At 60.8% G+C, this 230,686-nt stretch carries 193 protein-coding genes, 1 tRNA gene and 10 pseudogenes (2 of these 204 only partly in view); 114 read left to right on the plus strand and 90 right to left on the minus strand.

Annotated features, from left to right (window positions below; translation table 11 throughout):
- The 4 genes from PSCI_RS26245 to PSCI_RS26260 all read right to left on the minus strand — a co-directional run.
- On the minus strand, positions 1–720 hold the 5' portion of the coding sequence (locus PSCI_RS26245) for an OprD family porin (protein WP_045492701.1). It extends 534 nt beyond the left edge of the window; 720 of the gene's 1,254 nt are visible here — the first part of the coding sequence; its start codon is at positions 718–720; the stop codon falls past the left edge of the window.
- Positions 721–812: 92 nt separating this feature from the next.
- Positions 813–2,117, minus strand: coding sequence for a CitMHS family transporter (locus PSCI_RS26250; RefSeq protein ID WP_045492706.1), 1,305 nt, complete (start codon positions 2,115–2,117; stop codon positions 813–815).
- A gap of 120 nt (positions 2,118–2,237) precedes the next feature.
- Positions 2,238–3,545, minus strand: a complete 1,308-nt coding sequence (gene dctA / locus PSCI_RS26255) for a C4-dicarboxylate transporter DctA (protein WP_045492708.1) — start codon at positions 3,543–3,545, stop codon at positions 2,238–2,240.
- 59 nt (positions 3,546–3,604) lie between these two features.
- Positions 3,605–4,681 carry a 4-oxalomesaconate tautomerase gene (locus PSCI_RS26260; RefSeq protein ID WP_045492711.1) on the minus strand — a complete coding sequence of 359 codons (1,077 nt, stop codon included), beginning with the start codon at positions 4,679–4,681 and terminating at the stop codon, positions 3,605–3,607.
- Between PSCI_RS26260 and PSCI_RS29505 the strand changes: the two genes are divergently transcribed.
- The gene (locus tag PSCI_RS29505) at positions 4,680–4,865 is read left to right on the plus strand and encodes a hypothetical protein (RefSeq protein WP_144403344.1); all 186 of its coding nucleotides are present in this window, start codon (positions 4,680–4,682) and stop codon (positions 4,863–4,865) included. The genes PSCI_RS26260 and PSCI_RS29505 overlap by 2 nt on opposite strands.
- Positions 4,829–5,719, plus strand: coding sequence for a LysR family transcriptional regulator (locus tag PSCI_RS26265; protein ID WP_045492714.1), 891 nt, complete (start codon positions 4,829–4,831; stop codon positions 5,717–5,719). The genes PSCI_RS29505 and PSCI_RS26265 overlap by 37 nt, the downstream gene beginning before the upstream one ends.
- Before the next feature lie 4 nt (positions 5,720–5,723).
- Here the strand turns inward: PSCI_RS26265 and PSCI_RS26270 are convergent, their stop codons facing one another.
- The gene (locus PSCI_RS26270) at positions 5,724–6,635 is read right to left on the minus strand and encodes a LysR family transcriptional regulator (protein WP_045492717.1); all 912 of its coding nucleotides are present in this window, start codon (positions 6,633–6,635) and stop codon (positions 5,724–5,726) included.
- 115 nt (positions 6,636–6,750) lie between these two features.
- Here PSCI_RS26270 and PSCI_RS26275 point away from each other — a divergent pair, with 115 nt between their 5' ends.
- The 5 genes from PSCI_RS26275 (at position 6,751) to PSCI_RS26295 (ending at position 10,774) form a co-directional block, all read left to right on the plus strand.
- Complete coding sequence (locus tag PSCI_RS26275) at positions 6,751–7,671, plus strand: carbon-nitrogen hydrolase family protein (protein ID WP_045495021.1); 921 nt, start codon at positions 6,751–6,753, stop codon at positions 7,669–7,671.
- A gap of 115 nt (positions 7,672–7,786) precedes the next feature.
- A complete protein-coding gene (locus PSCI_RS26280; protein ID WP_045492720.1) occupies positions 7,787–8,368 on the plus strand; it encodes a hypothetical protein in 582 nt (193 codons plus the stop codon).
- 283 nt (positions 8,369–8,651) lie between these two features.
- Positions 8,652–9,305, plus strand: a complete 654-nt coding sequence (locus PSCI_RS26285; RefSeq protein WP_045492723.1) for a DUF1345 domain-containing protein — start codon at positions 8,652–8,654, stop codon at positions 9,303–9,305.
- A gap of 67 nt (positions 9,306–9,372) precedes the next feature.
- On the plus strand, positions 9,373–9,738 hold the full coding sequence (locus PSCI_RS26290) for a hypothetical protein (protein WP_045492726.1): 366 nt from the start codon (positions 9,373–9,375) through the stop codon (positions 9,736–9,738).
- Positions 9,739–9,814: 76 nt separating this feature from the next.
- Positions 9,815–10,774, plus strand: a complete 960-nt coding sequence (locus PSCI_RS26295; protein ID WP_045492729.1) for a D-2-hydroxyacid dehydrogenase family protein — start codon at positions 9,815–9,817, stop codon at positions 10,772–10,774.
- An 83-nt stretch (positions 10,775–10,857) separates the two neighbouring features.
- Here PSCI_RS26295 and PSCI_RS26300 read toward each other — a convergent pair whose 3' ends face one another.
- On the minus strand, positions 10,858–12,990 hold the full coding sequence (locus PSCI_RS26300) for a TonB-dependent siderophore receptor (protein WP_045492732.1): 2,133 nt from the start codon (positions 12,988–12,990) through the stop codon (positions 10,858–10,860).
- 244 nt (positions 12,991–13,234) lie between these two features.
- On the opposite strand from PSCI_RS26300, the gene pncA reads away from it, so the two are divergent.
- The 5 genes from pncA to PSCI_RS26325 all read left to right on the plus strand — a co-directional run bounded on the left by pncA (position 13,235) and on the right by PSCI_RS26325 (position 18,338).
- On the plus strand, positions 13,235–13,882 hold the full coding sequence (gene pncA, locus PSCI_RS26305) for a bifunctional nicotinamidase/pyrazinamidase (RefSeq protein ID WP_045492735.1): 648 nt from the start codon (positions 13,235–13,237) through the stop codon (positions 13,880–13,882).
- A gap of 91 nt (positions 13,883–13,973) precedes the next feature.
- Complete coding sequence (locus PSCI_RS26310; RefSeq protein WP_045492738.1) at positions 13,974–14,870, plus strand: formate/nitrite transporter family protein; 897 nt, start codon at positions 13,974–13,976, stop codon at positions 14,868–14,870.
- A 105-nt stretch (positions 14,871–14,975) separates the two neighbouring features.
- Positions 14,976–15,659, plus strand: a complete 684-nt coding sequence (locus PSCI_RS26315) for a response regulator transcription factor (protein ID WP_045492740.1) — start codon at positions 14,976–14,978, stop codon at positions 15,657–15,659.
- On the plus strand, positions 15,637–17,022 hold the full coding sequence (locus tag PSCI_RS26320) for a sensor histidine kinase (RefSeq protein WP_045492743.1): 1,386 nt from the start codon (positions 15,637–15,639) through the stop codon (positions 17,020–17,022). Before PSCI_RS26315 ends, PSCI_RS26320 begins: the two co-directional genes overlap by 23 nt.
- A gap of 113 nt (positions 17,023–17,135) precedes the next feature.
- Positions 17,136–18,338, plus strand: coding sequence for an MFS transporter (locus tag PSCI_RS26325; RefSeq protein ID WP_045492746.1), 1,203 nt, complete (start codon positions 17,136–17,138; stop codon positions 18,336–18,338).
- A 15-nt stretch (positions 18,339–18,353) separates the two neighbouring features.
- On the opposite strand, the gene PSCI_RS26330 is transcribed toward PSCI_RS26325, so the two are convergent.
- Genes PSCI_RS26330 through hpxX form a run of 4 tightly spaced genes read right to left on the minus strand, consistent with a single transcriptional unit; the run spans position 18,354 to position 21,968 of the window.
- Positions 18,354–19,955 (minus strand): gamma-glutamyltransferase family protein, encoded by a 1,602-nt coding sequence (locus tag PSCI_RS26330; RefSeq protein WP_045492748.1) that lies wholly within the window; start codon positions 19,953–19,955, stop codon positions 18,354–18,356.
- A gap of 50 nt (positions 19,956–20,005) precedes the next feature.
- On the minus strand, positions 20,006–20,389 hold the full coding sequence (gene hpxZ, locus PSCI_RS26335; protein WP_045492751.1) for an oxalurate catabolism protein HpxZ: 384 nt from the start codon (positions 20,387–20,389) through the stop codon (positions 20,006–20,008).
- Positions 20,386–21,783 (minus strand): AtzE family amidohydrolase, encoded by a 1,398-nt coding sequence (locus PSCI_RS26340; RefSeq protein WP_045492754.1) that lies wholly within the window; start codon positions 21,781–21,783, stop codon positions 20,386–20,388. Before PSCI_RS26340 ends, hpxZ begins: the two co-directional genes overlap by 4 nt.
- The gene (gene hpxX, locus PSCI_RS26345) at positions 21,780–21,968 is read right to left on the minus strand and encodes an oxalurate catabolism protein HpxX (protein WP_045492757.1); all 189 of its coding nucleotides are present in this window, start codon (positions 21,966–21,968) and stop codon (positions 21,780–21,782) included. The genes PSCI_RS26340 and hpxX overlap by 4 nt, the downstream gene beginning before the upstream one ends.
- A gap of 95 nt (positions 21,969–22,063) precedes the next feature.
- Here hpxX and PSCI_RS26350 point away from each other — a divergent pair, with 95 nt between their 5' ends.
- The 7 genes from PSCI_RS26350 (at position 22,064) to hpxK (ending at position 28,481) form a co-directional block, all read left to right on the plus strand.
- Positions 22,064–22,903 (plus strand): MurR/RpiR family transcriptional regulator, encoded by an 840-nt coding sequence (locus tag PSCI_RS26350; RefSeq protein WP_045492760.1) that lies wholly within the window; start codon positions 22,064–22,066, stop codon positions 22,901–22,903.
- A 217-nt stretch (positions 22,904–23,120) separates the two neighbouring features.
- Complete coding sequence (locus PSCI_RS26355; protein WP_373568417.1) at positions 23,121–23,915, plus strand: transporter substrate-binding domain-containing protein; 795 nt, start codon at positions 23,121–23,123, stop codon at positions 23,913–23,915.
- Between the two features lie 10 nt (positions 23,916–23,925).
- On the plus strand, positions 23,926–24,591 hold the full coding sequence (locus PSCI_RS26360; protein ID WP_045492766.1) for an amino acid ABC transporter permease: 666 nt from the start codon (positions 23,926–23,928) through the stop codon (positions 24,589–24,591).
- On the plus strand, positions 24,591–25,247 hold the full coding sequence (locus tag PSCI_RS26365; RefSeq protein ID WP_045495024.1) for an amino acid ABC transporter permease: 657 nt from the start codon (positions 24,591–24,593) through the stop codon (positions 25,245–25,247). The genes PSCI_RS26360 and PSCI_RS26365 overlap by 1 nt, the downstream gene beginning before the upstream one ends.
- Entirely contained in the window at positions 25,228–25,965 is a 738-nt protein-coding gene (locus PSCI_RS26370; RefSeq protein WP_045492769.1) for an amino acid ABC transporter ATP-binding protein, read from the plus strand. Before PSCI_RS26365 ends, PSCI_RS26370 begins: the two co-directional genes overlap by 20 nt.
- A gap of 33 nt (positions 25,966–25,998) precedes the next feature.
- A complete protein-coding gene (locus PSCI_RS26375) occupies positions 25,999–27,237 on the plus strand; it encodes a pyridoxal-phosphate-dependent aminotransferase family protein (protein WP_045492772.1) in 1,239 nt (412 codons plus the stop codon).
- Entirely contained in the window at positions 27,234–28,481 is a 1,248-nt protein-coding gene (gene hpxK, locus PSCI_RS26380; protein WP_045492774.1) for an allantoate amidohydrolase, read from the plus strand. Before PSCI_RS26375 ends, hpxK begins: the two co-directional genes overlap by 4 nt.
- A 180-nt stretch (positions 28,482–28,661) precedes the next feature.
- Here the strand turns inward: hpxK and PSCI_RS26385 are convergent, their stop codons facing one another.
- The 8 genes from PSCI_RS26385 to PSCI_RS26425 all read right to left on the minus strand — a co-directional run bounded on the left by PSCI_RS26385 (position 28,662) and on the right by PSCI_RS26425 (position 42,742).
- Complete coding sequence (locus PSCI_RS26385) at positions 28,662–29,885, minus strand: RNA-guided endonuclease InsQ/TnpB family protein (protein WP_045492777.1); 1,224 nt, start codon at positions 29,883–29,885, stop codon at positions 28,662–28,664.
- A 506-nt stretch (positions 29,886–30,391) separates the two neighbouring features.
- Complete coding sequence (locus tag PSCI_RS26390) at positions 30,392–31,168, minus strand: ABC transporter permease (RefSeq protein WP_045492780.1); 777 nt, start codon at positions 31,166–31,168, stop codon at positions 30,392–30,394.
- 140 nt (positions 31,169–31,308) lie between these two features.
- Positions 31,309–33,210, minus strand: a complete 1,902-nt coding sequence (locus PSCI_RS28330) for a DUF4214 domain-containing protein (RefSeq protein ID WP_144403347.1) — start codon at positions 33,208–33,210, stop codon at positions 31,309–31,311.
- 283 nt (positions 33,211–33,493) lie between these two features.
- Positions 33,494–36,850, minus strand: a complete 3,357-nt coding sequence (locus tag PSCI_RS26405) for a glycosyltransferase (RefSeq protein ID WP_045492783.1) — start codon at positions 36,848–36,850, stop codon at positions 33,494–33,496.
- A 370-nt stretch (positions 36,851–37,220) separates the two neighbouring features.
- Positions 37,221–38,267 carry a GDP-mannose 4,6-dehydratase gene (gmd, locus tag PSCI_RS26410; RefSeq protein ID WP_045492786.1) on the minus strand — a complete coding sequence of 349 codons (1,047 nt, stop codon included), beginning with the start codon at positions 38,265–38,267 and terminating at the stop codon, positions 37,221–37,223.
- Positions 38,264–39,676, minus strand: coding sequence for a TolC family outer membrane protein (locus PSCI_RS26415; protein ID WP_045492788.1), 1,413 nt, complete (start codon positions 39,674–39,676; stop codon positions 38,264–38,266). Before PSCI_RS26415 ends, gmd begins: the two co-directional genes overlap by 4 nt.
- The gene (locus PSCI_RS26420) at positions 39,673–40,995 is read right to left on the minus strand and encodes an HlyD family type I secretion periplasmic adaptor subunit (RefSeq protein ID WP_173426704.1); all 1,323 of its coding nucleotides are present in this window, start codon (positions 40,993–40,995) and stop codon (positions 39,673–39,675) included. The genes PSCI_RS26415 and PSCI_RS26420 overlap by 4 nt, the downstream gene beginning before the upstream one ends.
- A gap of 13 nt (positions 40,996–41,008) precedes the next feature.
- Complete coding sequence (locus PSCI_RS26425; RefSeq protein ID WP_045492791.1) at positions 41,009–42,742, minus strand: type I secretion system permease/ATPase; 1,734 nt, start codon at positions 42,740–42,742, stop codon at positions 41,009–41,011.
- Between the two features lie 281 nt (positions 42,743–43,023).
- On the opposite strand from PSCI_RS26425, the gene PSCI_RS26430 reads away from it, so the two are divergent.
- On the plus strand, positions 43,024–44,133 hold the full coding sequence (locus PSCI_RS26430) for a glycosyltransferase family 4 protein (RefSeq protein ID WP_045492794.1): 1,110 nt from the start codon (positions 43,024–43,026) through the stop codon (positions 44,131–44,133).
- Between the two features lie 132 nt (positions 44,134–44,265).
- On the opposite strand, the gene PSCI_RS26435 is transcribed toward PSCI_RS26430, so the two are convergent.
- Positions 44,266–44,868, minus strand: a complete 603-nt coding sequence (locus PSCI_RS26435; protein WP_045495035.1) for a class I SAM-dependent methyltransferase — start codon at positions 44,866–44,868, stop codon at positions 44,266–44,268.
- Positions 44,869–45,299: 431 nt separating this feature from the next.
- On the opposite strand from PSCI_RS26435, the gene PSCI_RS29650 reads away from it, so the two are divergent.
- Together PSCI_RS29650 and PSCI_RS26445 are read left to right on the plus strand one after the other, a co-directional pair.
- Complete coding sequence (locus tag PSCI_RS29650) at positions 45,300–52,673, plus strand: beta strand repeat-containing protein (protein WP_197540963.1); 7,374 nt, start codon at positions 45,300–45,302, stop codon at positions 52,671–52,673.
- Positions 52,674–52,751: 78 nt separating this feature from the next.
- Positions 52,752–54,587 carry an O-linked N-acetylglucosamine transferase, SPINDLY family protein gene (locus PSCI_RS26445; protein ID WP_045492797.1) on the plus strand — a complete coding sequence of 612 codons (1,836 nt, stop codon included), beginning with the start codon at positions 52,752–52,754 and terminating at the stop codon, positions 54,585–54,587.
- A gap of 93 nt (positions 54,588–54,680) precedes the next feature.
- Here the strand turns inward: PSCI_RS26445 and PSCI_RS26450 are convergent, their stop codons facing one another.
- From PSCI_RS26450 to PSCI_RS26465, 4 genes are all read right to left on the minus strand, one after another.
- Positions 54,681–56,000 (minus strand): TolC family outer membrane protein, encoded by a 1,320-nt coding sequence (locus tag PSCI_RS26450; RefSeq protein ID WP_231906515.1) that lies wholly within the window; start codon positions 55,998–56,000, stop codon positions 54,681–54,683.
- A gap of 2 nt (positions 56,001–56,002) precedes the next feature.
- Positions 56,003–57,337: an HlyD family type I secretion periplasmic adaptor subunit gene (locus PSCI_RS26455; RefSeq protein WP_045492802.1), complete on the minus strand. Its 1,335-nt coding sequence runs from the start codon at positions 57,335–57,337 to the stop codon at positions 56,003–56,005.
- 7 nt (positions 57,338–57,344) lie between these two features.
- Positions 57,345–59,096, minus strand: coding sequence for a type I secretion system permease/ATPase (locus tag PSCI_RS26460; protein WP_045492805.1), 1,752 nt, complete (start codon positions 59,094–59,096; stop codon positions 57,345–57,347).
- A 622-nt stretch (positions 59,097–59,718) separates the two neighbouring features.
- The gene (locus PSCI_RS26465; RefSeq protein ID WP_045492808.1) at positions 59,719–60,465 is read right to left on the minus strand and encodes a replication initiation protein; all 747 of its coding nucleotides are present in this window, start codon (positions 60,463–60,465) and stop codon (positions 59,719–59,721) included.
- 1,231 nt (positions 60,466–61,696) lie between these two features.
- On the opposite strand from PSCI_RS26465, the gene PSCI_RS26470 reads away from it, so the two are divergent.
- The 3 genes from PSCI_RS26470 to PSCI_RS26480 all read left to right on the plus strand — a co-directional run bounded on the left by PSCI_RS26470 (position 61,697) and on the right by PSCI_RS26480 (position 63,961).
- The gene (locus PSCI_RS26470) at positions 61,697–62,329 is read left to right on the plus strand and encodes a ParA family protein (RefSeq protein WP_045492811.1); all 633 of its coding nucleotides are present in this window, start codon (positions 61,697–61,699) and stop codon (positions 62,327–62,329) included.
- Positions 62,326–62,631 (plus strand): hypothetical protein, encoded by a 306-nt coding sequence (locus PSCI_RS26475; protein ID WP_045492814.1) that lies wholly within the window; start codon positions 62,326–62,328, stop codon positions 62,629–62,631. The genes PSCI_RS26470 and PSCI_RS26475 overlap by 4 nt, the downstream gene beginning before the upstream one ends.
- Positions 62,632–62,935: 304 nt before the next feature.
- Positions 62,936–63,961 carry a DNA replication terminus site-binding protein gene (locus tag PSCI_RS26480; RefSeq protein ID WP_045492816.1) on the plus strand — a complete coding sequence of 342 codons (1,026 nt, stop codon included), beginning with the start codon at positions 62,936–62,938 and terminating at the stop codon, positions 63,959–63,961.
- Here PSCI_RS26480 and PSCI_RS26485 read toward each other — a convergent pair.
- From PSCI_RS26485 to PSCI_RS30365, 3 genes and pseudogenes are all read right to left on the minus strand, one after another.
- Positions 63,936–65,141: a tyrosine-type recombinase/integrase gene (locus PSCI_RS26485; protein WP_045492819.1), complete on the minus strand. Its 1,206-nt coding sequence runs from the start codon at positions 65,139–65,141 to the stop codon at positions 63,936–63,938. The two genes, PSCI_RS26480 and PSCI_RS26485, sit on opposite strands and share 26 nt — an antisense overlap.
- Before the next feature lie 233 nt (positions 65,142–65,374).
- Positions 65,375–66,226, minus strand: coding sequence for a methyl-accepting chemotaxis protein (locus PSCI_RS30360; RefSeq protein WP_373568482.1), 852 nt, complete (start codon positions 66,224–66,226; stop codon positions 65,375–65,377).
- Between the two features lie 54 nt (positions 66,227–66,280).
- Positions 66,281–67,324, minus strand: a pseudogene (locus tag PSCI_RS30365) (cache domain-containing protein); the annotation flags it as partial.
- Between the two features lie 352 nt (positions 67,325–67,676).
- On the opposite strand from PSCI_RS30365, the pseudogene PSCI_RS30370 reads away from it, so the two are divergent.
- From PSCI_RS30370 to PSCI_RS29920, 3 pseudogenes are all read left to right on the plus strand, one after another.
- Positions 67,677–68,651, plus strand: a pseudogene (locus tag PSCI_RS30370) (methyl-accepting chemotaxis protein); the annotation flags it as partial.
- Positions 68,652–68,954: 303 nt separating this feature from the next.
- Positions 68,955–69,554 (plus strand): annotated as a pseudogene (locus PSCI_RS30375) (methyl-accepting chemotaxis protein); the annotation flags it as partial.
- 66 nt (positions 69,555–69,620) lie between these two features.
- Positions 69,621–69,821, plus strand: a pseudogene (locus tag PSCI_RS29920) (zinc ribbon domain-containing protein); the annotation flags it as partial.
- A 33-nt stretch (positions 69,822–69,854) separates the two neighbouring features.
- On the opposite strand, the gene PSCI_RS26500 reads toward PSCI_RS29920, so the two are convergent.
- The 3 genes from PSCI_RS26500 to PSCI_RS26515 are packed head-to-tail and all read right to left on the minus strand — an operon-like array spanning position 69,855 to position 71,433.
- Entirely contained in the window at positions 69,855–70,238 is a 384-nt protein-coding gene (locus PSCI_RS26500; RefSeq protein WP_084710277.1) for a methyl-accepting chemotaxis protein, read from the minus strand.
- A 50-nt stretch (positions 70,239–70,288) separates the two neighbouring features.
- The gene (locus PSCI_RS26505; protein WP_084710147.1) at positions 70,289–71,206 is read right to left on the minus strand and encodes a type II toxin-antitoxin system RelE/ParE family toxin; all 918 of its coding nucleotides are present in this window, start codon (positions 71,204–71,206) and stop codon (positions 70,289–70,291) included.
- Entirely contained in the window at positions 71,200–71,433 is a 234-nt protein-coding gene (locus PSCI_RS26515; RefSeq protein ID WP_045492828.1) for a CopG family ribbon-helix-helix protein, read from the minus strand. Before PSCI_RS26515 ends, PSCI_RS26505 begins: the two co-directional genes overlap by 7 nt.
- Before the next feature lie 45 nt (positions 71,434–71,478).
- On the opposite strand from PSCI_RS26515, the gene PSCI_RS29360 reads away from it, so the two are divergent.
- Positions 71,479–71,715 carry a hypothetical protein gene (locus tag PSCI_RS29360; protein WP_144403348.1) on the plus strand — a complete coding sequence of 79 codons (237 nt, stop codon included), beginning with the start codon at positions 71,479–71,481 and terminating at the stop codon, positions 71,713–71,715.
- A gap of 143 nt (positions 71,716–71,858) precedes the next feature.
- On the opposite strand, the gene PSCI_RS26520 is transcribed toward PSCI_RS29360, so the two are convergent.
- Complete coding sequence (locus PSCI_RS26520) at positions 71,859–72,491, minus strand: hypothetical protein (RefSeq protein WP_045495050.1); 633 nt, start codon at positions 72,489–72,491, stop codon at positions 71,859–71,861.
- 275 nt (positions 72,492–72,766) lie between these two features.
- On the opposite strand from PSCI_RS26520, the gene PSCI_RS26525 reads away from it, so the two are divergent.
- The gene (locus PSCI_RS26525) at positions 72,767–73,555 is read left to right on the plus strand and encodes a substrate-binding domain-containing protein (protein ID WP_045492831.1); all 789 of its coding nucleotides are present in this window, start codon (positions 72,767–72,769) and stop codon (positions 73,553–73,555) included.
- 137 nt (positions 73,556–73,692) lie between these two features.
- On the opposite strand, the gene PSCI_RS26530 is transcribed toward PSCI_RS26525, so the two are convergent.
- On the minus strand, positions 73,693–76,890 hold the full coding sequence (locus PSCI_RS26530) for a glycogen debranching N-terminal domain-containing protein (RefSeq protein ID WP_084710149.1): 3,198 nt from the start codon (positions 76,888–76,890) through the stop codon (positions 73,693–73,695).
- Positions 76,891–77,313: 423 nt separating this feature from the next.
- On the opposite strand from PSCI_RS26530, the gene PSCI_RS26535 reads away from it, so the two are divergent.
- The 7 genes and pseudogenes from PSCI_RS26535 to PSCI_RS26565 form a co-directional block, all read left to right on the plus strand.
- The gene (locus tag PSCI_RS26535; protein ID WP_045492834.1) at positions 77,314–77,556 is read left to right on the plus strand and encodes an antitoxin; all 243 of its coding nucleotides are present in this window, start codon (positions 77,314–77,316) and stop codon (positions 77,554–77,556) included.
- Positions 77,557–77,567: 11 nt separating this feature from the next.
- Complete coding sequence (locus PSCI_RS26540; protein WP_045492837.1) at positions 77,568–77,975, plus strand: type II toxin-antitoxin system VapC family toxin; 408 nt, start codon at positions 77,568–77,570, stop codon at positions 77,973–77,975.
- A gap of 174 nt (positions 77,976–78,149) precedes the next feature.
- Entirely contained in the window at positions 78,150–78,971 is an 822-nt protein-coding gene (locus PSCI_RS26545) for an NAD-dependent epimerase/dehydratase family protein (protein WP_045492840.1), read from the plus strand.
- Between the two features lies 1 nt (position 78,972).
- Positions 78,973–79,863 (plus strand): glucurono-1,5-lactonase, encoded by an 891-nt coding sequence (locus PSCI_RS26550; protein ID WP_045492843.1) that lies wholly within the window; start codon positions 78,973–78,975, stop codon positions 79,861–79,863.
- 161 nt (positions 79,864–80,024) lie between these two features.
- Positions 80,025–80,537 carry a sigma-70 family RNA polymerase sigma factor gene (locus tag PSCI_RS26555; protein ID WP_045495056.1) on the plus strand — a complete coding sequence of 171 codons (513 nt, stop codon included), beginning with the start codon at positions 80,025–80,027 and terminating at the stop codon, positions 80,535–80,537.
- Positions 80,537–81,190, plus strand: coding sequence for a ChrR family anti-sigma-E factor (locus tag PSCI_RS26560; RefSeq protein WP_045492846.1), 654 nt, complete (start codon positions 80,537–80,539; stop codon positions 81,188–81,190). The genes PSCI_RS26555 and PSCI_RS26560 overlap by 1 nt, the downstream gene beginning before the upstream one ends.
- Before the next feature lie 486 nt (positions 81,191–81,676).
- Positions 81,677–82,189, plus strand: a pseudogene (locus tag PSCI_RS26565) (RNA-guided endonuclease InsQ/TnpB family protein); the annotation flags it as partial.
- A 346-nt stretch (positions 82,190–82,535) separates the two neighbouring features.
- Here the strand turns inward: PSCI_RS26565 and aroA are convergent.
- On the minus strand, positions 82,536–83,798 hold the full coding sequence (gene aroA, locus PSCI_RS26570) for a 3-phosphoshikimate 1-carboxyvinyltransferase (RefSeq protein ID WP_045492849.1): 1,263 nt from the start codon (positions 83,796–83,798) through the stop codon (positions 82,536–82,538).
- A gap of 200 nt (positions 83,799–83,998) precedes the next feature.
- Between aroA and PSCI_RS26575 the strand changes: the two genes are divergently transcribed.
- Positions 83,999–85,060: an RNA-guided endonuclease InsQ/TnpB family protein gene (locus PSCI_RS26575; protein WP_045492851.1), complete on the plus strand. Its 1,062-nt coding sequence runs from the start codon at positions 83,999–84,001 to the stop codon at positions 85,058–85,060.
- A 13-nt stretch (positions 85,061–85,073) separates the two neighbouring features.
- Here PSCI_RS26575 and PSCI_RS26580 read toward each other — a convergent pair whose 3' ends face one another.
- Complete coding sequence (locus PSCI_RS26580) at positions 85,074–86,027, minus strand: sensor domain-containing diguanylate cyclase (RefSeq protein ID WP_045492854.1); 954 nt, start codon at positions 86,025–86,027, stop codon at positions 85,074–85,076.
- Between the two features lie 3 nt (positions 86,028–86,030).
- A complete protein-coding gene (locus PSCI_RS26585) occupies positions 86,031–87,029 on the minus strand; it encodes a response regulator (protein ID WP_045492857.1) in 999 nt (332 codons plus the stop codon).
- 914 nt (positions 87,030–87,943) lie between these two features.
- Between PSCI_RS26585 and wecB the strand changes: the two genes are divergently transcribed.
- The 15 genes from wecB to PSCI_RS29365 all read left to right on the plus strand — a co-directional run bounded on the left by wecB (position 87,944) and on the right by PSCI_RS29365 (position 102,004).
- Positions 87,944–89,191: a non-hydrolyzing UDP-N-acetylglucosamine 2-epimerase gene (wecB, locus tag PSCI_RS26590; protein ID WP_045495059.1), complete on the plus strand. Its 1,248-nt coding sequence runs from the start codon at positions 87,944–87,946 to the stop codon at positions 89,189–89,191.
- 48 nt (positions 89,192–89,239) lie between these two features.
- Positions 89,240–91,444: a cellulose biosynthesis cyclic di-GMP-binding regulatory protein BcsB gene (locus PSCI_RS26595; protein ID WP_045492859.1), complete on the plus strand. Its 2,205-nt coding sequence runs from the start codon at positions 89,240–89,242 to the stop codon at positions 91,442–91,444.
- A 12-nt stretch (positions 91,445–91,456) separates the two neighbouring features.
- A complete protein-coding gene (locus PSCI_RS26600; protein ID WP_045492862.1) occupies positions 91,457–93,565 on the plus strand; it encodes a glycosyl transferase family protein in 2,109 nt (702 codons plus the stop codon).
- Positions 93,562–95,517 carry an NfrA family protein gene (locus PSCI_RS26605; RefSeq protein WP_045492863.1) on the plus strand — a complete coding sequence of 652 codons (1,956 nt, stop codon included), beginning with the start codon at positions 93,562–93,564 and terminating at the stop codon, positions 95,515–95,517. The genes PSCI_RS26600 and PSCI_RS26605 overlap by 4 nt, the downstream gene beginning before the upstream one ends.
- A gap of 2 nt (positions 95,518–95,519) precedes the next feature.
- Positions 95,520–96,392, plus strand: coding sequence for a hypothetical protein (locus tag PSCI_RS26610; RefSeq protein ID WP_045492865.1), 873 nt, complete (start codon positions 95,520–95,522; stop codon positions 96,390–96,392).
- A gap of 443 nt (positions 96,393–96,835) precedes the next feature.
- Positions 96,836–97,276 carry a CsgE family curli-type amyloid fiber assembly protein gene (locus PSCI_RS26615; protein WP_045492867.1) on the plus strand — a complete coding sequence of 147 codons (441 nt, stop codon included), beginning with the start codon at positions 96,836–96,838 and terminating at the stop codon, positions 97,274–97,276.
- A 10-nt stretch (positions 97,277–97,286) separates the two neighbouring features.
- Complete coding sequence (locus tag PSCI_RS26620; protein ID WP_045492869.1) at positions 97,287–97,706, plus strand: curli assembly protein CsgF; 420 nt, start codon at positions 97,287–97,289, stop codon at positions 97,704–97,706.
- A gap of 70 nt (positions 97,707–97,776) precedes the next feature.
- Positions 97,777–98,913, plus strand: a complete 1,137-nt coding sequence (locus tag PSCI_RS26625; RefSeq protein ID WP_045492871.1) for a hypothetical protein — start codon at positions 97,777–97,779, stop codon at positions 98,911–98,913.
- A gap of 90 nt (positions 98,914–99,003) precedes the next feature.
- Entirely contained in the window at positions 99,004–99,828 is an 825-nt protein-coding gene (locus PSCI_RS26630; protein WP_231906518.1) for a CsgG/HfaB family protein, read from the plus strand.
- Positions 99,829–99,846: 18 nt separating this feature from the next.
- Positions 99,847–100,353 carry a curlin-associated protein gene (locus PSCI_RS26635; RefSeq protein ID WP_045492876.1) on the plus strand — a complete coding sequence of 169 codons (507 nt, stop codon included), beginning with the start codon at positions 99,847–99,849 and terminating at the stop codon, positions 100,351–100,353.
- Between the two features lie 5 nt (positions 100,354–100,358).
- Positions 100,359–100,652: a curli-like amyloid fiber formation chaperone CsgH gene (gene csgH / locus PSCI_RS26640; protein WP_045495061.1), complete on the plus strand. Its 294-nt coding sequence runs from the start codon at positions 100,359–100,361 to the stop codon at positions 100,650–100,652.
- Between the two features lie 61 nt (positions 100,653–100,713).
- Positions 100,714–101,109 carry a lysozyme inhibitor LprI family protein gene (locus tag PSCI_RS26645; protein WP_045492879.1) on the plus strand — a complete coding sequence of 132 codons (396 nt, stop codon included), beginning with the start codon at positions 100,714–100,716 and terminating at the stop codon, positions 101,107–101,109.
- Between the two features lie 5 nt (positions 101,110–101,114).
- Positions 101,115–101,258 carry a hypothetical protein gene (locus PSCI_RS29480; protein WP_158497600.1) on the plus strand — a complete coding sequence of 48 codons (144 nt, stop codon included), beginning with the start codon at positions 101,115–101,117 and terminating at the stop codon, positions 101,256–101,258.
- A 5-nt stretch (positions 101,259–101,263) separates the two neighbouring features.
- Positions 101,264–101,620, plus strand: coding sequence for a GFA family protein (locus tag PSCI_RS26650; RefSeq protein WP_045492882.1), 357 nt, complete (start codon positions 101,264–101,266; stop codon positions 101,618–101,620).
- A 162-nt stretch (positions 101,621–101,782) separates the two neighbouring features.
- Entirely contained in the window at positions 101,783–102,004 is a 222-nt protein-coding gene (locus tag PSCI_RS29365) for a hypothetical protein (RefSeq protein ID WP_144403349.1), read from the plus strand.
- 74 nt (positions 102,005–102,078) lie between these two features.
- On the opposite strand, the gene PSCI_RS26655 is transcribed toward PSCI_RS29365, so the two are convergent.
- The 17 genes from PSCI_RS26655 to PSCI_RS26735 all read right to left on the minus strand — a co-directional run bounded on the left by PSCI_RS26655 (position 102,079) and on the right by PSCI_RS26735 (position 124,535).
- Positions 102,079–102,633: a hypothetical protein gene (locus PSCI_RS26655; RefSeq protein ID WP_144403350.1), complete on the minus strand. Its 555-nt coding sequence runs from the start codon at positions 102,631–102,633 to the stop codon at positions 102,079–102,081.
- A gap of 287 nt (positions 102,634–102,920) precedes the next feature.
- Complete coding sequence (locus PSCI_RS26660) at positions 102,921–103,211, minus strand: type II toxin-antitoxin system RelE family toxin (protein WP_045492887.1); 291 nt, start codon at positions 103,209–103,211, stop codon at positions 102,921–102,923.
- The gene (locus tag PSCI_RS26665; RefSeq protein ID WP_045492890.1) at positions 103,201–103,440 is read right to left on the minus strand and encodes a type II toxin-antitoxin system RelB/DinJ family antitoxin; all 240 of its coding nucleotides are present in this window, start codon (positions 103,438–103,440) and stop codon (positions 103,201–103,203) included. The genes PSCI_RS26660 and PSCI_RS26665 overlap by 11 nt, the downstream gene beginning before the upstream one ends.
- Positions 103,441–103,762: 322 nt before the next feature.
- Positions 103,763–104,875: an SGNH/GDSL hydrolase family protein gene (locus PSCI_RS26670; RefSeq protein ID WP_231906520.1), complete on the minus strand. Its 1,113-nt coding sequence runs from the start codon at positions 104,873–104,875 to the stop codon at positions 103,763–103,765.
- Between the two features lie 151 nt (positions 104,876–105,026).
- Positions 105,027–106,085, minus strand: coding sequence for an SGNH/GDSL hydrolase family protein (locus PSCI_RS26675; protein ID WP_231906522.1), 1,059 nt, complete (start codon positions 106,083–106,085; stop codon positions 105,027–105,029).
- Positions 106,086–106,134: 49 nt separating this feature from the next.
- Positions 106,135–107,538: an MBOAT family O-acyltransferase gene (locus PSCI_RS26680; protein ID WP_045492897.1), complete on the minus strand. Its 1,404-nt coding sequence runs from the start codon at positions 107,536–107,538 to the stop codon at positions 106,135–106,137.
- Between the two features lie 329 nt (positions 107,539–107,867).
- Complete coding sequence (locus tag PSCI_RS26685) at positions 107,868–109,001, minus strand: alginate O-acetyltransferase AlgX-related protein (protein WP_045492900.1); 1,134 nt, start codon at positions 108,999–109,001, stop codon at positions 107,868–107,870.
- Positions 109,002–109,011: 10 nt separating this feature from the next.
- Positions 109,012–110,427 carry an MBOAT family O-acyltransferase gene (locus PSCI_RS26690; protein ID WP_045492903.1) on the minus strand — a complete coding sequence of 472 codons (1,416 nt, stop codon included), beginning with the start codon at positions 110,425–110,427 and terminating at the stop codon, positions 109,012–109,014.
- Between the two features lie 21 nt (positions 110,428–110,448).
- Positions 110,449–111,114 (minus strand): alginate O-acetyltransferase AlgF, encoded by a 666-nt coding sequence (locus PSCI_RS26695; protein WP_045492906.1) that lies wholly within the window; start codon positions 111,112–111,114, stop codon positions 110,449–110,451.
- On the minus strand, positions 111,111–111,773 hold the full coding sequence (locus tag PSCI_RS26700; protein ID WP_045492909.1) for an SGNH/GDSL hydrolase family protein: 663 nt from the start codon (positions 111,771–111,773) through the stop codon (positions 111,111–111,113). Before PSCI_RS26700 ends, PSCI_RS26695 begins: the two co-directional genes overlap by 4 nt.
- 18 nt (positions 111,774–111,791) lie before the next feature.
- On the minus strand, positions 111,792–115,862 hold the full coding sequence (locus tag PSCI_RS26705; protein WP_045492912.1) for a cellulose synthase subunit BcsC-related outer membrane protein: 4,071 nt from the start codon (positions 115,860–115,862) through the stop codon (positions 111,792–111,794).
- The gene (gene bcsZ / locus PSCI_RS26710) at positions 115,841–117,043 is read right to left on the minus strand and encodes a cellulose synthase complex periplasmic endoglucanase BcsZ (RefSeq protein ID WP_045492915.1); all 1,203 of its coding nucleotides are present in this window, start codon (positions 117,041–117,043) and stop codon (positions 115,841–115,843) included. The genes PSCI_RS26705 and bcsZ overlap by 22 nt, the downstream gene beginning before the upstream one ends.
- Positions 117,040–119,295 carry a cellulose biosynthesis cyclic di-GMP-binding regulatory protein BcsB gene (bcsB, locus tag PSCI_RS26715; RefSeq protein WP_045495067.1) on the minus strand — a complete coding sequence of 752 codons (2,256 nt, stop codon included), beginning with the start codon at positions 119,293–119,295 and terminating at the stop codon, positions 117,040–117,042. Before bcsB ends, bcsZ begins: the two co-directional genes overlap by 4 nt.
- Positions 119,296–119,306: 11 nt before the next feature.
- Complete coding sequence (gene bcsA, locus PSCI_RS26720) at positions 119,307–121,526, minus strand: UDP-forming cellulose synthase catalytic subunit (RefSeq protein ID WP_084710153.1); 2,220 nt, start codon at positions 121,524–121,526, stop codon at positions 119,307–119,309.
- Positions 121,523–122,638, minus strand: a complete 1,116-nt coding sequence (gene bcsQ / locus PSCI_RS26725) for a cellulose biosynthesis protein BcsQ (protein ID WP_045492918.1) — start codon at positions 122,636–122,638, stop codon at positions 121,523–121,525. Before bcsQ ends, bcsA begins: the two co-directional genes overlap by 4 nt.
- 223 nt (positions 122,639–122,861) lie before the next feature.
- Positions 122,862–124,019, minus strand: coding sequence for a murein transglycosylase A (mltA, locus tag PSCI_RS26730; protein ID WP_045492921.1), 1,158 nt, complete (start codon positions 124,017–124,019; stop codon positions 122,862–122,864).
- Positions 124,020–124,163: 144 nt separating this feature from the next.
- The gene (locus tag PSCI_RS26735; protein ID WP_162484330.1) at positions 124,164–124,535 is read right to left on the minus strand and encodes a hypothetical protein; all 372 of its coding nucleotides are present in this window, start codon (positions 124,533–124,535) and stop codon (positions 124,164–124,166) included.
- 3 nt (positions 124,536–124,538) lie between these two features.
- Here PSCI_RS26735 and PSCI_RS26740 point away from each other — a divergent pair, with 3 nt between their 5' ends.
- Entirely contained in the window at positions 124,539–124,904 is a 366-nt protein-coding gene (locus PSCI_RS26740) for a hypothetical protein (protein ID WP_045492927.1), read from the plus strand.
- On the opposite strand, the gene PSCI_RS26745 is transcribed toward PSCI_RS26740, so the two are convergent.
- Positions 124,878–125,948 carry an RNA-guided endonuclease InsQ/TnpB family protein gene (locus PSCI_RS26745; protein ID WP_084710157.1) on the minus strand — a complete coding sequence of 357 codons (1,071 nt, stop codon included), beginning with the start codon at positions 125,946–125,948 and terminating at the stop codon, positions 124,878–124,880. The two genes, PSCI_RS26740 and PSCI_RS26745, sit on opposite strands and share 27 nt — an antisense overlap.
- A 34-nt stretch (positions 125,949–125,982) precedes the next feature.
- On the opposite strand from PSCI_RS26745, the pseudogene PSCI_RS29930 reads away from it, so the two are divergent.
- A pseudogene (locus PSCI_RS29930) lies at positions 125,983–126,164 on the plus strand (transposase); the annotation flags it as partial.
- Positions 126,165–126,386: 222 nt separating this feature from the next.
- On the opposite strand, the gene PSCI_RS30380 reads toward PSCI_RS29930, so the two are convergent.
- The 4 genes and pseudogenes from PSCI_RS30380 to PSCI_RS26760 form a co-directional block, all read right to left on the minus strand.
- Positions 126,387–126,989, minus strand: a complete 603-nt coding sequence (locus PSCI_RS30380; RefSeq protein WP_373568481.1) for a methyl-accepting chemotaxis protein — start codon at positions 126,987–126,989, stop codon at positions 126,387–126,389.
- A pseudogene (locus PSCI_RS30385) lies at positions 126,972–127,697 on the minus strand (PAS domain-containing protein); the annotation flags it as partial. The gene PSCI_RS30380 and the pseudogene PSCI_RS30385, both read right to left, overlap by 18 nt.
- A 126-nt stretch (positions 127,698–127,823) precedes the next feature.
- Positions 127,824–128,210: a hypothetical protein gene (locus PSCI_RS26755; protein WP_231906526.1), complete on the minus strand. Its 387-nt coding sequence runs from the start codon at positions 128,208–128,210 to the stop codon at positions 127,824–127,826.
- 39 nt (positions 128,211–128,249) lie between these two features.
- A complete protein-coding gene (locus PSCI_RS26760) occupies positions 128,250–129,458 on the minus strand; it encodes a Calx-beta domain-containing protein (RefSeq protein WP_084710159.1) in 1,209 nt (402 codons plus the stop codon).
- A gap of 317 nt (positions 129,459–129,775) precedes the next feature.
- On the opposite strand from PSCI_RS26760, the gene PSCI_RS26765 reads away from it, so the two are divergent.
- Complete coding sequence (locus tag PSCI_RS26765; protein WP_045492958.1) at positions 129,776–130,915, plus strand: glycosyltransferase family 4 protein; 1,140 nt, start codon at positions 129,776–129,778, stop codon at positions 130,913–130,915.
- 48 nt (positions 130,916–130,963) lie between these two features.
- Here the strand turns inward: PSCI_RS26765 and PSCI_RS26770 are convergent, their stop codons facing one another.
- Positions 130,964–133,816, minus strand: coding sequence for a DUF4214 domain-containing protein (locus PSCI_RS26770; RefSeq protein ID WP_045492961.1), 2,853 nt, complete (start codon positions 133,814–133,816; stop codon positions 130,964–130,966).
- 670 nt (positions 133,817–134,486) lie between these two features.
- Complete coding sequence (locus tag PSCI_RS26775; protein WP_045492964.1) at positions 134,487–135,905, minus strand: mannose-1-phosphate guanylyltransferase/mannose-6-phosphate isomerase; 1,419 nt, start codon at positions 135,903–135,905, stop codon at positions 134,487–134,489.
- Positions 135,906–136,354: 449 nt separating this feature from the next.
- Here PSCI_RS26775 and PSCI_RS26780 point away from each other — a divergent pair, with 449 nt between their 5' ends.
- The 11 genes from PSCI_RS26780 to PSCI_RS26830 all read left to right on the plus strand — a co-directional run bounded on the left by PSCI_RS26780 (position 136,355) and on the right by PSCI_RS26830 (position 149,058).
- Complete coding sequence (locus PSCI_RS26780; protein WP_052483547.1) at positions 136,355–137,260, plus strand: DUF4214 domain-containing protein; 906 nt, start codon at positions 136,355–136,357, stop codon at positions 137,258–137,260.
- 40 nt (positions 137,261–137,300) lie between these two features.
- A complete protein-coding gene (locus PSCI_RS26785; protein WP_045492966.1) occupies positions 137,301–138,158 on the plus strand; it encodes a DUF4214 domain-containing protein in 858 nt (285 codons plus the stop codon).
- A 48-nt stretch (positions 138,159–138,206) separates the two neighbouring features.
- On the plus strand, positions 138,207–139,100 hold the full coding sequence (locus tag PSCI_RS26790; protein ID WP_052483550.1) for a DUF4214 domain-containing protein: 894 nt from the start codon (positions 138,207–138,209) through the stop codon (positions 139,098–139,100).
- A 257-nt stretch (positions 139,101–139,357) separates the two neighbouring features.
- The gene (locus tag PSCI_RS26795) at positions 139,358–140,224 is read left to right on the plus strand and encodes a class I SAM-dependent methyltransferase (RefSeq protein ID WP_045492969.1); all 867 of its coding nucleotides are present in this window, start codon (positions 139,358–139,360) and stop codon (positions 140,222–140,224) included.
- A gap of 240 nt (positions 140,225–140,464) precedes the next feature.
- Positions 140,465–141,448, plus strand: coding sequence for a glycosyltransferase family 2 protein (locus tag PSCI_RS26800; protein WP_045492972.1), 984 nt, complete (start codon positions 140,465–140,467; stop codon positions 141,446–141,448).
- Positions 141,449–141,799, plus strand: a complete 351-nt coding sequence (locus PSCI_RS26805; protein ID WP_045492974.1) for an EamA family transporter — start codon at positions 141,449–141,451, stop codon at positions 141,797–141,799.
- Between the two features lie 104 nt (positions 141,800–141,903).
- Positions 141,904–143,952, plus strand: coding sequence for a DUF7024 domain-containing protein (locus PSCI_RS26810; protein ID WP_045492977.1), 2,049 nt, complete (start codon positions 141,904–141,906; stop codon positions 143,950–143,952).
- A gap of 350 nt (positions 143,953–144,302) precedes the next feature.
- Positions 144,303–145,541 (plus strand): ABC transporter ATP-binding protein, encoded by a 1,239-nt coding sequence (locus PSCI_RS26815; RefSeq protein WP_045492980.1) that lies wholly within the window; start codon positions 144,303–144,305, stop codon positions 145,539–145,541.
- The gene (locus tag PSCI_RS28335; RefSeq protein WP_052483552.1) at positions 145,525–147,003 is read left to right on the plus strand and encodes a methyltransferase domain-containing protein; all 1,479 of its coding nucleotides are present in this window, start codon (positions 145,525–145,527) and stop codon (positions 147,001–147,003) included. Before PSCI_RS26815 ends, PSCI_RS28335 begins: the two co-directional genes overlap by 17 nt.
- On the plus strand, positions 147,000–148,139 hold the full coding sequence (locus PSCI_RS26825) for a glycosyltransferase (protein ID WP_045492989.1): 1,140 nt from the start codon (positions 147,000–147,002) through the stop codon (positions 148,137–148,139). The genes PSCI_RS28335 and PSCI_RS26825 overlap by 4 nt, the downstream gene beginning before the upstream one ends.
- The gene (locus tag PSCI_RS26830; protein ID WP_045492993.1) at positions 148,111–149,058 is read left to right on the plus strand and encodes a GDP-mannose 4,6-dehydratase; all 948 of its coding nucleotides are present in this window, start codon (positions 148,111–148,113) and stop codon (positions 149,056–149,058) included. The genes PSCI_RS26825 and PSCI_RS26830 overlap by 29 nt, the downstream gene beginning before the upstream one ends.
- 726 nt (positions 149,059–149,784) lie before the next feature.
- Here PSCI_RS26830 and PSCI_RS26835 read toward each other — a convergent pair.
- Positions 149,785–151,833 carry an acyltransferase family protein gene (locus PSCI_RS26835; protein ID WP_045492999.1) on the minus strand — a complete coding sequence of 683 codons (2,049 nt, stop codon included), beginning with the start codon at positions 151,831–151,833 and terminating at the stop codon, positions 149,785–149,787.
- A 209-nt stretch (positions 151,834–152,042) separates the two neighbouring features.
- Positions 152,043–152,233: pseudogene (locus tag PSCI_RS28860) on the minus strand (IS200/IS605 family transposase); the annotation flags it as partial.
- Between the two features lie 34 nt (positions 152,234–152,267).
- Here PSCI_RS28860 and PSCI_RS26845 point away from each other — a divergent pair.
- A complete protein-coding gene (locus PSCI_RS26845; RefSeq protein WP_084710161.1) occupies positions 152,268–153,338 on the plus strand; it encodes an RNA-guided endonuclease InsQ/TnpB family protein in 1,071 nt (356 codons plus the stop codon).
- A 93-nt stretch (positions 153,339–153,431) separates the two neighbouring features.
- Positions 153,432–153,860 carry a hypothetical protein gene (locus PSCI_RS26850; protein WP_045493002.1) on the plus strand — a complete coding sequence of 143 codons (429 nt, stop codon included), beginning with the start codon at positions 153,432–153,434 and terminating at the stop codon, positions 153,858–153,860.
- 108 nt (positions 153,861–153,968) lie between these two features.
- Here the strand turns inward: PSCI_RS26850 and PSCI_RS30060 are convergent.
- Both PSCI_RS30060 and PSCI_RS26860 read right to left on the minus strand, forming a co-directional pair.
- Positions 153,969–155,193: pseudogene (locus PSCI_RS30060) on the minus strand (RNA-guided endonuclease InsQ/TnpB family protein).
- Between the two features lie 769 nt (positions 155,194–155,962).
- Complete coding sequence (locus PSCI_RS26860; RefSeq protein ID WP_045493005.1) at positions 155,963–156,694, minus strand: glycine-rich domain-containing protein; 732 nt, start codon at positions 156,692–156,694, stop codon at positions 155,963–155,965.
- Between the two features lie 187 nt (positions 156,695–156,881).
- Between PSCI_RS26860 and PSCI_RS26865 the strand changes: the two genes are divergently transcribed.
- On the plus strand, positions 156,882–158,465 hold the full coding sequence (locus PSCI_RS26865; RefSeq protein ID WP_045493008.1) for an aldehyde dehydrogenase (NADP(+)): 1,584 nt from the start codon (positions 156,882–156,884) through the stop codon (positions 158,463–158,465).
- 277 nt (positions 158,466–158,742) lie between these two features.
- Here the strand turns inward: PSCI_RS26865 and PSCI_RS29380 are convergent.
- The 3 genes and pseudogenes from PSCI_RS29380 to PSCI_RS26875 all read right to left on the minus strand — a co-directional run.
- Positions 158,743–158,838 (minus strand): annotated as a pseudogene (locus PSCI_RS29380) (GntR family transcriptional regulator); the annotation flags it as partial.
- 142 nt (positions 158,839–158,980) lie between these two features.
- Complete coding sequence (locus PSCI_RS26870; RefSeq protein WP_045493011.1) at positions 158,981–159,544, minus strand: GNAT family N-acetyltransferase; 564 nt, start codon at positions 159,542–159,544, stop codon at positions 158,981–158,983.
- The gene (locus PSCI_RS26875) at positions 159,544–160,098 is read right to left on the minus strand and encodes an RNA polymerase sigma factor (RefSeq protein WP_231906532.1); all 555 of its coding nucleotides are present in this window, start codon (positions 160,096–160,098) and stop codon (positions 159,544–159,546) included. The genes PSCI_RS26870 and PSCI_RS26875 overlap by 1 nt, the downstream gene beginning before the upstream one ends.
- Positions 160,099–160,358: 260 nt before the next feature.
- On the opposite strand from PSCI_RS26875, the gene sctW reads away from it, so the two are divergent.
- From sctW to PSCI_RS26945, 13 genes are all read left to right on the plus strand, one after another.
- The gene (sctW, locus tag PSCI_RS26880) at positions 160,359–161,468 is read left to right on the plus strand and encodes a type III secretion system gatekeeper subunit SctW (protein ID WP_045493014.1); all 1,110 of its coding nucleotides are present in this window, start codon (positions 160,359–160,361) and stop codon (positions 161,466–161,468) included.
- Positions 161,465–163,558, plus strand: a complete 2,094-nt coding sequence (gene sctV / locus PSCI_RS26885; protein WP_045493017.1) for a type III secretion system export apparatus subunit SctV — start codon at positions 161,465–161,467, stop codon at positions 163,556–163,558. The genes sctW and sctV overlap by 4 nt, the downstream gene beginning before the upstream one ends.
- A 13-nt stretch (positions 163,559–163,571) precedes the next feature.
- Positions 163,572–164,501 (plus strand): FHA domain-containing protein, encoded by a 930-nt coding sequence (locus tag PSCI_RS26890; RefSeq protein WP_045493020.1) that lies wholly within the window; start codon positions 163,572–163,574, stop codon positions 164,499–164,501.
- Entirely contained in the window at positions 164,498–165,856 is a 1,359-nt protein-coding gene (locus tag PSCI_RS26895; RefSeq protein WP_144403351.1) for a FliI/YscN family ATPase, read from the plus strand. The genes PSCI_RS26890 and PSCI_RS26895 overlap by 4 nt, the downstream gene beginning before the upstream one ends.
- On the plus strand, positions 165,843–166,307 hold the full coding sequence (locus PSCI_RS26900; RefSeq protein ID WP_045493024.1) for a type III secretion protein: 465 nt from the start codon (positions 165,843–165,845) through the stop codon (positions 166,305–166,307). The genes PSCI_RS26895 and PSCI_RS26900 overlap by 14 nt, the downstream gene beginning before the upstream one ends.
- The gene (locus PSCI_RS26905; RefSeq protein ID WP_045493027.1) at positions 166,304–166,861 is read left to right on the plus strand and encodes a type III secretion system HrpP C-terminal domain-containing protein; all 558 of its coding nucleotides are present in this window, start codon (positions 166,304–166,306) and stop codon (positions 166,859–166,861) included. Before PSCI_RS26900 ends, PSCI_RS26905 begins: the two co-directional genes overlap by 4 nt.
- 1 nt (position 166,862) lies before the next feature.
- On the plus strand, positions 166,863–167,921 hold the full coding sequence (locus tag PSCI_RS26910) for a FliM/FliN family flagellar motor switch protein (protein ID WP_045493030.1): 1,059 nt from the start codon (positions 166,863–166,865) through the stop codon (positions 167,919–167,921).
- 26 nt (positions 167,922–167,947) lie between these two features.
- A complete protein-coding gene (gene sctR, locus PSCI_RS26915) occupies positions 167,948–168,571 on the plus strand; it encodes a type III secretion system export apparatus subunit SctR (protein WP_373568421.1) in 624 nt (207 codons plus the stop codon).
- Between the two features lie 12 nt (positions 168,572–168,583).
- Positions 168,584–168,844, plus strand: a complete 261-nt coding sequence (gene sctS / locus PSCI_RS26920; protein ID WP_045493033.1) for a type III secretion system export apparatus subunit SctS — start codon at positions 168,584–168,586, stop codon at positions 168,842–168,844.
- Between the two features lies 1 nt (position 168,845).
- Complete coding sequence (gene sctT, locus PSCI_RS26925) at positions 168,846–169,643, plus strand: type III secretion system export apparatus subunit SctT (protein ID WP_045493034.1); 798 nt, start codon at positions 168,846–168,848, stop codon at positions 169,641–169,643.
- Positions 169,644–169,661: 18 nt separating this feature from the next.
- Positions 169,662–170,756, plus strand: a complete 1,095-nt coding sequence (gene sctU / locus PSCI_RS26930; RefSeq protein WP_045493035.1) for a type III secretion system export apparatus subunit SctU — start codon at positions 169,662–169,664, stop codon at positions 170,754–170,756.
- Positions 170,757–171,169: 413 nt separating this feature from the next.
- Positions 171,170–176,212 carry an AvrE-family type 3 secretion system effector gene (locus PSCI_RS26940; protein ID WP_052483556.1) on the plus strand — a complete coding sequence of 1,681 codons (5,043 nt, stop codon included), beginning with the start codon at positions 171,170–171,172 and terminating at the stop codon, positions 176,210–176,212.
- 77 nt (positions 176,213–176,289) lie between these two features.
- Positions 176,290–176,895, plus strand: coding sequence for an aspartyl/asparaginyl beta-hydroxylase domain-containing protein (locus tag PSCI_RS26945; protein WP_045493037.1), 606 nt, complete (start codon positions 176,290–176,292; stop codon positions 176,893–176,895).
- Positions 176,896–176,986: 91 nt separating this feature from the next.
- Here PSCI_RS26945 and PSCI_RS26950 read toward each other — a convergent pair whose 3' ends face one another.
- The 14 genes from PSCI_RS26950 to PSCI_RS27015 form a co-directional block, all read right to left on the minus strand.
- Complete coding sequence (locus PSCI_RS26950; protein WP_045493038.1) at positions 176,987–177,316, minus strand: hypothetical protein; 330 nt, start codon at positions 177,314–177,316, stop codon at positions 176,987–176,989.
- A gap of 1 nt (position 177,317) precedes the next feature.
- Positions 177,318–178,976, minus strand: coding sequence for a pectate lyase (locus PSCI_RS26955; RefSeq protein WP_045493040.1), 1,659 nt, complete (start codon positions 178,974–178,976; stop codon positions 177,318–177,320).
- A 262-nt stretch (positions 178,977–179,238) separates the two neighbouring features.
- Complete coding sequence (locus tag PSCI_RS26960) at positions 179,239–179,637, minus strand: type III secretion system chaperone (protein WP_045493042.1); 399 nt, start codon at positions 179,635–179,637, stop codon at positions 179,239–179,241.
- 95 nt (positions 179,638–179,732) lie between these two features.
- The gene (locus tag PSCI_RS26965) at positions 179,733–180,086 is read right to left on the minus strand and encodes a hypothetical protein (RefSeq protein WP_045493044.1); all 354 of its coding nucleotides are present in this window, start codon (positions 180,084–180,086) and stop codon (positions 179,733–179,735) included.
- 450 nt (positions 180,087–180,536) lie between these two features.
- Positions 180,537–182,558 (minus strand): type III secretion system outer membrane ring subunit SctC, encoded by a 2,022-nt coding sequence (sctC, locus tag PSCI_RS26970; protein WP_231906534.1) that lies wholly within the window; start codon positions 182,556–182,558, stop codon positions 180,537–180,539.
- Positions 182,540–182,974 (minus strand): type III secretion system chaperone, encoded by a 435-nt coding sequence (locus PSCI_RS26975; protein ID WP_045493046.1) that lies wholly within the window; start codon positions 182,972–182,974, stop codon positions 182,540–182,542. The genes sctC and PSCI_RS26975 overlap by 19 nt, the downstream gene beginning before the upstream one ends.
- Positions 182,961–183,182, minus strand: a complete 222-nt coding sequence (locus PSCI_RS26980; RefSeq protein WP_045493049.1) for a serine kinase — start codon at positions 183,180–183,182, stop codon at positions 182,961–182,963. The genes PSCI_RS26975 and PSCI_RS26980 overlap by 14 nt, the downstream gene beginning before the upstream one ends.
- Positions 183,183–183,285: 103 nt before the next feature.
- Positions 183,286–183,864, minus strand: coding sequence for a type III secretion system stator protein SctL (gene sctL, locus PSCI_RS26985; RefSeq protein WP_045493051.1), 579 nt, complete (start codon positions 183,862–183,864; stop codon positions 183,286–183,288).
- A gap of 14 nt (positions 183,865–183,878) precedes the next feature.
- Complete coding sequence (locus PSCI_RS26990; protein ID WP_045493053.1) at positions 183,879–184,457, minus strand: hypothetical protein; 579 nt, start codon at positions 184,455–184,457, stop codon at positions 183,879–183,881.
- Positions 184,454–185,248, minus strand: coding sequence for a type III secretion system inner membrane ring lipoprotein SctJ (gene sctJ, locus PSCI_RS26995; protein WP_045493056.1), 795 nt, complete (start codon positions 185,246–185,248; stop codon positions 184,454–184,456). Before sctJ ends, PSCI_RS26990 begins: the two co-directional genes overlap by 4 nt.
- A gap of 9 nt (positions 185,249–185,257) precedes the next feature.
- Entirely contained in the window at positions 185,258–185,617 is a 360-nt protein-coding gene (gene sctI / locus PSCI_RS27000; protein ID WP_045493059.1) for a type III secretion system inner rod subunit SctI, read from the minus strand.
- A 48-nt stretch (positions 185,618–185,665) separates the two neighbouring features.
- Positions 185,666–186,700: a DNA-binding protein gene (locus PSCI_RS27005; RefSeq protein WP_084710168.1), complete on the minus strand. Its 1,035-nt coding sequence runs from the start codon at positions 186,698–186,700 to the stop codon at positions 185,666–185,668.
- 64 nt (positions 186,701–186,764) lie between these two features.
- On the minus strand, positions 186,765–186,971 hold the full coding sequence (locus PSCI_RS27010; RefSeq protein WP_045493062.1) for a hypothetical protein: 207 nt from the start codon (positions 186,969–186,971) through the stop codon (positions 186,765–186,767).
- A gap of 97 nt (positions 186,972–187,068) precedes the next feature.
- Positions 187,069–187,995 (minus strand): sigma 54-interacting transcriptional regulator, encoded by a 927-nt coding sequence (locus tag PSCI_RS27015; protein WP_045493065.1) that lies wholly within the window; start codon positions 187,993–187,995, stop codon positions 187,069–187,071.
- A gap of 1,188 nt (positions 187,996–189,183) precedes the next feature.
- On the opposite strand from PSCI_RS27015, the gene solA reads away from it, so the two are divergent.
- The gene (gene solA / locus PSCI_RS27020) at positions 189,184–190,353 is read left to right on the plus strand and encodes an N-methyl-L-tryptophan oxidase (RefSeq protein WP_045493067.1); all 1,170 of its coding nucleotides are present in this window, start codon (positions 189,184–189,186) and stop codon (positions 190,351–190,353) included.
- A 51-nt stretch (positions 190,354–190,404) separates the two neighbouring features.
- On the opposite strand, the gene PSCI_RS27025 is transcribed toward solA, so the two are convergent.
- Positions 190,405–191,079: a Bax inhibitor-1/YccA family protein gene (locus PSCI_RS27025; protein ID WP_045493070.1), complete on the minus strand. Its 675-nt coding sequence runs from the start codon at positions 191,077–191,079 to the stop codon at positions 190,405–190,407.
- Positions 191,080–191,212: 133 nt separating this feature from the next.
- Between PSCI_RS27025 and PSCI_RS27030 the strand changes: the two genes are divergently transcribed.
- From PSCI_RS27030 to PSCI_RS27040, 3 genes are all read left to right on the plus strand, one after another.
- Positions 191,213–191,300: transfer RNA gene (locus tag PSCI_RS27030), tRNA-Ser, on the plus strand.
- Between the two features lie 215 nt (positions 191,301–191,515).
- Complete coding sequence (locus PSCI_RS27035) at positions 191,516–192,085, plus strand: GAF domain-containing protein (RefSeq protein WP_052483558.1); 570 nt, start codon at positions 191,516–191,518, stop codon at positions 192,083–192,085.
- A 170-nt stretch (positions 192,086–192,255) separates the two neighbouring features.
- Positions 192,256–192,555 carry a diguanylate cyclase domain-containing protein gene (locus PSCI_RS27040; RefSeq protein WP_045493073.1) on the plus strand — a complete coding sequence of 100 codons (300 nt, stop codon included), beginning with the start codon at positions 192,256–192,258 and terminating at the stop codon, positions 192,553–192,555.
- 105 nt (positions 192,556–192,660) lie between these two features.
- On the opposite strand, the gene PSCI_RS27045 is transcribed toward PSCI_RS27040, so the two are convergent.
- Positions 192,661–193,278: a LysE family transporter gene (locus tag PSCI_RS27045; RefSeq protein ID WP_045493076.1), complete on the minus strand. Its 618-nt coding sequence runs from the start codon at positions 193,276–193,278 to the stop codon at positions 192,661–192,663.
- 173 nt (positions 193,279–193,451) lie between these two features.
- On the opposite strand from PSCI_RS27045, the gene PSCI_RS27050 reads away from it, so the two are divergent.
- The 8 genes from PSCI_RS27050 to PSCI_RS27085 all read left to right on the plus strand — a co-directional run bounded on the left by PSCI_RS27050 (position 193,452) and on the right by PSCI_RS27085 (position 199,028).
- On the plus strand, positions 193,452–194,165 hold the full coding sequence (locus PSCI_RS27050) for a response regulator transcription factor (RefSeq protein ID WP_045493079.1): 714 nt from the start codon (positions 193,452–193,454) through the stop codon (positions 194,163–194,165).
- Positions 194,162–195,499 carry a HAMP domain-containing sensor histidine kinase gene (locus tag PSCI_RS27055; RefSeq protein ID WP_045493082.1) on the plus strand — a complete coding sequence of 446 codons (1,338 nt, stop codon included), beginning with the start codon at positions 194,162–194,164 and terminating at the stop codon, positions 195,497–195,499. The genes PSCI_RS27050 and PSCI_RS27055 overlap by 4 nt, the downstream gene beginning before the upstream one ends.
- A 67-nt stretch (positions 195,500–195,566) precedes the next feature.
- Complete coding sequence (gene tusD / locus PSCI_RS27060; RefSeq protein WP_045493083.1) at positions 195,567–195,959, plus strand: sulfurtransferase complex subunit TusD; 393 nt, start codon at positions 195,567–195,569, stop codon at positions 195,957–195,959.
- Between the two features lies 1 nt (position 195,960).
- A complete protein-coding gene (tusC, locus tag PSCI_RS27065) occupies positions 195,961–196,317 on the plus strand; it encodes a sulfurtransferase complex subunit TusC (protein WP_045493085.1) in 357 nt (118 codons plus the stop codon).
- Positions 196,317–196,601 (plus strand): sulfurtransferase complex subunit TusB, encoded by a 285-nt coding sequence (gene tusB, locus PSCI_RS27070; protein ID WP_045493088.1) that lies wholly within the window; start codon positions 196,317–196,319, stop codon positions 196,599–196,601. The genes tusC and tusB overlap by 1 nt, the downstream gene beginning before the upstream one ends.
- Complete coding sequence (locus PSCI_RS27075) at positions 196,598–196,933, plus strand: TusE/DsrC/DsvC family sulfur relay protein (protein WP_045493091.1); 336 nt, start codon at positions 196,598–196,600, stop codon at positions 196,931–196,933. The genes tusB and PSCI_RS27075 overlap by 4 nt, the downstream gene beginning before the upstream one ends.
- The gene (locus PSCI_RS27080; RefSeq protein ID WP_045493093.1) at positions 196,930–197,931 is read left to right on the plus strand and encodes a glycosyl transferase family protein; all 1,002 of its coding nucleotides are present in this window, start codon (positions 196,930–196,932) and stop codon (positions 197,929–197,931) included. Before PSCI_RS27075 ends, PSCI_RS27080 begins: the two co-directional genes overlap by 4 nt.
- Positions 197,932–198,035: 104 nt before the next feature.
- Entirely contained in the window at positions 198,036–199,028 is a 993-nt protein-coding gene (locus PSCI_RS27085; protein WP_045493095.1) for a glutathione S-transferase family protein, read from the plus strand.
- 119 nt (positions 199,029–199,147) lie between these two features.
- On the opposite strand, the gene cysG is transcribed toward PSCI_RS27085, so the two are convergent.
- The 6 genes from cysG to PSCI_RS27115 all read right to left on the minus strand — a co-directional run bounded on the left by cysG (position 199,148) and on the right by PSCI_RS27115 (position 206,742).
- Positions 199,148–200,542, minus strand: coding sequence for a siroheme synthase CysG (gene cysG, locus PSCI_RS27090; protein ID WP_045493098.1), 1,395 nt, complete (start codon positions 200,540–200,542; stop codon positions 199,148–199,150).
- Positions 200,543–201,823, minus strand: a complete 1,281-nt coding sequence (gene serS, locus PSCI_RS27095; RefSeq protein WP_045493100.1) for a serine--tRNA ligase — start codon at positions 201,821–201,823, stop codon at positions 200,543–200,545.
- 16 nt (positions 201,824–201,839) lie between these two features.
- The gene (crcB, locus tag PSCI_RS27100; protein ID WP_045493103.1) at positions 201,840–202,214 is read right to left on the minus strand and encodes a fluoride efflux transporter CrcB; all 375 of its coding nucleotides are present in this window, start codon (positions 202,212–202,214) and stop codon (positions 201,840–201,842) included.
- Positions 202,211–203,536: a replication-associated recombination protein A gene (locus PSCI_RS27105; protein ID WP_045493106.1), complete on the minus strand. Its 1,326-nt coding sequence runs from the start codon at positions 203,534–203,536 to the stop codon at positions 202,211–202,213. The genes crcB and PSCI_RS27105 overlap by 4 nt, the downstream gene beginning before the upstream one ends.
- Before the next feature lie 25 nt (positions 203,537–203,561).
- Complete coding sequence (gene lolA / locus PSCI_RS27110) at positions 203,562–204,185, minus strand: outer membrane lipoprotein chaperone LolA (protein ID WP_045493109.1); 624 nt, start codon at positions 204,183–204,185, stop codon at positions 203,562–203,564.
- Positions 204,186–204,258: 73 nt separating this feature from the next.
- Positions 204,259–206,742, minus strand: a complete 2,484-nt coding sequence (locus tag PSCI_RS27115; protein ID WP_045493112.1) for a DNA translocase FtsK — start codon at positions 206,740–206,742, stop codon at positions 204,259–204,261.
- Between the two features lie 410 nt (positions 206,743–207,152).
- Between PSCI_RS27115 and aat the strand changes: the two genes are divergently transcribed.
- The 3 genes from aat (at position 207,153) to infA (ending at position 208,920) form a co-directional block, all read left to right on the plus strand.
- On the plus strand, positions 207,153–207,842 hold the full coding sequence (gene aat / locus PSCI_RS27120; protein WP_045493114.1) for a leucyl/phenylalanyl-tRNA--protein transferase: 690 nt from the start codon (positions 207,153–207,155) through the stop codon (positions 207,840–207,842).
- Between the two features lie 50 nt (positions 207,843–207,892).
- Positions 207,893–208,600 (plus strand): arginyltransferase, encoded by a 708-nt coding sequence (locus PSCI_RS27125; protein ID WP_045493118.1) that lies wholly within the window; start codon positions 207,893–207,895, stop codon positions 208,598–208,600.
- 101 nt (positions 208,601–208,701) lie between these two features.
- Positions 208,702–208,920 carry a translation initiation factor IF-1 gene (gene infA, locus PSCI_RS27130; RefSeq protein ID WP_002553999.1) on the plus strand — a complete coding sequence of 73 codons (219 nt, stop codon included), beginning with the start codon at positions 208,702–208,704 and terminating at the stop codon, positions 208,918–208,920.
- 131 nt (positions 208,921–209,051) lie between these two features.
- Here infA and clpA read toward each other — a convergent pair whose 3' ends face one another.
- Both clpA and clpS read right to left on the minus strand, forming a co-directional pair.
- Positions 209,052–211,325, minus strand: coding sequence for an ATP-dependent Clp protease ATP-binding subunit ClpA (gene clpA / locus PSCI_RS27135; RefSeq protein ID WP_045493120.1), 2,274 nt, complete (start codon positions 211,323–211,325; stop codon positions 209,052–209,054).
- A gap of 30 nt (positions 211,326–211,355) precedes the next feature.
- Positions 211,356–211,718, minus strand: coding sequence for an ATP-dependent Clp protease adapter ClpS (gene clpS / locus PSCI_RS27140; RefSeq protein ID WP_045493123.1), 363 nt, complete (start codon positions 211,716–211,718; stop codon positions 211,356–211,358).
- A 240-nt stretch (positions 211,719–211,958) separates the two neighbouring features.
- On the opposite strand from clpS, the gene cspD reads away from it, so the two are divergent.
- The gene (gene cspD / locus PSCI_RS27145; RefSeq protein WP_045493125.1) at positions 211,959–212,237 is read left to right on the plus strand and encodes a cold shock domain-containing protein CspD; all 279 of its coding nucleotides are present in this window, start codon (positions 211,959–211,961) and stop codon (positions 212,235–212,237) included.
- Between the two features lie 83 nt (positions 212,238–212,320).
- On the opposite strand, the gene icd is transcribed toward cspD, so the two are convergent.
- Positions 212,321–213,583: an NADP-dependent isocitrate dehydrogenase gene (gene icd / locus PSCI_RS27150; RefSeq protein WP_045493127.1), complete on the minus strand. Its 1,263-nt coding sequence runs from the start codon at positions 213,581–213,583 to the stop codon at positions 212,321–212,323.
- Between the two features lie 602 nt (positions 213,584–214,185).
- On the opposite strand from icd, the gene PSCI_RS27155 reads away from it, so the two are divergent.
- The 15 genes from PSCI_RS27155 to nuoG form a co-directional block, all read left to right on the plus strand.
- Positions 214,186–216,411, plus strand: a complete 2,226-nt coding sequence (locus tag PSCI_RS27155; protein WP_045493129.1) for an NADP-dependent isocitrate dehydrogenase — start codon at positions 214,186–214,188, stop codon at positions 216,409–216,411.
- 241 nt (positions 216,412–216,652) lie between these two features.
- Positions 216,653–217,099 carry an NUDIX hydrolase gene (locus tag PSCI_RS27160; protein ID WP_045493131.1) on the plus strand — a complete coding sequence of 149 codons (447 nt, stop codon included), beginning with the start codon at positions 216,653–216,655 and terminating at the stop codon, positions 217,097–217,099.
- A gap of 60 nt (positions 217,100–217,159) precedes the next feature.
- The gene (mnmA, locus tag PSCI_RS27165; protein WP_045493133.1) at positions 217,160–218,290 is read left to right on the plus strand and encodes a tRNA 2-thiouridine(34) synthase MnmA; all 1,131 of its coding nucleotides are present in this window, start codon (positions 217,160–217,162) and stop codon (positions 218,288–218,290) included.
- Positions 218,290–218,910 carry a high frequency lysogenization protein HflD gene (gene hflD, locus PSCI_RS27170; RefSeq protein ID WP_045493135.1) on the plus strand — a complete coding sequence of 207 codons (621 nt, stop codon included), beginning with the start codon at positions 218,290–218,292 and terminating at the stop codon, positions 218,908–218,910. Before mnmA ends, hflD begins: the two co-directional genes overlap by 1 nt.
- A 117-nt stretch (positions 218,911–219,027) precedes the next feature.
- Positions 219,028–220,398, plus strand: coding sequence for an adenylosuccinate lyase (purB, locus tag PSCI_RS27175; RefSeq protein WP_045493138.1), 1,371 nt, complete (start codon positions 219,028–219,030; stop codon positions 220,396–220,398).
- A gap of 81 nt (positions 220,399–220,479) precedes the next feature.
- Positions 220,480–221,646 carry a ribosomal protein uL16 3-hydroxylase gene (locus PSCI_RS27180; RefSeq protein WP_045493141.1) on the plus strand — a complete coding sequence of 389 codons (1,167 nt, stop codon included), beginning with the start codon at positions 220,480–220,482 and terminating at the stop codon, positions 221,644–221,646.
- Entirely contained in the window at positions 221,639–222,064 is a 426-nt protein-coding gene (locus tag PSCI_RS27185; protein WP_045493144.1) for a GNAT family N-acetyltransferase, read from the plus strand. The genes PSCI_RS27180 and PSCI_RS27185 overlap by 8 nt, the downstream gene beginning before the upstream one ends.
- Positions 222,065–222,324: 260 nt before the next feature.
- A complete protein-coding gene (locus tag PSCI_RS27190) occupies positions 222,325–223,065 on the plus strand; it encodes a secretin N-terminal domain-containing protein (protein WP_045493148.1) in 741 nt (246 codons plus the stop codon).
- 573 nt (positions 223,066–223,638) lie between these two features.
- Complete coding sequence (aceA, locus tag PSCI_RS27195; RefSeq protein WP_045493151.1) at positions 223,639–224,964, plus strand: isocitrate lyase; 1,326 nt, start codon at positions 223,639–223,641, stop codon at positions 224,962–224,964.
- A gap of 463 nt (positions 224,965–225,427) precedes the next feature.
- Positions 225,428–225,841, plus strand: a complete 414-nt coding sequence (locus tag PSCI_RS27200; RefSeq protein WP_045493154.1) for an NADH-quinone oxidoreductase subunit A — start codon at positions 225,428–225,430, stop codon at positions 225,839–225,841.
- Positions 225,842–225,851: 10 nt separating this feature from the next.
- Positions 225,852–226,526, plus strand: coding sequence for a NuoB/complex I 20 kDa subunit family protein (locus tag PSCI_RS27205; protein ID WP_045493157.1), 675 nt, complete (start codon positions 225,852–225,854; stop codon positions 226,524–226,526).
- Between the two features lie 73 nt (positions 226,527–226,599).
- Positions 226,600–228,381, plus strand: coding sequence for an NADH-quinone oxidoreductase subunit C/D (nuoC, locus tag PSCI_RS27210; RefSeq protein ID WP_045493160.1), 1,782 nt, complete (start codon positions 226,600–226,602; stop codon positions 228,379–228,381).
- A gap of 2 nt (positions 228,382–228,383) precedes the next feature.
- Entirely contained in the window at positions 228,384–228,881 is a 498-nt protein-coding gene (gene nuoE / locus PSCI_RS27215) for an NADH-quinone oxidoreductase subunit NuoE (protein WP_045493163.1), read from the plus strand.
- A complete protein-coding gene (gene nuoF / locus PSCI_RS27220) occupies positions 228,878–230,236 on the plus strand; it encodes an NADH-quinone oxidoreductase subunit NuoF (RefSeq protein WP_045493166.1) in 1,359 nt (452 codons plus the stop codon). The genes nuoE and nuoF overlap by 4 nt, the downstream gene beginning before the upstream one ends.
- A gap of 146 nt (positions 230,237–230,382) precedes the next feature.
- A protein-coding gene (gene nuoG / locus PSCI_RS27225) for an NADH-quinone oxidoreductase subunit NuoG (protein ID WP_045493169.1) crosses the window boundary here: on the plus strand, positions 230,383–230,686 show its 5' portion. 2,420 nt of this gene lie beyond the right edge of the window; 304 of the gene's 2,724 nt are visible here — the first part of the coding sequence; the start codon lies at positions 230,383–230,385; its stop codon lies beyond the right edge, outside the window.

The following is a 230,686-nucleotide window of genomic DNA, read 5'->3' on the forward strand; positions in this document are numbered from 1 at the left end:
GCCGAAGAAATGCTGCTGGTAGAAATTCTCCAGCTCACCATGGAAGTAACTCAGCCGCCAGGCCTTGTCAGGGCTGTACTCGGCGCCCATGTAGCGAAACGCATCGGACTCAGCGCCGCTGTAGCCATCGGGTGTCAGCCCGTCACTGTTGGAGGAGTCGCGCAGTTTCTGGCGGTCGAGGTAACCGGCGGTCAGCGTCAGGTTGTCGATATCACTGCTGACCACCTGCGCGCCTTGGTAGGTCTGTGGCAACAGCCGCGCATCGTTGTAGACCAGCACCGGGTTCTTGGGCAGCAAGGTGCCGTACTTGAGGGTGGTTTTCGCCAGCCGCGCCTTGGCCGTGGCACCGAAGCTGGAAAACTCGTCGGCCGCGCGGCCATCGTCATGCACCGGCAGCAGGCCGGTGCCGCTGCGCCCGCGTCCGGAATCGAGCTTCATGCCCAGCAGGCCGATGGCATCCAGGCCGAAACCGACAGGGCCCTGGGTGAAACCGGATTGGTAATCGAGCAAAAAGCCCTGCGCCCATTCGGTTCGTTCGCTTTTGGCGGTGGCCGCAGCGCGGGCACTGAGGCCCTGTTCATCCCGAAAGTTTTCGTTGAAGTAGACGTTGCGCAGTTGCAACTTGAGTTTGCTGTCATCGACAAAGCCGGCGGCGCCGGCCTGTGGCAAACCGGCAAACAGCAGGCCGCAAGCGGCCGCACGACTGATGAATCGGGTCATGATCAAGATTCTCTTTTGTTGTTTTGGATGATCGAAAGCAAGTAGCCGGGCGCAGCGCAGTGCGCCCGGTTGGCCGGCTCGCTAGCCGGCGCTCAGACGAATAACGAGATCGCGCCGGTGAGCAACGCCAGCACGGTAATCACCAGCGAGGTGAGCACTGCCCACTTGACCGTGGCTTTCTGAAAGTCGCCGATATCGCGGTCGACCATGCCCACCAGCAGCAGGGTCGAGGCCACCAGCGGGCTCATCAGATGCACCGGCTGGCCCAGCACCGAAGCGCGGGCGATTTCCAGCGGCGAGATGCCATAGGCGGCTGCAGCGTTGGCCAGGATCGGCACCACGCCGAAGTAGTAGGCATCGTTGGACAGTACGAAGGTCAGCGGCATGCTGGTCAGCGCCACCACCAGCGGGAACCAATGGCCCCAGGACGGCGGGATCCAGCTCACCAGGGTCTGGGCCATGGCATCGACCATCTTGGTGCCGGAGAAGATGCCGGCGAAGATACCGGCGGCGAACACCAGCAGCACCACGGTCATGGCATTGCCGGAGTGGGCCAGGATGCGCTCTTTTTGCTGGTCCAGTTTCGGGTAGTTGATCATCAATGCCGCGACAAAACCGACCATGAACAGGATCGCGGCATGCACCACGCCCATCACCAGGGCGACCATGACTGCAATCACCAGCACCAGATTGACGTAGGCCAGGCGCGGACGCTTGTGCGGGGTGTGTTCCAGGATGGCTTCGATGTAGCAGTTACCACCGCCGGACTCCAGGCGGATATTACCGATGCGTTTGCGTTCGGCGCGGCCCAGCAGGAATGCGGTGAACACCACCCACATGGCACCGCCGATCATGGTCGGCAACATCGGGATGAAGTACTCGGTGGCATCCAGACCCAGCGCCGCAATGGCACGGGTCGCCGGCCCGCCCCAAGGGCTCATGCCGCTCATGATGCTCAGCGACAGCATCGAGATGGTGGCAAGAATCATCGGGTTCATGCCGATGCGCTTGTACAACGGCAGCATGGCTGCGCAGGTAATCATGTAGGTGGTGGTGCCATCGCCGTCCAGCGCGACCAGCAGCGACAGCAAGGCGGTGCCGATGGCGATTTTCTGCGGGTCACCATTGACGCGCTTGAGAATCTTGCGGATCAGCGGGTCGAACAATCCGGCATCGATCATCAGACCGAAAAACAGAATGGCGAACAACAGCAAGGCGGCCGAAGGGGCAACCATTTTCAGGCCGTCGAGCATCATCTTGCCGGTGGTCGGGGCAAAGCCACCGATGACGGCAAAGACAATGGGTACCAGGGTCAGGGCGACGATGGGCGAAAGCCGTTTACTCATGATCAGGTAGGTAAAAACCACGACCATGGCCAAGCCAAGTAATGCGAGCATGTTGTGTTCTCTTGTTGTTATATCGGCGCGGCCAATACGCAGACGCACGGCCTCCCTGCCCGCCTGGCGCTATCATGCGCCAGGCGGGGTGCTACGTTAAAGTCACTGGAAAACTGACGATCAGTTGCGGTGCGGCGGGGTGTCTTGGGTCCATTGCGCGGCGGGCTCGGGAGCCGGCGCCGGTGTGCCATTCAAGGCTCGCTGCAGGGTCTGCCGGTCACAGGCACCTTCAGACAGGGAAATCACCACCGTGGCCACCGCGTTACTGGCCAGGCTGGTCAGCGCACGGGCTTCGGACATGAAGCGGTCGATGCCGATCAGCAATGCCAGGCCCGCCAGCGGGATGTCGTGGATCACGGTCAGGGTCGAGGCCAGGGCGACAAAGCCGCTGCCTGTCACACCGGCCGCGCCTTTGGACGACAGCAGCATGATCGCCAGCATGGTCAGGGTCTGGCCGACAGTCAGGTCGATATTGCAGGCCTGGGCAATGAACACCGCCGCCAGTGACAGGTAGATGGCCGTGCCGTCGAGGTTGAACGAGTAACCGGTGGGCAGCACCAGCCCTACCACGCCCTTCTTGCAGCCCAGCGCCTGGAGTTTTTCCAGCATGCGCGGCAGCACCGGCTCCGTGGACGAGGTGCCCAATACCACCAGAAACTCTTCGCGGAAGTAGCGCAGCAGTTTCCACAGGCTGAAACCATGCAGGCGGCACAGGCTGCCGAGCACCACCAGCACAAAGAAGGCGCAGGCGATGTACAGGGTCATGATCAGTTTGGCCAGTGACCCCAGCGAGGTGATGCCGTACTGGCCAACCGTAAAGGCCAGCGCGCCGAAGGCACCGACCGGGGCGAAGCGCATCAGGTAACCGAAGATCTTGAACACCATCTGCGACGCTGACTCCAGCACATCCAGCACCGGGCGGCCTTTATCACCCAGCGCCGACAGGGCAAAGCCACTGAGCACTGCGATGAACAGCACCGGCAGTACCTCTCCCTTGCTGAACGCGCCAATGAACGTGTCCGGGATGATGTGCATGAAAAAGTCGACAACACTGAGTTTGGCCGCCGAAGCCGTGTACTGGCTGAGGCCTTCAGTGCTCAAGGTCGAAGGGTCGATGTTCATGCCGACACCCGGCTTGAACAGGTAAACCGCTACCAGACCGATGACCAGGCTGATCACGGTCAGGACCAGAAACAGCAGCAGGGTCTTGCTCATCAGCCGGCCGAGCGAGCGCTTGTCGGTCATTCCGGCGATGCCGGTGACGATGGTGCAGAACACCACCGGCGCGATCATCATCTTGATCAGCTTGATGAAGGCATCACCCAACGGCTTGAGGGCCACGGCCTGTTGCGCCCAGAGGTGGCCGACCAGTACGCCGAGGATGACGGCGCAGATGATCTGGAAGTACAGCGATTTGATGAGTCTCATGAGGCATCACCCATTGTTGAAATTGTGCGGATGCGCTTGGGCTAAACAGGCTGGCAGGATCAACCGGCCAGTCGTTGGGCGTTTGCAACGTAAACGAAACCGGAAAACAGCCGGCGTGCGGTGCGCACCACCGAAGCCTGCAACGTACCGTCAGGACCACTGCGGCTCAGCGCCACGTCGATAGCCCCGCTTGGGTGCTCCAGACGAACCTCGGTCAGTTGCAGCACCGATTCACCCAGCAACCTGGCCGCTACGCTGTCAGGGCTGACGCAGGCAGTCGCCAGGCCGATGGAACCGGTGATGGCCAGCGCACGATGGCAGTTGTGCGGCATGAAGTAGCGCACCTGCAGGGTGCCGCCGTGTTGCGGGCGGGAGATCAGCACCGGCTTGGGAATCACCTTGTCGCTGACATCGCCCAGCCCCATCGCCAGCCCAGCCTGGCGACGCAGGCTTTCCAGGCGTTGCAGCAGCTCACTGTCGGCGTCCAGTTGTGCAGGGGTCTCGGCACCGGTCTTGCCCAGGCTGGCCGCCTCGACCAGCATCATTGGCATGGCCATGTCGATGCAGGTCACCTCAATGCCGTCAAACACATCGCGCACCTGACCGGTGGGGAACAACTGGCCGGTCTTGCTGCCCACCGCATCGAGAAAGGTCACGTGGATGGGCGCGGCACTGCCGGGCACGCCGTCGATGGTCGCATCGCCCTCGTAGTTGACGACGCCGTCGGGCGTATCCACCAGCGAAGTGACCAGGGTGTCGGTGTTGAGGTTGCGAATACGCACCAGGGTTTTGCCCTGCTGCGCCTTGACCAGCCCCTGCTCGATGGCGAACGGGCCGACGGCGCAGAGCATGTTGCCGCAGTTGGGCGCGGTGTCGACCCGGCGCTGGGCGACCATCACCTGAACGAACAGGTAGTCGACGTCGGCGTCAGGGTGCAGCGACGGGCTGACGATCGCCACCTTGCTGGTCTGCGGGCTGCCGCCGCCGATGCCGTCGATTTCCAGCTCATGGCCGGACCCCATCAGGTTGATCAACATTTCGTCGCGCTCTTCGACCTTCGCGGGCAGGTCCCAGGCATGAAAAACCGGTCCTTTGGAAGTACCGCCGCGCATGAGCACACAGGGAATTCGTTGCATGACTACTGACTCTTGTGGATCAATCGGTGTTATTGATGTTCTGGAAACAAGAGTGACAGGCCGGGAAAAATCAATCCAATGCAAAGATCGTAGCTATTATTGCGTCAGCGTTATCAATAAAAATAACTCGCCCAGCGGAGCATTGCCGTGGAATATGAGCTTCAAGACATTAGATCTTTCGTGAAAATCGCCGAACTTGGCAGTTTCCATGAGGCTGCCGACGCCTTGCACGTCTCGCAGCCGGCCTTGACCCGACGCATCAAGAAACTTGAGGAAGGCTTGGGCACGCCGTTGCTGGAGCGCACCACCCGACGCGTGAGCCTGACCACCGTGGGGCGTGATTTCCTGCCCAAGGCGCGGCGCTTGCTCGATGATCTGGAAGACTCGATCCTGAGCATCCGCGAGCTGGCTGAACGGCAGACCGGCCAGGTGACGCTGGCCTGTATTCCGACAGCGGCGTTTTACTTTTTGCCTTCGGTCATCCGCCTGTACAACGAGCAATACCCGAAGATTCGCATCCGCCTGCTCGACCTGAGCGCCAACGACGGCCTGGAGGCGGTGCTGCGCGGCGAGGCGGATTTCGGCATCAACATGATGAGCGGCCAGCACCCGGATATCGACTTCACCGCGCTGGTCAACGAGCCATTCGTGTTGGCCTGCCGCCGCGACCACGAACTGGCCCAGCGCCGCTCAGTGAGGTGGTCGGAGCTGAGCGATTACCGGCTGATTGGCGTCGGACGTCTCAGCGGTAACCGGATGATTCTCGACCATGCCCTGGCCGGGTTGAGCTGGCGGCCCAAGTGGTTTTACGAAGTGCAGCATTTATCGACGTCGCTTGGGCTTGTAGAAGCAGGCCTGGGCGTCTCGGTGATGCCCAGCCTGGCGATGCCGGCGGCCGATCACCCGACCTTGGTCAGCGTGCCGCTCGAAGAGCCGGTGGTGAACCGCTCGCTGGGGCTGGTCTACCGGCGTGGTGCGTCACTGTCGCCAGCGGCCGAGAAGTTCGTCGCCATGCTGCTGGAGAAATGGCCGCAGTAAGGTATCAATCCGGCGGCGCAAAACAATCGGTGATGGCTTGCCGGACCCGCTGCACCGCCAGGTCTGGCTGGGTCACGCTGCGCCAGCCCAGTTCGATCGGGTAACGCGGCAGCGCCAGCGGGCATGGCAACGCCAGCAGCCCGGTCATGTCGGCAATGCTTTGGGCGGCGTGGGCGGGAATGGTCGCCACCGCCTGCGTGCCGCGCAGCAGCCACGCCAGCGCCGCAAAATGAGTGGTCGAAACCCGCACCCGGCGCTGCAGGTTGTCAGCCGCCAGCGCTTCGTCGACGATGCCGATAAAGCCGCCGGACGACACCAGAATGTGCTCGCGCCGGACGAACTCATCCAGGCTCAGCCCATCGTTTTTAAGGCTGGCCCCGTCCACCAGGCAGCTATAGCCGCCCTCGCCGAGAATCTGCCGGCCCAGCAACCGGGCATTGAAACCGCCCGCAGTGATCGCCAGATCGATGCGCCGCTCAAGCAGGTCACTGGCGACGATCTGGCTATGGGTCTGACGAAAGATCAGCCGCAGTCCCGCTGCACGCTGCGCCACGGCGGCGATCAAGCGCTGGCCGTAAGCGATCTCGAAATCATCCGACAAACCCAGGGTCACGCTGCGGCCCTGCAAGTCACTGGCCTTCGGATCAAGCAGGGTCAGGCTTTGCCGACACTTGGCGAGTGCTTCGCCAATCAGCGCACGCAATTGATTGGCGCGCAAGGTCGGCGCCAGACCGCGCCCGGTGCGCACGAACAACGGATCGCCGTAGACGTCACGCAGACGCCGCAAGGCCGCGCTCACCGCCGATTGAGTCACGCCCAGGCGTAGCGCAGCGCGACTGGCGCTGCTTTCCTCGAACAGCGCTTCGAAAACTTTCAGCAGGTTCAGGTCAATCTGCTCGATATTCATCTGACTCATATCACATAGAAATGAACCGCTATTTATTCATAACTCGATTTGCAATGAAAATGGCCGCATGCCCTGGCAAGACCGGCTTGAGCCGGCAAAACCAACCACCAACGGAACCCACGCCATGCCCAGATCCATCATCGCGGCGCTGCAAATCGGCTCGTTGCCTGACGGCAAAGCCGCCACCCTGGAACAGATCCTGTCCTATGAAACCGCCATCAGCGAATCCGGCGCCAGCCTGGTGGTGATGCCCGAAGCGCTGCTGGGTGGTTATCCCAAAGGTGAACGGTTCGGCACCCAGCTCGGCTACCGCCTGCCGGAGGGCCGTGAAGCTTTTGCCCGTTATCATGCCAACGCCATCGACGTGCCCGGCACCGAAACCGAAGCCCTGGCGGCCCTGTCAGCACGCACCGGTGCCGATCTGGTGATTGGTGTGATCGAGCGCAGCGGCCACAGCCTGTACTGCACTGCCCTGTTCTTCACCCCGCAGGCCGGGCTGGCCGGCAAGCACCGCAAGCTGATGCCCACAGGCACCGAGCGGCTGATCTGGGCACAAGGCGACGGCTCGACGCTGCCGGTCATCGAGGGCCGTGCCGGGCGGCTGGGCACTGCAATTTGCTGGGAGAACTACATGCCGTTGCTGCGCACCGCGATGTACGCCAAGGGCGTGGACATCTGGTGTGCGCCAACCGTGGACGAGCGAGATATGTGGCAAGCAACCATGCGCCATGTGGCCTGTGAAGGCCGCTGCTTTGTGGTCAGCGCCTGCCAGGTCCAGGACTCACCGGCACAACTGGGCACCCAGGTGGAAAACTGGCCGCAAGACCGGCCGTTGATCAATGGCGGCAGCGTGATCGTCAGCCCGCTGGGCGAAGTGCTGGCCGGACCGTTACTGGGCGAGCGCGGCCTGCTGAGCGCCGAAATCGACACCGCCGAACTGGCCCGGGCGCGTTATGACTTTGACGTGACCGGGCATTACTCGCGCCCGGACGTGTTTGAACTGACGGTCGATGAACGTGAAAAGGCCGGGGTGCGGTTTATCTGAACTCCGGTGACGCCAGGCTTGGCTGAGGGCGGGCCACTGGTCAGGAAGTGTGAACAGACGCACGTTTCGGGTTTCAAGTCCTTCACAGGCACCGGCAATGTGAAGGAGATATGCCATGGCCACTCCCGGCCCAACCCGTAGCGCCAACACGATCCGGTTCTTCGAGTTGCTGCTCGGTCAGTTTCGTGGGGTCGAGGGCGAGTTGCCTTCAGCCATTCTCTACTTGCTCAACGCCACCGGCGAACCCGAACCAGACCGCAAGGCAATCCTCAGCCGGATTGCCAACGACAAGGTCGAGAACGCCGGGGTGCTGGCGGCGATGCTGGTGCATATCGCCAAGGGGCGTAAGGGACGCTTTTCAAGAAACCCGCCATTTGATGAATTGAATGCGCTGCTGACCCGCCAGCCCATCAAGACCAACAGCGGCAGACTGGCCAGGGCCTACACCGACAAGGTGCGTGCGATAGAAGCCGACCAGCACTACCAGGAGCCCTACTGCGAAGCTCCCGTCGCGTATCTGCGCCAATATGTCGGGCTCGAAGATCGCCAGATTGCCATGTACACGCAGTTGCTCGCACTGACCTCGACCCGATCATTCACTGATGCGCTGGTGTTAGCCCAGCGCAGGCAACTGGAACACCGCGACACCCTGGCAGGCCTGTTGCAAAAGGCTCTGGATGCGCAGGGGGTGCCGTAAGCGCGGCCGGCCGGCGTTCCGGTTGCTGTGGTCAGGCATCCCGGCGAAGGCTGCGGCACATTCGCAGCAGATGCTGTGACTTTACCGGCCTCTTCACGAGCAAGCTCGTTGCCACAGAGATTTGCGGCGCCCATATGAGCAGTATTGGCTTTAGCCGGCAAGGCGAATCTTCGCCGCTAAAGCGGCTCCTACGAGGTGCCGTGTTTGTCAGGACAGCGCGGCGCCCAGCCATGCTCACCGAGCTGCTATCGTTGTGCCAACCCTGCCCTTGCTGAGCACCGCCATGCCCCATGTCGTTCATACCCACCCGCGTCTGGCCGTGAGCGCTGCGCTGGGTTTGCTGGCCGGTATCGGCTCGGTGTTTATCGCCCCGCAACTAAGCATCATCCAGCACGGGCTGGTGGGCTGGAATCTTGCCGTATGGGTGTTCCTGGCACTGATCCTTAGCCACACGCTGCGCAGCAGCGCTGATGATGTGAAGAAGGTCGCGATGATGGAGGACGAAAATGCTGGGGTGGTATTACTGGTGGTGTGCATCGGCGCGCTGGCCAGCCTCGCGGCGCTCATTGTCGAACTGGCCAACGGCAAAGCGGCGCCGGGCACCGGCGAGGTGCTGCGGCACAGTTTTACCGCCCTGACGATTGTCGGCTCCTGGTTGTTGACCGGGGTGATCTTCAGCCTGCACTACGCCAGGCTGTTCTACACCACTGGCGGCAAGCAACCGGCATTGAATTTTCCTGACGGTGAAAGGCATCCCGACTATTGGGACTTCCTGTACTTCTCCTTCACCCTGAACGTGGCGGTGCAAACTTCAGACGTGGGCGTGATGACCCGTGCAATGCGCAAGGTCGTGCTTGCTCACTGCTTGCTGGGGTTCGTGTTTAATACGGCGATTCTGGGCTTGACCATCAATCTGGCGGCGGGGCTGTTTGGCTGACAAATCTTTGTCGGCTCGTCAGTACCGGTTTAAAGTCTGCGTCTCTCGGCCTACGTCACGGACGCACATGAAATACCTGATCTTGCTGCTGCTCGCCGCCGGCGGCTACTACGCCTATTCGAGCTACACAAAAAGTGCCCGGCAGGACATTCCGGTAGCCAGCTATCAGGCGCTATTGAGGAAGGCCGAGAAGACACCGGTGACCCAGCAAGAGGTTCGCTTGGGCGCCAAGTGGATGGCTGCCTATGTGTGCAAAGACCCGGACTTCCAGGCTTCCGGCGGGTCGAGTATCAGTAACTGCCACAGAAAGCTGGAGATCTATCGGGACATCTGTGAGTCACGCATCTTCGACGATGCGCCCGCCATCTTCGAACACATATCGCAAGTAAAGACCATCACCAAACGTTACCTGGCCTGCACCGGCAGCATGTAGGCCGCTCGCAGGCTGTCCGACCGGACCATTACGGCGTAAGGTGCGGACACATCCACAGACATGGAGACCCCCGACGATGGCGCTGCTCAACATTGCCGTACTGGACGACTGGCAGAACGTGGCCAGCGATGTAGTGGACTGGTCGGTGCTCGGCAGCATTGCCAGGGTCAGCTTCCTGCACGACTACCCCGCCGACACCGCGACCCTGGCCGAACGCTTGCAGGGCTTCGAGGTGATCTGCGTGATGCGCGAGCGCACCCTGTTCGATCAGGCGCTGCTAAGCCGCCTGCCAAACCTCAGGCTGCTGGTCACCGGTGGCATGCGCAACGCCGCACTGGACGTCAAAGCCGCCCGTGAGCTGGGCATCGAGGTGTGTGGCACCGACAGCTACAAGCATGCCGCCCCGGAACTGACCTGGGCGCTGGTCATGGGCCTTACCCGCAACCTGGTGCAGGAAGCCAATTCGTTGCGTGGCGGGGGCTGGCAGGTGGGGATTGGCGGCGACCTGTACGGCAAGACTCTGGGCCTGTTGGGCCTGGGCAGCATCGGCCAGAAAGTGGCCCGCTATGGGCAGGCGTTCGGCATGCGGGTGATTGCCTGGAGCCAGAACCTGACCCCCGAGGCCGCGGCCGAAGTCGGCGTCAGCTGGGTCAGCAAGCAGGCGCTGTTCGAGCAGGCTGATGTGCTGTCGGTGCATCTGGTGCTCAGTGAGCGCAGTCGGGGGCTGGTGGATGCCCAGGCACTGGGCTGGATGAAGCGTCAGGCGTATCTGATCAACACCGCACGCGGGCCGATCATTGACGAAGCAGCGCTGATCGAGGCACTGCGCGAGCGGCGTATTGCCGGGGCGGCGCTGGATGTCTTCGATCAGGAACCACTGGTCCAGGAACACCCGTTTCGCAATCTGGACAACGTCCTGGCCACGCCGCACATTGGCTACGTGACCGGCAACAACTACCAGACTTTCTACGGCCAGATGATCGAAGACATTCAGGCCTGGCATGCCGGCCAGCCGATCAGGGTATTTGCCGGATAGAGAGGCAATATCCCCGTCGGCTTAAGTCATGCACATGTGGGAGCTCGCTCACGAAGAAGCTGGCAAGCCCCCCTGGCGAAAGGTTACAACTTGTACGAGAAGCCCACCTGCACGGTGCGCGGTGCGCCCGGATAGGCGTAGATGTTGCCGAACGCGCCCTCTTCATATTCCTTGTCGAACAGGTTCTTCACGTCCAGGTTCAGGCGCAGGTTGTCGTTGACCTTGTAGTAGCTCAGCAGGTCGTAGACGGTGTAGCTGGCCATGCTGAAGTTCGGCACGTTGGCGGTCTGTCCGGCACGCTCGTCAACATAACGGGCGCCGCCACCCAGGCCCAGACCGCGCAATGCGCCGTCCTGGAACTCATACATGCTCAGCAGGCTGGCGCTCTGCTTGGGGATGTTGAGCAGGCGAGTGCCGTTACGCAGGGTGTTGTCCTTGGTCACTTCGGCGTCGGTGTAGGCGTAGCTGCCCATCACTTTCCAGGCCGGGGTGATGTTGCCCACCACGTTGAGGTCGAAACCACGGCTGCGCACTTCGCCGGCCGCGATGCTGAAGGTCGAGTCGACCGGGTCAGTGGTCAGCACGTTCTTCTTGTCGATCTGGTAGATCGCCGCTTCCACACTCAGCTGCTTGTCCAGCGTCTGCCATTTGGCGCCCAGCTCGTAAGCCTTGCCTTCTTCAGGATCGAACCCGCCGCCCAGCCGCGCAGCACCGGAGTTGGGCTTGAATGAACGCGAGGCGCTGGCGTACAGGGCCAGGTCTTCGGTCAGGTCGAAGGTCAGCCCCAGCCGCGGCGTCACCGCATTGTCGCTGTTGGTCCAGCTGCGGGTGCCGGCCAGGTAGGTGTCGTAGTCATGCTCGAAGCGTTCGAAGCGCGCGCCCACCAGCAACTTCAGGCGCTCGGTGAGGGTCACCTGATCCTGCAGGAACGCCGCCCAGGTCTTGAGGTTTTCCTTGTCATGGGTGGTGGTGCGGGTCAGCGCCGGACGGGCCTGGCCATACACCGGGTTGTAGATGTCGATGGCGTAGCTGCCCGCAGCACCGCTGGAGCGCATGATGATCGACTTGTAGTCGTAATCTTCATACTCGACGCCGGCCAGCAGCAGGTGCTCAAGGCTGCCGGTGTTGAAGCGGCCGGTGACGTTCAGTTGCACGTCGATATCGGTCCAGTCCAGTTTGCGCCAGTTGAAGTTGCGGCTCAGGGTGCGAGCATCGGCACCCAGGCTGTTGGCTTCGACACCGTTGCCCTTCATGGTGCCGTCCAGCGACTGCACGCCGCCGCCCAGGGTCCAGTTGTCGTTCAAATCATGCTCGAACCGCAACTGGGCCATGTTGGTGTCAGTGTGCAGCTTGCCGATGTCCTTCTCGCCCCAGAAGGTGTCTGGCGAGGCGGTGCGGGTTTGCGCCGGGTAACGGGTCAGGCCGCGATCCAGCGGTGCATTGTTGCGCATGAACTCACCTTCGAAGGTGATGCGCGTGGCATCGTTGAGCTGCCAGCTGAGCACCGGCGCCACCGAATAGCGCTCGGTCTCGACGTGGTCGCGGAAGGTTTCGCCGCCCTCGCCCAGAACATTCAGGCGATAGGCCAGACGGCCCTCTTCGTCGAGTGGGCCGGTGGCATCGAGGGTGCCACGGTACATGCCCTGATCGTTGATCTGGCTGCCCAGTGTCACCGAGCGGTCGCTGGACGGCTGTTTGGTCACCACGTTGAAGGTGCCGCCCGGGTCGCCGCGGCCGTACAGGGTGGTCGACGGGCCGCGCAGCACTTCAAGACGCTCGATGGTGTTGGCATCGGGCATGCTCGGGTAGCCGCGGTTGATCGGGAAACCGTTGCGGTAGAACTCACCAGTGGTGAAGCCGCGCACAGTAAACGTCGTCAGGCCCTGACCGCCGAAGTTGTTGGCCCGGCCAACGCCGCCCGCGTAGTCGAGTGCCTCTTGCAAGCGGGTAGCGCCCAGATCTTCTACCGCTTCGCGGGACACGACACTGACCGACTGCGGGGTTTCGTGGATCGAGGTATCGGTGCGGGTGGCGCTGGCAGACCGGGTGGCTTTATAGCCTTGTACGGGACCGGTGGCCTGCTCGCTGTCAGCAGCGGCGTTGATGTCGGTCACTTGCAGCTCGATGGAGGGCTTGCCGGCCGGGGCCTGCTCAGCCCAGGCCAGTGGGCTCAGCGCGGCTTGCACAGCGCAAAGCGAAATCAGAGTGCGACGCATGTGTGAATCCTGTTCTCTTTGATGATCCACGAGCTCATGACGGCCCGTTTTGAGATGTGAATTGTATAGATTTGTAACTACAAGTGAAACTTATTCCCAAATGTAACTTTGGGATCATGTCGGCGTGGATGGGTCATTGCTGGCAGCAATCCGCCTCGACGGTGAATATTCGCGGCTCGCGCCGCGCCTACCGGGCCAGGCAGGCATACTGTGGCGGTGTTTCCCTGATCAGATCGGAGAGCTGATGAACCTGACCCATTCCCCCGGCGATCGCCGCAGTGCCCTGCTGGTGATCGACATGCAATACGACTTCATGCCCGGCGGTGCGCTGGCGGTGGCCGACGGCGATGCGCTGGTGCCGTTGATCAACCGCCTCGGCCGGCAGTTCGCCAGGGTCATCGTGACTCAGGACTGGCACCCGGCCGGGCATATCTCGTTCGCTGACAGTCATCCGGGCCATGTGCCCTTCCAGACCATCACCCTGCCCTACGGCCCGCAGACCCTGTGGCCGGTGCATTGCGTGCAAGGCAGCGATGGCGCGCAGTTGCATGAGGCGCTGGAGCTGCCCCATGCGCAGTTGATTCTGCGCAAGGGCTGCAATCCGGCGATCGACAGTTATTCCGCGTTTCTGGAAGCCGACCGCACCACCCGCACCGGCCTGAGCGGTTATTTGCGCGAGCACGGCATCGAGACGCTGTACGTGGTCGGCCTGGCGCTGGACTTCTGCGTGGCCTGGTCGGCCCAGGACGCGGCACGCGAAGGGTTCAACACCTACGTGATCGAGGATGCCTGCCGGGCGATTGACCTGAACGGCTCGTTGCAGGCCGCCTGGCAAGCGATGGGCGAGTTGGGTGTACAGCGCATCCAGAGCCAACAGCTACAGCACGCATAACGCCTTCATCACGGCAGAACGACGCCGGGCCGCGCAGGTCTGAATCTTCAGACAGACGGGCCTCCGTCGTTCCCCCATGAAGGTATCTGGTATGCAAGAACAAGCAGACGGCAAGACTCCCGGCCTGTCAGCCGAAGAACAGCGCGAGATCGACGAGAAGCTGCCACCGCGGGCAGCGGTGTTGCATGAAACCATCCGCATCCAGGGCGACCATGAGCTGGAGCGCAGTGTCGCAGCGTTGTGGTGGTCGGCGCTGGCCGCCGGGCTGACCATGGGCCTGTCGCTGATGGCCATGGGGCTGTTCCGCTCGCGGCTGGGGCCCGGCGATGAAAGCCACGTAATCGCCAGCCTGGGCTATTCGGCAGGCTTTCTGGCGGTGATCCTGGCCCGCCAGCAGTTGTTCACCGAGAACACCCTGACGGCCGTGCTGCCAGTGATGAGCAAGCTGACCCTGGGCAATTTCGGCCGATTGCTACGCCTGTGGGGTGTGGTGCTCGCCGGTAACCTGGCCGGCACCCTGCTGGTGGCCTGGGTGATGCTGCGCCTGCCGATCTTCGATACCCAGACCGACCTGGCGTTTCTGGAAATCGGCCGCAAAGTGATGGAAAACGACGCGACCAAGATGCTCGCCAAAGGCATCGTCTCGGGCTGGATGATCGCCACCATGGTGTGGATGATCGCCGGCATGGAAAACGCCAGGATCGCCATTATCGTGGTGATCACCTACCTGATGGCGCTGGGTGACTTCACCCACATCGTGGTCGGCTCACTGGAGGTGTCTTACCTGGTGTTTGCCGGCGAGGTGAGCTGGGGCGATTTCTGGCTGGTGTTTGCAGCCCCCACCCTGGCCGGCAATATCATCGGCGGCAGCTTTATCTTCGGCCTGCTCAGCCATGCACAGATTCGCAGCGAGAACGACATGACCGCCAAGCGCGAGCGCGACAAACGCAAGCTGCTGGAGGAGTTGCGGCGCAGCCGCCAGGACTGATTGCGCCAGACAGCCGGGCAAATGCGAACATGAATCTTTCTTTCAGGAAATTTTCAGGTTCCAACAGGCAAGATACGATTTTGTCCCACACCGCAGGCAGGCAAGATGACCCGAATCCTGGCAATCGAAGATGACGCCGTCACCGCAAGGGAGATCGTCGCGGAACTCAGCAGTCACGGGCTGGATGTGGACTGGGTAGACAACGGGCGTGACGGTCTGGACAAGGCCGTCAGTGGCGATTACGACCTGATTACCCTGGACCGCATGTTGCCGCAGGTCGACGGGCTGACCATCGTCACCCGCCTGCGCGCCCAGGGCATCAGCACGCCGATCCTGATGATCAGCGCGCTGTCAGACGTCGATGAGCGGGTTCGTGGCCTGCGCGCCGGGGGCGACGACTATCTGTCCAAGCCCTTTGCCTCCGACGAGATGGCCGCCCGGGTCGAGGTGCTGCTGCGCCGTAACAGCCCGGCCAGCGAGCAGAAAAGCCAGTTGCTGGTCGGTGACCTGGAACTGGACCTGATGACCCGCGAGGCGCGCCGTGGCGAGCGGACCCTGACCCTGCTGCCCACCGAGTACAAGCTGCTGGAATTTCTGATGCGCAACCATGGCCAGGTCATCACCCGGATGATGATCTTCCAGGAGGTCTGGGGCTATCACTTCGACCCTGGCACCAACCTGATCGACGTCCATATTGGCCGCCTGCGCAAGAAAATCGACCCACCGGGCAGTGCGCCGCTGATCCGTACCGTAAGGGGCACGGGGTATGTCATTAGCGAACCTGCCTAAGGGCTGGCGTTCCTCCAGCAGCCGTCTGCTGGCGCTCTACAGCACCCTGTTCGTGGCCTGGGGCAGCATCTTGCTGGGGGTCCTGTATTGGGAGGTCAAAGGTTATCTGGACCAGATGGCCCGCCACTCACTGATGCAGCGCCAGCAGCTGTTCGCCCGCTTCGAAGGCCAGGACCTGGTCGAAGCGCTGGTGGCGAGCATGGCCTTCGACAAACCCGCCGTGGATGCCTTCGGCCTGTTCGACGCCCGTCTGCGCCCGCTGTTCGGGCCGATCCGGCAGATCCCCGGCAACCTGCCGCTGGACGGCCAGATTCATGAACTGGGCAGTTGCATCGTCTCCACCGACCCGAACCTGCCGCGCAGCAGTTGCGCCGCGGTAGCGACTCGCACCCGCGCTGGCAACTGGCTGATCATCGTGCGCGACAATGGCTCGCTGTTCGCCGTCTCCAACCTGATTCTGCATGCGCTGCTATGGGGCATGTCGCTGACCATCATTCCCGGCGTGGCCGGCTGGTACTTGTTGCGCCGCCGGCCTCTGCGGCGCATCCATGCCTTGCGTGCCAGTGCCGAGGCGATTGTCAGTGGCGACATGAGCAAGCGCCTGCCGGTTTCGGTGCGCCGTGACGAGCTGGACATGCTGGCGTTGATCGTCAATGACATGCTCGGCCAGATCGAGCGGCTGATGAACGAGGTCAAGGGCGTATGCGACAACATTGCCCATGACTTGCGCACCCCGTTGACCCGCCTGCGCGCCCGCCTGTACCGCATCCAGCAGCAAGCCCCGGACTCGCCGCACAGCCCGGAAATTGCCCAGGTGATCGCCGAAGCCGATGGCCTGATGGCGCGCTTTCGCGGGCTGTTGCGCATTTCCGAACTGCAGGACCAGCGCCGCCGCTCGGGCTTTCTGGAACTCGACCCGCACGCCTTGCTGCAGGAGTTGCACGACTTTTATCTGCCGCTGGCCGAGGAAGGCGACATCACCTTGCTGCTGGACGTCGACAGCCCGGTGCCGAGCATCACTGGCGACCGCGCCCTGCTGTTCGAGGCGCTGGCCAACCTGCTCGACAACGCGATCAAGTTCACCCCCGCCGGCGGTACGGTGCTGCTGCAGGCCAGCGCCTGGCAAGGCCAGTTGCGTATTGAGGTGCAAGACTCCGGCCCCGGCATTCCCGAAGCCGAGCGTCAGGCGGTGTTCCAGCGCTTTCATCGCAGCGAACACGACAACCCGCAAGGCTTCGGCCTGGGACTGTCGCTGGTGGCCGCGATTGTCGAGCTGCATGGCTTTACTTTGCGCATCGACAGCAGCCGCTATGGCGGCGCACGGCTGACGCTCGATTGTGCCGCCGACACTTCAGCGGCCTGAGCGGCGCATCATCAGTGACAGAAATATTCAGTATCAATTCAGTGTGGGTTCTGGCTGTCGGTGAATGCCTTTAACCTGCTGGCTATCTTCCTCAAGCCTGCCTGCGAGCCTTTATGAGCCTTCCCGCCACGCCTGTTGCCATGACCCGCGCTCTGGTGCTGCTGTTCGCTTTCTGCTGTGGCGCCATCGTCGCCAATATCTACTATGCCCAGCCGATCATCGGCCTGATTGCCCCGGACCTCGGGCTTTCAGAAACCCTGGCCAGCCTGATCGTATCGCTGACCCAGATCGGCTATGCCCTGGGCCTGTTGTTTCTGGTGCCACTGGGTGACCTGCTGGAAAACCGCCGACTCATGATCGCCACCGCCGTACTGGCGGTGCTGAGCCTGATCGGCGCGGCCGTGGTGGAGCAGCCCAACCTGTTCCTGCTGCTGTCGCTGTTGATCGGTTTCAGTTCGGTGTCGGTGCAAATCCTGATTCCGCTGGCGGCGCACCTGGCCCCGGAAGAATCCCGTGGCCGGGTGGTCGGCGGGATCATGGGCGGCTTGCTGCTGGGTATTCTGCTGGCCCGGCCGTTGTCGAGCCTGATCGCTGACCACTTCGGCTGGCGCGCGGTGTTTGCCATGGCGGCGCTGATCATGCTGCTGATCTGTGTGGTGCTGGCGACCACCATGCCCAAGCGGGTCCCGGCACATCGCGCCTCTTACGGACAACTGCTGGGCTCGTTGTGGAGCCTGTTGCGTGAACAACCGGTACTGCGCCAGCGGGCGTTTTATCAAGCCTGCATGTTCGCCACCTTCAGCCTGTTCTGGACCGCCGTACCGCTGGAACTGGCGCGCAATCATGGGCTGTCGCAAAGCCAGATCGCCCTGTTTGCCCTGGCCGGGGCGATCGGAGCCATTGCGGCGCCGATCAGCGGACGCCTGGCCGATGCCGGATACACCCGCCCGGCAAGCCTGTTTGCCTTGCTGCTGGCGGCAATCTGTTTCCTGCCGGGGCTGAGCGATGCCGGTGCCGGGGTCATTGGCCTGGCGCTGACCGGGGTGGTACTGGACTTCTGCGTCCAGGTGAACATGGTGCTTGGCCAGCGCGCCGTGTACGCACTGGATGCCGCCAGCCGTGGGCGCCTGAATGCGCTGTACATGACCAGCATCTTCATCGGCGGCGCAGTCGGCTCGGCGGTGGCCAGCCTGTTGTTCGATCGGGGCGGCTGGCACGCGATCATCCTGGTCGGCACCGCCTTGCCGCTGCTGGCCTTGCTGGTGTTTCTCAAGGACGCCCACGCCGCACGCCGGGCGTCTGGCCAGACGGCCTGATGATCAGCCGCCGGTTCAGAACCCGGCGGCTGCGCCGTTACCGCGCGGGTCATAGGCCCCTTCGAACGTGCCGTTGGGCAACTGCACCGCAGCCCCGGCGTGGCCCATGGTCTCACTGAACGCCTCCAGCACTTCGACGTCATGGCCCAGAGCGGCCAGTTGCTCAACCCGTTGCGGGTCGAAGCGTGATTCCAGCTTGAGCGACACGCTGCTGTCGCCCCAGGTGCGCCCCAGCAGCCAGCGCGGGGCGCTGACGGCCTGCTGCAATGGCTGATTGAACACGGCATAACGAGTGAAGACGGCAGCCTGGGTCTGCGGCTGGCCATCACCGCCCATGGTGCCGTACACCATGCTGCGACCATCATGCAGCCGGGCGGCGGCCGGGTTGAGGGTGTGGAACGGCTGCTTGCCCGGTTGCAGCGCCAGCAAATGCTCAGGGTCAAGACTGAACGAAGCGCCGCGGTTCTGCCAGACCAGCCCGCTGTCGCTGAGCACCACGCCGCTGCCGAACTCGTGGTAGATGCTCTGGATAAACGACACCGCCAGACCATCGCTGTCGATCACGCCCATCCACACCGTATCACCCGGCCCCTTGTCTTCGCCCCAACGCTGCGCCTGCCGGGGGTCAATCAGCGCGGCTTGCTCACGAAGAAAGTCGGGGGCCAGAAATGCCTGGGGATCGACCTTCATGTGCGCCGGGTCAGTGATATAGGCATCGCGCACCTTGAAGGCCAGTTTGGTGGCCTCGACCAACGTGTGCACGTAAGCCGCCGAGTCGACGGCGGTGTCTGCCAAGCCGGCCTGTTCAGCAATCCCCAGAATCAGCTGCGACACCACGCCCTGGGTCGGTGGCGGCAGGTTGTACACCGTGCCGCTGCCATGCTCCAGGGCCAGCGGCTTGACCCGTTTGGCCCGATAGGCCGCCAGATCAGCACGGGTGACCGGCGCACCGAGCTGTTGCAGGTCGGCGGCGATGCTGTCGCCCAGGCTGCCACGATAAAAATCATCCAGGCCGCAATCACTCAAGCGTTGCAGGGTTTGCGCCAGGCGTGGCTGGCGAAACAGACTGCCCGCCTCCGGGACCCGGTAGCGGCCTTCGCTGTGGCACAGGTAGGTGTCGGCGAACCCCGGAATATCCTGCAGTTGCGCAAGCTTGGCGGCGGTGGCGGCATGCTGCGAACGGGTCACCGGGATACCGGCACTGGCGTAATGGATGGCATCGGCCAGCAGCGCCGGCAGCGGCGTGCTGCCGCCCAGCCCGGCACTGACCGCCAACGCCTCCTGCCAGCCGCCGACCGTCCCGGCGACGGTCAATGCGGCAGCGGCGCCACGCAGCGGGATACTCGCTTGGCCACGGTAGCGCTCCAGGGTCGCCAGGCTGCCGGCCGGGCCGCTGGCATCGATGGCCAGCGGTTCGCCGTGTTTCGGCACGATGAGCCAGAAGCCATCGCCGCCAAGGCCGTTCATGTGCGGGTACACCACCGCGATGGTGGCGGCAGCGGCCACCATCGCTTCGATGGCGTTGCCGCCGCTACGCAGAATGGCCAGCGCCGATTGCGCGGCCAGGCTATGAGGTGCCACGGCAATGCCCCGGGCGGCCAGTGTGGTGTTGAGCATGATTTCTACCAAAGAAGCTTGCGACCAAAGAAACGTACGACCAAGCAGGTTTACGACATCAGGCTGACGTGCGCAGCGACGATCCGCCACTGCCCGTCCAGGCGTACCCAGCTCTGCTGCTGGCGACCGATGCGCTCGCTGCCGTCGCGGGTGAACTCGGTACTGCACACAGCAAAATCCTCGCCATAGCAGCTGATCACCGTATTGCGCAGGGTGCGTTGCAGCCCGGCCGACGGGCGCGCCGCACGAAAGGCGCGGATCGCTTCGATGCCATACAGGTTCTCCCCGGCGCCAAGCCGTACGGTGCGCGGGTCATGCCAAAACAGCTCATCGAGCACCTGAGTGTCATTGCTGACCAGCGCCTGCTCGTAGCGCTCAAACGCAGCGCGTACCTCGGCCAGCACCTCAGGGCGATCAATCGATTGCGGGTTCATTGCACGGCTCCCGGCACAGCGGCCTCAGTGATGCCCAACTGCTCCAGCCGACGCGCAGCACGCAGGCAGGCCTGTTCGTTGAACGGCGCGGCGATCAGCTGAACGCCGATCGGCAACCCATTGGCGGCGCGCAGCGGCACGCTGACCACCGGCAGGCCAAGGAAAGAGATCGGCTGGGCGAGCATGCCCATGCTGGCGCGAATCGGCAGATCAGTGCCATTGATACGCATGGTCTGCTGGCCAATGGTCGTGGCGCTGGTCGGCGTGGCCGGTGCAATCAGCACATCGACGCCGGCGAACAGCGGCAACACCTGCTGCTGGAAATGCCGACGAAAGCGCTGCGCCTGCACATACCAGGCAGCCGGAATCATCGCCCCGGCCAGCAGCCGTTCACGAGACAGCGGCTCGAAGGCGTCAGGCACACGGCGCAGGGTTGGCAGGTAACTGTTGCCGCCCTCTGAGGCGCTGATGATGAAGGCAGCGGTGCGCGCCAGTTCGGCTTCAGCCAGCGTGATTTGCTGTTGCGCGTTCAACCCCTTGGCGACGCGCGCCACGGCATCACGTGCCGAATCATCGCACCATTGCTGGAAATAACCGCCCAGTACGGCGCAACGCAAACCGTCGCTGTCCTGCTCCAATCGGGGCATGACCGGTTGCAGATCCTGCGCCGCCTGAAAGCCGTCCGCCGGGTCATGACCCAGCAAGGCGTCATAGACTTCGGTCAGGTCGCTGACCCGCCGCGCCAGCGGGCCAATGTGATCGAGGCTGCCGACAAACGGGTGAGTACCGCTGCGTGACAGCCGGCCAAAGGTCGGCTTCATGCCAAACACGCCGCACAGCGAAGCCGGTACACGGATCGAGCCATTGGTATCGCTACCCAACGAAAAATGCACCAGCCCGGCCGCAACCGCTGCCGCCGAGCCGCCCGATGAGCCGCCAGCAATACGGGTCAGGTCATGGGGGTTGCAGGTGGCACCAAAATGGCTGTTTTCGGTCGTAAAGCCATAGGCATAGGCGTCCATGTTGAGCATGCCCGACAACAGCGCGCCGCTGCCGGCCAGTTGCCGCACTGCCCAGGCATCCTGGGCCGCAGGCGCGCGGTCCTTGAAAATCTGTGCGCCGGCCAGGGTCGGGAAACCCGCCACATCGAACAGGTTCTTCACCGCATAGGGCACAGCCGCCAACGCGGGCAAGGCCTCACCCTGCTGGCGACGCCGATCGAGGGCCTGGGCCTCTTCGCACATGCGCTGGTGAGTGATCCGGGTCCAGGCGTTGATTGCCCGATTGCGCTGTTCGATTGCGCCCAGGCTGTGCTCGGCGATTTCAGCGGCGCTGAACTCTCCGGCGGCCAGTGCCGACTTCAATTGGCTGATGCTCAGCGTGTCGAGATTCATGCCTTGTAGACTCCCGCCACTTCCAGCCGGTCATCCAGCGGGTAATCCATCAGTGGCGCGGCCATGGCTGCGATGCGGCTGAACTGCAACAGCAGTTCCTGACGTCGGGCGTCGTCCAGTTCCAGGCCCAGGACCTGTTCCATCTGCGCAATGTAGGCTGCCCAGTCGGGCGGGACCTGTGTCATGGTGAACTCCTCTGAACATCGAAGCCGGAACATTCCGGTGCCTGCGTGATTGCTATATCATTGGCTCAATGAAACGAAAGTTACAAGGGATTCCCGTGAATCAGTTAGACGAACGCCTGCGCAGCCAGTACTCGCACCTCACCCCTCAAGAGCAACGTCTCGCTGATTTCATGCTCGACCATTACGACGACCTGGTCAGCTACAACAGCGCCGAGCTGGCGCGGCTGACCGGGGTGTCGAAGGCCACCGTCAGCCGTCTGTTCAAGCGCCTGGGCTACGACAAGTACAAGGACATGCGCGACGAACAGCGCACCTTGCGGCAGACCGGCATGCCGGTGACCGACAACCGCGACGTGGTGCAGGGCAATACCTTGCTGGCGCGGCACTACAAGCAGGAAATGGCCAACCTGACCCAGTGGGTCAATGCGATTGACGGGCCAACCTTCACCGAGGTGGTGCACGCGCTGGGCAGTTGCCGACGGGTATTGATCGTCGGTCTGCGCAATGCTTATCCGGCCGCCCTGCACCTGCGCCAGCAACTGCTGCAGATTCGTCCCGGGGTGCAGATACTGCCGCAGACCGGCCAGACCCTGGCCGAGGAACTGGTCGATGTTGCGGCCGACGATCTGGTGGTGGTGCTAGCTTTCCGTCGGCGGCCACGGATCATTCGTCCGCTGTTGCTGGCATTGCAGGCGCAGCAGGTGCCGACCCTGGTGATTTGCGAGCCCCAGGCTCAAGCAGTGATTGAACTGGGGCGCTGGCATCTGTGCACGCCACTGGACAGCGTTTCAGCGTTCGATAGCTACGCCGGGGCCAACAGCCTGATCAACCTGCTGGTCAATGCCGTGCTGCACGAACAGCTGAGCGAAGGCCGCCAGCGCATTCACCAGATCGCCGCGCTGTACGGCGAGCTGGATGAGCTGGAACAACGCTGACGCACCTTAAAAGGGCAAAAAAGATCTGCAAGGCGCTTTTTTAGCGCCTTTTTTTATACCATCGACTCGGCTGCCCGCCTATCGTCACCCCCGAAACTCAAGCTAATGCCTTACATGTCCAGCGACAGGGAAAAAGTTTCGGTCATGAAACAAACTGGCACACACGTTGCAAAAACAAAAATAACGAATCTTTTGTTTCACAACCGAAGCGGATGGGGTGCCGAGTATGAAAAAGACGTTGATCGCGATTCTGGCGGGTGCGGCGCTGCTGTCTCAGGCGGCGGGTGTGCTGGCGGATCAGTTGCAGGACATCGAGAAGCGCGGCGTGATTCGCATCGCCGTACCGCAGGATTTTCCGCCATTCGGTTCGGTCGGCACCGATTTGCAGCCGCAGGGTTATGACATTGACATGGCCAAGTACGTGGCCAAGCAAATGAAACTAAAGTTGCAGCTCGTCCCGGTCACCAGCGCCAACCGCGTTCCTTACCTGCAAACCGACAAGGTCGACCTGGTGATCTCCAGCCTGGGCAAGAATGCCGAGCGTGAACAGGTGATTGATTTCAGCAAGGCCTATGCGCCGTTTTTCCTCGGTGTATTTGGTGCCAAGGACAGCACGCTGCAGGGTGCGGCCGAGTTGTCCGGGCAGTCGATCGGGGTGACCCGTGGTGCGGTGGAGGACATGGTGCTGACCGAAGTGGCACCGGCCGGCGCGCAGGTCAAGCGTTATGAAGACAACAACACCACGCTGTCGGCTTACCTGTCTGGCCAGGTGCAGTACGTGGCCACCGGCAACCTGGTGGTCGCGGCGATTACCCGGCAGAACGCCGACAAAGCCCCGGTGGCCAAGTTCATGCTCAAGGATTCGCCGTGCTTCATCGGCCTGCGCAAGAACGAAACCGCGCTCAAGGACAAGGTCAACGCCCTGATCGAACAGGCCCACGCCGACGGCACGCTGAACAAGCTGTCCGAAGAGTGGCTCAAGGCACCACTGCCTGCCAATCTGGGCGCGTAAGGGCCTGGTGATGATTGCACAGCTTAATTTCTCTGCCCTGCTGCCCTACTGGCCGGAACTGCTGGCCGGCTTGTGGGTGACCATCCAGCTCACGGTGCTGGCCACCGTGGGCGGGGTCAGCCTGGGGATTCTCGGTGCGGCGCTGCGCAGTGGCCGGCCGGGGCTGGCCAGCCGCCTGTGGGGCTGCTACGTCGAACTGATCCGCAACACGCCGTTTGTGGTGCAGTTGTTCTTCATTGTCTTCGGCCTGCCGGCGCTGGGCCTGAAGCTGACTGCCGGCGAAGCCGCGCTGCTGGCGATGCTGATCAACCTGGGCGCCTACAGCACCGAGATCATCCGCGCCGGCATCCAGGTCACCCCGCGTGGCCAGTGGGAAGCCGGCCGGGTGCTGGGCCTGAGCCGTTCGCAGACGTTCTTGCGGGTGGTGCTGCCACCGTCGCTCAAGCGCATTTATCCGGCGCTGGTCAGCCAGTGCATCATCGTCATGCTCGGCTCCTCGGTGGTTTCACAGGTGTCCCATGAAGAGCTGACCTTCGCCGCCAGCCTGATTCAGTCGCGCACCTTCCTGAGTTTTGAGGTGTACCTGGTGACCGCGCTGATGTACCTGGCGCTGTCGATCGCCATGCGCCAACTGTTGCTGGCAATCGGCCGCAAATGCTTTGGAGACCAGCCATGATGGGCACCTTTACCGACTGGGATATCCTGCGCAACCTGCTGTTGGCAGCGCGCTGGACGGTCCTGCTGTCGCTCACCGCGTTCATCGGCGGCACCCTGGTAGCCAGTGTGCTGGTGATGATGCGCCTGTCCGGGCAGCGCTGGCTGCATTGGCTGATTCGCGGCTATACCGAGCTGTTTCAGGGCACGCCGCTGCTGATGCAGTTGTTTCTGGCATTTTTCGGTGTCGCGTTGCTGGGCATCGATGTTTCACCCTGGACCGCCGCCTCGCTGGCCCTGACTTTCTACACCAGTGCCTTTCTGGTCGACATCTGGCACGGCAGCATTCGTGCCCTGCCCCGCGGCCAGTGGGAAGCCTGCCGCTGCCTGGGCCTGGACTTCGGCCAGACCCTGTACCGGGTGGTGCTGCCCCAGGCGCTACGCATCGGCATCGCGCCCACCGTCGGCTTCGCCGTGCAGGTGGTCAAGGGCACCGCGCTGGCCTCGATCATCGGTTTTATCGAGCTGACCAAAGCCGGCACCATTCTCAACAACGTCACCTACCAACCGTTCAAGGTGTTCGGCCTGGTGGCGCTCGGTTATTTCCTGATGTGCTACCCGCTGTCGCGCTACAGCCAGTTCCTGGAGAAGAAATTCAATGCCGCTCATCACCATTGATCAGGTACAGAAGTACTACGGCGACAACCACGTGCTCAAGGGCGTGGACCTGGACATCGAGATCGGCGAAGTGGTGTCGATCATCGGCCGCAGCGGCTCGGGCAAAAGCACCCTGCTGCGCTGCATTAACGGCCTGGAGGGTTATCAGCAAGGCAGCATCAAACTGGCCGGCATGACCGTCACCGACCGTGACTCCCAGGCGCGGGAAATTGCCCGTTCGGTGGGCATGGTGTTTCAGAGCTTCAACCTGTTCCCGCACATGACGGCGCTGGAGAACGTGATGCTCGCGCCGCGCCGGGTGCTGAAAAAAAGCGAAGCCGAGTGCCGCGAACTGGCCGCGCAGATGCTGGAAAAGGTCGGTCTGGGTGAGCGTCTGGACTACTACCCCTCAAGCCTCTCCGGTGGTCAGCAACAGCGGGTGGCGATTGCCCGCGCCCTGGCCATGTCGCCCAAGGTACTGCTGTGCGACGAAATCACCTCGGCCCTCGATCCGGAACTGGTCGGTGAGGTATTGAAGGTTCTGGAGCAACTGGCCAAAGAAGGCATGACCCTGATCCTGGTCACCCACGAAATGAACTTCGCCCGCGAGGTCGGCGACCGGGTGGTGTTCATGCACCAGGGCAAAGTCTGGGAACAGGGCGACAGCCGCGAGCTGTTTGCCAACCCGCAGACCGCTGAATTCAAACAGTTTATTTCCTCGGTACGTGGTCTGAACTGAACCCCTCTTATAAATGTGTAGAAGATCGTCCCCATGAATACTGCCCTCTATTCACCGGTCAACCCGCCACAACGCCTGCTCATGGGCCCCGGCCCGATCAACGCCGACCCGCGCGTGCTGCGCGCCATGTCCAGCCAGTTGGTCGGCCAGTACGACCCGGCCATGACCGGCTACATGAACGAGGTGATGGCGCTGTACCGCAGCGTGTTCGCCACCGCGAACCACTGGACGCTGCTGGTCAACGGCACCTCGCGGGCTGGCATCGAAGCGATTCTGGTGTCGGCGATCCGTCCCGGCGACAAGGTGCTGGTGCCGGTGTTTGGCCGCTTCGGCCACCTGCTGGTCGAGATCGCCCGCCGCTGCCGGGCCGAGGTGCATACCATCGAGGCACCATGGGGTGAAGTGTTCGAGCCGCAGCAGATCGAAGACGCGATCAAGCGGGTCAAGCCACGGCTGTTGTTGACGGTACAGGGCGACACCTCGACCACCATGCTCCAGCCGCTGGAACAACTGGGCGAAATCTGCCGCCGCCACGATGTGCTGTTCTACACCGATGCCACCGCCTCACTGGGCGGCAATGTGCTGCAAAGCGACCTGTGGGGCCTGGATGCAGTCTCCGCCGGCTTGCAGAAATGCCTGGGCGGGCCGTCGGGCACCGCGCCAATCACCTTGAGCGAACGCATGGAAGCGGTCATTCGCCGGCGCAAATGTGTCGAGGCTGGCATCCGCACGGCGGCGCATCAGGACGGCGACGACGAGATGATCTACTCCAATTATTTCGATCTGGGCATGATCCTCGATTACTGGGGGCCAGAGCGCCTCAACCACCACACCGAGGCCACCTCGGCGCTGTTCGCCGCCCGTGAATGCGCCCGGTTGATCGTCGAAGAGGGCCTGGAGGCCGGTATCGCCCGCCACAAACTGCACGGCGATGCCTTGCTCAAGGGCATTGAGGGCATGGGCCTTGCGACCTTCGGCAACCTTGAGCACAAGATGAACAACGTGCTCGGCGTGGTGATTCCCGAGGCCGTGCATGGCGAGCAGGTGCGCAAGCTGCTGCTGGAAGACTTCGGCATCGAGATCGGCACCTCGTTCGGGCCGCTGGCCGGCAAGATCTGGCGCATCGGCACCATGGGCTACAACGCCCGCAAAGACTGCGTCATGCAGACCTTGAGCGCCCTGGAAGCGGTGCTCAATCATCTGGGCGTGCGCACCACCCAAGGCGCGGCCATGCAAGCCGCCTGGGATCACTACAGCGGCCAGCCAGCATGAGCCTGTTGCCGATCAACAACGATGCCGCTGCGCGGGTCATGGCGCGCTGCGACCAATTGGCACTGATCAGCGAGTCGGCGCCATCGCTGACCCGGGTGTACCTGTCGACCGAGCATTTGCAAGCCAATGCGCTGGTCGGCCAGTGGATGCGCGAGGCCGGCATGCGGGTCTGGCAGGACAGCGTCGGCAATATCTGCGGCCGCTATGAAGGCCAGACGCCTGACGCCAAAGCGGTGCTGCTCGGCTCGCATCTGGACACCGTAAGGGATGCCGGGCGCTACGACGGCATGCTTGGGGTCATCACGGCCATTGAGGTGGTTCAGCACTTGCACCAGCACGCTGTACACCTGCCGAACGCCATCGAGATCGTCGGCTTTGCCGATGAAGAAGGCACCCGCTTTGGCATTACCCTGCTCGGCAGCCGGGCCTTGACCGGCAGTTGGCCCGCCGAATGGGTCGACAAGCCCGATGCCAACGGCATCAGCGTCGCCCAGGCCATGACCGAGGCCGGCCTGGACGCCAGCGCCATCGGCCAGGCGGCGCGCCGCCAGGCAGAGATTGCCGCTTATCTGGAGCTGCATATCGAACAGGGACCGTGCCTGGAAGGTGAGCAACTGGCGCTCGGCGTGGTGACTGCAATCAACGGCGCAAGACGTCTGAACTGCGCCTTTACCGGCCACGCCGGGCATGCCGGCACGGTGCCGATGGCGCATCGCAAAGACGCTCTGGCGGCGGCGGCGCAATGGATGGTGTGGATCGAGGAGCATACCCGGCAAACCGGTCCGCAATTGGTGGCCACGGTCGGTACCCTGCAATGTCACCCCGGTGCGGTCAACGTCATCCCTGGCGAGGTGAGCCTGACCCTGGATGTGCGCGGGCCGCAGGACGCGGCACTGGACGGCCTGCTGGAGCGGATTCTGCACCAGGGCCAGGCGATTGCCAGACAACGCGGCATTGCCTTCAGCGCCGAGACCTATTACTCGATTCCGGCCACCGACTGCGATGCGCAGCTGCAGGCTGCGCTGCAAGAAGTGCTGGTCAACGTCCAGGGCCGCAGCCTGGCACTGCCCAGCGGCGCCGGCCACGATGCCATCGCCATGGCAGAAAAATGGCCGGTGGGCATGCTGTTCGTGCGCTGCGCCGGTGGCATCAGCCACCACCCGGCCGAGTCAGTGACCCAGGCGGATGTCGGTCTGGCATTGCAGGCGCTCAGTCAGTGGGTGGCAGCGGTTGCCAGGGCGTAAAGGCGAATGGGCTTGCAGGATTCGCTCGTAGGAGCGGCTTTAGCCGCGAAGGCTTCCCGGCTAAAGCTGCTCGCCGCCCGGCCGGTCCTACGAGGTAATGCCGATCAGTTAAGGCGCATTTTTTCCTGCTTTAAAGGTTGACATCCTCCCCGGCCTGAAGGCCGGAGATTCCTACGGCGCTCAGGCGCGGCATCGAGCCGCCCCCGAGTCGCTTCGGTGGGTTCCTGCTGCTGGCGCCATGACCTCTGCGCTCACTTCACAGGCTAACCGGGCGTGTCCCGCCCTTAGTACATTGATCGCCCCGACCACATCGGCGTTGCCTTCAAAACCACATCCCACGCACCTGAACAGCGCTTGCGTCTGGCGGTTGGCCGCCGACACATGGCCGCAACACGGGCACGTGCGGCTGGTATTCTGCGGCGGCACGGCAATCAGCCAGCCGCCGCGCCACGCCAGCTTGTAGTCCAGTTGGCGGCGGAACTCGAACCAGCCCTGATCGAGGATGGCCCTGTTCAGGCCAGATTTGGCACGGACGTTTCTTCCCGGTGCCTCTGCCGTGCCTGCCGCCGACCTGGACATATTGCGTACCTGCAAGTCCTCGATACACACCATCGCGTGGTTTTGGCTGATCGTGGTGGAGCACTTGTGCAGGTAGTCGCGGCGGGCATTGCCGATTCGGGAATGAATGCGCTGGACGCAGGCTTTCGCCTTCTTCCAGTTGCGGCTGAATTTGATCTTGCGGCTCATCGCCTGCTGCGCTTTGCACAGCGCGGTTTCATGGCGTTTGAAGCTGTTCAATGGTGCGTAGAACGAGCCATCCGAAAGCGTGGCGAACCGGGCAATGCCCATGTCGATGCCAACTGCCGCCCCCTGTGCCGTGGGCTGCTCATCGATCTCGCGTTCGGTCTGGATGCTCACGAACCACTTGCCACACGACTGGCTCACGGTGATGTTCTTCACAGTACCCAGCACCTCGCGGCTGTTGCGGTAGCGCAGCCAGCCCAGCTTGGGCAAGAACAGGCGGCTGTTGGTCTGGTCGAGCTTGATCTGTTTCGGGTCGGGATAGCGCAAGCTGTTGTTCTGCCCCTTCTTCTTGAACCGGGGAAAGTCGGCTCGCTTGGCGAAAAAGTTGGCGTAGGCCCGCTCCAGATCCTTGAGGCTCTGTTGCAATGGGTGAACAGGCGCATCGGCCAGCCATGCGGTTTGCGGGCTATTGCGCCACTCGGTCAGCAACTTGCACAGGCCCGCATAGCCGAGCTTGTTCTCGCCTTGCTCGTGGCGTTCCTTCTGCAACGCCAGCGCCTTGTTGAAGACGAAGCGACAGGAGCCGGCAAAGCGGCGCATTTGCCGCTCCTGCCGGCCGTCTGGCATGAGTTCGTACTTGAAGGCTTGAAATCGTTGCATGCTGCTCTTGAGCCATGAGCAATGAAGACGACATTAGGCGCGGACGGCACGGTGTTTTCAAGCTGTATGCCCATGGGGTCTTTGTAACGAAATACCGCCGTAGAAGGGCATCTGTGTCGCCATGTTACTTCGCATCATCCTGTGGCGGTGCGTACATCGAACAGCAGCAGACACCCCACGGCAACCAGGGACGGCTACGCCGTCCGCGCTATCCTTCCCCGCCCTGAACGGCGGGGCTTGTCGCGCCCCGATGGTCAGGGCAGCCTGCTTTGGCCCCTTCACGAGCAAGCTCGTTCCCACCGTATTCCAGATCAGAATTGGAGTGGGAACGACCTTGGTCGTGAAGAGGCCGGTAAGGGCACTGCATGTGCTGTGGATGTACCGCCATCTTCACAAGCAAGACGGATCGCCGCCCGCTCGTTCCCACCGTATTCCAGGTCAGAATCGGGGTAGGAGGTTCCAAGTGGGCTGTACAGCCTTGCCCACTTGGCAGCCTCCTGCGGGGGTTAAAGGAAGTCGCGGATGTCGCGCTCCAGCTTGCGGCCGACGAAGATCGAGATGGCCAGCAGGGCCAGGGAGAAGCCCACCAGGATGCCAATCGACAGCAGGTGCGGGTTCTGGCCGCCGATCAGGGCTGCGCGGTAGGCCAGGACCAGGTGGTAGAACGGGTTAAGCGCCACCAGTTGCTGGATGGTGCCGGGCAGGATGTTGGCCACGTACACGATGGGCGTCAGCCAGAACCACAACTGGGTGACCACACCGATGACCTGGGTGATGTCGCGGATAAACACCGACAGGATCGCGCAGGTAATGCCCAGAGCGTAGGCCAGCAGTTGCTGGCAGAGGAAGATCGGGACCCACCACAGCAGGTGCCAGGAGAAGTCAAAGCCGATGGCGACCAGGAAGATCATGAAAAAGCCGGTCGCGATCAGGTAATGCACGGTTTCGCTGAGCACCACGTACATCGGCAGCGACCACAGTGACAGGCGCACTTTGCCGATCAGGTGAGCCTTTTCGTGGAACACACTGGTGATGCGGGTCAGGGTGGCGGCAAAACAGTTCCAGGCCAGCAGGCCGCTGACCAGGTAGACGCTGTAGCCCCATTGGCCCAGGTCCTGGCCCAGGCCACCGAGGCGCATGCCCATGATGTTGGAGAACACCAGGGTGAAAATCAGGATGTTGATCAGCGGCAGGATGAAGGTCCAGGCCGCGCCCAGCACCGAGGCCGAGTGCCGGTCGATCAGGTCCTGGCGGGTGAAATTGAGGATCAGGTTCCAGTTCATCAAAGGGTCCAAAACAGCAGAAACAGCGGGCAGGCAAGCATACGCAGTGTGCTGGCATAAAAAAACCCGCCTTTTGAGGGGCGGGTTTTCTTGGCTACCATCCGCCAGATTTTAGTCTGACAGAACTTAAGCTATATCACTTATGCGTGAGCAGTGATTACGCCGTTGGCGAAGCTCAGCTGATCAACAGAGGTGATACCGGTCAGAGTGATAATCGAAACCTGGTCGCTAGCGCTTGCATCCAGGTTGCTGGTGCCGTTAGCAACAGTGGCTTGGAAAGTAGAGCTACCCAGATCTGCTGCTTCGATTACAGCTTTGATATTGCTGCCGTCTTTGAAGAAGAAAACTTCTTTAACGCCGTTCTGGCCACCAGTGATGGTGCCGGTAGCGGCGTCGAACTTAGCGGTGGTGTTCAGAGTGTAACCGTCGCCAATGTACAGAGAGTCTTTAGCAGTTTCAAAGGTCAGAGCGCCGTCAGCAGTAGTAACTTTACCACCGGTAAAGTAGAAAACGTCTGCTTTATCAGCGGTACCGCCGGCAACAAAGGTATCAGGAGCAGCTTTGGTGTTCAAAGCAACCAGACTGGTACCAGCCAGTTTGTCAGCAGCAGCGGTCTGAGCAGTAGTCAGAGCGGTGTGAGCAGTATCGATTGCCTTGTACGATGCTTCAATGGCGTCCAGAGCTTTCGAAGCTTCAACTTGCAGCTTGACACTAGCGTCGGCTGCATAAGCTGCTTTCCAATCAGAAGCAGCAGTGCTTCCGTTCTGGTTAGCCAGAGCGGTATCAGCTTTATTGAAAGCGTCAGTAGCTTTAACGAAAGTCAGTTCCTGAGCTGCCAGCGAGCCGAAGCTTGTGAAAGCAGTTACGCCTGCAAAATCAGCAGTAACTTTGTTGATCAGAGTAGTGGAAGTACCCAGGGTGGTCAGCACGGTGTACAGCGAATCAACATCAGCTGCAACGTCAGCTGGCGACGCTTTGGTAACACCAGCATCGCTCAGAGCAGTGTCCCATACAGTTGCATTAGCTGGGTTGTTAGCATAAGCAACCAAAGTAGCTTTAGCCTGAGTTACGTCGGCAGCATTAGGCTCTTTGGCAGCAGCCAAGGCTTTAGCAGCAGTATCGTAAGCACCAGTTTTTTCAACCGACTTATCATCAGACAGACGCAGAGTATCAGCAGCGGCAGTCAGAGCAGCGGCTTTAACAGTAGCTTCACCGGTCAGGGTCAGAGTCGACTTGCCATCGAGGCCGACAACATTACCAGCCGAAGCTTGAGCACGAGCGTCTGCCAAGTCTGCTTTCAGCTCAGTGTTCACATCGCTGTAAGTAGAGTTAGCGGTAGAGGTAACGGTCTGATCTTTGATGACTGCGCTTGTAGTCGACAGAGTAGCCAGTTGCTTCTCGATAGCCAGCAGGTCAGCAGCCTTAGTGGTCTCGTAGGCAGAGACAGCAGCGTCAGCAGCAACGGAAGCTTTCAGCAAGCCAACGCTAGCAGGAACAGCGATACCGCTCAGCGAACCATCGCTCAGTTTAGCAACTGCGTCGGTAACCGACTGAGTAGTGTCGTTCACGCCGGAGATAATTGCTTTGGCATCAGCAGCAGCGTAGTTAGCGCCAGCAGTCGAAGTGTAAACTTCGGAAACCAGAACCTTGTTGGTTACGACTTGAGCGTCGGTAGCCGAAGCGCCGTTTACGAAAGCAACCAGCAGTTGGTCCAGAGCAACGGTAGCGCCGCCGCCAGTGGTCCAGTAGGTCAGACCGCCCGCATCAGGAGCGCGGCCGAACAGGTTGTTGTAGATCTTGGTAACGGTGTCAACGCGGCTCAGACCGGCGTAGGCAGCGGCGTACTCAGGCTGCTCGTTTACGAAGTTAGTGCGGATCTGATCCAGAGTGATCTGAGCAGGTTCAGCGTTCAACTGGCCCAACCAGTAGTCCAGGCCACCTTTGTCGGCAGCGCGGCCCAGGTAAGCAACGTACAGTTGTTGAACTTGTGCAGAAGTAGTAGCCATTACGTTTTCATCTCCAATATGAGTCGATATCGACACTCAGGCTTCCCTACGTGGGAAAAGAACCCGTCGGCTCTCGCCTGTTGCCACGTCCCACAGGGCCGTGGCCCCCATTATGGGAAGTCGGAAAATTCCGACAGCCTTGCAGGTCATTTTTTGAGCTTTTTTTCAAAGCTATCAAGGAAATATCCTACAAGGCACGCCGATCATACCTGTCAAATTAGCGGCGGAACAATAGCTGACACCCAACTTTTTGATCTATGTCGATAGGAAAATTTCTGTGGACACGTAGGAAATTTCACTTTCTTCCGTAGGCCAAAGTTCAAATATTTTTTTCAGCCAAGGCAATGAGAATGTTTCGCAAGCGAACTGAAACGCTTGTCCACCCGTAATTACGCAGCCACTCCCCTTGCAGCGCTTTCGGTCCGCTTGCCAATTCTTTGGCGATTCCATCGGCCATGGACTGGCTGTCGGTACCCGGCAGAAAGGTCACCGCATCGGCGACGTCTTCGAAGATGCCCAACGGCGTGCAAAAAACCGGACGACCGGTACTCAAACCCCAGCGAACCGCCGCGCTGCTTGACTCTTGGGTGTGCTGATAGGGGAAGACAATGGCATCAGCCATGCCTAACCACGACAAGGATTGCTCGTCGCTGAGGTAGTCGGTAATCAGCGTGACGCGACCTTTGAGGTCGTTTTGCGTAATGCGCTCGCGGCAGGTTTGTGCCAGTTGCGCAGAGACCGGATCGGGGTACTCGGCGTTGACCAGCAGCAGGTGCAATTTGGCATTGCCCTTGGCCAGCAAGGCGAAGGCTTCGATCAACTCCGGCATGCCTTTGTGCGGCAGCAAAAAGCCGTAGCTGGCGATGATGGTCTTGCCTTGCAGGCCAGCGGCGAGTTGGGCAGGACCCGGCTCGGGCAGCGTGGTTTCGATCACGCCATGGGGGAACATCAGCAGATTGTGGCCCAGGCCCATGTCCTTGAGGCGGTTCATGTCGCCGACGCTGTGCACCAGCAGGCGCGCGCAACCGTGCAGCGACTCGCGCATGTGGCTCAGGGATTTGAGCTTGTCGGTGTGCATCACGTCGGCGGTGGAGTGGAACACCACCAGGGTCTGGATACCACGCGCGTGGGACCAGTCGAGCAGGCTGGCGAAGGCCTGGATGTCGAAGAACGAGAAGTTGAACTGCAGCAGCAGGGTGTCGACCCCGGAACGCTCGATGGCCGCCTTGAGGCGTGCCAGGTCGTCGTAGTGGCCGCTGGTCCAGCAGCGCTCGATGTTGGGGGTGTCGCCAGCGTTGAGGTCGGCGTTGTCGCTGGCGAACACATGCACTTGCTCACCGAACGCCGGTTCCAGCAGTTTCTGGCTGTAGGTGGCAATGCCGCAGGCGCTGTTCCAGGTGGTCACGCTGCCCAGCTTCGGAGCTTTTTTGAGCAGCGGCTGGTGGCGGGCCTGTTCGATGGCGGCCAGGCTGGCACGGGCTACGGCAGCCCAGGTGAAACGGGTGTTGACCAGGGCTTCGGCGGCCTGGACGCGGGCGGCGGTGAAGCTGGCCAGTTGGCCTTGGCTCCAGGCCTGATGAAACTCACCCAGCAGGCTGGCCAGGTGCTCGGCACTCGGCTCGAACCACACCGAGGCAGCGGCCTTGAGGTGGGTACGGGCGCGCTCGTAGCGGTAGTCGATCAGCCACGCGGTGTCCGGGGTGCAGAAGTCGCGCTGGCCACCGTTGCCGGTGGTGATTACCGGCAGGCGGTGCAGCATGGCTTCGGCCAGCGGCAGGCCGAAGCCTTCGCCGCGTGACGGTGCGATCAGCACGTCGGCCTGGTTGTACAGCGCGCGCAAGGCGCCGTCAGGCAGGTCCTGGACGATCAGTTCAACCGCCGGCGCGCTGGCCAGGCTCGCGGCCCAGTCGGCCACTTGCTGCTCGATGTTGTGGTGCGGGTTGGGGAAGGTCTTGATGATCAGCACCACCGGCTGTTCGGCCGTGAAGGCCTGGCCGTAGGCTTTGAGCAGGACATCGACGCCCTTGCGTGGGAAGCACGATGACACGTGCAGCAGCTTGAGGCGCTCGGCGCTGACCTTGGGCATGGCCGGCAGGCTGCTGGCGTCGACCGGGACGCGCAGGATGTGATCGGCACCCAGCCCCACGGTGGCCAGCGGGGCGGTGACGCCGTTGTCACGCAGGGTGGTGGTGACCCATTCGGACATGCTGGTGATCAGGTGGGTCTGGTGGTTGAAGTCGTGGCAGTAGTCCTGCGGCAGGCAGGACTCTTCCCAGCCGTAGCAGGACATGACGTTGATGTCGCCCTGCATGTCGGTGACCCGCGGCGGGTACATCAGGCGCAGCACGTTGCGCGCCGGCTGTTCGGCGCGGGCGTGCAGGCTGGCGCAGTCGGGGTTGTCGAGCAGGAACTGTGGGTCAACCGCGATCGGCCCCGGCCCTTCGGTGGCACGCAGGGCGGTGCTGCTGCCCTGCTCTTGCAGCGCCCGGGCCAGTTCACGGTTGACCAGCGCCAGGCTGTAGGTGCTGTCGAACGGGCCTTCGATGCGGCACTCGACGCTTGGCTGGGGCGGCATAGTGGCGAACCGATGGGCCGGCAGGATGATTTCAAAGCCGGCCAGGTAGGCGCTCAGGCGGTCGTAAAGGGCCTGATAGTCGAACTCGTGCAGGCGCTCGGCGGCATGTTGGGTGAGGTTGCGGCGCAGCGCCGGGTTTTCGATGAGTTGGGCAATGGTGGCTGCCACGACTTCAGGGCGGTCGGTGTCGAGCAACAGCCCGGCACTGCCCAAGGTGTTGACCACGTTGCTGTCCGGGGCGTCGTAGGCCAGTACCGGCAAGCCGTGGGCCATGGCTTCGATCAATGGCATGCCGAAGCCTTCGTGATGGCTCAGGGACACAAACAGGTCGCTGCGGCTGTACAGCGAGTCGAGGGTCTCGTCATCGACCTTGCCGGTCAGGGTGACGTAGGCGCCGATGCCCAGTTCTTCGATGCGTTGTTCGATGCGCTCTTTGTACGCCGGCACCGTTGCACCGCCGACCAGGTACAGCTGCAGCGGCACCTGGGAGCGACGCAGCAACAGGGCGAAGGCTTCGACCAACCCCAACTGGTTCTTGTGCGGCATGATCCTCCCGACGAACAACAGGGTGAACGGCCGTGGCGTGTCGCAGCGTTGCACGCTATGAGGTTCGATGCGTTGCAGGTCGACCAGCAGCGGGATTTCTGCGGTGGTGGCCTGGTTGTAGCCGCGCTTGAGCAGTTCCTGCAGGTTCTGCCGGGAGTCGGCAATGCTGCCGGTCAGCCAGTTTTGCCAGGCGTCCACTTGCTGCCAGCCGTGGGCCAGCATTGGCTGGATCGGGTGCTCGGCGGGGAACAGCGCGCCAGGGGTGATGTTGTGGAACACCATGAATTTGGCTTCGGGCAGTTCACGCAGCCAGGACTCGACGGGGTTGCCAATGCCATGGTGGATCAACAGTGCATTGGCACTGCCGGGGATGTAGTCGTCCATGCACAGGATGTCGCCGGCCACTTCCGGTTTTGGCTCGATGCAGTAGATCTCGGATTTGATACCGGCCTGGCGCAGCAGCTTGCGGGTCAGCAGCATCCCGTTACTGATGCCATCCCCTAGACTGACGCTGATCGAAAACTGGTGGATGGTGACCTGTGCTTCGTTATGCATGAACGGACCTGGTGACAAGAAAAGAAAAAGATGACAGCGCAACACGCTATTTTGTAGGAGCCAGCCAACGGGCGAAAGGGCTAATCCTGGCGCCGTATTTGTGATGCCTGGCAAAGAGCATTCACGACCAAGGTCGTTCCCACCTCAATCCTGATCTGAAATACGGTGGGAACGAGCGGGCGGCGATCCGTCTTGGTCGTGAAGACGGTGGCACATGCAAAGCAGGTTTAGGGCCCTTACCGGCCTCTTCTCCCATCTCAATCCTGACTTGAAATGTGGTGGGAACGACCTTGGTCGTGAAGAGGCCAGGTACAAAAAAGCCGCGTATGAACGCGGCTTTTAGCTAGCTAGATATATAGATATCTAGCTATCAGAACGATTTACCGCTCTTCACACGCTCAAGGTCAGCCTTGACCATCAGGTCGCACAGCTGCTCCAGGGTGGTTTTCGGCTCCCAGCCCAGCACGCGCTTGGCTTTTTCCGGGTCACCGATCAGCAGTTCGACTTCAGCAGGACGGTAGAACTTCGGGTTGACCTGGATAACGGTCTTGCCGGTCTTGGTGTCGATGCCGTGTTCGTTGTCGGCAGTGCCTTTCCAGTCAAGCTGGATGTCGACCGCCTTGAACGCCATGGAGACGAAATCACGCACGGTTTCGGTACGGTTGGTGGCCAGCACGAAAGTGTCCGGCTGGTCAGCCTGCAGCATGCGCCACATGCCTTCGACGTACTCTTTGGCGAAGCCCCAGTCACGCTTGGCGTCCATGTTGCCCAGCTCCAGAACCTCTTGCTGGCCCAGCGAGATGCGCGCCACGGCGTCGGTGATCTTGCGGGTCACGAACTCTTTGCCGCGCAGTGGCGACTCGTGGTTGAACAGGATGCCGCTCGAACCGAAGATGTCGTAGGACTCGCGGTAGTTGATGGTCATCCAGTGCGCGTACAGCTTGGCCACGCCGTAAGGGCTGCGCGGGTAGAAGTCAGTGGCTTCGGTCTGCGGGATCTGCTGGACCTTGCCGAACATCTCGGAGGTCGATGCCTGGTAGAAGCGGATCTTCGGGTTGACGATGCGGATGGCTTCGAGCAGGTTGACCGCGCCCAGGCCGGTGATTTCGGCGGTGGTGATCGGCTGGTCGAAAGACACACCCACAAAGCTCTGCGCCGCCAGGTTGTAAACCTCGCTCGGCTCGGCCTTTTGCAACAGACGAATGCTGGCCGACAGGTCGGTCAGGTCGTGCTCGACCAGTTCCAGATTCGGGTTGTTCAGCGCACCGACCTCTTCCAGACGCCAGAAGTTGACCGAGCTGGTCCGGCGGTAGGTGCCGTAGACCTTGTAGCCCTTGTCGAGCAGCAGTTCGGTCAGGTAAGCGCCGTCCTGGCCTGTGATGCCGGTAACGATGGCGGATTTACGAGGTGCATTCATTGTTTGGTTTTCCGATCTGGGGCTGGCTCAGTCTTGCGGTTATTGCTCAGCCATACGTTCACACTTTCCACGCTTTCGACAGAGAGTTTGCCGGCCCAGCGATTGAGGATGAACAAATTGGTTATGAAGTCGTATTGCGTCTTGAGCAAGTCACGACGCGCCTTGAATTCGTTCTGGGTTGCGGTCAGCACATCAACCGCATTGACGACGCCATATTTGAAGGCTTCCTGGGACGCAATGCTCGATTGTTCGGCTGACGACACCGCATTGCGGTTGGCGCGTATTTTTTCGACGCTGGAGTCTGCCGTCAAGTAAGCGTTGGTCGTTTCCTTGACAACCTGACGTCGGGTAAATTCCAGCTGCTGCTCGGCGGCCACCTGATCCTGATAAAGACCGCGCACGCGCGCTGATGTCGAACCACCACTATATATAGGCACCGACAAGGCTACACCGGCCACATAACTGTCGGTCTTGGGCGCCAGGGCGTTGTTATAGCCTTCGTTGGTGTTCTGGGCACTGAGGTTCAGGCTCAGGCTCGGGTAGTGATCGCCTTTGCCGCCACGCACGCCAGCCTGGGCCGCTTCGACGGCACTGAGATTGGACTTGATCGCCGGGTTTTCGGTCTGGGCCAGTTGCACCCAGCTCTCCAGGGTTTGCTCCGATACTTTCAGCTGAACGTCATCACGGACGCGGCTGAGCTTTTCAGTCACCGGGCGGCCAACGATTTCCGACAGCGCGGCGCGGGTCACACGCACCTGGTTACGGGCATCGACTTCCTGGGCGGCCAGCAGGTCGACCCGGGCTTGCAGTTCAAGTACGTCGGTTTTCTTGGCGTACTGACGCTCGTACAGGGCGCTGACCTGGTCGAGGTTCTTTTGCGTCGCGCGACGCTCGGCCTGGGTCAGTTCCAGCTCATCGTCGGCCGCCAGGGCCGCAAAGTAGCGCTGGGCCAGGTCGACGGTGGCTTCGGCCTGGGCTTCATCGGACTCGGACAACGACTGCTTGGCCAGGCTCTTGTAGCGCTGCCAGTTTTCCCAGGCCTTTTTGTTGTAGAGCACCTGGCTCAGGCCAATGCTGTAGTTCTCGCTGTTGTAGACCTGGTCGACCTGTTCGTTGACCTGCTTGATGCGGTTGGCCCCGGCGTTGGCCGATATCTGCGGCAAGAGGCTGCCGAAGGCTTCGCGTTCGTGTTCCTTGCCGGCCTGGGCGCGGGCATAGGCCGACAGAATGCGTGGGTCTTCAAGGCGCGACTCTTTGTACAGCGTCATCAGGTCAGCGGAATACTCTTTGGCGCTGACGCTGGTAGGCGGCGGCTTGGGGGTCGAGGGTACAGCGGTCTTGGGCTCGTCCGCATGAGCCTGGAGCACCAGTAGACCCGACAATACACAGGGGATCAGGCGCACAATCATTCCTCGATCATCGATTCAGCAATGGCGTTGCGCGCCGGCTGGAGCAGGTACTGAAGCATGGTGCGCTCGCCGGTGTTGATCAGTACTTCAGCCGGCATACCGGCCAGCAGCTTGCGATCAGCCAGTTTTTGCAGGCCCTCTTCAGTGACCTTGGCACGCACCAGGTAGTAAGGCTGGCCGGTACGCTCGTTGGTCAGGCGGTCTGCCGACACGCTGCTCACTTCACCCGGAATGACCGGGGTGGTGGCGCTGTTGAAGGCCGAGAAGCGAATGTCGGCGTGCTTGCCGATCGCCACCCGGTTGATGTCCTGCGGCGCCACTTCGGCTTCGACAATCAGCTCGGATACAGACGGCACCACATCCAGCAACGGAGTCGCCTGACGCACGACGCCGCCGACGGTGTGCACGGTCATGCCGATCACCATACCGTCATCCGGCGCACGAATCACAATGCGGCTCAGGCGGTCCTCGATGGCTGCGGTGCGCTCTTGCAGCTCATAGCCCTTGGCCTGGACTTCGGTCAGCTCTTTGGCCACTTCAGAGTTGAAGTCTTTATTGACCTGCAGGATCTGCAGTTCGGTTTCGTTGATCTGCAAACGCGTGCGAGTAATGTTGGAGCGGTGCTCGGCGATTTCCGAACGCAGTGAGTCGAGTTTGCGCTGCTGGTCGAGCAGGCGTTGTTTGTCGACGAAGCCTTTGGACAGCAGTTCGCTCAGTTCACCAATTTCACCGCCGTAGGACTTCTCCAGGCTGCTCTTGGTGCTGATCATCGACTCCGTGCCTTTGATCTGCGCATTAAGCTGACCAATACGCTCCTGCAGCACCGATACCTGACCCAGACGAGCACCGCGACGGGTATTGAACACCTGGGTTTCACTGGCACGGGCTTCGATGGCACGGGTGCTGTTGGGGTCGAGCATGCTGCTGAAGTCGATGCTGTCTTTGCCGTCACGCTCGGCCACCAGCCGCGCTTCCATGGCCTTGGCGCTGATCAACTGGTTGCGCGCCACTTCGAATTCGGCGCGCAATTGACCATCGTCAAGCACGATCAGCGGGTCGCCCCGCTTCACCATGTCGCCGTCACGGGCAAGGATTTCCTTGACGATGCCGCCTTCCAGATGCTGCACGGTCTTGCGATAGGTCTGTACGGTAACGACGCCTGGAGCATGCACGGCGCCGTCCAGAGGGGCCACCGCGGCCCAGGTGCCAAAGATGCCGAATACGACGATCAGGATGCCGAAACCTACCCGGCGGATGCTGTGATCCGAGGTCGGGAGGTCAGCGAAGTTGTCGGTCTTGCCTGCGAGAATAAGGGTCATCAATATCGTCCTGTCAGGCGCCGGCCGGAGCCGTACCTGCGCCAACCTGAGGCTGCTGGGCAGCCTGGTGTTGCTTGTTGAGCTCTTCCATCACTTGATCACGCGGACCGTACATCGTAATGGCACCATTCTGCATGACCAGCAGGCGGTCCAGCTGGGACAGGATGCTGGTGCGGTGGGTGATGACGAACACGGTCGAGCCGGCTTGCTTGAGCTGCGCAATGGCATGTGCCAGGGCACGCTCGCCGACCTCGTCGAGGTTGGAGTTCGGCTCGTCGAGCAGAATCACTTTCGGCATGCCGTACAGGGCACGGGCCAGACCGACACGCTGACGCTGACCGCCGGACAGGTTGACGCCGTCGCCGCCAATGACCGTGTCATAGCCCTCAGGCAGGAGCAGGATCATTTCGTGAACGCCGGCAATCTGCGCGGCCTGCACGACTTTCTGAGGATCGACTTCAGCGAAGCGGGCAATGTTCTCGCTGATGCTGCCTTCAAACAGCTCAATGTCCTGAGGCAAATAGCCGATGTGTGGACCGAGCAGTTCTTTGTCCCACTGGTGCAGGTCCGCACCGTCCAGACGCACAGAGCCATGCTGTGGCGCCCAGACGCCCATCAGGGCACGGGCCAGGGTCGATTTGCCTGAAGCGCTTGGGCCGATGATGCCGACTACGGCACCGGCCGGAACCCCGAAGCCAACACCTTTGAGAATGGGTGTCTTGGAGCCTGGCGCGCCGATGATCAGGTTTTCGACCTGAATGTTGCCCTTCGGAGCAGGCAGCGGCATGCGCTGCGGTTCGGCCTGGAGCTTGTCGAGGATGTCATTGAGGCGGTTGTATTGGGTACGCGCACCAATGAAGCCTTTCCAACTGCCAATGATCATGTCGATCGGCGCCAGGGCACGGCCTAGCAGTACGGAACCGGCGATCACGAGTGCGGCGTTGATCTCGTGGTTGATTGCCAGATAAGCACCCAGGCCGAGAATCAGCGACTGCACCCAGCTGCGGAATGTCTTGGACATCGAGCTGACCACACCGCCTTTGTCGCTGGCATTGGACTGCAGCAAAAGCACTTTGCGCTGACGCTGGCTCCAGCGGGCAATCAGGGTATCGAGCATGCCCATCGATTCGATGACTTCGGCGTTGCGCAAGTTCTTGGTGGTATTGAGGGTTGCAGCGATGTTTTCCTTGTTGGCTTCAGCGAGCGCTTTGCCGGTCACCTTTTCGTTGGCATAGGCCAGGATCAGCAACACGATGGCACTGGCAATCGCCACCCAGCCATACCAGGGGTGGAACATGAACATCACGGCGATGTAGATCGGCAGCCAGGGCGCGTCGAAAAACGCAAATACCCCGTTACCCGTCATGAACTGTCGCAGACTGGTAAGGTCATTCATGGGCTGCGCAGAAGCATCCATACCCCCGCTTTCCAGGGCGCGCTTGAAGCTTGCCTTGTAGACGTGACGGCTGAGCAGAACATCGAGCTTGGTGCTGACCCTGACCATGATCCGCGAACGAACCCACTCCAGAGCGCCGGTGGTGATTACCAGAATGGACATGATGATGGTCAACATGGCCAGGGTGGTGAGGTTGTTGCTGGTCAGGACACGTCCGTAGACCTGCAGCATATAAAAGGTGGGGACCAACATCAGGGCATTGACAAACAGACTGAAGATACCGACTGATATGAAAGCGCCTTTACAGGCTTTTAGCGCAGCCTGCAAGCTGTTTTCATGAATTTTCTGCATAGCGTCCTGACTGCCCGGGGGTATGGAAAAGCGCAAAAGTGTATCACCCGGCTATCATGCAACAAATGAAAAATACGCCGCTGTAAAGTCCCCCAAGGAAATTTCCCACGCGGGAAATTTCCTTTTTTCAGGTTGGCTTGTCCCGTTTTCAAAGGGTAAAGTTCGACTTCGATTTGTTTTCTTACTGCTTGCCAGCGTCTGTGTTTCAGACGAACAACATGCCCATTTCCGGCAAGCCTTGCCTGGCTCATGACTTCTCAAGCAGTACCTACAGGTACTTCATGCGCGTTCTTCATTTCTTCAAAACCTACTACCCAGACACCACCGGCGGTATCGAGCAGGTGATGTTCCAGCTGTGCCAGGGCAGCCGCGCCTTTGGCGTGGAAGGCCAGGTGCTGACCCTGAGCCCCGAGCCCTCACCGGCACGTATTCAGGTGGCGGATCATGAGGTGGTGCGCGTTAAAGAGAACTTCAACCTGGCCTCTACCGGATTCTCCCTGCCGGTGTTTCGCCGGTTCAAGGAAATGGCCGCCGAAGCCGATCTGGTGCACTTTCATTTTCCGTGGCCGATGATGGACCTGGTGCACTTCGCAACTCGCCACGGGCGCCCAAGCGTATTGAGTTATCACTCCGACATTATCAAGCAGCGGACTCTGCTGAAGTTGTATGCGCCGCTCATGAATCAGATGCTCAAGAGCATGGACCGGATTCTGGTGGCCTCCCCCAACTACCAGCGCAGCAGCGAAACCTTGCAAGCTTTTGCAGACAAAACTGTAGTAGTGCCTTATGGGCTGGACGAGTCGGCCTACCCGCAGGTCTCGCCAGAGCGTCAGGCGCACTGGCAGCAGCAAGTACCGGAGAAGTTCTTTCTGTTTGTCGGAGTTTTGCGCTACTACAAAGGCCTGACCACGCTGCTCGATGCCCTGGAAGGTGCGGACTACCCGGTGCTGATTCTCGGCGGCGGGCCGCAGGAGCAGGAACTCAAGGCCCATGCCGAGCGCCTGAACTTGCGCAATGTGCGTTTTCTCGGGCGCCTGGATGACATCGACAAAGCCTGCCTGCTGCAGCGATGCCATGCCTTGGTATTTCCTTCGCATCTGCGCTCAGAAGCATTCGGCATTTCATTGCTTGAGGCGTCCATGTACGGCAAGCCAATGATCTCTTGCGAGATCGGCACCGGGACGACCTTTGTGAATATGCATGAAGAAACCGGCCTGGCCATCCCGCCCGAAAACCCGCAAGCCTTGCGCGAAGCCATGCGTCGGCTGTGGGATGACCGGCAGTTGGCCGAGCGTTTTGGCCAGCAGGCCCGGGCGCGCTTCGAACAGGTGTTCACTGCCGAGCAGATGTGTGCCACGACCGTGCAGGTTTACCGGGAAGTGCTGAGCTGAGTCGGCAAGAGCATCTACTGTGACTGTGAGGCCGCTTGAGCAAGACGGATCGCCGCCCGCTCGTTCCACCGTATTTCAGATCAAAATCGGGGTGGGAAGCGGCCATTTGATGGCTATATAGCTAGCTAGCAATCAGGCCGGAAAGTGCTCGTTGGCCAAGGCCACTACTTGCTCTTCCGTGATCGGTGCCAGAGCCGCAATGGCCCACAGATCATAAGCCGGGTGCGTACGCTGAATCGGCAGGACCATATCGAAACCGGCAGCCTGCAGGGAGCCAGTCAATACCTTTTTGGTGAAGCCGCAACGGTGCGCCATGAAGGTATTGCCGTTGGCCATGGCCGGACGATGACCGTAGAGAATATCGATCGGGGCGATGGGGCCGGCAGGCGACACATAAGCCGCATCGGTCAGTTTGTCTTCAGCCACCAGCGCACAGACTGATTGCAGATCCGGGCAGGTAATGACCACAAATCCGCCAGGCTTGAGCACTCGCTTGAATTCAGCCAATGCCACCGGGACCTCATGGGGATAGAGGTGCTCGATGTTGTGGCTGGAAAACAGCGCATCCACCGAGGCGTCCTTGACCTGGGACATGTCGGTCATGGTCCCCACGATATCCGGATTGACGCTTTGGTCGATATCGAAGCGCAGTTCCTGCCATTGCTCAGAAGCAAAGCCCTTGGTGGTACCGCTCTTGTTCTTCGGACCGCAACCTACATGAAGGAAGGTTTTCACAATCAATTACTCGATCAAGGCCCTTGCTGGCTAGCCAGAGGGTGATGGGGAAGTACTCCGCCGGTCAGCGGGGTTGCCACGCACACTAGGTCAAGAGCCCAAGAGGGTCAAGGTCAGCCAGGGCACGCTGGCTGACAAGAAAAAGCGCACTTAGAAAACGGATCCAATATTCATGCCATTTACCACAAAAAAATTAATGTCAATAGGTTTTCATTCAGTTAATTTTTTATAACCAAAAAGCTATAAAAGGCAAAATGCCACCAGAAATCGGTCTTAATGTTTCAAGAATCCCAGTCGCTAACGATGACACGTGGGTAACCATTACCCCCTTTTTCCGACCCCGGCGGCAACGCTGACATTGTGGTAATCACCTTAGATAGGACATGCACATGGGCTTTATTTCCTCTTTGACTACCGCACAAGTTGCTGCCTTGAGCACCACGACCATTGCCGGTCTGGCGGCAGGAGACATTGCAGACTTCAGCACCGCTCAGATCGCTGCGCTGACCACCGCGCAGATTCCGGCCTTCAGCAAGGCCAACATCGCGCTGTTCAGCACCGCTCAGGTGCCAGGGTTTACCACCGCGCAAGTCGCGGCATTGACTACCGCGCAGGTGCCCAGCCTGACGACCGCACAGATCGTTGCACTGAGCACCGCTCAGGTCGCGGCGTTTGAAACTGTTGATTTTGCTGCGCTGCCAGTGGCCAGCGTTGGTGCCCTGACCACTGCTCAAGTGGCCAACCTGACCACCGCTCAAGTCGTGGCGCTGACCACCGCGCAAGCAGCTGCCTTGAAACCGGCTCAAGCGGCTGCGCTGACGACTGCACAAATCGTCGCCCTGCAGAACGCTGACCTGGCTGCACTGACCACCGCCTCTGTGGCCGGTCTGACCACCGCACAGGTTGCAGCCCTGACCACCGCACAAATTCCTGGCCTGACCGTTGCACAGATCGCCGCGCTGCCAACCGCTGATGTCGCGGCACTGACCACCGCCCAGGTCGTCGCCCTGAGCACCGCTCAAGTGGCGGCGCTGACCACGGCACAAGTTTCCAACCTGACCACCGCTCAGGTCGCCGCACTCGAAACTGTCGACGTCGCCGCGCTGACCAGCGCCCAGATCGTGGCACTGTCCACGGATCAAGTGGCTGCACTGACCACCGCTCAAGTCGCCGCCCTCAAGCCGACTCAAGTCGCCGCCCTGCAAACCGTTGACCTGGCCGCTCTGACCACCGCCCAGGTCGTGGCACTGGGCACCGCTCAGGTCGCAGCACTGACCACCGCTCAAGTGGCCAACCTGACCACTGCCCAAGTGGCTGCGCTGGAGACCGTTGACTTCGCTGCGTTGTCAGCTACCAACGTCGGCGCACTGACGACCGCCCAAGTGGCCGCCTTGACCACCGCTCAGGTCGTGGCGCTGACCACCGCTCAGGCTGCTGCGCTGAAGCCAGCCCAGGTTGCTGCCCTGACCACCGCTCAGGTCGCCGCCCTACAAAACGCCGATCTGGCGGCACTGACCACCGCAGCCATCGCTGGTCTGACCACCGCACAGGCCGCTGCACTGACCACCGCACAGATCCCAGGCCTGACCGTTGCCCAGATCGCTGCACTGCCGACTGCTGACGTCGCAGCCCTGACCACCGCCCAGGTCGTCGCCCTGAGCACCGCTCAAGTGGCGGCGCTGACCACGGCACAAGTTTCCAACCTGACCACCGCTCAGGTCGCCGCACTCGAAACTGTCGACGTGGGTGCTCTGACCACGGCTCAGGTTGTCGCGCTGTCCACCGCTCAGGTCGCGGCCCTGACCACCGCTCAAGTCGCCGCACTCAAGCCGGCGCAAGTCGCCGCCCTGCAAACCGTCGATGTGGCCGCCCTGACTACCGATCAAGTGGCTGCACTGGGTACTGCCCAAGTGGCTGCACTGACCACCGCTCAAGTGGCCAACCTGACCACCGCTCAAGTCGCCGCGCTGGAAACCGTTGACTTCGCAGCCCTGTCAGTTGCCAACATCGGCGCACTGACTACCGCCCAAGTGGCCGCGCTGACCACGGCTCAAGTCGTCGCACTGAGCACTGCTCAAGCCGCGGCACTGAAGCCAGCCCAGGTCGCGGCCCTGACGACCGCTCAGGTCGCTGCACTGCAAAACGCCGACCTTGCTGCCCTGACCACGGCGGCTGTCGCCGGTCTGACCACTGCCCAAGTGGCCGCGCTGACCACCGCTCAGGTGCCAGGCCTGACCGTTGCCCAGATCGCCGCGCTGCCAACCGCTGACGTCGCAGCCCTGACCACCGCCCAGGTTGTCGCCTTGAGCACCGCTCAAGTCGCCGCATTGACCACCGCTCAAGTCGCTAACCTGACCACGGCTCAAGTCGCCGCACTGGAAACCGTTGATGTCGGTGCACTGACCAGCGCCCAGCTGGTGGCGCTGACCACGGCTCAAGTGGCAGCTCTGACGACCGCTCAAGTCGCCGCTCTCAAACCGACGCAGATCAGCGCCCTGGAAAACGCCGATGTCGCCGCGCTGACCACCGCTCAAGTAGTCGCACTGGGCACCGCTCAAGTCGCTGCGCTGAAAACCGCTCAGGTCGCGGCACTGACCACTGCACAAGTCGCTGCACTGGAAACGGCTGATATTGCCGCTCTGCCAGCGGCCAGCGTCGCTGCGCTGACCACTGCACAGGTCGCTGCACTGACCACCGGCCAGGTTGTCGCGCTGACTACTGCTCAAGTGGCTGCACTGACCACCACACAGGTTTCCAACCTGACCACCGCTCAGGTGGCCGCGCTGGAAACTGTCGACGTCGGTGCCCTGACCACCGCTCAGGTTGTCGCGCTGTCCACCGCTCAGGTCGCTGCACTGACCACCGCTCAGGTCGCCGCCCTTAAGCCGGCCCAGATCAGCGCCCTGCAAACTGTTGACTTGGCCGCCCTGACCACCGCTCAGGTGGTGGCACTGGGCACCGCTCAAGTGGCCGCACTGACCACCGCTCAAGTGGCTGCACTGACCACCGCGCAGGTCGCCGCACTGGAAACCGTTGACTTCGCAGCGTTGCCAGCCGCCAGTATCGGTGCTCTGACCACTGCTCAGGTCGCCGCCCTGACTACCGACCAGGTCGTTGCCTTGACCACCGCTCAGGCGGCTGCACTGAAACCGGCCCAGGTTGCTGCACTGACCACCGCTCAGGTCGCGGCACTGCAGAACGCCGACCTCGCAGCGCTGACCACTGCAGCTGTCGCCGGTCTGACCACTGCTCAAGTAGCGGCGCTGACCACCGCTCAAGTGCCAGGCCTGACCGCTGCCCAGATCGCCGCGCTGCCAACCGCAGACGTGGCCGCATTGACCACCGCCCAGGTTGTCGCTTTGAGCACCGCTCAAGTGGCCGCATTGACCACGGCTCAAGTCGCTAACCTGACCACGGCTCAAGTGGCCGCACTGGAAACCGTTGATGTCGGTGCACTGACCAGCGCCCAGCTGGTGGCGCTGACCACGGCTCAAGTGGCTGCTCTGACGACGGCTCAAGTCGCCGCTCTCAAACCGACGCAGATCAGCGCCCTGGAAAACGCCGATGTCGCTGCCCTGACCACCGCTCAGGTCGTGGCCTTGGGCACCGCACAAGTGGCGGCGCTGAAAACGTCTCAGGTTGCTGCACTGACCACCGCTCAAGTCGCTGCACTGGAAACGGCTGATATTGCTGCTCTGCCTGCGGCCAGCGTTGCCGCGCTGACCACTGCCCAGGTTGCTGCACTGACCACCGGCCAGGTTGTCGCGCTGACGACCGCTCAAGTGGCTGCACTGACCACCACGCAGGTTTCCAACCTGACCACCGCTCAGGTGGCCGCGCTGGAAACCGCTGATGTCGGTGCACTGACCACCGCTCAGGTTGTCGCGCTGTCCACCGCCCAGGTCGCTGCACTGACTACCGCTCAAGTCGCGGCTCTCAAGCCAACTCAGGTGGCTGCGCTGCAAACCGTTGACCTGGCCGCCCTGACCACCGCCCAAGTGGTTGCACTGGGTACCGCTCAAGTGGCCGCGCTGACCACGGCTCAAGTGGCTGCACTGACCACTGCCCAGGTTGCCGCGCTGGAAACGGTCGATGTTGCTGCCCTGCCAGCCGCCAGCGTCGGTGCCCTGACCACTGCACAGGTCGCCGCACTGACTACCGGCCAGGTCGTTGCCTTGACCACCGCTCAGGCGGCTGCGCTGAAGCCGGCCCAGGTTGCTGCCCTGACCACCGCTCAGGTCGCCGCACTGCAAAACGCTGATCTCGCAGCCCTGACCACGGCGGCTGTCGCCGGTCTGACTACAGCCCAAGTAGCTGCTCTGACCACCGCTCAGGTGCCAGGCCTGACCGCTGCCCAGATCGCCGCGCTGCCAACCGCAGACGTCGCAGCCCTGACCACCGCCCAGGTCGTGGCCCTGAGCACCGCTCAAGTCGCCGCATTGACCACCGCTCAAGTGGCCAACCTGACCACGGCTCAAGTGGCCGCGCTGGAAACTGTCGACGTGGGTGCACTGACCACCGCTCAGGTTGTCGCGCTGGGCACCGCTCAGGTTGCAGCACTGACCACCGCTCAAGTCGCGGCCCTCAAGCCGGCCCAGATCACCGCCTTGCAAACCGTTGACCTGGCCGCGCTGACCACCGATCAAGTCGCAGCGCTGGGTACTGCCCAAGTCGCGGCTCTGACCACCGCTCAAGTGGCTGCACTGACGACTGCCCAGGTCGCTGCACTGGAAACGGCTGATCTGGCGGCTCTGTCGGCAGCCAATGTCGGTGCATTGACCACCGCTCAGGTCGCCGCACTGACTACCGGCCAGGTCGTCGCTCTGACCACCGCTCAGGCGGCTGCACTGAAACCGGCCCAGGTCGCAGCCCTGACCACCGCTCAGGTCGCCGCCCTGCAAAACGCCGACCTTGCTGCCCTGACTACGGCGGCTGTGGCCGGTCTGACCACTGCGCAAGTGGCGGCGCTGACCACCGCTCAGGTGCCAGGCCTGACCGCTGCCCAGATCGCTGCCCTGCCAACCGCAGACGTGGCCGCATTGACCACCGCCCAGGTTGTCGCCTTGAGCACCGCTCAAGTGGCCGCATTGACCACCGCTCAAGTGGCCAATCTGACCACTGCTCAAGTCGCCGCACTGGAGACCGTCGACGTTGGTGCACTGACCAACGCCCAGCTGGTGGCGCTGACCACGGCTCAAGTGGCCAACCTGACCACCGCTCAAGTCGCCGCACTCAAACCAACGCAGATCAGCGCCCTGGAAAACGCCGATGTCGCGGCCCTGACCACCGCTCAGGTCGTGGCCTTGGGCACCGCACAAGTGGCGGCGCTGAAAACATCTCAGGTTGCTGCACTGACCACCGCTCAAGTCGCTGCACTGGAAACGGCTGATATTGCTGCTCTGCCTGCGGCCAGCGTTGCCGCGCTGACCACTGCCCAGGTTGCTGCACTGACCACCGGCCAGGTTGTCGCGCTGACGACCGCTCAAGTGGCTGCACTGACCACCACGCAGGTTTCCAACCTGACCACCGCTCAGGTGGCCGCGCTGGAAACCGCTGATGTCGGCGCACTGACCACCGCCCAGGTCGTCGCCCTGAGCACGGCTCAGGTTGCTGCACTGACCACCGCTCAAGTCGCGGCTCTCAAGCCAACTCAAGTCGCCGCTCTGCAAACCGTTGACCTGGCCGCTCTGACCACCGCTCAGGTGGTGGCACTGGGTACCGCTCAGGTCGCAGCACTGACCACCGCTCAAGTGGCTGCACTGACCACTGCGCAGATCGCCGCACTGGAAACCGTTGACTTCGCAGCGTTGCCAGCCGCCAGCGTCGGTGCCCTGACCACCGCTCAGGTCGCCGCCCTGACTACCGACCAGGTCGTTGCCTTGACCACCGCTCAGGCGGCTGCACTGAAACCGGCCCAGGTTGCTGCACTGACCACCGCTCAGGTCGCCGCACTGCAAAACGCCGACCTCGCAGCGCTGACCACGGCGGCTGTGGCCGGTCTGACCACCGCACAAGCGGCGGCGCTGACCACCGCTCAGGTGCCAGGCCTGACCGCTGCCCAGATCGCGGCACTGCCAACCGCAGACGTGGCCGCCCTGACCACCGCCCAGGTTGTCGCCTTGAGCACCGCTCAAGTCGCCGCCCTGACCACGGCTCAAGTCGCTAACCTGACCACCGCTCAAGTGGCGGCACTGGAAACTGTCGATGTCGGTGCACTGACCAGCGCCCAGCTGGTGGCGCTGACCACGGCTCAAGTGGCTGCCCTGACGACTGCTCAAGTCGCCGCTCTCAAGCCGACTCAGATCAGCGCCCTGGAAAACGCCGATGTGGCTGCCCTGACCACCGCTCAAGTGGTTGCGCTGGGCACCGCGCAAGTGGCCGCGCTGAAGACCGCTCAGGTCGCTGCGTTGACCACCGCTCAGGTGGTTGCACTGGAAACCGCTGACCTCGCTGCTCTGCCTGCGGCCAGCGTTGCCGCGCTGACCACTGCCCAGGCGGCCGCACTGACCACTGGCCAAATCGTCGCACTGAGTACTGCTCAAGTCGCGGCACTGACCACCACTCAAGTGGCCAACCTGACCACCACACAGGTGGCGGCACTGGAAACTGCGGACGTTGCAGCCCTCACCACGGCTCAGATCGTCGCGCTGACCACCGCTCACGTGGCCGCTCTGACCACCGCACAGGTTGTGGCTCTCACCGCGACTCAGTTCAGCGCCATGCAGACGGCTGATATTGCAGCGCTGACCACCGCTCAGATCGCCGCGATTCAGACGACCGACACGGCCGCACTGACCACGGCCCAAGTGGCTGCTCTGACCACCACGCAGATCACGGCACTGACCACCGCTCAGTTGTCGAATCTGAGCATGACCCAGGTCAACGCATTCACCACCGCACAGATTCAAGCGATGAATGCCGCCCAGGTCGATGCCATGGCGCTGTCGACTCCGCTGGTTCTGGACCTCAACGGTGACGGCGTGCAGACCTCGCATCTGCTCAACGGCACTCGCTTTGACCTGAACGCCGACGGCCATAAAGAAAATACCGGCTGGACTGCTGGTGGCGATGGCCTGCTGGTTCTGGACGTCAATGGCGACGGCCAGGTCAACAATGGTTCCGAGCTGTTCGGTTCGTCCTTCCGCCTGCCTGACGGCTCGCTGGCCAAGGACGGTTTCCAGGCTCTGCAAAGCCTGGACAGCAACGGTGATGGCGTGATCAATGCCGGTGACCAACTGTTCAGCGCCCTGCAAGTCTGGGTCGACAGCAACAACGATGGGGTCAGCGACGCCGGCGAGCTGCACAGCCTGAAAGATCTGGGTATCACTCAGTTCAATCTGGATGCGGCCAAGACCACCGAGTTGAACCACGGCAACCTGATCGGCCTGCAAGCCAGCTTCGAGACCAGCGATGGTCAGAGCCACACCATTGCCGACGTCTGGTTCCATACCCAGGCCGGCGGTAACCAGTCTCTGGACCTGACGCAACTCAATGCTGCCGTGGTTGGCAAACTGGGCGCGATCGATCTGGCGAGTGACAATGGTGAGGCCACCAGCCTGACCGTCGACGCCAAGGCCGTCGCGCAACTGGGCCAGGCCGGCCAGGTGGATCTGGGCAACGGTGCAGCTGCGCCGGTGCAGATGATCATCAACGGCGACCAGAACGACAGCGTGCACATCCAGGGCGCCACTGGCGAGTGGCAAGCAGCCGGTACCGCCACCATCGATGGCACCAGCTACAACGTGTACAACGAGGGTGACGTGCAACTGCTGGTCGCCACTGACGTTCACACTTGGATTAACTGATATTCAGTGTTAAACCTTTGATAGACCTTGATACCGGACTCGCAAGAGTCCGGTATTTTTTTATGGGTGGAGCCCTGAATGCTTACCGAGAATCTTCAAAGCCCGGATCTGGATGTCATGCTGGCTGCGGCCCTGCAGTTGTCCGGACAGGTCGCTCTGGAACCGATGCAACTGCTGCAGACCGCCGAGCGCCTCAATGCTGCGCAACGTTTCAATGATGTCGCGGCGCTGTATCAGCGCTGGCTTGGGCATTGCCATTCGGCGGTCAATTACGTCATCCAGTTCAATCTGGGCGTGACCCTCACCCAGTTGGGACAGTTGGCCGAGGCCGAGCAGGCTTACCAGGCCGCCGTCGCCCAGAATCCGGAGTTTGCCCAGGCCTGGTTCAACCTGGGCACCTTGCAGGAACGCCAGCAGCAACCCCAGCAGGCACTGGCCACCTGGCAGTCAATCCTCGACAAGGGCATGGTCGATCCGCAGCAAAGTCGTGATCTGTATCTGATGGTGTGCAACAACCTGGGGCGATTGCTGGAGGAAACCCGCCAGTTGCAAGCCGCCGAAGCGATTCTGCGCACCAGCCTGGAAACCGACCCGGCCCAGCCGAAGGTCATTCAACACTGGGTGCATCTGCGTCAGAAACAGTGCGTGTGGCCGGTGTATGCACCGCCGGCCGGTGTCACCCAGGGTGATCTGCTCAAGGCTTCCTCACCACTGGCCCTGCTGGCCGGCAGTGATGATCCTGGCCTGCAACTGGCCGGTGCCATGCATTTCGCCAGGGAGCGGGTCAATGTGCGGGTACCGGCTCTGGCGGGTGATCAAGGCTATGCACATTCGAAGCTGCGCATCGGTTTTTTGTCTTCGGATTTCTGCCTGCATGCGGTGTCGCTGCTGACCGTGGAACTGTTCGAACTGATCGATCGTGAGCGATTTGAGGTGTACGGCTTCTGCTGGAGCCGTGAAGATGGCTCGGCCCTGCGACAGCGGGTGAAGAGCGCCATGGATCACTTCGTACGTATTGCCGATCTGGACGACGCAACGGCCGCGCACCTCATCCGTCAGCATGAGATCGATATTCTTATCGACCTGCATGGCCTGACCTCCGGTGCACGGCCAAACATCCTGGCCTGGCGGCCAGCCCCGGTGCAGATGACCTATCTGGGTTTCCCTGGCCCGACCGGATTGCCGGGTATCGATTATGTGATTGCCGATCGGTATCTGATCCCTGACCAGGAGCGCCCTTACTACAGCGAAAAACCGCTGTATCTGGCGCAGATCTACCAATGCAGCGATCGCCAGCGCCCAGTCGCCGAGTTGCCGAGCCGCGCCCAGTGTGGCTTGCCAGACGATCGCTTCGTGTTCTGCTCATTCAACAATAATTACAAGTTCAATGAAGAGGTGTTCGATAGCTGGATGCGCATTCTGCAGCGCGTGCCGGACAGTGTGTTGTGGTTACTGGCTGACAATCAGTGGGCTCAAGCCAATCTATGCGCCCGTGCCAGACAGCACGGCATTGATACGCAGCGGTTGATCTTCGCCCCGCGGGTATCGCCAGAGCAGTATCTGGCGCGCTATAGCGCCGCCGATCTGTTTCTCGATGCCTATCCATTCAACGCCGGCACCACGGCCAACGATGCGCTGTGGATGGGCCTGCCCGTGCTGACCCGCTCGGGCCGCACCTTCGCCTCACGCATGGCCGGCGCACTGCTGACCGCCCTGGACCTGCCAGAGTTGATCACCACGACGCTGGCTGACTATGAGGAACGTGCAGTGCAACTGGCCACCGATCCGCAACGGCTGCCAGACCTGCGTCAACGCCTGGTCAACGGCCGGGAAACATCTGTCCTGTTCAACTCGCCTGCATTCGTGCGGGACTTCGAAACGGCCCTTATCAGCGTGGCACCCAAGCAGGGGTAGCCGCATGGCTGCCCGTTCAGTTCGATTGCAGGGACGAGCTTGCTCGTGAAGAGGCCGGCTCAGACATTACATCTGTATGGCCATGCGGCCGATTCAGAACAGCGCCTGCACCTTCTCCAGCTTGGCACGGGTCATCTGGCCGGTGCGGGTGTGCAAGTTGACGTAGCTCAGCAACATGGCCAGGCGGGTATCAAGCAGATCGCGCTTGGCCGAAAACAGCCGCTGCTGAGCGTCGAGGATGTCCACGGTGGAGCGCACTCCGCCTTGATAGCCTTTTTCTGCCGACTGCAGGGCCAACTGGCTGGAGCGCACAGCCGTGACCAGCGCCTTGATCTTCTCGCCACCGGCCACCACCCCCAAGTAGTTGGCTTCGATGTCTTCGGTCAGCTGCTGCAACTGGCTGTCGTAGCTTGAACGGGCGCTTTCCAATGCCGAACGGGCTTTTTCCGAAGAGGCGCTGACGCCACCGCCCTGATACAGCGGAATGTCCACGACGACTCCCACGTAGTAGGTCGATTGGCGCTGCGACAGCTCGTTAAGGTCGCTCTGATCGACCCGGGCCACGCGGCCACTCAGGGCCACGGTCGGGTAATGCCCGGACTTCTGCAGCTTCAGGTTGGCTTCGGCCACCTTGATCGTGGCCCGGCTGACGCCCAGTTCAGCAGCGGCCTGATCGGCCTTGAACATCCAGTAGTCGAGATCTTCCTCCGGGGCCAGCAGAACGGTCATGGGGGACTGTTCCTGCATTGGACGGATGTCCACAGTCGGCACGCCGGCCCTGCCGGACAGTTTGCGCAACGCGGCCCGGCGCCGGGCCTGCAGTTCGATTTCCTGGGCGCTGATCGAATCCAGCCGGGCCTGAGCTTCCTCCATATCAGTAACGGTGCCTTCGCCGGCGTCGAACAGACGCTTGGACTGTTTGGCCAGGCCGGCAATCGAAGTCTTCTGCTGGGAGGTCAACAGCAGCTCGTTCTCGACCTGAGCCACATCAAAGTAAGCTTCAACCACCCGGTCGAACAGGCTCTGCCCGGCCCCCTCATACTGCGCCTCACCTAACCGTGCCCGGGCCTTGGCTTGCTCGAAAGCCGCCCAGCGGCCTTTGTCGTAAAGAGGCTGACTGACTGTCAGGGCGATGCTGTCGGACGCGTACTGGTCCTCACTGCTGTTGGGGGTTGCCCGCTTGTTGAACTGACCTCCATGACCGTAGCGCGAGTTGATCGCCACCTGAGGCAACAAGCCGCTGCGACCAATGGCTTCTTCCTGACGGGAGGCCTGGTAGTCATGCCCCGACACCTGGTACGCCGCATCGTTGAGCCGCGAGGCGTCATAGAAAGCCAGCAGCGAAAGAGCCTCATCGGCCGCCAGTGCACGACAGGAGAACACCACTGTGAGCAGGACCAGGGCTATGCGCATGCTCATTCCTCCTTAAGCGCACCGGCCATACGCTCGGTGATCGGCTGCATCAGGTAGTTGGCCAACGTCCGCTCGCCGGTCTTGACCAGCACCTCGGCCTGCATGCCGGGTTTGATCTCCAGACCCATTTCACGCAGATGCACCACCTCTTCAGGGCTGACAGAGACTTCAACGGCGAAATACGGCGTGTTGTTGTGCTCGTCGATCAACTGATCAGCCGATACGGTCTCGACCTTGCCAGTAATGACCGGGGTATGCACACGCTGCAAAGAACCGAAGCGCAGATCAACGACCAGCCCGGGCTTGAGGCGGTCAGCCATCATCGGCGGAAACTGCGCCTTGACCACCCAACTCGACCCCAGCGGTACGATGTCCATCAGCCGCTGGCTGGCCGGCGCAATACCGCCTACGGTGTGGACCACCAGGCTCATCACCTGGCCGGCCACCGGGGCCACGATCGAAGCGCTGTTGACTTCAAATTCCAGGCCCTTGATCTGGTCAGCCAGGCTGGAGCTTTGTGCAGACACCTGGGTCAGTTGAGCTTCAGCCTCGCTACGAAACACCTGGCTCTGTTGCAGCGACTTGAGCCGGCTTTCGTTGATGGCCTGCCGGGTGCGGCCGATATCGGAGATGGTTGCCGCCAGTTGCGCGCTCAACTGGGCAGCGGTGCTTTCGGCCTCGAATAATCGATTACGCGGCAGGTAGCCTTCACCGGCCAGTTCACGCATGCCCTTGAGGCTTTGCTGTTGAAACTGCAGTTGCGCCGAATGGTTGCGCTTGATTTCTTCATAGCCGGCCAGTTGCTGGTTCAGCGAGTCGACTTCGTGCTGGTTGATCTGCAACCGGCTGGCCAGCTCGGCACGCCGTGTGGCGAACAGATAGCCTTGCAGTTCCATGGCCGCCTTGGCCCGAGGGTCATTGGCCCGCGCCAACAGGTCCTGCGACCAGGGGATGCTTTTTTGATCCATACGCTCGGCCATCAGCCGCTCTTCGACTGCCCGGGCACTGATCCATTGTCCCATGGCCACGTCCAACTGCGACTTGGCCTGTACGGTATTGAGCTGCACCAACACCTGGCCCTGCTGAACCTGATCGCCTTCACGTACCAGAATCCGGTCAATGATTCCGCCGGTGCGCGACTGTACAGTCTTGCGCTCGCCCGCGACGACAACGGTACCGCTGCCGACTACGCCTCGATCGAGTGGCGCCAGGCCAGCCCAGAGAATAAAACCTCCGAGGCCGATCAGCAGGCACCAGACACCGATACGGGCAATCTTGCGGGCCTCAACATCAGGCCTGGCCAGTGGAGTCGAAAGCTCATTTGAAGTGACTGGCATGATGGCCTCAGGCTTGGGGATTGCTGACTTCTGGATCGACAGTCGTCGGGCTCGCAGCAGCACCCGGTTTCTGGGCGTTCTGCGGCACCAGGGTCTTCATCACCTGATCACGCGGACCGTACAACTGCTGTATGCCGTCTTTGATGAATAACAACTTGTCGACCACACCCAGCACGCTAGGCCGATGCGTCACCAAGACCACCGTGCTGCCATCAGCCTTGAGTTGCCGTAGCGCCTGGAGCAATGCCGCCTCGCCGGCTTCATCGAGGTTGGAGTTCGGTTCATCAAGCACCACCAGTGCCGGCTTGCCGTATAGCGCTCGAGCCAGGCCGACACGTTGCTTCTGACCACCAGAAAGCCCCAGGCCGCCATTGCCCAGCAAGGTGTCATAACCCTTGGGAAAGTGCAGGATCATTTCGTGAATGCCGGCCAGTTGCGCCGCTTCGATGACCTTGCTTGAATCGACTTCGCCAAACCGGGCGATATTTTGCGCGATCGTGCCGTCGAAGAGTTCGATGTCCTGAGGCAGATAACCCAGGTGCGGGCCCAATGCTTCACGCGACCATTGGCTGATTTCTGCATTATCCAGGCGCACCGAGCCGTGACTGGTCGGCCAGATGCCCACCATGGCACGAGTCAAGGATGACTTGCCTGAAGCACTGGGGCCAATGATCGCCAGCACTTCGCCCTTGTCCAGTTTGATCGTTACACCATTGACGGCAGGCCGCTGCTGGCCCGGCGGGGTCACCACCAACCGCTCGATGCTCAAGGCCCCGCTGGGTGCCGGCAATGGCATACGCGCAGGCTCTTGAGGAAACTCCTTGAGCAGCCGGTTGAGGCGCTCGTAACTGCTCTTGGCGCTGCCCATTTGTTTCCATGATCCGATCAAGGCTTCAGCCGGCGCCATGGCGCGGCCCAGCAGTACCGAAACGGCAATCATCACCCCGGCAGAAATCTGGTTTTCAATGACCAACACCGCGCCCAGCCCCAAGGCCAGGGATTGCCAGGTCATACGCACGAAGCGCGACAGCGCTGCAATCAATGAGCTGCGATCACTGGCTTCGCCCTGCTCGGTGATGACCCGCTGCTGAACCTCGAACCAGCGCCGACGCAATGGCGTGAGCATGCCGAGTGCCTGAATGACTTCGGCATTCTGCAAGGTGCTGTTCACATAGCTGGAGGAAGACACGGATAGACGATTGGCTTCGCTCATGCTTTTGCGCGTGGCCAGTTCGTTCCAGATCCCCAGCCCGACCAGGATCAGCGAACCTACTACGGTGAAGACCCCCAGCCATGGATGAAACAAAAAAGTCGCTACCAGGTAGATCGGCAGCCAGGGCGCGTCGAACAATGCCACTACCCCAGGACCGGTGACAAACTGACGAATGCTGTTGAGGTCACTCAAGACCTGCGCCGGGTTGGCATTGTGTTCCTTTAGGCTGCGCTGGAAAGCCGCATCAAAGACTCGCTCACCAAGGTGGGTATCCAGTCCGGCACTCATCTTGATCATGACCTGGCCACGCACCCACTCCAGGGCGCAGCTCAGCGCGAAAAAGATCAGCAGGATCAGGCTCAGCATTAGCAGCGTGGTTTCGTTACGGCTGGTCAGCACCCGGTCGAAGACTTGCATCATATAAACAGAAGGAACCAGCATCAGCAGGTTGATTACCCCACTGAACAATGCCAGCACGCCGAAAAGGCGCCGATAACGCAACAGTGCGGCATCGATATCGCGCTTGGGATCAAGAAAAAATCGCATGGCATCCTGGAAAAAGAGTGGCGGGATGATGAGCAATAGTGACGCGGTGTCACAGAGACGGAGCCAATGATTGACGGCGCGATGCTAGCAGTTTGCCCCATACTCATGAACAGCACGAACCCTGTCCACACACGCTTATTTCATCGGCTTGCATGCTGTGTTCTTGAACCGGTTTTATCTGCGAAGGCACCCCGCCAGAAGTTATGTGGCTTATCGACGCTCAGCCTCCTCGTACACGGCTGGAACCGAGCCAATGCACCGTTCAATATCCAGCATGGATCTATCGACTACAAATTCCGGCTATCCAGAGAAGAGGTCGCGAAAAAAGATATATAGCTATCAATATAGCTATAAATAAAAGCTAGCTATGTAGCTAGCTAGGTATATATCAACCGCCCGAACGCCCGAGACCATGGAGCTTCATTGGGTTGAGCGGTCGTGAAAGCAATAACGAGGGTTTTGTGCCGAATCTACACGGGCATCAGGAGAGACGATGCATTCGACGAAAGCAGCGCCAATAAAAAGCATCCTATCGACTACAAATTCCGGCTATCTACCAGTCTCCACTAGCTAGCTATATAGATATATAGCTAGCTATAAAACCACCTGATCCCCCTACCGGTTAGTCCTTGAGGATCTCCAGCGGATTCTCCGGCAATGGCTCCAGGCTATCGCCGAGCGACAGCCGCATCTGCGCCGCTTCCTGGAAGCGAAACACCAGACTTTTCACTGTCTTGCCTTCGGTGATGGTCTCGTAGGTGATCGAGATTCCGGACTTGGCCATGATCTCGGTGATCGAGGGGGTGATGACCCGTTGACGCAGGTTGTTGAAGCGTTTGTAGCTGTCGCCCAGGTCGAGCAGGATCCGCAGTTTTTCGACTTCGATGACCAGCACGCCGGTGCTCTTGAACTGCATCAGCAGCTCGAACAGCCGAAAACTGTGCATCGAGTTGAGGTTGGCCACCCGACGCAGGTCGTAGGAGGTCAGCTTGCTGTTGAGCATCGACAGGTAGGGGATCACGTCAACGGTGAAGTTCAGGGTCACCCGGCCTTCACCTTCCGCATAGGCCGCTTTGTACACCCAGCGAATGCGTGTGCGGTTTTTGCCGTCGAAGGTCTGGATGTCACGCTCGTACAGCGAATCAGCCGCTTCCTTGAGGTTGGTGTAGGCAAAGCGGATCGGTACGCCATAGATCTCGGCGAAGCTCGCCGCGGTGACGGTGATCTTCGAAGGCATGGGTTTGCGCGGGTCGACCTGGGCGATCGCCGCCAACAACAGGCGCTGTTCCTGAAGCGTCAGACGATAGGACGCACTGATCAGATCGTTGGCTTTCGTCACAAGCAATGACGAAGGTTCTTTGGCGGACATCGACTATTCCTGACGCGGTGATGAGTCGATAGTAACAAGCTTGCCGAAGGAATATCGCACCGATTTTGCGGCCGCCTGCAATCAGGCGCGAACTGTTTTAGCCCATAGCCAGAATTTGTAGTCGATAGATGAGCAAGCAATAGCCGGAATTTGTAGTCGATGGCAGGCAGCGGGCCATAGCCGGAATTTGTAGTCGTTCAGCCATCAAATGACCCTAGCCAGAATTTGTAGTCGTTATTGACGAGTATTCAGCGTGTAGGACTCGTCTGTAGGACGCACCGGCATGGCTAAACGCCTTGTCTGGTGCGGCCTGGCGCCATAGCCGGAATTTGTAGTCGATAGATTCAGGGCCAATAGCCGGAATCTGTAGTCGATAGAAGATGCAGACCGAGCAGGTGCACAGGGGAGGGAACGAATACGGCTTATTGGATCCTATAAGCCCCGTCCAGCCTGTGGATAACAGCCGGAATTTGTAGTCGTCATAGCTGAAATTTGTAGTCGATACAGCTGAAATCTGTAGTCGTGATAGCCGGAATTTGTAGTCGTATAGCCGGAATTTGTAGTCGATACCTTGCTGGAGGCCACGTAAATCAAGGCCTCCAGAGGTGCTAAAAACAAGCTTTAAAAACAAGCTTTAAAAACAAGAAAAAAAGATTTTAAAAACGCGCGAAGAGCTCGCGCAGAAGCTGATTTTTTTCTTTGACAACAGGCAAAAGCAAAAAGCAAAAAAACACAAAGCGCGCAAAGCGCCCTGAGAGCTCGCATAGCGATGAAAACCACAGGCGCGCTAGGAGGTGCGCGAAGCAGGGTCTTTTGTTGCTCCAGAAGCCTCATAGAGGCCACAGAAGCCATCTATGAATACTTTCGCTAACCAACAATCGGTTGATAGCGAAAAATGCCTTGTCTGGAAGATCACCTGCCATTGACCGGCATCGAGTGCCTGGAAGCAGGCCAGAGCAACGGTGATTAGGCACATACCCAGCGATCAGCGCAGCAGACTCAGGTCAATTACTGACGAAGTACTCAGAGAAAACACACAAGCGCAAAGGCGATTGCCGTCAGCAAGCTGAGAATTTGCCTACAACTGATGTTCCTTCGACTGACGAAACGAGTATGCCATGACGTTGCCACATGAGGCCACAAGAAAATAGCTAGCTATATAGATAGATAGCTATAATGGTGGTCACAAAATGCTGCCTATATAAAGTCGGATGACTCGAAGGAGAACACAGTGACCATTTACGCATGCGTCAACACCAAAGGCGGTGTCGGAAAAACCACCACTGCCGTACACCTGGCAACCATGTTGGCTACGCGTGGCAAAACCCTGTTGATCGATGGTGACCCGCAGGCAAGCGCTGCAAGCTGGGCCGCATGGCGTCGTGATAACCCTGAATACAGCCCAAGCCCGACGACCGTGTGCTTGCAGGGCAAGGCGATCAACTCTGAAGGCCGCCAGTTGGCCAGCTCTTATGAGCATGTTGTCGTCGATGCCGGTGGTCGTGACTCAGTGGGTCTGCGTTCAGCGTTGTTGCTGGCTGAAGTGGTGATTGTTCCTGTCGGTGCCAGTTCATTCGATGCAGCCGCCATGACTGACCTGCTGACGGTTGTCGACCTGGCCCGTGACTACAACCCGGACCTGGATGTGAAGATGCTGCTGTCGAGGGTCGACACCCGCACCAAGGACACCGGTGAAATGCTCACATTCCTGGAAGAGCAATCCTTCAGTGTGTTCAAAACCAAAATCTGCGAACGGGTCGCCTTCCGCCGTTGCATCAGCGAAGGTGCGATCGTTCATGAACTCAAGCGTGACCACGCCGCTATCCAGGAAATGAACGCGTTCTTTGCCGAGGTGTTGGTATGATCAAATCCAAGCCGGATATCAAAAGTTTTCGGAAAGATCCAAATGAGTTCCTCGAAGGGGGAGAGGCCGACAAAGCACTGAGCAAATCGGCCGCTCGTGAGCAAGCGCCGGCCAAAGCACCCGAAGTGCTGGTCGAAGCCCTCAAACCAGAACCCACTGTGCAGAAGCTGTTTCGCCTGCGTTGGGATATCGCCAATGCCTTGAAGATTGGTGCAGCACAGGAATCGGCGAAAACCGGCAAACGGGTAACCGAGACAGACATCGTGCAGCAGCTGCTCAAGCAGTACTACAACCTCGACTGATCGTCGGCATCATTTTGCGGCTGCTATATATATGTATATATCTAGCTAGCTAGCAGAAGGTTAAAATGATGCGTCATCCGAGACCCAAGCCTGAAACCGGGCAAGTCCACCGCCACTGTGAGTTGATAGCTAGCTATATAGTCAGCTATCAACTCACACCAATCGATTAATACCACCCCTTATGAATATAACCTTCTGCTGTTTACCTCCCCTCGCACTGCGCGAATCGGCAGTGGAAGTGCGGGAGGTTGTCTGTCTAGGAAATCCGCTATTATAGGGGTGGTATTACTTAAAGGTGTTCCAGATGCTTACTGATATCGTCACGGTATATGAACGGCTGCAGTCCAGATTGACCGCCTTTGCGCAGATCTGGCCCTCACAGGTGGTGTCCGGTACGGTCTGGCGGCTGCCGGTGCTGGCCGAACAAAAGGCCCCGGATCGTATTGAAGTCGAGCGTTTGCAGGGCAGTCAGGCGATTGAAGCAACACGCCAGGCCATGACAGCCTTTGAACGGGTCGCGGGCCAGGCGCCGGGGACGGTGATGCGTCTGCCAGGTTACTTCGCCTTGCGCGACAGCGTGCTGCCGCAGGTTCGTGAGATCAATGAGCTGAAAGATGAACTCATGGCCATGATCGAGAAGACCCGGCTTGAGTTGAATCTGGCACCTACCGCGCGATCAAAGATTCTCCGCCAAGCGCTGGGGCATCAGTTCAGCATGAAGCAACTGGGTCGCCACACTCAGGTCTTTGATAGCTGCCCGCGACTGATCGTGTTCACGTGGGCCGGCCATACCACCGGCGGCGAACGGATCGAGGTGGGCAAGGTGCGTGAGTTGCTGAACAAGAACGCTGAGCTGCAGTCCGGTCGCGATAACGTCGCGCCCGGTGAGACGTTAGCCGGTGCCGAGTTGCGGCGTATCGTTAACCTGGCTGACCATGCGACGTTGATCAAGTACAAGAAAGTCGCGCCGCACCCACGGGCCATGCTGTATTTCTCCGCCAGCACCCGCTACGACGCGATGATTCACAGCAACCTGCCGATGTTCGTGCTGGCCGGGCAAGAGCCCATCGAGGTGCACGAGTTGCGTCATTTCGATCGGCATGCACGGCAGGCTGAGCGACCGGACAAAAAGCCGCGCATTGAGGTGATTCCGCGCATGAACCTGTTCCTAAACCCGGACGACTTGGTCGGGATGCGCAAATCGCAGCCGACTGAAGGGCGCAATACCCTGGTGGCATCAACCTACTCAGAGAGCCGTAGCAAAAACACCGTCGAGCACGCCCAGGACGAAGAGCAGCTGGACCTCAATCTGCCGACAGATGAGGACTGAGCGGCAGCCTGGCGCCCTGCTCAATGAAATCGCTCCAGGCCTGCATCAACTGCCGGCGTTTCTCCAGCAGGTCGCCGCGGTGATAAGCAGCCTCGACTTTGTCGTCCAGGCTGTGCGCCAGAGCCATTTCGCAGACGTCGCGGGGGTAGTCCGTGGACTCAGCCGCCCAGGTACGAAAGCAGGAGCGGAACCCATGTGGCACGTAGTCACTGGCCAGCAGTGACTCCATCATTCTGCGAATTGCGTTGCCGGGCAGCCCGCGACTACGGCGGGCGTTGGGGAACACATAGACTGGATGGCGGCCGCGCTGCTGTTCCAGAACCTGCAGCGCGGCGTCGACCAGAGGCACCCGATGCGCTTTACCGGCTTTCATCCGGGTTGCATCGATGGTCCAGGTCCGATTGACCAGGTCGAACTCAGACCAGCGCGCTTCGCAGACTTCGGCACTGCGGCAAGCGGTATAGATAATCAGCTCGCAAGCCCGTGCTGCCGTTGTGTCCAGGCTGTCGAGCTGACGCACGAAAGCCCCCAGTCGCTCGGCCGGCATGGCTGAAAACGGCACCTGGCTGCGCTTGTGCCTGGGCAGCAATTTATCCAGATGGCCGCGCCAGCGCGCAGGATTTTCTCCGCTGCGTAACTGGCGGGCCTTGCCGGCATCGAGCACCAGTTCGATACGGTTACGCAGGCGAAACGCGGTCTCCGGAATCTGGGTCCAGATCGGTACCAGCACCTGCAGCACGTGATCGGTGTCTATTGCGTCAACCGGCAAGTCACCCAACACCGGATAGACATGGTCGCGCAACGAATGGGACCACTGCTGAGCGTGCCGGGCGCTTTTCCAGCTTTGCCGGTGCGTGGCGATGTAGCGCTCAGCCTCGACCCGAAAGGTCACCGGCCCTGTCGGCTGAATCTCATCTATGCGCGCAACCTGACGGTGCAGCAGCGGATCGATGCCTTGCGCCAGGCCCAGGCGCAAGGTGTCTGCCGCCAGGCGCGCGGCTTTCAGGGAGACCGCTGGATAGCCGCCAAGCCCCAGATCGTGACGGCGCTTTTCAAATTGATAACGCAGTACCCAACTCTTGCCGCCACTGACAGCAACGCGCAGGAACAACCCACGACCGTCGCTATAACGGCCCGGCTCCAGCACGGCTTTGACAAAAGACTGAGTCAGCTTGCTCATGAGTGTTCGCGACCTGCGCCGCTCCTGCACTAATCAGGGTAATGACACACCAAGGCACAAATTCTACAACAAAATGTACGCGGAGGGTCCCTCCGCGTACATATGCGATTTAGCCCAATAAATACGGAAATTCAGGTGTGGGTCAGATAGCTTGACCCACACCTGACCCCACAGTGGTTATGGAAGAGGGTCCAAAGGACAGATGAGTCTCTGTCCTGGACGAAAGACGAGGGTCAGATCTTGAAGCTGTCGACCAGTTGCTTGAGACGGCCCGCCTGCTGTGACAGTGCGGCACAGTCTTTGAGGGTTTCGTTGAGGTTGGCCACGCCCTGCTGGTTGAGGGTATTGATCTGGTTGATATCGACATTGAGTGTCTCAACCACCGCAGTCTGCTCCTCGGTGGCGGCGGCGACTGACTGGTTCATGGCATCGATTTCCCCAATGCGCCGGGTCACATCCAGCAAGCGGCCACCGGCCTGATTGGCAACCTCGACGCTGCCTTGGCTGGACGCCTGGCTTTCATTCATATTGACCACCGCATCATGAGAGCCGCTTTGCAGCTCACCGATCATTTTGTGGATCTCGTCAGCCGATTCCTGGGTTCGGTGTGCCAGGTTGCGCACTTCATCAGCCACTACCGCAAAGCCGCGTCCGGCTTCGCCGGCACGTGCAGCCTCGATGGCAGCATTGAGGGCCAGCAGGTTAGTTTGCTGGGAAATACCCTTGATCACGTCAAGAATGTGGCCGATGTTGTCGGTACTGGCATTGAGTTTCTCGATCTGGGTACAAGAACTGCTGATCTTGCCGGAAAGATCGCTCATGGCCTTGATGGTCTTTTCTACCACCTGCCGACCGTCTTCGGCTTCCTGACGTGCTTCACTGGCCTGGTTCGAAGCATCGGAGGCATTACGAGCGATTTCCTGGGTCGCAGCGCCCAGTTCGTTGATCGCCGCCGCCACACTGTTGGTGCGCGCGCTTTGTTCGTCAAAGCCGATGATCGATGAATTGGACGACTCTACCACGCGTTGTGAGAGGCCATGCACCTGCAGCGTGGCAGAGGACACTTCCACAATCGAAGCATGCACCCGCTCGACGAAACGGTTGAACGAGCCGCCCAGTTGCGCAAACTCGTCCTGGCCATGAATCTTCAGGCGTCGGGTCAGATCGCCCTCGCCCTCAGCGATGTCCTGCATGGCACGGCCCATGGCAGTCAGCGGCTGCATCAACGCCCGGATCAACAGCGACAGCAGCAAGGCAATGGCGGCCACGGCAATCAGAACCGCGATCAATGCCGAACTACGGAACTGGCTCAGAGGGGCATAAGCCTTATCCTTGTCAATCGACAGGCCGATGTACCAGTCAGCCCCCGGCAGACCAGTGATCGGGGTAAATGACAGCAGTCGGGACTGGCCATTGAGCACGACTTCGCGCAAGGGTTTATCCAGGCTGATGCTTTGCCCTGGGTAAATATCTTTGAGGTTTTTCATCACCTGATCTTTGTCAGGGCTGACAATTACTTGACCATCGCCGCTGACCAGCACGGCATGACCAATACCGCCAAAATCCACGGAGTTGATGATCTTTACCAGGGTATCAAGGCTCAGGTCGCCACCGGCAACCCCAATGATCTGCCCTTTGTTGCGGATCGGGCTGGCCACAGTGACCACCAGTCCACCCACCGACGCCTGATAAGGCGCACTGATGATCGTTTTCGCAGCCGCCACGGTGGTAGTGAACCATGGCCGCTTGCGTGGGTCATATCCGGCTGGCATATCGACATCAGGACGCTGGGTGAACACCCCGTCGCTGTCACCCACGTAGGTGAACTGGAAGGTCGAAAGCAGAGAAGGCGCGCCTACCATGCCGCCCAGATCGCTGTTTTTGATACCCAGGCGCTCAACGTCCTGGGTCAGGTTGTCCAGTATCAGGACACGTCCGTTGAGCCAGTTCTGTACGCTACTGGCGGTCAGCTCTCCTGCCTGGCCAACCGAGGCCTCAAGATTCTGTCTGATGGTGGTGCGTTGCAGATAGTCGTTGTACAGCGTGAACAATGCAAACGCCAACACAACAACGCCAGAGGCGGCCAGCAGGATTTTGTGACGAAACTTCAAATTCATCAGGGTGTACTCAGGAACTGTCAGGCACGAAAACGAAAGGCACACTTCAAAGTTCAAGAGTTTCATTCTCTTGTACGCCAGTAATGCCTGTGTTCAACAACAAGGACTTCAGCAGTATAGGCAATTTTTGGTGGTGTACTTGTCGTACATCTATCCTTTGATTGACCGGGTATGCTGGCTTTTTCCACCTTTATAAACGGCTAATGCGGAGAATGAAAGCAGAGTGAAAGGTTCGCCTGTTTTTTTACATTTTCCGACGATTGGCGCTTATAGCTCGGCCGTTTGCGGCCGATACCGAGATGATTTAACGCCTTGTGTGGTTCACAACAACAATCCCTCCCACGGCCATTCCTATTAAAAATCAGACATTCCCGGAGAACGTCGAATGAATAGCTGGTTCGCCAACATCAGCGTCAATATGAAGCTGGCCCTAGGATTCGGGTTGGTACTTTTATTTACTGCCATTCTTTCATTGGTCGGCTGGACCGGTGTGAACAGCCTGATCCAGCGCAGTAACTGGATGGGCGATATCACGTCCCTGGGCCACGAACTGACCAAACTGCGCGTGACCCGTCTGCAATACATGCTCGCCAATGGTGATGAAAAGGTTGCCGATACTGTGCAGGCCTCTTTTGACGGTTTCAAAGGCCGGCTTGATCAATTGATCGGCACTTTCAAAAGCCCGGAAAATGTCAAACTGCTCAATCAATTGAGTCAGGTAACCAACGAGTACCAGAAGTCGTTCAACGACATGCGCAACGGTTACCGAACCGGTAGCAAGGCGCGCAGCGACATGACAACCCATGCCACCAAAGCCGTGGAACTGGTCGACCAGACTCTGGCTGAAGTACAAGGTGATCCGGATCGCCTGGATCAATACCAGGTCATGACCCAGGCCCGGCTCGACCTGCTCAAAGTGCGCTATGAGGTCCGCGGCTATGCCGCAGCGCCCAGTGACGAAGGCGAACAAAAAGCGTTCAGCCAACTCGATACCACCCTCAAGGATCTGGAGCGTATGAACAGTGTGTTCAATGGCTCCCAGGCTGAGCGCGTCAAGCAGTTGGAAACGGCACTGCGCAATTACCGCACGGCCTTGCAGGACTTCAAGGCTGGCAATGCCCAAGTCGTCCAGGCGCGCAAGGAAATGACCACTCAGGGTCAAGACATCGTCAAGCTCAACGAGCAGCTTTACCAACTGCAACTGGACCGTCGCGACGCTGAAAGCGCCCAGGCTCGGCAGTGGCAGATCATCTTTACCTTGCTGGCCTTGCTCCTGGGTGTGGTCGCCGCCGTCCTGATTACCCGGCAGATCACCCGTCCGCTGCAGCAGACGCTGGTGGTGGTCGAACGCATTGCCGCCGGCGACCTGACCCACAGTGAAACCGTTACTCGCCGCGATGAACTGGGCGTCCTGCAACAAGGCATCCAGCGCATGGGCAGCACGTTGCGCGAGTTGATCACCGGTATCCGCGACGGCGTCACTCAGATCGCCAGCGCCGCCGAGGAGCTCTCGGCCGTCACGGAGCAGACCAGCGCCGGGGTCAATAATCAGAAGACTGAAACCGATCAGGTGGCCACGGCCATGCATGAAATGTCGGCCACCGTCCAGGAAGTGGCACGTAACGCCGAACAGGCCTCGCACGCGGCTTCTGCCGCCGACCGTGAAGCACGCGATGGCGATAAAGTCGTTGCGCAAGCCATCGCCCAGATCGAGCGCCTGGCTACGGAAGTGGGCCGCTCGGCCGACGCCATGAACCTGCTGGAACAGGAAAGCGACAAGATCGGCAAAGTCATGGACGTGATCAAGGCCGTTGCCGAACAGACCAACCTGCTGGCCCTCAACGCTGCCATTGAGGCGGCGCGTGCCGGTGAGGCCGGACGTGGTTTTGCGGTGGTGGCCGATGAGGTGCGCGGGCTGGCCCAGCGCACGCAGAAGTCGACTGAGGAAATCGAGAGCCTGATCGCCGCCCTGCAAAGTGGTACCCGCCAAGTGTCGAGCATCATGCTCGGCAGCCGCGACCTGACCTCAAGCAGTGTGCAGCTGAGCCGCCAGGCTGGCGATTCGCTGGGCAGCATCACCCAGACCGTCGCCGGCATCCAGGCCATGAACCAGCAGATTGCTGCAGCGGCCGAACAACAGAGCGCGGTCGCAGAAGAAATCAGCCGCAGCATCATCAACGTGCGTGACGTTTCCGAACAAACCGCTTCGGCCAGCGAGGAAACTGCGGCCTCCAGCGTCGAGCTGGCCCGCCTGGGTGGTCAATTGCAGACCATGGTCAGCCACTTCAAGGTCTGACCCCCAGAGCCTGGCCGCTTCAGGCGGCCAGATTGCTTGCAATCGTTAACCCAGACGGTTGGCGAATTGCCCCACCGCGTTGACCATCGGGCGCGCGACAAGCCCCGCCGTTCAGCGTGGCGCGGCGGCTGGCTGATTGCCGTACCGCCGCGAGATACCAGCCGCACGTGCCCTTGTTGCGGCCATGTGTCGGCGGCTAACCGCCAGACGCAGGCGCTGTTCAGGTGTGTGGGATGTGGTTTCGAAGGCAACGCCGATGTGGTCGGCGCGATCAATGTACTAAGGGCGGGACACGCCCGATTAGCCTGTGACGTGAGCGCAGAGGTCATGGCGCCAGCAGCAGGAACCCACCGAACCGGCTTGCGCCGCCAGGTCCAGCCCTTGCTGGGCCTGGTGCTTGCCACTGTCGATCACGGCCACCGCCTGCTCGGCCAGTTTCTGGTTCTGCTGGACCACCGAAACAATCTCTTCAGTGGCCTTGCTGGGACGCGAAGCCAGTTGCCGCCCCTCATCGGCCACCACCGCAAAGTCACGGCGCTGCTCACCGGCGCGCGCCGTCTCGATGGCAGCGTTGAGCGCCAGCAATTTGGTCTGTTCGGCAATGCTGCTGATGCTCTGAATGATCGAACCGATGATCTGCGATTGTTTATCCAGCGCAGCGATACGTTCGGCAGCCTGCTGCATTTGCACCGGCAAGGCCACGCATCACCTCGACGGCCTGCTGCACGACAATGTTAATTGAGAGCGCTCAGATAATTACTCACGGCAACCCGTTCGGCCTTGCGTTGCCCGGCGCGCAAAAAGTCCTTGAAACGCTCGCTGGCCATGACTTTTCCTGCCCGCGCATCAAGGTGGCGCCGCAAGCTGTCAGACACGCTGTCAGGTCCATGCTGCAGGGTATGAGAGCACAGCAGGGTCTCAACGAGTTTGGCGCGAAACTTCTCTAGGCCACGACCGCTTTCGACCCGCTTCCAGGTCGAGACAAACAGGGTTTCGCCACGGCCCGGACCGTTGCGCGAAACATAAGACACCGCGCACAAGCCCACACCGCTACGTTTGCGCCAGTGCACCGCACAGTGCTCATCCAGCGTCAGGACATCCTCTTGCAGCCAGGCAAGGCCGCTGTGGCTCAGATGAATGATCGCGGCCTCCAAAGAGCCCAGAACACTGCCAAAGGCAGCGTCAGTGAAACGCTCCTGCAGCGCCACCTGTTTATTGCGCACCACACGCACCAGCCAGCCGGCGCTGCGCGGATCCCGGCTGATACCGCGCGGCACCCGATAGGTCAGGCCATCGACCAGACGGTCATAACAGCGCAAACCGGACACATCGACTGAAGAACTCACCCGAATGGCGGGTTCAACGTCCAGCGGCTGATTGATGGGCTGACCGCTACTGTGCAAAAAACGCAGAATCTGGACCGATTCCGGAGTGACCTGAAAGGTCGTCAGAAAGGGCCAGCGCTTGAGCGCCAGCTCACCGACCTTCGATGCCTTGCAAGCCTCCTTGGCGGACGCAGAGCGCTCCAGAGCACGGCTCTCGGCAACGACATCATGAACGATGGCCTGAGCCTGCTCGGCCCCTAAACGCTCCTTGTAGTGCTCGAAAATGTCATCCAGGTCAGCACTGGCCTTGCGTGTCAGTTTCAACATGATGGTTTTTTCCTCCACTTGGCTTCGATGTCAGCCAGGTCCAGCAGATGGCCCGCACGGGCATCGGCCAAGCCTTCTTCGACAGGGTCCAGGCATGGTTGCTCTTGCAGATAAAGGGCCAGGGCCTGACGCAGATGCCAGCCCTGATCACGGCGCGTCATATGCGCCAGACGTTGCAAGGTCTCGAACTGCTGGAGATCCAGGGAGAGAGAAACGACGGAGGTCATGGAAGAATCCTGCACCTGCCATACGGCGCCAGGTTATGGCGTGCGATGGCTATTCGCAATGATGTGATCGACTGGCGCTCCGGTTGCCAGACAAATCAAGTAATAAACAATAATCCAATATCAAATAGCCATGACCATTCCACTGTCGGCTATTATTACCGGAACGACTACCAACAGACAGTCTCCCCCGATATTAGTTCAATTACCCGCTATCAAACCATTCAATTAACATCAAGTAATGAGTGGCTCGAAACTCAAGGCATTATTCATAACCGCCTGTAATCGAGCAAGCAATCCAGCAACTTATAAAGTGCCATCATTGTACCAGTTCGGAAATAATCGCTCGTAATATCGGCCATTTAACTCACTGATGTCGGGCGTTTTCGCGGGCTGCAGGCGTTGTAGCAAAAAACTGCAACATCACCTTACGACCCTGCAGGCCCTCTCAGGGCAGCGACATACTCGGCCACTGCGATCTGGTCGACCTTGCGTCGGCCAGCCAGCAAAAAACGCTGCCAGGCGGTGCTGTCGAGCAACTGGTCAACGTCCTGGCGGATGCTTTTCTGCACAGGGAAGGGCGTGGCACTCGCTTGATGCTCGATTTCCCAAGCGCTTTCCAGCACGCTGACCAGCTTGCCACGAAATTTTTCCAGGCCCCGGCCACTGGCCACTCGCCGCCAGGTCGAGAGAAAGAACGTCTCACCACGCCCGGGCCCTGAGCGCGTGACGTAAGCCACCGCACACAAACCCACGCCACTGCGTTTGCGCCAATGCACGGCGGTACGTTCATTCAGTTGCAGGACATCTTCACGCCGCCAGGCGTGACCACTGTGGATCAGATGAATGATCGCTGCATCCAGTGCCCGCCGGGTACCGCCAAAGCGCAAGTCGGTAAAGCGTGCAGCCACGAGCAACTGGCTGTTCTTCAGGACCCGCACGATCCACACTCGACCACGGGTCTCCCGGGTGATGCCGCGTGGAACGCTGTAGGTGACACCATCGACAACTCTGTCGTAACACCTCAGGCCTGAAATATCGATTTCAGACGCTGTATTCATGCCGACTATCCGCAGATTGAGTGGGAGGTCTTGCGGGCTCTTGAGGCACATGGCTCAGGCCCTCTAGTTAGAATAGTTTTGTTTTCCTCAACAACTTCACGTACTGGACAAGCTGTCGTCTGTTCGCGGTCGGTAGCGCAATATTCCTTTCGATTGTTCGTACGTTGGTGGGCCTGCAATCAGCCCCGCGGCTGCCAAAACAGGTATCAAGCTCCGCCTGTCTGATGTTTTGGCTCATAATGGCCGACCAGGTTTTATCGCAAGGTTGTTTTAAGATGAAAAAATTGCTTTCCTGGCTGCTCGGTGGCGCTCTTTCTTTCCTGCCACTGTCTTTTCTTCATGCAGCCACTGCCAAGCCTGTACAACTCATCGTACTGGCCTCAAGCGCCACCATGGGTGCCTTTCAGGCCCTCAGCGCCGACTACGAGAAACGCACCGGCGTACGCCTGGTGGCAGAGCTGGCACCTTCAGCCGGCAGCGCGCCCCATACAATTCCCAACCGCATGGCCCGCCAGGAGCCGGCCGATGTCGTCCTGCTGACCCGGCAAAGCCTTGACCGACTGATCAAGGATGGCCATGCCGATGCCGACAGTCGTGTCGAACTGGGCAAAGCCTTCATCGCCCTGGCCGTGCCACAAGGTGCCCCAAAGCCAGACATCAGCACTCTGGAAAGCTTCCGGCAGACCTTGATCGACGCCCCCTCTATTGCTTACTCCGACAGTTCCAGCGGCCTGTACGTCTCACGTGTGCTCTTCAACCAACTGCACCTGACCGAGCGGCTGCAGGACAAAAGCCGGATGGTGAGTGATGAACCCGTGGGCGCTGTGCTGGCACGCGGCGAGGCACAGGTGGGCTTTCAGCAACTGAGCGAGTTGAAACAGGCCGACGGCATCCAGATCGTCGGTCTGATCCCCGATCAGGTCCAGCAGATGACCCTGTACTGCGGGGCTGTCGCCAGTCGCAGCGCACATCCGGTCGATGCCAAGGCCCTGCTCGACTACCTGGCCTCGAGTGAAGCCGCCGCCGCCCTGCGCAACAGTGGCCTGGAGCCGATGGTGCGCTGACCATCGGGGCGGGGAAGGATAGCGCGGACGGCGTAGCCGTCCCTGGTTGCAGTGGGGTGTCTGCTGCTGTTCGATGTACGCACCGCCACAGGATGATGCGAAGTAAAATAGTGTGCACAGACGACCGGCGAGCGGCGTCAGCTTGTACTCAGCACCTGCACCTTGCCCTCGCGGCGCAGCACTTCGACCAACACGTTGCTGCCGGCTCGACGCAAAGCCAGGTCCACCGTCCCCTGACCGACGTTCAGGCGATGCAGGCGTACCTGTTCGAGAAAAGCCGGCAGCACCGGCTCGTCGAACAGAATTCGTTGCCTGCGCGGCTCAAAGCTCAGCCCCAGGCACGATTGCAGCATCGACAAAGGCGCAGCAGCAGCCCAGGCCTGAGGTGCACAGGCCACCGGATAGAAGGTCGGTCCTTGAGTGCGCTGACGGGCAAAGCCGCAGAACAACTCCGGCAGACGGCGCAGGTCAAGGTAAGTGGAAGCGGCGAACAGCCCTTCGCAAAGATGCGCCGATTCATGTCGAAAACCATAACGGGCAAAACCGGCGGCAATCAGCGCATTGTCGTGGGGCCATACCGACCCGTTGTGGTAGCTCATCGGGTTGTAGCGCGCTTGGGAAGACGCCAGGGTACGGATCCCCCAGCCGCTGAACGATGTACGTTCCATCAGTGTGGCCACCACCTGAGGTGCACGCTCGTCATAGGCAATGCCGCCAAACAGCGCATGCCCGGCATTGGAGGTGCGTACCCGGCACGGGCGCTTGTCACCGTCCAGAGCCAGTACATAGGTGCCAAGTTCTTCGTCGAAAAACTGTGCATCGAACTGCCGGCGCAAACCTATCGCTTTATCCTTGAACAGCGCTGCCCGTTGCCGATTTCCCAGCCGTAGGGCAATGCTGCGTGCTGCATTCCATGCGCCATAGACATAGGCCTGCACCTCCACCAGTGCGATCGGTCCCCGGGCCAACTGGCCGTCAGCATGGAATACTGAATCGTGACTGTCCTTCCAGCCCTGATTAATCAATCCTTTGTTGGAGCGGCGTGCATATTCGACAAAGCCATCGCCGTCGCGGTCGCCATATTGGTCGATCCAGCCCAGCGCGCGCTCGATGGCAGGCCATAGCGCGCGCAACGTGTGCCCGTCATCGGTACGCTCCAGATAAGCACCGGCCAGCATCACGAACAAGGGCGTGGCATCGACGCTGCCGTAGTAACACGCGAACGGAATTTCACCGAGAGCGGCCATCTCGCCATTGCGCATTTCATGGAGGATCTTGCCCGGTTCCGCATCGGTCCGCGGATCAAGCTCGCAGGCCTGATGCGCGGCCAGATGCCCGAGTACGCCACGGGCTATGCCAGGATCGAGCCAGAGCATTTCCCAGGCGGTGATCAGCGCATCACGGCCAAACACCGCGCTGTACCAAGGGATTCCGGCATAGGGGTACAGGCCGTGGAGCGTCTTGCTGGTAAGCATGTACAGGTCGGAGATGCTGCGGCGCACGGCCTCGTTGAAGACTTCATGAGAGGTGTGGATTGCCGTGGCCCGCGAAGCGAAGGTGCGCAGCTCACGCCGCGCATCACGCACCGAGCTGAAAAATGCGTGCCGCACGGACCACGGCAGCCTCGGCGTACCACAGTTGATCTCGACAAACAGCGAACGGCTCTCGCCGGCGGCCAGATGCAGCTCGAACTGCGCTTGGCGGCCATCCAACTGCTGCGGTGGCGGCTCAAAGCGCAAGGTCGTAGTGCGCAGCCCGTCATCCAGGCCGGTATAGGACAACCTCACCTGTTGCACCTGGCACTGCGCAGCATGGGTTTCACCGCGCTGACTGCGCTGTTGACCACGAACCTCAAAAAGATCCCGGAAGTCGGCCGCAAAACCGAGTTGCAGACGCAGCCGTCGCGAGCGCTGGTCAAAATTGCGCACTCTGATTCGTTCGAAGCAGGCGCCACGCCAGAGAAACCGCGAACGGCGCAGGTGAATCAGGTTGTGCAGCAACCAGCGCCGCCCCTGGCGATCGTACAGGTCCGGGTTGCTCAGGTCACAGGTCAGCATCGCGTTGTCATCACGCAAGGTAGAACTGAGCAGCAGCGGCCGCAGCCCTTGCAGGGTCAGGCACCAGTGCGACAAATGGCGGGTATCGCAGTGAAAGATCCCTTGGGGACTGTCCGGGGTTGCCAGCACATCACCATTGGGGTCGAACACGCCAAAGGTGTCGTCATGCTTGAGGGTGCGCGGGCGTACCTGAGGCAAGGAGGCACCGCCTGGAATCGCAAACACCGGCTTTTGCTCACGCTCGGCGTGCTCGATCATGCGCCGGTACAAGGCCAGATAGTCGGCGGTCATACGCTCGACCGTGAACCGCTGCTCGAAAATCGCCCGCACCTGATGGCGTTGCAGATGCTCAAGCTGCTGCACGGCCGCCACGGCCTCGGCCACGGTATGGACGATAAACCCGGACTGGCCATGATCAATCACCTCCGGCACCGAACCACGGGCAAAAGCAATCACCGGTGTGCCACAGGCCATGGCTTCGATCATCACCAGGCCGAACGGCTCGTCCCAATCGATGGTGAACAGCAAGGCGCGGGCATGCCCGAGAAAGTCGGCCTTGTGCCGCTCGTCAATTTCACCAATGAACTGCACCGAAGGGTTGGCTTGCACCAGCGGCAGGATCTGCTGCTCCCAATAGGCCTGGTCCTGAGCGTCGACTTTCGCTGCAATCCGTAAAGGCAGACCACAGGCCAGGGCGATCGCGATGGCACGGTCAGGGCGCTTTTGCGGCGAAATACGCCCCAGGAACGCCAGGTAATCACCCTCCGGCCGGGCCGTGTACGGCAGCAGATCCTTGGGCAAGCCATGATAGATATTCGCCGCCCAGTTCACGGAACGGGTGATTGGCCGGCGCTGCGCCATGGATATCGACACCAGCGCCGCTTCGGCAAACCGTGGGTAAAAGTCCTGGCAATCGGGACGGTGCAACGTGCCATGCAAGGTGGTCACGCAACGCCAGCCCAAGCGCCGGGCCATGGGCAAGTGCAACACGTCACTATGGAAATTCAGCACATCGAACTCATCGGCCTGGCGCATCACCTGGTCGAGCATCATCACCTCGAACGGCAGCGGGTATTCGATCTGCGGGTTAAGGCGCAGCGCCTGGCCAGACCCGGCCACCAGTCGCGCCCGGGTCTGCGAGTCACCGCTGGCGAACAGCGTCACCTCATGACCCTGACGCACCAGCTCTTCGGTGAGGTAAGACACGATGCGCTCGGTGCCACCGTAAAACTGCGGCGGGCAACTCTCTGCCAAAGGTGCGATCTGGGCGATACGCATCGCGGCGGCCTCCTGACGGGCATGCGAACGGCCCGCGTATGGACTGCTTGATGAGGGTGTCCCCTACACGGCGACATACCGGGACTTCAGGAGGGCTTTAGAAGGTTGAGGGCTTGTGAGCGAGACAGTTCAAAGCAGGAGTACAGGCGGGTAGAAACGGCCTGGCACGGCTTGTTTCCAGTGTTCAAGGCAGGACGCTTCTGGTTCTCTTGAAGGGTATTTCCGAAAAAACCCAAGTGCTTGCGCCTGTGAGTGGGGAGGCCTAACGTCCCGGGCTTGTCCGTCTCAACCACTGAATGAAAAAGCAATTTTCGATAGCACATCCGGTTTCAGGAGATGAGTGGCAAAGCGATTCATGCCGCTGTGATATACCATGGTATATATCAAAAACATCTGACCCTTGCCTCAACCCGGAGAATGCCCATGCACCACGTTGCCAAACTGTTCAACAACGGCAGAAGTCAGGCTGTGCGTCTCCCGGCGTCGTTTCGATTCGATTGCAAGGAAGTCTATATCCGCCAGGACCCCACAACAGGTGACGTCATTCTTTCGCGAAAGCCGGGTACCTGGGACGGTTTTTTTGAACTCTTGAAAGACAGCAAGGTGCCCGACGACTTCATGTCTGATCGCCAGGATCTGCCACCTCAAGAACGCGATCCATTTTGAACAGGATGCCTATGAGTCCGCTGTATATGCTCGATACAAACATGGTCAGCCATATCATCAAGGGCACTTACCCTGGCGTGCAGAAGCATCTGCTCAATACGCCCATGGATCACATATGCATCTCGGCGGTTACTCTGGGTGAATTACGCTATGGCCTGGCCAAGCGACCTGACGCGACGCGCCTGCACGCACTCGTGCAGGCGTTTCTGGTTCGCATAGATGTTTTGCCTTGGGACAGCCATGTCGCCAACTGCTATGGCGACCTGCGGGCCTCTATGGAACGCGTTGGCAAACCGCTCGGCAATCTGGACATGATGATTGCCGCTCATGCCAAAGCGACCAATGTTGCGCTGATCAGCAATGACCAGGCATTCAGACAGATCAAGGGTCTGCATACGCTCGACTGGACCAAGGATTAGAGCAGCCAGAGCCAACCCTTGTCGTATGATGACATTACCTAAAATTTTATTTTTGAAGATAAATAATTGGGTTCGCTTTGGTTATTCAACCTAAAAACGCTACTTGACACCCATCCCGGACACCCCAAATAATCGACCAACTCATACGACAACATACAACAATAAGGTACCCGCATGTCCCAGCCTTCCCCGACGCCTTTCAATCGCCTCCTGCTCACCGGTGCCGCCGGCGGCCTGGGCAAGATCCTGCGTGAGAGCTTGCGGCCTTACGCGCGCGTGCTGCGTCTTTCCGATATCGCCCCGATGGCGCCGGCCGCTGACGAGTCAGAAGAAATCTGGCCGTGCGACCTGGCGGATAAAACCGCAGTGCATGAGCTGGTCGCCGGTGTCGACGCGATCCTGCACTTTGGCGGTGTCTCGGTAGAACGGCCGTTCGAAGAAGTGCTCGGCCCGAATATCTGCGGCGTGTTCCATATCTATGAAGCGGCACGCCGACACGGGGTCAAGCGTGTGGTGTTCGCCAGCTCCAACCACGTGATCGGCTTTCATGGCCAGGACCAGGTGATCGACGCCAACGCGCCGCGCCGTCCAGACAGCTACTACGGCCTGTCGAAGTCCTATGGCGAGGACATGGCCAGCTTCTACTTCGACCGTTATGGCATCGAGACCGTCAGCCTGCGCATTGGCTCCTCGTTCCCGGAGCCGCAGAACCACCGCATGCTCAACACCTGGCTGAGCTATGCCGACCTGACCCAGTTGATCGAACGCGCCCTGTACACCCCGCAGGTCGGGCACACCGTGGTCTATGGCGTCTCCAATAACCAGACCGTGTGGTGGGACAACCGCCTGGCCAGCCACCTCGGTTACCAGCCCAAGGACAGCTCCGAAACCTTCCGGGCCCAGGTCGAGCGTCAGCCGCTGCCGCCCGCCGATGACCCGGCACGCCTGTACCAGGGCGGCGCCTTCGCGGCCAGCGGCCCGTTCGGAGACCAATGACATGAGCGCCGAACTGATTGTCGACGCCCGCAATGGCGTGGGTGAAAGCCCGGTGTGGAGCGTCGCTGAGCAAGCGCTGTACTGGGTGGATATTCCCGCCGGTCAACTGCAGCGCTGGAGCCTGGCCGATGGCAGCCTGCGCAGCTGGCAAGCACCAGAGATGCTCGCCTGCATCGCCGCCGACGGCCAGGGCGGCTGGGTGGCCGGCCTGGAAAGCGGCCTGTTTCATCTCAAGCCGCAGAGCGATGGCAGCCTGACTCACCAGCTGCTGGCCGAGGTCAGCCATGCGCGACCGGGCATGCGTTTCAACGACGGCCGCTGCGACCGGCAGGGCCGCTTCTGGGCCGGCACCATGCTGATGGACATGGCCGCCGCCGCCCCGGTCGGGGCGATGTACCGCTACGGCGCCGGCGATAAGGCCCTACCCGTACAGCTCGACGGGCTGATCGTGCCCAACGGGCTGGCCTTCAGCCCGGACGGCAAGACCCTGTACTTGTCCGACTCGCACCCGGATGTACAGAAAATCTGGGCTTTTGACTACGACATCGACAGCGCTACACCCCACAATCGCCGCCTGTTTGTCGACATGCAGCCGCATCCGGGACGCCCGGACGGCGCGGCAGTAGACGTCGATGGCTGCTACTGGATCTGCGGCAACGACGCAGGGCTGATCCACCGTTTCACGCCGGACGGGCGGCTGGACCGCTCTGTCGCCGTGCCGGTGAAAAAGCCCGCCATGTGCGCCTTTGGCGGCGCCAACCTGGACACCCTGTTCGTCACCTCGATCCGTCCGGGCGGCGATCTGTCCGACCAGCCTCTGGCCGGCGGGCTGTTTGCCGTGAACCCCGGCGTGCAGGGTCTGGCTGAGCCGATGTTCCGCCTCCAGGCATAGATTCAAGTGATCCATTTTCTTCCGGGCTGCGTATAAGCAGGACAACCACGCCCGGAAGATGGATCATGAGCGGCATCGCCACCACCAGGACCTTGCGCCACGTGTCCAGCCTGCACCCCGACCCGTTGGCCAGCCGCCTGTGGCTTGCCGAAATCGATGCCGTGGCCCGTCACCGGGATCGCGACAGTTTCATGCGCATCTACGATCACTTCGCGCCGCGCCTGTTGCGCTACCTGATGGGCCTGAACATCTCCGAAGGTCAGGCCGAAGAACTGGTTCAGGAGACCCTGCTCAAGCTCTGGCACAAAGCCGACAGCTTCGACCCGGCGCGTGCCAGCCTGGTCACCTGGCTGTTTCGCATCGCTCGCAACCTGTACATCGACACCGTGCGCAAGGACGGCGGCTGGGTGCAGGTCCAGGACTCGCTGGAGCAACTTGAGCGACTGGAAGCGCCTCAGGATGCCTCGCTGGACTTCAGTGCCCGTCAGGCCCAGCAACTGGACAGCGCGCTCAAGGCCCTGCCTGCCGATCAGGCCCGGGTGCTGCAACTGTCGTACTTCGAATCCCTCAGCCACCGGCAGATCGCCGAGCGTCTCGGCCTGCCCTTGGGTACGGTGAAATCCAACCTGCGCCTGGCTTTCCAGAAGCTGCGCGCCACGCTCAAGGAGTCGTGATGACCCCGCTCCATCATCTGGATCATGCCACCCTGGTCAGCTATGCCAGCGGTGCCTTGCCCCAGGCACTTTCACTGGCCACGGCTGCGCACATGGAGCTGTGCGCGCAATGCCGAGGCCAACTGCGTGAAGCCGAGCGCATCGGCGGCGCCTTGGTGCAACAGCACCGCAGCACCGTGGTGCCGATCCGGGGCCGCTCAGCGATGCTCGCTCGCCTGGACGAAGCGGCGCCGGCTGATACGCCTCACAGGCCGCCACAGCCCATTGATGCCGATCTCCTGCCGGCGTGCCTGCATGAGACATTCGGCGAGCGCTACAGCCAATTGCAATGGAAAACCCTGCTGCCGGGCATCCGCCGGGTGCAGGCCAAAGGGGTGCGTGAAGGCAACCTGATGCTGCTGAACATCGCCCCCGGCATGGCCATGCCAGTGCACAGCCATGGCGGCAGCGAACTGACCCTGGTGCTCAAGGGCGCGTATGAAGATCGTCTGGGACTGTTCAAGCCCGGTGACATTGCCGACCTGGACGAAGACATCGAACACCAGCCCATCGTCGCCGGCGACCAGCCGTGCATCTGCCTGGCCGCCACCGATGCGCCACTGCGCTTTAACGGGTGGGTATCGCGGCTGTTGCAGCCGCTGTTCAAGATTTGAGATTTGGGCAGCGTAAAGCCCACCGCTCGCTCCCACCGTATTTCAAGTCAGAATCACAGTGGGAGCGACCTTGGTCGCGAAGAGGCCGGTAAGAACCCTACATCTGCTCTGGATATACTACCGTCTTCACGAGCGAGCTCGTTCCCACCGTATTTCAAGTCAGAATCGAGCTGGGGCCAACTGGCAGCCCCTCCTCTTTTTCAGCTTGCTCAGCACTGACCATCGGCGCGCGACAAGCCCCGCCGTTCAGGGCGGGGAAGGATAGCGCGGACGGCGTAGCCGTCCCTGGTTGCCGTGGGGTGTCTGCTGCTGCTCGATGTACGCACCGCCACAGGATTATGCGCAGTAACACGGCGACACAGATGCCCTTCTACGGCGGTATTTCGTTACAAAGACCCCATAGGCATGCAGCTTGAAAACACCGTGCCGTCGGCGCCTAATGTCGTCTTCCTAGCTCATGGCTCAAGAGCAGCATGTAACGACTTCCAGCGCATTCACTCCCGCATCGGCAATGCCCGCTGAGACTATCTGCACAAGTGCTCGACCACGATCAGCCAAAACCACGCGATGGTGTGTATCGAGGACTTGCAGGTACGAAATATGTCCAGGTCGGCGGCAGGCACGGCCGAGGCGCCGGGAAGAAACGTTCGGGCCAAGTCTGGCCTGAACAGGGCCATCCTCGATCAGGGCTGGTTCGAGTTCCGCCACCAACTGGACTACAAGCTGGCGTGGCGCGGCGGCTGGCTGATTACCGTGCCGCCGCAAAATACCAGTCGCACGTGCCCGTGTTGCGGCCATGTGTCGGCGGCCAACCGCCAGACGCAAGCGTTGTTCAGGTGTCTGGGATGTGGTTTCGAAGGCAACGCCGATGTGGTCGGGGCGATCAATGTACTAAGGGCGGGACACGCCCGGTTAGCCTGTGAAGTGAGCGCAGAGGTCATGGCGCCAGCAGCAGGAACCCACCGAAGCGACTCGGGGGCGGCTCGATGCCGCGCCTGAGCGCCGTAGGAATCTCCGGCCTTCAGGCCGGGGAGGATGTCAATAGGCAAACCGGCGCATCCGAAGATGCCATGCGCACGGCCACCATGAATGAAGGCCGAATACAGGCACCTTCAAAAGAGGTGGCGCGTTACGCCAAGTCACGTCGGGCTACCACACCCGGTCGCTGATGAGCAGCGACTGGCGCAGACTAGACAGCCAAATATGCAGGCGCAAGCGGTCGGGATTTTCTCGAAAATGTCCTTCAAGAGAAAGAGAGATTTCGTGCAAACATCCGTAAGAAGCAGACTAAAATGCCGCATTTCGTGACCGAAACACAGCACTTCAATCAGATCGCTTTGGGGCTTCAATCCACCCGCTGCAACGCCACACCCAGCGACTCCAGCGCATCCCAGTAACCCGGATAGGTCTTGCCGACACACAGCGGATCCTGGATGCGAATGCCGGCGACTTTCAGGCCGGCCAGGGCGAAGCACATGGCAATGCGGTGGTCGGCGTGGGTGTCGATCAGCGCATCGACGGTTTGCCCGGCCAGTGCCGGATTGGCGTGCACCAGCAGGTCATCGCCCTCTTCCACTGCCAGACCTGCAGCAATGCCGTTCAGGCCATCGGCCAGGGCACGAATGCGGTCGCATTCCTTGACCCGCAGGTTGGCGATGCCGACAAAGCGCACCGGCTGGTTGTTGAACGCGGCCAGCACGGCCAACGTCGGTACCGCGTCTTGCATCTGCGATCCGTCGATCACTGTCGGCATGTTCGGGAACTGCGCGATCAACTGGCTGGCCAGCGCATCGGGCTGGGTGAAGGCATCGTTGGCCACGCCCAGATCAATCTCGCCGCCGGTCAAGGCCTGAGCGGCCCACAGGTAGGTGGCGGCTGAAGCGTCCGGCTCGATATGGAAATCGGTGGCGTGATAACCGGTGGCCGACACCCGCCAGGCCGCCTCGCCGATGGCTTCGACTTCGGCACCGAAGGCCTTCATCGCCGCCAGGGTCAGGTCCACGTAACCGCGGGCACCGATCTCACTGCCGGTCAGCGCCACCTCGATCGGCCCCTGACCGCAAGCACCGGCCATCAGCAATGCCGACACGTACTGGCTGGACAGGTTGCCGTCGATCTCGATGCGTCCGGCCGCCAGGCCGCCACGGCCCTTGATGGCCACCGGCGGGCAGCCGGTCGGCGCGCTGGCTTCAACGCCCATGCGCTGCAAGGCATCGACCAGTGGACCGATCGGTCGCTTGCGCATGTACTCATCGCCATCAACCACGAACTCGCCGTCGAAGTTGGCCAGCGCGGCGGTCAGAAAACGCGTGGCGGTGCCGGCATTGCCCAGCACCAGCGGCTGGCCTGGCGCGTTCCAGCGGCCGCTGCTGGTGACCACAAAAGTGCTGGCATCCGGCTCATCGACCTGCACACCCATCAGCCGCAGCGCCTCGGACATCACCCGGGTGTCGTCGCTCTTCAACGCACCGGTCAGGCGGCTGGTGCCCTTGGCAAGGCCGGCCAGCAGCAAAGCGCGGTTGGTGATGGATTTGGAGCCCGGCGGGCTGACCCGACCGGTCAGCGGGCGGTTGACAGGCACAACGGTGATCGTGGATTGAGGTCGCATGATGCCCCTGAAGGATGTCGGCGGAAAAAGCGCGATCCTAGCATGGGAGGACGACAAGCCCTAAACCACCGTTAGGTTGAGGATTACCAAGCTGGCGCGAAAAGCCCCTTCCTTCAGGTGGGGGATGAAAGCGCCACCGCGAAGCGGTCATAGGATTAAGATCCAAATAAACCGCCCCCATTCTGTATTTCATGACTGAAATGAACGCGACCAGAACCCTCAAGGTTCGAGTGCGAGACAAGCACGCAGCGCAGCTGCGTGAAGCTTCTCGCGCTGTGAATTTTGTGTGGAACTACGTGAACGAGTTGAGCTGTCGCTCGATTCGTGAGCATGGTCGTTTTCTGTCGGCGTTCGACATTCACAAGTACACCAACGGGGCCGGCAAAGACCTGGGACTGCACAGCCAATCGGTGCAGGCTGTTGCCGACGAATATGTCACACGGCGCAAGCAGTTCAAAAAGCGCCAGCTACGCTGGCGCTGCTCGGGCGGCGCCCGGCGCAGTCTGGGCTGGGTGCCCTTCAAGGTCGGCGCGGCTGTCTGGAAAAACGGCCAGGTCGTCTTCAACAGACAGCACTTCAAGGTCTGGGACAGCTACGGCCTGGCGGGCTTTAAATTCAGATCCGGTAGCTTCAACGAGGACAGCCGTGGACGCTGGTATTTCAACGTCGTGGTCGAGGTCGACCGGCAGTTATCGCCAGGCCAGGACGCGGTGGGTATCGACCTCGGACTGAAAACCACGGCCACCTGCAGCGACGGTGATCGCCTTGAAAGCGGCAGGTTCTACCGGGATCTGGAGAGCGCGCTGGGCACGGCCCAGCGCGCCGGCAAGAAGGCCCGTGTGCGGGCGATTCACGCCAAAATTGCGAACCGCCGCAAGGATGCCCTGCATAAGTTCAGCAACGCGCTGGTCGCGCGTTGTGGCGTCATTGTGGTGGGCGATGTGAACTCACTGAAACTCGCGAAAACCAGGATGGCCAAGTCGGTGCTGGACGCCGGCTGGGGCCAATTGAAAACCATGCTGGAATACAAATGCGATCACGCAGGCACGGTTTTCAAGGTTGTCAGCGAGAGAAACACCACCCAAACCTGTTCGAGCTGCAAGCAATTGCCGGACTCGAGGCCGAGAGGTATCGCAGGGCTTGGAATAAGGGAATGGACTTGTTGTGGGTGCGGTGTCACCCACGACCGCGACGTCAACGCCGCAAAGAACATTCTCGCGCTCGGGCATGAGCGTCCAGTTGTGGGAATCCCAGCCCTTTAGGGCCGGGAGGATGTCAATCCTGCACCGTCACCCGGTTGCGGCCGTTTTTCTTCGACTGGTACAGCGCCTGGTCGGCCCATTCGATCAAGGCTTTGTAACCGTTGCTCGGTTTGCTGAGGTCAGCCACGCCCAGGCTGATCGTGCAGCGAATGCTCTGGCCTTCGTGTTTCACCTCAAGCGCTTCAACCGCCGTGCGCAAGCGCTCGGCAAAGATACGCGCGCCTTCCTTGTCGGTGTCGGGCAGCAGCACGACGAACTCTTCACCGCCATAACGGCCGGCTATATCGGCACCGCGTACCTGAGCACGGACCACCTCGGCCATCGCCTGCAGCACCTGATCGCCCACCTGATGCCCCCAGCTGTCGTTGACGTGCTTGAAGTGATCGATGTCGAGCATCACCAGCGAGGTCTGTGAACCGTAGCGACTGTGCCGGGCGTATTCCTGTTTGAGCGCTTCTTCCCAGTGGCCGCGGTTGTTCAGGCCAGTCAGCCGGTCGGTGCTGGAAAGCTTCTGCAACTGGCGGTTGGCGTTGAGCAGTTGATGCCGGTTGGCCGCCACGTCAGTGACGTCATAGATCACCAGGCAGGTGTGGCTGATCTGGTTGTTGGTGCCACGCAACGGAAACAGGCTGGTGTTCTGGTACATGAACTCTTCCTGGCCGGTGATCGGCTGGTAGTTCTTGAAGCGCACCAGGTACGGCCGCTGTTCCCAAATGGTGAATGCAGGCGTGCCCAAGGTGATGACGTTATCGACCTTCTTGCTGAACCAGGCCCGGTTGAGTTCCGGAAACAGCTCGAAGAACGACTTGCCGATGGCCTCGAACGGAATCACTCCGGAGCGGTTTTCCATGAACGTGTTCCAGACCTGCACTTGCAGGTCGCGGTCCAGCACGACAATGCCCACATCAATGTTCTGAGTGACCGCCAGTAGCCAGTGAAGCTCTTTGATATCGATACGCTCGTTCATGGATCAGCTCATCATGTAGGCAAGTTTGTTCGTGAGCCGCTCGACCGAGTCTTCGGTGAACAACATCAACAGATCGAAGTGAATATTGTGTCCTTCAACGCTGTAGCTGACCTCGACGGCCAGGGTCTTCTTCCAGCGTTTCTGGTTGACGTCGATCAGGTCGTCGATGCCGCCCTGCTGACCAAGAATCTGCGGGTGGCCCAGCGAAAACGGCACGTCGATCTGCTCACCGATACCGCTCAGGCAGGCACCGATCACCAGAGTCGAGAGGTCCAGAAGCATTTCCATGTCGGTGTAATCGGTGGAGTCTCGCTGCATCAGCCGGGCGATGTCGGCGACCTCCGAGTCATGCAACAGCAACAAGGCTTCACCGGCAATACCGCCGCCGATGTAACCCTGGCACACGGCGGTCAGCCGCTGACCACGCTGAGCATCGGCCAGGGCCATGTGCAACTCGCCCACCTCAAGCATATTGACGTTGGGTACCGGCAGTTGCACGAACACCCCCAGCACCTTGGCCAGCAACGCCGCGGCACGGCCCATGGCGACGTTGACCGTCTCGCGCATGGCATCCTGAAAGCTGATCCGGCCATCGGCGCCAGCAACGATATGCGGCGCCTTGACGGCAGGCGGGCCCAACAGCGCCAGGCGACTCAGGGTCGCTTGCAGCTCGGTGGGGTCAGCAGGCTTTTTCAGAAATGCCAGGGCGCCCAGCTCCATCACTCGCCGCACCGCTTCGTCCTGGACATCCCCGGACACCACAACGACCTTGGCCGCCAGTTGCTCCGAACGGATCGCTGCCAGGGTCTGATAGCCGTCCATCACCGGCATGGTCAGGTCCAGCAGAACCACCTCGCCCTGCCCCCGGCGTATGGCATCGAGGCCTTCAAGCCCGTTGGTGGCCATGGTCACCGACACATCCCAGTCTTCAGGCAAGGCCCGGAGTAACTGCTTGCGCGCCATGTTCGAGTCATCGCAGATCAGTAGCGCTATCGTGGGCATCGCATGGTTTCTCACTGCAAAGAAAAGTTTCAGACCAATAATGGAACAGCCTTGATGGCCATTGGCAAAGAGCAATTAAAAGCGAGCGTATAACACTCAATGCTGCCTGCGAAACGTTACGGTGGGTGGAATATTCACCTTTGCGCCCGCTTGCCTGCAGCAATGCAATTAGCATGCTCAAGCCCTTGCAGCACGGGCTTGCCAGAAAATACCAAGCCTGTGCGAAGACCATTGCAATACGCCGCAGGACAGCCGACGGCCGATCAATATTGAACCCGCTAATCATTCTCAACCCGGCCGATGATTAACCGCCCGCGGTTGACGACTAATAGTGCGCAAACACGGCACTCAACGCATCAGCCTGCTGAACTTTCCCACCTTGCGGCGGTCCTGTTTCGCCCTGTACGAAATGATTGAACTTTTAATTCCTCGCACTCTACGCGTTCTGCCAACCCGTTCGCCATTCTGCCAATATGCAGGCGTCATAGTGCTGACATTAATGACTCCGCTCAGTCGAACAACAGTCGCTAGCCAATGCGTGAGCGTCAGATAATTAATACCCTCAAAACAGCTCAATCAAAAATAGAAAAATGATAAATATCATATATTTACGATGATATCAAAACGATAACACCCTCGTTTGAGTTAATCACGACTGCCCGTAACTTCAAAAGTTTCCCGTTCTTTCCTACGCAAAAATCAAATTAATATTTTGCAATTCTTAAATTAAGTGCTAATAATCCCTGCACTTCCGGGATGCAAAGCAGTGCAGTTCTTCATCACATGATGTGACCCCCCTAGTGTCGATTCTGTTGACCCCGGTACTACGATAGAACCCGAATCATTAGTTGCCCGCACGCTGTAGCGTACGGGCCGACTGCTGTAAGCGCACGATGACTGCGCGGGAGGCCACCATCGCTAGCAACCAACCCAAAGTCCGTATTCTGTCCATCTTCGGCACTCGCCCCGAGGCCATCAAGATGGCACCGCTGGTCAAGGCGCTGGCCGCCGAGCCCGGTATCAGTTCACGGGTCTGTGTCACTGGCCAGCATCAACACATGCTGCACCAGGTGCTGGAACTGTTTGAGCTCAAAGCCGATTACAGCCTGGAGGTCATGCGCCCCAATCAAGGGCTCAACGGCCTGACCGCCGCACTGTTCGAGGCCATCGACCCGATGCTGGAGATTGCCCAGCCCGACCGGGTGCTGGTCCACGGCGATACCACCACGGCCATGGTCGCCGCGATGGCCGCCTTCCACCGGCGTATTCCGGTAGGCCACGTCGAGGCCGGGCTGCGTACCGGCGATATCCGCCAGCCATGGCCTGAAGAGATGAACCGGCGCAGTATCGACATGACCGCCGACCTGCTGTTCGCCCCCACCGCTGAGGCGCGTCGCCATCTGCTTGGCGAACGCCAGCAGGGCCGTTCGTTCGTCACCGGTAACACGGTCATCGACGCCTTGCAGCAAACGGCCCGGCGCATCGAACGCGACAGCGAACTGCGCCAGCGCCTGGACCACCAGTTCAGCTTTCTGCTGCCCAGCCGCAAGGTGTTGCTGGTGACCGGTCACCGGCGCGAGAACTTCGGCGCAGGTTTTCTCGATATCTGCAAGGCGCTGCGTACCTTGGCACAGCGTCCGGATATCCAGATCGTTTACCCGGTGCACCTGAACCCCAACGTCAAGGGCCCGGTCACCGAGCAGTTGGGCAACCTCGGCAACGTGCACCTGATCGAGCCACTGGATTACCTGTCCTTCGTGCGCCTGATGCAACGCGCCCACGTAGTGCTGACCGACTCCGGCGGCGTTCAGGAAGAGGCGCCGTCGCTGGGCAAACCGGTGCTGGTGATGCGCGACGTCACCGAGCGCCCGGAAGCCGTGGCCGCTGGCACCGTGCGGCTGGTCGGCACCGCGCCGCAGTCGATTGTCGAGGGCGTCAGTGCGCTGTATGACGACGACCTGCTCTGGCGCCGCACAGCCCAGGCCAACAATCCCTATGGCGACGGCAAAGCCTGCACGCGCATCGTCGATGCACTGATGGGCCGACCGGTCGATGATTTCGTTCCCGGCCAGGCCGACTGGCCCCGCGCAGACTGGCTACAAAATACCGCAAGCCTGCCACCGGCGGCGCACTCAGCGTATTCACGGCCGTTCAACTCCTAGTTCGGCGCTTACTTCACCCGCGATTTCCATTCGTTCGAGACCACATTGATGAAGTCCATCCCTGCGGGCGCTCTCAGCGCCCTGGCCTGGGGTGCGAGCCTGTTTGTGCTCGCCCCCAACCTGACCCTGGCCGCCGACAGCCCGCTGACCCAGGCCATTGCCCGGCTCAACAGTGATCTGCGCCAGGACCGCGAGATCCGCCTGGCGGAACTGGGCATCAAGGCGCCCATCATCCTGGGCTCGACCGATGCGCGACGTGAGCTGTACCTGCCGGTACCGGCCGGCGTGCCGCTGCTCGATGCCAGCCTGAAGTTCGATGCCAGTTACCTGAATGGCGAAGGCGGCCGCAACACCCTGTTGTTGTCGCTCGATGGCTACCCGGTGCGCGCCCAAGGCCTGAACGAAGCCCAAGGCGATGCCAGCGTCAGTCTGGGCGTCGACAAGGCGCCGCGTGACAGTGGTTCGGTGCGGCTGGGCGTGGCTTGGTCGTCGATCGTTTCCCGGGATCTATGCGAAGACGAACGGGTCATCGGCAACGTGCTGCGCATCGAGCCCGACACCCGCTTGCAGTACAGCTACGACGCCGGTCAATTGCGTGATATCGGCGCGGCCTGGAACGCCTTGCCTGGCAAACCCGGCGTGCTGGTCGCGCCCGGCAGCCTGAGCGCGCAGAGCTACGACGCGGTCTGGCGCCTGGGGGTGGCGCTGGAGCGCATTGGCAAGCAGGCGCAGATTCTGCCGTTGCGCGCCGTGGGCGATCAGCTTGATCTGAGCGCCCTGAATATCCCTGCAGCGCTGCGCAACGTGCCGGCTTTCGCCAGCCTGGCAGGCCAGGGCCGCTATACCCTCAAGACCCCCGCCGAAGTGGGTGCCCTGCTGGTGCTGGGCCAGACCCCGAATGTGCAGGCTGATCTGGCGATTGACGATGCGCAGCTGCTCAAGGCCATCAACCTGGCCCTGGACGCCTTGCAGGCCGAAGTCCAGAGCCTGGATGGTCAGGCCGCTGCCGCGCTGACCCAGTGGCGCCAACGGCATATCGGCGCAGGCCTCGGCGCGTTGGGCAAGAACGAAGCGCGCCTGGCGCTGGTCGGTGCCCGGCCGATGCTGCTGATCGCCCCCGACGCCACGGTCAAGGCCATGAGCCTGTTCAACTCGGCGTGGAACAAACTGGCCCGCAATCGTCAGTTGACCATTGCCGAAGCGCAACTGCCATTGAGCGAGGACGGGCGTCTGGCCCTGTCACGTCTGGGCGGCTCACCGGGTGGTTTGCAAGTGCTGGCCAAGAGTGACTGGAGCGCCACTTTCCCGTTGGGCAACGTTGCCTATGACGGCCGCCTGCCGGTCAAGGCGGTGGTCGATCTGGCCAGTTCACCGGGCGCTTCAAGTACCGCACCGGTGGCCTCGGTGTTTCTCAACGATTACCTGATCGGCGCCGCACAACTGGTCAGCGATGGCCACAAGCAACGCATCGAGGCGCGGATTCCGGCTTATGCGCTGGGCTCGCGTAACGTGCTGCGCGTGTCGTTCCAGCGCCAGCCAGTCAGCAACCGTTGCCTGGAAACCCCGCAGGCGTTTCCAGTCACGGTGCTGCCCACCAGCCATATCGTCCTGAAAGACAGCACGCCGGGCAGCGACTTCGCCGGCATGGCCGCACGCTTTGCCAAAAACAGCCAGATCCTGGTACCGCAAGCCTGGCTGGAGCAACCCGCCAGCAGCCTGCCAACCCTGATCAAGATCGCCGACGCGGCCGGCATCTCGCCACTGCGTGCGCAGCTCAAGGTGCAGGCCGACGGCAAGGCCGCGGTGGCCCCAGACCAGACGTTTCTGGCCTTCGAATTGCCCATCAAGGACAGCGATGCCGCTGTGCAGGTCGACGACCAGGGCCGCTTGCTGATCAACCACAAGCAGCAACGCCTGCTTGACCTGCAACAGCTGGACGGCATGGCCGCCCTGCAAGTGGTCACGTCCGGCGGTCAGCAGGGCCTGGTGTATCGCACCCTGGGCAGCCATGCCCCGCAGTTCGATGAGTCACTGCTGCTGACCCGCGGCAACGCCTCGATACTGGGTTCTGAAGGTGTGCTGTCGACCTTCGACACGCACGACCCCAGCGGCAGTCAGTTGATCGACGCCGACGAGCCACGCGGCCTGGAGGCCTGGCGTCAGCCGTCACTGCTGTGGCTGATCCCCGGTGCCCTGCTGTTGCTCGTCGTCATCCTGCTGGCCGGCCGCCGCGCCCGCCGTCAACGCCAGTAACGGGACCGCTCGATGACCTCGCTCTACTGGCCGTACTGGCTGGCTCATTACTACAGCTACCTGGAAGCCGCGACCCTGGTGGTCGCGGTGATCATCCTCATCTCCAGCCTCGACGACCTGATCGTCGACCTGTGGTACTGGGCGCGGCGGCTGTACCGCAAGTACACCGCCGAGCGCCGCTACCGGCCATTGACCGAGGCGCAGTTGCTGGCCCGTGACCAGCAACCCATGGCCATCATGGTCCCGGCCTGGCTGGAGTACGACGTCATCGCGCCGATGATCGAAAACATGGTCTCGACCCTGGACTACAAGCATTACGTGGTCTTCGTCGGGACTTACATCAATGACCAGCGCACCATTGATGAAGTCGAACGGATGCGCCGCCGTTACAAGCAACTGCACCGCGTCGAGGTACCGCATGCCGGGCCGACCTGCAAGGCCGACTGCCTGAACTGGGTGATCCAGGCGATCTTCCACTACGAGAAAACCCACGGCATGAGCTTTGCCGGCACCGTGCTGCATGACAGCGAAGACGTGCTGCATCCGCTGGAGCTGCGCCTGTTCAACTACCTGCTGCCGCGCAAGGACATGATCCAGTTGCCGGTGGTATCGCTGGAGCGTAACTGGTACGAGTGGGTGGCAGGCACTTACATGGACGAGTTCGCCGAATGGCACGGCAAGGATCTGGTGGTGCGCGAAAGCATGACCGACACCGTGCCTTCGGCCGGGGTCGGCACCTGTTTCTCACGGCGCGCCCTGGAAGTGCTGGCAGCGGAAAACCAGAACCAGCCGTTCAACACCGACAGCCTGACCGAGGACTACGACGTCGGTGCGCGCCTGGCCAAATACGGCATGAACGCGATTTTTGTGCGCTTCCCGGTGCAGTTCCGGGTGCTGCGCAAGTCGTGGTTTCGCAAGCCGTATGAATCGACCCTGAACATGCCGCTGTGCGTGCGCGAGTTCTTTCCCGATACCTTCCGCACCGCGTTCCGCCAGAAAGCCCGCTGGACCCTGGGCATCGGCCTGCAGGGCTGGGAGCAGATGGGCTGGAGCGGCTCGCTGGCCAACCGTTATCTGTTGTTTCGCGACCGCAAGGGTATCGTCACCTCGTTCGTCAGCATCCTGGCCTACCTCATCCTGATTCAACTGGTGGCGCTGATCGTGCTGCGCTACAGCGGCCTGTGGGATACCAGCTTTCCGACCCTGTTCGATAACAGTGACCTGTTGAGTGTCCTGTTGCTGGCCAACGGCGCGGCACTGCTGTGGCGTATGGCCCACCGTTTCTATTTCACCAGCGTGCTGTACGGCTGGCAGCACGGGCTGTTGTCGATCCCGCGCATGGTGGTAGGCAACTTCGTCAACTTCATGGCCGCCGCCCGCGCCTGGCGCATGTTCCTGATTGGCAAGCTGCTGGGGCGCAAGCTGGTCTGGGACAAGACCATGCACGACTTCCCCTCCACCGACCTGGTGGCCAGCGCGCCGCGCAAGCTGGGCAGCGTGCTGCTGTCGTGGCAGGCGATCAGTGATGAGCGGCTGCAAAGCGCATTGGATGAACAGCACAGCCGTCCCCTGCCGCTGGGCCGAATCCTGCTGAGCCGTGGCTGGCTGGATGACGAAACCCTGGCCGAGGCGATCGCCTTTCAAAATGACCTGCCACGTATCTTCGACCTGCAGGCGCAGTGTCAGGATGACCTGCTCGACCATGCGCTCGTCCTGCGCTGGCGTGCCGTGGCGCTGGGCGCAAATGAACACGGCCAGCCACGCATCGCCGTGACCAGCCCGCTGAGCGACGAAGCGCTGCAGCAAATCAGCATCGCGCTGGGCGGTGAGCCGTTGCAGTTGATTGCCCGGGAAAGCGAAATCAACGCCCAACTGCGCCGGATCGGCGCCGCCACACACGGCCAGCAACCTGCCAAAGGCACGCCGCTGCTCGGCGACTTGCTGATCGAAGCCGGGCTGATCGACCGTACGGTGTTCGACCGGGCGATGCTCAATTATCAGCCACAACAACACGGAAGAATCGGCGACTACCTGGTGGATCTGGGCGTGTTGCCGCGCGAGACCATCGAACAGGCCGTTGAACGCCAATACCGTTTTGAGCCAATGGAGTCCACGCCATGAAGCGCGCACTGCTGCCGTTAATGGCAAGCCTGGCCCTGCTGCCGGCCAGCGTCATGGCCGAAGTCCTGCCGCTGGCCTTGAGCGGCCCGGCGTATCACCTGGCCAACGAGGCTTACCTGGCCTATGACCGCAAAGATTACGACCAGGCGGTCGCCAAAGCCCGTGAAGCCCTGCGCCAGCGTCCTGATGTGAGCGAGCTGAACGATCTGGTCAAACTGGCGCTACGTGACAAGGATCGCCGCGACCACCCCGAGCGATACCCCGATGCACGGCCAAAACCCGGTTATCTGGCCGGTAATCAGTCGCTGCGCGAATACCGCAACGGCCATTACGATGCCGCCGCCAGGGCTGCACTCAAGGCCATCAGCCAAGCGCCTGAAAACCTCGACTATCGGCTGATGCTGATCGAAGCCCTGCAACGCCAGCAGAAGCTGGAGCAAGCCCACGCAGCCACCACCGAGGCCATCGCAACATTGGGGCCGCAACCGGAGCTGGTGCGCCGCCGACAGGCGATCGAAGAACAGCAGTCGGTAGTGATTGCCGCCAAAGGCTACGAGGCTCTGGCCCAGGGTGACAACGACAAGGCAGTGAGCCTGGCCCATGATGTGGTGCAGCGCTATCCGCAGAACGTCGCGTACCGGCGCTTGCTGGTCAGTGCCCTGATCGCCCATCAGCAATACGAAGCGGCCCGCGCCGCCGCCAGCGAAGCCTTGGCCCTGCAAGGCAATGACGCCACGCTACTGGCCCAGCGCGGGCAGCTGCGCCAGCGCCTGGGCGACGACGCCGGCGCGCGCCAGGACTACGCCCAGGCGCTCGCCGTAGGCAACTTGCCCGACCGTGAACGCGCGGCGCTGTATGCGGCCATGGGCCAACCCGATACAGCGCTTCGCTATCTGCAACAGGCCCGGGCCAAGGGCGAGCTACAGGCCGGCGACGAAGTGCAGATTGCCTACTTCCTCAGCCAGGCCGGCGAGCAGGATCAAGCTTTGGCGACGTTTCGCCAGGTGGACCGCAGTACCGGCCTTAAACCGGTCGACCTGCGCAACGCGGCCTATACCGCACAGCGCAGTGGCAATGACGTGCAGGCGATTGCCTACTTCGAGCGGGTGCTCGATTACCAGCGGGCCGGCACGCTGGACATGAGCGAACAGGAGGTCTTCGACACCCGTCGCTCGGTCGCCGACCTGTCACGGCAATGGAGCCTGACCAACACCAGCACTTACCGCGGCGCCAGCACCAGCAGCGGTCTGGGCGGCGCACCGGGGGCCAGCAACGACAGCCTGCAAAACAGCACCGAAGTGGCCTGGCGCCCGCTGGGCTACAACAATGCGCGGTTCTTCGAGCTGTACGGTCGGCTGACCGACACACTGTGGAGCAAGGACGACAACGACACCGGTCGCGATGCCTTGCAAGGCGCGCTGGGGATCCGCTTCAAGCCGTTGTCGGCGTACAACGTGATGCTGGCCCTGGAGCGCACCTTCCCGCTGGCCGGCTCGAATGTCGACGGCGACTGGCTGGTGCGCCTGGGCTACGGCTCAAGCATCGGCACCGACCTGCGGGTCGACAAACCCAGCTGGTGGACCTCCCAACTGTATATGGAGGCCGGGCGCTACCTGCAGAACAGGCGCAACTACTTCAACAGCGAATGGCAGATCGGCCGCAGCATTCGTCTGGACCGTATCAGCCGCCGGCTGGTGATTTTCCCGCACATCGTGGCGGCCGCCGACTACGACTCGAAGATGCGCAGCCAGGTCGATGACCTGGGCCGCCAGCGCAGCTCATCCGGCAACGCCGGCGGCGTCGGAGTCGGTGTCGGGGTGCGCTACTGGATGCGTGAAACTCGTAGCAAGGCACCACAGTCCTACATTGACCTGTCGTTGCAATATCGCGAGCGGGTCTTCGGTGACGATCGCGCCGAAGGCGTCTTCGCTCGCTTTACCTACTCGTGGTGACCATGCCCCAGCTACCGCTGCTCCGTCGTCTGTCAACCCGCGCCCGGGTGCTCACCGGCGTGCTGCTGGGCTTGATAGCACTCGGTACCGGATTGCTCTATGCCATCGACAGCGAGCGGCCCGCGCCCGACATCGCCGGCATCGTCTGGCAGCCGGACAACGCGACGGTGGGCATCCAGGGCCAGTGGCACACACTCGGCGCCAAAGAGCTGCTGGTGCAGTGGTCAGTGGTCGACGATCAGGCATTCATACCCGGCACCGGCCTGCCGGGCGTGCCGGTGATGCCCGACTGGGAACGCATCGCCCGCGAACCCTGGGCGCAGGGTGTGATTCTCGGCCTGGCCGGCTATTTCAGCGAAAACCGCTCACGGGACAACATCGAGCACCTCGCAGCGTTGTCAGAACAGCTGGCCAGGGTCCAGACACCGCTAAACGTCACCGGCTGGTATTTCCCCGCGGAAGTCGACCCCAGCTGGACCCGCGCCAAAGAGCTGCCCGCGCTACTGGCCAAACTGCCTCGCCCGCTGTGGATCAGTGTCTATGACGGTGCCAACATCGGCCCTGCCGCCACTGCCGACTGGCTGCAGAGCTGGCTGCCGGCAGATGTCGGGGTGTTCTTCCAGGACGGCGTGGGCGTCTATGCGCGCACCGCGCCGGTGGCCCGCACTTACATGGACGTGCTCAGCCAGCGGCTGGGCAAAGACCGCGTACGGCTGATCGTCGAAGCCTTCCGGCCGCAATGGGGCGGCGGCTTTCGTCCGGCAACGCTGGATGAGCTCAAACCACAAATGGCAGCGTATGCCGGCTATCCGCTGTACCTGTTCGATGGCCCACACTATGTGACGCCTGAGCTGGTCGAGGGTCTGAACCAATAAACATCTGCCGGGGTGCCGTAAGACAACAACCGGCACGGTTAAATACCTCACTCAAATGAATGCAACTAATAATTCATTTGATGCCAAATAACGCCATCTTATATCCGGGCAGCGGCCTATAAGCCGCCTTTATATTTCATCGCCCGCGGGATTCTCAACACCCATAACCGGCCCACCGTTAGATCATGCCTTTAATGGCTTATGTGCTCAACCCGTCAAATTAATTGACGTCACCTCTTCGCCTGACGGCCCCTGATGAAAGGCTGGCGCGCCCAGATCTATTATTGACGCCAGAAAACACCCCATAAGCCCATTCATTTCGTTAGTTATAAATAACAATTTGGCGCCAGAAAATTATTTCCTGTTTAGTTTAAAAAACAGTAGCACTTTGTAATTAACCAGTTATAAATTGGCATCACACACCTGTTGTGACTCAACGACCCATGAACTACTTCCGGCTCCTGAGCGTTCTCGTTCTGCAACTGGTACTGGCCTCTATTGGCTTGGCGCAGTCGAGTGTCGATCAAACGCCAGCGCTGACGCAAAAACGCACGCTCGACCAGGACGTGGGCGGTCTGGTCGTGGCGCAAACCATGACCCTGGCAGGTCGCGCGTTCTACGACAGTTTCGCCAGTGCCTGGAACGACAAGGACCCCGATGGCCGCTTTAGCGTGTCCATCAGCGAACGGCCCACGGCCCGGCTGGGCAGTCAGGTGTTTGTCGATTACGGCCACCGGCGCCTGGTGCAGATGTTTCTGCCGCCTAACCGCAGCCTTATCCCGGCGTTGGGCGCCAATGCCGCAGAGCAGGTTTATCAGGCAATTCTGGAGTATCAGGTGGCACAGTTTTTTGACGATCCCGATATCGGTCGCGACGAACTCTAAAGGTAAGGTTATGCACCGTTATGCTTTGTTGCCTATCAGCCTGGGGCTGCTCTTTATTCTGGGCGGTCGCGTGCAGGCCAGCGAACTGGTCTACACACCGGTCAACCCTTCATTCGGTGGCAATCCGTTGAACGGTTCGGTGTTGATGAACCAGGCCACGGCACAGAACAAGTTCAAAGAGTCCAGCGCGTCCACCACCCAAAGTTCGCTGGAGCAGTTCAACAGCATGTTGCAGAGCGCCATTTTAAGCCGGGTCTCTTCGGCAGTGACCTCCAGCATCGTGGGCGCCGATGGCAAACTTTCGCCCGGCGTGGTTGAAACCACCGACTTCAGTATTGCCATTACCAACTTGCAAGGCGGGCTGCTACAGATTGTCACAACCGACAAAAGAACCGGCCAGACCACCCAGTTTCAAGTGAACCAACCGTAATACCGCCGTACTTGCTGTTCCTGCATTCACCGACCTCAAGAACCTGATCCTATTAATAAGGAAGACGTCCATGCGCACTCAAAAATCCCTGCTTTCACTCGCGGTTCTGGTTGCCCTGTCCGGTTCTGCACTGGCTGACAACAGCACCGTCAACGCCATCCAGAACGGCTCAAGTAACGCCATTACTTCGACTCAGATCGGTGCCAACCAGTCCTCGGTCTATGCCGAGCAGAACGGCAGGCGCAACACCGCCGGTATCGAGCAGACCGCCACCAGCAGCAGCGTGAGCGCGGTGCAGGCCGGCAGCAACAACACCGCGACAGCCCAGCAAAACGGCAACAGCAACCAGACCGGCATCAAACAGGTTGGTAATGGCGGTCAGACAGCCGCTGTGAAACAGGGCAGCGCGAACAACACCGCCAGCGTCGAGCAGACCTGGAACACCAACAGCACCGTGCAGATCGACCAGGGCCATACCTACGGCGGCAACAACAACCAGGCGTACGCCACCCAGAACGGTAACAACGGCACCACCAGCAACACCATTCAATGGGCCGGCTCAAACAACCTGGCGTCGAGCAACCAGCAAGTCAACAACGCTGCGCAGTCCACCATTAGCCAGCGCGATGGCAATAACAACAAGGGCTGGGTGACCCAGGTCGGCAACAACGTGGCCACCGCCACCATTGCCCAGTCACGCGGCGACAGCAACGAAGGTTCGATCAACCAGCAGTACGCGATTTACAACAACGCGGCCGGCATCGACCAAAGCTATGGCAGTGCCAACAAAGCGGCCATCGGCCAGAACGGCGGCTGGAACAACACCGCCACCGTGACCCAGGCCAACGGCAACCAGAACCAGGGTTATGTCACCCAGACCGCCGTGGCTGAGAGCAGCGCCGCCGTCAAGCAGACCCAGGGCAGCAACAACACCGCCAACGTCAACCAGTCCTACGGCTGGAAACTGGTCGCCAACGTCGAGCAGAAAGGCAACAACAACCAGGCCAACACCGTGCAGACCGGCGCTTACAACGAAGCCCGCCTGCTGCAGGACGGCTACAACAACGTGGCCAACGTCAACCAGAGCGGCATCGGCCTGGTCGGTCAGAGCAACGTCGTGGCGCTGACCCAGGCCAACAGCAACAACGTGGCCAACGTTACCCAGACCGGCGGCGCCGGCAACACCGCCACTATCACCCAGCGTTAATGGCTGTAGCCCCGCCGCTCACCCGGCGGGGCGTTCTGGAGAGTCACGGACATGTACATCCGCGCGTTATCATTAATTGTGTGTGCAGCAATGCTGGTCAGCGGTTGTGCTACGTCCCGTCCAGCGGCGACCTTCAACCCCGCATCGCTGGCTCCCCCTACCCAAATTTCCCGCGATCTGGCCAACCTGCCAGCCCCGGCCGGCCCGATTTCCGTGGCAGTCTATGGCTTGCGCGACCAGACCGGCCAATACAAGCCTTCACCAGACAGCTCGTTTTCCACGGCCGTCACCCAAGGCGCCGCGTCACTGCTGGTGACCGCCCTGCGTGACTCGAAGTGGTTCAAGCCGATGGAGCGTGAAAACCTGCAGGACCTGCTCACCGAGCGCAAGATCATCCGCGCGCTGGAGCAACCTCAGGACCAGGCCCAGGTACAGTTGCCCCCCCTGCGGCCCGCCAACCTGATCGTTGAAGGCGCCATCGTCGGCTACGAAAGCAACGTGCGCACCGGCGGTCTGGGCGTGCGTTACCTGGGCATCGGCCCTTCAGAGCTGTATCGCCAGGATCAGGTCACCGTCAACCTGCGGGCCGTGGACATCCGCACGGGCGAGATTATCCAGAGCATCACCACGACCAAAACGATCTTTTCCATCCAGGTCGATTTCGGCGTTTTCAAATATGTCTCGCTCAAGCACCTGCTGGAAGTCGAGACCGGTATCAGCCGCAACGAACCGGTCCAGCAGTGTGTGCGTGAAGCCATCGAGACCGCGCTGGTGCACATGGTTGCCCAAGGTGTGCGTGACGGCAGCTGGCGTCTGAAAAACCCTGACGACATCAACCAGCCGCTGCTGCAGGCCTATTTGAAGAATTACGACGAACAGACGCTGGCCATGCCTCTTACCGGGTCCGACAAATAATCCTCTACGGAGCAGATCATGGCATTTCATCTCAACCTGCGCGGCTACCTGGCCGCCGTCCTGCTGATCAGCAGCGGCCTCTGCCAGGCCGCGGATCTGCAAGCTGAAGCCCGCTACGCCGGCATCGTCAACGGTAAAGTGGCAAACATCGAACAGATCGGTTCCTGGAACCAGACCCGGGTCGAGCAAAGCGGTGCCAGCCAGCAACTGACCCAGCGTCAGGACGGCAATCGCAACCAGGCGCAGATCAGCCAGAGCGGCGCGAACAACCAGGCTTACCTGCAGCAGACCGGCAACGCCAACGACATCGTGCTCAGCCAGGCCGGCAGCTACAACCAGGCCAGCCTGCAACAAAACGGTCTGAACAACAGCGCCAACGTCCAACAGAGCGGCGCCTACAATCAGGCGCAGGTCAGCCAGTACGGCAATGGCAACCAGGCCAGCGTGCAACAGAGCGGCTTCGGCGGTACGGCCTCAGTCACCCAGTACGGCAACAATTCCACCGCCAGCATCAAACAATGGTGACCCCGATGATCGACATCTCCCAACTGGTGGTATCGATCGACACCCAGCGCAACGGCGAGGCGGTGCTGATAAGCCCGCTGCTGCAAAGCCCTGCGCCGCTGACCCTGCAATACCGCCTGAGCGTTCGCCAGACCAGCAGCAACGGCACCTCAAGCATCAGCCAGAGCGGCGACCTGCACAGCGGCGTGGCCTCTTCAGTCGTGCAAATCAGCCTGCCTTCAGGCGCGACATGCCAGATCCATCTGCAAGTTCTGCAGGACAATCAGGTGCTCAAACAACTCGAACGCGATTGCGAATAACCCATATCCGGCTGCGAATCAGTATGCTTGTCGCCAACATCACTGATCGACAGAGGGACCTATGTCGCTGCCACGCTCGCTGCTGCTTCTCACCGCCTTGATCCTGCCTGCACTGCCTGTCCAGGCCAAAGAACCGCAATACAGCGTCACCTATGACCGCTGCATGGACACCTCCGGCGGCGTTACGGTGGAAATGCTCGACTGCAACGCAGCCGAGCTCAAACGCCACGACGCCCGCCTCAACGCCCAGTACAAAGCCGCCCTGGCTGCCCACGGCGAAACCCAGCAAGCGCTGCTGCGCGAGGCCCAGCGCCAGTGGATCAAGTACCGCGATGCCAACTGCAGCTTCTATGCCCAGCTCACCGGCGGCACCATGGACCGCCTCAACAGCAGCAGTTGCGTACTCGAAGCCACCGCGCGGCGGGCTGATGAGCTGGAAGGACTGGCGGGTATGTGAGCGTCATGAACCTGCTCGACCACTACCTGCCCGGCTACCAGTTTCAGGAAATACGCCAGACGAGTGCCACGCCCGAGCAACCGGCCTACGCCGACAGAGCGACGATGGCCTGGAAACCATGGCTGACGGTGCAGTATTCAACAGGATGAAACACATGGCCCAGACCTTTACCGGCGGCTGCCTGTGTGGTGCGATCCGCTTCGAAGCCCACGGCGCCGCTGGCAACCCGCACAACTGCTCATGCCGGTTCTGCCAGCGCCACACCGGCAGCCTGAGCGCACCCTGGGTGGAATACCCCAGCGACCAGATACGCTGGACCGGCCCCGGCGGTGCACCGGCCACCTGGCGTTCCAGCGACTATTCGAGCCGGGCCTTCTGCGCCACCTGCGGCAGCTCACTCGGTGCGATAGACGATGCGCCGACAGTCGCCCTGCTGATCGGCTGCTTCGACGACCCACGTAACCTGGACTTCAAGCCGGAGTATCACTCGTTTGAAGACCGGCTTGTTTGAGCGTACGTACGAATAGCCAAAGGCTTACACGCGCCAGAGAACAATTGCCATTTGCGCACCCCGGCGACAAGCCTATATTCAGATCCAACCACTGGTGAACAGGATGCTCACCAGGATCAGGGACGATCGACCGTGAAGGGATACTGCCGACAGGGAGTTGGAATGGTCTGGGACAAAAAACCCGCTTCGGCGGGTTTTGTTTTTTCTGCGGTATTGCAACGGCTCGTTATACCTCAAAATCCTTATGTACCTTTTTCAGTACGTCTAACGAAAAGGGCAGATTTGCATTCCCAAAGGGTGTTGCTTAAAATCGACCACGACTACGCAGACAGCAGAAAATTTGTCGGCGGAGCTGCGAAGACCTGGCTAGCCAAGGTCATATGAAGGGAAATCCTGGGCGTATGGGTTGTTCTGCTTAAATGCAGGAGACTCGCCTTCGAAGCCGTCCTTCCTCGTAGTCACCTGATTTTCCGGATCTTGGCCTCAGTCGCGTGATACGCAGTGACTGGGGCCAAGTACCTTCTGACCCCATCCTCGCACACCTTCACAACAGCCAGAGCGTAGTAGCTACCTCGGCCTATACTGACCTTTCTGCCCGTATTGAAGAGAATGCCTTGTGCATGCTTTGGCTTATTCAGGCCCACCTGGCTATAGGCACAGTACGCGTTGACCAGGATCTGCAAAGCCTCCTCCGACGTACAGTGATCTTTGGTTTCGCGAGCGTCCAAGGGGTGAGCAATAGCCTGGAGGTCCATGAGAATTCCCCTTTGATTTGGCTCAGGCCAACCCTTTTCCCGGCAAATCCGCTTGATCCGGTCAAACTGTTTGGGGGTCAACAGATAGGTGAATTCGGGGGCATGCTGTACCTGATTCAGGTCGACTCCGGCCTCACGCATATTGATGACTGCATTCATCAGCTCACGAAAGGCATCTGCCAGGCTGTCGTCTCCCAGCTGCACGGCAGTTTTCTTCATCGTCGTATTTCCTTGGCGCTCAACGATCAAATCGTCCACAAAATGCCTTCATTCCCTTTGACCCATTCCAAAGCGGCAAGCTTTTCAACGTGGCACGGCCGCCAATGGTAGCCTCCAGGTACAAATAGCCAAAGGCTTACACGCGCCAGAGAACAATTGCCATTTGCCCGCCCCCGGCGACAGGCCTATATTTACATCCAACCACTGGTGAACAGGATGCTCACCAGGATCAAGGACGATCGACCGTGAAGGGATACTGCCGACAGGGAGTTGGAATGGTCTGGGACAAAAAACCCGCTGCGGCGGGTTTTGTTTTTTCTGCGCTTTCAGTTTTTCAAGCGTTCAGCCGCCTTGGTATAAACCTGGCTACGTTCACGCTTGTCTACTGCCACCACGAACACGACCACTTCATGGTCAATAACCTGGTAGACCAAGCGATATCCGCTGCTGCGTAATTTAATCTTGTAGCAGTCTGCAAACCCCTGCAGTCGGTTGGCGTCAACACGTGGATTGACCAGCACTGCAGCGAGCTTCTTTTTGAGTTGCTGGCGAATGGTATCGCCAAGCTTGTGCCACTCCTTCAACGCCCTCGCATCAAACTCAAGACTAAAGGTCATCCAGTGAAACCTTTACTCGCTGAGGTTCAGCAAGCCGCTCACGCAGTGTTGTCAGTAGCGCTTCATCCTCTTCGGTAACCAAAACCGGCCTGAAAGGTAACTGCCCCCGTTCTGCCACATATTGCAGCGCCTGACGCATCAGTTCGGAGGGGGTAACGCCAAGCCTCTCCAGCTCCCGGTAAGCCCGCAGTTTCAGATCATCGTCGATACGGATGTTGATGGACGCCATGACCAACCCTCGATGTAATGACATTTGTGCATACACTGAACCAGATTTCTGTTTCAAGCAAGCCCCTTTGGCGATGTACGGACCTGTCCAGTCATGGTGCACAGATCCTTTCAGCAATAGCCAAAGGCTTACACGCAGCAGAGAACAATTGCCATTTGCTGCCCCCGGCGACAGGCCTATATTTACATCCAACCACTGGTGAACAGGATGCTCACCAGGATCAAGGACGATCGACCGTGAAGGGATACTGCCGACAGGGAGTTGGAATGGTCTGGGACAAAAAACCCGCTGCGGCGGGTTTTTTATTGTCTGCTGAAAAGACCTAGCGTTTACCGACCTGGCCCTTGAACCAGGCATACAACCCGGCTGCGCTCTGCCGATAGCCTTCGGCAGTCAGATGGACCAGGTCCGGGCGGGCCAGGTCGCGGGCTTGCCAGCGCTCGATGGCGCAGTTGCCGCCCATGAACGCCTGCCAGTCCCAGAACAACGCATTGACCTGAGCGGCGACCCGGCGCTGGATCTGGATCACCGGGCGCAGGTTGTTGGCCTGTTTGCTTTCGCAACGCGCCGCACGCTTGTTACGCACCGAGTCCGGGGCGCTGACCACCAGCAGCACCGTGCCGGGCAAGGCCTTGCGGAGCATCTGCAGCCGCTCGCGCAGGCGCTGCTCGTAGAGCGCCGGCTCCAGGCTGTCGTCGTAGGCTTCGTTGGTGCCATAGGCGAGGATCAGCAAGTCCGGGCGCAGTTGTTTGAGGGTGTCGAGCCAGCCGGCCTGCCACTTGTCGACCACATCGAAGGTCGCACCATTGATGCCCAGCGCCGAATACAGCACGCCATTGTTGCGCTGCGACTGCAACAGCCAGCCGCCCACCGCCAGACCATTGCTGCTGGCAAAGTTCAGCTCGACAGGCAGGCGCACATTGCTGATCGGCTGGCTGAAACGCCACTGGCCTTGAGTGACCGGCAATGCCCGGGCCTGGGTCGCGGTGTCTTTAGCCTGCAAAATGGTGCCGCGACTGGTCTGGTAGAGGGTCGACAGCGTATAGCGCTGTTCGCTCGGCTCACGGCTTTGCAGGGTCACGCCGGGACGGCTGGCGATCGGCAGCGACAGGTAGCCGCCCAGCGGAAATTGTGTGCTTTGCTGATTGCGCGCCGACACCAGGTCCCACTGACGTTTGCCGGTGTTGATGATCACCTGCTCGTAACGGGTGCCCGGGACCGGCGTGGCGGCGATAAAACCGATCCCGCCGTCGCCGTAGTCTTGCTGGAACAGCCGGCGCAGCTCGCCGCTGAACAAGTCGGCGGCCGTGTGTGAGTCGCCCAACTGGACGATATTGACCGGCTGACGCTGGGCGTTCTTGAGCTTGAGCGCCAGTTGGCTCAGGTTCGGGTCGACCCGGTTGGCCGGCAGCAAGGGTGTCCAGGCTTTGGTCACGATGCGCGTGGGCGGGCGCGGCGCTTCAGGCTGAACCGCAGCCGCACTCAGGGACAGGCCCGTCAGCAGCAGACAAAGGGCACGTCTAAAAACGACCTGCGTTGCCATCGCAGCGTTTTTAGAAGCACCCCAAAGGGCATGTTTGATCAACTCAACGCTCCGATAAACCAGGTTGGTGGACATCAATCAGGGTGAGCACCTTATTGGCGATCAGCCGCTGGCCCAATGGCGTGAAATGGATACCGTCGTCCCCACGAATCTTGCTCTTCTTGCCCGTCTCGTCGGTCATGTAGAACGAAAAATCATCGGCGCCGTAACCGAATACATCGTTGGCCGACAGGTAGAACTGCTGGTACTGCTGCGCCTCACTGCGATACACCTCGCGCAGATACTGCATGGCCGTGGACAGTCTGGGGGTGTTCATGTTCGGCGGGCCGACCCAGATGACCCGGGCATTGTATTGCCGGGCCTGTTCGAGAATCGATTGCACACGCTGACGATATAGCGCTTCCCAGGCTTCGCTCTTGAAACGCAGGAATGGCTTGCCACGACTTTCGGGCATGTCCCAGGGATCGTTGGGGCCGAGAAACACCACCAGCAGACGAATGTTGCGGTGCGCCTCCAGGGTTTCATGCACGGTCTGCGGCCAGTTGAAGAAGCCTGGATACGCAAGCCCGGTGCTCTGTTTGCTCAGGTTGATGCTCTTGATGTTGAAGCGCTTGAGCAAGGTATTGGCCAGATGCGGCGCCACGCCTTGCATCAGCGAGTCGCCGACAAAGAACACCTCGTCGCCGGGCTCAAGGATGACCTGCCGGGTATTGATTGAACGGGCAGGCACCGGCGCGACGGTCGATACTGCGGGCGCCGCAACAGGCGTCTGGGGTGCAGCAGGCGGCGGCAGTACAGGAACCTCGACCGGCGCAATATACACCGGTGCCTCGGCAGCACCGGCCATGACCGTCACCGCTGCCACCGTGGCGGGCAGTTGCACCACCGGCTCCGGCGGCACGCCGTCTGTACGCTTGCCAAGCTCGGCGACAAACGCATCGCGCCCCTGGCCCATGGCCCGCGTGATGTCCGCCCCCAGGCGCCACGCCGGGTTATCGCCCAGCCCGGGCAGTTCGCAACTGCGGTGGTACTTCTGCTGACAGTACAGACGCATCGAGTCCTGATTCAGCCAGCAGAGAATGATCATGGTCGTCAGCAGCATCAGCAGGGTCTTCAACGCAACCCGCAGACTGCTCCCAACAGTGGTGGACTCAGAAACTGGCATAAATGAAACCCGGCACGCCCGCAGGCGAGGCAAAGATGACCACGGAAATGAACAGCCCCAGCACCACCGGATACACCACCGCCGGCATCCGCTCGCCCGCCGCCAGCAGCTCACGCACGACACTCACCCAGGCCGGATACAACACCAGCACCGCCAGGCACGCCAACACCTTGAGCCCCGCATCACTGCTAAGGCCGTGCAATGACAGACCGGCCAGACCGTTGAGCAGTTCGCTGGCGTCTTCCAGCGTCGCACTGCGAAAGAAGATCCACGCCAACGCCACGTAATGGAAGGTCAGCAAACGTGCCAACAGACGTCCGCCCGGCCAACTGGCCTGCTCAGGCACCCAGTGCGACCACAATTTATAGATCGCCAGACCAATACCGTGCAGCGCGCCCCAGACGATGAAGTTGACGCTGGCGCCGTGCCAAAGACCGGAGATCAGCATGGCGATCATCATGTACAACATACCCAGCCACAGGCCATGCCGGTTGCCGCCCAGCGGGATATAGATGTAGTCGCGGATAAAGCGCGACAGGCTGATGTGCCAGCGGCCCCAGAACTCCTTGAGGTTATGCGCCAGGTACGGGTCGTTGAAGTTGTCCGGCAAGCGAAAGCCCAGCAACAGCGCGATGCCGGTCACCAGGTTGGTGTAGCCGCTGAAGTTGAAGTAGATCTGCAGCGAGTAACCGTAGACCGCCAGCAGGATCTGCTCCGGCGAACCCGCCGAGGGGGTGTCGAAAATCGGGTCGACCCACTCGTTGGCCAGCCAGGAGCTGAGCAAAAACAGCTTGACCGCCGCCAGACCGATCAAACCCAGCGCGCGCTGCGGCTCAAGCACCTGACGCAGGCCGTCGGGACGAATCTGTGGCAGAAAATGCAAGGCTCGGTTCACCGGGCCGGCAATCAGGCTCGGAAAGAACGCCAGGTACAGGGCCAGATCCGGCAGCCCCGCCGGCTTGAGCTCGCCCCGGTTGATCGACACCAGATAACTGACCGAATGGAACACATAGAACGACAGCCCTACCGGCAGCAGCACCTGAAACACCGGCAACGCCAGGTTCAGACCCAATGACTGCCCGGCCGCCTGCACGGTCGTGGCCAGCAAGTCCTGATACTTGAAGCAGTAGAAACAGCCAAACACCACCGTGAGTATCAGCAGCCGTATGAACCAGCGCCCGGGCCATCGCGCGCTCAGATGCCCCAGGCCATATACCACCGCGGTGTAGCCCAGCAGCACATAGAGAAAGCTCAGGCCAAACGAGGCGAGGATGCCGTAACTGGCCGCCAGCAACAGCAGGTTCTGCAAGCGCGTGCTGGCGCACAGGCCCCAGTAGAGGATGAAAAAAGGCAGGAAACAGAGACCGAATTCGATCGAGAAATAGCTCATGCGCGTAGTCCGTTACGTCCGATTTCAGCGGGCTGGGCGAAGCGGCGCGATTATGTCAGAGCGTAGGGATCTGTAACAGGATGTATGAAGAACGCAGCCTGAAAGATAGAGCGCAGTTGAAGCTGGAGCGCTAACTCATAGGTTGTACAGCCGCTTGAAATGTCGGTTCTTGTACAGGGGGGGGGTAGCTCATATTGGCAAGATAAGAACACGTCTTGAGAGAAGCGATCACCGGCATGTTCACCGGATTTAGATTTATAGCTATCTAGATAGATAGCAATATATCTAGTTAGCTATAAATATAGGTAGCAGGCCTACAGCCCCCGTTATCAGGGCTTCAACGGCACATAAGCCGTCTGCAAGTCCCGTTCGGGTATCTCCCAAAGCACCAGTTTCGGTGGGGTCTGGGTAAAGGCCGGGCTGCTGAAGTAGGCATTGGCCGCGCCGGAAAATTCGCCGCCGTCTTTGGCAAAGTTGCCAATCGGCGCCCCCAGCGCCCGTTGCAGAAAGCCCACGAATCCGGAGTTGCGCGAGAACGAGGTGCCGATCAGCGCAATGTTGGGCAGTTCAGCATCACCGAACAAATCATCGAGGTTGTCAGCGTCACCCTGGGCCGCTTTCGCCTGTTCACTGATGGTGGTTTCGGCCACGCTTTGCGGCGTGGGCTGTAGCGACAGCGGCAACCAGTCGAGACCGGCCAGGCGGACCAGATCACCGGGGCGCGGCGCGGCAGGTGCTACGCGAGTGTCGAAGTCACGCTGCGGGCTGGCCCTGAAGCCCGACTCTTTTATCTGCCGCGCCAACGCCAGGGCGGCAGCGTTGGCACCGGTTTCGCTCCAGTGGGTGTCGGTGCGCAGAAACGCTGCCTCACCCAACGGCTGCAAACTCGAGGTCAGGTCCAGGGTGGTGACGCCTGCGCTCTGTAACTGGCGGGTCCAATCGCTGATCCGTGACTGTAATTGCTCAGGGCGATACAGCCCGCACAACTGGCTTGAGGCGATGCGGCTCTTGTCCGGGACCACCGCCACCCATAGGTCGATACCCTGCCCCTTCAGCCGCTGCTTGAGTTCGATCACCGCCTGGGCTTTGCGCTGGGCGTTGGCCTGGGCATTGCGCTGGATGCGTCGTTCATCGGTCAGGAACAGCCAGCCAGGGCAGCCTTGGCGGACCCGCGGGCCACTGTCTTGCAACAACAGCCAACTGGCGCCGCGTTCCAGATTGGCCGCTTGCTCAGCCAACAACGTGGCAGACAACTGCTTGGCCAGGGCATGGGTCACCTCACCGTGCAGCAGCGCCTCGCGGTCGACGTTGGCCGGCAACCATTGCAGCTTGCCGCTGGCGATCAGTACTCCACAACTCAGCAGGCCGATGCCCAGAAATGCCGCCAGGGTCACTCCGGCCAAAGGGCTGCTGCGCAAGGCCAGTTCAGTGGGCGCGAGCGGTGCATTGGATGGCTGGCTCATGAACAGGCCCTCAAAACTGGAAGTACAGGAACGGCACGGTTTCACGGCTGGCGATCAACGCGAACGACAGCAGGAAACCCGCCACCGGCCACACCGCCGCGCCGGTGACAAACCAGCGCGCCTGGGCCCAGCGTTGTTCGGTGCGGCGTTGCAGCAACGGTGCCACGATGCACAACAGCCCCAGCACGGCCGCCATGCCATGCGCCGGACGCAGGGTCACAGCCATGGCATCCCCCAGGCCAATGCCGTGCAGGCCAAACTGGCCGGCGTACATGCTCAAGGCCGTATGGAAGTCCGGCGAGCGAAACAGCGTCCAGGCCAGGCATACAAACAACAAGGTCAGCACATGGGCCAACGGTCTGGGGATCGCCGGCAGGCTCGAATGCGCCCAGGCCCGATCGACACACAGCGCGATACCATGCGCCGCCCCCCACAGCAGGTAATTCCAACTGTCACCGCCATGCCACAGGCCGGCGATGACCATGGTCAGGAACAGGTTGCGGTAGGTGTTCCAGACCCCATGGCGATTGCCGCCCAGGCCGATGTACAGGTAATCGCGCAGCCAGCTCGACAACGACAGATGCCAGCGCCGCCAGAAATCCTGGATGCTGCGCGCCAGGTACGGCCGGTTGAAGTTCTCCGGAAAGTGAAAGCCCAGCATCAGGCCCAGGCCGATCGCCATCGCGCTGTAGCCGGCAAAGTCGAAGAACAGTTGCAGCGAATAGGCCAGGCAACCGATCCAGGCATCGACCAGGCTCGGCTGCGGCAGATGAAAAGCGACATCCACCAGCGGCGACAAGGTGTCGGCCACCAGTACCTTCATGCTCATGCCGATCATGAAACGCCGCGCCCCCAGGGAAAAAAGCGTCCAGTTGAACTGACGCTGGTTCAGCTCACGGCGCACCCAGTCATAACGGATGATGGGGCCGGCAATCGAATGGCCGAACATCGAGATGTAGGTGGCGTAGTTGATGAAGCTGCGCTCCACCGGCACCGTGTGACGATGCACATCCACAAGGTAGGAGATCGCCTGCAGGACGATGAACGACAGCCCCGCCGGCAAGGCCACGCGCTGCCATTCGAACGGCATCGCACCGTAAGCGCTCATCAGCTCATTGGCAGTCAGGGCCAGGATGTTGGCGTACTTGTACCAGCACAGCACGGCAGTGTTGAGCACGATCAACCCCACCAGCCAGCGCATGCGCCGGCTCGACCCCTCACGGGCGCGGTCCACGACCAGCCCGCCGCCCCAGGCGATCACCGTCAGGACCATGTGCAGCGCCAGAAACAACGGGCTCAACCAACCGTAGAACAGCCAGCTGCCGATCAGCAGAATCGTGTTGCGCCAGGCCGGCCGCCCCAGCGCGTAGACCAGCATGAACGCCGGCAGGAACAGCAGGAGAAACTCCAGAGAGGCGAAGACCATGACGACAACTGCCTGATTCGATCAGTGGGACAACGTATCCGTAGCCGCCAACAGGCGCGGGCCATTGGTCGATGGCAACAGCAGCACGCTGTAGCGCTCACCCGCCTTCAGCTCACCCAGATCCAGAGGCGCGCCGACATTGGCCTGGCCACAGACCAGTTGCACCGACAACTTGACCGGGTTGATCGAGCGACGCTGCAAGGTGCCATCCGGCACCGCCTTGAACAAATCGGCCGTACGCCCGGCCGGACGCAGGCTTGCCTCGGCGCAACTGGCGTCGAGGCTGAAGAACGCCAGCGAAGCCTTCAGCGCATTGAAGTCATCCGGTGCTTCGCGCACCGCGACCTGACGCAGGCTGCCATCGGCCTTGGCCAGGGCCACCACCGTGGCGAACTCGCCGGGTTCGACCGCCTGCGCCATGGCCAGCCGTTGCGCACCACTGATCAGCGTGCCTTCAACCGCCCCTTTGGCCTGTACCGGAAAAAAGGCCGACGGCTGCTCCGCCTCCAGGCGCAGCGGTTTCTGTCCTTCACGGGCCACGACCTCCAGCGGCGCGGCGCTGGCATTGACGAAGCGGATGAACGCTGAGTCTTCAGCCGGGCCGCTGGGGTACAGGGCAATCTCGGCCGCCTGCGCGACGCCACCCAGCATCGGCCAGAGCAGCAGCGCTGCCAGTGGCCGGATCATGGCCGCAGTTCCTTGACCGCAGGCGCCTGCACCAACGCCTTGCCGATGTTATCGCTCCAGGTCTTGTAGCCAGGACCGGTCAAGTGCTGGCCATCCACCGTGGCCCACTGGCCCGGTTTGGAGAACTGCAGCGAATCGATGTAGCTGCAAGGGGCAACGTTGCTGGCCAGAAACTTCGAAGTCATCTCGACCCGGGCGAAGGTCTTGCCGTACTTGCCGCCCTCGGTGCCCCAGTTCGGGCCGACCCAGACGCAGCGTGTGCCGCTGGCCGCCAGCGCCTTGGTGAACGTGGTGGTCTGCTGCCACAGCCAGGCTTTAGGGAACGCCGGTTTGGTGTAGCTGGCCATGGTGTCGCCCATCACCACCAGCACCAGATCCGGTTTGTCGGCGGCCAGCAACTGGCTGATTGGTACGGTCGCCGCTTTGCTGCCCAACACCACGGTCTTTTCGCTGCCACGGCGCTCGGCACCGCCACAGGTGCCTGGTGTGGCCTGCAGCCAGTCACCGGCGTTGGCGCCGCAGATGCCCAGGGTGTGGACCTTGGCGCCCTGCTGGACCAGGCTGTCGTGCAGGCTGCCGATCAGGTAATCGGGGGTCGCCAGGTGGCTGTCGCCAATCATCAGGATCGTCAGGCCCGCCAGGACCGATGCTGTTGCCATTGCGTACTACTCCTGCTGCTAATTCGAATAAGGGGAACGGTAAGGGCTGACCGGCAAGGCCATCGGCCCGCTGAAGTCTTCGAACATGTAGCGCAGGTACAAACCGCCGCTCCATTGTCGGTAATCACGGGCGTTATCCAGACCGAACTGGCCACCCAGGAAGAAGTTGTCGCCCATCTGGTACTCGGCCGCTGCGGCCAGGTTGTAACCCACCCCGGTCTTGCTCTGCCCGGCGTACTGGGTTGACACGCCAAGCCCGGCGCCGGCCAGGTTTTGCGCCGTCGCTTCAAGACTCGCCTGCAAGGCCTTGTCGTTGGGATAGAAGTCCGCGCCATCCTGCTGGATATGCTGTACACCCAGTGCACCACGCAACGAGTAGCTCAGCCGGCCGGAACGCTGCGACCAACCAATCGGCGCACTGAGGGCATAGAAGCCCTGCGGGCTGAAATAACCACCGTGGCCATAGGTATAGAAGTTCTGGTTCTGGTCAAAACCGATGGCGGTCAGGTTGACCCCGACCGTGAACTGCTTGCTATCGTCGTTGAAGATGTACCAGTAAGCGCCGGCACTGCCCTCGCGGCGTTGGTTGTCAGCGACGTTATGCCCCACCAGTTCATGCACGGCGGCCACACCATAGGTGCCGAAATGGCCATTGTCGTAGCTCAGTTGTACACGCCCGCCATTAGCGGTGACACCGCCCCACTCGACGCCGGTACGCCGGTCCTGAACGCCGGCAAAGGAGGCCAGGCTGTCGGTGACCGGACGCCGCGACAGATTGATGCTGTAACGCCAGTCACCGCCCTCGACAAACGGCCGCTCCAGGCTGATGCCTCCGACCACGGTGCTGTACAAAAAGCCTATCGGGCTGGTGCCCAGATCGCTCTTGAGGCCCAGCGAAGGACTTTCATAGGCCACGGCCAGCCCCACGCCGCTGTCTTTCTGGCGACCGATCCCGGCCGCCGAAGCACCGCGCAAATCCACGTCCGCGCCCAGTGCTTCCTGAGCGGCTGCGGTCTGTACGGCGGTCAGACCGCTGAGGTTCTGCAAGGGTGACAGGGTCGGCCCGCTGCCAAAACGAAATGCGGCCGTGTCGTCAACCGAACCGGCATTGAGTGACACTGGGGTCACACGCAGCGCCAGCCGGTCATCGCCAAGCGGCATCCGAATTTCCAGGGGAGCCTGGACTTCGGACATCTTGCCCAGCCCGGACTCGCTGTTGTTGCTGCGATAGCTGACGCCTTGAGTCACGCTGGGGCTGCGCTCCTGGCGAATCTGCTCCAGGCTCTGACGCGCTTGCTGCCAAGGGTCAACCGGCACGGGCGCCGCCTTGCGCACGGTTGCCGGTTCACGCGGGGGCGGGGCCGACGCCTGGGCTACAGCGGCATAACCGGCGGCATAGCCCGCCGCGTAGCTATCGGGTGTAGCGTAGCGGGCTGGCGCTTGTGCGGCGGCAAACTGCGGCACCGGTACGGCAACCGGGGCCACTGGCTCAACTGCCGCGGCCTGAACTTCGGCCGGTTCCGGAATCTGATTCAGGTTGCCCTGCTGGGCCAGCCGCGACTGACCGCGCTGGCCAGGCTGACCGACAAAGGGATTGCTGGCGGTCGCCTTGGCAAACGGATTAACTCCCGGTTGGTGCAGCGGCTCCTGCAAGGCCAGGGCGCGGCTGTACAACTCAGCGGCACGTGAGGTCTTGCCCTGGGCGCGCAGCAGCCCGGCGGCGGTCAACAGGATCTGCGGATCGTTGCCCGCCAGGTCCACAGCTTCATCGACGGCCTTCTCGGCCTTGCGCGACTCGCCCAACTGGTTCCAGGCCTGAGCAATGCCGATCTGCAAGCTGGCATCACGCGGGTACTTGGCCAGCAACGGCTGATACAGTGCAACCGCCTTGTGCGGATCGTTGTTGGCCAGGTACATACGCGCCAGGGCAGCACCGGCCAGCGGGTCATTCGGGCGTTGCTCCAGGGCCGGCGCCAGGGTGTCGTAAGCGGCGACCAGATTGCCCTGGTCACGCAACAGATCGGCCTGACGGACCCGGTACAGGAACAGCAGATCGTCATAGCTGCGCCGCTGCGCAGGCGTCAGGTTGCGGTTCTGCAACTCGTTGAGGATCTGGTTGACCTGCACATCATCGCCACTTTTGAGCAACGCACCGGCATAGGCCAGACGCAGCTCCGGGGTTGGTGAGGGGCTGCGTTCCTGAGCCTGACGCAACAGTTGCAAGGCTCGCTCGGGCTGCCCGGCTTCGATCCAGGCATTGGCCAAAGCACTGAGTTGCTCGTCACGGGCACTGGTTTCGGCGCGGCTGAGCAGGTCCACAGCAGCCTGGCGGTTGCCCTTGCGCACCTGTTCGCCGGCCTGGGTAATCAGGCTCTGCACGCGCAAGTCACTGGCCAGGCTCTGCATCGCAGGGGTGCGCTGCGCCGCCGGGATCCGCTCCAGATGACGCTGCGCCGCCGGAAAGTCGCTCATCCGCGCCGCCACCAGTGCCGCCACGTACAACGCTTCAGGATTGGCCGAATCGTTTTTGAGCAGGTCATCGATGACCTGACGGGCTTTGTCCGGCGCATTGTCGAGCAGGTACAGGCGCGCCAGGTCGTTGCGCAGCCAGGCATTCTTCGGCTCGTTGCGCACCGCATCCTGCTGGGCAGCCAGCGCCGAGCGAAGGTCGCCACGCAGTTCGGCGTTGCGCGCCTGGCCAGCGGCCAGGGCCGCGCGTAGCGGCCGTAGATCGCCCAGGCGCTGTTGCTGGGCGGCGCTCAGGCCGTCGATCAGACGCTGGGCCTCTGCGGTCTGGCCACTTTGGGTCAGCACCGTGAGCATGCCCATCAAAGCGTCGGGATTGGCCGCATCCAGCGCCAGCGCCTGGCGATAGCTGGCCTGGGCGTCATCGAACCGCCCCTGCTCAGCCTGCAGGCTGCCCTGCGCTACATGGCCTTCAATCTGCCGGGGCTTGAGGGCAATCGCCTGTTGCAACAGGTTTGCCGCCCGTTGCAGGTCCTTATCGGCCCGCGCCGTGCCGGCCTGGCCCAGCAAGGCCCAGTAACGGTTGGCATCCAGCGCCGTCTGCCAGCGCGCATTGCCGCTGCGCGCCACGGCGCGGCCCAGCAGTTCGTTGGCCTCGTTAAAACGCCCCTGACGCTGACGGACCAGCCCCATACCGCCCAAGGCATCGGCGTCCTGTGCCTGTTCTTTCAAACGCGCCTGAAAGGCCTGTTCGGCGACATCCAGCTGGTTGTCCTGCAGCGCCTTGAAACCACGGGCCAGATGCGGGTTCTGCTGCACCTGTGCGGCCGCAGCGCCCTTGCCCTGCATCTGCTCGCGGAGCTCAGAGTCATCGGGGTTGGCCTTCAAGTAGGCCTCGAACAGCGCGACCTCGGCCGGTCGCGGCGCGCCTAGCCAGACCAGCGCCTGGCGCCAGCTTTCAGTGGCCTCGCCGCCCAGTTCCGGGACTGTCGACAATTGCGCCAGACGCCTGATGCCATCGACACGAGTGGTCTCATTGCGGATCAGCAGCTTGGCCAGCACCAGCTTGACCTTGGCGTTGTCCGGCTCCTGGGCCAGCAGACGCTCCAGGCCTTGGCGCGACTCGTTCCAGCCGGTGCGGGTGTAGCCCAGGTAGCTGTAGAACTCCAGAGCCAGTTCACCCTGGGGCGGTTTGTTGGCAAACAACTGCCGGTACAGACCGACCGCCTTGTCCAGCTCACCGTTCTGCGCTGCCAGACGGGCATTTTCCAGACGCTGGCTGGCATCGCCACTCGTCAGCGCAATGGCCTGTTCCAGTTGCAACGTCAGCGGGTCACCGGGATGAGCACTGCGCATCTGTTCCAGATAACGGGTAGCAGCGGCGGTGCGTTTGGCCTTGAGTTCCAACAGGCCCAGACCGTACTGCGCATCGATCTGCTGCGGGTCGATCAGCAGCAGTTTTTTCCAGACTTCTGTGGCGCGTTGCGGGTCGTTCTGGTTCTGCCAGTAACGGCCCTGTTCCAGCAGCGCCTGGCCGGCCGGAGTCAGCGGCGCGGCATACACGCCGGCATTGAAAAGGGTCGCCAGGACCCCGGAAAGCATTACGGTGCGAGGCGTGCGCATGGCGTCCCCCAAGCGGTCTGCAACAGGCCGTCAGCGTCCATACGGTAACGCTTCTCGATGTGGCCCAAGGCAAACAGGCTCAGTACAAAATGGTAATAAGGTGGCTGGGCGGCCTTGAGCGCTTCAGGTGTCAGGCTCTGGGCCATGCCCTGCCGAAAGCGTAGCGTCTGTGCGTCAACTTGCGCCGTGTTGCCCAACGCCTGGAAGTACGGCAACAGGGCCGCCGAAAACCCAAAACCACCCTGGGCACTGAAGGCACCGCTACGGGTTTGAATTTTTTCCGGTGGCACGCCGCTTTGCACGGTGGCGACGCTCATGCCATTGAGGGCCGCGAGCATCGGCCTGGCCAGCGGATCTTCAGCCGCCGTGATACCGGCCCAGAGGTAGACACGAATCGCGTCGTAACTGCCCAGTTCACCTTTGACCGGGTCGACAATGAACTGCCCTTGATCGGCGCCGCTGGCACGATAACTCACCCAGTCGGCGATGAAGCCCTTGGGCCCCACAGCCTGCATCAGGGTCAGGGTATTGTTGGCGATCTCGGTCCACGGGCCGTTGCCATCCACTACCGCCAGGCGCCGCAGCAGCGGTACTGGCAGGTAACTGGGGTTGAGCTGCCACAGGTCAGGCTGGTTCAGGTCCGGCTTGATGAAACCGCGAAACCCCGGCATCAGCATCTTGCCCAGGCCCGGCAGGGTCTCGATTTCCTGAGCCTTGATATTGGTCAGCAACTGGCGCGCCGCCTCGGTGTAGCGCTGGTCTTGCCATAGCCGCCCGGCCTCGAACAGCGCATAGGCGAACCACAGGTCAGCATCCGAGGCCGAGTTGTCATCCAGCAAGCGCCAGACGCCCTGCTCATCCTTGCCCCAGAACCAGCCAGGCAGCTTATGGGCAATGTCATCGCCCGCCAGGTTGTTCTGCGCCCAGCGCCACATCAGGTCGAAACTCGACCGGTCGTTGGCCACCAGCGCAAAAAACATCGCGTATGACTGACCCTCGGAGGAGCTGTGCTGCTGCGGCGTACTGGCATCCAGCACGCGGCCGTCAGGCTGCACGAAGTGCTCGCGAAAGGTCTGCCACAACGGCCACAGGCTGCTATCGCAGCGAGGCGCCGCTTGCACCAGAGAGCTGCTCAACACCAGTAACAGAGTGCCGGCCAGCCAGGCCTTGAGCCGACTCACGGGTCGAGCCTGCGGCGTGCCCGGGCACGCAGCGCCAGAAACGCCAGCCCCGCCAGCACCGCGACACTCAGGCCGGTGACCAACAGCGACACCGCCAGGTTACGCGACAGGATCCATTGCACGTAGCGCACAGCGCCCAACTGGCCAATGTAGTACTGCTCGTCAGCCACCAACGCCTGAACCGACTTGCCACGCACCGCCACCAGGCTGCCCTGGATCGCCTGGGTGTAGTCCTCGCCCCCCACCAGCGCACGAGTCACATCAGCCAGATCCTGCGGCCGGCTGCTGGCAATCACTACCACGCTGCGGCCGCCCTTGAGCGGCGACTCAAAGCCGGTCAGGAACGAACTGCCTTGCTCGGCCGAGAACGACATGGCCACCCGCGCCCGGCGCAGGTTGGCCTCCGGATCAGAGCTGAACCAGCTGCGCACCTTGAACGCCAGGTCCGACAGTTCGACCCGGCTCTGGTTACCATTGACCTGCGCCGGCAAACGCTCGGCCCAGGTTTCAAGCAACGGTTGATTGGCACCGGAAGCCAGCACCAGCAGGTCTTTGTCGGCCACCTGGCTGACTTGCGCGGCCTGGGTCACGGTCACTGCGGTGGCCGGGTAACCGGTGGACTCACCAAAACGGCCAAGGATATCCAGGTAGGCACCCAGCTCTTCGATACCTGCGTTGTCGGGGAGCACCACGGCGCTCTGCGACAGATCGGCCAGGCGTGTGAAGGGGAAGCCGGCATCCTTGAAAACGCCCAGGTTGGGCATGGCCATAAAGTGATCGTAGCCACTCAGGTCGACCGTCGATTCAGGGTCGATGCTGCCGCGCATGTTATCGATGATGATGTCGCCGCACTCACCCTGGCGCATGAACTCATACATGAAACGGAACTGCAGGCGCGATTGCAGGCTCAGCGCTTCGAGCGGCAGGCGGGCTCGGGTATCACGCGGCAATACCTCATCGCGGATCTTGCCCAGCAGGCTGCTGTCGAGCTGCTCGGTCGATGGCAGGTTCTCGGATTTGACCAACGTGTCGTTGAAGCTGACGATCAGCGACGAGTTGCCTTTGCGCGACTGCGGGGTGTAGCGGTACTTCAAATCCAGCGGCACGCCTTCCTGGCGCCAGTTGAACAAATCCGGCGGCAGCCGCAGCGGTACGCTGATGGTGTTGGGGTTGTAGCCAGAAACGTTGAGAGCTTTGGCCTCGATCAGTTCGCCGAGCTTGACCGGGCGATCAGAGGGGACCCAGTTTGGCGCATCGTAGGGTTTGCGCGGCTGCAGGGTTTCCAGCTGGCTGATGACCACTTGGCTGCCGCTCAGGGCATGGCTGCCGACCACCACTGCGGTCGCCGCGGTTTTCAGTTCTTTGGCGTCCCGGCCGCTGATCAACAGCAGCTTACCGTTAGGGTCGTTGGGGTTGGCCATCAACGCCACGCTGGGGCCGCTGGGCGCCGGTACAGGGCTGTTGCCCAGGGTCCCGGCGCTGGTGGCCACACGCAGCACCACCGCGTTGCCGCTGGCAGGCAGTTCGTTCAGGCTGACCGGAAAACTCGCCCCGCGATAACTGGCTTGGGCACCGAACCAGGACGACAACGCGCCAGCGGCTTCGAGGGTGGCATTATCGGTCCCCGAAGCAAACACAAACGGCAAAGTCACCGGGTGCATGTCGCGGCGATCGAAGAACGGCAGCGGCAGGATCGACAGATCGTCAGGCAGATTCAGTGGCTGGGTCTGCAACTCCAGCGTCGATGCAGGACTGACCCGCGCCCACAGGCTGCTGTGCATCGGGTCTTCACAGCTCATGGTGTAATGCCCGACAAATTGTAAGCTCAGGCGGTTGAATTCGGTGATCAGGTGCGCCGGGATCTCGATCAGCTGCTTCTGCGGTTTGCCGGCCCCCTCCTTGACCAGCGGCAAACTGGCGGCGACCTCGTCGTTGACCATCACGTTGAGCTGCGACATGTCGGCCAGCAATGCCGGTGAATAGGAATACTCCAGGGTCAGCCGCGCGCCGGTAACCACCTGATCGGCACGCACGTTGAAGTTGACCGTATCGGCCGACTCGATGCCCTTCAGGATCATCGGATAATTACGCCCCAACTGCTTGAGGCTCACGCGATACCCCTCGCCTTGCATCAGCGGCGCCACAGGACCGGCCACGTCGGCCAAGGCTTGCGTGCTGCCACCGAGCAACAGCAAGGACGACATGAACGCCGTCAGGTAGCGAGAAGCAGGCCCTGCGTAGCGGCTTTGCATTGGCTTGGACATCATGATTTTTCCGTAAGAGTGGCGGGCGCCGTATTCAGTGCGCGTCGGGCCCGCCAGGCATGGCGGGTGGCCGTGAACAGTTCGCGAACACCGCGCAGGCTGACGCTGCAGACCTCGCGCAGGGCCTTGAGTGGGGTATCGATCAGGCCATGGCCCCAAGTGGCGGCCCAGGTGTCGGCCCGCGAAAAGGTCAGGCGCACCAGGTCACTCTGCTGGCGCAGGGTCAACTGATTGAACTGCACACCGATCAACGAATCGCGGCAGAACACCACCGTGGCGGGAAACTGGCTGAGCTGGTCTTTGCGGAACAGGCCGATCTGCACGACCTCACCGCGCGTCAGGCTCTGCCCTTCGGGCAAGCGCAAGCCCAGGCCGTTCTGCGAGAAGTCCAGGGTCGTGGCATCCAGGCTGCTGCCATCGGCGCGCTGCAAACGCATCGGCAGGCTGGCCGCGACGCGCGGCTCGTTACGTACCTGGCGGGTCTCACTGGCCACCGCCACAGCGGCGCCGGCAATAATGATGTTGTAGAGCGTCCAGGCCAGGTTGATCAGGATCGTGACCGTGGCGCCCTCCTCGTTACTGCCCTGGATCAGCATCACGATGCCGCACAGCAGGCCGGCCAGGTTCAGGCCCAGCAACACAATGTAGGGGCGGGCCAGTTTCCATTCGAAGAACTTCTCGTCGATGATCCCGCCCTTGTCGGTCACGTTAAAGCCGCCGAACTTGGGGTTGATCAGGGCCATGAGCACCGGGCCCATGATGTACCAGGCCAGCACCGTCTCGTAGACCTCGTTCCAGAACGAGTGACGAAAGCGCCCCTGCATGGTCGAGTTGGTAATGCTGGCATGCAGGATATGCGGCAACACATACACGGTGATCATCAAGGCCGAAGCCTGGAAAATCCGCGCATCGAAAAACAGAAAGGCCAGCGGCGCGGTGAGAAACGCCAGGCGCGGCAAGCCATAGAAAAAGTGCAGCATGGCATTGAGGTAACAGAACCGCTGGCCCATTTTCAGCCCCTTGCCCAGCAAGGGGTTATCGGTGCGGAAGATCTGCGCCATGCCTCGCGCCCAGCGAATTCGCTGGCTGATGTGCCGCGACAAACTTTCAGTAGCCAGGCCTGCCGCCTGCGGGATTGCCAGGTAAGCGGTGTTGTAACCGGCCCGACTGAGTTTGAGCGCCGTATGGGCATCCTCAGTCACGGTCTCGACCGCCACTCCGCCGATTTGCTCCAGAGGCTTGCGACGGATGATTGCACAAGAGCCACAGAAGAACGCCGCGTTCCACAGGTCGTTGCCGTCCTGGACCAGGCCATAGAACAGCTCGCCTTCGTTAGGCACCGCGCGGAAAGTGTTGAGGTTCTTTTCGAACGGGTCCGGAGAAAAGAAGAAGTGCGGGGTCTGCAGCATTGCCAGCTTCGGGTCCTTGAGGAACCAGCCCATGCACAGTTGCAGGAAAGAACGGGTCGGCACGTGGTCGGCATCAAAAATCGCGACGTATTCGCCGTCGGTGACCTTCAGCGCTTCATTGAGGTTACCGGCCTTGGCATGCCGATTGTTGTCACGGGTGATGTAATTGACCCCGACCTGGGCACAGAACTGCCGGAAGTCCTCGCGGCGACCGTCATCGAGTACATGCACGCGCAGCTTGTCCCGAGGCCAGTCGATGGCCTGCGCAGCAAAGATGGTGAGCTTTACGATCGACAGCGCTTCGTTGTAAGTGGGGATGAACAAGTCCACCACCGGCCAGCTATCCGGATGGCCCTTCATCAGCACCGGCTCGCGTTGCAGCGGCCAGCAGGTTTGCAGGTAGCCGCACAGCAGCACAATCAGCGCATACAGCTCGGCCAGCACCAGACCGTAGCCAAACAGCATGTCGACCCAGTTCTCAAAGCCCAGCGTCGAGGTCACCCGCCAATACACGTAGCGCAGTGACATGACCAGCGACAGGACAATCATCGCCAGAATCGCCAGACGACCGCCAATACGGCGCAACAGCAACGCGGCGATAAAACACATGACCCCGAAACTGGCCTGAGCCTGCAGATCGAAGGGCGCCGAGACCACAAACACAAACAGCGCCGCCCCCACCAAGGCGCCTGCGACTTTCAGGATTAGACGCACCCGTGCCGACAGCGCATCAAGACGCTCCGGCAACCCCGTCAGGCCACGGCAGATTCGTGCCCGCAATCCAGGCACTTCGGTTTGCGCTTCGCTCATGAAAGGCTGGACTCTGCACGGGCCTGTTCCATGAGCCGAGTGGTCAGTTGCTGCCCCAGCGCGTGCAGGTCCTGGACACCTTGGGTCGGCGTTTCGGCCAGCAGCGGATATGTACCATAGGCGAGCGCTTCAGCCAGACTGTAATCGAGCCGTACCCAGCCCAGCAGTTGCTCACCGAGACGACGCAGCAGCACCTGGTGCATGTCACAACTGAACGCCCGCGTGGCATCGAACTGGTTGATCACGTAATGACAGGCCGGTGGCCGAGGCTTGCTGGCAAGAGGTGCCAGCCACTGCTCCATGACATTCAGGGTCTGGTAACAGGCGGCGTCGGTGTTCACCACGGCCAGTACCTGATCGGCAACATCCAGTGCCTGCTCCAGATAGCGCGACGGCCCCGTGGCCACATCCAGCACCAGCACGTCATGCTCGCCCAGTTGCATACGCTCGATCTGCCGGGCCAGCCAATGCCGGTCCTCATCCATTGCCTGTTTGAGCGAGCGGCGCTGCTCAGCGCTATGCGAACCGTAAGGCAGCACCCAGGTGTTGGCAGTGCCCGGCAGCAACAGGCTGTTCCAGTCCTCGTCACGCAAACGGCCATTGACCAGACCGCCCTGTTCAGTACCGCCCAACAAGTGATGACGCAAAGCATCCTGCGGATCGAGTTCAACGACCAGTGTCCGGCCACCAGGCAACTGCAACAGGCTGGCCAATGCGGCGCTCAAAGTCGTCTTGCCTACCCCGCCCTTGGCCGAGACGACAGCAATTACCCGCGCCTTGATTTCAGGAACGGGTCTTGTGTGCTGCGGCTGCGTGTAAACCTCATCGCCGATACCGGCGTTCGCTTCACGGGCACGGGCAGCTTCGGCCAGCAGCGAGCTGAGCGATGCTGATATCACCGCAGGCGATGCAGAGGGCGGCTCAAGCGACGCCGTCGGCAGCGACGGGCTTTGCGCGGACGCAGGCGAAGACGCCTCGCTGACCGCACGCAAAGGTCGCAAGGGCGTCACTGTGGTTTCCGGATAATCGAAGTGGCTGTCCATGTCCAGATATCCGTCTGTACTTGCTCCAATTCCCTGGAACAATCTGGCGATATCGTCGGCGCGACTCATGCACTTCGTCCTATCAGAAGGCCCAGGGAATGACCCTGTGAGAAAGCATTAAACAGTAATGTGTAATATCAGTATGACAGTGTCAATATATTGTTACTGGCGTCTTTGATACAGCTTGTCGGAAAAAGATTCATTCATTTATCGCCATGTTTTTGACGACAAAAAACAAGTCAAAGTCCTGTTTAAATCTCTAACCCATACGCCGTTGGTAACGTCAGGTTAATCACGGCAACGCCACGCCTTGGGGCCACAAAAGCCACACATTGCCCTTCTGCTTCATGTCCCCCGCCAGATGCCCGGCGGCCTCACCGGTGCCCCAGAACAGGTCCGCGCGCACTTCACCGGCAATCGCACCGCCAGTGTCCTGAGCAGCAACAGGGCGTATCAGCGCTGTCCCGTCGGGGCGCGTGGTCGACAGCCACAGCAGGCTGCCCAACGGAATCACTTTACGGTCGATAGCCACGCTGTAGCCGGCGGTCAAAGGCACGTTCAACGAACCACGCGGCCCTTCATTGCTGTCCGGGTTACGGGTGAAGAACACATAGCTCGGGTTGCTGGCCAGCAACTCGGGAACTCGTTGCGGGTTGGCCTTGGCCCAGGCAGCAATGCTGCCCATGGTCACGTCTTCTTTCTGCAACTGGCCCTGCTCGACCAGCCAGCGGCCGATGGCGCGATACGGGTGGCCATTCTGATCGGCATAGGCCAGACGTGCTTGAGTACCATCAGGCAGACGAACCCGGCCCGAACCCTGGATCTGCAGGAACTGCAAATCCATGGGGTCGGTGAGCCAGGCAATCACCGGCGCATCCAGGCCATTGGCATTGATCGTCGCGGCATCGTCATAAGGCTTGAGTACCCGGCCCTCGACCCGGCCACGCAGGCGCTTGCCCTTGAGTTCGGGGTACAGGCTGTCGAGATTGACCACCACCAGATCATCAGGAATGCCATACACCGGCACCTGGGCCTGTTCGGTACGGGTCAGGCTGCCTGGGTAGACCGGCTCGTAATAACCGGTGATCAGACCATCGGCACTGCCGCCATCGGCACGCAGGCTATAAACCTGCAACGTCGCCTGCAGAAAGGTCCGGATCTCAGCCGCAGACGGCGCCGCGGCCAGACTGGCCGCCGATGCACAAGGCGCCCCCCACACCGGGTCAGCCTTGAGTCGGGTACAGGCGCTGCGCCAAGCGGCAAAACCAGCCTGCAGATCGGCATCGGTCACCGCCGGCAGCTCATCCCAGCCGGCCTGACGGTAAGTGGTGTGCGGCGGTTCAACAGGCTTTTGTGGTTGAGCAGGCTTGTCGGTGTTGTCACACGCGGCCAGCAAAACAGCCAGGGCAACCACCAGCGCCTGACGCCAGGACGCAGAAAAGACAGACATTCAGAACGGTCCTACAACAAAAAGCGCTCATTGTGTCTGAATAGGGCTGGTTAGCACAGGTTAAAGACTTCAGGCCGATGAATGAATCACCACCCGGTCTCCAAAAGGGAACGATAAGTCCCTGTTTGGGACTTATCGACTGATTCAGATGTACTGCTTATCCTGATCAGGATCGATCGGCTCCCCTTTAAACACTTCCGGCCCGTCCATGCTCAGCAGCACCTTGCCGTTACTCCAGGTCAGCCAAGGGGTCGCCTCGCTGCCCGGCTCTGCCGTCACGCCTGAAGGACTGAGAACGATCTGCTGATCATCAATCTCGATCAGGCCAATAACATAGGTGTAACTGTCTGGATAGGTCGAGACGATGGTCTTGCGGCCGAAAAAGCCCTTCTGCACTTTCTGCTCAAGCTCGAACTCGTATGCGCACTCCACCACTTGATCACCGTACTCCATACGCATTCTGGGCTTGAGCGAGCCCACCGACACATCACTCTGGACAAGCCGGGTGTTACGCATAAGGTGTCGCTGGACAAGGGGCCGGGGGCGCCACGCTCGATCAAGGTCAGCGCGACCTGGATCGATAACGGCGATGGCAACGACAACGATGATCTGGACTTGCGCGTCGGTATTCTGCGTCCCGACGGTCAGATGTCGCTCATCCACGCACCGGCCAGGCGCTGCGCCTTCGATCTGGACCCGTTCGTGTTTCATACCGGCGATGTGGTCAGCGCCAGTGCTTCGGCGCCGGGCACTGAAAGCGTCGAAATCAATCCGCAGATCTCGCGCAAGCTGGGTGGCAAAGTGGCTCTGGTGTGCAGTGTTTATTCGGCGGTGGACAACGTTGACATCCTCCCCGCCCTAAAGAGCGGGGATTCCTACAGCTAGACGGCGATGCCCCGCCGCAAGAATGTTCCGGGCCGCGTTCACATCGCGGTCGTGGGCTGTACCGCAGCACACGCAGGTCCATTCTCTTATTCGCAAACCGGCTCTACCTTTCGGACTGCTGGTGGAAATGCTTCCACAGCACGAGCAGGTCTGGGTGGTATAGCGCTCGGCTACAACCTCAAAAACAACGCCTGCCCGTTGGCATTTCTGCTCCAGCATTGTCTTGAGTTGGCCCCATCCTGCATCAAGCGTGGATTTGGCCATTTGAGTCTTTACGAGTTTTGCGCTGGCTACATCGCCAACGAAAATGGCGGCGCAGCGCTCAACCAGAGCGGTTGAGAACTTGTGTTGCGCATCCTTGCGCCGGTTCCTGATCCTGGCATGGAGGGCGCGAACACGTGCCCTCTTGCCAGCACGCTGAGCGATGCCCAGCTTCTGCTCCAGGGTGCGATATTGGCGCCCTATCAGCACTTGGCCCTCAGACGTTGTCGCCGCCGCTTTAAGGCCCAGGTCGATGCCAACTGCGGCAATGCCGCTGCACGGCTTGCTCTCAACCTGCACGCAGATATTGAGATACCAGCGCCCCCTGGAATCTTCACTGAAACTGCCGGCCCGCAGGGCGTACTGGCTTAAACCGTAGCTGTCCCACAGGCCAAACCTGAACCCGGCGAACTGAACCTGACCGTTCTTGTATTGCAAGGCACGAGCCTTGAATGGAATCCAGCCCAGGCTGTATTTGGGGCTGCTCCTGCTGGACACCCGCCAATTGAGCCTGGAACGCTTGAACTGCTTGCGTGCCTTGGCGTAGTCCTCGCAAACCTGCTGCACGGTTGGCGAGCCGGTCTGCACGCCGTCGCATTTGCTTAATCCATTGGTCAGCTTTTGCAGGTCAAAACCGGAGAGCCACTGGTGGCGTTCCCGGATGGCGCGATGACTCGTTTCATTGCAGTAGTTCCACACCATATTGACCTCGCGCGCCATCGCAAGCAGCGTTTTCGCGTGCTTGTCTTTGATTCGGAGCTTGAGGGTCTTGGTGTGGGTCATGGCATGAATTATGGTTTGGTCTTTCAAGCTATGGGTGGCGTTGTCGAATCGGGTGGCTTCACTCAGAGGGTATCATCCAGACGGCTGCGTGAGCAGTTCGGGGATTTCCACCCCTGGCTCAAGCGAAGGGGTGTCCTCTGGTCGCCATCCTGCTTCGCCTCTAGCTGCGGCAGTGCGCCGATTGAAATCCTGCGCCAATACATCGAAGAACAGTAGACTCCCAACCAGGACGCCTGCGGCGTCCGCGCTCTCGACCTCGGGCTAAACCCCGAGGCTTCTCGCGCATATGGTGAGATTAGCATTCCTCCCCAGCCGAAAGTGCCGCGAACCGGATCAGTGGGTGCCTTGCATTGGCGATTTTGCACGCTTGTACAAGGCTAGAATGCAAGACATCTCTCTTTCTCCTGAAGGGCACTTCCGATAATTCTTCGTGCGCCCCTACAACTGACTGGCAAAGCGCCCCACCGCATTGACCACCTGCTGCGCCCCATCCTGAATCTCGACAATCACCGACCCTGCCTCATTGGCCAGCGCCAGTCCTTGTTCGGCCTGGCCGCGACTGTTGGCCATGCCGCGCACGGCTTCGTCGGTCAGCGACTGGTTCTGCTGCACCACGCTGACAATCTCTTCGGTGGCCGCGCTGGTGCGCCCGGCCAGTTGCCGGACCTCGTCGGCGACCACGGCAAAGCCCCTGCCCTGCTCGCCGGCACGGGCCGCCTCGATGGCGGCGTTGAGGGCCAACAGGTTGGTTTGCTGGGCAATCCCGCCGATGGTTTGCACGATGGAGCTGATCAGCAACGACTGCTTGCCCAGCGCCTCGATACCGGCAGAGGCCGACTGCATTTCTTCCGAGATCCGCCGCATGGTGTGCACGGTGTTCTGCACCACTTCGGCGCCGCGCCGGGCAGTGACGTCGGTGCGCTGGGAAATATCGAACGCGATACTCGCCGCCTGGCTGACATCCTCTTCGCGGGCGACCTGATCCGTGATCACGGTGGCGAACTTGACCACCTTGTACAGCTTGCCCTGAGCATCGTGCACCGGGTTATAGGTCGCCTCCAGCCATACCGGGCGGCCATGGCTGTCGATGCGCTTGAAACGGCTGGCCACGAACTCACCCCGGTTAAGGGTCGACCAGAACTCCCGGTAAGCATTGGACGCCACTTCGGCGGGCTCACAGAACATGCTGTGATGCTTGCCGCGGATCTGCGCCATGTTGTAGCCCATGCCACGCAAAAACTGCTCATTGGCCTTGAGCACATGGCCGCTCAGGTCGAACTCGATCACTGCCGTAGAGCGCAATAGCGCCTGGATGAACGCCGCGTTTTCGGCGGCGGTGTCCACCGACTCGGTAATGTCCGAACCCAGGCAATGAATGCCTGTCAATTGACCGCGAGCGTCCTGCAGCGGCTGCCATACGGCCCGGATCCAGGCCAGGCTGCCATCGGCTCGCAGAAAGCGGTAAGTGTCGGTCACCGGCTCGCCCTTCTGCACCGACGCCACCAGATTGCGGTAACAGTCGAGCTGTTTGACATAGGCCGGGATGTACTGATCCAGTGGTTTGCCCACCACCTGCTCGGCGCGATAACCCAACATACGCAGGAAATTGTCATTGGCCTCAATAACATTGTATTGGGCATCAAGGATGATATGCACCAGACATGCATCAATGCCTTTTTGCAATTGCTGGAACATCGACAATTCGGAATGCAGCGCCTGGACTTCCGTTTTCAAGCGGGTATTGAACATAGCGACACCGATCGTTGGAGTGGACCCTCTGCTATTGGCAAGCGTAGACGGGGTTTATTCAACTCATGCATCCGGACATAAAAAAACCCCGAAAACGGGGTTTGAAAGCGGCCATAAAATGTCCTGTCACTGATCGCTATCAGCCTGACAGTTGAGCAAGTCCTCATCATCGATCACGAAGGCCTGCGAGGTACTGATCTGCTGCCTTTGAATCACACACTCATCTTCATCCTCATCCACCAGGCGCACATCCCAAAGGCCTGCTTCCACGTTGCTGACGCTAAGGGTCATGCCGGCTTTGAGTACTTGCTTGCCCAAGTGATCATCGCCCCAGTCGCCTTGACTGGAGGGCGCGAAATAGATTTCGTGGATATCCCAGGATGACTGGTTCTGAATCTGGATCGTTGCCGCAGCAGCAGGCGCGGTTGGCATGAACACCAACGAAAGACCAACGATGGCAAAGGCTTTCTTCATAGGGTTCTCGATAACAGGCTCAATGACAGAGGCGGCCACAATGCTAAGACCGCTCTGCCGCGTCAACACCCTGTTCGCTTAAACCAGCCAGACATCATCATTGAGGATGGTGCGCATGCCGGTCAAAACCAATGCCCCGTTGTCGAACGCTGCGCCTGAGGGGTTAGTAAAGTCCATGTAGAAGGTTTCGTTGGACTCCAGTTTGTTATCGCCCACGATCTCGACCGCCACCACGGCTTTGGTTTCATTCGGGTAGAACACCAGGGTGCCCTTGTTGGCCAGGTAATCCTCACCGGCTTTGGCAGTGCCATCACGGGTAGTGAAGTTCAGGCTGATGAGCTTGTTGGGGTCTTTCCTTGGCGTGGTGAGCTCGACCATGAAATAGGCATTGGTGAACGTACCGGCCTGCCCCTCAACCACCTTCTGCTTGACTTCGGACATCTTGGTCGGCGCATCGGTGTAGCTGGCACGAATGGCCTGGTCGATGAACTGTTGCTGGGCGCTGACCCGCTGCCAGGCGGCAAACTCACCAAAGCTGCTGTTAAGGCTGTTGTCGATGTCAGGGCGTACATTGCCCAGGCTCAGGGTGCTGATGTAGCTGGCAATGCCGGCCACCTTGTTGCCAATGAAAGCAGGTCCGCCACTGTCACCGCTGCTGAGCATGCCTTCATTCTGGCCAAGCCCGGTGTGCTTGAGATTGAGAAAGCGCCCCAAAGCATCCTGATTGCTGCTGCCATTATCGAAATCGGCGATCAATTGGGTGCCGGCCTTGGGTGAGAAAGGCAGATAGCCGCCGGCCTTGGCTTTGAGTGCAGCCGCATCGGCATCAAAAGTATTCATTGCCTTCTGGCGAATCGGCGCCGACGAGTAGCTGCTGGACATCCCGGCGGCGCCGGTACCTGGCTTGCCGTAACCGATGATGGTCATGGCCTGGCCGATCTCGTCGGTATTGCGGTAGATGTCATAACGCTCGGCGCTCACCGGGGCGTGGCCGTTGAGCCAGACAATGGCCATATCGTTGTTCAGGTTGGCAGCGTCATAACCCGGCAAGATCGTGACCTTGCTTGAGCTCATGCTCTTGGTGCCAGCCGAGGTCTCGAAGGTCACGGTACTTTGCGAATTGCCCGGCTTGAACAGATGCGCCGCCGTGAGAATCGCCTGGCCGCCGTAGAGCAGCACGCCGGTTCCGTAAACACCTCCTGTGGAAACCTTTACAACGCCATCATATCCCTGGCCTGGCGCTGCCTTGTTGCGAGAATCCGTGTAGGAGGTGACCGTCGAGACCATGAATCAATACCCGGTGCTGGTTGTGATGGCCGCGATTGTGTCGATTTGCCATTACGCAAGGGAGTGCTGGTCGTCGGATTGGCGTCACGGTGCCATCATCTCTTTAGTTATCCGCCAAACGGTATAACGCTAAAGAGCTAACGCTAAAGTTAAGGTGCCGTTCTCCACTGGCCTGGAAAATGCCTTTAAGCCCCAGTCGTGTTAGGCTCCGCGCCCTGATCAAGTTGCATATATGCACACGCTGGCATCGGCTGAAGACTTGTTAAAAGTCTGCCGTCGAATGAACCAGCCATCATTGAATCGAGATAAATCACAGAATGAAGATTGGCTTGAGTTGTACGGTCTGGGCAGGCGGCGAACGCGCTGGTCACCTGGATGGCATCGGCACTTACTCCCGTGCATTGTGGAATGGCCTGGGCGAGATCACCCAACAGACAGGCGACAGCCTCAGCCCTTATGCCTTCGGTCGTGACTTGCCAAACATGGCGTGTGGCACACCGAAGCAACTTGCCGAACGCTTCCCGGTACACGCCCTGCTCAGCGGTATTCTCAAGCTGCCCCTGGCCAACTCTCGCGCCATCGCCCAGGACATTGACCTGTTCCATGCCACTGACCACCACATCCCGCGTATTGCCGGGGTGCCCACGGTGGCCACCATCATGGATGTGATCCCCATGCTGCACCCCGAGTGGATCAAGAACGACCTGCGCAGCCTCAAAAGCTGGCTGTTCAAAACAGCGATTCTCAAGGCCGATCACATCATCACCATCTCCGAATACAGCAAACAGGACATGGTCGAGCACCTGAAAATCGCCCCGGAGCGCATCAGCGTCACCCCGCTTGGGGTCGAACCGGTTTATTTCGAGCAGATCGCAGAGCAGCACAAAGAAGCCGTACTGAATAAGCACGGCCTCAAGCCCGGCTTCTTCCTGTTCGTCGGCACTCTGCAGCCACGCAAAAACCTGCCGCGCATCCTGCAAGCGTTCAAACAGCTGCCGCAGGCGCTGCGCAAGGAACACCCGCTGGTGATTGTGGGTCGTGACGGCTGGAATAACGAAGAGCTGCTGCCGCAACTGGCACAGCTGGAACAACAAGGTGAAGGCCGCTGGCTCAGCTACCTGCCACAAACCGAAGTCATGGCCCTGCTACAGAGTGCCAGCGCGCTGGTGTTCCCCTCACTGTATGAAGGTTTTGGCCTGCCGGTGATCGAAGCCTTTGCCGCGCAGTGCCCGGTGATTGCCTCCAACAGTACTTCGGTGCCTGAAGTGGCGGGCGATGCTGCCTGGGCTGTCGACCCCTACAGCGTGGAGAGTATCAGCGCTGCCATGCAGGACCTGCTGAACCAGCCACAGGCCCGTGAAGAAAAGGTCCAGCGCGGTCTGCAACGCGCACGCCAGTACACCTGGCAAGAATGCGCGCGTCAGACCCTGGCGGTTTATCACAAGGTACGGGGCTAACGCACCGCAACCCCTGGGGGCTTGTCTTTCAGACAAGCCCCCCCGGCCTCAAACCAATCCCAAGTTGACAATGGCTCCAGCATTGTTTGGACTTTGCCCGACCAGAACGATCGCAACCTGTTCGATACCTGATCCGGTGTCAGCATCCCACACCACAAGCGTGTCCTCAGAGTTACCGTTTTGCGAAGCCACAAACTCGCCGTCGGCGTATATACCCTTGACGAACGCATAGCCGCCATTGCTGACCGTGGTGATGCTGCCCTGTTGCAACGCTTGAGAATCATTGTTGCTCAACTGGAAGCTGCTCAGATTAATATGGTCCCGATTAGAGTCAGCTAAACTGCCATAAAACGCCGAGTAGGTATCAAAACTACCGTCTGCCGCCTTGAAGGCCCCCTGAGAGAAACTGAATGTGTCAGCCTGTGCGGCAGACGTGTACGTGACAGTGATCTTGCCATCGGAAATGTTGCCATTGAGCGCATCATTGCCTGCTGTAGCCTGCAGTGCCAGAGCACTGGCATATTTCAGTCCATATTCTGGCAAGTTGCTGACATCGGTAACGGCTCCTGACACCGAGAAGTTATTGATGAACTCATTGCTATTTTCAGCAATTGACAAGACAAAACCTTCTAAAGCCGTGACCACGCCACCGGCCACAAAATCAACGACCTTGACGCCCACGACATTCTGGCCTTGCAAACTTTGCGGGACCACCAGATTGCTGATGGTGTCTGAAAGGATGACACCCGTATAACCAGGCGCATTGAAAATCGAACTGTTATTGGTTTGCGCGGCGGTGATGTTTGCAATGCTGTCTGCGACTACAAACCCTTGGGCGTCGATCACAAGACTCGTGCCAGTGCTCACAGGCACATCAAGATTGGCCACTGAATCAGCAATGATATAGTCATGCGAGCTCGTCAGCGCTGACGCGCCCAGATTTGTCAGGGTATCGCGCAGGACAATGCCACTATTGGGAAATGACAGATTAACGGTGCTTTGAAGCTCATTGTAGTCTGCGATACTGATCGGGCCTGCCGGCACAACGGTAATATGCTCAGCCCCGGCAAGAACAGTAGCGTCATTGATTTTACTGGCGAGCAGGTTCTTGGCAGTGTCGCTCAGGCTGTAAGTCCACTCTGTGTCATTCGGGTCATAAATCATCTTGGCCAGGTCGCTGCGCTGCTGAACCGTCAGGGTTCCTGCCGCATCATTGACGAGTGTCAGACTGTTGGTATTGCGCGTCTCACCTTGGGTCAATTGCAGAAGATTCAGCGCCGTGTCTTCGACGTCGGCGTACCAGGCCTGAGTGGTGACCAACGTCTTGAGCACATTAAACTGCTTGGCGGTAAGCACAACACCCAGCACGTTACCGTTCAGATCAAGGTCAGTGAGCGTGACGGTGCCGGTACCAGGGGTAAACGTGGCTTTTATCAGCGCCGAGGCAGTGGACGATAGGGTCTCGAACGAAACCGTACCGGTAATCTTGATGCCCAGTGCATTCAGGTCAGCCAACGTCACCGGACCGGAAACTTCAAGATTCACAGGACCTTTTACATAAGTGGTATTGGTCTTCAGCGCGGTTGCCGTGTCCAGGATGCTGGTCGCCAGCACCGGCCCTGAAATCTGATCGTCGAAAGCACTTAGTTGGGCAATATTCAACGTCTCCGTCACCCGGGCATTGAGGGTACTCAAGCCCGCCACATCAGTAGAAGCCAGGTTATAGAACGCAAGCAGATCGGCCTGAGATCCATAAACGTTTGCCAACTTATTGAGGTCTACCTTGATGTCATAGGTATTGGCGATATGCGAGGCGGCCTGAACCGACAGGTCTTCACCTTTCAGAAACGGAATGACCAGCGTTCCGGTACCGTTGATTTCAATATCAGAGAAATTCGTACCCAACTGGTAAACGGTGGTGGTGGGCGACAGTTTGATACTGTCCACAGTCAAACTGGAAACGTCCAGCTTATTGATGCTTACCGAACTTCCAACCGCCGGCGTGAATACGTATTTGTCGTTCACCAGCGACAACGTGACATTTCCGTTGCCGTTGCCAACGGTGTAATGCCCGGCACTCGTTTCAGTCACGGTAAAGGTCGGCGTAACAGTGCCACCGCCTGTCCCCGGCGTTGCAGTGCCCACATCATTACCTGCCTGTGTGGCCGGATTGGCCAGTGCGGTCGGGTCTGTCAGAGCGGCAGTGGTCTTGGTGTTGATCGTGGTAAGCAGGGTGGTCAGGTTGGTGCCACTGCTGACATTGGCAACAACGGTTTCCAGATAGGTTGCCAGGTTCTTGACCTCGGCAGGCGCAGTCTTGATCAATTGCGCAACCTGGTCGAGTGTCGATGAGACCAGAGTCAGAATGGCAGAGGTCTGTGCCGCAGGATCGGCAGGTACTAGCTTGATCAGATCCAGAGTAGCCGTGAGTGTATCGGCGTCACTGGATACTGCACTGAGCACCTTGACCGCCAGAGACAGGTCCGTCAGGCCCTTTTCAGCGAAGGCCACACCTACCAGGGCCTTGTTATTGACCAATGCCGCATCAGCCTGACCTTGCGTCGAGGTGTTGGCCTTGGCGCCATTGAGCACGGCAGCGATGAACACCTCACGGCTCATCCCATTGTTTTCCAACTCGGTTTTCCAGTAAGCCACACCGCCGCTGTCGCCGCTGCGACCGAAAATATTGTTGTAGACCGCTTCAATAAAAGCGTCCGTCGACAAGGAGGATGGGTACTTCTCCAACGCTTCGGCCTGTTCATTTGCCCAGTTGGCGGAGATCGACTCAAGGCTCATGTTGCCGTTGCTCAGTTCGTTGACCCAATAGGCCAGGCCACCGGCATCAGGGGCACGATTGAAAAAGGCGGTATACAGCTCTGCCAGATCTGATTGAAAGCTCATGAGTTGCTCCTGATGAAAAGGCCCCAGCGGCTCACCTCTACGAGTGAGTAGGCGATCCTTTATCAATGGTTAGGTGTTGGCTAAGCGACGCCCCTGAAAATTTTTGTTACAGGGTGCTTTCCGAGCATCTCAAACAGACAAGGCAACTTCTATAAAAATATTTAACGACGTCGTTTTTGATAAGGACATAATCAATTCTGGCTAAATTAAACAGCCATTCAATTGACGCCAATAAAACTCAATACCTGAAAGTTATAAAACTATATAGATAGGCACTTTCTTGATAACTCGCTTTATCCTGCGCCTGGGAACCCGTTGCCAGCTCATCTGTCGAGAAATACCTGCGTACCTCTGCAAGTCTCGAAATAGACTGTTCATAAGGTATGAGCAAGCAAAATAGAAAGGGCATCTTTTGGCAGATGCGAAAGGATTTACGGCCAGACGCTCATGGTGCGCCGACAGGAGAATGCAGATCCGTTCAGCGATTATCGAACCTGATTCGATTCCGGTGGGAGCGACCGTGGTCGCGAAAGAGTCGGTGAAGGGCACCTCTAAAGTCACAGCATCTGCTGCGAATGTGCCTTCGCCTTCGCTGGCAAGCCAGCTCCCACCGGGATTTGCGCCTTTAACCGAACATAGTGGCTAGCCCGCAAGCGCCACCGACATCGGTTTACTTGGCCAGACGCCCGTAACGATCCTCAAACCGCACAATGTCGTCCTCGCCCAGATAGGCACCGGACTGCACCTCGATCAGTTCCAGCGGCACCTTGCCCGGGTTGGCCAGCGAGTGCTTGACGCCCAGCGGGATATAAGTCGACTGGTTCTCGGAGAGGATCAGCTCCTGGTCATCACAGGTCACCTTGGCGGTACCGGACACCACGATCCAGTGCTCGGCGCGGTGGTAGTGCAGTTGCAGCGACAGGCATTCACCCGGCAATACGCTGATGCGCTTGACCTGGTAGCGGTCGCCCTTGTCGATGGTGTCGTAATGGCCCCACGGACGGTTGACCAGCGGATGGGTGACGAACTCGGGACGCTCTTCGGCCTGCAGACGCTTGACCACGTCCTTGACCTGCTGGCTGTCGTGCTTGTTGGCCACCAGGATGGCGTCCTTGGTCTCGATGACGATCAGGTCCTCGACACCCACGGTGGCCACCAGGCGGTGATGCGACTGCACCAGGCAGTTGTTGGTGTCGATGGCCAGCACGTCGCCTTCCAGGCGGTTGGCGTTGGCATCATGCGGGCCGACATCCCAGATCGCCGACCAGCTGCCCAGATCGTTCCAGCCAGCGTTCAGCGGCACCACCAGACCGGCTTCGGTGTGCTCCATCACCGCGTAGTCGACCGACTCGTCAGCGCACAGGGCGAACTGCTCGGCTTGTACATGGGTGAAGTAGCTGTCGGTCTGCGCATGCTCCAGCGCCACTCGGCAAGCACTGAGAATATCCGGGCGATGACGCTCCAGCTCGGCGAGGAACACCGAGGCACGGAACATGAACATGCCGCTGTTCCACAGGTAAGCCCCTGAAGACAGGTACTCGGCGGCCAGCTCCGGCGATGGCTTCTCTTTGAACGCGGCGATCGCGAAACCGCCCTGCTCAATGGCCTTGCCACACTGGATGTAACCGAAGCCAGTCTCAGGATGCGTCGGGGTGATGCCGAAAGTCACCAGACGGCCCGCCTCGGCATGCGCCTGGGCGACCTGCACGGCGCTGCGAAACGCCTGCTCGTCATGAATGTGATGGTCGGCCGCCAGCACCAGCAGCACCGGATCGGCACCGTCTACGGTGGCTTGCAGCGCCGCCAGAGCAATGGCCGGCGCGGTGTTGCGCGCCAGCGGCTCAAGGATGATGCGCTGGCTCTTGATCTTCGCCACACGCAGTTGCTCGGCGACGATAAAGCGATGGTTTTCGTTGCTCACCACCAGGGCTGGCGAGTGCTCCAGGCCGTCCAGGCGCGCCAGGGTGCGCTGAAACATCGTCCCCTGATCCTGACCGTCCAGGGCCAGAAATTGCTTGGGGAAGCTCTGCCGCGACAGCGGCCACAGCCGTGAACCGTTACCGCCAGCCAGAATTACAGGGGTGAACATAGAAGCTCCATTCTGATAGCCACGCGGGCATGCGAAGGGCCGCATTATCCGGGGGCTGTAAGGGGGATGCAATATAAAGCGGGTATGAGTCCCGCCGGTGTTTTATAGGTGTTACAAGCCTGCTGCACTGGCTTGACATCGAAGTCATTCGAGGCAATGAACGCTGCTCAGAACATGGCTTGCTGGCAAGAGTTCAAGACCCTCGATGGATAAATGGCGTTTAGCCACAATCTCGCTGCGATCTTCTCTGAAAGCCCCGTATTTTCACTCATTCAGCGCGGCTTTAGCACGAATTGTAATCAATACGGAACAATTGGATCCATTACGAGGTCGAAGGTTACAAATTTGTATCGGCCACCTGTAAACGTCGATACAGAAGTACGGGCTGGATACCCTTAGTTCGATTCATGATGATCGTGCGCGGCCAGCCTTCGAACCCAGGAGGATCAATGGCAACGCTGAAGCTTCATCAACCCATCAATATGAACACCCTCCAGGCTTGGGATGGCGAATTTCCCATTGCCGATGCGGGGCATATCAGGGCTACCGACGGCGTCAGAACCCAGGATTATTTCGGTTCTTTCCAATACAGCAACGGCGAACTCAGCGGCGGTACGTTAACCGCGACGAGCGCTTATCAAAACGGCCTGTATTACGAAGTCACCGACCTGAACATCGACGCCGCGATCATGGCCGAGTATGTCTACAACTTCGACATGACAGGCGCCATGCGCGAAGTCCTCAAAGGCAACGACACCATCATCGGCTCTGCGGGCAATGATCTGCTGATCGGCGGTACAGGCAACGACCATTACGACGGCGGCGCGGGCATCGATACCGTGGCTTATACCACCGGCAGATCCAGCGCCAGCGTAACCGCCACCGACAGCGGTTATACCCTGCAGACACCCGGCAAAACCGACACGCTGGTCAACATCGAACGGGTTAACTTCGGTGACGGCTCGACCCTGGCCCTGGACGTTGGCCAATGGCAAAACACCGGCGCAGCCTTTCGCCTTTACCAGGCCGCGTTCGACCGAGAGCCGGACCAGGGCGGGCTGAAATACTGGATCAACGATCTGGACAAAGGCGCGACTCTCCAGCAAGTCGCCCAGGGTTTTATCGACAGCGCCGAGTTCAAGAAACTCACACCAGGCACCGATAACAAATCCCTGATTAACAGCTTCTACCAGCACGTCCTGCATCGTGAGGCCGATGAAGGCGGCTTCAAATACTGGGAAGACTCCATGGCCGCCGGCATGACCGCCAGCGAAGTACTGGTGTCGTTTTCTGAAAGCGCCGAAAACCTCGCCAACACCAACGCCGACCTCAATGGCGGGCTGTGGCTGGTTTGATCACTGTCCATCCAAGACATTAAGGAGCTAAGGAGTCCCTATGGCCCGTGTAGTTTATAAACGCCCTTTCGATGGCTTTGATCTTGACCAAGCGCTGCGCGCCGTCGCACCAGAACACGTTAAATCCGCGTTAGGCCCTGCCGTCGACTATGAATTGGGCGCCTACAGCGTCAATACAACGCAGGTCGGCGGCCGGCTATTTCGCGCGGAGTTTGCCAAAGACGACGAGCTCTACCTGACGGTTCAAAACCTGACACCAGACACCTCCCTGTCCAGTGCCGCCTCGTTGTTTTCCGGCAGTGATTCCTTTGAAGGCTCAGACGGCAACGATCATTTTTATGCGTCTGCCGGTAACGATCTTTACCGAGGTAATGGCGGCATCGACACCGTTCATTACAGCGGCTCAAAAAACGATTACACCCTCAACGGCGGCAACCTGACTGGCGAGGGAAAAACCGACTTCCTGAACCCCGACATCGAGCGCATCCACTTCGAAGGCGATAACTCGACCCTGGCCCGGGACGTTGGTCAATGGCAGAACGCCGGCTCAGCTTACCGCCTGTACAAGGCAGCGTTCGACCGTACACCCGATACCGGTGGCCTGAAATACTGGATCAACGACCTGGACAATGGCGCCACGTTGCAACAAGTCGCACAGGGCTTCATCGACAGCGCCGAATTCAAGGCCCTCACACCCGGTAACGACGCCGGCTCGATCATCAACAGCTTTTACCAGCATGTTCTGCATCGTGACGCCGATGAAGGCGGCTTCAACTACTGGGCAGACTCCATGGCCGCCGGCATGACCGCCAGTGAAGTCCTGGTGTCGTTCTCGGAAAGCGCCGAAAACCTCGCCAACACCAACGCCGACCTCAATGGCGGGCTTTGGCTGGTCTGATCACCCATCACCTTTCACCTCCAACTCCAAACGGGACAAAGACTCTCAATGGCAACTATTACCTACAGAAGCCCCTTCGACAGCACTGATCTGGACCGCGCCTCCCATGCAGGCGTTAACGGGCAGGTTGTTTCGGCCAACAGCATGCGCATCGTCTACAGCGATGGCACCTACAAGGCCGAAGTAAGCGGCTTCCTGGGCTCGGGCAACCCCCAGGTCGATAAATTCACCGGGGTCAGCTACTCGAAGAACGACGTGGTGTTTCTGACCGTCACCGGGCTCGACGTCAAAGTCGCCGATGCGTCGAGCGTCACCTCGTTCTACGACGGTGATGACACCTACCGAGGCTCGGCAGGCAACGATGATTTCCAGGCTTCGCTGGGTAACGACACCTACTTCGGTGACGACGGTATCGATACCATCCATTACAACGCGCTGAGTAAAGACTTCACCGTCGACTCCATGGGCAGCGCCCTGAGCAACGTCGAAGGCCTGGGCAAAAAAGACACCTTGTTCAGCATCGAGCGAGTCAACTTTCAACAAGACAACGCCACCGTGGCGCTGGATGTTGGCCAGTGGCAAAACGCCGGGGCAGCCTTTCGCTTGTACCAGGCTGCATTTGACCGCAAACCGGACATGGGCGGCCTGAAATACTGGATCAACGACCTGGACCAAGGCGCGACCATTCAGCAGGTCGCACAGGGCTTTGTCGACAGCGCCGAGTTCAAGAAGCTCACGCCCGGCACGGACAACAAGTCGATCATCAACAGCTTCTACCAACACGTGCTGCACCGTGATGCCGATGCCGGTGGTTTCAAATACTGGGAAGACTCCATGGCCGGCGGCATGACCGCCAGCGAAGTGCTGGTGTCGTTCTCAGAGAGCGCAGAAAACATGAACAACACCTCGGCAGACCTCAACGGCGGTTTGTGGTTGGTGTGATCTTTTAAGGGCTTTGGGTCACCACACGGGCTATATCTGGATTGGCCCTTTCACGAGCAAGACGGATCGTCGCCCGCTCGTTCCCACCGTATTTCAAGTCAGAATCCGGGTGGGAACGACCTTGGTCGTGAAGGCTGGGGCCATCGGGCGGGCGGTTGTGGAAACGGTGTTTGTCGACTACGGTTAATGCCCTGATGTATTCAGGATGCGCGGTCTTGTTGCCAAGGCTCGCGCAGCCAGTCGATAAGGACCACTGGATGACTGCAAATAATAAGGAATGCCCCGTTTGTCACGCTGGCCTGGTGCCCGGTCTTCAGGATTGGCACCTCAAGTGCCCTGCCTGCCGCTATGAAAGCGCCGCCCTGGAGCCGGTCATCAATTCTGACCCGGCCCACGAGATGATCGATGAGCAAGCCCGGGAGGACGGGCTTCGCGCTTTGCGGGTCAGTAACTTCACCACGTTGCTTGAGCGCATCAAATCAAAACGATCCAGCGGTCGTTTGCTGGAAGTCGGCTGTGCCCATGGCTGGTTCCTGGAACTGGCCCAGCAAAGCTTCGAGGTTGTGGGCATCGAGCCAGACAAGGCTGTGGTCGAGGCTGTCAGCCACAAGGGCCTGCCAGTGCGCCAGGGGTATTTTCCGCAAGCTCTCGACGCGCACGAGCGCTTCGATGTCATCGTGTTCAACGATGTCATTGAACACATTCCCGACATCACGCAGGTCATCGAGCAATGTCACCGGCATTTGAACGATGGCGGCTTGCTGGTACTCAACCTGCCCAGCAGCGACGGGGTGTTTTACCGGCTGTCGAAACTGCTGGCGCGCCTGTCGCTGCGCAACCCCTTCGAACGGCTCTGGCAAAAAGGCTTGCCGTCCCCACATGTGCATTACTTCAACCGCCGTAATCTGGAGCAGTTGATTACCCGCCATGACTTCGTGACCATGACGGACGGCAAGCTGCCAACCCTGAGCCTGGACGGGCTGCACGCGCGCATCTCCTACACCGGCGATCTGGGCCGCTTCAGCAGAGCCTTCATCTATACCTGCGTGGCGTTGTCGTTGCCGATCCTGAACCGGCTGCCGGGCGACATTTTCTACAGCATCTCGCAAAAGAAAGCCGGTTGATCACGGCCGTGGACGAGGCCGTCAGCACAAGGCTGGCGGCCTTGCATGCCGTGCCGAAAATCCGCAAACGGCTTGGCGCTTTCTGATAGCATCGCCGCCCTGATTACTCGTATCAAAATGCTACGCAATCTATTTGCGCCTGTTTTGCTGCGACCGACCCGGCGTGCTGCGTGCACACTTGCGGTTGAAACCAACCGATCCCTCCCCTCTCATGCCCAGGGACGTTTACAGGAAGTCACGATGTACCGAGGCCAGAAAATTGCAGTCGTCATTCCCAGCTATAAGGTCCGCAACCAGATCCTGGGAGTCATCAGCAGCATAGGCCCGGAGGTGACGGCCATCTTCGTCGTCGATGACTGCTGCCCGGACCATAGCGGTGATTTCGTGACGGCCAATGTCCAGGACGAACGCGTCACGGTTGTTCGCCATGAGCAAAACCAGGGTGTTGGCGGCGCCGTGATGACCGGCTACCAGGCGGCCATCGACGCCGGCATGGACATCATCGTCAAGATCGACGGCGACGGGCAGATGGACCCCAGCCTGATCGGCAACTTCGTCAAGCCGATCATTGACGGTGAGGCCGATTACACCAAGGGCAACCGTTTCTACGACCTTGAAGAAATCAGCGCCATGCCCAAGATCCGACTGTTCGGCAATGCTGTGCTGTCATTCATGACCAAGATCTCGTCCGGTTACTGGGGGCTGTTCGACCCCACCAATGGCTATACGGCCATTCATCGTGACGTGGCCCGGCACTTGCCGTTTCGCAAGATCAGCCGCCGCTATTTCTTTGAGACCGACATGCTGTTCCGGCTCAATACCCTGCGCGCGGTGGTCGAAGACATTCCCATGGACGCCAAGTACGGGGATGAAGAAAGCAACCTGAAGATCTCGAAGATCGTCGGCGAGTTCCTGGCCAAGCACTCGCGCAACTTCGTCAAACGCATCTTTTACAACTACTACCTGCGTGACATGTCGCTGGCCTCGATCGAGATGCCCGTAGGCGTGCTGATGGTCCTGTTCGGCACCCTGTTCGGCGGTTATCACTGGATCGCTTCGTGGGGCTCAGGCACCGTGACGCCGGTGGGCACGGTCATGCTCTCGGCCATGCCGATCATCATCGGTATCCAGCTGGTTCTGGCATTTCTGGCCTACGACATTTCGTCCGTGCCACAGCGCCCCATCCACCCGAAATACTCACGTGCGCCCGCGAAGGACATTTGAATGTCGCTGTCCCAGATCCTGTTTATTTCCCTGACTGTCATCGCCCTGTCGACCGGGCAGATCCTGTTCAAACAGGCCTCCACGACCCTGGAGTTCACGCTGGCCGGACTGTGGGATGCGGCGTTCAATATCAAATTGATCATCGCCCTGGTGGTGTATGCCGGGGCCACGGTGTTATGGCTGATGGCGCTCAAGCACACGCCCTTGAACCTGGCCTACCCGTTCATGGCCATGGCTTTTTTCATCGTACCGATCCTGGCGCATTTCTTTTTGGGTGAAAGCCTGAACTGGAACACCTTTGCCGGCGCTTTGATCATCGCCGTCGGTGTCTGGGTATCGGTGTTTCAGTAGACCGCACCGGCCTTGACTGCCCGACAAAGCTCCCGTGGCCGCGAGCAAGCCCGCTCCTACTGCTAACCAAACAGCATTGGACAGACATAACGTCCGAGGTACAGATGCATATCAAACAACAAGGAAGTCCACGGCTGATCGGCACGCTGGTATTTCTGGCTGTCGCGTTCTTCATTTTTCTGCTGCTCAAGAACAGCGGTCTTTATCCGCGCATCTTTGGCGATGAGTACACCTACTCGCTGTATTCACGCCTGATTCCCTTCTCCGACTCGAAGATTCCAGGCTATCTGTACCTGGCGATTTATCGCTTTACCAGCCACTGCGGTGTCGACTTCCTGAGTTGCGCACGGATCTTCAACGCGCTGTTCTTTGTCGGGGCGGCGCCGTTCATCTATCTGGTTGCCCGAAAGATCGCCAACCCACTGCCAGCCGCCTGGGTCACGGGCCTGACACTGCTGGGACCCATCAATCTCTATACCGCCCACTACATGCCGGAGGCGCTGTATTTCTTCGGTTTCTGGCTGCTGGTGTGGGTTGTCCTGCGGGCCCGTCTTGAGGCCATGGGCGACTGGCTGCTGGTCGGCCTGGTGTTCGGCTGCACGGCGCTGATCAAGCCACACTCGCTGCTGTTTGCCCCTGCGATGCTGGTGTACATCGGTTATTTGAGCATCACCGCCCCGCAGCACGGGCTGCGCCTGGCCTTGCGCAACCTGGCGGCCTTTGCCGTCACTGCTGCGCTGGCCAAATTTCTGATCAGCTATCTGCTGGCCGGCAGCGCCGGCCTGACTCTGTTTGGCACCTCCTACGGTGAAATCGTCGACTCCACGACCACCCCGGGCCGCTCGCACATCGATCTGCTGCTGCGCGCGCTGAGCAGTGTCCAGGGGCACCTGCTGGCCATGTGTCTGATGCTTGGCCTGCCCATGGCCATCACCGTAGGCGTAGTCGTCAAGGCGCTGTTGAACAAGGTCCCGGCCGGCGATCACCGCAACATTGCCCTGTTCACCACGCTGGTGCTGGGCAACCTGATCGCCGTGGTGGCGCTGTTCAGCGCGTCGGTTTCGGGGTCCGGACCTTTTGAAAGCGTATCCCGGCTGCATATGCGCTATTACGACTTCGCCTTTGCCCTGCTGCTGATCCTGGTGCTGGCGCAAGCGCATTTCCCGGTGCAAATCCCGCGCAAATGGCGTGCCCTGCTGGCCCTGATTGTCGGCCTGCCGGCGTTGTATGCGCTCTATACCCACATGCTGCCCTACACGCCGTATTACACCGACAGCCCGGAGCTGCGCGGCTTCACAGAAAAGAAAGGCGCGTTCCATGTACTGGGCGTCCTGTCAGTGCTGTGCATCGTCCTGTGGGTGTACTCGGTTCAGGCTGCCGGGCGCGTTTTTCTTTATGTATTCATGCCATTGGCCGTGGTCATCACCTCGGTCAACGCCACCCTGATCCAGCGCCAGGCACTGCTGCCGGACGCCGCTGACCGCGCTGGCGAGTTCACCCGTCAATACCTGAGTGCCGAAGAACGTGGCCGGTTGCTGATCGTCAATGCAGATCTGGGGGCGGCCTTTCGCTCGATGTTCTATATGGATCACCCACGCACCTGGGTGCGGGGCATCGAACCGGGGGCGACCTTCGACATGCAGTCCATGCCACCAGACAAGGACTGGGTGCTGGTGGTCGGCGCCAACCCTATTATTGGCAAGCACTCGGTCAAGCTCCCGATGTCGGGCTTTACCCTCGCGCGCGTGGGCGGGCCAATTGCCCTGAATTTCTCAGCCGGCAGTTGGGCGGGCATCATCAGCAGCACTCAAGGGCTGTCGACAGCAGAGTCCTGGGGCACCTGGTCCGCAGCCGATGAGGTCACCCTGGAGTTCATGCGGCCATTGCCGGCACGTTTCAAACTGGACCTGATTGCCCATGCCTTCGGCCCCAACGTCGGCAAGTCGTTTGTGCTGCAGGTAGGCGAGCAACGAATCCCCTTTGAAGTGGGCGCCATTGATGAGCACAAGGTGTTTGAAATCGACAACCCTTCCGGCTCGCATACCCTGACCATCGAAGTGCCTGAAGCCCGTTCGCCGAAACAACTGGGTATTGCCGAAGACACCCGCCTGCTGGGGATCGGCCTGAACCGTCTGAGTATCGAACCGTTGTAGGCCAGACAGTATGTTTTGCCTGGCTTGGCCTCTTCACGAGCTAGCTCGTTCCCACCGTATTTCAAGGCAGGATTGAGGTGGGGGCCAACTTGATAACGGATAGGGGCTTATGAAACCGGGGGGCAAGACTGTGGTCTTACCCCCCGGTTTTGCTTTAACGCTCACGATCAGCAGCGGCCGGAACAGCACCTTGTCCTGTTACACTGTCGCGATTGCAAAAACACGATCATGGCCTAATGAAGCCGCCACCCGTTTGGGTTAGTCTGCGCGCCCCTGATCCAATCTCCCCATGCGTTGTACTGGCAATCCGGTCAACCAGGAATGAATCCCCTAATTAAAGAGTTGCATGCATGCTTGAAGTGGAAAACGTCTGCAAGGAGTTCAAGCTCTATAACAGACCCTGGCACAGACTGAAGGAAATCGTCCTGCGCCGCAGTTTCCACCGTACCCACAGGGCGCTGGACGGTATTTCGTTCACGGTGGCCAAAGGTGAGACCTTGGGCATTCTGGGGCGCAACGGCGCCGGTAAATCGACCCTGCTGAAAATGCTCAACGGCGTATTGCTGCCCGACGCCGGTCAGATCCGCCTCAGCGGCCGGGTCACCGGCCTGCTGGAGCTGGGTACCGGTTTCGACCCCAACCTCAGCGGTATGCAGAACATTGTCGGTAACGGCCTGTTGCTGGGCATGACCCGCGAGCAGATCGAAGAACGCCGCCAGGCCATCGTCGAGTTCTCCGAACTGGGCCAGTTCATCCATGAGCCGATCCGCACCTACTCCTCGGGCATGAACATGCGTCTGGCGTTCTCTATCGCCATTCACGCCGACCCGGAAACCTTCCTGATCGACGAAGCCCTGTCGGTGGGCGACGGTCACTTCCAGCAGAAGTGCATGCGCCGTATCAAGGAATTCCGGGCCAACGGCGGCTCGATCATCTTTGTTTCCCATGACCTCAACGCGGTGAAGATGATCTGCGATCGCGCCATCGTGCTCAGCGAAGGCAAGGTGGTCGCTGATGGCAACCCGGAAGATGCGGTCAACGTCTATAACCAGTTGCTCGGTGCCGACGACGACGATTACAAAGAGCGTCTTGAGGTAGAACGCAACGGCTACGGCACACGTCAGGCCACCATGGAAAACGTGGTGTTCAAGGGCCTGCGCTCGCAAGGCACCATTCTGGCCAGTGGCGACACCGGCACGCTGGATGTGACGATCGCGGCCACTGAAGATCTGCCGGACGTAGCCTTGGGGCTGATGGTCCGCGATCGCTTCGGTCAGGATGTGTTCGGCACCAACAGCCACTACCTGAACCACCCCATCGCCATGCGCGCCGGTGAACGCAAGACCTTGCGTTACAGCTTCCCGATGCGCCTGGCGCCGGGCAAGTACACCATTACCCTGGCACTGCATGACGGGGCCGACCACACGGTCAATTGCTACCACTGGCACGACAACGCCGTCGTTTTTGAAGTAGCGGGCATCACCGGGACCTTCTTTGGCGGCATTTGTGACCTGGCAGCAACGCTGGAAGAACAGCCGGCCTCAACCGATACATTTCACGGAACGCTAAGTAATGCTAATACCCAATAACCCCGACCTCGACTTCCAGGAACTCAACCGCCGCATCGAGGACGAGGTCGAGCGTTACAAGCTCAACAAGGACACCAAGGCGCTGCCGGCCTTTGATCCGTCCCCTGCCGGAATGGCTGACCGCCCCTATGGCTGGGGCCAACTGGTCCAGCTCGAAGATGAAGCTCTGGTGCGCGCCGCCTACCCGACCCTGCTGGGCCGCAAGGCCGAAGCCGCCGAGCTGCAACACTCGCTGCACAAGCTGCGCTCGGGCTGGGACAAGTTCGAAGTCCTGGCCGAGCTGCGTGACAGCCCCGAAGGCGTGGCCCATAACGCCGAGGTCCACGGCCTGCGCCGCGCCCGCCTGAAAAACCGCCTGCGCCGCATTCCGGTACTGGGCAAGCTGATTCTTACCGCCTACGGCCTGCTGCAAACCGAACAGCGCAACCGCTACTACGTGGCGCGCCTGGACCTGCTGGCCCGCCAGAGCCGGCACCAGAGCACGGTCTATCACCAGCAGCTCCATGAGCGGATGGTGGCCCAGCAAGAGCAAGACAAGTACCTCAAAGAACAGCAAAAAACGCTCGACGAGCACTTCCTGGCCCTGCAGCAGCAAAGCCAGACCCTGCAACTGCAGAACGAGCTGATCACCCAGCTCAAGGATGAGTTGCAACAGTCCAAAAGCGTCCAGCAAGAATTGCGCGCCCGCCTGCACCAGGTCGAGCGCCAGCCACGTCCACCGGTGGCCACCGTGCCTGCGGGCCAGGCCCCTGCCCAGCCCGCCGCCAATGACGCGCCGGCGCAACATCAGAGCGGCATCCCGGACAGCTTCTACCTGGCCTTTGAAAATCGCTTCCGTGGCGATGCCGAGACCATTCGTGAGCGCCAGTCCTATTACCTGCCGATCATTGACAGTATCGAGCCGCTCAAGGCCGGCCTGCCGCTGGTCGACATCGGTTGCGGCCGTGGTGAATGGCTGCAGCAACTGCCTGAGCACTGCGCGCGGATTGGCATCGACCTCAACTCGATGAACGTCCAGACCTGCCAGGATCAAGGCCTGACCGCTTACCAGCAAGACGCTCTGGTGTGGCTGGCCAACCAGCCGGAAAACAGCGTGGCCGCGGTCAGCGCCTTCCACGTCATCGAACACCTGACCTTCGAGCAGTTCAACGTCCTGCTCGATGAGTGTCTGCGTGTCCTGGCGCCAGGCGGCATGATCATTTTCGAGACCCCGAACCCGGAAAACCTCGCCACCGCCGCGCATTACTTCTGGATGGACCCGACTCACCTGTCGCCCCTGCCACCGGCATTCACCGAATTTCTGGTGCAGTACAAAGGCTTTGACCAGGTGCAGATCCATCGCCTGCAACCGATCCCTGAAGAGCATCACATCCACGAAGACAGCGAAACGGCTCGGCGCTGCAACGCCCTGTTCTACGGCCCGCAGGACTACTCCGTGGTTGCCATCAAGGGGGCGGTATGACCCGGCTGCGCATCGACCAGCTCACGCCCAGCGTGGCGGCCGGCGACGGCGTAACCAACGGGTTGCTGTTCACCCAGAGCCTGCTGCGCGAACTGGGCTATGACTCGGACATTTACTGCCATTACATCCCCGAGTCGATGACCGGCAAGGCGCTGCCGGCGACAACCTTCAAGTCAGAAGGCTGTTCGTTGCTGCTGTACCACCACTCGATGGGCCACGACTACGCCCAGTGGCTGTACGAACAGGACTGCCCAAAAGCGCTGGTGTACCACAACATCACGCCACCGGAATTCTTTCCGCCAGACAGCTGGCTGCAACAGTACGCCCTGCTGGGGCTGCGCCAGCTTGAAGAGTGGCGCGAGTTCTTCCCTTACGCGCTGGCCGACTCGCCGCTCAACGAGCGCGAGTTGATCGAAAAGGGCTACACCAATACCAAAACGCTGCCATTGCTGGTCGACACCCGCCGCCTGGAAGGCGAACAGCAACAGCCGGCGTTCATGGCCGACCTGCCTGAAGGCACGATCTTCTATCTGGCGATCGGTCGTCTGGCCGAGAACAAGCGCCAGTACCTGCTGATCGAGGCCTACTACCACCTACGCAAGCTGCAGGCGCAAAGCGGCATCGAGCAGCCACCACAACGGCTGATGCTGGTCGGCGGCACCACCAGCGCCGATTACGCCACCGCCTTGCAGTTCTACATTGATGACCTGGGCCTGAAGGACGAAGTCATCCTGGCCGGTAAATGCTCCGACGCCGAACTGCACTGGATGTACCACAACGCCCATCAGTACTGGTGTGCCAGTGCCCATGAAGGCTTCTGCATGCCGTTGCTCGAAGCGAACTATGCCTCGCTTCCAGTGGTCACACAGGCGCGCTCCAATATCCCGGCCACCCTCGGTGAAGGCGGCCTGCTGCTCGACAGCGACGACCCTCTGGTATTCGCCTCGGCCAGTAACCTGCTCAATACCGAGCCGGGACTGCGCGAAAAAATCATCGCCGCCGGCCATCGCAACCTGCAGCGTTACGAGCACGACGCGCTGAAAACAGAGCTGCAACAATGGCTGGCCCAGCTTGACTGCCTACCCTCTGCTCAAGGAGTGACACTTGATGCCACGCTTGCTACTGACGGGCGCTAACGGTTTCGTTGGCAAGATCCTCACCCAACGCCTGCGTGATGCCGGCTACCACGTGATCGCCCTGAGCAGTAGCGAACCACAGCCTGGCCATGGCGCCGATGAGCACCTGGGCTGCGACATTCGCGATGCACAGGCATTGGCTCAAGCCGTGGCACAGGCCCGGCCCAGCCATGTGGTGCACCTGGCCGCGGTGTCCCATGTGCCGACCAGCTTCATGGATCCGCTGGGCACCTGGCAGACCAACGTGATGGGCAGCATGCATCTGCTTGAAGCCATCCGCCTGCATGCGCCGCAAGCCTTCGTGCTGTTTTCCAGCTCGTCTGAGGTGTACGGCGCAGCCTTCAAGTCCGGCCAGGCCGTGGACGAACACACCCTGTGCCAGCCACTGAACCCGTATGCGGCCAGCAAGGTGGCGGCGGAAAGTGCCTTTGCCGAGTACTTCCGCCAAGGCATCAAAGGCGTGATTGCCCGACCGTTCAACCACATCGGCGCCCAGCAGAGTCCAGACTTCGTCACCGCCTCCTTTGCCCGGCAGATCGCCTTGATCGAAGCCGGTCAGCAGGAGCCGGTACTCAAGGTCGGTAACCTGGAAGCGGCGCGGGATTTTCTGGATGTACAGGACGTGTGCAGCGCCTACATCGAGTTGCTCAAGCTGGCCGACAGCGACAAGGACTACCCGCGGCGCATCAACATCGCCAGCGGTCGTTCGCTGAAGATCAGCCAGGTGCTAGAGCAATTGCTGGCGCTGAGCAAAGCCGACATTCAGGTTGCCCAGGATCCTGAACGCTTGCGTCCATCGGACATCCCGATGGCCGTCGGCAACAGCACCGCCCTGACCCAGAGCACCGGCTGGCAACCGCAGATCCCGCTGCAGCAAACCCTGCAAGAACTGCTGGACTACTGGCGCGCACAAGTCTGAAAGACTTCACGACCAAGGTCGTTCCCACCCCAATTCTGGCTTGAAACAAGGTGGGAACGAGCTCGCTCGTGAAGAGGCCAAGCCAGACACAACACATGCATTGCCCGACCCATAGCCTTCACGACCAAGGTCGTTCCCACCTCAATTCTGATCTGAAATACGGTGGGAACGAGCGGGCGGCGATCCGTCTAGCTCGTGAAGAGGCCAGACCAGACACAACACATGCATCGCCCGACCCATAGCCTTCACGACCAAGGTCGTTCCCACCTCAATTCTGATCTGAAATACGGTGGGAACGAGCTCGCTCGTGAAGAGGCCAGACCAGACACAACACATGCATCGCCCGACCCATAGCCTTCACGACCAAGGTCATTCCCACCTCAATTCTGGCTTGAAACAAGGTGGGAACGAGCTAGCTCGTGAAAGGGCCAGGCCAGACACAACACATGCATTGCCCGACCCATAGCCTTCACGACCAAGGTCGTTCCCACCCCAATTCTGGCTTGAAACAAGGTGGGAACGAGCTAGCTCGTGAAGAGGCCAGACCAGACACAACACATGCATCGCCTGCCCCATAGCCTTCACGACCAAGGTCGTTCCCACCTCAATTCTGATCTGAAATACGGTGGGAACGAGCGGGCGGCGATCCGTCTAGCTCGTGAAGAGGCCAGGCCAGACACAACACATGCATTGCCCGACCCATAACCTTCGCAACCAGGTTCGCGCCTACAGGCGGTTGATGAACTGCTCAAAATCCGGAGCCAATAGCATATTGCCGTGGCCGCTGACGTGGTCGGCGTCGTAGAACAACGGGCGGCCATCACGTTCGACCTGGCAATCGGACTCCGGGCACAGCACTGGCAGCGGGTCCCAGACACTCACCGCCGGCATCTGCCCGGCCAGCCGCCCGAGTATCTCGGTGACCGGCTGGCGATAGGTCTGCATCTCGTCCCTTTTGACACTGCGCCCATAACTGCAGATCGGGTTGTTGTGATCAAACCAGTTGGCACAGCGGAACGGTGGAATCTCAAAGATCGGTTTGGGCGCCTCAAACACCAGCCTTACTCCCTTTTCAGCCAACGGAGCCAACCATTGCGGGGCTTCGGCTTCGAGCCGCTGGCGGCCGCTGACAGCCTGCTCGCCGAACATCTCGGCCATGGTCTTGCTGCGGGCAAAGTGCTCGAATTGATCAGAAAAGCGCGACAACCGCAGTGAAGGCATGAATAACACATCGCCCGCCTGCACCTTGCCGGTGATGTCCTGCAACGCCGCCAGGCTGTTGGCGCGGCATGCTTCGCTCTCACGAATGGCCTGGAAGCTCATGAACGGGCAACCACCATTGTTGTACAGCCGCACCTGCACACCGGTGTCCATCACCAGCTTGCTGAGCATCGGAATGTAGGCCATGGCATGTGAATCACCGACCACATAAAGCGTGAAAGGCCACTGCACCGGCCGGTCGCAACCGCCACGGCTGTAGCTCAGCACCCGATTGCCGGCCACCAGGCTATCGCTGGCCTGAGCCACACAGCCCGGGGCTGCATCACTGTGCGGGCGGCTGTAGGGATACCAGTCGAGCGGGTGCTGCGACACGGTGTTCAGGGTCAGTTGCGGTTGCGACTTTACCGTCCACTTGTACCCACCCCAGGCACCCGCCAGCGCCAGCAAGCCCAAACTGATGACCGCCAGATTGGGTAACCTGTCGAGCAGCGGCCGACGGCGCAGCGGTACTTCAATAATCCGGTAGGAGAACACCGCCAGCACCGTGCTCAACAACACCGCCGCCAACTGCGAGGGCAACGACTCCAGACCGACCGTCCAGCGCATCAGCACAAACACCGGCCAGTGCCACAGGTAAAGGGAATAGGAGACCTTGCCGATGGCTACCGGCAGCCAATGGCTGAGCGCACCGGTGAGCAGATCGCCCTGGCGACCATGACCGAAAACCAGCACGCACAACAGCCCGGCCACAGCCGGTAGCGCCCCTGGAAATGGAAATTGCGCCGGTTGCGACACCCACAGCGCATAGCCGATCAGCCCCAGCCCCAGCAGCACCCCGGCACTGGACAATGCAGTGGCCGGACGCGGGCTGTTCACCCGCCCGCTGTAGGCCATGGCCTGGTAACACAGCACCCCGGCGGCCAGCTCCCAGAAGCGCGGCGCAAGCATGTAAAACATCTGCGTCTCACGCCCGGCGGCAAACCCCCAGGCCCATACCAGCGAAGCCACCAGCCCGGCGACGAACAGCCCGACCGAGAGCCAGCGCAGTCGGGCAAACGCCACCCAGACAAAGAACAGGATCGGGAACACAAAGTAGAACTGCTCCTCGACCCCCAGCGACCAGGTATGGGTGAACGGGTTGAAGTCAGTCTTGGGCGAGAAGTAAGCGTTGCCGGTGTCGGCCAGAATGAAATTGCTCAGCCCGAATAGCGCGAACAAGCCGGTCTTTTCGTTGCTGTCACTGAGCCACGACGCAGGAATGAACAGCGCTGACACCAGTCCGGTGACCAGCACACAAAACAGCAGCGCCGGCAGAATCCGGCGCATCCGCCGGGCATAAAAGGTGGTGACGAAGGTGAAAAAGTGGCGGCCCTGGAAGTTCGCCATCGAGCTGGAAACGACAAACCCCGAAATCACGAAAAACACGTCGACCCCGGCAAAACCACCGGGCAGATAGCTGTCCTTAAGGTGGTAGAGAATCACCGCGATGACAGCAATGGCGCGCAGGCCATCAATGTAAGGGTAATGGACCTGACGCTGGGCTGGGGATGTCATGGATAACGAAAATGCCTGATGGGGTGAACCGGACACGTCTTGGAGAACAGGTCCCCTTGCGCCCTGCAGTGAACACCGCAAGAACCGGTTACTTATTGTAAAAAGTCGACACCATATCGGCAGAGGCAGTCTGTGGCAAATTCACCATATGCGCGAGAAGCCTCGGGGTTTAGCCCGAGGTCGAGCGCGCGGACGCCGCAGGCGTCCTGGTTGGGAGTCTGCTGTTCTTCGATGTATTGGCGCAGGATTTCAATCGGCGCACTGCCGCAGCTAGAAGCGAGGTAGGATGGCGACCAGAGGACACCCCTTCGCTTGAGCCAGGGGTGGAAATCCCCGAACTGCTTACGCAGCAGTCTGGATGATACCCTCTGAGTGAAGCCACCCGATTCGACAACGCCACCCATAGCTTGAAAGACCAAACCATAATTCATGCCATGAACCACACCAAGACCCTTAAGCTCCGAATCAAAGACAAGCACGCGAAAACGCTGCTTGCGATGGCGCGCGAGGTCAATATGGTGTGGAACTACTGCAATGAAACGAGTCATCGCGCCATCCGGGAACGCCACCAGTGGCTTTCTGGTTTTGACCTGCAAAAGCTGACCAATGGATTAAGCAAATGCGACGGCGTGCAGATCGGCTCGCCCACCGTGCAGCAGGTTTGCGAGGACTACGCCAAGGCCCGTAAGCAGTTCAAGCGTTCCAGGCTCAATTGGCGGGTGTCCAGCAGGAGCAGCCCCAAATACAGTCTGGGCTGGATTCCATTCAAGGCTCGTGCCTTGCAATACAAGAACGGTCAGATTCAGTTCGCCGGGTTCAGGTTTGGCCTGTGGGACAGCTACGGTTTAAGTCAGTACGCCCTGCGGGCCGGAAGCTTCAGTGAAGATTCCAGGGGGCGCTGGTATCTCAATATCTGCGTGCAGATTGAGAGCAAGCCGTGCAGCGGCACTGCCGCAGTTGGCATCGACCTGGGCCTTAAAGCGGCGGCGACAACGTCTGAGGGCCAAGTGCTGATAGGGCGCCAATATCGCACCCTGGAGCAGAAGCTGGGCATCGCTCAGCGTGCTGGCAAGAGGGCACGTGTTCGCGCCCTCCATGCCAGGATCAGGAACCGGCGCAAGGATGCGCAACACAAGTTCTCAACCGCTCTGGTTGAGCGCTGCGCCGCCATTTTCGTTGGCGATGTAGCCAGCGCAAAACTCGTAAAGACTCAAATGGCCAAATCCACGCTTGATGCAGGATGGGGCCAACTCAAGACAATGCTGGAGCAGAAATGCCAACGGGCAGGCGTTGTTTTTGAGGTTGTAGCCGAGCGCTATACCACCCAGACGTGTTCGTGCTGTGGAAGCATTTCCACCAGCAGTCCGAAAGGTAGAGCCGGTTTGCGAATAAGAGAATGGACCTGCGTGTGCTGCGGTACAGCCCACGACCGCGATGTAAACGCGGCCCTGAACATTCTCGCGGCGGGGCATCGCCGTCTAGCTGTAGGAATCCCCGCTCTTTAGGGCGGGGAGGATGTCAACGACTCGGGTGACAAGACCTTCGCCAAGGCGGTTTCGCTGGGCAGCGACCTGCAGATCGAAGCGGGCCAGACCCTGGTGATCGCCTCGGTCAAGGACGCGGGGTTCGATGCATTCCTGACGGCCTGGGGGCTGACGGGCAGCAGCAATGTCATCAACGTGGATGGCCCTGGCCTGGGCAAGGCGGACGGCGTGGTGATCTACGACCAGAACGGCAACGTAGCGACGGCGTTCAACTACGGCACGGCGGCATTCGATGCTGACGGAACGAGCATTGCCACGTCCGCGATCAGCAACGGCACGGTCAAGGCTTCCAGCCATGCCGGTGTGGCCTTCGGCGGCTCGAAAGACGGCTATTCAGCGGTATGGGATCAAACATCGACCGTTGACCCACGCTACACCTTCGCCAAAGCCGATGCCTTGGGCGGCTATGCCCAAACAGCAGATGCCAACTCCATTGGCTCGCCGGGCGTCGCGATTACCCTGGTCGGCCAGCCGATCGAGTAACCCGACCAAACCCCGCCGCCTGTTCAGACTGCGGGGCCCACGAGGCACAAGGTTGGCCTGAAACTTTGACATCCTCCCCGGCCTGAAGGCCGGAGACTCCTACGGCGCTCAGGCACGGCATCGAGCCGCCCCCGAGTCGCTTCGGTGGGTTCCTGCTGCTGGCGCCATGACCTCTGCGCTCACTTCACAGGCTAACCGGGCGTGTCCCGCCCTTAGTACATTGATCGCCCCGACCACATCGGCGTTGCCTTCAAAACCACATCCCACACACCTGAACAGCGCTTGCGTCTGGCGGTTGGCCGCCGACACATGGCCGCAACAAGGGCACGTGCGGCTGGTATTCTGCGGCGGCACGGCAATCAGCCAGCCGCCGCGCCACGCCAGCTTGTAGTCCAGTTGGCGGCGGAACTCGAACCAGCCCTGATCGAGGATGGCCCTGTTCAGGCCAGACTTGGCCCGAACGTTTCTTCCCGGCGCCTCTGCCGTGCCTGCCGCCGACCTGGACATATTGCGTACCTGCAAGTCCTCGATACACACCATCGCGTGGTTTTGGCTGATCGTGGTGGAGCACTTGTGTAGGTAGTCGCGGCGGGCATTGCCGATGCGGGAATGAATGCGCTGGACGCAGGCTTTCGCCTTGTTCCAGTTGCGGCTGAATCTGACCTTGCGGCTCATCGCCTGCTGCGCTTTGCACAGCGCGGTTTCATGGCGTTTGAAGCTGTTCAGGGGTGCGTAGAACGTAGCCATCCGAAAGCGTGGCGAACCGGGCAATGTCCATGTCGATGCCGACTGCCGCACCCTGTGCCGTGGGCTGCTCATCGACCTCGCGTTCGGTCTGGATGCTCACGAACCACTTGCCACACGACTGGCTCACGGTGATGTTCTTCACCGTGCCAGGCACCTCGCGGCTGTTGCGGTAGCGCAGCCAGCCCAGCTTGGGCAGAAACAGGCGGCTGTTGGTCTGGTCGAGCTTGATCTGTTTCGGGTCGGGATAGCGGAAACTGTCGCGCTGCCCCTTCTTCTTGAACCGGGGAAAGTCGGCTCGCTTGGCGAAGAAGTTGGTGTAGGCCCGTTCCAGATCCTTGAGGCTCTGTTGCAACGGGTGAACAGGCGCATCGGCCAGCCATGCGGTTTGCGGGCTATTGCGCCACTCGGTCAGCAACTTGCACAGGCCCGCATAGCCGAGCTTCTTCTCGCCTTGCTCGTGGCGCTCCTTCTGCAACGCCAGCGCCTTGTTGAAGACGAAGCGACAGGAGCCCGCAAAGCGGCGCATTTGCCGCTCCTGTCGGCCGTCTGGCATGAGTTCGTACTTGAAGGCTTGAAGTCGTTGCATGCTGCTCTTGAGCCATGAGCAATGAAGACGACATTAGGCGCGGACGGCACGGTGTTTTCAAGGTGCATGCCCATGGGGTCTTTGTAACGAAATACCGCCGTAGAAGGGCATCTGTGTCGCCGTGTTACTGCGCTTCATCCTGTGGCGGTGCGTCCATCGAACAGCAGCAGACACCCCACTGCAACCAGGGACGGCTACGCCGTCCGCGCTATCCTTCCCCGCCCTGAACGGCGGGGCTTGTCGCGCCCCGATGGTCATTAGTGGAGAACTGCCTGCACCGCTCTTTCGAACAATGGAAAATCCCTAACCAAGTCGTCTGGACTGCAGGTTTCGCCCTGCTGGGCGACCCGATTTTGTCTTGGCTGCGCGCCCCGGGCAAACCAGGGAAAACCGCTTGCTCCTGGTTTGGGTCCGCCCTTCGGGCAGACTTCCCTCCGTCCGGCATCGATTCGGGGGCCGGCGCGATGGGCGTCCTGCCCAGCGCACCTGCTCCTGATATGAAGAGCAGCGACATCCATGTCGGTTTCTCCCCCAAATCGACGCCTACCCTCGGCCTGCACCCAAGTCGCGTTCGGCAGCGTTTGTGCTATCTCGGATCGAAGATCAAAATCAACAGCAACGATGAGCCAATGTCTTTGTAGGAGCGACCTTGGTCGCGAAAGCTGTCTGTCAGACCTTAAAAATACTGCGTCTGGCCTGGCCCTTTCGCGAGCGAGCTCGCGCCTACCCAAGGTCCGTCGTGCCTGATTGAGCAGCCTTACTGCAACGATCAGTCACCCCCGCCTCCGCCGCAGCCTCCACCGCCACAACCGCTGCTGTCGCCACTGCTGCTGTCGGAGCTGTCAGAACCATGGCTGCCGCCACCACAGCCACCCGGGCCACTGTCCGAGCTGCCATGGCCCAGATCGCTGCCGCAATGCACCACGGTGGCGTTGGTATCGTTGCCGGCGCGGCGCATCCCGCTACAGTCCAGGGCATAGACAAAGCCACCGGCAATTGCCAGTTTGGCGTCAAGCGCAAACAGCAGCGGCAGGCGCAAGGCTGAGCGTGGGTTGATGTTTTCTTCGTGGCAGGCGTACCACCAGGTACGGCGCAGACCGGCGTCACTCTGCGCAGCAGCCTTTGCCCCCAACGCCGCTGCCGGGGTGTGATGAAAGAAACGGCCAAAGGCCTTGTGGCAGAACTCTTCGTAGGCACGGGTGTGGAGGATGAACTCATGCCACAGGTCATCGACCACCTGAGACGGCATCGACACGTAGCGGTAGCCACTCTTGTGATACGCGAGGAAAAACTGCCGCAAGCCTTGGGCAACCAGTTGGCAATCCTTGATCTGCAAATGCGGATGCTGCTGGCGCAAGGCATCGAATAAACCACCCGGCAACACATAATCGCGAATCACCCGCTCACGGCGCAGGCTGCGCATCCCCCGCAGGTGACCGCGTCCGCGCCACAGCGCCACCACGCACATAACCGCGCCCACCACCAGCCACACGTAGTCCATGGCAACACTCCTGGTCAGAAAACGCCGACAGGTTACCACCGCCGATGGTTGCGTAGCCCACACGGTAGTTGTACGATGACTGCTGACCTACAGTGATACCGGTGCAGGCATGTGTGCAGACTGCCAGCTCCACCCCACTCCATCAGCCATTCGGCAACCCTCAGGGTCAAAACAACAGGAGATACCGATGTCCACCCTTCTCGGCCATAACTTCATCGGCGGCGCCCGCAGCGCCTTGGGTCAGAGCCAGCACCAGAGCCTGGACGCGACCACCGGTGAAGCCCTGCCTTACAGCTTTGTCCAGGCCACCGATGGCGAAATCGATGCCGCCGCCCAGGCAGCCAAGGCCGCCTTTCCCGAGTTCCGTCAACTGAGTCCGGCCCGCCGCGCCGAATTCCTCGACGCCATCGCTGATGAGCTGGACCAGTTGGGCGACGACTTCGTGGCCATCGTTTGCCAGGAAACCGCTCTGCCGCAAGCCCGTATCCAGGGTGAGCGCGGTCGTACCAGCGGCCAGATGCGTCTGTTCGCCCAGATCCTGCGCCGTGGCGACTACCTGGGTGCGCGCATCGACCTGCCGCTGCCAGACCGCAAGCCGCTGCCACGCGTGGACCTGCGTCAATACCGCATCGGCGTCGGCCCGGTGGCAGTATTCGGCGCCAGCAACTTCCCGCTGGCCTTCTCCACCGCCGGCGGTGACACCGCTGCGGCACTGGCTGCCGGTTGCCCGGTGGTGTTCAAGGCGCACAGCGGCCACATGGCCACTGCCGACCTGGTTGGCCAGGCGATCATCCGCGCCGCCGAGCGTACCGGCATGCCTAAAGGCGTGTTCAACATGATCTTCGGTAACGGCGTAGGCGAAGGCCTGGTCAAGCACCCGGCCATTCAGGCGGTAGGCTTCACCGGTTCCCTGGGCGGCGGTAATGCGCTGTGCAAAATGGCCGCCGAGCGCCCGCAGCCGATCCCGGTGTTCGCCGAAATGTCGAGCATCAACCCGGTGATCATCCTGCCGCAGGCGCTGGACGCCCGCAGCGAAACCATCGCCAAGGACCTGGCTGCTTCGGTCGCGATGGGTGGCGGTCAGTTCTGCACCAACCCGGGCCTGGTCATCGGCCTGCGCTCGCCGGCCTTCACCGCCTTCCTGGAGCAACTGGCCGGTCAGATCGACGGCCAGGGTCCACAGACCCTGCTCAACGCTGGCGGTCTGCGCAGCTACAGCAAGGGCGTCGAGCACCTGCTGGCGCATTCGGGCGTCACTCACCTGGCGGGCAAGGTTCAGGACGGCAAGCAGGCTCAGTCGCAACTGTTCAAGGCTGACGTCAGCCTGCTGCTGAACGGCGATGAGTTGCTGCAGGAAGAAGTCTTTGGTCCGACCACCATCGCCATCGAAGTGGCCGATGATGCCGAACTGCAAAAAGCCCTGCTGGCCCTGCGTGGTCAGTTGACCGCAACACTGATCGGTGAGCCGGCTGATCTGTCGGGCTACCAGTGGCTGCTGCCGTTGCTGGAAGACAAGGTTGGCCGGATTCTGGTCAATGGCTACCCGACCGGTGTTGAAGTCTGCGACGCCATGGTTCACGGTGGTCCGTACCCGGCGACGTCCGATTCGCGCGGCACCTCGGTGGGTACGCTGGCGATCGACCGCTTCCTGCGTCCGGTCTGCTACCAGAACCACGCTGACGCCCTGCTGCCGCCTGCGCTGCAGAACGCCAACCCGCTGGGCCTGCGCCGCCTGGTCAATGGCGAGTGGAGCGACCAGCCTATCGCTTGATAAGGCCGGGCGGTAAGACAAAGGCGTGATCCGTGAGGGTCACGCCTTTTTTGTTGAGTGGCGTTTCAGGGAGCGATTGCAGGAGCGGCTTTAGCCATTCAATAACGATCTGATTTGTGCATGGCTTTTTTCTTACGCCACCGCCCCTCCCCCAAGCAACAAGGCGAAACTTGCCGTTCGGACAACAAGATGAAAGAGTTGAGTTCTTCGCGGCTAAAGCCGCTCCTACGGCATCGCTCCGGGGTGAGTTGCAGGCGCTCGGCCACCGGCCGGGGGCGTATTCGACGTCGAGAATTCTGGCGCGCAGCAGTTCGCGCAGTTGTGAGTGCAGCGGCACACTGGAAAGCGGCAGGAGGACCTTGTTGTCTTGCATCGCGAGATCACTTGTCGTAACGAGTCCCACAGCGACGGAAATACCGTTTGAGCATATGGTTAGAAGCCATCTCTGAGCACGCCGGAACAGAGACCTTCAAGGTCGCTGCTCCATGCGTCTGGCTCAGTGCTGCAGCCTCCGGTCAGTCAGGTGCGGTGGCGCTGAGCGGCACACTCAACGGCAATCCGAACAGCAGCACGTCGGCCCGCTGCTCACCGAAACGGGCAATGTTGGGCAGCCGCGCCCACAGGGTGGCACCGATCGCAGTGACGATGCGCTGGCTCGGCACGTTGGCCGCCATGATCCAGGCCACCAGATTTTCAAGCCCCGCCTGGCGGCCGAGGGCCACCGCACCGCGCCCCAGTGCCACGCCGATGCCGCTGCCGTAGTGGTCGCGCCGGACGTAGATGGCCGCTTCACCGGTCTGGTAGCAGGCCTGGGTGCCCCAGCTGAAGCGGTTGATCGACAGCCAGCCCAGCACTTCGCCGCGCCGCTCAAAGACATACACCGGCAAACCGTCACGCTTGTAGAGGTTGATGTAGAACGTGACCTCTTCAAGGGTCATGGGCCGTACCACCGGCGAGTTGGCGCCGCTGGCAGCGGTTTCGTTGAAGATCTGCATCATCGCCGGCAGGTCGCTGTCACGTGATTCACGCAAACCTTTGGCCAGACGTGGCATGGCCGCTGCGTCGACAAAACTGTTCATCAGTGCATCCTCCGCGCATAAACCGAATGTTTGAGTTGCCCGCGCGCCCGTGCCAGGCGTGAGCGCACCGTGCCGATCGGCACCGCCAGGTGGCGGGCGGCGTCCTGATAGCTGATGTCCGAGTCGACCACCAGCTGGATCACCGTGCGCATGTCGGTGGACAGCTCATCAATGGCTTGCAGGGTGCGACCGAGGATGCGCTGATGGTCACTGACCTGGCTGGGGTCGTGGCCCTGCTCCAGGTGTTCCAGGTCCAGATCCGTCAGTTCCGTGGGCTGCGGCTGGTTGTAGAGGGTTTTGAAGTGGTTCCTGACCAGGTTTGCGGCAATGCCGAACAGCCATGTCTCGGGCCGGGAATGGCCCTGGTATTTGTGCTGATTGCGCCAGGCTTCCAGGTAGGTCATCTGCATCAGGTCATCGACATCGGCCTGGTTGAACACCCGCTTGCTGATGAACCCGCGCAGTTTCTTGGCGCTGTTTCTGGCCAGCCCTGCCACATCCACCGCGATGACCCCGATGACCTTTGCTTCACACATCTCGTTGTTGGCTTGCACGCTTGTATCCCTCATCCGTTAGACGGTTGCCGTTAGTGGCCCCAGAGGGAGAGCAGCGAACGTACCAGCTTTTACAAATTTTCAACTTGTTGATTTTTAAGGAAATAAACCTCGATAAAACAGCGTTTTGTGCCATTTGTGGCATTACTGATACAAAACCGCGTGCCAGTTGTGGCACGACTTTCCTGGCTGCCGACCGGGGAACCCTTTGCTGCGTTGTGCCACTCAAGGCACATCCATTTCTGGCGATAGCGCAGCCCATGAAAATCAACTCTTTTAGCGACCCCCGGCCCGACCTGGACCTGATTGCGCGGCCCGCGCCCGCAGAAGTGCGCACCCCGACGCTGCGCAATCCGCTGCTCGACTCCATGGAAGAAGTGGCGCTGAAATTCACCGAAAGCGTCGAGCGCCACAGCAAGTCGCTGGACGAGCGTCAGGTGCGCGAAAGCAGCACCGCCCAGCGTGTCGAACGAGTCGAGAAGCTCACCCAGCTGTACCGCCTGCTCGACAACGCCGAACAGCCGGCCCTGGAACAACTGGCGCGGCGCATGCAGATCCAGATGCAACAGCAGGCCGCACTGGGCGGCATCCTGAATCTGGCCGACAACGACCCGACCCGGGCCGACCTGGCCCTGCAGCAGGCGGTGCGCATGGCCGCCGCCGAGGGCCGCCAGTCGCTGGCCGACCAGGCCCATGGGCTGCTCGACGAGTTGCGTCAAACCCACGGCGACAAGATTCGCGCCGGGCTCAACACCGCCAGTGCCATCGCCCTGTTCAGCAGCGATCCGGAACAACGCAGCGCCATGCGCCAGCTCTACTACGCCGCCATCGTTGCCCAGCAGCCGCTGGCCGCGCTGCTCGAAGCGCTGCTGGAGCGCTTCAACGAGGAACAGTTCAGCCGTGGCCTGCGCACCTTGCAGCGCGCCCTGGCCGATGACATCGCCGCCCTGGCTCCATCAATACCCGGCCCGGTGTTGCGCTCGATGCTGCGCGGGCTGGGTGCCGGCGGGCAGATCAACAACCTGCTCAAGAGCTGCCTGGCGCTGCTCGAACGCCTGGCGCACAAGAACCCCGGCAGCAGCATGACGGCGCTGGGCATGAGCAAGCGGGTGCTGCGCTTTTGTGCCAACGGCTTCTTCGCCCGCGACCTGACCCTGCTGGCCGAAGACACCCTGGGTCGTCAGCCTGAACTGCAACCGGTGTTTTTCAACAGCCTGTACCCCTTGCTCCAGACCCTGCCGCTGGCGATCTGGAAAGACCTCAAGACCCGCCAGAACGGCCTGCGCCTGCTGATGGGCCTGATGGAAGAACTGGCCCGTCATGAACGCAAGGCGCTGGGCCTGGACGAAACCGCGAGGGTCGTGCAATGAGCTGGCTGATCCAGGCACTCAATCGGCTGGCCCTGGCGTTGACCGGGCGCAGCGAAATCATTGGTGCGGTGATGGTCATGGCCATCGTGTTCATGATGATCCTGCCCTTGCCCACCGCGCTGGTGGACGTGCTGATCGCCCTGAACATCTGCGTTTCGTCACTGTTGATCGTGCTGGCCATGTACCTGCCCAGGCCGCTGGCGTTCTCGACCTTTCCGGCGGTATTGCTGCTGACCACCATGTTCCGGTTGTCGCTGTCGATCGCCACCACCCGGCTGATCCTGCTGCAACAGGACGCCGGGCATATCGTCGAGGCGTTCGGCAGCTTCGTGGTCGGCGGCAACCTGGCAGTCGGCCTGGTGATTTTCCTGATCCTGACCATCGTCAACTTCCTGGTCATCACCAAGGGTTCAGAGCGGGTCGCGGAAGTGGCGGCGCGCTTTACCCTCGACGCCATGCCGGGCAAGCAGATGTCGATCGACAGCGATTTGCGCGCCAACCTGATCACCGTGCGCGAGGCGCGTCAGCGCCGCGAAGAGCTGTCCAAGGAAAGCCAGCTGTTCGGCGCCATGGACGGCGCGATGAAGTTCGTCAAGGGCGACGCCATTGCCGGCCTGGTGATCGTGTTCATCAACCTGATTGGCGGTTTTTCCATTGGCGTGCTGCAAAACGGCATGGAAGCCGGTGCGGCCATGCACCTGTATTCGGTCCTGACCATCGGTGACGGCCTGATCGCACAGATTCCCGCGCTGCTGATCTCGCTGACCGCCGGCATGATCATCACTCGGGTCGCGCCCGACAACCAGAGCGCCGATATCAACATCGGCCATGAAATTGCCGACCAGTTGACCAGCCAGCCCAAGGCCTGGGTGATTTCCTCGCTGGGCATGCTCGGCTTTGCCGCCATCCCCGGCATGCCCACCGGGGTCTTTGTGTGCATCAGCCTGGTATGCCTGTCCAGCGGCCTGTACCAGCTTTGGCGGGCCCGCCAGCGGCAGACCCAACAGGACAACCTCAACGCCGCCGGGCAGAGCGCGCCGGAACTCAATGGCCGCGATGACATTCGCCGCTTCAACCCCTCGCGGGCCTACCTGCTGCAGTTCAACCCGGCCCGCCAGGACAGTGCCGAGACCGACGCGCTGTTGCAGGCGATCCGCCAGCGGCGCAACTCGCTGGTCCATAACTACGGCCTGACCCTGCCGTCGTTCGATATCGAGTTCACCGACCGCTGCGCAGACGACGAGTTTCGCTTCTGCGTGTATGAAGTACCGGTGATCCGTGCCACCTGCTTCAGTCCCCGCCTGGCGGTGGAGCAGCATTACCAGCACCAGGCCCGCGACGCCGAACCGGGCCAGCCCGAGCGCGACGAGCAACAGTGGATCTGGCTGGCGGCCGATGACCCGCTGCTGAGCGACAGCGAGATCAGCCGCTTCAGCGCCCAAGAGTTAATCGTCGAGCGCATGCAGCGCGCCTTTCAGGCCACCGGGCCGCAGTTCATCGGCCTGCAGGAAAGCAAGGCGATCCTTGGCTGGCTGGAAAGCGAACAGCCCGAGCTTGCCCAGGAGCTGCAACGCACCCTGCCACTGGCGCGCTTCGCCGCCATCTTGCAGCGCCTGTCGGCCGAACTGGTGTCGCTGCGCTCGGTACGACCGATTGCCGAAACGCTGATCGAGCAAGGCCAGCATGAGCGTGACCTCAATGCCCTGACCGACCATGTGCGCATCGCCCTCAAGGCGCAGATCTGCCATCAGCACAGCGAAAACAACACCCTGCACACCTGGCTGATGACCCCGGAAACCGAGGTACTGCTGCGCGATGCGCTGCGCCAGACCCAGAACGAATCGTACTTTGCCCTGGACCCGGAGCTGGGCGGTGCGCTGCTCGAACAACTGCGCCAGGCCTTTACCCTGCAAGCCCGGCCAAGGCCGGTGCTGCTGGTCGCCCAGGACCTGCGCAGCCCGCTGCGCAGCCTGCTCAACGAAGAATTCAACCATGTCCCGGTACTGTCTTTCGCCGAACTGCTGTCAACGGTGCAAGTGCAGGTGCTGGGGCGTCTCGATCTGGAAGAAGCACAGGTCCTGATGGCCTGATGGAGCGTGCCCGATGCAACAGCGAAACCTCTATGAACTGCGGGTCCTGACCGGCCTGCACCGCGGCGCCGCGCTGCCGCTGAGCGGCGACCAATGGTCGATCGGCTCGTCCAGCGGCTCGGACCTGGCGCTCTACGATCCAGGTATCAAAGACCGCCATTGCCTGCTGCGCCTGGTCGACGACACCTGGTCGCTGGCACGTGATGACGGCCCGGTGACCGACAGCGAAGGCCATAAGGTCGATGCCATCGAGCGCCTGGAACCCGGCACCCCGTTTGCGCTCAACGGGGTCTGGTTGTCGGTGACCAGCGCCAACACCGACTGGCCCACCGAAGACGAAGAACAGGACGCCGCACTGTTCGCCGACAGCCTGCTGGCCGCCGAACCCGAAACCCGGCCGCTGCCTGCCAGCGCGTTGCCCGCACGGCGTCCCCTGCTCGGGCCATTGCTGCTGATCGGCGCACTGCTGGTGTTCCTGGGTGTGGTGCTGTGGCTGTTCAACCAGCAGCCGCCGTTGCCGCCACCGGTCCAGACGCCGCACAAAACCGTGCTCAAGGACGCCGCAGCGGTTGAGAGCGTGCTGCACGGCATGCTCCGCGAACGCGAATTGCAAGACCGCATCAGCCTCAGTCAGGAGCAAGGCAAGATTCTGCTTAACGGCCGGTTCGACGAAGACGACCTGCTGCAGAGTGCATCGCGCCTGCTGCTCAACTTCGAACGTCAGTACAAGAGCCCGCTGCCGGTGCTCACCGCCCTGCCCTCGGCCACCGACAAGCTGCCGTTCAGCATCGTGCAGATCAGCAACAACCGCCTGCCCAACGTGCTGACCAATACCGGCCGGCGGATGTTCCTCGGGGATGAGGTCGATGGCGTGCGGCTGGTGGACATCAGCGAGAGCAAGCTGGTGTTCGAAGGTGAGCGGCGGGTCGAGGTGAGCTGGTGAACCCGGCGCTTCAGGCGCGTCTGGAAGACTGGCGCAACAGCCGGCTGGCACGCATCGCCAGCCCTCCACCGGTGGAAATTCTCGGTCGCATCGCCGGGGTCAGCGGCATCCTGCTGCACAGCAGCATGCCCCGCGCGCGGATCGGCGACCTGTGCCAGATCCGCCGCGCCGACGGCAGCGAAGTGATGGCCGAAATCGTCGGTTTCGACCGCCAGTACACCCTGCTCGCCGCACTGGGCGCGCTGGACGGGATCGCCATCGGCGCGCCGGTCAGGCCGTTGTTCCAGCCGCACAGCCTGATCGTCGGCGAGCACCTGCTCGGCGCGGTGCTCGATGGCTTTGGCCGCTCGCTTGACGGTGACGGCCCGTCGGCCTTCGCGCTGGCCGGCGCACAGGGCGCATTGCCGGTGATCCGCGACGCCCCGGCCGCCACCGAACGGCCACGCATCGAGGCACCGCTGAGCACCGGCCTACGCTCAATCGACGGCCTGCTGACCCTGGGCGAAGGCCAGCGGGTCGGGGTGTTCGCCGGGGCCGGCTGCGGCAAGACCACCCTGCTCGCGGAGCTGGCGCGCAATACCCCGTGCCAGGCCATCGTGTTCGGCCTGATCGGCGAACGGGGCCGGGAGCTGCGCGAGTTTCTTGACCATGAGCTGGACGATGAACTGCGCGCCCGCACGGTGCTGGTGTGTTCCACCTCCGACCGCAGCAGCATGGAGCGCGCCCGTGCAGCGTTCACCGCCACTACCATTGCCGAGGGCTTTCGCCAACAGGGCCAGTCGACCCTGCTGATCATCGACTCGCTGACCCGCTTTGCCAGGGCCCAGCGCGAGATCGGCCTGGCCAGCGGCGAGCCGGCCGGGCGCGGCGGTTTGCCGCCTTCGGTGTACAGCCTGTTGCCACGCCTGGTCGAGCGGGCCGGGCGCACACGTGGCGCGGCGATCACCGCACTGTATTCGGTGCTAATCGAGCAGGACTCGATGAACGACCCGGTGGCCGATGAAGTGCGCTCGCTGCTCGACGGCCACATCGTGCTGTCGCGCCGGCTGGCCGAGGCCGGGCACTACCCGGCGGTGGACGTGCTGGCCAGCCTGAGCCGGACCATGAGCAATGTCTCGGGAACCGAACAGCTGCACGGTGCCACACAGTTGCGCAGGCTACTGGCCGCTTATCAGCAAGTGGAGATGCTGATCAAGCTGGGCGAGTACCAGCCGGGCAACGATCCGCTGACCGACTTCGCCGTGCAGTCCCGTGACCGGGTCATGGCGTTTCTCCAGCAATCGCTGCGTGACCCGGTGTCGCTGGACGACACCCTGGACCACTTGATGCAGGTAATTGCCGATGTCCCACTCTGAATCCGATAGCCACGACCCGGCCAGCGATCCGCAACTGCAAAGCCTTGGCCAGACCCTCGACGTACTGGCGCCGATCCGCCGCCACCGGCTGACCCTCGCCGAGCAGGCCTGGCGTCGGCACCGGCAGGTGCTCGAAGCCCTGCGCCAGCGCCTGGACAGCCTGCACGCCGGCCTGCAACGACTGCAGCACGAGTTTCGCCAGTCGCGCCAGGAGCAGCGCGAGCAGCATGCCAACCGGCCGCTGCCGCTCAGTGAGATGAACGACTGGCTGGCCGCCGAGCGCCAGGCCATGCGCCAGATCGAAGAACACCAGCGGCGGGTGAATAACCTGCAAGACGAACACCGCCAGCAACAGCAGTGGACCGAGGACAGCCACCAGGAACTGCGGCGCCGCCAGCGCGACGTGGAGAAGCTCGATTACCTGCTCGATATGACCCGGAAGGCCTCATGAACAGCCGCCCGGCCCTGCACAAGCCACAACCGCCGCGCACGCCCGAGCCGCGTGCCCGGCAGCCTGACAACAGCGTCCCCGCTACACCGCCAGCGTCACGCCACGAGCGCAACGGGCCGGCGCACAGCGATACCCGCCTGGACAGCGAGCTGTTCGAAAGCCTGCTCGACGCCTCGCCGGCCACCGCGACCTGGCTGGGCAGCGAAACAGCGCAGGGGTTCAACGAGCCCTGGCAAGACCACGAAAGACAAGGTGGCGGCGCCCCCGGTGCCGAACCTGCCCTGGCGTACTGGTGGGAGAACCTGCTGGAAACCATCGAAACCCAACTGACTGCGCAGCAGCAGATCCCGGTCGAGGCGGTGCTGGAACTGCCGGTGCTCGGCCAGGTGCGCGTCCAGGTGGCTGACGATCGTGACGGTCTGGCGATCACCTTGCGCTTCGACGACCCCGCCGCCTGGCGACACTGCCGCGAGACCGCCGAACACAGCCGCACCTGCCTCAGCGAGCGATTGTCACGCCCGGTGCGGCTCACCCTTGAACAGGCGGGCCAATGACATGAATGCCCATGTTCTGCACCTGCCGACCATGAGCCAGGCCGAAGCCTGCGTGCGCCAGCGGATCGGCGCCGGCCTGAGCCTGGCGTTCAACCTTGAAAGCCAGCCGGGCAGGCTTGACCTGCATCTGCTGCACGGGCCGGTTCAGGACCGTGACTACGCAGGTTTCGAGTGCGCAAGCGGCGCCCTGCGCCTGAGCGAGGCGCAAGCCCTGCTCGGGCTGCTGTCCAGTTGTCCGGCCCTGCTGCCGCCCAGTGACAGCGACGCCCAAGAGCATCACTGGTACTGGCAACTCTACAACCACTACCTCAGCGCCGAACTGCAAGCGCTGTTCGGCGCCCTGCAACCGCAGCCTGTGACGAGCCAGACCGGACAGCTGTGCGCGGTGCTGCAGGTGCGCTGCAACGGCTTGCAGGTCTGCGCCCGGCTGCAGGCCTCGGCGCCGACCCTGCTGGGCCTGCTTGAGCGCGGCCAGTGGCAACCGGCAAGCCCGGCGGCGGACTTCAACCTGCCGCTGGTCACCGCGCTGACCCTTGGCCAGTTACGCCTGACCCGCGCCGAGCTGGCCGGCCTGCGCCGCGGTGATGTGCTGCTCCCCGAGCAAGCGCTGTTCAGCCCCGAAGGCCGCGGCACGCTGCAACTTGGCAACTGGCGTCTGGGCCTGGCCCAGACTCCCGACCACCCGCTGTGTTTCACCCTGACCCAGATGGAGAGCCACCCCATGAACGCCCCGATCGACCACTTCTCTGCCGGCGACGCCGACCATCCGCTGCATTTTGAGCAACTCGACGAAATGCTCCACGACCACGAGGCTGCGCCCCAGCACGACATGGCGCTGTTCGACGACCTGGCCCTCAACCTGAGCCTGCGCGCCGGGCACCTGTCGTTGAGTCTGGGCCAGATGCGCAGCCTGGCGGTGGGTTCGGTGCTGACCTTCAGCGGCTGCGCACCCGGCCAGGCGATGCTGTACTACGGCGAGCGGGTGCTGGGGCACGGCGAGCTGGTTAATGTTGAAGGCCGCCTGGGTCTGCAAATTACCCGGCTGGAAGCGCTGCGGTGAATCTGCAGAATCTTGATCCGTTGACGATGGCGCTGTTTCTCGGCGCCTTGTCACTGGTGCCGTTGCTGATGATCATCTGCACGGCATTCCTGAAAATCGCCATGGTGCTGCTGATTACCCGCAACGCCATCGGCGTGCAGCAGGCGCCGCCGAACATGGCGCTGTACGGCATTGCCCTGGCGGCGACACTGTTCATCATGGCCCCGGTGTTCAACGAGATGGGCCAACGGATCAAGAAACTGCCCGAGCGCCTGGACAGCCTCAGCGCCATGGAGCATTCGGCGCGCCACGTGATCGAGCCGCTGCGCCAATTCATGCAGCGCAACATCGACCCCGATATCCAGACTCACCTGCTGGACAACACCCAACGCCTGTGGCCCAGCGAGATGGCCAGCCAGGTCAAGCGCGACGACCTGCTGCTGATCATTCCGGCGTTCGTGCTCTCGGAGCTACAGGCCGGGTTTCAGATCGGTTTTCTGATCTACGTGCCGTTTATCGTCATCGACCTGATCGTGTCGAACATCCTGCTGGCCCTGGGCATGCAGATGGTCGCGCCGATGACCATTTCGCTGCCGCTGAAAATTCTGTTGTTCGTTCTGGTGGACGGCTGGACCCGCCTGCTCGACGGGCTTTTCTACAGTTACCTGTGACAGCGAGGCCGCATGGATACCCTGACACTGTTCAAACAGGCCATGCTGCTGGTGGTGGTGCTGTCTGCCCCGCCGCTGATCGTGGCGGTGATCGTCGGCATCATCACCTCGCTGCTGCAAGCGGTGATGCAACTGCAGGACCAGACCCTGCCGTTCGCCATCAAGCTGGTCGCGGTCGGCGTCGCCCTGGCCCTGACCGGGCGCTGGATCGGTGTGGAACTCATTCAACTGACGCAACTGGCGTTCAGCATGATCCCCATGACGAGGCACTGAGATGTTCGAGCCCGCCTTCAAGGAGCTGAGCGAGTCGGTGCTGGCCCTGACCATCGGCATGGCTCGCTTGTACCCATGCCTGTTCCTGATCCCGGCCTTCGCCTTCACTGAACTCAAGGGCATGTTGCGCCATGCCATCGTGCTGGCGCTATCGCTGATGGCCATGCCCGGTATCCGCCATGTGCTGCAAGGCCAGCAACTGGACTGGCTGGACCTGACCGCGCTGATGATCAAGGAAAGCGCGATCGGCCTGCTGCTGGGGGTGCTGCTGGCCATGCCGTTCTGGCTGTTCGAGGCAATCGGCTGCCTGTTCGACAACCAGCGCGGTGCGCTGATCGGCGGGCAGATCAACCCGGCACTGGGCGACAACACCTCGGAACTGGGGCACATGCTCAAGCAGGTGATGATCCTGCTGATGGTCATGGGCGGCGGCTACGCCAGCCTGACCCAGATCATGTGGGACAGCTACCTGGTCTGGCCGGCCACCCAGTGGGCGCCGCTGACCGGCGCTGAAGGCTTCGAAGTGTTCCTTACGCTGGTGGCCAGCACCTTGCGCTACATGGTGCTGTACGCCGCCCCCTTGGTGGGGCTGTTGCTGCTGATCGAATTCGGCATGGCGATCCTCAGCCTCTACAGCCCGCAACTGCAGGTCTCGACCCTGGCGATGCCGGCCAAAAGCCTGATCGGCCTGCTGTTTCTGGTGATTTACCTGCCGATGCTGATGTCGCTGGGCGAAGGCCGCCTGGCTGAGCTGAGCGACTTGCGCCACCTGCTGCCGGTGCTGCTCAAAGCCCCCTGACCCCGGAACACGCCCGCCATGAGCGAAAAAACCGAACAGCCCACCCAGAAAAAACTCCAGGACGCGCGCAAGAAAGGTCAGGTCGGACAAAGCCAGGACGTACCCAAATTGCTGATTTTCGCCGCCTTGATAGAGCTGATCCTGGCCTTGGTCGACAGCGGCATGCAGCGCCTGAAGGGCCTGATGCTGCTGCCGCTGAGCCAACTGGACCGGCCCTTCGCGGCCGCCAATGCCGAGGTGTGGAGCAAGGCGGCGCTGGAGCTGTTGCTGTTCATGCTGCCGGTGCTGGGTCTTGCGGTGGTGATGCGGCTGGTCGGCGGCTGGATTCAGTTCGGCCCGCTGTTCGCCCCCGAAGCGCTGAAACTGGATTTCGAGCGCATCAACCCGATTGGCCAGTTCAAGCAGATGTTTTCCGGCCGCAACCTGTTCAACCTGCTCAACAGCCTGTGCAAGGCGATCTTCATCGGCCTGGTGCTGTACTGGGTGCTGCCGCCGGCGCTGGGTGACCTGATCGGCCTGGCCCGTACCGATCTGGACAGTTACTGGCGCGCGCTGGTCGAGCTGTTCACCCGCCTGTCGCGGATCTGTCTCGGCCTGCTGCTGGTGCTGGCGGTGGTGGATTTTGCCTTGCAGAAGTACTTCTTCATCAAGGGCCAGCGCATGAGCCACGAAGACATCCGCAAGGAACACAAAGAGGTCGAAGGCGACCCGCACATGAAGTTCCACCGCAAATCGCTGGCTCGCGAGCTGGTCCAGCAGCCCGCGACTGCGGCACCGGCCAGAGCGCCGGTCGAAGAAGCCGACATGCTGCTGGTCAACCCCACCCACTTTGCCGTGGCGCTGTACTACCGCCCCGAAAAAACCCCGTTGCCGCGCATCCTGTGCAAGGGCCAGGACGCCGACGCCCGCGAACTGATCGAACGCGCCCGCAAGGCCGGCGTGCCGGTGGTGCGCTTCGTCTGGCTGGCCCGTACCCTGTACCGCGAACAAGTCGGCCAGTTCATCCCGCGCCCGACCCTGCAGGCGGTGGCCCAGGTGTACCGGCTGCTGCGCGAGCTGGACGAACAGGCCAAGGGTGAATTGATTGATATGGCGCAGCATCCGCAACCGTAATGCCGATCAGTCCAGGCCAACGCGGTCCGGTGAGAGGCCCCGCTTACTGAGGCCCCATCAGGCACAAATCCTGTAGTTGGCCGATACCTCGATGGGAGATTTTATGGTCTTGGGCAAGCGCTGCACATTGTCTATGGCTGTTGCACAACAGCAGATTCAGTGGTCTTACCGGCCCCTTCGCCAGCAAGCTGGCTCGCACCGGATCAGAGTCATGCCGGCTACTTGAGCCCGACCCGTACCCGGAGGGCTCAGCCGACGAAAGCGTCAGTACCTTCTCAAGCGGATTTGAGTCGCGCTCAATGACCGCTTGAATGATCGACAGCAGGGCCTGGCAACCTGCGGGAACCAGCCAGCCGGGGGCGCCACTCAGGCTCAGGAAAATTCCTTGTTTTTCCTCTGAACCGGAGAGCCACATGCCCCCATCAATCCAGAACACCCCGACGGCTGCCCAGCTCCATGGCCCGCAGACGGTCGGCCATAACCCGCAAGGTCTGCAACAGCAGGCCAACCAGCCAGCGACCCAGCGCGCGTCCACCTCGCTGGCTCAGCTCATGCGCCAGTCATCAGGGCCGCTGCCGTCCTTGACTCAGGATGTGCAGGCGACGCCTCACCAAGGTCCGGCGGCCAGCCCCGGAGCCCTGCTCACGGCAGCGCTCGACCCGGAAGATGCGGCGGTGCGCGCCGCCGTGCAGGCAACCCGTGGTCCAGGAGCCAAGCTGCGTGGCGCCGATGGCTTTGGCCGCTCGCTACCGGGCAGTGAACGCAAATCCTCGGCCTCGCCTGGCGATGCCGGCGCCAGCACATCGCGCAGCGAAGCCAGCGCCGCACTCCCCGCCAATGCGGTACTCGATCGCAGCCAGGCCGGGCGTTTTGTCGGCCTCGATGGCCAGATCGAGCGTATCAAGCGGCCGCCGTTGCCGGTCAGTGATGTAAGCCTGGATGCCAAGGGCCATGCCAGCTTCGAGCACTTTGACCCGCCGGCACTCAAGGACCTGTTGCAAAACACGCTGGGGCAGGAAGGCAAGACGTATCTGGCCCACAACCGCACCGAACAAGGCAACAAGCAGGTACTGCTGGAAGCCGATGGTCACCTGTTGCACCTGGAGCAGTCAGATACCGCCTTGGTGGTGATGCGCAGCAGTGACGGCTTGGCTCTGCCGGCTGGCAGCAAGCCCGGCAGCGTCGAGTTGTTCGGCAAGGACCAGAGCATGGGCCTGAAGGGCGATGAAGGCCCTGGCAAGACGCTGCCGGACAAAGCCCTGCTGGCGCAGGTCAGCGGTGTCTATCAGGACCGCGACGGTCAGCAACTGCGCCTGCACGATGACAAACTGCAACAGCTGCACCCCGCCACCCGCAGCTGGAGCCCGGTGCCGCAAAGCGCCGGGCAGAAATTCAGCGAGCTGACCCACGGCGGCAATGGCCAGGTCTACGGGCGCAACAGCGACACCTTGATCGAGCTGTCCGGCGACAAGGGCCGGCATATGCATCTGCCGGGGCTGACCGCGCACTCGGTGGCCGCCGACGGCAGCGTGGCCATGCTGGCTGGCAAGGACACCCAGACCGTGCAAATTGGCAAGATGGGCGATGCCCAGCCGCTGCAAGTGACACTGCAACTGGACGGCGGCAAGGCCGAAGCCGCCCATGTCGGCCTGAGCCGCGACCGGCTGTTCGTCACTGACACCGAAGGCCGGCTGTACAGTGCCTCTCGCGAAGCGCTCAAGAACACCGACGGCGCTTTAAAGCTGCAACCGGAAACCGGCTACCAGCCGGCTGGCGGCAAGCTGGGCGCCCAGCACCAGGTGACCGGTTTCATGAGCGGCGCTGACGGCCAGTTGCATGTGCAGGTCAAGAACAATGCCGGGCAAACCCACTCGCACACGCTGGATGAGCAAAGCGCCAGCCTCAAGAGCGGCTGGAACCTCAGTGACGTGATCGTCATCGAGAACAAGCGCGGCCTGCCGGTTGCCAAGACGCCGCCCAACGAGAGCATTCACAACCTTGAACGCGGCGGCAGTATCGGTCTGGTCGATGGGCGCATTCAGAAATGGGACACCGCTACCCAGGACTGGAAAGACACCGGCCTCAAGGACATCGACCGTCTGCAGCGCGGCACCAACGGCAGTGCCTTCGTGCTCAAGGAGGGCAAGCTCTCGCACCTGAAGGTCGAGCCGGACTACGCGAAAAACCCGTTCAATTCCCACCACCAGCTGACCCAGGCACCGCGCTCGACCAAGGTCGAAGTCGGTGATGAACTCAAGGGCCTCGATGACCGGGTGATCAAGGCGTTTGCCGCCGTCACCGACAAGCAGTTCGTCGCCATGGATGACAGCGGGCGCATGACCGCTCACCAGGACAAACAGGACCCCAATGAGCTGACCCGTCAGGGGCTCAATGGCGAGGTCGCCCACCTGGCGCTGGATGCCGACGGCACGCTGCATGCCCAGACCAGTAACGGCGAGCTGTACTTCATGGCCAAGGACGATTGGCAGGCCAAACCGCAGGAACGTCCCGACGCCAAGTGGACGCGGATGCCGGTACCGGGCAAGGTCGAGACCCTGCGCACCGAGGACGACAACAGCATCAGCGTCAAGCTCAAGGAGAGCCCGCTCAGCAACGGCCAGGACACCTTCAATCTCAAAGGCAAAACCTGGTCGCCGATGGAGCCGCGCCCGGTCGATCCCAATGCCCTGCGCGAACTGTTCGACCGTCTCGACAATGGCACCGCGCGCTGGAAAATTCCGTTTACCGGCGGGACCGCCACCGCATCAGTCAATCTGCTGGGGCGCAATGGCATGGAGCAGTCGCACAAGTCCGGCACCATGGACTTCATCCGCGCCCATGTGTTCAAGCCGAGCCTGGAGATACCGCGCCCGCTGCAGAACATGGGTGACTATGCCCAGCACCTGTGGCAGGGCCGCGAGGGGCTGGGCGATGTGTATAAGGCTCAGGCACCGCTGTTCAAGCAACTGAGCGAAATCGACACATCGACCACCGCGCCCGCCGCCGGCCACAACCTTAAAGACCGCATCGCCAGTCTGGAGCTGGGCAGCGAAGGCAAAACCCTGGTTGACGAGCTGCAGACCTTCCGTGAAGACCTGGAAAAGAGCGCCCACGGTACGGTCATGCATATGGGCCGGGAGAAGAAGCTGCTCAACCTGCACGGCGAGTTCAAGGAGGGCCTCAAGGACAAGCCACCGTCTGCGCCGCGTGACAACGATTTGATCACTCTGGCGAGCACCACCCTCGACAAGCTCGCGCCATCGCAGGACAACCCGACCGGCAAGCTGCTGCAAGACTTGAAGGGCAAGGGTATGACCCTGTCGCACATGGCCGTCGACACCCCGGCCAATCAGCGCCGCGACGGCGGTAACCATCTGCAATTGAGCAAGGCCCGCCTGGCGCTGGACATCGTGACGCTCAAGGGGCTCGATGAGCTGGTCGACAAGGCGCAGAACCCGCCACCCGGCACCGACCCGGCCGCGCATGCCAAAACCCTCAAGGCCGGGCTGGAGCAGTTGCGCGACAAGACCTACGGCGAGAACCCGATCAAGCAGGTCACCGACATGGGCTTTTCCGGCCACCGCGAGCTGGAAAAAACCTATAACGGGATCAAGGCATTCCTCAATGGTTTCAACGACCCGCAGCACGCCATCAGCGTCAACATGCGCGCCGCCACCGGCAGCGCCGACCAGGCGCAATTGGCCGCCACCCTCAAGGATTCGCTCAAGCGCCTGGAGCACCCTGACGATGAGCTGGCGATTTCGCGCAATTACGGGATGACCGTCAGTACGCCGTTCTTCAACCTGGCGAAACTGGCCCCTGGTCCCTGGCCTGCAGGCTCTGTGGACGGCACCCGCAATTACGCGCTGATGGCCGAGCGTGGCGAGAAAGGCGTCGAGGTGTACATGTTTCACGAAGGCGCTGGCACGCTCAACGCAGGCGTCGGGGGCGGTGAAAACTTCCTGCCCAATATCACCAGCGCCGACCAGCTCGCCAAAATGACTGCAATAGACACTGGCAATGACCGGCGTGGCGCGTTTGCCTTTCGGTTCGGCGGCGATGTGACGCTGTCCGACAGCAAGACCCAGCGCACCGGGGTGGCCTTCACGGTGCCTGACGAGAAGATTGATCGGTTTGTCGACGATCTGTTCGGCGGCAAGCTCAAGCCCATGGATATCCTTAAAGAGGCCAGCAACCACAAGTCGCACCACATGAGCCGCAACAACTTCGAGGTCAACGCCAGCGCCACCCTGGAGGCCCGTCTGCAACTGGGCATTACCGACAAGGACAGCAAACCGCTGACCGCCGCGGCGCGCTTTGGGGCCGGGGTCACGGTCAACGTCAACCTGGCGACCCACACCAAACAGACCCTCAGCCAGGAAAATCCCAAGGAACGCCTGGATGAAGAGTCAAAAAACCGCATGCGGTTTTTCAACAGCCTCAAGGGCAATGTCTTCGGCCGCGCCCAGCTGGCCGGCAGTAACACCCAGGCCGCCCCGGCCCCCGGCGCGGCCCCGTCATCCCAGGCAATCAACAACAGCATGGGCCTGACCGCCACGCTGGCGGCAGACTCCAAGACCACCAAACGGGTCAAGTTCAAGTACGAAGAGGCCACGCCACTGAGCACCGAGGACGTGACCAAGCTCTCGACCAGTCTGGAAAAGGCGTTCAAGGACAAGGCTTCGCAAACTGAACTGACCCGTCTGGCCGACGGCAAGCAGCCGATGTATGAAGGCGCTGACGACAAGGACAAGGCCCGCTTGCAACTCAAGGGGCTGAATGATTTCTTCGCAAGCAAACCGGCGCACAACGACGATCAATACGCGGCCCTGCGTGACCTCAAGCGCGCCGTGGCGCGCCAGGATGCCTCGCTGGAGCGCCATAGCGTGCTGGCCAACGCACGCTTCGAGAGCAGCTACACCAACCTTTCGCGGCTCGACGAACAAAGCGTGGCGTCGAAGATCCTCAGCGTGGTCAATCCCCATCACGCACCGAGCAACGCCGAGAACGTTGCCAAACTGCTCGATCAGGACCCGACCCTCAAGTCGATCCTCAAGGACCTGCAGAACAGCAAAGGCACCCTGGCCCGCGTGCGCCTGGAGCCCAAGGACTCGGTGATCGACCGGATCGACCAGGGCAGCCGCGACGGCAGCCTGACCCAGAAAGAACTGAGCAAGCTGCTCGAAGACCGCGACAACATGCGGATCAAGGCCATCACGGTGTTCAAGTCCGCCGCGCAAACAGATGGCTTCACCACGCCGCTGCCGATCTTGAGCGGCACCAGCAGCACCTCGGTGGGGGTGACCAAGGTGGTCGGCAAGATCAACTTCAACTACGGCGAAGATCAGGACAAACCGAAAAACTACTTCGTCGACGGTGACCTGGCCCGGCCCTCGAAAACCCAAAGCGACCTGGCCCAGGCGCTGAAGAAGGAGGGGCTTGAACTCAAGAGCTGACCCGGCTGTGCATCCCTTGTTCGCGGCATCGGCCGCGAACAAGGCTTTACCCCCCGACATCCTCTGGAGCTTTCGCAATGAACGCTGCTTTTTACCCCCTCGACGACTTCCCTCCCCTGGCCAGGCTGGCCGATCACTGCGCGCTGATCCAGCGCGAAGTGGCGGCGCTGCAGGCCCCGCTGCTGGACATCGACCGCACCGACAAACCTCACCAGCAAGTGCACGCCGAACTGGACGAACATCTGCGCCAGGGCGGCAGCTACGGCTGGCTCAAGGGCTGGGGCGCGGCCGGCGGCAATCGGGACTGGACCCAGTACCCGCTGCTGTTTCAGGACACCCCGCTGGCGCCGGCGCTGGCCGCCCTGCCGCAGACCCTGGCCTTGCTGCAGACCCTGGACGGCATCAAGGTGGCGTCGCTGGCCCGGCTCGCGCCGCACAGTTTTCTCAGCACCCATCGCCACCCGGAGATTCGCGCCGAGGGGCTGCTGCAGATGCACCTGACCCTCAGCGCCGCCAGCGAGGCCAACTATGCCTACCTCAACGTCGCCGGCCAGTTTCATCAGCACCAGGCAGGCAGTGCGGTGATCTTCGACGGCTCGCAGGATCACTTCGTGGTCAATGCCAGCCAGGCGCCACGGACCATTTTGTACCTGGAGTTCAACAAGGCCCGCGCCGGCCGCTGAAGGAGGTCGCCGGTTAGCGCTGGCGACAGATCCACAACAAAAAAAACGGGCTCATCCGAGCCCGTTTTGCTGTTGCCTGGCTGCCTGGCCGCTAGCCTTGACGCTTTGCCGACGCTTCCAGCAAGCGGTCAGTCAGCAAGCGGACGATCCAGAACGCGGTCAGCGAAGCATCGCCGCGCAAAGGGTCGGTTCCGGCACTGCGTTTGAAGTCCGGCTCCAGGCTGTCGATGTAGTGGTCCAGATCGAAGCGCTCGCTGGCCCGTTGACCCGGCCGGTCAAGCGCTGCCTGCAGGCGTTGGCTGACCAGCCCGATGGCGTTTTCCAGAGCCTGGCGCTGGTACGCGGTGACGTAACCGCCACCGCGTACCAGTGCAGCCCAGGAGTTCGGGGTCGACAACTCGCGTGGCTGCGCTGGGGTCATCTTAAAGCTCCTTGTGGTTGGTCGATCCTGGCAGTTTGCTGAAGGCATTCTGCACGTTGTTCAGATCGATGTTCTTGGTGGTCAGGTTCAGGCCTTCGCTGTCGCTCTTGACGAAGGAGAACTTGCCGTTCTCGGCGCTGATGTTGCTCAGGTCCAGGTTCCAGTTGCCCTGCTGGCCACCGTTGGTACGCATGAAGGTGCCGAAGTCATTGACCTTGAAGTTGTCGACCTTCACGTTGGCGTCGGCATTGAGCTGGAAGACCTTGTCGTTGGCGCCCTGGGCACTGCTGTTGGTGATGTTCAGGTTAGTCACCTTGGCACCGCCCTCACCCTTGACGGTCAGGGCATCCTCACCGACGTTGGTCCAGTGCACGTTGTCGACGTTCACGGCTTTCTCGTTGCCGGCCCGTACATGCACGCCGTCGGCGGCATTGTCACCGAACACAACGTTCTTCAGGGTGGCGCCCTCGGCCAGCTCGAAGATCGGTTTCTGGCCTTCGCCTTGTCCGCCATCACCCAGGCTTGGCCCGGCGGTGAAGGTCTTGCCCTGGCCATCGAAGACTTCGCCCGGACCAACCTTGATAGTCTGGTTGACCACGGTCGGGCTGCCCGAAGCGGTCGGGAAGCTGACCGGACCGGCCGCGCTGCTGCCGCCGGCGGCAGGTGCGCCCGGTGTAGCGGTGGCGCCCGGCGTGGCCGTTGCACCTGGGGTTACGCTGGCGCCTGGAGCAGCGGGCGCGGCTGGAGCGGCGACACTGCCACCGCCGCCGCCCCCTTCACCACCGCCACCACCAGCGCCCGCAGGAGCCGCCGGCATCGATGGCGTGCTGACCGGCGCAGCACCACCGCCACCGCCCGCGCCGACCGGCGAAGCCGAACCACCACCACCGCCGCCCGCGCCGCTGGCTGGCTGGCCGAAGGTTTCCGGATGGCTGTCCATGAACTGGCCAATCATCTCCAGCAGTTCCTTGAGGCGGTCATCCTTGGAGATCTGGCCGCCGCCATCGGCGGTCGGCGAAATCGAACCGTTCAGCGAACCGCCACCGAGGCTTTGCATCAGGGTATTGACCAGGTCCTCGATACTGCCCGAACCTGAACCGCCACCTTGCGCACCGCCCAGACCCTGGCCACCGCCAAGTCCCTGCCCGCCACCAATACCACCGGCACCCTGACCACCGCCCAGCCCCTGGCCGCCACCGATGCCCCCCGCGCCCTGGCCACCACCGCCCTGGCCAGAACCACCCAGGCCGCCTTCGCCGCCCTTGGCCGAATCACCGGAGCCGCCGAGGATTTTTTCGAACAGCGCCATCAGGATCTGGGTCAGCAGTTCCTTGGCCGAGTCACCGCCTTCGGCAGCCGGGCCTTTACTGTCGCTGCCACCACCGGCACCGCCTGCGCCCTTGCCGCCTTGCAGCGACTCCAGCAACGAGCTGATGTCGCTCTGATTCGACTGGCTGGCCGAACCGCCGCCCTTGCTGCCGCTGAGCAACGCCTCGGCCAGAAAACCGGCCAGGTCTTCCAGCGACGACTGGCCGCCCTTGCCCGCCCCGGCAATACCGGTGGAGGCCAGTGACTGCGAACCGCCGATGCCGCTCAGCCCACCCAGTGCTCCTAGCCCGCCGCCTTGGGAGAATCCTGCAATGCTTGATAAATCTGCCATGTGCTGCCTCGCTCCATCGTTGAATGTGACCGGGGGCGTCAACCTGCCGCCTTGCCGGTAGCCCCGCCCCGAACCCTGCTGCGGGTTCTGCTGTAGAGGGGCTTGCGGCTATGTGGCAAACCGCCCCTGAGCAGTTCCCGCAAAATTTCGGCACCTCTAAAAACCTGGGCGAGGCCGTCAACGCGAGCCGGCTTTCTACGCAGCGAAGACGCGCGTAGCGCCATAGGCGCCCAGCCAGCAGCCAGTTTTTAGAGGTGCCCTTTCACGCCAGCAAGGACGCGTACTGGCTGCGGGTCTGGCGCAACTGTTCGGTAAAGCCGGTGACCAGGTCACAGAACTGTTTTTCGTCGAGCGTGGAGAGTTCACGTTGGGTGCACAGGCAGACGTTCTGCTGGTCCAGAGACAGCCAGCAGCCGCGCAATTTCGACACATCGAAGTTGATGTTCAAAAGATGTTGCAAGTTTTGCGGACTATTACGCAACAGGCCCAGGCGGGCATGAATGATCACATTATCCGAGTGGTCAGGAACTTCAATGATCGCCGCCTGGCGGCGATCATTGTCGTACAACGCGCAAACCCCGTTGTTGAGGGTCAGCGCGATACCGAGCATTTCACTTAAACGCGCCAGATACAATTGCACGTTACGTTGAGCGTGGGTCATTGGAGTGTCCTTCTGTCAGACGCAGCGCATAAAGGCGCCACAGCAAACAGTGCGTGGACAATTAGCGGTTAAAGTTCCAGCGCAACAGAACGCGGTCAGTGCCTGAAACCCGCCAATACCAATAATCGGTCGATCAGCCGTTGCAAATCATTGTCACTGCGATAATCGCCCGCCAGTTCGTGCCAGACCACAAAGCGCTGCTGGCTGTCGAGGCACACGTAATAGCCTTCGTACGCCTCAATGCTCTCGAAACGGCGCCTGAGCGTGTCGGAAAACAGATTGGGACGCTGCGCCCGGCGCTCGATCGATAGCGCCAGCCCCCAGCCAACACTGGCGTCGTCATGGATGAAATCAACACCTGGCGACCATTGCCAAGTACTTGAGCGACCTTCCCGAATGGTCACGAAGAAGTCCCGTTGATCGGCGCTACGCAAAATCGTTTCAGTCATTCACAGGCACCGTGCTATAGGCAGCCGCGCCGTTGCGCAGTGCAGGCGACCACCAGACTTTCAGTTCAGAACTATTGGCGTCAACCTGCTGACAAGCCTCCGTTAAACAGGACTTTTCGGTTGACGCACACGCACTAATAAACACCGTGATAATAAACAAGGCAAGTCGTCGCACGTTGTTCATTGTCATTCCTCCCTTTTTTCCGACAGTGAGCCTATGCAGGTTAACGATAGGGTGACTCTAAAAATCAGGCGAGGCCGTCAGTACCAGGCAAACAACGGTCGGCGGCGCGCTGGACTTTACCGGTTGTAAATGAGCATCACGCACGTGCCTGTTTTAACCCGGCGCTGACAACGCCGGTAGTTTTAGAGCTGCCCGCTAGTTCCGAGCCATCCTTGATAAAAACCTTGCAACAGTAACGTCATTACCGCACGCGGCTTCAGCCCCCCTCAGGGCGGGAGTATTGAAACTCTCACCGGTTTTTCAGGTACTGCAATCGTGGCCGCCGGCCGCGTGGCGACAAAGACTTCAACCGACTCACCGGGCTGCAGACTGGAGGCAGGCCATGCGCTGGCAGCGAGTGCCTGACTCGCTGAACATGAAGCCAGAGAAAACACCTGGGGTCTTGTACCGATGTTGCGTACCACGCCGACGCTGATTTCGAAACCGTTACCGGAAAACCACTGGCCGCGGGCGGTGTCGATCGCAAACGAAGCGTCCACTGTACACAGGTCGCGCAAGGCGGCACCAGATGATGACGATTTGACACCATCGGGAATACGTCCTTTCACCATCTCAGCGAACGTCGTCGAGAGCGTCGCACGCATCTGTTCCCGACTGTCTGGGCGCTGGCGCCCGAGCGCCTTGTCCAGCGTGGGGCGATCCTGGCTGGCCACATAGCGGCCCGGGTCGACCTGGTCGCCGACCAGTCGCGGGGTGAGGATAAACAACCGCTCGCGGCGCGAGACCGACTGCCGGGTCGATGAGAACAACTTGCCCAGCACCGGCAGATCACCGAGCACCGGCACCTTGTCGTGCTGCTCGCCGTTTTCATCGACATGAAAGCCGCCAATCACCAACGAACGGTTTTCGGCCACCACAGCCTGCGTGCTGACCGTGCCGCGTTTGACATCCGGCGTCCGATCATCGCGCACCCGCTCCAGTTGCCCGTCTTCGATATCGACAATCAACTGAAAGCGCTGGCCGGTGCCGCCGGAGATGGTCCGCGGCACCACTTGCAGGCTGGTGCCGGCCGTCACCGGCTGGACATTGGCAACCCGCTCACCGGTGGTGGTGATGTAGGCGGTGCGGCTGAAATCGATCACCGCCGGCTGGTTCTCCAGGGTCAGCACCGATGGCCGGGCGATCACCGAAGCGGCGCCCTGGCCTTCGAGCGCACGAATATCGGCAAAGAAGCGCTGGAAATCATTGATGAACAGGGTCGAGGAACCACTGGTCAACAACGAACTGCCGAAGTTTACGGCACCCGCCTGAGCCGACCAGTTCGACTCCAGGGCTGACAGCTGGGTACGGTCGATGTCGAGAATGATCGCATCGATCTCGACCAGGTTACTGGGCCGGTCAAGCTGCTCTATCAGTTGCTGATACATCTCCCGCTTGTCCGGGTCGTCGTAGATCAGCACCGCGTTGTTGCGCACATCGGCCACCACCCGACGATTGCCGCCCGCTTTGGCCGGACGGCTGCGCGAGGGCTCGGCGGTGCGCTCGCTGGCCAGGTTGACGATCTTGCTGCGGGCCAGATCGGCCATGCCCTGCATGGACTGAATATTGGTCATCGGGTCGGCCGACACCGGCCCACCCGCGGGCATGCGCTGGGTATCGAGCATCTGTTCAAGCAGGGCCGCGACGCCGGGAATGCTCACCGACTCGTCGCGGTAGCGGATCTGCCGGTCAGCCACAGCGGCGTAGCGCAAGGGAAACATCATGACCTGGTGTTTTTCTTCGGTCTTGCGCTTTTCCTTGCTGAAGCTGCGGATCAATTCGATATAGCGCGGCGGACCGCTGACCAGCACCACCCCTTCATCGGGCATCTCGCCCCAGCCGAAGCGTTTGTCGAGCAGGCCGATATCGGTCAGCGCCTGTTTGAGGTCTGGCGCGGCATCGGCCGACACTTCCAGCCGTTCGGACAACTGCGCAGATTGGGCACTGACATACAGCTTGCCGTTATAGAAAAACCACTGGAACTGGTGCTCGAGCGCCAGTCGGTCGAGAAATTCCTGGGCATTGGCCGAGCGTATCCGCGCATCCACCACGCCACTGACGCCACGGATATCCAGGCCCACACCGAACGAGCCGGCGAAGTCATTGAGCACCTTCGACAGCGGCGTCTGGCTCGCCTCATAAGCATAGGAGGCCTCGCGCCACTCCTCCGGTACCGCAGCGAGCGCTGCCGGTGCCTGACCGAACCACAGCGCCGTACACAACAACGGTTTTATCCAATGCCTGAACACAGGTTGGCTCCCAGTGAGAATGGATGGACAACACGTCGTGGCGCAGCCGGAGTGCGCGGCAGCGCAGCCTCGAGCATCGAGGCCCAGACGTCGCGCTGATTGGCCAGCGCTTCAATGACCGCAAGCAGCGCCGGCGAGTCAAGCTGGCGCTGATGCTGGACCAGGCACAGGCCACGGGTTTCAGGGTCCAGCGCCAACGCCCCGCGAAAACGCATGCGGCTGGCGGCCGACAGCTTCAAGGCACTGACCAGCCCGGCCTCGTCACCGCGCCACGCCGTAGCCAGAGGCGCAATGAACGCCAGCCCGCTGCCACAGCGGCGCACCCGCATCAGCTGCTCATCGACCTGCAAGGCGAGCTCAGCATCACCACCGTCCAGCCAGCGCTCGACAGTGGCAATCAGCTCAGCGGATTTCATTCAGGATCGCCTTGGCCAAGTTGTGCTTGACCACGATCTCCTGGTTAGCCGCCCAACTGGCGGTGGACGCCTGACGCATGGCCGAGTTGAAGGCATGCCAGTCATCAGGCGAGAAAGCATCCAGATTCAGCGCGGCTGTATCCAGGTCTTTCTGGGTATGTTCAAAGTTGGCATCCAGGCGACGCCGCAGTGCATCGGAAGACAGCATGGCAATACTCCTTGATCCGGGTAACTGGGCAGTGAGTGGCGCAAGACCGGGTTTGGTTCCATGCCCGGCCGATGACCGGTCAGCACAGCGCCCTGCTGACGGGTCAAGGCAGGACGTGTTGCACCAGGCTGTGCCAGTCCAGATTGAATTCGCCGCGCTCGGTGCGCAGGCTCAACGCATCGGCGGCCAGACGCGGATCGCCCTGCAGGCTCCAGCCCTCACGGCCGCCGTGCTGCAGGCAGGTCGCCAATTCCTCAAGCCGCTCGGGGTGACAATGCAGACGCGCCAAAGGCTCGTCCGGCTGGGCGCTGAGCAGATGCCCCAGCACCGCCTCGATCCGTTGCAGCGGCGGCTGCTCGTTCAATACCTGCTGCACAGCGGCGCTGACCAGTTCGCGAGCGACCTCCAGCATCGCGGCTTCGCGACGCTGATGCTGGTCGCGCAAGTCTTCAAGCAGTGCCAGGGATTGCTCGAGCACTTCGGCCCGCGCCTGCTCCTCGGCCTGACGGCCCAGCAGCAACGCTTCGCTGCGCGCCTGGTCGAGGATTTGCCGGGCCTGGGCCTGGGCCTGCTGCACCAGTTGTTCGGCCAGCCGACAGTCATCGAACAGTTCACGAGGCAGCAGTGACCCGGTCACCGTATGCCGGTCGCCGGGAAAAGTCAGGGTACGGCGGGTCAGCATGACCATCTCCTCAATCAGTCAGTTGCCCTGGATACCTGCCAGCTCAGCGCATGCCACAAGGCCCGCAGGCGTGCATGCGGAATCTGCTCGACCGCCAGTTGTTCGGCTGCCTGCACGGCGTCACGGGCAAATTGCAGGCGCAGACGTGACCACAGGGTTTCTCCGGCCCAGGCACGCAACAGGCAAAGGCCGGCGGCTTCGGGCCCTGCGCCATACCACTGGGCCGGCAGCCATTGCCCCGGCTGCAACGCCTGGCCCAGCCGCTGACACCAGCGTTGCGTGCGCTCATCCAGTCGATGACGTCGACCACCGCTGGCACCGGCACACACTGCCACGCACAGTTCGAACACCCGCTGCCACTGCTCGGCATCGAACGGTAACAAAGGCAGCAGCAGTTCATCCGGTGGCGGAGGAACACTGGCGGTCATGCCCATGCAACGGTCAGCCAGCGCCGCATCGCGTTGCAGCATCAGTGTCAGGGTTGGCTGGTCGAAATCAGCCGTGGCGGGCAGTTGCCAGGTTTCATGGGCTTGTCGCCAGCCCTGGGCCCACCAGCGAACCCAGCTCAGCGCCTGTGGCGCATCCGGGGTCATCGCTCAGCCCCTTGAGTGGCGCCAGCCGCTTCGGGACGTCGCGACAGCCGCTGCAACCAGCGCGGGTTGAGAGCAAACAGGCCGCCAAGCAGCAACGCGATACCGAACGCTGACAGACCAAGAATCCATTGCCAGAACTCCAGGCGCTCACGGGTCAGCTCAAACGGCCCGAGGCTGACCCGTTCGACGGTCTGCCGGTACTCCTGAGAAGGCACGAAGACCACCGCAAGTTTCTTGTCATCAGCGCCGGCCATGCCCGGAATACTGCTGGCGACCATGCGCCGGATACGCGGCAAGACGCTGTCGGGTTCCATGCCGTCGCGGTGCTTGATAAACACCGCGGCCGAGGCTGGCTGTACAGGTTCGCCAGGGGCGATGCGTTCGGGCAACACCACATGCACCCTGGCCACCACCACGCCGTCGATCTGCGAGAGTGTCTGTTCCAGCTCCTGGGACAACGCATAGATGTAGCGGGCACGCTCTTCGAGCGGCGAAGAGATTACCCCCTCCTTGCGAAACACCTCACCCAGGCTCGAACGCGAGCGGCGCGGCAGACCGACCGCCTCCAGCGCGCGTACCGCCCGGGAAATGTCCTGCGCCGCCACCAGTACCGACACCGAGCTTTTGTCCAGGCGCTTGTAGGCACTGATGTTCTTGTCGGCCAACTCGGCCATGATCTCGTTGGCATCCTGCTCGGTCAGGTCGCGATGCAGTTCCATACGGTCACCACAGCCGGCCAGCGCCAGCACTACCGATAACAGGGCGAGCAGCCTGATTACCTTGGGATACATAGCCCCGCCCTATTGCAGACTGGTCAGTTTTTCCACGCTTTGCGCCGCCTTGCTGACCAGTTTGGCGCTGAGCATGCTTTCAAGGTAGAACGACGACAGCGAACGGTTGGCCTGCATCATCTGCTGCGGGTCGACCGAGCCGGAGACACGCTGCAACTGCCGGTTGATCCGTTCGGCGTCTTTCTGAAATGCGGAGGTGGCCTGCAATACCGGCGACACCTCACTGGCCGGTGACGCCGCCGAACGTGGCGCGGCGGGCTGCATGGCCGCACTGAACCAGGCGATATCCGCCGAGGCAGGCGCAACATTCGATGTCAGCTCGGTATCCACAAGACTTGCGGAATGGGTTGATACACGGTTAACAGCCATGTTTTGCTCTCCTGCCTGGACGAAAAGGCACCTGAAAAGTCGTGCGGATCAGCCGCGTGATTCGGTCACGCTCTGTTGCACCAGCACAGACAGAATGTTGCCGGCCGCGATACTGGCGTCGGTTTTCAGGGTGTTGCCAGCCCCGCCATTCTGAAAGTTCTGTTGCGCATCAGGAAACAGGCCACCCAGCGAGTTGCCCTCGGCACTGCCTTTGATTTCGCCCTTGATCATGTCAATGGCCTTCATGTACTGCTGGCTCTCGGCCTTGGACATCACGAAGTCGCCCTCGGACAGCTCACCCATCCAGTCCTTGGATTTGCCGTCAGGCTTGCCGAACTCCTCAGGGTGCATGTCCATGAAGCGCGAGATTTCCTTGAGGACATCTTTATCTTCAGGGTTGAAGCTCATCATGCCGTTAGTGTTGCCCTTGACCAAGGCACCGATCGAGGCAGGCTGCGAGGCGACCGGCTTGAGCAGGTTGTCGAGTTTTTCCTCGCCAAGACTGCCCAGCAACGAGCTCAGCAGACTCTGCAGGCCACCGCCGGCACCAGCACCGCCAGCCCCCGCCAGGGAATTGCCGCCCCAGCCCTGATTGCAGCCCGCCGAAGGGCTCGCGGCGCCGCGCGAACCGCCCAGGCCACCCTGGCCCAACGAGCCTTGTCCAAAGGCGCCCTGGCCGCTGGTGCCTTGACCGATGGAGCTTTGGCCCGAAGAGCCGCCACTGAGGAATTCACTGATCAGCCCTTCCAGGCCTTTGGTGAAGGCGGCCTTTTCCCGGCCGTCGAGGTAATTGTCTTCGCTGAGCTCATCGCGCCAGCCGTCGACCCGGCCATTGGCATCGTGCGGTTTGCCGTACTTTTCAGGGTTGCGGTCCATGTGATCGGCAACCATGCCGATCAACGGGTTGTCAGCGTTGCGGATATTGGCACCGCTGCCGCTCTTTTCCAGCAGCGCGTCGCTGAGCAGCGAGGCGATCTGACCCGCCGCCTCACTGGAGCTCGATTGCAGGGCGCTGGTCTGGGTGCTGGCGAAGGTGCTCTGAAATGCACCGGCCTGTGGCCCGCCTATTGAAGAAGAAAACATAGTCCACTCCTTGAATGCACTGGGGTAACCCCTCCCGACGCGGGCCGGGAGGGGAACACGACGATCAGTAGTTGATCGCCTTACCGGTTTGCTGAGCGGCGTTCTGCGCCTTGGTGGCCGAGTCCTGGTAGGCGCTGGCGATACCGTTGACGGTATCGGTCATCATCTTGTTGGATTGGGCTTCGGCGTTCATGGTGGTGGTTGCCGCAGCGGTGGCATCCATTTTGGTCATTGCAGCCATCGAAGCGCCGAGGGAAGCGGTACCAGCCATAGTGATTACTCCTGATCATCGAAAGTGTTGAACACCGGATGTGATGTTCGAACAGTGAGTGGCCGATTTTCAGAAGCGGTTCCACATGACCCCGCATTCAGGATTCAGAAGCGTTGATGCTCAGGCTCTTCATGCGGTGATAGAGGGTGCGTTTGGGAATACCCAGTTCAGTGATTACCGACTCGATATTGTTGGGATGACGTGCCAGGCATTCCTGGATTACCGCCTTTTCCAGCGCCCGCAGGTAATCACGCAGGCGTGCCGAGGACTCATCGAGCAAGCCGCCAGCCAGCCCCTGCAGCGCCGGCATGCCCAGCACGAAGCGCTCGGCGGCGCATTTGAGTTCGCGGATATTGCCCGGCCAACGGTGGCCGAGCAGGCTTTTGAGCAGGTGCGGATCGCGCTCCGGAACCGGCAGGCGATGCCGGCTCGCCGCTTCACCGACAAATTGCTCGAACAACCGATGCAAGTGCTCAAGCCGCGAACGCAGTGTCGGTAACTGGATCTTGATGACGTTAAGACGAAAGAACAGATCGCGCCGGAACTTGCCTTCCTCGACCAGTTTCTCAAGGGGGGTCTGAGTGGCGACAATCACTCGTAAGTCAAGCTCGACAAAACGCGTCGACCCCAAACGCTCTATTCCACGCATCTCCAGAACACGCAGCAACTTGGCCTGGAGTAACAGCGGCATGCTGTCGATTTCGTCAAGATACAACGTGCCATGATTAGACGCTTCGATATAACCGGCACGCGATTTAGAGGCGCCGGTGTAAGCGCCCGCCATCACCCCGAACAATTCGCTCTCGGCCAGTTGCTCGGGAACCGCTGCGCAGTTGAGTGCCACCAACGGACCGGGACGCCCTGATAGTTGATGAATGCGCCGCGCCAGCGTGTCTTTGCCAGTGCCCGTCTCGCCTTCAAGCACCATGTCGACATTAAGCGGCGCGGCCTTGCGGATGAACGACTGCAGGGTACCAAATATGTCGAGGACCTCGTGCTCCATCTTCGAAGCGTCATTGCTCATAGAGTCCCCGTTTCATCCAAGCCCCTTACTGATGATCAGCAATTCCATTGAACAACAGGACAGCGTCAGCCGTACTTTTGCATGCAAAAGCAGACCGTCACCTAACCTCTGTTTACGATCACCCGCCCGGAACAGCCCGGCTTCGCGAAAGGATTCAAGGGTGCAGACTGCCCCGGTTCCAGAGACACAGAGGGCCACCTTCCCTCATTGTGTTGCGGACCACTGTCAGCAGGACAATTGCCTGTTGGCCGGGCGTCTGCGGCGTTATGCGCGCCAGCGCTACGTTGACTGCCTCGCCCAGTTTTTAGAGGCACCCTATTACATCCAGACACTACTGCAAGCCGGTTGGCTGTCAGGCACAAGTAAGCCGCAGGGTATATACACGGCCAATCAGAATCGCGTGAACATTTTCTATTGCGTCGATAAATTTTTCCACTCATGAACGGCCCGAGTCACAATATATAAAGCTTTTGCAATGCTGATGGCAACCGGGACCAAAGCATTGACCAACGCCAATGACCAGGGCCTCTCTAAAAACCCGGTCCAGGCCAGCAGTACAAGGTAAAAACAGGCCAGCAACGATCTCCGGCATTGCGGGCAGCACTGGCGATAACTTGCGCAGTTAACCCCCCCCATATTGCAGCGCCTGACGCAGCCGTGTGGCGGACTAATGCACAGCACTAACGGTACTTGTCAACAACGTCCAGAGCGGCAAATACCGGAAACAAAGTGGTGAATCCAATCAAGATTACCAAGTTGTTCGGAAAACCGAATACACATCCGGTTTTCCGAACAAAGTTAAAGAATTATTAATTACCGTCTGGCGGCCTGCCCATCGGGGCCAGCGTATGCGAAGCTGGCGTCAGGTGCGCGATTTGCCAAATCGGTCGCATTTTCAGATCAGCGGGCGCGGCACGAAACAGCGCTAGCCCCCTGCCTCGGAAAAACTGGTCATAAATCAACCACACAAACCAAAGCCTCTGAAAATAAAGCATTCAGCGAGTTATCCACAGACATACCCACGATTTTCGTGGACAACTTTTGACAGTTTTCGCAAACCCATATGACCAAAAAAAGCAAGCGCCACTCTCGCGCCTGCTGCCGCCGGCACTGTGCATATCACCCCCATGGGTTGATTTTGTCGGTGGCTGGCGTTGCAATGACGTATTTGCGGACAATCCACCCAGTATGCAAGAACATTATCAGGTGGCCGTGCTCGGCCTGGGCGCGATGGGCGCTGCAACCCTTTATCAACTGAGCAAGGCCGGCGCCAACGTCATCGGCGTGGACCGCCATGCGCCGCCCCATACTCAGGGCTCCAGCCATGGCGATACGCGCATCACTCGCCTGTCCAACGGGGAAGGTCCGCAGTACCTGCCGCTGGTGCGCAGCTCTCATCGGATCTGGCGGGAACTCGAAGCACTGTCGGGTGAGGCATTGTTCGAGCAGTGCGGCGTGCTGGTGATGACCTCAAGCAGCGTCTACGATCCGCACGATCCTGCAGATTTCACCCACCGCACCATCGAACTGGCCAAAACTTACGGCATCGAGCACCAAGTGCTGGACGCGGCACAGATTCGCCAGCGCTTCGGCCAGTTCAGCCCGGTGCTGGACAGCGCCATTGGCTACTTCGAACCGCAAGGCGGTTTTCTGCGCCCGGAACGCTGCATTGCCGTGCAGCTGCAACTGGCCGCGCAGCAAGGTGCGCAACTGCGCCTGAACGAGACCGTGCTGGCGCTTGAGAATGAAGGTACAGCGGTCAGGATCAGTACCGATCAGGGAGTGATTTATGCCGACAAGGTAATCGTCAGTGCCGGCATGTGGTCGGCCGGACTGCTGGGCGCGCCCTTTGATGCTCTGCTGCGGGTCTGTCGCCAGACGCTTTACTGGTTCGAAGTCAGCGAACCGGCACGCTTCGCGGCGCAGTCACCGAGTTTCATCCTCACCCACGGACCGGCATTCAATGATGTGAGTTACGGCTTCCCGCCCCTGCCCGGCGAAGGCAGCATGAAAATTGCCACCGAGCAGTACGAGACAGCATGCGATCCATACTGTCTGGATCGTAATGTCAGCGACCAACAGATCGAGCAGATGTACCGCACTCAAGTTGCCGGGCGTTTTAGCGGGGTGGGTAGCCGGGCACTGAAGACCTCGGTGTGCGCCTACACCGTGACGCCCGATTACCACTTCATCATCGACGAGCACCCCTGCGTGCCTAACGTGACGGTGGTCTCGGCTTGCTCAGGGCATGGTTTCAAGCATTCGGCGGGGCTGGGCGAGGCGCTGGCTCAGCGCTGCATGAGCGGACGCAGCGACACGGACCTGTCGGCGTTCAGCCTGCAACGTTTCAAGCGCTGAAAAAGCACAAAGCCCGCACGAGGCGGGCTTTGTTTTTTACGCAACAAACGATCAGTCGTCGCGGCTCATGATGCCGAAGATCTGCAACAGGCTGATGAACAGGTTGTAGATCGAGACATACAGGCTGATGGTCGCCATGATGTAGTTACGCTCACCACCGTGGATGATCGCACTGGTCTGGAACAGGATGCAGGCCGAGGAGAACAGCACGAAACCTGCGCTGATCGCCAGTTGCAGACCGCTGATCTCGAAGAACAGACCGGCCACGACCGCTGCCAGCAGGACGAAGAAGCCTGCGGTGATGAAGCCGCCCAGGAAGCTCATGTCCTTGCGGGTGGTCAGCACGTAAGCCGACAGGCCGCCGAACACCAGAGCAGTCATGGCAAACGCCGAGCTGACCACTTCTGCGCCGCCGCTCATGCCCAGGTAACGGTTGAGGATCGGGCCCAGGATAAAGCCCATGAAGCCGGTCAGGGCGAAGGTCGAAACCAGGCCCCAGACCGAATCACGCAGCTTGGCGGTCAGGAAGAACAGGCCATAGAAGCCGATCAGCACGACGAAGATGTTCGGGTAGCCAACACGCATTTGCTGGGCCACGAACGCCATGACGCCGCTGAAAGCGAGGGTGAGGGCCAGAAGGCCATAGGTATTGCGCAGGACACGACTGACTTCGAGCTGGTCGGCTTCCTGCACGCCGGTTTTAAGTAGGTAATCCTGTTCGCGCATCGCGAAGCTCCTCACTGTTGATAGCTTGCTGAAATGACAAGTTGCAAAGATCATATCAGAGGCGCCGCTCATCACCACCGGCAGAGTTTGACAGCTTGTTACATTCGGGTATTATGGCGCCCGCAACACATGTGGAGGTATGGCCGAGTGGTTTAAGGCAGCAGTCTTGAAAACTGCCGACTGTAACAGGTCCTAGAGTTCGAATCTCTATGCCTCCGCCATATTCGATAGCACAAAGCCCTGATCATTCAGGGCTTTGTCGTTTCTGGAGCCTGCAAAATCCCCCTCCGCTTCTGCCCTGGTTACCCTGTTGCGGCAGATCGACCGACAACAGCTATTCTCCAGTGGGGTACGCCAGCCCGCACACGCCTTGTGCAAAAAATCGCTGTGCGAGGTTGCAACATCAAGAAGCGCCCTCCAGTCAGCCGAGGTCACTTTGCAGTCAGCTCCCGACCCGCTCAACGAAGCCGCCAGAGTCAGCTTTCTCGAACGTTTGCAGATTCTCGACACGCCTCGCGAGCAAGCCTTCGACCGGGTAACCCGGATCGCCGCCACCCTGCTCAATGCCCCCATTGCCTTGGGATCGCTGGTCGACCGCGAGTGCCAGTGGTTCAAGTCCGCCGTGGGCCTGGAGGCCACGCAGACACCGCGCAACGTTGCCTTCTGCGCCCACGCGCTGCTGGTCGAAGAAGCGCTGGTGGTTCCCGACACCCTGGCGGACGAACGCTTTGCCGACAATCCGCTGGTCAGTGGCCCGCCCTTTATCAGATTCTATGCCGGCATCCCGCTGCGGCTTGGCAACGGCCTGAGCCTGGGCACGCTGTGCGTCATTGACAGCCGCCCACGGCAGCTGGCCCCGGAACAGCCCACTGCGCTCAGCGATCTGGCACGTATTGTCGAAAGCGAAATCAACCAGCGTAATCTGGTCACCGATGCGGCCAGCCTGCACCTGCTTGAGGAACTGGTTCACGACCGGCGCCAAAGCTACAGCCTGGAAAAACGCTAACAGGCGCTGCGCCCCGACGTCTATGCGCAGTTGTTGCCGCACTTCGAGCAGGCCCTGAGCGGTCAGCGAGTCACGGTCGACAATATTCGCTACAGCGCAACCGACCCCAGAGTCTGGTGTGCGACATACGTGCCCGACATCCGCCATGGCCAGGTCGATGGTTTTTTGTCATGTCGCAGGATATCACCGAGCGCAAGCTGGCCGAGAAAACCCTGTTTGACAGAGCCACCCGCGATGCCCTGCTGATTGCAGCCGCGCAGCGACTGCTGAGCTGCGCAGGCGCAGGCGACTTGGTCGGGCGCCTGGCGGGGGACGAGTTCGTGATCATCGCCACGACCTTGAGTTCGACCGAAGCGGCGGAGAATCTGGGCGAGCAACTCTGCCGGGCCCTGGCCGAGCCGTTCACCTTCAACGGCCATACCGGTATCAGGATTGGCGCAAGTGTCGGCATCGCCTTCAGCCAGCCTTAGGAGCCGCTAACGCCTGAAGCCGTGCTGGCCAAGGCCGACCACGCCATGTACGAAGCCAAACGCAAAGGCCGCAGCCATTATCGGTTTGCGATTTAGTGATGAGGCTTAACGCATCGCCGCCAGCTTGATCCCGAAGCCCAGCAGGCAGGCGCCTGCCAGCCGTTCAAGCAGATTGGCGGTGCGCGGGTTGGCACGCATGCGCTCGGCCAGATGCTGGGTCAGCAGTACCGCAATCAGCCCATAAAGGAATGTCACCACCGCCACCGTGGCGGCCAGAAAGGCAAAGGTCAGCAGGCCCTGATGCCGGACCGGATCGACGAACAGCGGAAAGAACGCCATGTAAAACATGATCGCCTTGGGGTTGAGCAAGGTGATCATCATGGTCTGGCGCAGGTACTGGCCGTTGTCCATACGGCTTTTGCGCGGGGCGCCGCCTGGCTTGCTCAGCAGCATGCGCAGGCCCAGATAAGCCAGGTACGCCGCCCCCGCCCACTGCACGACATGAAAGGCGGCCGGGTAAGCCGCCAGCAGCGTAGCGACCCCGGCCACCGCCAGCCACAGCAGGACCTGATCGCCAAGAATGACCCCGCAAGTGGCCGCCAGCCCGGCCTTGACCCCACCTTTGCCGGTCGCGGTGATCAGTGCGAAATTGCCTGGGCCGGGAATGGCCAGGACGATGATGAACGCAATGACAAAAGCGCCGTAGTCAGTCACGCCTAGCATGGATCCAGCTCCTTGAGGGTGTAGAGCGCGCAGTCTATCCGGTTTTGCCGAAATGCTGTGCTGAGGCTTGGGCTTGCTCCCTATGCAAGCAACGTATAAATACGCCGGTATGAATCTTCAGCGGCTTTCGTCAGAATAGCCAACGTAGAATCATTCTCATAAAAGGCACTGTCATGCACCACCTGCCCGCCCCCGCTGCGCCGCCAAGGATTCTGGCCATCGAGGACGATCCCTTGCTGGCCAGCCACCTGGAAGCTCATCTGCTCCAGCGTGGCTTTGCCGTGACCTTGCGACTGCATGCTGAAACCATTATTGAGCTGGTGACCCAGGAACACTTCGACCTGATTCTGATGGACATCATGCTGCCTGACGGCAACGGCCTGGCACTGTTGAGCGAACTGCGTGAGCGCCAGCGGGTGCCGGTGATCCTGATGTCGGCGCTGGGCGCCGAGCAGGATCGTATTCTGGGTTTCAGTCAGGGGGCCGACGATTATTTGCCCAAGCCCTTCAGCATGCGCGAAATGGACGTGCGCATTGATGCAGTGTTACGCCGCGTGGCTTATGAGCACGAAGCCAAGACGCGGCATGATGACCTGCAACTGATCGTCGATAATCGGCGTTGCGATGTTTGCCATGCGCAGCAGTGGGCCGATCTGAGCGGCATGGAATTTCGCGTCCTGCAAGTGCTGCTCGACCATAGCGGCGAGGTGCTGAGCAAAGCGTTTCTGTATCAGCAGGCGATGCATCGTGCCTGGTCGCTGCATGATCGCAGCCTGGACATGCATGTCAGCCGGATCCGTCGCAAGTTGCTGGCCATCGGTTATAACAGCCGCTGCATCGAGACCGTGCGCGGCACCGGTTATGTGCTGAGCCCGACCAAAGCATGAGCCTGCCTGATCGTCATTCGTTGCTGTGGAAGCTGGTTGCGGCCCTGGCATTGCTGTGTCTGCTGGTGGTGATCCTTGAAGAGGACCTGGCCGAGCGGGTGGAAAATGCCACTTCACGTTTGCCTGAAGAAACCCAGCAGGTGCTCAAAGGGTACGCCGCTCAGGCGCAGCGCGCCTGGGAGCAGCAGGGTGCGGCCGGCGTCGATGCGTTTCTCGAGCAACTGCAAGAGCACGAACAGGTCTGGGCGGTGGTCGTCAGTGCCCAGCGCGAATCACTGGCGTCGCAGCCGTTGTCGGAAGACGAGCACACCAGACTCAACTTCATCCGTCCCATTGATGGTCTGATCGGCAGGCCGGGCGCGCGACCGAGTTTCTATATTCCTTTCGAAGGCAGTGACGCGCGGCTGGTGATGGAGCTGCCGTTGCGCCTGAATCCACGCCAGCATAACCGCCTTTGGGAGATCCTCGCCCAGCAGGTGTTGCCCGCCAGCCTGGCTGTGCTACTGGGCGCGCTGCTGTATCGCATGCTGATTGCGCCAATGGCCAGCCTGCGTCGCCAGGCCATTGCGCTGGGCAGCGGCGATCTGTCGGCGCGCATCGAGCCGCGGATTGCCGAGCGCCGCGACGAACTGGGCGAACTGGCGCGCACCGTCAATCATATGGCTGCACGCCTGGAGTCCACCGTCGACTTCCAGCGCCGGCTGTTGCGCGCGCTGTCCCATGAGCTGCGCACGCCGTTGAGCCGCCTGCGGGTGGCTGGCGAGCGTGAACTGGATATCGCCACATTGCGTCAGCGTCAGGAGCGTGAAGTGCTGGCCATGGAACGCTTGATCGACGACACCCTGGAGCTGGTCTGGCTCGACACCGAGCGCCCCCGGTTGCCCGCAGAATCCGTGGAAGTGGCCGAACTGTGGAATATCCTGCGCGAAGACTGCTGCTTTGAAACCGGCTGGCCGGTCGAGCGCCTGCCCTGCGAACTACCGGCCGACTGCCGGGTGTCAGGCAACCTCAATGGCCTGGCCCAGGTGCTGGAGAACATCCTGCGTAACGCGGTACGCCATTCTCCGGAACACGGCATCGTGCGCCTGAGCGGGCAGCGCGAGGACGCCCACTGGCATCTATGGATCGAGGACCAGGGTCCTGGGGTGGCGCCGGAACAACTGCAACAGATTTTCAAGCCGTTTACCCGGCTCAGCGCCGACCGGCCTGGCGGCGACGGCTTTGGCCTGGGGCTGTCGATCGCCCAGAGCGTGGTGCATTCACAAAGCGGCGATATCTGGGCCGATAACGCCCATCCTGGGCTGCGGGTGCATGTACGCTTGCCAGCCGCCTGAGCGGGTTGCTCACACTCAGGCGCCTTAATTCTTTATCATTGTGCCTGTCACGCTGATCGAGCCGAGCATGAAATTCGCCCTTTGTCTGTTTTCCGCCCCCCATGCACCCTCCTCGCGCCGCGCCCTGCTGTTCGCCCAGGCATTGCTGGCGGGCGGGCATGAAATTGTGCGGCTGTTCTTTTATCAGGATGGTGTGCATAACACCTGCGGCAGTGTGGTTACGCCGCAGGACGAGCAGGACCTGCCGCAACAATGGCGCGCCTTCATCAGCGAACACCAGCTCGATGGCGTGGTGTGCATTGCGGCGGCGTTGCGCCGTGGCGTGCTGAACGCCGAAGAGGCTGCACGCTATCAGCGCAGTGCGGCCAGCCTGCTGGCGCCCTGGGAGCTGTCCGGGTTGGGCCAGTTGCACGATGCGGCGCAGGCAGCCGACCGGGTGATCTGTTTTGGAGGGCCATAAGATGAGCAAATCGCTGTTGATTATCAGCCGCCAGGCGCCGTGGTCAGGGCCTGGAGCACGCGAAGCGCTGGATATTGTCCTGGCCGGCGGCGCCTTCGATCTGCCGGTCGGCCTGCTGTTTCTCGACGATGGGGTATTTCAGTTGCAGGCCGGGCAGCACGCCAGCGCCGTGCAGCAGAAAGACATCACCGCCAACCTCAAGGCCTTGCCGATGTTCGGTATCGAAGAGCTGTATGCCTGTGGCCACAGCCTTGAGCAACGCGGCGTCCAGGCTGACAATCCGGATGTCCAGAGTCTGGCCAGCGGTGCCGATATCGCCGCCCTTATCGACCGTTACGACCAGGTGATCACGATCTGATGGCGACCTTGCACGTTGTATCCCACTCCCCATTCGCCGACAGCCGCCTGAGCAGTTGCCTGCGTGTGCTCGGCGAACATGACGCGCTGCTGCTGTGCGGCGACGCCACCTATGCGCTGCGCCAGCCCGATGCTGCGCTCAGTGCGCTGGGTGAGCGGCTGTTCGCGCTCGAAGAAGACCTGCTTGCCCGACACTTGGCACTGCCCGCCAGCGCCCGTGCGGTGGACTATCCAGGCTTCGTCGAGTTGTCGGTACGCTTCGACAAGGTGAATACCTGGCTATGACCCATCTGAACGTAGACGGCCGCAAGATCGCGCTGGACAGTGATGGATTTCTGCAGAACCTCGGCGACTGGTCACTGGCGGTTGCCCAGGCACTGGCCGCCGAAGAAAACATCGATTTTGGCGACGAGCATGTGGAAATCCTCCTTCTGCTGCGCGCGTTCTACAGCGAATTCCAGCTGTCGCCCGCCACCCGGCCGCTGATCAAGTACACGGCACTCAAGCTGGGCCCGGAAAAGGGCAACAGCATGCACCTCAACCGCCTGTTCAACGGCCGGCCCGCCAAACTGGCGGCCCGTCTGGCAGGCCTGCCCAAGCCGACCAATTGCATATGACCGACTACCGCCCGCTGGTTACCGAAACACCAGAAGAACACCCCTTCGCCCAGTTCGTACGCATCCTCGGCAAGGGCAAACGCGGCGCTCGCGGCCTGACCCGCGAAGAGGCCCGCCAGGCCATGGGCATGCTGCTCGATGAACAGGTCGAGGACACCCAGCTCGGCGCGTTTCTGATGCTGCTGCGCCACAAGGAAGAAAGCCCCGAAGAGCTGGCCGGTTTTACCGAAGCGGTGCGTGAGCGGGTCAAGGCGCCGGCCATTGAGGTGGATATCGACTGGCCGAGCTACGCCGGCAAGAAACGCCACCTGCCGTGGTTTCTGCTGGCCGCCAAATGCCTGGCCAACAACGGTATCCGTGTCCTGCTGCACGGTGGCGGGGCGCACACCGCCGGGCGCCTGTACACCGAACAACTGCTGGAGCTGCTGAATATTCCGCTGTGCCGCAACTGGCAGAGCGTCGACAGCGCGCTGCAACAACGCCACCTGGCGTTCATCCCGCTGGCCGACTGGGCACCGCAGTTGCAGCGCATGATCGACCTGCGCAACACCCTGGGGCTGCGCTCGCCGATCCATTCCCTGGCGCGGGTGCTCAATCCGCTCAAGGCCCGCTGCGGCCTGCAGAGCATCTTCCACCCCGGCTACCAGGCGGTGCACCGTGAAGCCAGCCGCCTGCTGGGCGACCATGCGATTGTGATCAAGGGTGATGGCGGCGAGATCGAGGTCAACCCTGACACCATCAGCCATCTGTACGGTGCCACGGCCGGCGTCGAGTGGGATGAAGAATGGCCGGCATTGTCCGAGCGCCGCCACGTCAAGCCTGCCAGCCTGGAGCCGACACATCTGGTGGCCTACTGGCGCGGTGAAGTCGAAGACAGTTATGGACAACTGGCGCTGCTGTCGAGCATGGCGCTGGCGCTGCGTGGCCTCGGTGTCGAGCGTGAAGCGGCGTTCGAACAGGCCAGGCAGTTCTGGGACAAGCGTGATCGCAACCTTTGATTAATCGAACTGTTCGATAATTAAGGGCCTATATTTGCGCTTTTAGTTCGAACCAATACCGATAGACTGACTCCAATTTCCAACTACGGACCTGGAGTCAGGACATGGGTTTGCTTGTCGAAGGACGCTGGCACGACCAGTGGTACGAAACCAAGGAAGGCGCGTTTCAGCGCGAGAACGCCCAGCGCCGCAACTGGGTGACGGCTGACGGCGCGCCCGGCCCGTCCGGCGAGGGTGGCTTTGCGGCACAAGCCGGTCGCTACCACTTGTATGTGTCGCTGGCCTGCCCGTGGGCGCACCGTACGCTGATCGTGCGCCAGCTCAAAGGTCTGGAAAAGCTCATCGACGTCTCGGTGGTCAGCTGGCTGATGCTGGAAAACGGCTGGACCTTCGACCCGCAGACCGGCTCGACCGGCGATGCGCTCGACGGCCTGGAATTCATGCACCAGCGCTACACCAAAGATGACCCGAACTACACTGGCCGGGTCACGGTGCCGGTGCTGTGGGACAAGAAGCTCAAGCGCATCGTCAGCAACGAGTCGGCGGAGATCATCCGCATGTTCAACTCGGCGTTCAACGAACTGACCGGCAACCCGCTGGACCTTTATCCCGAGCACTTACGGGCGCAGATTGATGAGCTGAACGAGCAGATCTACCCGAATGTGAACAACGGCGTATACCGCGCCGGCTTCGCCACCTCACAGGCGGCGTACGAGCAAGCCTTCGACGCGCTGTTCAGCAAACTTGATGAGCTGGAGCAACTGCTGGGAGAAAACCGCTACCTCAGCGGTGAATACCTGACAGAAGCCGACGTGCGCCTGTTCACCACACTGATTCGCTTCGATGCCGTGTACCACGGCCACTTCAAGTGCAACCTGCGGCGCTTGAGCGATTATCCGAACCTGAGCAATTGGCTGCGTGAGCTGTACCAATGGCCGGGCATTGCCCAGACTGTGGATTTCCAGCATATCAAGCATCACTACTACGCCAGCCACCGCACCATCAACCCGACCGGGGTGGTGCCTAAAGGTCCTTGGCAGGACTTCAGCGTGGCGCATGATCGGCAGCGCTTGGCAGGCAAAGGAATTTGGCAGTAACTGCCGCAAGCGTGTAGGAGCGACCTTGGTCGCGAAGGGCCAGATCAGTCGGCGCATCATCTGTGACTGAAATATTGCATTCGCGAGCAAGCTCGCTCCTACCCGGCCATACCGAAGGCTCAGAGTGTCCCCTGAGCCCCTTCAAACCACGCCAGCTTGTTGCGCAACACCACCACTTCCCCCACGATCACCAGGGTCGGAGCATGCACTTCATGCTCGGCTACCAGCTGCGGCAGGTTGGCCAGGGTGCCGGTGAACACCCGCTGACCGGTGGTGGTGCCCTGCTGGACCAAAGCTGCCGGGGTGCTGGCAGCGCGGCCGTGTTTGATCAACTGCTCGCAGATGGTCGGTAGCCCCACCAGGCCCATGTAGAACACCAGAGTCTGCGCCGGCGCGACCAGGTCGCTCCAGGGCAGGTCACTGCTGCCGTCTTTCAGGTGCCCGGTGATGAACCGCACCGACTGCGCATAATCACGGTGGGTCAGCGGAATCCCGGCATAAGCCGCGCAACCGCTGGCGGCGGTAATGCCCGGCACGACCTGGAACGGGATGCCATGGGCGGCCAGTTCTTCGATTTCTTCACCGCCACGACCGAAGATGAACGGGTCACCACCCTTCAGGCGCACGACCCGCTTGCCCTGTTTCGCCAGATCGACCAATTGCTGATTGATCTGGTCCTGCGGCACGGCATGCTCGGCACGGCGCTTGCCGACGTAAATGCGTTCGGCATCCCGGCGGCACAGCTCAAGAATGGTTGGTGCCACCAGACGGTCGTAAAGCACCACATCAGCCTGCTGCATCAGCCGCAGCGCCTTGAAGGTCAGCAGGTCAGGATCGCCGGGGCCGGCGCCGACCAGATACACCTCACCCGGCGCATGCGGTGGTTCGCCGTCGACCTTGGCCTGCAACAGACGTTCGGCTTCGGCGCCCTGCCCGGCCAGTTGCCGGTCGGCGATAGGCCCCTGAAACACCTCTTCCCAGAAAGCGCGGCGCTGCTGCACATCCGGATAAAGGCTTTTCACCTGGCTGCGAAACCGCGCCGCCAGCCCGGCCAACTGACCATAAGTAGCGGGAATCCAGGCTTCCAGTTTGGCGCGAATCAGGCGCGCCAGCACCGGCGCATCGCCGCCACTGGACACCGCAATGACCAATGGCGAGCGATCGACGATGGCTGGAAAGATCACACTGCATAGCGCCGGCGCATCGACCACGTTGACCGGCATGCCACGGCTGCGGGCATCGGCGGATACCTGGGCATTGAGCGGTTCGTCATCGGTGGCGGCGATCACCAGCACACAACCGTCCAGGTCGTTCGGCACATAGCCGCGCAGGCGCTGCTCACCGCCACTGCGCTCGATCAGCTCACTCAACTGCGGCTCGATATGCGGGGCGACGACCCGCAACAACGCACCGGCATCGGCCAGCAGGCGTGACTTGCGCAAGGCAATCTCGCCGCCGCCGACCACCAGCACCCAGCTGCCACGCAGATTGTGGAACAGTGGCAGAAATTCCATTTAGCCGATGACCTCAAGGCCGCCCATGTACGGTTTGAGCACTTGCGGCACACGAATCGAACCGTCGGCCTGCTGGTAGTTCTCCAGCACGGCAACCAGGGTACGGCCCACCGCCAGACCCGAACCGTTCAAGGTGTGCACCAGCTCAGGCTTGCCGGTTTCCGGGTTGCGCCAGCGCGCCTGCATGCGGCGGGCCTGGAAGTCGCCACAGTTGGAGCACGAGGAAATCTCGCGGTACTTGTCCTGGCTCGGCACCCAGACTTCCAGATCGTAGGTCTTGACCGCGCTGAAACCCATGTCGCCGGTGCACAGCGCCAGAACGCGATAAGGCAATTCCAGCAGTTGCAGAACGCGCTCGGCGTTGGCCGTCAGGGATTCGAGCTCATTCATCGATTCGGCCGGGGCCACGACCTTGACCATCTCGACCTTGTCGAACTGGTGCTGGCGGATCATGCCGCGAGTGTCACGACCCGAGGCACCGGCCTCGCTGCGAAAGCACGGCGTGTGAGCGACGAACTTCAGCGGCAGCTCCTTGGCATCGAGGATCTGCCCGGACACGATATTGGTCAGCGACACTTCGGCGGTCGGGATCAGGTACAGGTCGGCTTCGCCATCGCGGCTGATCTTGAACAGGTCTTCTTCGAACTTCGGCAACTGGCCAGTGCCCTGCAAGGCAGGCGCCTGGACCAGATACGGGGTGTAGGTTTCCTCGTAGCCGTGTTCGTTGATGTGCAGGTTGATCATGAACTGCGCCAGAGCGCGGTGCAGGCGGGCAATCGGGCCGCGCAGCAGGGCGAAACGCGCGCCGGACAGTTTGGCGGCGGTCTCGAAGTCCAGCCAGCCGAACTTCTCGCCCAGTGCGACGTGATCCTGTACCTGGAAATCGAACGCGGTCGGCGTGCCCCAGCGGCGCACTTCAAGGTTGCCGTCTTCGTCTTCACCGACCGGCACAGAGGCGTCCGGCAGGTTGGGGATGGTCAGCAGGATGGCGTCCAGCTCGGCCTGCAGCTTGTCCAGCTCAAGCTTGCCTTCGGAGAGCTCGTTACCCATACGCTCGACGTCAGCCATCAGCGGTGCGATGTCTTCGCCGCGTTGCTTGGCCTGTCCAATCGTCTTGGAACGGGCGTTACGCTCGGCCTGCAGCTGTTCGGTGCGGGTCTGTACCACCTTGCGCTGGGCTTCGAGTGCCTCGATGCGGGCCACATCCAGGGTGTAGCCACGCGAAGCCAGGCGGTCCGCTACGTCCTGAAGTTGAGTACGTAACAGTTTGGAATCGAGCATATCGGTCTCTCGTCTATCAAAGTCGGGTCAATGTCAGGCCCACCCAGGTTGCGAGCAGGCCGCCGAACACGCTGATGCCGGCATAGCCCAGGGCCAGTGGCAGTTGCCCGCTTTCCAGCAGGCGCAGCGTATCCAGTGAAAAGGATGAAAAGGTCGTCAGACCACCTACAAAACCGACGATCAGGCCGGCGCGAATCTCGATCGGCACTTCCGGACGAATCAGGAACAGGCCGTACAGCACGCCAATGATCAGACAACCGATCAGGTTGACCGCCAATGTGGCTGTGTAAAAGTGCCGTGGCCAGTGGGCGCTTACCCAGTTGCCAGTGGCGAAACGCAGTAATGTACCAGCGATGCCGGCAATCGACACCGCAAGAATGGTCTGAATCAAGACTTTCTCCGTTGAAGAGGGCTGGCAGCATCCAGCGCATGCAGATGACGCAGCTTTTCGCCGATCTTCATTTCCAGGCCTCGGGGCACCGGATGATAGTACTGGCGCGGCTCCAGGTCGTCGGGAAAATAGTCTTCGCCGGCGGCGTAGGCGTCCGGCTCGTCGTGAGCATAACGATACTGCTCGCCATAACCCAGTTGCTTCATCAGTTTGGTGGGGGCATTGCGCAGGTGCAACGGCACTTCCCGCGAACCATTGGCCGCCACGTCAGCCATGGCAGCCTTGTAGGCCATGTACACCGCATTGCTTTTCGGCGCACAGGCCAGATAGACAATCGCCTGGGCAACGGCCAGCTCGCCTTCAGGACTGCCGAGGCGTTCCTGAACGTCCCAGGCCGACATGCACAGCGGCAAGGCACGCGGGTCGGCATTACCGATGTCTTCGCTGGCCATGCGCACTACCCGTCGCGCCAGGTACAGCGGGTCACAGCCGCCGTCGATCATCCGCGCGAACCAGTAAAGCGCCGCATCGGGGTTTGAGCCTCGAATCGACTTGTGCAACGCCGAGATCTGGTCGTAAAAGGCTTCGCCGCCCTTGTCGAAGCGCCGGCGGGTGTCGCCCAGCAGGCTGTTGAGCAGCTCGCTGCCGATTTCGCTGCCGTCTTCGGCGAGGTCCGAGGCATTTTCCAGCAGGTTGAGCATGCGCCGGCCATCGCCGTCGGCGGCCGCCATCAGGGTGGCAAAGCCTTCGTCGCTCAGGCTCAACTGACGCCGCCCCAGGCCACGCTCTTCGGTGAGGGCACGCTGTACCAGCTTGCGCAAGGCAGCTTCGTCCAGGCTTTTGAGCACATAGACCCGCGCCCGCGATAGCAAGGCATTGTTCAGTTCGAACGAGGGGTTTTCGGTGGTCGCACCGATGAAGATCAGCGTGCCGTCTTCAACATAGGGCAAGAAGGCGTCCTGCTGGGACTTGTTGAAGCGGTGCACTTCGTCGACGAACAGGATGGTACGCCGCCCATACTGGGCCGCCTGCTGCCGGGCGACCTCAACGGCCTGACGGATCTCCTTGACCCCGGCCAGCACTGCCGAGACGGTTTCGAAATGCGCATCCGAGACCTTGGCCAGCAACTTCGCCAGGGTGGTCTTGCCCACCCCCGGCGGGCCCCAGAAGATCATCGAATGCAGCGCCCCCTGCTCCAGGGCTTCACGCAGGGGCTTGCCATGGGCCAGGACGTGCTCCTGGCCCACGTATTCGTCCAGGTTAGTGGCACGCAGGCGCGCCGCCAGGGGCTGGGCAATGGGTTCACGGCTGAACAGGTCCATGATTCGGGCGCCTTGTGTCGGCTACTTACTCTTGGATCACGTCCGCGCCCTTGGGAATCTGGAACTGGAACTTGTCCTTGGCTACGGGCTGGTTGGCAGTAACCCCGGTGAACAGGATATTGGTGCGCTGGCCAACGTTGTCCACCAGTTGCATGTCGTTGATCAGGCCATTGCGAAACGACAGGCGCAGGTTATCGAACAGCGTGTCCTTGGTCTTGGGCTTGAGCACGAAATCCACTACACCACCGGCCTCTTTCGAGGTGATATCGAAGCTTTCGCTGATTTTCGATACATCGCCGGACAGCAGCAGCGCCGGGGTCTGGGTCAGGCGCTGGTCGAGGGTCTTGATCGTCACCTGTTGCAGGTCCGGGTCCCAGAGGGTGACCTTCTTGCCATCGGAAACCATCAGTTGCTCCTGAGGCGGATCGATGTGCCAGTTGAACAGCCCTGGACGTTGCAGGGTCATGCTGCCCTGCGACTCCTGCAACTGGGTGCCACTGCCGTCGAGGGTCATCTGCGAAAAGCGGCCGCTGAGGGTCTGGGACTTCTCCAGCAACAGGGTCAGGCGCGCCACGTCCTTGCTGTCGGCATGGGCGGTCAGCGCGGAAAAGGTCAGAGCAGTAGCCAGAAACATGCGGATCAGACGCATGGGATTCCTCTTTAAATTCACTGAAAGTGCGGCAGCGCGACACACACGCTGCCAACAGGGTTGCTCTGCGGGATCAGTCGCGCATCGGTGCCGGCGCGATGACCTCACGTGAGCCATTGGTGTTCATCGGGGTGACCACGCCTGCATTTTCCATCGCCTCGATCATACGTGCGGCGCGGTTGTAACCGATCTTGAGTTTGCGCTGCACCGCCGAAATCGAAGCCCGACGGCTTTCCAGCACAAACTTGACCGCTTCGTCGTAAAGCGCATCGCTTTCGCTGTCTTCACCGTCGCCACCCCCACTACCGCCATCGAACCCGCTACCGGCCTCTTCGACGCCGGCCAGAATATCGTCGTTGTAGTCAGGGGTGCCACGCATTTTCCAGGCCTCAACGACCCGATGGACCTCATCATCGGACACGAAGGCACCATGGACCCGGATCGGCAGGCTGGTGCCTGGTGGCATGTAGAGCATGTCACCGTGCCCCAGCAGTTGCTCGGCACCGCCCTGGTCGATGATGGTCCGCGAGTCAATCTTGCTCGACACCTGAAACGCCATACGGGTCGGGATGTTGGCCTTGATCAGACCGGTAATCACATCCACCGACGGCCGCTGGGTGGCAAGAATCAGGTGAATACCGGCGGCACGGGCTTTCTGGGCGATACGCGCGATCAGTTCTTCGACCTTCTTGCCGACGATCATCATCATGTCGGCAAATTCGTCGACCACCACCACAATGGTCGGCAGGGTACTGAGCAACGGCGCCTCATCGTGAATGCTTTCACGGCGATACAGCGGGTCGCTGACCGGTGTACCGGCCTCTTCGGCATCCTTGATCTTGCGGTTGAAGCCGGCCAGGTTACGCACGCCCATGGCCGCCATCAGCTTGTAGCGCCGCTCCATCTCGGCAACGCTCCAGCGCAGGGCGTTGGCCGCGTCCTTCATGTCGGTGACCACCGGGCACAGCAGATGCGGAATGCCCTCATAGATCGACAGCTCAAGCATTTTCGGGTCGATCATGATCAAGCGGGCATCTTGCGGACCGGACTTGAACAGGATCGACAGGATCATGGCGTTGACCCCCACCGACTTACCGGAACCGGTGGTACCGGCGACCAGCAGGTGCGGCATCTTGGCCAGATCGGTAATTACCGGGCGGCCACCGATGTCATGCCCCAGCGCCAGGGTGACTGGCGATTTGGCGGTATCGAATTCGGGGGTCGACAATACTTCCGAGAAACGCACGATCTGCCGGTCTTCGTTGGGGATCTCGATACCCACGGTGGTTTTGCCGGGAATCACCTCGACCACCCGCACACTGGTCACCGCCAGTGAACGAGCAAGGTCTTTGGCCAGGTTGGCAATCCGACTGACCTTGACCCCGGCCGCTGGCTGGATTTCGTAGCGGGTAATCACCGGCCCCGGATGAATCGAGTCCACCGTAACCTCGACACCAAACTCCTTGAGCTTGATTTCCAGCAGCTTGCCCACCGCGTCCAGCGATTCGGGTGAATAACTAAGGGCTTTCTTTTCCACCGGATCAAGAATCGACAGCGGCGGCAATGTGCCTTCGATGGCGCTGTCGACAAACAGCGGCGCCTGCTTTTCCTTCATCACCCGGTTGCTCGGCTCCGGCGCTTTGGCCGGAGTCGGCGGAATGATCGCCGGCATCGGCTTGCCCGGTTGCGCAGGTGTTGCCAGCGGCGCCACAGCAGCACTGGCGGCGGGCACCACAGGCGCGGCGACAGGCGCCGGTTTGCCGGCGGCAGGCTGCTCACGCTCAAACACCTTGTCGCGGGCGCCGAGTGCCGGCTCACGGCGACTGGCGGGTCTGGGCGCCTGCTTCTCGTCTTCCAGATGCAGGTCGACCTCGCGCAACTTGACCACCATGCTGCGCCGCTCGGCACGGGCGGCCCACCAGCGGCTGACCGCGCCTTGCAGCAATTCGACCAGATCCAGGGTGATCTTACCGGTGACATCCATGACCTTGAACCACGACAGGTCAGTGAACACAGTCAGCCCGAACAGGAACAGGGCAATGAACAGCAGCGTGCTGCCCTGAATATTCAGCGCCCGCTTGGCAAGGTCACCGAGCACCTCACCCAGCACTCCGCCTGCCGAACCCGGAAAGCCGGCTGTGAAATGAAAGTGGATGTGCGCCAGGGCCGCGCCGGCCAGGACCAGAAACACCAGACCGATCAGGCGCCAGGAGAACAGCCAGCCGCTCCATTGCCAGGGTTCATGCCGCTGACGGAACACCTGCCAGGCCTTGATCCCCAGCAACAGCGGAAAGATATAGGCGAAGTAGCCCAGAACCATGAACAGGATGTCGGCACTGAATGCTCCGGCCCGGCCAGCGGCATTCTGTACCTGGCCGCCACTGCTGCTGGTATGGCTCCAGCCGGGGTCGCTCTGGTCGTAGGTCAGCAAGGCCATGATCAGATACAGGCACAGGAAGCCGAAGGCGATCAATGCCCCTTCCTTGAGCCGATAGTGCAACTGCTGCCGCCATAGGGGTACAGCTGCGGGTGCGGGTGCTGGAGTGGATTTCTTCAAAACGCTTTAATTCCTGCGCAGGAGCGCGAACAACTCATTGAACGACCAGGTGTGGCGACGGCGCGAGACAAGCGCGAACGGTGACATTGACATTGCACTACGGATGAACGCCTCCTGAAACACTCGGCTTGAATGATAACGCGCAACGTTGGCATTGTACGGTTTTGTAGCGGTACCGGTCTGTACTGGCACGCGACAAGTCTGGCGCGCCGGTCTGCTCTGTTCAAGCAGCACTGACGATAGCCCAATTTGAGCATGCATTGTCTTGCGTGACAAAGGCTTATGACATGACGTTGATCCTGTATCGGCAGCAGCTCAGGGGTACGACAACCTGACTCAGACCTGCTTGAGCGTATAGAGTTGCAAAATGACTGACGCCCTCCCCTCCCCTGCTGAGACCCATTGATCCCATGCTGACCTGGTTACGACGTGACAGCCTCGACTTCCCGCCCCTGGACAAGGCCCTGCGCGAGCCCAACGGGTTACTGGCCGCCGGCGGCGACCTGTCTGCCGACCGCCTGGTGCAGGCTTATCGCCACGGCTGCTTTCCGTGGTTTCAGGACGGCCAGCCCATTCTCTGGTGGTCCCCCGACCCACGCACCGTTCTGCCCCCGGCAGAGCTGCATGTTTCCCGCAGCCTCGCCAAGCTGCTGCGCCAACAGAAGTACCGGGTCACCTTCGACCAGGACTTTGCCGCGGTCATTGAGGCCTGTGCAGCCCCTCGCAGCTATGCGCAGGGCACCTGGATCACCGCCAGCATGCAGGACGCTTACCTTGAGTTGCATCAACGCGGCCATGCTCACAGCGTCGAAGTCTGGCTGGGCGACGAACTGGTCGGCGGCCTGTATGGCTTGGCCATGGGACGCCTGTTCTTTGGCGAGTCGATGTTCAGCCGCGCCGACAATGCTTCAAAGGTCGGCTTTGCGACTCTGGTGGAGCACCTCAAGGCCTGGGACTTCGTGCTGATCGATTGCCAGATGCCTACCCAGCACCTGCACAGCTTCGGCGCCCGCTCGATCCCGCGCCAGGCATTTGCCCAATACCTGAACCAATACCTCGACTCGGCCAATAAGGCTGACTGGTCAGCTAGTCGAGTCTGACATGCTGGCTTACACTGATAGCTACAAGGTTTTCGAGAACGGGGGCAATCATGACAGAGCTGGCGCGCCTCAAGTTTTATGCCACTCAACCCCACTCCTGCAGCTACCTGCCCGATGAACAGGCGACCACGCTGTTCCTCGATCCCAGCCAGCCCATGGACGTACAGGTCTATGCCGACCTGTCTGACATGGGGTTTCGCCGTAGCGGTGACCACCTGTACCGCCCGCACTGCCAGAACTGCAGCGCATGCATCCCGGCGCGCATTCCGGTGGCATTGTTTGAACCTGACCGCCAGCAAAAGCGCATCATCAAGCGCAATGCCGACCTGGTGGTACGCAGCGTCAAGCCGGTGTTCACCCAGGAATACTTCGATCTTTATCAGCGCTACATCGAACAACGCCACGCCGATGGCGACATGTACCCACCCAGCCGTGAGCAGTTCAGCACGTTTCTGGTTCGCGACCTGCCGTTTACCCGCTTCTACGAATTCCGCGCCGAAGGCCGGCTGATGGCCGTGGCGGTTACCGACCTGCTGCCCAATGGCCTGTCGGCGGTTTATACCTTCTATGAGCCTGACGAAGAACGCCGCAGCCTGGGGCGTTACGCGATCCTCTGGCAGATCGCCGAAACGGCACGTTTGCACCTGCACTCGGTCTATCTCGGCTATTGGATCAAGAACTGCAAAAAGATGAATTACAAGACCCAATATCGGCCCATTGAGCTGCTAACCAATCAAAGATGGGTCACTCTGTACTGAACTGCTTGGCTTGAAACACATTTTTCGGGCACAATGCACGCCGCTTTTGCCTGGCGCCACTTGCACCGGGCCACTCATTTGATTCCCGAGGGCTTTACTGCATGTCGAAAGAAGACAGCTTCGAAATGGAAGGCACTGTCGTCGACACCCTGCCCAACACCATGTTTCGTGTGGAGTTGGAAAATGGGCACGTCGTAACCGCGCACATCTCCGGCAAGATGCGCAAGAACTACATCCGCATTCTGACTGGTGACAAGGTACGCGTTGAACTGACGCCATACGACCTGAGCAAAGGCCGTATCACCTACCGCGCACGCTGATCGCACAAGCTTTAAACGACAAAGCCCGGCAGTGCCGGGCTTTGTCGTTTTTGCTTGCCTGAAGCATTTGTTTACCTGAATAAACACCTGCTCGCCCACTGCCATAATGGCAGCGGGCGAAGCAAGTGGGATCAGGCCATTTCTGCCGTGGTTTCGTAGTCGAAGGTAATCTCGCCATCCTTGACATCGATATGCACGACACCGCCATGCTCGGACAACTCGCCGAACAGGATCTCTTCGGCCAGCGGCCGCTTGATCCGGTCCTGGATGAGTCGAGCCATCGGCCGCGCGCCCATTGCTGCATCGTAACCGCCCTGAGCCAGCCAGCTGCGCGCCGCATCCGACACTTCAAGCTGGACACGCTTGTCCTCAAGCTGCGCCTGCAGTTCGGTGAGGAACTTGTCGACGACGCTCTTGATGACTTCGTGACTGAGCCGGCCGAACTGGATGATGGTATCCAGACGGTTGCGGAACTCTGGCGTGAAGCTCTTCTTGATCACTTCCATGGCATCGGAGGAGTGGTCCTGATGCGTGAAGCCGATCGAGGCCCGCGAAGCGGTCTCGGCACCGGCGTTGGTGGTCATGATCAGGATCACGTTGCGGAAGTCCGCCTTGCGCCCGTTGTTGTCGGTCAGGGTACCGTGGTCCATGACCTGCAGCAGCAGGTTGAAGACTTCCGGGTGAGCCTTCTCGATTTCATCGAGCAGCAATACGCAATGCGGCTGCTTGGTGATCGCCTCGGTCAACAGACCGCCCTGGTCGAAGCCGACATAACCCGGTGGCGCACCGATCAGCCGCGAGACGGTGTGGCGCTCCATGTACTCGGACATGTCGAACCTGACCAACTCGACGCCCAGCGCTTTGGCCAACTGGCGTGCCGCCTCGGTCTTGCCAACCCCGGTAGGACCGGCAAACAGGAACGAGCCTACTGGCTTGTCGGGTGACTTCAAGCCGGCCCGGGACAGCTTGATGGCGGTCGACAGCGAGTCGATGGCCGCATCCTGACCGAATACGGTGAGCTTGAGGTCACGCTCCAGATTGCGCAGCAATTCCTTGTCGGAGCTGTTGACGTGCTTGGGCGGAATGCGCGCGATCTTGGCAACGATGTCCTCGACCTGAGCAACCTCAATGCGCTTGACCCGCTGCTCGACCGGCCGCAGGCGCTGGTAGGCACCGGCCTCGTCGATCACATCGATGGCCTTGTCAGGCATGTGCCGGTCGTTGATATAGCGTGAAGCCAGCTCGGCGGCGGCACGCAGGGCTTCGTCGCTGTACTCGATGTTGTGGTGTTGCTCGAAGCGACCCTTGAGCCCCTTGAGAATGCCAATAGTGTCTTCAACCGACGGCTCAGACACGTCAACCTTCTGGAAGCGCCGTGCCAGGGCACGATCCTTCTCGAAAATACCGCGAAATTCCTGGAAGGTGGTGGAACCGATGCAGCGGATCTCGCCTGAGGACAACAGCGGCTTGAGCAGGTTGGAGGCATCCATCACGCCACCGGAGGCAGCACCGGCACCGATGATGGTGTGAATCTCGTCGATGAACAGGATCGCATGCGGGCGTTTGCGCAATTCGTTGAGCAGCGCCTTGAAGCGCTTCTCGAAGTCACCGCGGTACTTGGTGCCCGCCAGCAGCGCGCCCAGGTCCAGCGAGTAGACGACACTGCTGGCCAGCAGGTCAGGCACCTGATTGTCGACAATACGCTTGGCCAGGCCCTCGGCAATGGCTGTCTTGCCCACACCGGCCTCGCCGACCAGTAGCGGGTTGTTCTTGCGGCGACGGGCCAGGATCTGCGCCACGCGCTCGACTTCCTGCTCGCGACCGACCAGCGGGTCGATACGCCCCTGGCGTGCCTGGTCGTTAAGGTTACTGGCATAGGCATCCAGAGGATTGCCAGAGGAAGAAGCCTCACCACCCTCGTCGTCCTGCATATCTTGCTCACCTTCGGAAGAGTGTTCGCCGTGCCCGGGGACCTTGGAAATCCCGTGGGCAATGTAATTGACGACATCGATCCGGGCCACGCTCTGCTGCTTGAGCAGAAAGACGGCCTGGCTTTCCTGTTCGCTGAAGATTGCAACCAGTACATTGGCGCCGGTCACTTCACGCTTGCCGGAGCTCTGCACATGAAAGACTGCGCGCTGCAGAACGCGCTGGAAGCCCAGCGTCGGCTGAGTTTCCCGATCTTCGTCATGCACGGGGATCAGTGGCGTAGTGGAGTCGATGAACTCCTGCAGATCATGCTTGAGCTTATCGAGGTTCGCGCCGCATGCCCGCAAAACGGTGGCAGCGGCCTCGTTGTCCAATAAGGCCAGAAGCAGATGCTCGACGGTCATGAACTCATGACGCTTCGAGCGCGCCTCCTTGAAGGCCAGATTGAGGGTGACTTCGAGCTCACGGTTTAACATAGCTTCACCTCATAACCCAAGTGGTCGGCGTTAACCGTCCTTCTCGATCTCACAGAGTAGTGGATGCTGACTTTCCCTGGCGTACTGATTGACCTGCATGGCCTTGGTCTCGGCGATGTCACGGGTAAACAATCCGCATACTGCCCGCCCCTCTGTATGGACAGTCAGCATGATCTTGGTTGCCAGCTCACGATTCAGATTGAAGAACACCTCCAGCACTTCGATGACGAAATCCATCGGCGTGTAATCATCGTTGAACAAAACCACCTTATACATCGGTGGGGCCTGCAGAGTCGGCTGAGCGTCCTGCACTGCAACACCGGCCGAGTCATCCTCGTAAGGCTGCTGATCGTCCTGATTGAAGGTTAGTCGAATCTTGCTGATTGCATGCATGGGAAAACGTTCGAAATTTGCGTAGGTCGGATTGAACTAATAGCAATTGGCCGCTGTCAGAACGCCCATTCATTGAAATGGACTGCCGCATGACCTTGACTATCAGCTAAACGGTGTTACAAACAATAGAGCCCACATTGGGTAAAAAGGGTCCGCGCAGTCAACCAAAATTTTATTTCAGGTATGGCGGATTGAGGTGGATGATACTCCAGACGGAGTCCTTTGCAGAGGGATATGGCTATGCTCAGTGGTAAAGTCAAGTGGTTCAATAATGCAAAAGGCTATGGATTTATCCTTGCCGACGGCCGGGATGAAGATCTGTTCGCGCATTATTCAGCTATTCAGATGGACGGTTACAAGACACTCAAAGCCGGCCAGCCGGTCAACTTCGAGATTATTCAGGGCCCCAAGGGTCTGCACGCCGTTAACATTTCGCCCGCTGCGGCCACTGCCGCCAAGCCGATCGAAGCGTCCAGTGCAGCGACCTTGACCTTGAAAACCTCCAATGTGCCAGCCTGAGGCGAACCACCACAAACCCCAGCCATGATGTGATGTAAAGCACGCCGGTTCAGCAGTTCGAACCGGCCGCTCGTGACCCCTCTTTACGCCTGCATGTGCGCAATCAGCGCATCACCAAACCCCGAGCAGGACACCCGGCTGGCCCCCTCCATCAGCCGCGCGAAATCATAGGTAACGGTTTTCTCAGCCATTGCCGCTTCGATCCCCTGAACGATCAGCCCTGCCGCCTCAACCCAGCCCAGATGGCGCAGCATCATTTCTGCCGACAGAATCAGAGACCCCGGATTGACCTGGTCCTTGCCCGCATAACGCGGCGCCGTACCATGGGTTGCTTCGAACACCGCAACGTCATCAGACAGATTGGCGCCCGGAGCAATACCGATACCACCGACCTGAGCGGCCAGCGCATCGGACAGGTAGTCGCCATTGAGATTCAGGGTTGCAATCACGTCGTACTCAGCCGGGCGCAACAGCACCTGCTGCAACATCGCATCGGCGATGACGTCCTTGACGACCACCTCATTACCGGTCCTGGGATTGATGAACCGCATCCAGGGCCCGCCGTCGAGCAGCGTCGCACCAAACTCCGCCGAGGCCACCTCATAACCCCACTCCTTGAAGGCGCCTTCGGTGTATTTCATGATGTTGCCCTTGTGCACAATGGTCAGCGAACGCCGGTCATGATCCACCACATATTGCAGAGCCTTACGCACCAGCCGCCGGGTGCCATCACGGGAAACCGGCTTGATACCGATTCCGCAGTCGTGGTCGAAGCGCAGGCGCGTCACTCCCATTTGCTGTTTCAGAAAATCGATGACCCGCTGCGCCTCGGGTGAACCCGCCGCCCACTCGATACCGGCGTAAATGTCTTCGCAATTCTCACGAAAGATCACCATATCGACATCACCCGGCTTGTTGACCGGGCTGGGCACCCCGGCAAACCAGCGCACCGGACGCAGGCAGACGTACAAATCCAGTTGCTGGCGCAGAGCAACGTTCAGCGAACGGATTCCGCCGCCAACCGGTGTAGTCAGCGGCCCCTTGATCGACACCACGTAGCGCTGCAGTGCATCCAGGGTTTCATCGGGCAACCATATGTCCGGGGCATAGACCTGGGTGGCCTTTTCTCCGGCATAGACCTCCATCCAGGCAATTTTTCGGCTTCCGGCGTAAGCCTTGGCGACTGCAGCATCGACGACCTTGAGCATGACAGGCGTGATATCGACGCCCACGCCATCGCCTTCTATATAAGGAATAATCGGTTGCTCGGGGACATTGAGCGAGTGATCCGGGTTGACGGTGATCTGCTCACCAATGGCGGGGATTGTGATCTTTGCGTATTTCATGCTGAGCTCCAATACGTGTCTGATTGGACAGCCTGACCGCAATGAAGCCTAGCACCCGTGCCGCTTCTGACAATCACGGCCACTGGACACCATCGCGCAATCTTTTGCAAAATCCCGAAAAGCATTGATTCAGAGCGCTTGCGTTCGACCAAGGCCGTATTGGCATGCGCCAATTGGCCGCATAGCATTAATGCTTGCGTTTCAGGGTTTGATATACTCCGGCGTGACTGCCGAGTCATAGGGGCTCCAGTCACTGGAACTGGCCCGTCCGGATACACGACACCAGCTCCGATCTGCGTTGGGACTTATGGGCGCCTTTAAAAACGTAGGCGAGGCAGCCAGTGCAAGGCAAAAACAGGCGAGAAAGCGGAGTTTACGGGTTGTAAATGAGCATTTTGAGCCTGTTTTTAACGCAGCGATGGCAACGCAGGTAGTTTTTAGAGGTGCCGTTATGGTGCCCGATTGCTTGACGCTCGACTGATGCACCCAACATCACCGCGAATCAATCCCGACCCGAGCCCGCGGCACGAACCCGGGTCAAGCGCCTACTCAGCGCGTATCGGGATTTTGTGCATGCTCAGCAAAACAGAGAGTTAATACGAATGTCCAACCGCTCGAAGATCATCTACACCTTCACCGACGAAGCTCCGGCCCTCGCCACTTATTCCCTGCTGCCCATCATCGAAGCGTTCACGGCTTCGTCCGACATCGACGTCGAGACCCGTGACATTTCCCTGGCGGGCCGTGTATTGGCCAGCTTCCCGGAGTCGCTGCGCGCCGACCAGCAAATCCCGGATCATCTTGCCGAGTTGGGCAAACTGGCTACCACACCAGAAGCCAACATCATCAAACTGCCGAACATCAGTGCTTCGGTTCCGCAACTCAAAGCCACCATCAAAGAGCTGCAGGAACAGGGCTACGCCATTCCTGACTACCCTGAAGCGCCGTCCACTGACGCCGAGAAAGACGCCCGCGCCCGCTACGACAAGGTCAAGGGCAGTGCCGTGAACCCGGTCCTGCGCGAAGGCAACTCCGACCGTCGCGCACCGCTGTCGGTCAAGAACTACGCGCGCAAGCACCCGCACAAGATGGGCGCCTGGGCAGCAGACTCCAAGGCCCATGTAGCCCACATGAGCAGTGGCGATTTCTACGGCAGCGAAAAAGGCGCCCTGATCGAAGCCGACGACAGCCTGAAGATCGAACTGATCGCCAAGGACGGCACTGCCACCGTCCTGAAAGAGAAAACCGCCGTCAAGGCCGGTGAAATCATTGACAGCTCGGTACTGAGCAAAAAGGCCCTGCGCAGCTTCATCGCGGCCGAGATCGACGACGCCAAGAAACAAGGCGTACTGTTCTCGGTGCACCTTAAAGCCACCATGATGAAGATCTCCGATCCGATCATCTTCGGCCAGATCGTCGAAGAGTTCTATCAGGACGCCCTGACCAAGCACGCCGACGTGCTCAAGGAAATCGGCTTTGACCTGAACAACGGTATCGGTGACCTGTACAACCGTATCGGCAGCCTGCCGGCCGACAAGCAAGCCGCAATCAAGGCTGACATCGACGCCGTGTACGCTGCTCGCCCACAACTGGCGATGGTCAACTCCGACAAGGGCATCACCAACCTGCACGTACCAAGCGACGTGATCGTCGATGCTTCGATGCCAGCCATGATCCGTGACTCGGGCAAGATGTGGGGCACCGATGGCCAACTGCACGACGCCAAGGCCGTGATCCCGGATCGCAGCTACGCCACCATCTACCAGGCGGTTATCGAAGACTGCAAAAAGCACGGCGCATTCGATCCGACCACCATGGGCAGCGTGCCGAACGTCGGCCTGATGGCCCAGAAAGCCGAAGAGTACGGCTCTCACGACAAGACCTTCCAAGTCAAGACTGACGGCGTTGTACGTGTATCCAACAGCAAGGGTGAAGTCCTGCTGGAGCAGAACGTCGAAGCGGGCGATATCTTCCGCGCCTGCCAGACCAAAGACGCACCGATCCAAGACTGGGTCAAACTCGCCGTCAACCGCGCTCGCGCCAGCAGCACGCCTGCGCTGTTCTGGCTGGACCCGGCACGTGGTCACGACGCACTGGTGATCGACAAGGTCAAGAAGTACCTGGGCGACCACGACACTTCGGGCCTGGACATCCAGATCCTGACCCCGGTCGAGGCGATGAAGCTGACCCTGGAGCGCACCCGCGCCGGCAAAGACACCATCTCGGCCACCGGTAACGTACTGCGCGACTACCTGACCGACCTGTTCCCGATCATGGAGCTGGGCACCAGCGCCAAGATGCTGTCGATCGTGCCGCTGATGAACGGTGGCGGCCTGTTCGAAACCGGTGCTGGCGGTTCGGCGCCAAAGCACGTGCAGCAGTTCGTCGAAGAGAACTTCCTGCGCTGGGACTCGCTGGGCGAATTCCTGGCTCTGGCGGCTTCTCTGGAGCACCTGGGCAACGCCTACAACAACCCGAAAGCACTGGTGCTGTCCAAGACGCTGGACCAGGCGACCGGTGAGTTCCTGGACCGCAACAAGTCGCCATCGCGCAAAGTCGGCAGCATCGACAACCGCGGCAGCCATTTCTACCTGACCCTGTTCTGGGCTCAGGCACTGGCAGCACAGAATGACGACGCGGCCCTGAAGGCCCAGTTCGCGCCACTGGCCAAGACCCTGACCGACAACGAAGAGAAAATCGTTGCCGAGCTCAATGCGGTACAAGGCAAGCCGGTTGAGATTGGCGGTTACTACTTCGCCAAGCCGGAGCTGGCCAGCAAGGCCATGCGTCCTAGCGAGACCCTGAACGCGGCAATCGCTGCGCTGTAAGGTTCAAGCTGCTGTAAACAACAACCCCGGCCCACGCAGCCGGGGTTGTTGTTTTTTGAGTCACCGAAGTTTCCAGCTTTTTTGTAGGAGCGACTTCAGTCGTGAAAGCCTTCTAAAAGCGCAAAGGTGACTAAAACCCGACACATCAGTTGAGGATGCACACCACACGACACCCCCTCAAACCACCCGCTCCCCGCCTTTACGTATACTGCCACCCACCAAGACTCTTAAGGATTCGCCCATGACCTGGCAAGCCCACGTAACCGTCGCCACTATCGTTGAAGATCAGGGCCGCTTCCTGTTCGTCGAGGAGCTGCAAAGCGGCCAGCCGGTACTGAATCAGCCGGCCGGACATCTGGATCCGAATGAAAGCCTGCAGCGCGCGGCAGTGCGCGAAACCCTGGAAGAAACCGGCTGGGATGTGGAGCTGACCGGGGTGGTCGGCATTTACCTGTACACCGCACCTAGCAATGGCGTCACATATCAGCGAATCTGCTTTGCCGCCAAGCCCCTCAAGCACAACCCCGACTATCAACTGGACGACGGCATCATCGGCCCGGTCTGGCTGAATCGCGATGAACTGGTTACCCAACAGGCACGCTGGCGCAGTGAGCTGGTGCTGCGCTGTGTCGATGATTACCTGCAAGGCGAGCGTTTCAGTCTTGAGCTGCTGCGCGACAAGGCATGAGACGCAACAGCCCGCGCCTGATAGAATCGCGTCCTTTTCACCCATAGCTGTTGAATGCCCATGTCTGATTCTGCCCTTCCAAACACCGATAAACCCCGTGTCATCGTCGGCATGTCCGGCGGCGTGGATTCCTCCGTATCCGCCGTTCTGCTGCTGGAACAGGGCTATCAGGTGGAAGGTCTGTTCATGAAGAACTGGGAAGAAGACGACGGCACCGAATACTGCACCGCGAAAGAAGACCTGGCCGACGCCCAGGCCGTTTGCGACCGCATCGGCATCAAGCTGCACACGGCCAACTTCGCTGCCGAGTACTGGGATCACGTGTTCGAACACTTCCTGGAAGAGTACAAGGCCGGCCGCACGCCCAACCCCGACATCCTGTGCAACCGGGAAATCAAGTTCAAGGCATTCCTTGACTATGCGCTGAGCCTGGGCGCCGACCTGATTGCCACCGGCCATTATGTGCGTCGCCGCGACACCGCCACCCACACTGAGCTGCTCAAGGGCCTGGACCCGAACAAGGACCAGAGCTATTTCCTGCATGCCGTCGGCGGCGAGCAGATCGCCCGCACCCTGTTTCCGGTCGGTGAACTGGAAAAACCCGAAGTGCGGGCGATTGCCGAGAAACACGGCCTGATCACCGCCCGCAAGAAAGACTCGACCGGGATCTGTTTCATCGGCGAGCGACGCTTCACCGACTTTCTGCGCCAGTACCTGCCTGCCCAGCCCGGCGAGATCAAGACCACTGAAGGCGAAGTCATCGGCCAGCATGCCGGGCTGATGTACCACACCATTGGCCAGCGCCAGGGCCTGGGCATTGGCGGTCTGAAAGACGCCGGCGACGAGCCCTGGTATGTGCTGGAAAAAGACCTGACCCACAACGAGCTGATCGTCGGTCAGGGCAACGATCATCCATGGCTGTTCTCGCGTGCCCTGCTGGCTTCGCAAATTTACTGGGTCAACCCGATTGACCTGCACAGCCCGCGACGACTGACTGCCAAGGTCCGCTATCGCCAGGCCGACCAGGCCTGCACCCTGGAGAAAACCGCCAACGGTTACCGTGCAGTGTTTGACGAGCCGCAACGCGCTGTCACACCAGGGCAATCGGTGGTGTTCTATGACGGTGAAATCTGCCTGGGCGGCGGCGTGATTGAAACTGCCGAACCCTGGCACAGCAAGGACATGGTTTGATGACTCCGATTCAGGAACAATTGACCGCCTTGGGCGGTGTATTCCAGACCGCTGTGCTGGTCGACCGCATCGCCAAGACCGGCCAGGTCAGCGAGGCCGAACTGGGCTGCATGCTTGGCAGCCTGCTGGTACTTGACCCGAAGGACACTCTGGAGGTGTACGGCGGCAGCGATCAGTACCTGCGCGAAGGCTTGCGCGCCCTGGCCAGCGCCCTGGAGCGCGACCCCGGCACATTGCAGCGCGAGCCGCTGCGCTATGCGCTGTCGATGCTGGGCCTGGAGCGTCAATTGGCCAAGCGTAACGACATGCTGGAAGTGATTGGCCGGCGGCTGCCGCAGATCCAGTCTCAGGTTGAGCATTTCGGCATCACTCACGAAAACGTGATCGCCGCCAGCGGTGCGCTGTACCAGGACACCCTGAGCACCCTGCGCCAGCGTATTCAGGTGCAAGGCGACATGCGCAATCTGCAGCAGCCCAGCAACGCCTCGAAGATTCGCGCCCTGTTGCTGGCCGGCATTCGCTCGGCGCGCCTGTGGCGGCAAGTTGGCGGCCATCGCTGGCAACTGGTGTTCAGCCGCCGCAAGTTGTTGAATGAACTCTATACCATGATGCACGGCTGAAACGCCGCGCATCGACTGCACGCGACGCTATCTACGCTGGTCAGCCCGCTCCAGATGAGCGGTGATTTCGTGTATGATGTGCGCCCTTTTCAAAGCCAGACTGTCCGAGAGCACCCCATGCAGCTTTCTTCGCTCACCGCGGTTTCCCCTGTCGACGGCCGCTACGGTGGCAAAACCCAGGCCCTGCGCCCCATCTTCAGCGAATACGGCCTGATCCGTTTCCGTGTTCTGGTCGAAGTACGCTGGTTGCAGCGTCTGGCGGCGCACCCGCAAATCACCGAAGTGCCGGCCTTCAGCGCCGAAGCCAACGCCATTCTCGACACCCTGGCAGACAACTTCCTGCTGGAGCACGCCGAGCGCGTCAAGGAAATCGAGCGCACCACCAACCACGACGTGAAAGCCGTGGAGTACCTGCTCAAGGAACAGGCCGCCAAGCTGCCTGAACTGAACAAGGTTAGCGAGTTCATCCATTTCGCCTGCACCAGTGAAGACATCAACAACCTGTCCCACGCACTGATGCTGCGCGAGGGCCGCGACACCGTGGTACTGCCGCTGATGCGCCAGATCGCCGACGCCATCCGCGAACTGGCCCAGCGCTTTGCCAGCGTGCCGATGCTGTCGCGCACCCACGGCCAGCCGGCTTCGCCAACCACCCTGGGCAAAGAACTGGCCAACGTCGTCTACCGCCTCGAGCGGCAGATCGCCCAGGTCGCAGCCGTACCGCTGCTGGGCAAGATCAACGGCGCCGTGGGCAACTACAACGCCCACCTGTCGGCTTACCCGGACATCGACTGGGAAGCCAACGCCCGCGCCTTCATCGAAGACGAGCTGGGCCTGGAGTTCAACCCGTACACCACCCAGATCGAGCCGCACGACTACATTGCCGAGCTGTTCGATGCGGTTGCCCGCTTCAACACCATCCTGATCGACTTCGACCGCGATATCTGGGGCTACATTTCCCTGGGCTACTTCAAGCAGAAGACTGTTGCTGGCGAAATCGGCTCCTCGACCATGCCGCACAAGGTCAACCCGATCGACTTCGAAAACTCCGAAGGCAACCTGGGTATCGCCAATGCGCTGTTCCAGCATCTGGCCAGCAAACTGCCGATCTCGCGCTGGCAGCGCGACCTGACCGACTCTACTGTACTGCGCAACCTGGGCGTGGGCTTTGCACACAGCGTCATCGCCTACGAAGCCAGCCTCAAGGGCATCGGCAAACTGGAGCTGAACGAGCAACGCATCGCCGCCGACCTGGACGCCTGCTGGGAAGTGCTGGCCGAGCCGATCCAGACCGTCATGCGCCGCTACAACATCGAGAACCCGTACGAGAAGCTCAAGGAGCTGACTCGCGGCAAAGGCATCAGCCCTGAAGCGCTGCTGACCTTCATTGATGGCCTGGACATGCCGGGCGACGCGAAGGCCGAACTCAAGAAACTGACGCCAGCCAACTACATCGGCAATGCCGTGGCCCAGGCCAAACGCATCTGACCTGCGCCCCGCGAATAACGCCCGGCCCAGCCGGGCGTTTTTATTCGCGAACGAAAATCACCTTATTTCAATGGTTTGAACATGAATCCTGATATTCCTCTGCAACTTCTGGGCGGCATAAGTGCACGCGTCTTCCTGCGTGACTACTGGCAGAAGAAGCCTTTGCTGATCCGTCAGGCCATCAGTGACTTCCAGAGCCCTATCGAGCCTGACGAACTGGCCGGCCTGGCGCTTGAAGAAGAAATCGAATCGCGCCTGATCATCGAGAACGGCGAGCGCCCATGGGAGCTGCGTCGCGGCCCGTTCGCAGAGGACGAGTTCAGCAAGCTGCCAGAGCGTGACTGGACCCTGCTGGTGCAGTCGGTTGACCAGTTCGCGCCGGAAGTCGCCGAACTGCTGGAGAACTTCCGTTTCCTGCCAAGCTGGCGCATCGACGACGTGATGATCAGCTACGCCGCACCGGGCGGCAGCGTTGGCCCGCATTTCGACAACTACGACGTATTCCTGCTGCAAGGCCACGGCAAACGCAACTGGAAAGTGGGCCAGCTGTGCAACACCGAAAGCGAGCTGATCCAGCACGCTGACCTGCGCATCCTGGCAGACTTCGAAGGTACTGATGAGTGGACTCTGGAGCCTGGTGACATGCTCTATCTGCCACCGCGCCTGGCCCACTGGGGCGTGGCGGTAGACGACTGCCTGACCTATTCGGTAGGTTTCCGCGCGCCAAGCGCCGCTGAAGTTCTGACACACTTTACCGACTTCCTCAGCCAGTTCATTCCTGACGAAGAGCGTTACACTGACGCCAACCTTCAGCCCGCTGCAGATCCACACCAGATCCAGCACGACGCGCTGGACCGTCTCAAGAGCCTGCTCGCCGAGCACATGGGCGATGAGCGGCTGCTACTGACCTGGTTCGGCCAGTTCATGACCGAGCCACGCCACCCGGAACTGGTCAGCGGCGAAGAGTTGCAAGAAGAAGACCTGCTGGACAGCCTGGAACAAGGCGCCATCATCATTCGCAACCCAAGCGCGCGTCTGGCCTGGTCGAATGTCGATGAAGACCTGCTGCTGTTCGCCAGCGGCCAGAGCCGCTTGCTGCCGGGCAAGCTGCGCGATCTGCTCAAACTGATCTGCGCCGCCGACGCCCTGCACATCGAGAACCTCGGACCCTGGCTGGCGGACGAGGACGGACGCACACTGCTTTGCGAGCTGGTAAAACAAGGAAGCCTGGGATTTGCCGATGAATAAAATCAGCGTATCGGTTGCAGACTGGCACAAGGACAACGCCGCCATACGGCGTATCCGTGAAAGCGTGTTCATCTTCGAACAGGCGGTTCCTCCAGAGCTGGAATGGGATGCCGAAGATGCCGACGCCGTACACTTCCTGGCCAACGAAGGCGACTATCCGATAGGCACCGCACGTTTGCTGCCGGACGGTGAAATCGGTCGTCTGTCGGTACTCAAGGACTGGCGTGGCCTGAAGGTTGGCGAAGCCCTGCTTGGCGCGGTGCTGAGCGAGGCCGAAAAGCGCGGCCTGCAACAGCAGAAGCTCAGCGCACAGGTTCATGCCGCGCCCTTTTATGAGCGTTTTGGCTTTCGCGTGGTCAGCGACGAGTTCCTCGAAGCCGGCCTGCCGCATGTGGATATGCTCCGCGAGGCGGTGTAGTTTAAAAACTGCACACCTGCGATCAACGCCCCGCTCGACCCGCCGTTACCGGCCGGTTGATCGGGGCGTTTTGCTATCGCTCGGCAAAGTGGCACACTCAAGCCTTCAGGGCACCTCTAAAACGTAGGCGAGGCAGCCAGCGCAAGGCAAAAACAGGCGAGCAACGGTCGGACTCGCGCACAAGCCTGTTTTTAACCCAGCGATGGCACGCAGGTAGTTTTTAGCGGCGCCCTTCTGGAAGCTCTTCGCGGAGAAAGGACATGTCTGTACGCCCCTTGCTGGTTTCACTGCTGCTGGCTGTAAGCACCCCGGTACTGGCTGCCACGGAAGTGGTGCCGCTCAATTACCGCACCAGTGACGAAATGCTGCCGGTAGCACGCAACTTCCTTGGCCAGGACGGCACGGTCAGCGCCTATGGCAACCAGTTGATCGTCAACGCCGAGTCGCGCAGGATCGAAGAACTGCGCGCCCTGCTCGCCCAACTCGATGTAGCCGCCAGACGCCTGCTGATCAGTGTCGACACCAGCGACAGTGCTGCACACAGCCACAACGGCGCCAGCAGCGGCCGGGTGATCAGCTACGGCACCAGCAGCCGTGAGGGCGGCGTGCAGCAGGTGCAGACCAGCGAAGGCACCCCGGCGCTGATTCAAGTCGGCCAGAGTGTTCCGCTCACCACCTCACGCACCGACAGTTACGGTTATAGCCAGAGCGAAACCCAGTATCGCAACGTGACCCAGGGCTTCTATGTCACCGCCAGCGTGACCGGCGATATCGTGCACCTGAGCATCAGCACCAACCGTGACCGCCTCAGCCAGGAGCGCCCGGACGCAATCAAGGTGCAGAGTACCGATAGCAAGGTCAGCGGCCGGCTTGGCGAATGGATCACCCTGGCAGGCAACCAGAGCCAGTCGATAGCCGATCGTCAGGGCAATGCCCAGTACTACTCGACCCAGGGCCGCGACGACATGCTGCTACGCGTCAAGGTCGATGCCCTCGACTAACCCGGCCTCTGGCGCAAAGCTAGAACCTACGGGCCTTTTGGTGACCCACCAGTCGTATTAGACCAAAGATGTAGTGACACCATAAAAGCACTACAAAACGTTTGACGGAGCAAAAACGGCGCGGCATGATGGCCTCGCTCCCGCTGATCAGAGGCTTGAATAGAGCCTTCGAAGCACGTCCGTCGCCACTGCATGGACCGTTTCGTGTCTTGACCGCCCAAAAGGCAGTTTGACGAGGTTGCGACTGGAACGAAGTTGTCCTGAGGGACGGTAGCCCTGTTCGGCAGTCAGATAAAATGTAGTGAGCTTCGCACTGTGCAACATCGTTCTGTGCGTACTTTTCGACAGCACCTGAATGCCCGCTCGACACCCCGAGCCATTCGTTCATCCGTCGCAACCCGATGCAAATGCGGTTCGCCGCAAGTTTTCCGATCAGTGAGCTAATCGTGCCTTCGATAAACGAGGCGTTTTGGCGGAGCAGGACACTCCAACCGCATCAGACTGCTGAAACGTAGCGAGTCATTGACGCGACGCTTCACAGCCTGAAAAACCCAGGAACTGAGGTTTATCAACATGGCACTGACACGCGAACAACAAATAGCGGCTCTTGAAAAAGACTGGGCTGAAAATCCGCGCTGGAACAATGTGACCCGAACCTATTCTGCTGCTGATGTCGTCCGCCTGCGTGGCTCGGTACAACCGGAACACACGTTTGCAAAACTGGGCGCCGAAAAACTGTGGAACCTGATTACCCAGGGTGCGCGACCGTCGTTTCGTCCCGACAAAGACTTCGTCAACTGCATGGGGGCACTGACCGGCGGACAAGCCGTCCAGCAGGTCAAGGCGGGTATCCAGGCCATTTACCTGTCCGGCTGGCAGGTCGCTGCCGACAACAACTCGGCCGAGTCCATGTACCCCGACCAATCACTGTACCCGGTCGACTCGGTGCCCACCGTCGTGCGACGGATCAACAACGCCTTCACCAGGGCCGACCAGATTCAATGGAAAACCGGCAAGAATCCCGGCGATGAAGGCTACATCGATTACTTTGCCCCTATCGTGGCGGACGCCGAGGCCGGCTTTGGCGGTGTGCTCAATGCTTATGAGCTGATGAAAAGCATGATTGAAGCCGGCGCCGCCGGGGTGCATTTCGAAGACCAGCTGGCCTCGGTTAAAAAGTGCGGTCATATGGGCGGCAAGGTACTGGTGCCGACCCAGGAAGCGGTGCAGAAGCTGGTTGCCGCACGTCTGGCTGCCGACGTGGCCGGGGTGCCGACCATTATCCTGGCGCGCACCGACGCCAACGCTGCCGACCTGCTGACCTCTGACTGCGACCCTTATGATCAGCCATTCGTGACGGGGACCCGCACCCAGGAAGGCTTCTACAAGGTGCGCGCCGGCCTCGATCAGGCGATCGCCCGGGGCCTGGCCTACGCACCTTATGCCGACCTGGTGTGGTGCGAGACCGCCAAGCCGGATCTGGACGAGGCTCGCCGGTTTGCCGAGGCAATCAAGAAGGAATACCCGGACCAGCTGCTGTCGTACAACTGCTCGCCATCCTTCAACTGGAAGAAGAACCTGGACGATGCCACCATCGCCAAATTCCAGCGCGAGCTGTCTGCGATGGGCTACAAACATCAGTTCATCACCCTGGCCGGCATCCACAACATGTGGCATGGCATGTTCAGCCTGGCGCATGACTACGCCCGCAATGACATGACCGCCTACGTCAAGCTGCAGGAACAGGAGTTTGCCGACGCCGCCAAGGGTTACACCTTCGTCGCCCACCAACAGGAAGTCGGTACCGGCTATTTCGACGACATGACCACAGTGATTCAGGGTGGCAGTTCGTCGGTCACCGCCCTCACCGGCTCCACCGAGCAGGAGCAGTTTCACTGAAACTGAGCGCAGTTGAGTAACCATGAGCCACTTTTACCAGTGGCTCATCTTTTACACCCCGAGTAATGTTACTTTCCGCAACATTGACCTCAAGCAAGGTGGCACTTTCGCAATTGTGCTACTTGTAAGATGAGTTAAATCACTTTCTTTCAACAGCAGCAAATCCAATGATACTGATTACCAGATGATATCAATTATCATTAAGATTCTCTTCGTTTGCTTTTCGATACGATAAACATACTTGACTAAAACAGTAGTAATACACGGTTTACGTGGCCTGCAGCGCCATGCAAGCCATTACTGCGACCAACCGGTCGAATAATTTTCATGTAGAAAATTTACTTGCCCTCTATTTGCACATAAAATCAGTTTTATTGATTTCGTTGCGACATTTCGTCACGGCCTACACTCTTAAATATTTCAAGCTCAGAGCCCTTTCGCGCTCTGATTAAGGATTGCCAGCATGTCCGAATCGACAGGTTTGATCGCCCACAACTGGGCCCTCGCCATCTTCCTTTTGGGCGTCGTCGGCCTCTGTGCCTTCATGCTGGGCCTGTCCAGCCTGCTCGGCAGCCGCGCCTGGGGGCGCAGCAAGAACGAACCTTTCGAGTCTGGCATGTTGCCCACCGGCGGCGCCCGGCTGCGACTCTCCGCAAAATTCTATCTGGTCGCGATGCTGTTCGTGATCTTCGATATCGAAGCCCTCTTTCTCTTTGCATGGTCTGTGTCGGTACGCGAAAGCGGCTGGGCCGGATTCGTCGAAGCTCTCGTTTTCATAGCAATTCTGTTGGCAGGTCTTGTCTACCTTTGGCGAGTGGGGGCGCTCGATTGGGCACCCGAAGGTCGTCGTAAGCGGCAGGCGAAGCTAAAACAATGAGGCTTTGGCAATGCAATACAATCTCACCAGGATCGACCCGGATGCGCCTAACGAGCAGTATCCAATCGGTGAACGGGAAACCGTTTCCGACCCGTTAGAAGACCAGGTTCACAAGAACATCTTCATGGGCAAGCTCGAAGATGTTCTGAGCAACGCAGTCAACTGGGGGCGCAAAAACTCCCTGTGGCCGTATAACTTCGGCCTTTCGTGCTGCTACGTGGAAATGACCACCGCCTTCACGGCGCCCCACGACATCGCGCGCTTCGGCGCCGAAGTCATCCGGGCATCGCCGCGTCAGGCGGATTTCATGGTTATTGCCGGGACCTGCTTTATCAAGATGGCTCCGATCATCCAGCGTCTCTACGAGCAAATGCTCGAACCCAAGTGGGTCATTTCCATGGGCTCGTGCGCTAACTCCGGCGGCATGTATGACATTTACTCCGTGGTTCAGGGCGTGGACAAGTTCCTGCCTGTGGATGTCTACGTGCCAGGCTGCCCGCCCCGCCCCGAAGCGTTCCTGCAAGGCTTGATGCTGCTGCAGGAGTCGATCGGCAAAGAGCGGCGCCCGCTTTCCTGGGTTGTCGGCGATCAAGGCATCTACCGTGCCGAAATGCCGTCGACCAAGGTTCAGCGCCGCGAACAGCGTATTCAGGTCACCAACCTGCGCAGCCCCGACGAAGTCTGATACGCCCCGTTGTTCTTATAACAAAGACAAGAACGGGGTTGACTCTGTACGTTGACCGAAGTGATTGAGACCTATGACTGCAGGCACCGCTCTGTACATCCCGCCGTACAAGGCTGACGACCAAGATGTCGTCAATGAACTGAATTCCCGCTTCGGCGCCGAGGCCTTCACGGCCCAGCCGACCCGTACCGGCATGCCGGTGCTGTGGGTCGAACGCGCCCGGCTGATCGAAATACTGACGTTCCTGCGCAATGTCGCCAAACCGTACTCCATGCTCTATGACCTGCATGGTGTCGACGAGCGTCTGCGCACCCATCGCCGCGGCTTGCCGGGCGCTGACTTCACGGTGTTCTACCACCTGATGTCGGTTGAACGTAATAGTGACGTAATGATCAAGGTCGCGCTGTCCGAAAGCGACCTGAGCGTACCTACCGTCACCCGTATCTGGCCTAACGCCAACTGGTACGAGCGTGAAGTGTGGGACATGTTCGGCATCGATTTCCCGGGCCACCCGCACCTGTCGCGCATCATGATGCCGCCGACCTGGGAAGGTCACCCGCTGCGCAAGGACTTCCCGGCCCGCGCCACCGAGTTCGACCCGTACAGCCTGAACCTTGCCAAGCAGCAGCTTGAAGAAGAAGCCGCGCGCTTCAACCCCGAAGACTGGGGCATGAAGCGTTCGGGGGCGAACGAGGACTACATGTTCCTCAACCTCGGCCCCAACCACCCCTCTGCGCACGGTGCTTTCCGTATCGTGCTGCAACTGGACGGTGAAGAGATCGTCGACTGCGTTCCGGACATCGGCTACCACCACCGTGGTGCAGAGAAGATGGGCGAGCGTCAGTCCTGGCACAGTTACATCCCCTACACCGACCGTATCGACTACCTCGGCGGGGTGATGAACAACCTGCCGTACGTGCTGGCGGTGGAAAAACTGGCCGGTATCAAGGTGCCGGACCGGGTCGACACCATCCGCATCATGATGGCCGAGTTCTTCCGCATCACCAGCCACCTGCTGTTCCTGGGCACCTATATCCAGGACGTCGGCGCCATGACCCCGGTGTTCTTCACCTTTACCGACCGCCAGCGCGCCTACACCGTGATCGAGGCGATCACCGGTTTCCGCCTGCACCCGGCCTGGTACCGCATCGGTGGCGTGGCTCACGACCTGCCGCGCGGCTGGGAGAAACTGGTCAAGGACTTCGTCGACTGGCTGCCCAAGCGCCTCGACGAGTACACCAAAGCCGCCTTGCAGAACAGCATTCTCAAGGGCCGGACCATCGGTGTGGCCGCCTACAACACCAAAGAGGCGCTGGAATGGGGCGTCACAGGTGCTGGCCTGCGTTCCACCGGCTGTGATTTCGACCTGCGCAAGGCGCGTCCGTACTCGGGCTACGAGAACTTCGAGTTCGAAGTGCCACTGGCCCACAACGGCGACGCCTACGACCGCTGCATGGTTCGTGTCGAGGAGATGCGCCAGAGTATCCGCATCATCGACCAGTGCCTGCGCAACATGCCTGCCGGCCCGTACAAGGCGGATCACCCGCTGACCACGCCGCCACCAAAAGAGCGCACCCTGCAGCACATCGAAACCTTGATCACCCACTTCCTGCAGGTTTCGTGGGGTCCGGTCATGCCGGCCAACGAATCGTTGCAGATGATCGAAGCGACCAAGGGTATCAACAGCTATTACCTGACGAGCGACGGCGGCACCATGAGCTACCGTACCCGGATCCGCACTCCGAGCTATCCGCACCTGCAACAGATCCCTTCGGTGATCAAAGGCAGCATGGTCGCGGACCTGATTGCGTACCTGGGTAGTATCGACTTCGTTATGGCCGACGTGGACCGCTAAGAATGAACAGCCCACTTATCCAGACAGACCGTTTCGTTCTCAGCGAAACCGAGCGCTCGGCCATCGAGCACGAAATGCATCACTACGAGGACCCGCGTGCGGCGTCCATCGAAGCCTTGAAAATTGTCCAGAAGCAGCGCGGCTGGGTGCCGGACGGCGCGATCTATGCGATCAGCGACATCCTCGGCATCCCTGCCAGCGACGTCGAAGGCGTAGCCACCTTCTACAGCCAGATCTTCCGTCAGCCGGTCGGCCGGCACATCATCCGCGTCTGCAACAGCATGGTGTGCTTTATTGCCGGTCACGAGTCGATCGTCGAAGAAATCCAGAACTCGCTGGGCATCGCTCCGGGCCAGACCACCGCCGACGGCCGCTTTACACTGCTGCCGGTGTGCTGCCTGGGCAACTGCGACAAGGCGCCAGCGGTAATGGTCGATGACGATACATTCGGCAATCTGCAGCCCGGCGGCGTTGCCAAGATGCTGGAGGCTTACCCATGACCCTGACTTCCTTCGGTCCGGCCAACCGCATTGCGCGCACGGCTGAAACCCACCCGCTGACCTGGCGTCTGCGTGACGACGGCGAGCCGGTGTGGCTCGACGAGTACCAGAGCAAGGACGGCTACGCTGCGGCGCGCAAGGCGCTGACCCAGCAATCGCCCGATGACATCGTCCAATCGGTCAAGGACTCCGGTCTCAAAGGTCGTGGTGGCGCAGGCTTCCCCACCGGCGTGAAGTGGGGTCTGATGCCTAAAGACGAGTCCATGAACATCCGTTACCTGCTGTGTAACGCCGATGAAATGGAACCCAACACCTGGAAAGACCGCATGCTGATGGAGCAACTGCCCCATCTGCTGATCGAAGGCATGCTGATCAGTGCCCGTGCACTGAAAGCCTACCGCGGCTACATCTTCCTGCGCGGTGAGTACGTCACCGCCGCCCGCCACCTCAACCGTGCGGTCGAAGAAGCCAAGGCTGCCGGCCTGCTGGGCAAGAACATTCTTGGCAGCGGTTTTGATTTCGAGCTGTTCGTGCACACCGGCGCCGGCCGTTACATCTGCGGTGAAGAAACCGCACTGATCAACTCGTTGGAAGGCCGCCGCGCCAACCCGCGCTCCAAGCCGCCCTTCCCTGCCGCCGTAGGCGTATGGGGCAAGCCGACGTGCGTGAACAACGTCGAAACCCTGTGCAACGTGCCGGCCATCGTCAACAACGGCAACGACTGGTACAAGTCGCTGGCCCGCGAAGGCAGTGAAGACCATGGCACCAAGCTGATGGGCTTCTCCGGCAAGGTCAAGAACCCGGGCCTGTGGGAGCTGCCGTTCGGCGTGCCGGCCCGCGAGCTGTTCGAAGACTACGCCGGCGGCATGCGCGACGGCTTCAAGCTCAAGTGCTGGCAGCCAGGCGGCGCCGGTACCGGCTTTTTGCTTCCGGAACACCTGGACGCGCAAATGTACGCCGGCGGCATCGCCAAGGTCGGTACCCGGATGGGTACGGGCCTGGCCATGGCGGTGGACGACAAGGTCAACATGGTTTCCTTGCTGCGCAACATGGAAGAGTTCTTTGCCCAGGAGTCCTGTGGCTTCTGTACTCCGTGCCGCGATGGCCTGCCCTGGAGCGTGAAGATGCTGCGCGCCCTGGAAAAAGGCCAGGGCCGTGCCGAAGACATCGAGACGCTGCTGGGCCTGGTCAACTTCCTCGGCCCTGGCCGGACCTTCTGTGCTCACGCACCGGGTGCGGTCGAGCCGCTGGGTAGCGCGATCAAGTACTTCAGGCCGGAATTCGAGGCCGGTGTCGCGCCAGCAAGCGCGGGCCTGCCCATCCCCGGCAAGATCCCGACCACAGTCGGGGCATAAACAAGACTGACCGGTCGCCAATGCCTGGCATGGCGACCCTGTACCGGCTGACGCCGCCCCTTCCATGAAGGGGCCGAGCGAAGCAGGTACCACCGGATTCCATTAGCCACGCCCGCTGACAACGGGCCAACGAAGAACTTTGAACCATGGCCACTATCCACGTAGACGGCAAAGCGCTCGAAGTCAACGGTGCGGACAACCTGCTACAGGCTTGTCTGTCCCTGGGCCTCGACATTCCGTATTTCTGCTGGCACCCCGCGCTGGGTAGCGTCGGTGCCTGCCGCCAGTGCGCGGTCAAGCAGTACAACGATGAAAACGATACCCGCGGCCGGATCGTCATGTCCTGCATGACCCCTGCCACCGACAACACCTGGATCTCCATCGAAGATGAAGAGTCCAAGGCGTTCCGCGCCAGTGTCGTCGAATGGCTGATGACCAACCACCCGCATG

Source organism: Pseudomonas sp. StFLB209, from assembly GCF_000829415.1.
In the GTDB taxonomy this organism is placed as follows: domain Bacteria; phylum Pseudomonadota; class Gammaproteobacteria; order Pseudomonadales; family Pseudomonadaceae; genus Aquipseudomonas.

Coding starts and splice junctions, on each gene's coding strand:
- PSCI_RS26525 (WP_045492831.1), top strand. CDS start 72,767: ATGAAAAAATTGCTTTCCTGGCTGCTCGGTGGCGCTCTTTCTTTCCTG.
- PSCI_RS26405 (WP_045492783.1), bottom strand. CDS start 36,850: ATGCATAACGAAGCACAGGTCACCATCCACCAGTTTTCGATCAGCGTC.
- mnmA (WP_045493133.1), top strand. CDS start 217,160: ATGTCTGATTCTGCCCTTCCAAACACCGATAAACCCCGTGTCATCGTC.
- PSCI_RS26735 (WP_162484330.1), bottom strand. CDS start 124,535: ATGCGTAACACCCGGCTTGTCCAGAGTGATGTGTCGGTGGGCTCGCTC.
- nuoE (WP_045493163.1), top strand. CDS start 228,384: ATGAACAGCCCACTTATCCAGACAGACCGTTTCGTTCTCAGCGAAACC.
- csgH (WP_045495061.1), top strand. CDS start 100,359: ATGATCGACATCTCCCAACTGGTGGTATCGATCGACACCCAGCGCAAC.
- PSCI_RS27045 (WP_045493076.1), bottom strand. CDS start 193,278: ATGCTAGGCGTGACTGACTACGGCGCTTTTGTCATTGCGTTCATCATC.
- PSCI_RS26550 (WP_045492843.1), top strand. CDS start 78,973: ATGAGCGCCGAACTGATTGTCGACGCCCGCAATGGCGTGGGTGAAAGC.
- infA (WP_002553999.1), top strand. CDS start 208,702: ATGTCGAAAGAAGACAGCTTCGAAATGGAAGGCACTGTCGTCGACACC.
- PSCI_RS26630 (WP_231906518.1), top strand. CDS start 99,004: ATGCTGGTCAGCGGTTGTGCTACGTCCCGTCCAGCGGCGACCTTCAAC.
- bcsB (WP_045495067.1), bottom strand. CDS start 119,295: ATGCAAAGCCGCTACGCAGGGCCTGCTTCTCGCTACCTGACGGCGTTC.
- PSCI_RS26340 (WP_045492754.1), bottom strand. CDS start 21,783: ATGAATCTCGACACGCTGAGCATCAGCCAATTGAAGTCGGCACTGGCC.
- PSCI_RS26665 (WP_045492890.1), bottom strand. CDS start 103,440: ATGGCGTCCATCAACATCCGTATCGACGATGATCTGAAACTGCGGGCT.
- PSCI_RS27080 (WP_045493093.1), top strand. CDS start 196,930: ATGACCGACTACCGCCCGCTGGTTACCGAAACACCAGAAGAACACCCC.
- PSCI_RS26280 (WP_045492720.1), top strand. CDS start 7,787: ATGGCCACTCCCGGCCCAACCCGTAGCGCCAACACGATCCGGTTCTTC.
- PSCI_RS26290 (WP_045492726.1), top strand. CDS start 9,373: ATGAAATACCTGATCTTGCTGCTGCTCGCCGCCGGCGGCTACTACGCC.
- PSCI_RS26390 (WP_045492780.1), bottom strand. CDS start 31,168: ATGAACTGGAACCTGATCCTCAATTTCACCCGCCAGGACCTGATCGAC.
- PSCI_RS26960 (WP_045493042.1), bottom strand. CDS start 179,637: ATGACCCACGCTCAACGTAACGTGCAATTGTATCTGGCGCGTTTAAGT.
- PSCI_RS26545 (WP_045492840.1), top strand. CDS start 78,150: ATGTCCCAGCCTTCCCCGACGCCTTTCAATCGCCTCCTGCTCACCGGT.
- PSCI_RS26540 (WP_045492837.1), top strand. CDS start 77,568: ATGAGTCCGCTGTATATGCTCGATACAAACATGGTCAGCCATATCATC.
- hpxX (WP_045492757.1), bottom strand. CDS start 21,968: ATGACACAGGTCCCGCCCGACTGGGCAGCCTACATTGCGCAGATGGAA.
- sctT (WP_045493034.1), top strand. CDS start 168,846: ATGTTCGAGCCCGCCTTCAAGGAGCTGAGCGAGTCGGTGCTGGCCCTG.
- PSCI_RS26325 (WP_045492746.1), top strand. CDS start 17,136: ATGAGCCTTCCCGCCACGCCTGTTGCCATGACCCGCGCTCTGGTGCTG.
- PSCI_RS26790 (WP_052483550.1), top strand. CDS start 138,207: ATGGCAACTATTACCTACAGAAGCCCCTTCGACAGCACTGATCTGGAC.
- PSCI_RS27200 (WP_045493154.1), top strand. CDS start 225,428: ATGTCCGAATCGACAGGTTTGATCGCCCACAACTGGGCCCTCGCCATC.
- PSCI_RS26505 (WP_084710147.1), bottom strand. CDS start 71,206: ATGTTGAAACTGACACGCAAGGCCAGTGCTGACCTGGATGACATTTTC.
- PSCI_RS26485 (WP_045492819.1), bottom strand. CDS start 65,141: ATGAGCAAGCTGACTCAGTCTTTTGTCAAAGCCGTGCTGGAGCCGGGC.
- tusD (WP_045493083.1), top strand. CDS start 195,567: ATGAAATTCGCCCTTTGTCTGTTTTCCGCCCCCCATGCACCCTCCTCG.
- PSCI_RS26765 (WP_045492958.1), top strand. CDS start 129,776: ATGAAGATTGGCTTGAGTTGTACGGTCTGGGCAGGCGGCGAACGCGCT.
- PSCI_RS26830 (WP_045492993.1), top strand. CDS start 148,111: ATGCCACGCTTGCTACTGACGGGCGCTAACGGTTTCGTTGGCAAGATC.
- bcsA (WP_084710153.1), bottom strand. CDS start 121,526: ATGAGCGAAGCGCAAACCGAAGTGCCTGGATTGCGGGCACGAATCTGC.
- PSCI_RS26845 (WP_084710161.1), top strand. CDS start 152,268: ATGAACCACACCAAGACCCTTAAGCTCCGAATCAAAGACAAGCACGCG.
- PSCI_RS26460 (WP_045492805.1), bottom strand. CDS start 59,096: ATGCGATTTTTTCTTGATCCCAAGCGCGATATCGATGCCGCACTGTTG.
- PSCI_RS26295 (WP_045492729.1), top strand. CDS start 9,815: ATGGCGCTGCTCAACATTGCCGTACTGGACGACTGGCAGAACGTGGCC.
- PSCI_RS26940 (WP_052483556.1), top strand. CDS start 171,170: ATGCCCCCATCAATCCAGAACACCCCGACGGCTGCCCAGCTCCATGGC.
- sctS (WP_045493033.1), top strand. CDS start 168,584: ATGGATACCCTGACACTGTTCAAACAGGCCATGCTGCTGGTGGTGGTG.
- cysG (WP_045493098.1), bottom strand. CDS start 200,542: ATGGAATTTCTGCCACTGTTCCACAATCTGCGTGGCAGCTGGGTGCTG.
- icd (WP_045493127.1), bottom strand. CDS start 213,583: ATGAAATACGCAAAGATCACAATCCCCGCCATTGGTGAGCAGATCACC.
- PSCI_RS26800 (WP_045492972.1), top strand. CDS start 140,465: ATGTACCGAGGCCAGAAAATTGCAGTCGTCATTCCCAGCTATAAGGTC.
- PSCI_RS27005 (WP_084710168.1), bottom strand. CDS start 186,700: ATGTTTTCTTCTTCAATAGGCGGGCCACAGGCCGGTGCATTTCAGAGC.
- PSCI_RS26575 (WP_045492851.1), top strand. CDS start 83,999: ATGAACGCGACCAGAACCCTCAAGGTTCGAGTGCGAGACAAGCACGCA.
- sctI (WP_045493059.1), bottom strand. CDS start 185,617: ATGGCTGTTAACCGTGTATCAACCCATTCCGCAAGTCTTGTGGATACC.
- PSCI_RS27040 (WP_045493073.1), top strand. CDS start 192,256: ATGTCGCAGGATATCACCGAGCGCAAGCTGGCCGAGAAAACCCTGTTT.
- PSCI_RS26635 (WP_045492876.1), top strand. CDS start 99,847: ATGGCATTTCATCTCAACCTGCGCGGCTACCTGGCCGCCGTCCTGCTG.
- PSCI_RS26775 (WP_045492964.1), bottom strand. CDS start 135,905: ATGTTCACCCCTGTAATTCTGGCTGGCGGTAACGGTTCACGGCTGTGG.
- PSCI_RS26610 (WP_045492865.1), top strand. CDS start 95,520: ATGCCCCAGCTACCGCTGCTCCGTCGTCTGTCAACCCGCGCCCGGGTG.
- clpS (WP_045493123.1), bottom strand. CDS start 211,718: ATGCATGCAATCAGCAAGATTCGACTAACCTTCAATCAGGACGATCAG.
- PSCI_RS26455 (WP_045492802.1), bottom strand. CDS start 57,337: ATGCCAGTCACTTCAAATGAGCTTTCGACTCCACTGGCCAGGCCTGAT.
- PSCI_RS26310 (WP_045492738.1), top strand. CDS start 13,974: ATGCAAGAACAAGCAGACGGCAAGACTCCCGGCCTGTCAGCCGAAGAA.
- PSCI_RS27125 (WP_045493118.1), top strand. CDS start 207,893: ATGACAGAGCTGGCGCGCCTCAAGTTTTATGCCACTCAACCCCACTCC.
- mltA (WP_045492921.1), bottom strand. CDS start 124,019: ATGTCTGTCTTTTCTGCGTCCTGGCGTCAGGCGCTGGTGGTTGCCCTG.
- cspD (WP_045493125.1), top strand. CDS start 211,959: ATGCTCAGTGGTAAAGTCAAGTGGTTCAATAATGCAAAAGGCTATGGA.
- PSCI_RS26690 (WP_045492903.1), bottom strand. CDS start 110,427: ATGGTCTTCGCCTCTCTGGAGTTTCTCCTGCTGTTCCTGCCGGCGTTC.
- lolA (WP_045493109.1), bottom strand. CDS start 204,185: ATGCGTCTGATCCGCATGTTTCTGGCTACTGCTCTGACCTTTTCCGCG.
- PSCI_RS26795 (WP_045492969.1), top strand. CDS start 139,358: ATGACTGCAAATAATAAGGAATGCCCCGTTTGTCACGCTGGCCTGGTG.
- PSCI_RS26465 (WP_045492808.1), bottom strand. CDS start 60,465: ATGTCCGCCAAAGAACCTTCGTCATTGCTTGTGACGAAAGCCAACGAT.
- PSCI_RS26865 (WP_045493008.1), top strand. CDS start 156,882: ATGTCCACCCTTCTCGGCCATAACTTCATCGGCGGCGCCCGCAGCGCC.
- PSCI_RS27075 (WP_045493091.1), top strand. CDS start 196,598: ATGACCCATCTGAACGTAGACGGCCGCAAGATCGCGCTGGACAGTGAT.
- PSCI_RS26945 (WP_045493037.1), top strand. CDS start 176,290: ATGAACGCTGCTTTTTACCCCCTCGACGACTTCCCTCCCCTGGCCAGG.
- PSCI_RS26680 (WP_045492897.1), bottom strand. CDS start 107,538: ATGAGCTATTTCTCGATCGAATTCGGTCTCTGTTTCCTGCCTTTTTTC.
- PSCI_RS26615 (WP_045492867.1), top strand. CDS start 96,836: ATGAACTACTTCCGGCTCCTGAGCGTTCTCGTTCTGCAACTGGTACTG.
- sctU (WP_045493035.1), top strand. CDS start 169,662: ATGAGCGAAAAAACCGAACAGCCCACCCAGAAAAAACTCCAGGACGCG.
- PSCI_RS26965 (WP_045493044.1), bottom strand. CDS start 180,086: ATGACTGAAACGATTTTGCGTAGCGCCGATCAACGGGACTTCTTCGTG.
- PSCI_RS26300 (WP_045492732.1), bottom strand. CDS start 12,990: ATGCGTCGCACTCTGATTTCGCTTTGCGCTGTGCAAGCCGCGCTGAGC.
- PSCI_RS26955 (WP_045493040.1), bottom strand. CDS start 178,976: ATGGCAGATTTATCAAGCATTGCAGGATTCTCCCAAGGCGGCGGGCTA.
- tusC (WP_045493085.1), top strand. CDS start 195,961: ATGAGCAAATCGCTGTTGATTATCAGCCGCCAGGCGCCGTGGTCAGGG.
- PSCI_RS26330 (WP_045492748.1), bottom strand. CDS start 19,955: ATGCTCAACACCACACTGGCCGCCCGGGGCATTGCCGTGGCACCTCAT.
- PSCI_RS26620 (WP_045492869.1), top strand. CDS start 97,287: ATGCACCGTTATGCTTTGTTGCCTATCAGCCTGGGGCTGCTCTTTATT.
- PSCI_RS27105 (WP_045493106.1), bottom strand. CDS start 203,536: ATGGACCTGTTCAGCCGTGAACCCATTGCCCAGCCCCTGGCGGCGCGC.
- PSCI_RS26420 (WP_173426704.1), bottom strand. CDS start 40,995: ATGACCCTTATTCTCGCAGGCAAGACCGACAACTTCGCTGACCTCCCG.
- PSCI_RS26685 (WP_045492900.1), bottom strand. CDS start 109,001: ATGAGCCAGCCATCCAATGCACCGCTCGCGCCCACTGAACTGGCCTTG.
- tusB (WP_045493088.1), top strand. CDS start 196,317: ATGGCGACCTTGCACGTTGTATCCCACTCCCCATTCGCCGACAGCCGC.
- PSCI_RS26475 (WP_045492814.1), top strand. CDS start 62,326: ATGATCAAATCCAAGCCGGATATCAAAAGTTTTCGGAAAGATCCAAAT.
- aat (WP_045493114.1), top strand. CDS start 207,153: ATGCTGACCTGGTTACGACGTGACAGCCTCGACTTCCCGCCCCTGGAC.
- PSCI_RS26520 (WP_045495050.1), bottom strand. CDS start 72,491: ATGAATACAGCGTCTGAAATCGATATTTCAGGCCTGAGGTGTTACGAC.
- aceA (WP_045493151.1), top strand. CDS start 223,639: ATGGCACTGACACGCGAACAACAAATAGCGGCTCTTGAAAAAGACTGG.
- PSCI_RS26600 (WP_045492862.1), top strand. CDS start 91,457: ATGACCTCGCTCTACTGGCCGTACTGGCTGGCTCATTACTACAGCTAC.
- PSCI_RS26770 (WP_045492961.1), bottom strand. CDS start 133,816: ATGAGCTTTCAATCAGATCTGGCAGAGCTGTATACCGCCTTTTTCAAT.
- bcsQ (WP_045492918.1), bottom strand. CDS start 122,638: ATGAGTCGCGCCGACGATATCGCCAGATTGTTCCAGGGAATTGGAGCA.
- PSCI_RS26805 (WP_045492974.1), top strand. CDS start 141,449: ATGTCGCTGTCCCAGATCCTGTTTATTTCCCTGACTGTCATCGCCCTG.
- PSCI_RS27205 (WP_045493157.1), top strand. CDS start 225,852: ATGCAATACAATCTCACCAGGATCGACCCGGATGCGCCTAACGAGCAG.
- PSCI_RS26700 (WP_045492909.1), bottom strand. CDS start 111,773: ATGGCAACAGCATCGGTCCTGGCGGGCCTGACGATCCTGATGATTGGC.
- aroA (WP_045492849.1), bottom strand. CDS start 83,798: ATGCGACCTCAATCCACGATCACCGTTGTGCCTGTCAACCGCCCGCTG.
- hflD (WP_045493135.1), top strand. CDS start 218,290: ATGACTCCGATTCAGGAACAATTGACCGCCTTGGGCGGTGTATTCCAG.
- PSCI_RS26860 (WP_045493005.1), bottom strand. CDS start 156,694: ATGGACTACGTGTGGCTGGTGGTGGGCGCGGTTATGTGCGTGGTGGCG.
- PSCI_RS26780 (WP_052483547.1), top strand. CDS start 136,355: ATGGCAACGCTGAAGCTTCATCAACCCATCAATATGAACACCCTCCAG.
- sctJ (WP_045493056.1), bottom strand. CDS start 185,248: ATGTATCCCAAGGTAATCAGGCTGCTCGCCCTGTTATCGGTAGTGCTG.
- clpA (WP_045493120.1), bottom strand. CDS start 211,325: ATGTTAAACCGTGAGCTCGAAGTCACCCTCAATCTGGCCTTCAAGGAG.
- PSCI_RS26275 (WP_045495021.1), top strand. CDS start 6,751: ATGCCCAGATCCATCATCGCGGCGCTGCAAATCGGCTCGTTGCCTGAC.
- PSCI_RS29505 (WP_144403344.1), top strand. CDS start 4,680: ATGACTACTGACTCTTGTGGATCAATCGGTGTTATTGATGTTCTGGAA.
- PSCI_RS26385 (WP_045492777.1), bottom strand. CDS start 29,885: ATGCAACGATTTCAAGCCTTCAAGTACGAACTCATGCCAGACGGCCGG.
- PSCI_RS26450 (WP_231906515.1), bottom strand. CDS start 56,000: ATGCGCATAGCCCTGGTCCTGCTCACAGTGGTGTTCTCCTGTCGTGCA.
- PSCI_RS27015 (WP_045493065.1), bottom strand. CDS start 187,995: ATGAGCAATGACGCTTCGAAGATGGAGCACGAGGTCCTCGACATATTT.
- PSCI_RS26250 (WP_045492706.1), bottom strand. CDS start 2,117: ATGCTCGCATTACTTGGCTTGGCCATGGTCGTGGTTTTTACCTACCTG.
- PSCI_RS28335 (WP_052483552.1), top strand. CDS start 145,525: ATGCTAATACCCAATAACCCCGACCTCGACTTCCAGGAACTCAACCGC.
- nuoF (WP_045493166.1), top strand. CDS start 228,878: ATGACCCTGACTTCCTTCGGTCCGGCCAACCGCATTGCGCGCACGGCT.
- PSCI_RS26530 (WP_084710149.1), bottom strand. CDS start 76,890: ATGCGTATCGCCCAGATCGCACCTTTGGCAGAGAGTTGCCCGCCGCAG.
- PSCI_RS27085 (WP_045493095.1), top strand. CDS start 198,036: ATGGGTTTGCTTGTCGAAGGACGCTGGCACGACCAGTGGTACGAAACC.
- PSCI_RS26365 (WP_045495024.1), top strand. CDS start 24,591: ATGGGCACCTTTACCGACTGGGATATCCTGCGCAACCTGCTGTTGGCA.
- PSCI_RS26890 (WP_045493020.1), top strand. CDS start 163,572: ATGCAACAGCGAAACCTCTATGAACTGCGGGTCCTGACCGGCCTGCAC.
- PSCI_RS26900 (WP_045493024.1), top strand. CDS start 165,843: ATGTCCCACTCTGAATCCGATAGCCACGACCCGGCCAGCGATCCGCAA.
- PSCI_RS26810 (WP_045492977.1), top strand. CDS start 141,904: ATGCATATCAAACAACAAGGAAGTCCACGGCTGATCGGCACGCTGGTA.
- PSCI_RS27055 (WP_045493082.1), top strand. CDS start 194,162: ATGAGCCTGCCTGATCGTCATTCGTTGCTGTGGAAGCTGGTTGCGGCC.
- nuoC (WP_045493160.1), top strand. CDS start 226,600: ATGACTGCAGGCACCGCTCTGTACATCCCGCCGTACAAGGCTGACGAC.
- gmd (WP_045492786.1), bottom strand. CDS start 38,267: ATGAATGCACCTCGTAAATCCGCCATCGTTACCGGCATCACAGGCCAG.
- dctA (WP_045492708.1), bottom strand. CDS start 3,545: ATGAGACTCATCAAATCGCTGTACTTCCAGATCATCTGCGCCGTCATC.
- PSCI_RS26425 (WP_045492791.1), bottom strand. CDS start 42,742: ATGCAGAAAATTCATGAAAACAGCTTGCAGGCTGCGCTAAAAGCCTGT.
- PSCI_RS26745 (WP_084710157.1), bottom strand. CDS start 125,948: ATGACCCACACCAAGACCCTCAAGCTCCGAATCAAAGACAAGCACGCG.
- PSCI_RS26375 (WP_045492772.1), top strand. CDS start 25,999: ATGAATACTGCCCTCTATTCACCGGTCAACCCGCCACAACGCCTGCTC.
- PSCI_RS26260 (WP_045492711.1), bottom strand. CDS start 4,681: ATGCAACGAATTCCCTGTGTGCTCATGCGCGGCGGTACTTCCAAAGGA.
- PSCI_RS26535 (WP_045492834.1), top strand. CDS start 77,314: ATGCACCACGTTGCCAAACTGTTCAACAACGGCAGAAGTCAGGCTGTG.
- PSCI_RS27160 (WP_045493131.1), top strand. CDS start 216,653: ATGACCTGGCAAGCCCACGTAACCGTCGCCACTATCGTTGAAGATCAG.
- PSCI_RS26990 (WP_045493053.1), bottom strand. CDS start 184,457: ATGACCCCGGATGCGCCACAGGCGCTGAGCTGGGTTCGCTGGTGGGCC.
- PSCI_RS26285 (WP_045492723.1), top strand. CDS start 8,652: ATGCCCCATGTCGTTCATACCCACCCGCGTCTGGCCGTGAGCGCTGCG.
- PSCI_RS26480 (WP_045492816.1), top strand. CDS start 62,936: ATGCTTACTGATATCGTCACGGTATATGAACGGCTGCAGTCCAGATTG.
- PSCI_RS26835 (WP_045492999.1), bottom strand. CDS start 151,833: ATGACATCCCCAGCCCAGCGTCAGGTCCATTACCCTTACATTGATGGC.
- PSCI_RS26500 (WP_084710277.1), bottom strand. CDS start 70,238: ATGCAGCAGGCTGCCGAACGTATCGCTGCGCTGGATAAACAATCGCAG.
- PSCI_RS26705 (WP_045492912.1), bottom strand. CDS start 115,862: ATGCGCACGCCTCGCACCGTAATGCTTTCCGGGGTCCTGGCGACCCTT.
- PSCI_RS26415 (WP_045492788.1), bottom strand. CDS start 39,676: ATGATTGTGCGCCTGATCCCCTGTGTATTGTCGGGTCTACTGGTGCTC.
- PSCI_RS26825 (WP_045492989.1), top strand. CDS start 147,000: ATGACCCGGCTGCGCATCGACCAGCTCACGCCCAGCGTGGCGGCCGGC.
- solA (WP_045493067.1), top strand. CDS start 189,184: ATGCAAGAACATTATCAGGTGGCCGTGCTCGGCCTGGGCGCGATGGGC.
- PSCI_RS26605 (WP_045492863.1), top strand. CDS start 93,562: ATGAAGCGCGCACTGCTGCCGTTAATGGCAAGCCTGGCCCTGCTGCCG.
- PSCI_RS26370 (WP_045492769.1), top strand. CDS start 25,228: ATGCCGCTCATCACCATTGATCAGGTACAGAAGTACTACGGCGACAAC.
- PSCI_RS27025 (WP_045493070.1), bottom strand. CDS start 191,079: ATGCGCGAACAGGATTACCTACTTAAAACCGGCGTGCAGGAAGCCGAC.
- hpxK (WP_045492774.1), top strand. CDS start 27,234: ATGAGCCTGTTGCCGATCAACAACGATGCCGCTGCGCGGGTCATGGCG.
- PSCI_RS26515 (WP_045492828.1), bottom strand. CDS start 71,433: ATGACCTCCGTCGTTTCTCTCTCCCTGGATCTCCAGCAGTTCGAGACC.
- PSCI_RS26675 (WP_231906522.1), bottom strand. CDS start 106,085: ATGCTGCTGACGACCATGATCATTCTCTGCTGGCTGAATCAGGACTCG.
- PSCI_RS26660 (WP_045492887.1), bottom strand. CDS start 103,211: ATGACCTTTAGTCTTGAGTTTGATGCGAGGGCGTTGAAGGAGTGGCAC.
- PSCI_RS27050 (WP_045493079.1), top strand. CDS start 193,452: ATGCACCACCTGCCCGCCCCCGCTGCGCCGCCAAGGATTCTGGCCATC.
- PSCI_RS26625 (WP_045492871.1), top strand. CDS start 97,777: ATGCGCACTCAAAAATCCCTGCTTTCACTCGCGGTTCTGGTTGCCCTG.
- PSCI_RS29365 (WP_144403349.1), top strand. CDS start 101,783: ATGGTCTGGGACAAAAAACCCGCTTCGGCGGGTTTTGTTTTTTCTGCG.
- PSCI_RS26320 (WP_045492743.1), top strand. CDS start 15,637: ATGTCATTAGCGAACCTGCCTAAGGGCTGGCGTTCCTCCAGCAGCCGT.
- PSCI_RS27155 (WP_045493129.1), top strand. CDS start 214,186: ATGTCCAACCGCTCGAAGATCATCTACACCTTCACCGACGAAGCTCCG.
- PSCI_RS27190 (WP_045493148.1), top strand. CDS start 222,325: ATGTCTGTACGCCCCTTGCTGGTTTCACTGCTGCTGGCTGTAAGCACC.
- PSCI_RS26950 (WP_045493038.1), bottom strand. CDS start 177,316: ATGACCCCAGCGCAGCCACGCGAGTTGTCGACCCCGAACTCCTGGGCT.
- PSCI_RS26785 (WP_045492966.1), top strand. CDS start 137,301: ATGGCCCGTGTAGTTTATAAACGCCCTTTCGATGGCTTTGATCTTGAC.
- PSCI_RS29480 (WP_158497600.1), top strand. CDS start 101,115: ATGAACCTGCTCGACCACTACCTGCCCGGCTACCAGTTTCAGGAAATA.
- PSCI_RS27010 (WP_045493062.1), bottom strand. CDS start 186,971: ATGGCTGGTACCGCTTCCCTCGGCGCTTCGATGGCTGCAATGACCAAA.
- PSCI_RS26910 (WP_045493030.1), top strand. CDS start 166,863: ATGAATGCCCATGTTCTGCACCTGCCGACCATGAGCCAGGCCGAAGCC.
- PSCI_RS26430 (WP_045492794.1), top strand. CDS start 43,024: ATGCGCGTTCTTCATTTCTTCAAAACCTACTACCCAGACACCACCGGC.
- PSCI_RS26645 (WP_045492879.1), top strand. CDS start 100,714: ATGTCGCTGCCACGCTCGCTGCTGCTTCTCACCGCCTTGATCCTGCCT.
- sctR (WP_373568421.1), top strand. CDS start 167,948: ATGGCGCTGTTTCTCGGCGCCTTGTCACTGGTGCCGTTGCTGATGATC.
- PSCI_RS26695 (WP_045492906.1), bottom strand. CDS start 111,114: ATGATCCGGCCACTGGCAGCGCTGCTGCTCTGGCCGATGCTGGGTGGC.
- PSCI_RS27180 (WP_045493141.1), top strand. CDS start 220,480: ATGAATCCTGATATTCCTCTGCAACTTCTGGGCGGCATAAGTGCACGC.
- PSCI_RS26815 (WP_045492980.1), top strand. CDS start 144,303: ATGCTTGAAGTGGAAAACGTCTGCAAGGAGTTCAAGCTCTATAACAGA.
- PSCI_RS26870 (WP_045493011.1), bottom strand. CDS start 159,544: ATGAACAGTTTTGTCGACGCAGCGGCCATGCCACGTCTGGCCAAAGGT.
- sctW (WP_045493014.1), top strand. CDS start 160,359: ATGAAAATCAACTCTTTTAGCGACCCCCGGCCCGACCTGGACCTGATT.
- PSCI_RS26580 (WP_045492854.1), bottom strand. CDS start 86,027: ATGAACGAGCGTATCGATATCAAAGAGCTTCACTGGCTACTGGCGGTC.
- PSCI_RS26560 (WP_045492846.1), top strand. CDS start 80,537: ATGACCCCGCTCCATCATCTGGATCATGCCACCCTGGTCAGCTATGCC.
- PSCI_RS27185 (WP_045493144.1), top strand. CDS start 221,639: ATGAATAAAATCAGCGTATCGGTTGCAGACTGGCACAAGGACAACGCC.
- PSCI_RS26760 (WP_084710159.1), bottom strand. CDS start 129,458: ATGGTCTCGACGGTCACCTCCTACACGGATTCTCGCAACAAGGCAGCG.
- pncA (WP_045492735.1), top strand. CDS start 13,235: ATGAACCTGACCCATTCCCCCGGCGATCGCCGCAGTGCCCTGCTGGTG.
- sctV (WP_045493017.1), top strand. CDS start 161,465: ATGAGCTGGCTGATCCAGGCACTCAATCGGCTGGCCCTGGCGTTGACC.
- purB (WP_045493138.1), top strand. CDS start 219,028: ATGCAGCTTTCTTCGCTCACCGCGGTTTCCCCTGTCGACGGCCGCTAC.
- PSCI_RS26445 (WP_045492797.1), top strand. CDS start 52,752: ATGCTTACCGAGAATCTTCAAAGCCCGGATCTGGATGTCATGCTGGCT.
- PSCI_RS26585 (WP_045492857.1), bottom strand. CDS start 87,029: ATGCCCACGATAGCGCTACTGATCTGCGATGACTCGAACATGGCGCGC.
- hpxZ (WP_045492751.1), bottom strand. CDS start 20,389: ATGAACCCGCAATCGATTGATCGCCCTGAGGTGCTGGCCGAGGTACGC.
- PSCI_RS26975 (WP_045493046.1), bottom strand. CDS start 182,974: ATGAAATCCGCTGAGCTGATTGCCACTGTCGAGCGCTGGCTGGACGGT.
- PSCI_RS26315 (WP_045492740.1), top strand. CDS start 14,976: ATGACCCGAATCCTGGCAATCGAAGATGACGCCGTCACCGCAAGGGAG.
- PSCI_RS29360 (WP_144403348.1), top strand. CDS start 71,479: ATGGCTATTCGCAATGATGTGATCGACTGGCGCTCCGGTTGCCAGACA.
- PSCI_RS26650 (WP_045492882.1), top strand. CDS start 101,264: ATGGCCCAGACCTTTACCGGCGGCTGCCTGTGTGGTGCGATCCGCTTC.
- PSCI_RS26360 (WP_045492766.1), top strand. CDS start 23,926: ATGATTGCACAGCTTAATTTCTCTGCCCTGCTGCCCTACTGGCCGGAA.
- PSCI_RS26595 (WP_045492859.1), top strand. CDS start 89,240: ATGAAGTCCATCCCTGCGGGCGCTCTCAGCGCCCTGGCCTGGGGTGCG.
- PSCI_RS26270 (WP_045492717.1), bottom strand. CDS start 6,635: ATGAGTCAGATGAATATCGAGCAGATTGACCTGAACCTGCTGAAAGTT.
- sctL (WP_045493051.1), bottom strand. CDS start 183,864: ATGCTGACCCGCCGTACCCTGACTTTTCCCGGCGACCGGCATACGGTG.
- PSCI_RS26980 (WP_045493049.1), bottom strand. CDS start 183,182: ATGCTGTCTTCCGATGCACTGCGGCGTCGCCTGGATGCCAACTTTGAA.
- serS (WP_045493100.1), bottom strand. CDS start 201,823: ATGCTCGATTCCAAACTGTTACGTACTCAACTTCAGGACGTAGCGGAC.
- PSCI_RS26905 (WP_045493027.1), top strand. CDS start 166,304: ATGAACAGCCGCCCGGCCCTGCACAAGCCACAACCGCCGCGCACGCCC.